This is a genomic window from Bacillus sp. FSL R5-0434 (genome assembly GCF_038004745.1).
In the GTDB taxonomy this organism is placed as follows: domain Bacteria; phylum Bacillota; class Bacilli; order Bacillales; family Bacillaceae; genus Bacillus; species Bacillus halotolerans.
Genome location: NZ_JBBORV010000001.1, coordinates 693320 through 924005 on the forward strand (window position 1 = coordinate 693320; position 230686 = coordinate 924005).

Below are 230686 nucleotides of genomic sequence, written 5' to 3' on the forward strand. Positions count from 1 at the left end.
CATAGTGCTGGAAAAGGAACAGAAGCTGAGAGATCTTTTGACTGAAAGAGGCTATGAGTATTGTGATCCGGTTTATACGCTGCTCTTTTTGCAAAGCACGCACCTCCCGTATATACGCATTACGCCAAGAGGAATCTTCGACGTGATGAAAAAAACTGTACTCTTTCCATCGATAATGCGTTAAAATATAAAAGAGCGGGGAGCCGACATATGAAAAAATGGATGACAGTTTGCGTACTGTGTTTCGCGTTTTTCCTGCTAGTATCCTGCCAGCAGAAGGACGCTGTCCCTGATCACACAAAGAAGCTGAAAGCTCCTTTGACGGGACTGGAGACTGAGCAGAAGGTGACTGAACGCAGGCCTGTTGCTGTCATGGTGAACAATCACCCGAAGGCGAGGCCGCAATCAGGACTGTCTAAAGCCGACATTGTCATAGAAGCGCTTGCCGAAGGCCAAATCACAAGGTTTCTGGCCATTTTTCAAAGCCAGATGCCTGAAACTGTCGGACCTGTGCGGAGTGCGCGGGAATATTTCGTCACTCTCAGCAACGGTTTTGACAGCATATTTGTCCATCACGGCTGGAGTCCCGGCGCCAAGGAGCAGCTGGAATCCGGAGCTGCCGATTATATTAATGGATTGGATTTTGACGGAAGCTTATTTTGGAGAGCTGATTTCAGCGAACCGCCCCACAATTCTTACACGTCTTATCAGTACATAAAAAAGGCGGCTGAACAAAAGGGATATGAGCTGAAGCAGGAAACAGATCCAATGCTGTTTCAAACATCAGATGCAAAACCTGTAAATGAATCTTATAATGTTCGGGTAGATTATGGAACAAAAAACGTTACAAATCTTGTCGAATACAACTATGATAAAAAAACTGAAGCTTATACGAGAAGCTCTGATGGTGTCATGACGACAGACCGGGAGACCGGAAAGCCGGTTGCAATGCAAAATATTTTCATTGTTGAAGCCAGCCATCATACTATTGACCAAGATGGAAGGCGTGACATCGACATAGAATCAGGGGGTAAAGGTCTGCTGTTTCAGCACGGAAACGTCATTGAAGCAGACTGGAAAAATGTAAACGGAAGAATTGTGCCGGTAAAAGACGGCAAATGGCTGCCGTTTGTGCCAGGAAAGACATGGATAAATATCGTGCCTGATCTCGATGCGGCTTCCATTAGTAAAGGAGAAGGTGTGTAACGATGCAAATCGATAAATTACGCGGCAAAGAACTGGACCAGTTATTTAACTCGATCTTATCGCTGAAAGACCTGGAGGAATGTTATCGGTTCTTCGATGATCTTTGCACAATTAACGAAATTCAATCGCTGGCTCAGCGCCTTGAAGTGGCGCGTATGCTTCGCGAAGGAAACACGTATCATAAAATTGAAACAGAAACAGGCGCTTCTACAGCGACCATTTCCCGAGTGAAACGGTGCTTAAATTATGGAAATGACGCATATGAAATGGCGCTTGACCGTGTGAAGGAGAATGAAACAGAGTCTTCTTCCAAATAAAAAACCGCCCTGCCGTCTGGCAAGGGGCGGTTTTTTTATGAAACAATTTTCTCAATCAGATTGTCGATGTCAACTGTGCTGCCATCCTCTTTTCGATAGACAACATGCTCCTTGGAAAAATGAACTGGCGAATCGATCCCGGCTGCTGCGGCCAGATTAAACAGCCCCTCACGCAGCGAAATGACGTAGTTGCAGACGCGGTGCTGTTTTTCCTCAACGCTCAGCGCTTTTTGCAGCTTCGGATCTGTGGTCGCAACGCCTGCCGGGCATGTGTTGGTGTGGCATACGAGGGCGCGGATGCATCCGACTGAAAACATCATGCCGCGTGCAATGTTGACAAAATCAGCGCCCAGAGCTAAAGCGACCGCGATTTTGTCAGGGGTCAGCAGCTTTCCGGAAGCAAAAAGTTTCATACGGTCACGCAAGCCGTATTGTCTGAGCAGCGTATCAACGATAGGGAGCGCCGTCATAATCGGGAGGCCAACTGTGTCGGCAAGCTCATAGAAGGAAGCGCCGGTACCGCCTTCACTACCGTCTACCGTAATAAAATCAGGATGTTTTCCGCTTTTCTGCATATAAGAAAAAAGCTCATGCAAGTCATCAGGCTGGCCTGCAACAATTTTAATGCCGACCGGCTTTTGACCGACGTCCCGCAGCTTTTCAATAAAATCCAACATTTCAGGCGCGCTTGAAAATTCATGAAAGCGGTTTGGGCTGTCGATTGACTTTCCGGGTTCGACATTCCGGATGTCTGCCACCTCTTCTGATACTTTAGCGCCATCCACATGTCCGCCGCGGGTTTTGGCTCCTTGTGCGAGCTTCAGCTCAAACGCTTTAATTTGATCCAGCCGGCTTTTCTTTTTAAATTCCTCCCACGAAAATTCCCCTTTTTTATTGCGTACGCCAAATAGACCGGGGCCGATTTGGCAGATGATATCAGCACCTCCCTTTAAGTGATACTCAGACAATCCGCCTTCACCGGTATTCATCCAAGTGCCGCCCGCCTGGTGCAGCCCTTTTGACAGCGCCGTAATGGCGCGCTCTCCAAGTGAACCGTAGCTCATGGCGGATTGACCGACTAATCCCTTCACATAAAAAGGCTTTTCGCATGTACTCCCGCCGATGACTTGAACATCATCTGGATGGAGATAATACGGATCAGCCTTGATACGTTCGGCATGTTCGCTGCGTCTGAACAGATTGTCCGAATCGATTTTATAGATGTGGGTTTCGATTTGCGGAGATTGGCCCACACGCAATTCTTCTTTTTGCTTTGGGAAAAGGGCGTTTCGGATATAATAGCCCGGTTGATCAAAATCTCTTACCGATCCGAATCCCATCATTCTGCTTTTGTATTTTCCTGATATGACAGTTTGCTCATATTCTTTTCGTGAAAAAGGCTGTTCCTCATTGTCATTGCTGAATAAATACTGCCGCAGCTCCGGTCCGATTTTTTCAAAAATATAGCGAAACCTTCCGATGACAGGATAATTGCGGAGGATTGCATGCTCCTGCTGTTTTTCGTCCTTTATGTAGATCCAGACAAACAATGCGATGGGGATAACGATGATCCCGATGATAAATGCAATAAGTGCAATAATGATGTATTCCATCTGTCAGCCTCCCTTTTTTATGTAACCATTTCCACTGTTGGGGCGTTTCCAAACAATAGAAAATATTACTGTGTTTTTTCTATAAAAAGAGAGCGGAACAGCCGCTTTTTTTCTGCGGAAATAGAATCAAAACACCTTTTTCAGTGAATAAAGAGAATGACGGCTTTTTCCGTTTTTCCGCGCTATGTGAATTTGTTATAATGTTTAAATGGTAAGAAACGAATGGAGGAACGGATGACGTGTACGATGTAACGGAGTGGAAGCATGTCTTTAAACTCGATCCAAATAAAGATTTGCCTGATGAACAGCTGGAGATTCTTTGTGAGTCAGGGACTGATGCGGTTATTATCGGAGGAAGCGACGGTGTAACGGAGGATAATGTCCTGCGGATGCTGTCTCAGGTGAGACGGTTTTTGGTGCCGTGTGTCCTTGAGGTGTCTGCGATTGAAGCGATTGTCCCCGGCTTTGACTTATATTTTATTCCGAGTGTATTAAACAGCAAAAATCCGGATTGGATTGTCGGAATGCACCAGAAAGCCATGAAGGAATATGGAGAACTGATGTCGATGGAAGAAATCGTGGCGGAAGGCTACTGTATCGTAAATCCTGATTGCAAAGCCGCGGTTTTAACGGAGGCGGACACCAATTTGAATCATGACGATATCATCGCCTATGCGCGCGTATCTGAACTGCTGCAGCTTCCGATTTTTTATCTGGAATACAGCGGCGCTCTTGGGGACATAGAAGCCGTGAAGAAAACGAAGGCTGTATTGGAAACGTCCACCCTGTTTTACGGAGGCGGCATTAAAGATGCGGAGACGGCAAAACAGTATGCCGAGCACGCGGATGTCATTGTGGTGGGCAACGCTGTGTATGAGAATTTTGATGAAGCGCTGAAGACAGTAGCAGCTGTCAAAGGCGAGTAGCGAAATGTACGGATTTGGTTTATGATAGAACATATGTTTGTATAGGCGGGTGACGAATTTTGAATTACATTAGCAATCAACTATTAAGCGGATTAAACCCCGTTCAGCAGGAAGCTGTCAAAACAACGGACGGGCCTCTCTTGCTGATGGCGGGAGCGGGAAGCGGAAAGACGCGTGTCCTGACGCACAGAATCGCTTACTTAATGGCGGAAAAGCATGTGGCGCCGTGGAACATCTTGGCGATCACATTTACAAATAAAGCGGCCAGAGAAATGAAAGAACGTGTGGAGAGCATTCTCGGGCCTGGCGCGGACGATATCTGGATTTCCACATTCCACAGCATGTGTGTGCGGATTTTGCGCCGAGATATCGACCGCATCGGGATCAACCGCAATTTCTCAATCCTTGATACGGCTGACCAGCTTTCAGTCATCAAAGGGATATTGAAGGAACGCAACCTTGATCCGAAAAAATTTGATCCGAGAAGCATCCTCGGTACGATCAGCAGTGCGAAAAACGAATTGACCGAACCGGAGGAATTTTCTAAGGTTGCCGGCGGCTACTATGATCAGGTCGTCAGCGATGTATACACTGATTATCAAAAGAAACTGCTGAAAAACCAGTCTCTTGATTTCGACGACTTAATTATGACGACCATTAAACTGTTTGACCGTATTCCGGAAGTGCTTGAGTTTTATCAGCGCAAATTCCAATACATCCACGTCGATGAGTATCAGGATACGAACAGAGCGCAATACATGCTCGTGAAGCAGCTGGCGGAGCGTTTCCAGAACCTTTGCGTTGTCGGCGACTCCGACCAGTCCATTTACAGATGGCGCGGGGCGGACATCGCCAACATTCTTTCCTTTGAAAAGGATTATCCGAATGCCAGCGTTATTTTGCTTGAACAAAACTACCGTTCAACAAAACGGATTTTGCGCGCGGCCAACGAAGTGATCCAAAACAACACAAACCGCAAGCCGAAAAATCTATGGACGGAAAACGATGAAGGAATTAAAATTTCCTACTACCGCGGAGACAATGAATTCGGTGAAGGACAATTTGTTGCCGGGAAAATTTATGAGCTTCATAACTCCGGCAAACGGAAGCTGTCGGATATCGCCATCTTGTACCGGACAAACGCCCAGTCCCGTGTGATTGAGGAAACGCTTCTCAAAGCGGGCCTGAACTATAACATTGTCGGCGGCACAAAGTTCTATGACAGAAAAGAAATCAAAGACATTCTCGCGTACCTGCGTCTCGTATCCAATCCGGATGATGACATCAGCTTTACGCGTATTGTCAATGTGCCGAAGCGCGGAGTCGGCGCCACATCACTTGAAAAAATCGCTTCATATGCCGCGATGAACGGCTTGTCACTATTCCAAGCGATTCAGCAGGTTGATTTCATTGGCGTCAGCGCCAAGGCAGCAAACGCGCTCGACAGCTTCAGACAGATGATTGAGAACCTGACAAACATGCAGGACTATTTATCAATTACCGAGCTGACCGAAGAAATTCTCGATAAAACCGAATACAGAGAAATGCTGAAGGCTGAAAAATCAATTGAAGCCCAAAGCCGTTTAGAAAACATCGACGAGTTCCTGTCTGTAACGAAAAACTTTGAACAGAAAAGCGAAGACAAGACACTCGTTGCGTTCCTGACAGATTTGGCACTGATCGCTGATATCGATCAGCTCGACCAGAAAGAAGAGGAATCCGGCGGCACGGATGCGATCACGCTGATGACGCTGCACGCCGCAAAAGGACTGGAATTCCCGGTTGTTTTCCTTATGGGGCTTGAGGAAGGCGTCTTCCCGCACAGCCGTTCACTGATGGAAGAAGCAGAGATGGAAGAAGAACGCCGTCTCGCTTACGTGGGCATTACAAGAGCGGAGCAGGAGCTTTATCTGACCAACGCAAAAATGCGCACGTTGTTTGGCAGAACAAACATGAACCCGGAATCACGCTTTATCGGTGAAATTCCTGATGATTTATTGGAAAACCTAAATGAGAAAAAAGAAACGAGAGCGCCGTCTGCAAGAAAAATGCAGCCGAGACGCGGCCCTGTTTCCCGTCCGGTATCCTACGCAAGCAAAACAGGCGGTGATACCCTCAACTGGGCTGTCGGAGATAAAGCCGGACATAAAAAATGGGGCACAGGAACCGTTGTCAGCGTAAAAGGCGAAGGAGAAGGGACCGAACTCGATATTGCCTTCCCGAGCCCGATCGGTGTGAAGCGCCTGTTAGCGGCATTCGCGCCAATTGAAAAGCAGTAATTGAACAGGAAAGGAAGAAGCAGATGGACAAAGAAACAGCGAAGCAGCGGGCAGAAGAACTGCGCCGCACCATCAACAAGTATAGCTATGAATATTACACCTTAGATGAACCGAGCGTCCCGGATGCTGAATACGACAGATTGATGCAGGAGCTGATTGCGATTGAGGAGGAGCATCCAGACCTCAGAACGCCTGATTCTCCTACACAGCGTGTCGGCGGCGCTGTGCTTGAAGCATTTCAAAAAGTCACTCACGGCACGCCCATGCTCAGTCTCGGCAACGCGTTTAATGCTGACGATCTCCGCGACTTTGACCGCCGTGTGCGCCAGGCCGTGGGTGATGATGTGGCGTATAATGTGGAGCTGAAAATAGACGGTCTTGCTGTTTCTCTCCGTTATGAAGACGGCTATTTTGTCAGAGGCGCCACAAGAGGCGATGGAACAACGGGAGAGGATATTACGGAAAATCTGAAGACGATCCGCACTATCCCGCTCAAAATGAAACGCAGCCTTTCGATCGAAGTGCGCGGCGAGGCGTATATGCCGAAGCGTTCGTTTGAAGCGCTCAATGAAGAACGGATCAAAAACGAGGAAGAACCGTTCGCAAATCCGCGCAATGCCGCTGCGGGATCACTCAGACAGCTCGACCCTAAAATTGCGGCGAAACGAAATCTCGATATCTTCGTCTACAGTATAGCGGAGCTTGACGAAATGGGTGTGGAGACACAAAGCCAAGGACTTGATTTTCTCGACGACATCGGCTTTAAAACGAACCAGGAACGGAAAAAATGCGGCAGCATAGAAGAAGTCATTGCGATGATCGATGAGCTTCAGGCGAAACGCGCCGATCTCCCGTATGAAATTGACGGCATCGTCATCAAAGTGGATTCCCTTGATCAGCAGGAGGAGCTTGGTTTTACGGCGAAAAGCCCGCGCTGGGCCATCGCGTATAAGTTTCCTGCAGAAGAAGTCGTGACAAAGCTTCTCGATATCGAATTAAATGTCGGAAGAACGGGTGTGATTACGCCGACCGCGATTCTTGAGCCGGTAAAAGTAGCCGGGACAACGGTCTCAAGAGCATCCCTTCATAACGAAGATTTAATTAGAGAGAAGGATATCCGGATTTTGGATAAGGTAGTCATCAAAAAAGCGGGCGATATCATTCCTGAAGTCGTGAACGTTCTCGTTGAACAGCGGACAGGGGAAGAAAAGGAATTCAGCATGCCGACAGAATGCCCTGAATGCGGCAGTGAACTCGTCCGCATTGAAGGAGAAGTGGCACTTCGCTGCATCAATCCTGAATGCCCTGCACAAATCAGAGAAGGTCTGATTCATTTTGTCTCCCGCAATGCCATGAACATTGACGGGCTTGGCGAACGAGTCATTACACAGCTGTTTCAGGAGAATCTCGTCCGAAATGTGGCAGATCTGTATAAGCTGACGAAGGAACAGGTGATTCAGCTCGAACGCATGGGCGAAAAATCAACTGAAAACCTGATCAGCTCTATACAGAAATCGAAGGAAAATTCATTAGAGCGCCTGTTATTCGGCCTTGGCATCCGCTTTATCGGCTCGAAGGCTGCAAAGACGCTCGCCATGCACTTTGAGAGCCTGGATAATCTGAAAAAAGCCACCATAGAGGAGCTTCTTGCAATAGATGAAATCGGTGAAAAAATGGCTGACGCAGTCATCACCTATTTCCATAAAGAAGAAATGCTCGAGCTTTTGGCAGAGCTTGAGGAGCTGGGCGTAAACACACTTTATAAAGGTCCGAAAAAAGTAAAAGCAGAGGACAGCGATTCCTATTTTGCAGGCAAAACCATCGTTCTGACAGGAAAGCTGGAAGAGCTGTCAAGAAACGAAGCGAAAGCGCAAATTGAAGCGCTCGGCGGAAAGATGACTGGAAGCGTCAGCAAAAACACAGACTTGGTCATCGCCGGAGAAGCGGCGGGAAGCAAGCTGTCAAAAGCGCAAGAGCTGAACATTGAAGTGTGGAATGAAGAACAGTTAATGGGAGAGCTAAAGAAATAAGAGGAGTGTTTTCTATTGAAAAAGACGTTGGTAATGGCGGCAACGGCGGCAGTGTTAATGCTGTCTGCCTGTTCGTCAGGTTTTGGGGGGAAGAAGGAGGAAGAGATTACGCAAAAAACGGCGAAATCGTCAGAAAAAGCGATTATCCCGAAATACAATATCTCTGACTCCTATTACAAAATGGTGCTTCCGTTTAAAGCGGGGAAAGCACGCGGCCTGACAACGGAACAGCTGAATACAAGACTTGATATTGATGAGTTTGAAACGGGGCTGATGCGCCTTGCCCAGGACTCTTTCTCGACAGACGATTATCTGTTCCAAGAAGGACAATACTTAGATGAAGATACAGTATTAAGCTGGCTGGCTCGGAAAAAAACAGGCTCTGATCTGAAAAAAGCCCAAAAAGAAGATAAAAACTTTAAAAACGAGGGTCTGAACCCAGCACTCCCTAGCTCTGGTTCAACTGAAGAGAAAAACGAAAGCAGTCCGGTTTATTTAGCTTCTATGCTGGAACATGATTACTTAGTCAGAAAAGACAAGAATTCCATCCAGCTTGGCGGCGTTATGATCGGCTTGGCGTTAAATTCAGTGTATTACTACCGTGAAAAAACAGGCGACCCTCAAAAAGAAGTGGAGATTGATAACAGCACACTCCGTAAACAGGGAGAAAAAATCGCGCAGGAGGTCATTAACCGCCTTCGCAAAAAAGACAACCTGAAAAATGTGCCGATTACGATTGCGCTTTACAAACAGGCGTCCAAAACATCAATCGTTCCCGGCAATTTTATCGCCAAAACAGAAGTCAAAGCAGGCTCCTCTGATATTTCAAACTGGGACGATGTAAATGAAAAATACGTCTTTTATCCGGCCGATACGAGCACTGCAGAGAAATATCCTGATGATACTGAAGTTTTTAAACGGTTCAAAAACTCAATTGACAACTACTTCCCGAACTACACAGGTGTTGTCGGAACGGCCCTGTATGAAAACGATGAAATGAAGAAAATGAAAATTGAAATTCCGATGCAATTCTACGGAAAGAGTGAAGTCGTCGCGTTTACCCAGTTCTTAACGGGTGAAGTCATGGACTACTACTCAAAGAGCTCACTAGATCTCGAAGTGGATATTACATCCTCAGACGGACAGGAAGCGGTCATTCTCCGCGATGCTGGCGATAAAGAGCCGACTGTTCACATTTATGACTGATAAACATGCAAAACCCTTGTGCCATTGTGGCCTGAGGGTTTTTTTGTGTTACAATTAACAGTATAAGGAAACCGCAACCGTTTCCGCTTCTGTCGAAACAAAAACCAAATGGGGGTATGTTGATGCTGGAAATCGTGTAAAAACAATAGAAGAAATCAAAGGCATAGAAAGGGAGATAAACGTGCATAAAGAAATCAAGAAAGTATTTCGTGAGGAGAAGGTTTTGGCAGAGGCTGCGGGGAGATACGGTTTTTCAAGAAATCAGGTGCGTTTTCTGGCTGATGCCGAAAACTATGTATATGAGTTTATAAAAGATAATGAACCTTATATTTTAAAGGTTACCCATACAATTCGCAGGTCGGCTGATTATATGATGGGTGAAATGGAATGGCTCCGTCATCTGGATGAAGGCGGGCTTTCAGTCGCAAAACCGATTTCGTCGCTAAATGGCACAGAGATTGAAGAAGTCCCTGACGGAAACGGCGGAGCATTTTTATTGCGAGCCTATGAGAAGGCGCCGGGGCACAAAGTGGATGAATCCGACTGGAATGAAACCCTATTTTTTGAGCTTGGCAGATACACAGGGAAAATGCACAGCTTGACAAAAAGCTACAAGCTCAAAAATCCTGCTTTTAAAAGACAGGAGTGGGATGAAGAAGAGCAGCTGATGCTTAGAAAATACGTGCCGGAAGACCAGACTCAGGTGTTTCAGCAGGCGGATGAGCTAATGAATGAACTGCGCCAATTACCAAAAAGTAGGGACAGTTACGGCTTGGTTCATGCAGACCTCCACCATGGCAATTTTAACTGGGACCAAGGGAAAATCACAACATTTGATTTTGATGACATCGGATACAATTGGTTTGTCAATGATATCAGCATTCTCCTTTATAATGTGCTGTGGTATCCGGTCGTTCCATATGAAAATAAAGCCGTGTTTACAGAGGAATTTATGACGCACTTTATGAACGGATACAGAGAGGAAAATAATCTTGATGCTTCGTGGCTGAAAAGAATACCTGATTTTCTCCGCCTGCGTCACATGCTGATATACGGACTGCTGCATCAAATGTTTGATCTTAACTCAATAGGCACAGAAGAAAAAGAAATGCTGGCCGGTTTCAGAAGGGATATAGAAAACCGCACGCCGATCACAGAATTTGATTTTTCAAAGCTCGTCTAGAACGAAAAAAGCCAATGGGATATAATGCCCCATTGGCTTTTATAATGTATCGCACTTCACGCCGACTACACCTTCAATGTCTTTTATATCATAGTAGACATCGGTCGTGTATCTGTTTTTATGGACACGGACCTTGACTTCCATGATCGGGAATTCTTTTTCATGAAGGTCATCGATTCGGACGGAGTGTGTTTTAATGTTTCTTCTTTTCATTTCTTTTAAGATCTCTGTCATTTTGTCCTTATCGGAAAGTGACATTCTGATGCGGATGTCTTTTTCCTGCAGACGGTCTGGACCGATTTTTCTGACCGCCCACGGCAGAAATTCAACGCTGATCAGGATGAACAGAAGGCTGGCAAAGGCTTCTTTGTAAAATCCCGCTCCGGTAGCAAGCCCGAGTCCTGCCGCACCCCAAATCATAGCCGATGTGGTTAAGCCGGAAATGACGTCGTTGCTTTTCCGCAAAATGACACCTGCGCCGATAAACCCGACGCCGGAGATGATTTGCGCCGGCAGACGCAGCGGGTCCATCATGATGCGGTAGTATTTAGGGAAATGATATGCCGCGTTAATACTGACGATCGTCAGCATGCATGAGCTGACGGCGATAACGATACAGGTTTTTAATCCGAGCGGCTTATTCTTCAGCTCGCGCTCCAGCCCGATGACCATGCCAATCAAAGTGGCAATGCCTAATTTTAATAAAATGTCAGGATCAATATACCAGCTCAACAGCAACTTCCCCCTTATCTATGGTGTTTTTAAATAAATATGATTTTCTCACAGTATTTATCGCAAAACAAGGGCACAAAAGCCACCAAGCAGCGCTTGATGGCTTTTTGATTATTTTTTGCGTTTTAACAGTTTTTCCATGACACCGAATAATCGGTAAGAGGCTTTTGCAGGCCGCTTCGTGATCATGCTGACGATAATGCCGGCAATCATACTGAGGATAAACCCAGGGATGATTTCGTACACGCCGGTTGATTTTGCCAGGCCGGTTGTAATCCAGGTCAACACGGTCGCAGCCCCGACAATCATCGCAGCAAGTGCGCCCCATTCGTTCATCCGCTTCCAATACAGGCTGAGCAGAATTGCAGGCCCGAAAGCTGAACCGAAGCCGGCCCACGCGTATCCGACCAAATCAAGAATGGAGCTGCTCGGATTCAAGGATAAGAGAACCGCAATAACGGCAATCACTAAGACGGACAGACGCCCGACCATTACTAATTCTTTATCGGAAGCTTTTCGTCTGAAAAACGTCCGGTATAAATCCTCTGTCACAGCACTTGCTGTTACTAAGAGCTGTGAGGAGATGGAACTCATGATCGCAGCCAAAATAGCTGACAATAAGAATCCTGTAATTAAAGGGTGGAACAATATTTTAGAGAAGATAATGAATATCATCTCCGGATCTTTTACAGCAACACCGAATTTATGGGCATAAGCAACACCGATTAAACCCGTCAGCACGGAACCGAGAACTGAAATGATCATCCAGCTCATGCCGATTCGGCGCGCAGGCTTTAAATCTTTAATGTTTTTAATGGCCATAAACCGGACGATAATATGAGGCTGGCCGTAGTAGCCCAAGCCCCAGGCTAAATAGGAAATAATGCTAATGACGCTCGCGCCTTTAAAGATATCCAATAAATTCGGGTTAACAGCGCTGATTTCATGGAAAGTCGGAGCAACGCCGCCCACATGGGTAAAAGCAACGATCGGCACAAGCACTAGTGCTGCAAACATGATCGCACCCTGCACGAAGTCAGTCAGACTGACAGCAAGGAAACCGCCAAACAGTGTGTACAATACGACAACACCGGTAGTCAGAAGCAAGCCTAATTTGTAATCCGCGCCAAAAGCAGATTCAAACAGCCGTCCGCCAGATACCATACCGGAAGAGGTATACAATGTGAAAAAGATCATGATAACCAAAGCAGATACGATTTTCAGCAGTGATGAAGAATGCTGGAATCGTTTATCAAAGAAATCAGGAATCGTAATCGCGTCATCCGCCGCTTCCGTATAAGCACGCAGCCTTGGAGCCAGCAGCAAGTAGTTTGAGTACGCCCCGATTGTAAGACCTAAAGCAAGCCATAAGGTTGACAGCCCTGTCGCGAACATCGCGCCGGGAACACCCATCAGCATCCATCCGCTCATATCCGCCGCTCCGGCAGACAAAGCAGTAACAAACGGTCCGAGACCTCTTCCTCCAAGCATGTAATCGTTGATATCAGTTGTTTTCTTAAATGCATACCAGCCGATTAACAGCATGGCAATAAAGTAAATTCCTAAAGAAATAATAATTTCAATACTCACGTTTTACCCTCTCTTCAATTCTAATAATTTTGCATCACCTCTCAAATTGATGGTGCCAGTTAAGCAGCCTGGCGCAAGTGCGACACAAAAGACATTCTTTTGCAGGTGCACTTGGTAACTTAACCTAACAAAGTATTCCCACCCATTCAAGCGATGAAACATAGACGGTCAGCGGGAAATACCGGGGCAAACCTAGAAGGGAATAAAGATTAAAACGCTTTCAAAAATAATTAAAGTAAAAATTTTCAGAAAAATATTTCGTTTCTCCTTCGCCTCTTTTTAGTATAAAATATATAGGGTATTGTCTCGAAAACACAGGCCCGCCCCAAGGCGTTTTGTTGCTTTAGAGGGCTTGTTTTTGATATGATCAGTATTATATGACTTAACGGAGAAATATGTGGAGGTGGATCATATGTCACGAATTTCAATAGAAGAAGTAAAGCACGTTGCGCATCTTGCGAGACTTGCGATTACTGAAGAAGAAGCAAAAATGTTCACTGAACAGCTTGACAGCATCATTTCATTTGCCGAGGAGCTGAATGAAGTCAACACAGACCATGTTGAGCCTACAACTCACGTGCTGAAAATGAAAAATGTCATGAGAGAAGATGAAGCGGGTAAAGGTCTTCCGGTTGAGGATGTCATGAAAAATGCGCCTGACCACAAAGACGGCTATATTCGTGTGCCATCAATTCTGGACTAAAGGAGGGACACAAGAATGTCATTATTTGATCACAAAATCACAGAATTAAAACAGCTCATACATAAAAAAGAGATTAAGATTTCTGACCTGGTCGATGAATCTTATAAACGCATTCAAGCGGTAGATGATAAGGTGCAAGCCTTTTTGGCATTAGATGAAGAAAAAGCGCGCGCGTATGCGAAAGAACTCGATGAGGCGGTTGACAGCCGTTCTGAGCATGGTCTTCTCTTCGGTATGCCGATCGGCGTAAAAGATAATATCGTAACAAAAGGGCTGCGCACAACTTGCTCCAGCAAAATTCTCGAAAACTTTGACCCGATTTACGACGCAACTGTCGTTCAGCGCCTTCAAGATGCTGAAGCGGTCACAATCGGAAAACTGAACATGGACGAATTTGCCATGGGGTCATCAACAGAAAACTCAGCTTACAAGCTGACGAAAAACCCTTGGAACTTAGATACGGTTCCCGGCGGTTCAAGCGGCGGATCTGCGGCTGCAGTTGCCGCGGGAGAAGTTCCGTTTTCTCTTGGCTCTGATACAGGCGGCTCCATCCGCCAGCCGGCCTCTTTCTGCGGCGTTGTCGGATTAAAGCCTACTTACGGACGCGTGTCCCGTTACGGATTGGTTGCATTTGCGTCTTCATTAGACCAAATCGGGCCGATTACACGTACGGTTGAGGACAACGCATTCTTGCTGCAAGCCATTTCAGGCGTTGATAAAATGGACTCTACAAGCGCAAATGTAGACGTTCCGGATTTTCTTTCTTCATTAACTGGCGATATCAAAGGATTGAAAATCGCGGTTCCGAAAGAATATCTTGGCGAAGGCGTCGGCAAAGAAGCGAGAGAATCTGTTCTTGCAGCGCTCAAAGTTCTAGAAGGCCTTGGCGCTACATGGGAAGAAGTATCTCTTCCGCACAGTAAATACGCGCTTGCGACGTATTACCTGCTGTCATCTTCTGAAGCGTCTGCCAACCTTGCACGTTTTGACGGCATCCGCTACGGATACCGCACGGACAATGCGGAAAACCTGATCGACCTTTACAAGCAAACGCGCGCTGAAGGCTTTGGAAATGAAGTGAAACGCCGTATCATGCTTGGAACATTCGCTTTAAGCTCAGGTTACTATGATGCGTACTACAAAAAGGCGCAAAAAGTGCGTACTTTGATTAAGAAAGACTTCGAAGACGTATTTGAGAAATATGATGTCATTGTTGGACCAACTACACCGACACCTGCGTTTAAAATCGGTGAAAACACGAAAGACCCGCTCACAATGTACGCAAACGATATCTTAACGATTCCGGTCAACCTTGCCGGCGTTCCGGGTATCAGCGTGCCATGCGGATTTGCTGACGGACTTCCGCTCGGCCTGCAAATCATCGGAAAACACTTTGACGAGAGTACTGTATACCGCGTCGCTCATGCATTCGAACAAGCGACAGACCATCATAAAGCAAAACCTGAACTGTAAGGGGTGAAATGAATTGAACTTTGAAACGGTAATCGGACTTGAAGTCCACGTTGAATTAAAAACAAATTCAAAAATTTTCTCAAGCTCTCCGACGCCATTCGGCGCGGAGGCGAATACACAGACAAGCGTCATCGACCTCGGGTATCCGGGTGTCCTGCCTGTACTAAACAAAGAAGCCGTGGAATTCGCAATGAAAGCGGCTATGGCGCTGAACTGTGAAATCGCGACGGATACAAAGTTTGACCGCAAAAACTATTTCTATCCGGACAACCCGAAAGCGTATCAGATTTCTCAATTTGATAAGCCGATCGGCGAAAACGGCTGGATCGAAATTGAAGTCGGCGGAAAAACGAAACGTATCGGCATCACACGTCTTCACCTTGAAGAAGATGCCGGAAAACTGACGCATACAGGCGACGGCTATTCTCTTGTTGACTTCAACCGCCAGGGAACGCCGCTTGTCGAGATCGTATCTGAGCCGGATATCCGCACGCCGGAAGAAGCATATGCGTATCTTGAAAAGCTGAAGTCCATCATCCAATATACAGGCGTGTCTGACTGTAAAATGGAAGAAGGTTCACTCCGCTGTGACGCCAATATCTCTCTTCGTCCGATCGGCCAAGAGGAATTCGGCACAAAAACGGAATTGAAAAACTTGAACTCCTTTGCGTTTGTTCAAAAAGGCCTTGAGCATGAAGAAAAACGCCAGGAGCAGGTTCTTCTGTCCGGCGGTGTGATCCAGCAGGAAACTCGCCGTTACGATGAAGCAACGAAGAAAACCATTCTTATGCGTGTCAAAGAGGGTTCTGACGATTATCGTTATTTCCCTGAGCCTGACCTTGTCGAGCTTTACATTGACGATGAATGGAAGCAGCGCGTAAAAGCAAGCATTCCTGAGCTTCCGGATGAACGCCGCAAGCGTTATATCGATGAGCTTGGCTTGCCTGCATATGATGCGATGGTTCTGACACTGACAAAAGAAATGGCAGACTTCTTCGAAGAAACAGTTCAAAAAGGCGCTGAAGCAAAACAAGCATCAAACTGGCTCATGGGTGAAGTGTCAGCTTATCTGAACGCTGAGCAAAAAGAGCTTTCTGATGTTGCGCTGACACCGGAAGGCCTTGCCGGCATGATTCAATTGATTGAAAAAGGAACAATTTCTTCTAAAATCGCGAAGAAAGTGTTCAAGGAATTAATTGAAAAAGGCGGCGACGCTGAGAAGATTGTGAAAGAAAAAGGCCTTGTGCAGATTTCTGATGAAGGCGTGCTTCTGAAGCTTGTCACAGAGGCGCTTGACAACAATCCTCAGTCGATTGAAGACTTTAAAAACGGGAAAGACCGCGCGATCGGCTTCCTTGTCGGACAAATTATGAAAGCGTCCAAAGGACAAGCCAACCCGCCGATGGTTAACAAAATCCTGCTTGAAGAAATCAAAAAACGCTAATGAAAAAGCAGCTCTCCTCATTGCAGAGGGAGCTGCTTTTTTATGATCAAATAGAAATAAAGATTGAGATCAAAGCGCGAAGCTTTTCAACTTCTTCGAAATCACTTCCGGTCAAATTTGACAGCAGGCCTTTAATAATCGGCTTGCGCGGCTTTTCCTGTGACAGCTCTTCCTCGATCACATCGAGCGAAACGATGATGTCCTCAGGCAATGCGCTGTTTTCTTTCACTTTTTGAATGTCCTGAAGGATCTGGCCTTTATCCGCCGGCACCAGGCTGTAAATGTCTTTTGGCATGAGCGGATTCAGGCTGGAACGGCTTAGCCCCTGCACAAGATCATCCAGTCTCTCCATGATAAATTCAGATATGTTGTCTGCATCAATTTTGATTTCTTCATTAAATACCATCACATTCATATAGGAGTGCACAATGCCTCTTGCCATGATGGAGAGGTCTGAGAGGTAGTTCTCAGTCTCCTTGCCATAAGTCGCAAGCAAAGCGTTCCGATACAGTTTATCTGTCTCGGCTGTGACTTTGTAAAAGTATTGCTTCACTTCTTGGTTTTCCGGAATGATATTTTCAGTAAGCAACAGAACAATAAAATCCTTATGATCGCGAAAATCCTCAAACTGGGCGCTGATTTGCTTTTTCAGCACATCTTTAGGCGGCTGTCCGGCGAGATCCTCTTCTATTTGTTTCATTTTTTTCATAGACATGCCAATGTAATATTCACAGGCAGACAATAGCAGCGCTTCTTTTGATTTGAAATGCAGATAAAAAGCGCCTTTTGAGATGCCGCATTCACTGGCGATTTCCTGGATGGTCGTCGAAGCGTATCCTTTTTTCGCAAATAAACGAATGCTTGTTTTTATGAGTCTCTCTTTTTTCTCATTCATGACGTGCTTCCCCTTAATCCTTGAAAAATTTAGAAAAATTTTCTGGTATATGAGTTGACGATGTTGCGTTATACCGTTTAGTATTATATAGAATGACCAGTCAGTCAATAAAAACACAATGGAGGATATGATGAATCACGTTATTAATTTCGTTCTGAAAAACAAATTCGCCGTATGGCTGATGACGATTATTGTAACGGCAGCCGGCTTGTACGCGGGTATGAATATGAAGCAAGAATCCATTCCTGATGTAAACATGCCTTACCTGACAATCAGCACGACATATCCGGGAGCGACGCCTAGCCAAGTCGCTGATGAAGTAACGAAACCGGTTGAACAAGCGGTGCAGAACCTGGACGGCGTGAGCGTAGTTACGTCCACGTCCTATGAAAACGCATCGTCGGTTATGATTGAATATGATTATGAGAAAGATATGGACAAAGCGAAAACAGAAGCGGCTGAAGCATTAGAAAATGTCAGCCTGCCTGATGACGCGAAAGATCCTGAAATTTCCCGCTACAGCATGAATTCCTTCCCGATTCTGACGCTCAGCGTATCCAGCGATAAAGATAATCTTCAAGAGCTGACGAAAAAAGTGGAAGATAGCCTCGTACCGAAGCTTGAAGGAACAGAAGGAGTAGCTTCCGTCCAAGTATCAGGCCAGCAGGTTGAAGAGGTTGAATTCTCTTTCAAAGAAGACAAAATGAAGGAATACGGCCTTGATGAAGATACAGTCAAACAAGTGATTCAAGGTTCAGATGTGACAACTCCGCTTGGATTGTACACATTCGGCAAAGAAGAGAAATCAGTCGTTGTCAGCGGCGATATTGAAACTATTAAAGATTTGAAGAATATGAGAATTCCAACGGCATCTGCTTCTAGTGCAGGCAGCAGCGCCGCAGCAGCACAAAGCGCACAAGCGACTCAAAGCGCGCAGGCGGCAGCACAGGCACAGCAAAGTGTTAGCACAGACGTGCCGACGGTCAAGCTATCTGACATTGCAACGATTAAAGATGTCAAAAAAGCTGAATCAATTTCCCGCACAAATGGAAAAGACAGCATCGGCATCAACATCATCAAAGCAAACGATGCCAACACGGTAGAGGTTGCCGACAGTGTCAAAGATGAGCTGAAGCAATACAAAGAAGACCATAAAGGCTTCGAATACAGCGCAACCCTTGACATGGCAGAACCAATTACAGAATCAGTTGACACGATGTTAAGCAAAGCCATTTTCGGCGCTATCTTTGCGATTGTGATTATTCTCTTATTCTTAAGAGATATCAAATCAACATTAATTTCGATCGTTTCCATTCCGTTATCATTGCTGATCGCACTGCTTGTGCTGCAGCAGCTTGATATTACATTAAATATCATGACGCTCGGTGCAATGACCGTTGCCATCGGACGGGTTGTCGATGACTCCATCGTTGTTATCGAAAACATTTACCGCCGCATGAGGCTGAAAGATGAACCGCTGCGCGGAAAAGCTCTGGTCCGTGAAGCAACGAAGGAAATGTTTAAACCGATCATGTCATCCACTATCGTGACGATCGCGGTATTCCTGCCGCTCGCACTGGTAGGCGGACAAATTGGTGAATTGTTTATTCCTTTCGCCTTAACAATTGTATTTGCGCTTGCCGCATCCCTGTTGATTTCGATCACGCTCGTGCCAATGCTCGCGCACAGCCTGTTCAAAAAATCATTAACGGGAGCGCCTGTAAAAGCGAAAGAACACAAACCTGGCAGACTCGCAAACATCTATAAAAAAGTATTGAACTGGGCGCTGAGCCACAAATGGATCACGTCTATCATCGCCGTTCTGATGCTGCTCGGAAGCTTGTTCCTTGTACCGTTAATCGGTGCCAGCTACCTTCCGTCAGAGGAAGAAAAAACGATGCAGATCACATACAGCCCTGAACCGGGTGAAACGAAAAAAGAAGCGGAAGATGAAGCTGAAAAAGCAGAAAAAATCCTGCTTGACCGCAAGCATGTCGATACGGTTCAGTATTCATTAGGCTCTGGCAGCCCGCTTGCCGGAGGAGATTCAAACGGCGCATTGTTCTATATCAAATATGACAGCGACACGCCGGATTTTGATAAAGAAAAAGACAACGTGCTGAAAGAAATCAAAAAGCAGTCTGACCGCGGAGAATGGAAGTCACAGGACTTCAGCTCTTCAGGCAATAACAATGAATTGACATACTATGTGTATGGCGACTCAGAAAATGACATTAAAGACACTGTCAAAGACATTGAGAAGGTCATGAAGGATGAAAAGGATCTGAAGAACGTAAACTCAGGCCTTTCCAGCACATATGATGAGTATACATTTGTCGCTGACCAAGAAAAGCTGAGCAAACTCGGTTTAACAGCTTCTCAAATTTCTAAGGCCTTAATGTCAGAGACAGCACAGGACCCGCTCACAACCGTGAAAAAAGACGGCAAAGAGCTTGATGTGAACATTAAAACCGAAAAAGACGAGTATAAGAGTGTCAAAGATTTAGAGAACAAAAAGATCACATCAGCCACTGGCAAAGAAGTCAAAATTGGTGATGTGGCAAAAGTAAAAGAAGGCACAACATCTGATACGGTGTCTAAACGTGACGGAAAAGTGTATGCTGATGTCACTGGTGAGGTTGCATCAGATAACGTGACAGCTGTATCAGTTGATGTACAGAAGAAAATTGATAAGCTTGACATGCCTGACAACGTAACAATCGATACAGGCGGTGTTTCCGCAGATATCGCGGATTCCTTTACAAAGCTTGGATTAGCGATGCTAGCAGCGATTGCGATCGTCTACCTTGTGCTTGTGATTACATTCGGCGGAGCATTAGCGCCATTTGCGATTCTGTTCTCACTGCCGTTTACAATCATTGGTGCCCTGGTCGGACTTTACGTATCAGGTGAGACAATCAGTCTGAACGCGATGATCGGTATGCTGATGCTGATCGGTATCGTTGTTACAAACGCCATTGTCTTAATTGACCGCGTGATTCATAAGGAAGCGGAAGGGCTGTCTACGAGAGAAGCGCTCTTAGAAGCCGGCTCCACACGACTCCGTCCGATCCTGATGACAGCCATCGCGACAATCGGCGCCTTGATTCCATTAGCTCTCGGCTTCGAAGGCGGAAGCCAGGTCATTTCAAAAGGACTCGGCGTAACGGTTATCGGCGGTTTAATCAGTTCGACGCTTCTGACGCTCTTGATCGTGCCAATCGTATACGAAGTATTGGCGAAGTTCCGCAAGAAAAAACCGGGAACAGAAGAAGAGTAAAAAAACAAAAAGCCTCAGCTATGCTGAGGCTTTTGTGCGTTTCCTTCTGTAAGATTATGTACATTTTGTTGCGATTTTTTTAACTCATAGTATAATTAAAGGTTGTTAGTGTAAAAATGGATCGGATACTCTTAAGTAGGATGATGAGATAATGAAACGTGCACGCATAATATACAATCCGACTTCGGGACGGGAGGTCTTTAAAAAGCATCTTGCCCAGGTCCTGCAAAAATTTGAACAAGCCGGCTATGAAACCTCCACCCATGCCACAACATGCGCGGGAGACGCAACGCACGCTGCCAAGGAAGCGGCATTGCGTGAGTTTGACCTAATCATTGCGGCAGGCGGAGACGGAACGATCAACGAGGTCGTCAACGGGCTTGCCCCATTAGACAATCGTCCGACACTCGGCGTGATTCCTGTCGGCACAACAAATGACTTTGCCAGAGCGCTCGGCATTCCGCGAGAGGATATTTTAAAAGCGGCGGATACGGTGATTAACGGCGTTGCCCGCCCGATTGACATCGGACAGGTCAACGGTCAGTATTTTATCAATATCGCCGGCGGAGGCCGCCTGACGGAGCTGACGTACGACGTCCCAAGCAAACTCAAAACGATGCTCGGCCAGCTTGCTTATTATTTAAAGGGTATGGAAATGCTGCCTTCACTTCGTCCGACAGAAGTCGAGATTGAATATGACGGCAAGCTGTTTCAAGGTGAAATCATGCTGTTTTTGGTCACGCTGACAAATTCCGTCGGCGGGTTCGAAAAACTCGCGCCGGATTCCAGCCTGAATGACGGCATGTTTGATTTGATGATATTAAAGAAAGCAAACCTTGCTGAATTTATCAGAGTCGCATCGATGGCGCTCCGCGGCGAACACATCAACGACCAGCACATTATTTATACAAAAGCGAACCGCGTGAAAGTCAATGTATCAGAAAAGATGCAGCTGAACCTGGACGGCGAGTACGGCGGCATGCTGCCGGGCGAATTCGTGAATCTGTATCGACACATTCACGTCGTCATGCCGAAAGAGAAAGCGGAACAGCTGGATGACTAAAAACTTGGCTTTAATGAGCCAAGTTTTTCTTTCGCTTAAAACAAGAGGTGAACATACATGAAAATGAACCCCCCAGTAGAAAAAAACGAATACTACGACGTGACATTTGAGGATTTGACTCATGAAGGAGCGGGCGTTGCGAAGGTGCAGGGTTTCCCGATCTTCGTGCCGAACGCTCTGCCGGAAGAAAAAGCCCAAATCAAAGTCACACGCGTCAAAAAAGGCTTCGCCTTCGGCCGCCTGATTGAGCTGAAGGAAGAAAGCCCGCACAGGACCGACGCTCCATGCCCGATTTACAAGCAATGCGGCGGCTGCCAGCTTCAGCACATGACCTACGAAGGCCAGCTCTTGTTTAAACAAAAACAAGTCAAAGACGTCTTAGAACGGATCGGCAAGCTGGACCTGTCCAACGTCACCGTGCACCCGACTCTCGGCATGCAAGACCCTTGGAACTACCGGAACAAAGCACAGGTGCCGGTAGGAGAACGGGAAGGCGGACTCGTCGCCGGATTCTATCAGCAAAGAAGCCATGACATCATCGACATGAGCGCCTGCCTGATCCAGCAATCCAAAAACGACGAAGCCGTTCAAGCCGTCAAAGACATTTGCGCAAACTACGGTGTCAAAGCCTACAACGAAGAACGCCACAAAGGCTGGCTCCGCCACATCATGGTCAGATACGGCGTCGTTACGGGTGAAATGATGATCGTCTTCATCACAAAAACAAACGACTTCCCGAACAAAGTGAAGATTATCGAAGACATCACAGCGCAATTCCCGCACGTCAAATCTATCGTGCAAAACATCAACCCAAATAAGACAAACGTCATCTTCGGCAATGAAACAAACGTCATCTGGGGTGAAGAATACATCTACGACCTCATCGGAGACGTCAAATTCGCCATCTCTGCCAGATCGTTCTACCAAGTCAACCCGGAGCAGACAAAAGTGCTATACGACAAAGCGCTTGAGTACGCGGAACTGCAAGGCGAAGAAACCGTCATCGACGCCTACTGCGGCATCGGAACGATTTCTCTCTTCCTGGCGAAGCAGGCGAAAAAAGTGTACGGTGTAGAGATTGTGCCGGAAGCGATTGAAGACGCCAAACGAAATGCAGAATTAAACGGCATCACAAACGCAGAGTTCGCGGTTGGAGAAGCGGAAACCGTGATTCCAAAATGGTATGAAGAAGGTATCACGGCCGATACGCTAGTCGTCGACCCGCCAAGAAAAGGCTGCGACGAAGCACTCCTACGGACGATTGTAGAGATGAAGCCGAAGCGGGTAGTGTATGTGTCCTGTAATCCGGGTACGCTTGCGAGAGATTTGCGGGTGCTTGAGGATGGCGGGTATGCGACGCGCGAAGTGCAGCCTGTGGATATGTTTCCGCATACGAATCATGTGGAGTGTGTGGCTGTGCTTGAACTGAGAGAAGGCAACTAACCCTTGGAGGTTGTTGCCTTTTTTGATTGTTATAAATGGAAAGGCTAATCTTAATTGTTTTTCTTGAATAATTTTATAGTTAGATCACTAATTTCAGATATATGCTACTCAAGTGAGGTCATCGTTTTGTGGATTTCAAGCAGAAGTTGATCAGCATCTTGAACATTGTTAAAATCAATACGTTTACTCTTTTTTAGAAGATTATCCATATCGTTTATTATTGTAGACAAGTCATTTAGATTGTCTTGTTGTTCTTCGAATTCAACAGAAAGTATATTTGTTTGACCGTAGCTATTTATTTTTTCTAAGAGGTTTACAATTTCTCTTAATTGGTTATACATTACTTCCACCTATCTTGTTTTTTTAGGCCTTTGTTTGGTCTGTATAGGAGAGTTTGAACATAAAACATTCTATCACCTTGTTAACGTATTCTTTAGAAAAAGAGACGCAGCCTAAACTGCGTCTTGTCCTTAACCAAGCGTTCCATTTTCAATCGTCATTTCCTTGTCAAAGATGGCTTTGTCTGCCAGGGAATTCGTTGAATTGTTTGCAGCTTTGCTTGTCATGTTTCTGGATGCCACATTTACTTCATTTCCTAAGGAAGAACTGATAAAGCTTACACCGATCAAAGCAATTACAGCGCACAAAGTCAGTTTAAATTTCATACAAACAATCCCCTCTCTGAATTTGTTTGCGGGCATGAACCATCTTTTTGAAACAGATAACAGAATCATCCATCTGCCCAATTTCAGTATAAAACTTTGCGGCTAATAATGCCAACTCTTCCATATAAGGATATCCTTGTGATGTCTCTAATTTGTTGAAAACATTTAATAAAATGGACGCTTCTCCTTTTTTGATAAACAGCGCCTGCAATCCTTCAAACATAATTTTAAATAGGTCATCATCGAATTTACATGCGAAGCGTACGCCTTTTCTGAAACAATCCATTGCCTGTTCTTGTTTATGTTGAAGAAAATAAATTAAGGCTAAATCGTGGTAAGCTTGTGTCAAGTTGTTGAAATTTGATTTTTTAAATTGGAGTATCGATTTCTCCATGTATTTTGCTGCTTTCGTCAATTCGCCCATTTTAAGATAACAATTTCCGATATTGAATAAAGCTTGGCCGTAAATCCGCTTGTTTTTGCTTTCAAGCAGCCGTGCGCCTTTTAGTGCCTGTTCGAGGTGAGGGAGCGCCTTTTCATGACTTTCTAAATCGTCGTAGTTACCTGCGATTACAAAATGGCATTGTATGCGGCGGACTGAGTAAAGGTCGTGCGTTTTATAGATGTTATACGCCTGAGAAGAATAGTGCATGGATACGTGGGTTTGTTTCATATGATAAAACACTTCAGCCCATTTTAAAATAAAATTCCGCCCGCTCAATTTCATCCGAAATATAGGGAATTGTGTTTTCCGCTTTTTGATAGAATGTAATGGCACTTAAGAAATTGCCCTCTTTGAATTCATACATCCCTTGAAAAAAGTAATAGTAGTATTCAACGAGTTTCTCCATCTTCCTGTTGCTGCCTTCAATTCTCTTTGAATATTCTGATAACTCCATTTGGTTTCCATCAGATGGAATCACATAGTCAATCATAAGCTGATGACGAAATGTAATGAGCTGATAGTAAATCAAGAGGTCTTGGTCTTCTTCCATGATGTCAATGTCCCGTTCGATCTCAGCTTTCAGCATTTCAGCGTCAGTCACATTAAACTTTTGAATATGCCGATTCCACTCATTAATTTTCATCCCAACGTGCGGAGACGAAATCGTGCCCAAACTTCTCACCCTTCCTCTTCTCACTAATTATGTAAATTTTATCAATACAGAAATTTAATAGGAAGGGGTTGAGAGACCGCAAATTAAATTTTCGGTGTGATCCGCAAAAGGGAGTTTTGGTGTTTTGCGTTATATTTGGTTTTGTGAAGGTTAGTGGAAACTCAATTCGTAAAGTTAGGATTGCGGTTATTACGACTGAGCAGTTTCGTCATACTCTTTTAGCAGTTTTTCTGTCTTATGCATTTCTTTGAGCATCGGATTCATGTAGTCGTTAGCTGATTCTAGATATGCTCTTGTCAGAGTATCTAGTTTATTTTTAACTTTAGAGAGACCTTCTTCGAATTGTTCCTCTGATGAATGTTGGATAAATTCTTTTGCCTCTTCGTATCTTTTTAATATGTTTTTCACCATTGGAGTTGGAGTCTTTTGATTGTTTGTTTTTATTGCTGCGACTGTTAAATTAAATTTGTTTTATTAATTCTTTTCTTACTGTCAAAATGTTGCTCCTTTTATAAAGAGATATGAGATAAATATAAAACCTTAATATCCTCTATATTAAAGAAAAGTATAGAATCATCTAAAATCTCGTCGTATAGAAAACTTCAACCCATTCAGAAGCAATCAATTTATTAGTTGATCGGTTAACAAATTTTATAATAGGTTTGTTTTTTTCGGTTTCCATAAAAGCCAACCTGAGAATATAAAATAGCCCAGCAGTAAAAAGCTGAGCTATTTTTGAATTATAGACCGAAGTAGTTTATTACAAACTGTTTATCATCCTCATCTTCAGGCAATATTCCTAAATTTTTATATTCCCATACTATTTGTCGTTGAGTACCATTTAAGTCTGAGGCAATGACATCGGTGTAATCATAATCAATTGAAAATTTCCCGCTTCGTTCTAGATGTAAAGTGAGGTTTGTCCATAAGTCCTCATTGTTTGTTTTAAATTCATTTCGTAACTCTTCGATATAGTCATGCAATTCATATAGAAGTTCGTCATATATATCTTCATCAACATTAAAATGTTCAGGAATATCGTGTGAATATATATATTCCTGATTTTGTGGAGTAGTAAAGAAGAAGTAAACTTCTGAAGAATTATCTGAAATTTCAGCATAAAGAGCAACCTTCTCCCACTCAGAGGGAATAATTTCATATATTTGCTCAGCTATCTTTTGATATAATTCACCCATTTTTTCAGTTTCCATTAGATTAACCTCTAACTCCGATCTGATGATTGCATTAGTCAATATTTAGATAATCCTTAACAAATTCCTTATCCTCTTCGTCTTCAGGGAAAATACCCAAGTTATTGTACTCCCAAATCATTTGTCTTTGGTATTCGTCCAATGTAGATTCAATAACATCTTCATAATCATAATCAATTGAGAACGTTCCATCGCTTTCAAGATTCAGTGTCAAATTTGTCCATGCTTCAGTATTATTTTCTTTAAACTCATTGTGTAACTGTTTAAATAACTCTTGAAGATCTATTAATAGTTCGGTATAAATTTTTTTACTAACTTGATATTGTTCTGGAATGTCGTGAGAGTATATATATTCATCGTTTTCTGGTGTTTGAAAGAAAAAATACACTTTTCTGGAAGTGTCTAGTATTTCTGCATAAAGAACAACTTTGCTCCAATCAGCAGGAATTATTTTTCCTATACATCAGTTATTTGTAGATAAGTGCTTTCTAACATCATTATCCCAACTTTATTAAATTGGATTTTCAGGATATTCTTCTAAATATTTTTTGATTAATTTCTGTAATGATGGATCCTTAGGTTCTTCCCCTAAATATTTAAATTTCCAGATGATGAGCTGATCACTGAAACTATAATCAGTCTTAAACCAATCTGTATAATCAAATTTGACAGTTAATTTTCCTGATCTCTCTAGGCTAAGAGTGAAGGAATAAAATAATTCTTGATCATGATTTTTGAAAACATCTCTCATTTTTTCGCTTAGTTTAAATAATTCCATCTCATACTGATCGAATTCATTTTCGTCAATATCAAATTCAAACGGAATTTCAAGACTGTACTTAAAATGCTTAGGCTCATTTTGAGATTTATAAAAAAAGTAAGTGCCTCCGCCTGTCTCTGAAACCTGAGCATAGAACAAAAATTTCTCCCATGGTTCTGGTATCATTTCGTTAACGGTTTCAGCGATGCTTCTATATAATGCATTTAATTCATTTTCCAACAAGAATCAACCTCCAGCTTGATTTTTTATAAATTTCTTAAATAATCCTTTGCCTTCAATTCTGTAAATAACCTCAAAAGAGTCTGGTCTTAGAGAGTCTCCTAAATATTTCGGTCGAATTCTTACTGAGACTTTCCTCGGTGGTTCCTCTTTTAGAGCCGCCGCCCATTCGGTCTCCATTTTGTACCATTCTCCGCCAGAACGGTTAATTTGGCTATTTTGAGCAACTAAGTTATCTAGTTCTCCTGAACCTCTGAATTGTGATCCTATCAAATGCCCGCCATCGTCATCAGGTAATCGATCTTGAGGCTTTCCAGCGTTTGATTGCGCATATTGATTTCGTTTTGCTTCTCCTAATTGTAAATCAGCCTCAACTTTTGTAATTCTACCATAGTTGTCTGTATTGTATGTGTAGCCCTCTTTTGTTTTATATTCAACATTCGGTTTCAGTACTTTCTTTCTACTCCATTTCGCATAATGTTCGCCATATTTGACGGTTACCGGTGGCACATGTGGTACCGGTGTTCGTCTTCCGCTTGATGACGTTCCGTACGGTTTCGGCAGGATGACCTTGGCGAATTTTTGCAGTCCTTCTTTAAGCGTGACCCCGTTGACTGCGTTGTAAGGAACACCTGCCGGCACTAAGTCATGACGCGGGTGATACGGGAGAATATCCGCAAGTGTGAGATCTCCGATTTGATTTAACTTGGTTTTGACGCGTTTTTTTGATACTTCAATGCCTGTGTTTACCTTTTGTTTGATCTGATCAACGGTTTGTTTTGAGACCGTTATGGCTTTTTGTGCTGTGGCTGATTTGCTTGCTGCTTTTTTCACTTTTGTTGTCACTTTGGCAGCTGTACCTGTTTTGGAGACGGCACCTACGCCTTTTGTACCGACAACTGATGTGACAACAGTGCCCACCGCATATGAGACCCATCTGGCTCTTGAGTAGGTGTCACCATTCACCATGTCTTTTTGGTATGATTCTTCGATTGCCGCTGAAATGGCTTCATACGTTTTGATCGGGTGAGCCACCGCTCCTGTAATGGCTTCAACGGTTCCGCCCGGATCTGTGACCATATCCCACAGACCTGTGACCGCGTCTTTTCCTGAATCGTAAAGGCCGACGGCAACCCCTTTGAAGCCTGCTTCAAGTTCACGGGTGTTTTCAATTTGAGTGAAATATCTTTGCTGTTCTGCTGTCAGATTTTCATAACCGATCGTTTTTGCCATTGAGTAGAATTCATCGGCATCTGCATAATCGTAGTTTTTCAGTCTTTCTTTCAGTTTTTCAATCTCGCGTTCCTTCGCTTCCTCTTTCTTAATCTTCAAGTAAGCCTCAGTCCGTATTTCAAAGTCGCCTTTTTTCTTATGTATGTCACTCTCACGGTACGCCTTGGCGTTGTAGTGGATGGGTGTGGCGTTTTTGCCTTTGCCTGTTGCTTCTTGGAGCTTTTGGAAATCGGACTTGATGAATTGTTCGTTTGGTTCTGACAGGGCGTATTCTGTCTGCAGGTCTTCGTCCAAAGTATCTAGCTTTTCTAGCGTTTTTTTGCGTTTGTCATTGGCATCTGCCAGCTCGTCTTTGAAGGTTTCTGTTGAAAACAGGTCGAGCGGGAGGATGTCGTTGATATCGTTCAGGATGTCTTTCATCGCTTTTTTCTGTTCGGACATAATGGATTTCGACTTTTGGTGGGCGTTTGCCAGCTCGTGTTCCAGAAAGGATTCTTCGATGTATGCGTCAGAGAGGGCTTTATCCTCGACGGCTCCGGCGATGCTGTTGAAAAATGCGATTTTCATGTCGATGTAGTCGATCCATTGGTCGGTGACGCCGACGTGGTCGTGATAGAAGGCTTTGATGTTGCTGGCGCCTTTTCCTGAGAATTCGCTGTCACTGAGATCAGCGACGCTTTTTAAGGCTTTTCTCAAGTTGACCATTTGGGTTCTTAGTTCTTTATACTCTTTTGCACGGTCTGTCGCTTCCGAAAGCAGTGTTTTCGCTTCAAGTACTTTCATGACCATTTCCCTTCTTTTGTTCGCTCAATATCAAAATTTTACCACGGAGCAGGATAAGAATGGCTGTGGAAACGTGTTTCGATGGAAAAATGAGTCGTTTGGCATGTGTCTTTATTCACGAAGGGATTGTGTAAACATAGTCGAAATGATTATTGATAGACAGTTAAAGGAGCATTTTGATGAAGAAAAAACGCATTATATTCGGTTTATTAGGGTTTATGATATGCATCATCCTGTTTGCTCTGTATCTTCAGTTACATAATAAAAGCAATATTCCTGTCAAAACTTCCGCCATTCATCCCGAAGAAGACCGCATCTTTTTTATCTATTCCAACCCTCTTATAAAAGAAAGCACGCTGCTCTCAACCTCAACAGGCGAAAGATTTAATAGGCGCACGTTCAAGGTGGCGGATGTGCCGTACATCCAAACGAAGTCTTACGCATCAACAGACATTGTTTTATTAGCGGAACATGAGTCCTTTTATTACACGCTGGAGAAGGATGCTATAAAAAAGCATCCGCTGTCAAATCCATTTTCGTTTTGGTATGAGGGGAAGGATGTTTCTGTTAAGGCCTATAACGTTGATACGACGGGGAATGACGTCCATATAAACGACAAAAAAACGAAAAAGGAATATAGCCTCACCTTGCCTTCGCTTGTCACGATGGGGTCGAGTGACGAGAATTATATTTATGTCATTCAAGGCATGGCGTGATCGACAGAAACACAGAGGAAATCATTGAGACCCTAAGTTTAGCCTCGTATGGGGATACATTCGCAGACTCAGCCGATTTTATTGTCGCGAGCTCGGAGCATGAACTGACTGTGATTGAAAAAGGAACATGGAAGACAAAGTATATTCCGTATCCTGATGATCTTGAGTATGCTGATACCGTGTACTATGACAAAGAAAGCGGCAGTTTTTATGTGACGTACGAAGACAAAGAGGGGGAAGCGAACCTGCTTGAGTATGGGAAGGACTTTTCTTTTCGCACATACGGCTTAAAATTCCCTTATATGGATGCAAAGTTTAAGGGGAATCAACTGTATGTTGTTGCCCAGGAAGAGCATAAAAAGGGCATTGGCGGGTACGTGGGTGTGTTTGATATCCATTCTAAGAAGATGGTTTATCAGTTTGATTTGCCTGAGGAACAGGTGAAAGTTCAGGATTTTATTGTGGTTGACAATAAGTGAGTGCGTAAATGAAATAGAATGATATTGGACTCTTGCATAAAGGGTCTTTTTTTGCCGAGAAAAACAAATTGACAGAATGAAAAAACAATTTCTTCCTTCCGTATTGTTTTCAAAATTTGGGATTGATAGAATATGACATATCTTACAGAGAGGGAGGGAAGCGAGTGAAGCAAGCCATACCATCTTCGCGTGTTGGTGTTAAGATTAATGAATGGTACAAGATGATTCGCCAGTTCAGTGTTCCGGATGCTGAGGTGCTGAAAGCGGAAGTGGAGCAGGACATTCAGCAGATGGAAGAGGATCAAGATTTGCTGATCTATTATTCTCTGATGTGTTTTCGGCACCAGCTGATGCTGGATTATTTGGAGCCGGGACAAACATACGGGAATCGCCCTACAGTGACAGAGCTTTTAGAAACGATTGAAGCCCCTCAGAAAAAACTCACAGGTCTTTTGAAATACTACTCTCTGTTTTTCCGCGGCATGTATGAATTTGATCAGAAAGAATATGTTGAAGCGATTGGATCTTACCGTGAGGCGGAGAAGGAGCTTCCGTTTGTAACAGATGAAATCGAGAAAGCGGAATTTCATTTTAAAGTGGCAGAAGCATATTACAATATGAAACAAACTCATGTCTCGATGCATCATATTCTTCAAGCCTTAGACATTTATCAAGATCATCCGTTATATAGCATGAGAAGAATACAAAGCTTGTTTATCGTAGCGGGAAATTATGATGACTTCAGATGCTATGATAAAGCGCTCCCGCATTTAAGAAAGGCGCTGGAGCTGGCAATGGACATTCAAAACGACCGGTTCATTGGCATCTCTTTATTGAACATTGCCAACAGTTATGACAGGTCAGGAAGATATGATTTGGCAATTGAGCACTTCCAAAAAGCGGCGAAAGTAAGCAGAGAAACGGTCCCTGACTTGCTGCCGAAAGTACTGTTTGGGTTAAGCTGGACATTATGTAAAGCTGGACAAAAACAGCAGGCGTTTCAGTTTATAGATGAAGGCTTAGAATATATCAAAAAATATCCTAGTATGCTTCACCATAAATACTATAAAGAATTGTATACGTTCTTACAGGCGTTGTACAAAGATGTTATGGATGAAGACAGGATTCATGATGTATTGAGCTGCTTTGAAGAAAAGAATCTGCACGCCTATGTGGAAGCATGTGCCCAAAGTGCGGCATCTGTATTTGAAAGCCGCTGTCATTTTGAAGATGCTGCTGTGCTTTACCGAAAAGTGCTGCAAGCGCAAGAGGATATTCAAAAAGGAGAGTGTTTATATGCTTATTAAGAAAAAAGTGATGATGTGTCTTGCTGTTCCCCTTATTTGCGGAAGCATTGCGGTTCCTTTCTTGACACAGTCCGGCGATTTTAAGGAATCAACGGATCGAAACACGACGTATATCGATCATTCCCCTCATCATGTCATGACTGATCCGGATAAGAAAGCCCTTAGCTAGGGCTTTTTTTCTTGCTTTATTGGAAGTTTGTGTCGTCTCGTACTTTTAAACTGCCGCATTCCTTCTATTTCTAACGCAAGACACTCGAAACAACCAAAGCATTTGAGGTATAATGGTTAAAGTGAATAACAGTATTTAGATTGATATAAATGAAAGAGAGTGGAACATCATGGGCCGTAAGTGGAACAATATTAAAGAGAAGAAGGCGTCTAAGGACGCAAATACGAGTCGGGTTTACGCAAAGTTTGGCCGTGAGATTTATGTGGCGGCAAAGCAGGGCGAGCCTGATCCGGAATCTAATCAGGCGCTGAAGGTTGTGCTTGAGCGCGCGAAGACTTACAGTGTGCCGAAAAATATCATTGAACGTGCGATCGAGAAGGCGAAGGGCGGAGCGGAAGAAAATTATGATGAGCTTCGTTATGAGGGCTTCGGGCCGAACGGATCAATGATTATCGTTGATGCGCTGACGAATAATGTGAACCGTACGGCGCCGGAAGTGCGTGCGGCGTTCGGAAAAAACGGCGGAAACATGGGTGTGAGCGGATCTGTTGCTTACATGTTTGACGCAACGGCTGTTATTGGTGTGGAAGGCAAAACGGCTGATGAAGCGCTTGAAATTCTCATGGAAGCGGATGTAGATGTCCGCGATATTTTAGAAGAGGATGACAGCGTGATCGTCTATGCGGAGCCGGATCAATTCCATGCAGTGCAGGAGGCATTTAAAAACGCGGGAGTTGAGGAATTTACGGTAGCGGAGCTGACCATGCTTGCGCAAAGTGAAGTGACACTTCCTGAGGACGCGAAGGAACAGTTCGAAAAGCTGATTGACGCGTTAGAGGACTTGGAAGACGTTCAGCAGGTGTATCATAACGTAGATCTTGGTGAATAAAAAAGGAGCAGACTGTCATGGTCTGCTCCTTTTTTATTGTCCGGGAAATTGTTTTATCTGTTTATAGGCAGGTGTCTATACGATCTGCAAGCTCTTCTCATACGCTGGACTGTAACCTATGTGAAGGAGAGATTGGATATGACTGATACAAGACACTTCTGCTGCGGACCCGGTTTTGGCGCTTACCCAGGCTATGGTGCAGGCGGTCCGGGATTCGGCATGTATGGAGGCGCGGGCTATCCAGGCCATGGCATGTATACGGGGATGGGCCAACCAGGTTATGGAGGCGCAGGCTACCCGGGTTATGGCGTGTCTGGAGGATTCGGCGGCTACCCAAGCGGAGGCTATCCGAGCTCAATGAGTTATCCGAGCTACGGAATGCATTATGATAATGATGGACATCACCAGCATTACCCTGATGGAAATTACGGACACCATCAGGATGGAAATTACGGCCATCATGAGGACGGAAATTATGGGCATCATGATGGTAACTACGGGCACCATCACCACCAAATGGGGCACTGGGGAAAAGACGGCCATAAATAAAAAGCGTGGAGAACGGACACTCTTGCTGATCAAGGGTGTTTTTTTCTTTTTCTTTTTCTTGACTGTTCAGTCTGGAAAAGGTAATATCATCTTGCAGGAGGTGATATTCGTTTGGGTAGGAATAAAGAATTCGATACCGCGCTTGTTTTACGCAGAGCGATAGAGGTTTTTGGAGAGTATGGCTACGAAGGCACGTCTCTTCAGGAGCTGCTCTCTCATTTAGGCATTGCGCGCCAGAGTTTGTACGATACGTATGGAACGAAGCGGGATCTGTTTTTGTCCGCTGTGAAAACGTATCTTGAGGGAAAAAACGCGGCTGTTGTGGAAAGGCTTGAGGCACCGGGCTCTGTCAAGGAAGCCATTCGTGATATTTTTCAGGAGGGTGTGAATGTCCTGAAAGATCCTGAACGTTCAAAGGCTTGTTTTATCATCAACAGCGCTATTGAACAAATCCCGCATGATTCGGACCTTGCCCAGTACTTTGAAGGGCAGACGAAAAAGCTTGAGGCGGCCTTTTATCAGGCACTGAGAAGGGCACAGGCTGAAGGAGAATTGAAGGAACATCTTGATATATCGGCGCTTGCCCGTTATTTAAACCAGAGCAGGCTGTCTCTGACGTTTATCGCTAAGGTTTCTGCTGATTTTGACCAGCTTCAGGATTATGTTGAAGTGAGTTTATCTGTCCTTGATTGACTTTTTTTGATAAAGGGTGCTTAGCCCTTTGACGCATTTTTCGGACTGAGTGGTCTAAAATAAAATACGAGGTGATGATCCATGATGATGACGGAATACGAAAAAGCATGTGACACACTGAATCAATTTATGCAATATATGCTTGAAAAGGATATGGAGAGCTGGACAGAGCTGTGGGATGAACATGCTGTGTTGGAGTTTCCCTATGCGCCAGAGGGATTTCCGGAAAGAATTGAGGGGAAGGCGGCCATTTACGATTATATTAAGGATTTTCCTGATAACATTCATATTTCTGCGTTTACTGCTCCGACAGTGTATCGTTCGGCTGATACAAACACGATCATTGCGGAGTTTCAATGTGAAGGATATGCGATTGCGACTGGGCTGCCTTACCGGCAAACCTATATCAGTGTGATTGAAACGAAGGACGGCAGCATTTTGCATTATAAGGATTATTGGAATCCGCTTGTCGTCAATAAGACGTTTGGAGAAACCATTGAAACATTTATACAAACAGAGGAGGATGAAAAATGATGAGTCACGATCAGATTCTGATTACGGGAGGAACCGGCACGACAGGGAGCCGGATTGCTAAACGGTTAATTGAGCAGGGTTACAGCGTTCGCATCGCGAGCAGGAAAAAGGGCGAGATTAGCAATGCGGAGTATGTATATTTTGATTGGAAGGATGAGTCCAGCTTTACGCCTGCATTGGAGCGGGTGAAGCGGATTTACCTCGTTGCGCCGGTTGGTGTGTTTGATCCGTCTCCTTATGTGCTTCCATTTTTAAAGGAAGCAAAGCGGCTCGGTGCTGAACGTGTGGTGATGCTCAGCGCGTCCGCTGTTTCTGAGGATGGTCCTGTGTTTGGGGCATTGCATCGTGCAGTACGCGGGTTTCCGGAATGGGCGGTGCTGCGGCCGTCATACTTCATGCAAAACTTCATCAATGTCCAGCATCGCATGTCCATTCAAACTGAGGGGCAAATCATCACGGCGGCGGGTGAAGGGAAACTTGGTTTTATTGATGCTGATGATATTGCGGAAACAGGAGTGCGTGCTTTGATTGACATTGCGCCTCATAATACTCATCATATTCTGACGGGACCTGAGGCGCTGAGCTACGCTGAAGCGGCGGAGATCATCGGAGCCGCGGCGGGACGTCCGGTGACGCATGTCAGCATTTCTTCTTCCGAACTGCAAAACAGGATGGAAACAGCAGGTTTGCCTGCGGATTACGCCCGCTTTATGGCGGAATTAGAAGAAGCGATTCGCCATGGTGCCGAACACCGGGTGACGGATACAGTGAAGCGTGTCACGGGAAAAGAGCCCCGCTCGCTGGATGAGTTTGCGGCTGATCACGTTTCGTACTGGACGCGCTGACCTTATTTTGGACTGAATAGTCTAGAAAGACCTTCGGCTCTGCCGAAGGTCTTCTTTTTAGCTATTGAGTTTAAAAAGGCTGGCCGCGTTTTCGGTGCCTATTTTCAATCGGTCCGTTTCACTGATTGGACAGTGGTCAAACCAGAAAGAGATTTCTTCCATCGATTCATACGGATAGTCCACCGAGAATAAGATGCGGTCTGAGCCGACCTCTAACAATGTATCAATTAATGCCTGTGTTCTGAATACGCCGCTTGTTGTGAGATAAAAGTTTTTGCGGAGGTATTCAGTCGGCGCTTTTTTATGGTTTCCATGGGTCTCAGGGCGCTGATGGCGCAGTCTGTGTTCGACGCGCGGCAGCGTAAATGGCAGACCCTCGCCTAAGTGTCCGAGAATTACGGTCAAATCAGGGTATTCGTCAAACAGGCCGTTCAGAATCAGGCGGATGGCGTGTGTTGCTGTTTCAACGCCAAAGCCCCATGCTGAGCCGAGGAGGCCTTCGTAGCCTTCATAGATACGCTGCTGATTTGGCAGCGGAATACGCGGATGCAGATAGACGGGAACCTGAAGCTGTGCAGCTTTCTCCCAGAAAGGGCGTACCTGTGGCTCGTCTAAATATTGAGCGGTATTTTCGTCTCCGATATTACTGTAGCCGTTGACCAAGGCGCCGACAAAACCGAGTTCGTTTACTGCCCGCTCCAGCTCCTTCGCTGCTTCTTCAGGATCTTGAAGCGGAACCGCCGCAAATGCTTTAAAACGGTCTGGATGTTTGGAAACGAAGAATTCCGCAGCGTGATCGTTCATTTGCTTGGCGAGTTTCACAGCTCTGTCAGGATCGGTGATTCCTTCAATCCCCGGCTGGGTTAATGAGAGAATCGACGTTTGGATGCCGTTTTTATCCATGTCTTCAATCCGTTTCTCGAATTCCTGCAATCGTTTTTGGACAGCGCTGAAATATTCATCGTCAGTAAAATTGTGACTTCCCGTTGCCGGAAAATCAGGAGATTCCCAGTGCTCTTCTAATGCGATTTTTCCATTCATGTCAAAAGGCTCCTCTCTTTTTCATGTCTGGTGTAGATCAGATGGAGTGCACTCATTTTACGTCACGAAGCTTCGTTTCAATAGGTAATGAACACCGTGTTTATTACTTTACATCATGTACAAGATGTAAGTTCATGGTACAGTAGATTTTGGGAAAAGGTCAATAAACAGAGAACGTGCAAACGTTTAGAAGAAGACATCAGCTGATGATTTGTCCAGAAGAAAATAAAAGTTAGACATGGAGGTAAAAAATGTCTAAAAAGCATAAAGTAGATCCGAGAGTCAAAAGAACGAACAAATATTTAAGAGACGCTTTGATCGCATTGCTGAAAGAAAAAGAAGCCAATTCGATTACGATTCAGGAAATTACTGAAAAAGCGGATCTGACCCGCGGCACTTTTTATTTGCACTATCGGGATAAACAGGATTTTCTGTTTCAAAGCATGACGGAGGTTCTCGATGATTTGATCCGGCAGGTTAAGCCTGAGACGCCGGTGGAACCGGTCAGTATGGATGAGGATCATCCGCCTGTTTCATTTGTGAGGCTCTTTGAGTACATCCATGAACACGCCGAGTACTTTCAAGTGATGCTGAGTGACAGAGGGCTTCCTCAATTCAGAAGTCTGATGGCGGAATTCGTTCAGAAACGAATTTACGAAGAATTGCTTTCATCCATTGAAGAATCTGAGAAACAGCTTCAGATTCCGAAAGAGATACTGGTCAGCTATATCACCTCCGCCCATATCGGGGTGATTTGTTCCTGGCTGGAAAGCGGCATGAAGTACAGTCCTTTATTTATGGCAAATCAATTAACACGTTTAACGCTTTTGGGACCTCTCCGGATTGCGGGTATAGAAAAACAAATCAAGCTTCCTTATTAAGATTTTTGTCATAATGACGCCTCCTGCCTCATACCTATTAAGGTCATTGTTTTTGAGAAAGGAGGAGCCAGAATGAAGGATATGCAGCCGTTTACACCTGTTAAATCATACACGCCCTTTCACAGCCGTTTTGATCCCTGTCCGCCCATAGGGAAGAAATATTACAGAACGCCGCCTAACCTCTATATGACCTTTCAGCCTGAGCATATGGAGCAGTTTTCACCGATGGAGGCTTTAAGGAAAGGCACCCTTTGGAAGGATCTCTATGATTTTTATGAAAATCCTTATCGAGGGGGAGACACACATGACAAAAAAGGTTGATGCGGAATATTACCGCCAGCTTGAGCAGATTCAAGCAGCGGATTTTGTGCTTGTTGAGCTGAGTCTGTATTTAGATACACATCCTGATGATGAAGACGCGCTAAAGCAATTTAATCAATATTCCGGTTATTCGAGGCACTTAAAAAGACAGTTCGAATCATCTTACGGACCGCTTTTGCAGTACGGCAACAGCCCCGCGGGTGAGGATTGGGATTGGAATCGAGGGCCATGGCCGTGGCAAGTATAAGGAGGAATGCTTGAATGTGGGTGTATGAAAAGAAGCTGCAATATCCCGTCAAGGTCAGCACGTGCAATCCGACGCTGGCAAAGTATTTGATTGAGCAATATGGCGGAGCGGACGGCGAGCTGGCCGCGGCTCTCCGGTATTTGAACCAGCGTTATACCATTCCTGATAAGGTCATCGGCCTTTTAACAGATATCGGCACGGAGGAGTTTGCTCATCTGGAAATGATTGCGACGATGGTGTATAAGCTGACGAAAGATGCGACGCCGGAGCAGCTGCGTGAAGCCGGGCTTGGCGATCATTACGCGAATCATGACGGCGCGCTTTTTTATCACAATGCGGCGGGGGTGCCTTTTACGGCAAGCTATATTCAGGCGAAAGGCGATCCGATTGCGGATTTGTATGAAGATATCGCAGCAGAAGAAAAAGCGCGTGCGACGTATCAGTGGCTGATTGATATTTCGGATGATCCTGATTTGAACGATTCTCTGCGGTTTTTGCGTGAACGTGAAATTGTGCATTCTATGCGCTTCAGGGAAGCGGTTGAGATTTTAAAAGAAGAAAGGGATAAGAAGAAACTCTTTTAACAGGCAGCGGGGGCTCCCTTCATGCGTCCTTTTACATACAGACAAAATATTCTGTTTTTTTGTCGTTTGCTTGCATTATAATGAAGGTATGCATGTAAGTTTAGTTTTGATCGGGGGGCCTTTATGACATCTTTTAAGATTACGAAAGAAACTGTCGCAAATGATTTTTACGCCTGCCTGGCAGATCGTGAGGATGCAGAGCAAATAACGGGACTGCTCGTCCGTACGGCTGAATGGCTGCGGGACCAGGGCTCTGACCAATGGAGCGGGCTGCTGGAGGGGCATGACTCACATGATATTGTTGGCTCAATTGAAAGCGGACATGTGTTTGTGTTCCAGAAAGATCAAGAGCTGGCCGGTGTAGTGATGCTTCTGCCTGAGCCGAGCGAGTGGGACAGAACGCTTTGGGGAGACGAGGGGCACGAAGAGTCCATTTATTTGCATCGTCTGGCGGTCAGCCGCCGGTTTGCGGGGAATGGGCTTGGGGCCGAGATTCTCACATGGACGGAGACAGGTGTTGAGTATCCGGGGAAACAGCGGATCCGTCTTGATTGTGTTGCTGATAACGACGCCTTGCATTCCTTCTACCGGAGAATGGGATATGAATTCAAGGGATCAGATGCCTCGGGGTTTCATTTGTTTGAGAAAGAACTGAACAAGTCAGAATAAGCGTCCTTTTTAGGGGGCTTTTTTGCCTTTTTGAAAAGGGAGGAAAGGGCGGATGATCTTTTTTATGTGATGGCCATTGCGACGGCTTGTATTTCCGCTTGTGTCTCCATTTTTCTGCGGTTGAGGATGCCGCAAAATAAATGGCCGGAATGGATACTGGGTGGGCTGCTTGTTCTCGGTGTGATCACAATTTAGTGCAGCATCTTTTTTGTCGGCGGCTGGGATGGCATGGCGCTGGGCATGCTTGGGATTCATGTGATAGTCGGAGCGTTTGCCGGGTACTTGATCGAGACAGTGTTCCGGCTGTTGAAAAGGCAAATCAGGAGAAGGTAAGACATGTGCCGTCTCAAAAGATGTCGAATTTTTTACGGGGCGGCAGGAATTTTCTTTCGAGTGGAGAAATACATATTACTTTGCAATGAAAGCGTTTTCTGTAGTGGGAAGGTGATGTCGATGATACATAGCCTGACAAATGGGCTGAATCGTTTTTGTACATGGGTGATGAGACTGGCTTATGTAAATGTGCTGTGGATCTTGTTTTCTCTTGCCGGGCTCGTCGTGTTTGGGTTGATGCCTGCTACGGCCGCGATGTTTTCAGTGGCGAGAGAGTGGGCGAAGGGGAACACGGATGTCCCGGTGTTTTCTTTGTTTATCCGGACGTTTAAGAAGGAGTGGGGTGCAGCTCAGCTGTTGGGGCTCATTCTTGTGACGGCCGGCTTGTTTTTGTTTGCGGATATACGGATTGCCGCTCAGATGAATCAGCCTGTGCTGGTGAATGTGTTTATGAGCATCGGATTGATTTTCGTGTTTGTGCTGTTATATGTGTTTCCGGTCTTTTCTCATTTTGATGTAAAGCTCAGACAGGTGCTGAGCATCAGCTTTTTGATTGCCTTCAGCCGGCCATTGGTGACGCTGATGATGGCAGCGGGTGCGGTCGGAATGTTGTTTCTAGTGCTGTTTCATGTGACGTTTTTGCTGTTTTTCAGCGGCAGCGCGCTGAGCTTGTTGTTAACGAAACTGTCCTTTACAGCATTTATGTCAATAGATCAGCGTCAGGAGAAAGAAAAGGCGGCATGAAAGGAAGAGTCGCGGGCTGGTACAGGCGAATGAAGATTAAGGATAAGCTGTTTGTGTTTCTGTCATTGATCATGGCCGTGTCCTTTCTGTTTGTATACAGCGGGGTGCAGTACGCTTTTCATGTCTATGATGAGCAGATTTACCGCAAATCCTCGGAAGTGCTGCGGATGTCTTCTGAACGGATTGAAGACGAGCTGAAGAAAATTGAAGATGTATCATATGAAATCATTACCGATGAACAAATTCAGCGCATTCTCAGCATGCAAAACCGTGATGATACGTATGACCAGTATCAAATGAAGCAGGAGCTGTGGGATCAGCTTGCGCAATATGCCGGCGATGAAAAGTACATTGATTCGATTCATTTGATTGATGCCCGCGGCTCAGAGTATTCCGCCGGAAGCAGTTCATCGGACCTTATGAAGCAGCAGCAGGAAGAGGTATTTGAACGGGCGAAAGCGCAAAAAGGCAGAAATCTTTGGATGACCCTAGGCAGTTCAGATCCTGTACTGATTTCAGCGCGGCAAATCAGATCGTTTCATCAGCTGAGTTTAAATGGCTTGGGAATGGTGCTGATTCAAGTGAATGTGAAACAGATGATTCGTGACTTGCCGAAGGATTGGGGCGATTCGGTCGGAGACATGATGATCGCAGACAAGGACGGCAATCTGGTGTATTCGGCACATGCATCGGTGCTTACGCCTGAGATGACAAAGCAGACGCTGCGGCATCCTGGTTATGACTTGGTAAAAAAGAATGGCAAACGTTATTTTATTTCTTTCCTTCAATCATCCTATCAAAACTGGAGCTACTACAATGTCATCCCCTTTGATCAGATGTTCGCGAAAATTTCCTTTATGAAAACGGTGATCGGTACGTGTTTTCTTTTGTTTTTCAGTGTAGTTTTGCTTTTCGGGCGGAAGATTGCCAACAGCATCACAGAGCCGATCGAGCAGCTTGTATCCGCAATGAAATCGGTGCAGCACGGCGGGATTGAGGCGGGCGTGTCGCTGTCATTGCCGGAACATACACAAGATGAGGCCGGAACGCTGAACCGCCATTTTACCGTGATGATGAAGCGGATCAATGAGCTGATGGAAGAAAATGTGGAAAAGCAGCTTATTATTAAAGAAACAGAGTTGAAGGCGCTGCAAGCCCAGATCAACCCGCATTTTTTGTATAACACGCTTGAGTCCATCAATTGGCTGGCGAAAGCGAATCAGCAGAAGCAAATTTCTCAAATGGTGGAATCGCTCGGTTTTCTCCTGCGAAACAGCATTCACATCAAAGAAGATACAGTGACCCTTCAGGAGGAGGCGGATATTGTGCTTCACTATATGACGATTCAGCGGTTCCGGTTTGAGGAGCGCTTGAACTTCACACTGGACATCGCCGATGAGGTGAAGCATTGCCGAATTCCGAAGCTGACACTCCAGCCGCTGGCGGAGAATGCGATTCAATACGCGCTTGAGCCTTTTACTCGGCCATGCGCCATCCGCCTTCAAGCGAAAAAAACGGAGGACTGCGTCTGTATTACTGTCGAAGATAACGGGCCCGGCATGGACGAAACTATTCTTGAAAAAACGGGCGGAAGAGGGATCGGGCTCTGGAATATTCATGAACGCATCCGACTGATGTTCGGGGAGCCGTATGGCTTACGCATTCAAAGTGAGAAAGGAAAGGGAACCGCGATTTTGCTGACAATACCGTGCCGAAATGAGGTGGTGTGATGTACAAAATACTGCTTGCTGATGATGAGAGGATCATTCTTGACGGTATGGCAGGGATCATTGAGTGGGAGACGCTTGGCGCTTCTTTAGTCGGCAAAGCGCAGAACGGAATTGAAGCGTATGAGAAGATCGTAAACAAGCAGCCGCATATCGTCATCACTGATGTAAAAATGCCCGGTATGGACGGGCTTGAGCTGATCAAAAAGGTGTCAGCCGTCTGCCCGTCCGTGCAATTTATCGTCCTGTCTGGTTTTGGGGAGTTTGAGTACGCGAAGGAAGCGATGAAATACGGGGTAAGGCATTATTTGCTGAAGCCCTGCAATGAGCAGCAGATTATCCGATCATTAGAGGAAATCATCGCCGAGCTGAAGCTGCATGATGTGCGGAAGAAGAAAGCCGCCCACCTGAAACATGAGCTGAATCATATCCGTTCCTTTGCGGCTGATCAATACCTGGAAGGCTTGATTGCCGGTGTCACTCATCTGTCTCCGCCGCCTTCGCTTGCAGGTAAGAAGATTCGCCTTATCATCGCGGAGAACACTCAGCCTGAAGATTCTGCCGCCAGAGAGGCGTTTGGTTCCGCTCTGACAGCTTTTTGCTGCAGCGGAGGACGTGCGGTGTTTGCCGTGGAGGAGGGCACGCCTGATCTGGAGAAAAAGGCGGCGGACGGCTTTGCAGGCTGCCGGGTAATCATCAGCCGGACGGGGGAGCTGCAGGACGCAGGACAGCTGTTCCGGGAAGCAACTGAAACGGCCGGTGACCAAAAGCGGAGTGAATTGATTTCTAAAATCACCAGGCTTGTCGCCGACGAGCTTGGCAATCCGAATCTCTCTCTGAAATGGGCAGCAAAAGATATGCTGTTTATGAATCCTGATTATTTGGGGAAAATCTTTAAGCAGGAGACAGGCGAAAAGTTTTCCCAATATGTTACGCGGGTGCGTCTTGAGCATGCGATGAAGCAGATGAAGCTGAGGCGGGATGTGAGTGTATCAGAAATCGCGGAAGAAATCGGATTCGGTGATAATCCGAAGTATTTCAGTCTCGTCTTTAAAAAATATACCGGTCTGACACCGTCAGAATTCAGAAGAAAACAGGGAGGCGCTTCCGCAGGATAGCCATCTCTGTTTTTTTAACTTTCGCCACTGTTTTTTGAGTGTTTCGCCCCGTCACAACCCTTTAAAATATAATGTAAGCACTTACATTAAAAGGGGGGATTGATGTGAAGAAGGTTTATTACATGCTGCTGTCACTTGTGTGCGTCTTGTTTTTCAGCGGATGTTCTGCGGGTGAAGAAGCATCAGGGAAAAAGGAAGACATTACGCTCAGAATCGCATGGTGGGGCGGACAGCCGCGGCATGACTATACAACAAAGGTCATTGAATTATATGAGAAAAAGAATCCGCACGTCCATATTGAAGCGGAATTTGCGAACTGGGATGACTATTGGAAGAAGCTTGCGCCAATGTCTGCCGCGGGCCAGCTGCCTGATGTCATTCAAATGGATACGGCATATTTGGCGCAATACGGAAAGAAAAATCAGCTTGAGGATTTATCGCCATATATGAAGGACGGAACAATTGATGTCAGTTCAATCGATGAGAATATGCTGTCCGGCGGAAAGATTGACGGAAAGCTTTACGGATTTACACTTGGGGTCAACGTGCTTTCTGTGATTGCCAATGATGATCTGCTGAAGAAAGCAGGTGTTTCAATTCATCAGGAAAACTGGACGTGGAAGGATTATGAGAAGCTGGCGTATGAGCTGCAGGAAAAAGCCGGCGTATACGGATCTAACGGAATGCACCCGCCTGATATTTTCTTCCCGTATTATTTGCGCACAAAGGGTGAGCGTTTTTATAAAGAGGACGGCACGGGCCTTGCGTATCAGGATGACAAGCTGTTTGTTGACTATTTTGAGCGGCAGCTGAGACTGGTCAAAGCAAAAACATCGCCAACACCGGACGAAAGCGCCCAAATTAAAGGGATGGAAGATGACTTTATTGTCAAAGGCAAATCAGCCATTACATGGAACTACTCGAATCAATATTTAGGTTTTGCCCGGCTGACAGACTCGCCGCTTTCTCTCTATCTGCCGCCACAGCAAATGAAGGAAAAAGCGCTGACGCTGAAGCCGAGTATGCTGTTTTCTATTCCGAAAAGCTCAGAGCATAAAAAAGAGGCCGCGAAGTTTATTGATTTCTTCGTGAATAATGAAGAAGCGAACCAGCTGATTAAAGGCGAGCGGGGCGTTCCGGTATCCGACAAGGTGGCAGATGCGATTAAACCGGAGCTGAATGAGGAAGAGGCCAACATTGTGGAATATGTGGAAGCCGCGTCGAAAAATATCAGCAAAGCCGATCCGCCGGAGCCGGTGGGAAGCGCGGAGGTTATTAAGCTGCTGAAGGATACATCTGATCAGATTCTGTATCAGAAGGTATCGCCGGAAAAAGCCGCCAAAACGTTCCGGAAGCAGGCCAATGACATTTTAGAGAGGAATAATTGACGGGAAATGGGGCTGACAGAATGAAAATAAGCCGAAGTATGAGAAAAGACAATCTGGCGGGATATGCTTTTATTTCTCCGTTTATTATCGGCTTCTTCTGTTTTACGGTGATTCCGATGGGCGCGTCCCTGTTTCTGTCCTTTACAAGCTACGACCTGTTTACGGCGCCGAAATGGATCGGGCTCGATAACTATAAGGAAATGTTTACGGGTGACGAAAAGTATTGGCAGTCGCTGAAGGTCACTTTCACGTATGTGCTTGCCGGGGTTCCGCTCCGCCTCGGCTTCGCGCTTTTTATTGCCGTCATTTTAAACAATGCGGCAAAGGGGACGGCTATCTACAGGACGCTGTTTTATCTGCCTTCTATCATCGGCGGAAGTGTGGCTGTTGCCATTATGTGGCGCAATATTTTCGGCAATGACGGGGTCATCAATGCGCTGCTGTTTTTTGTCGGGATCGATCAAAAAATTCTCTGGTACCAAGACCCGACAAGCGCGTTATGGACGCTGATTCTGCTGTCCGTCTGGCAGTTTGGGTCATCCATGCTGATTTTTCTGGCCGGGCTGAAAAACATTCCGGCATCGTACTTGGAGGCGGCCAGCGTGGACGGCGCAAACCGCGTGCAGCGCTTCTTTAGGATCACGCTTCCGATGCTGACGCCGATTATTTTCTTTAACCTGGTCATGCAGACGATTTCTGCTTTTATGACCTTTACCCCAGCCTATATCATCTCAAAAGGCGAGGGCGGTCCGCTTGACGGGACGCTATTGTATTCACTCTATTTGTTCCAGCGGGCGTTTAACTATTTTCAAATGGGCTACGCCTCGGCGATGGCGTGGATCATGCTGATCATTGTCGGGCTGATTACGCTGATTTTATTTAAAACATCATCATATTGGGTTCACTACGAATCAAAGGAGGAATAACGGATGGAGCCGGTCAACCAGCCTGTCAGGCAAGCCCCGGTGTTTGAAGGGAAAAAAGCCGGGCGCATCAAGCCAAAACGCATTCTGTTCCATGTTTTTACGGCGTCACTGGCGGTGTTATTGCTGTATCCCGTCATTTGGCTGTTTGTCAGTTCTTTTAAAGAAAGCTCCAGTATTTTCACAACCTCTCATTCTCTCATTCCAGATCCTTTTATTCTCAGCAACTATGCTGAAGGGTGGAAGGGCATTGCGGGTCAGCCGTTTTTGACCTTTATTAAAAACTCGGCGATCATTGTCGGGCTGTCTACAATCGGCGCTGTTCTGTCATCGGCTGTCATTGCCTACGGCTTCGCGCGCATCCCGTTTAAAGGAAAAGCATTTTGGTTCGCCTGTATGATGGGGACGTTAATGCTGCCGCATGAAGTGCTGATGATTCCGCAGTACATTATGTTTGCGAAATTAGACTGGCTGAATTCTTTTAAACCGATTGTCGTTCCGCAATTTTTCGGGCATGCGTTTTTTATCTTTCTGATGATCCAGTTTATCCGGACGATCCCTGAGGAGCTGGATGAAGCAGCGAGAATCGACGGGTGCGGGCGCTTTTCCTGTTTTTGGCGGATCATTCTGCCGCTCATTGCACCGGCGCTTGCGACGTCTGCGATTTTTTCTTTCTATTGGAAGTGGGAGGAGCTGATTCAGCCGCTCTTATATTTGAATAAGCCGGAGCTTTATCCTGTTTCACTTGCGCTGAAGCTTTTCCTCGATACGGAATCCGCTTCGAACTGGGGCGCGATGTTTGCCATGTCGGCCGTCTCTTTGCTGCCTGTGATTCTCGTATTCTTTCTGTTTCAAAAATATATCGTTCAGGGCATCAGTACGACCGGATTAAAATAAAAAGGAGTGTTGCAGATGGCACAGCTTATCTTTGATGAAGAAAAGGTCACATCCGTGATTGACCGAATCGTGAAACGGACATTTCAAATGGATTTTTCGTGGGATTGGCCAGGCGGCGTCGCATTTTACGGCGTGGCGGAGGCGTATGAAGCGACGGAAAACGAGGAGTATATCAAACTGTTAAAAACGTGGGTGGATGAACAGCTTGAGGATGGGCTGCCGCCGCTGTCGATCAACGGTGTATCAATCGGCCATACGCTTTTGTTTCTGCATCAGGTGACGGGAGATCACGTCTATTTGGAAACGGCTGGCGAGATGGCGGAATATGTGCTTCATCATGCGCCGCGCTTTGGAGAAGGTATTCTTCAGCATACGGTGAACTCGGCGGATTATGTGTTTCCTGAGCAGGCGTGGGCGGATACGCTGATGATGGCGGGGCTGTTTATGCTGAGAATCGGCCGTGTGATGGAGCGTGAGGATTACTTCGAGGACGGCCTGCGCCAGTTTCATGGACATGAGGACGTGCTGCAGGACCCCGTAACCAATCTGTATTACCATGCCTGGGACAACAAAGCGCAAAACCACCTGTCGGGGATTTATTGGGGGCGGGCGAATGGCTGGGCTTCGCTCACGATGGCAAAAGCGCTCCCGCTCATTGAGGTGACGCATCCTTCTTTTATGATCATTGACGGATCGCTCAGAGACCAGCTGAGCGCGCTTGTCCGGCTGCAGGACGATTCAGGGCTGTGGCATACCATTTTGGATGATCCGGATTCGTATTTGGAGGTTTCGGCATCGGCGGGCATTGCTTCTGCTTTGCTGTCGAGCGGGAAGCTCTATACAAAATACGTGCAGAAATCACTTGCCGCCATTTTGGATGCGGTGGAAGAGGACGGACGGGTCAGCAAAGTATCCGCGGGAACAGCCGTCATGAAAAATGCGGAAGGATACAAACAAGTGCCTTACAAACGAATACAAGGCTGGGGTCAGGGACTTGCACTCACATTTCTCGCTGATGTGCTGAGAACGAAAAAACGCGTATATCAGTAAAGACGGCGGCGGGGGGAAAGGGATGAAAAAACAGCCTCAACAGAAAGAACGGGTTTCACACTGGAAGGGAACGTATTTCAAAAGAAACTTTGTTTTCATTTTGCTGATTGCCTGTATTCCCGGACTGCTGACAGGCGGGGCCATATACTTTTTGTCTATCGATAAGGTGGAGAAAGAGCTGCAAAAGTCGCATGAAACACAAGTGGCGCGTGAAGTCAGCCGGATGGATGAGAAGCTGGAAGACCTTGAGCTGACGCTTGCCCAAATGGCATACGATTCCTCGCTGATGAACGGATTGGCCGAGAAGGATTTGGAGAAAGACTTTACATTCTCCTATCAAATAACGAAAAAGCTGTTTCTATTGCGGGACCAGCAGCCGCTGATTCAGCAGGCTTCTATCTTCCTGAACAGCCCCCGGCCTCTTGTGCTGAGCCCCGAATACAGCGCACTGACAGAACAGGATATGCTTCGCAAATACCGCTCGCTTCTCGACTCCGATCGGAGTATTTATTGGAGCCGATCGGGAAAAGACGCCGCGCTGATTCAGCTCATTCCGGGTGCGGCTGAGAAACCGTTTGGCGCGATCATGCTGACGGTAGATCCGAAAGAAATGGAGGCGCTCCTGCAAAGTTTGTCTCCTTACCCTGAAGGCAGCGCGCTTCTTCTGGATCAAAAGCGAGAGGTGCTTTTCCATAGAGGAGAAAAGGATTTTGAAAATGCTTTAATGAATGAGGTGAAAAAACAGCCTCACAAGAAAGGCCATTTTCAGATGGATTGGGACGGCACGGTGTATTCCGTCTCCTATGGAGAAATGAAGCGAATGCATCAGAAGTGGACCTTTGTTTCTGCAGCGCCTCTTTCAGCCATTACAGCGCCGATGGTGTTTTTATCAAAGGTGATTATTGTGATGCTTGTCATTTGTATCGGCTTGGCTGTGTGCATGACGTGGTACGCTTCAAAGAAAATCTATCGCCCGATTCAGCATCTGCTCGGACTGTTTACGGGAGGAGAGAGGAAAACATGGCAGGCGTCAGGCCAGGACGAATTTAAGTGGATAGAAAAGAGATGGCATGATCTTTCCCTAGAGAGCCGAAAGCTTCAAGAGCAGCTGCTCCGGCAGACGCCGCATATGAAAAAGAGTTTTTTGCAGCACCTTCTCCAAGGTGATTTTTACTATGACACAGAGGACAGTCTCAGATCGCGGATGGAGGATGCGGGCTGGGACATCGGGGAACACGTATTTCACGTCCTTGATCTTCAGGTGACAGGGCTTCGTGGTGATAAGAGCATGTTCTATGCCGATGATGAACAGCTTGCTGTGTTTACACTGACCAATTTACATGAGGAACTTGCGGCAAACCGCCGTTTTCAACCTTCAATTCTTGATATTGGCCGCCTTTCCGTCACCGTGCTTGTGATGAAAACGAGCGGCTCGGATCTGAGGGGATATGTTTCAGAGCTGGCCCGCATATTTGGTGCTGTCACGGGACTAAGCCTGACCGGAACAATGAGCAGGCAATCGGCCCGTATTATGGATATCCCATCTCTGTTTAAGGATGTGAAAAGCGGCAAGTCCCGCAGGTGTTTTGCCAATGGCCATCAGATCATAGATTTGCAGGATGATGTTTTTCAGGCTGAGCCATCCGCACCCTGCTATCCTTTTGAACTTGAAAAGCAAATCGTTCAGGCCATTCGGCTGGAAAGAAAAGAGGGAGCAGAAGAGCTGATTCGCTTATGTATGGATGAACTGGCCGAAAAGGCGGTCAGCGACAGACAAGTGCATTCTGCGCTGATTCAGCTGTTCTCCCGCATCCAGGAGGATATTCTGCATTCCGGCCTTCATCCGAGCGAGCTGTTTGGAAACAGGGATATGCTTCGGGAAATATCTGAGCTGCATGAGCCTGTCCAGGCGGCTGCCTGGCTGATGGATGCGGTTGTCACCCCGTACCTCGCCAAGCTTGAAGGCAGGAAAAACAGACAGCAAAAACAGGTGGCAGAACGTGTGATTGCGATGATTCATGAGCAGTATATGGCGGATCTTTCTCTTGAAAGCTGTGCGGATGCGCTGGGCATGAATTCTTACACCTTGAGCAAGGCCTTTAAACAAGTGACGGGCGTTAATTTTATTGATTATGTGACCCGTATCAGAATTGAAAAAGCAAAAGAACTGCTGGTAAATACGAATAAAAAAATTCATGATGTGTCAGAAGAAGTCGGCTATCGCCACAATTATTTCAACCGGATTTTTAAAAAGCAGGTCGGCATGCCGCCGGGAGTTTTCAGGCAAATGTATCAGGAAACGCCGTGAAAGGAGAGGACATGTGATGGAAAAACCGATTCAGGTGTTTTTAGCAGGGGATTCCACCGTAAGCGACTGCCCGCCGCATGAAGCGCCGATGGCAGGCTGGGGGCAGGTTTTCGGTCAATTGTTCACTGAACAGGTGAAAGTGCGCAATCACGCCAAAGGGGGAGCGAGCACCAACTCTTTTGTGGAGGAAGGAAGGCTTCAGGCGATTGCTGAGTGCATAGCACAAGGCGATTATTTGTTTATCCAATTCGGCCACAATGACCAGAAACCGCGGGGGACGAAGCCGTACTCGACGTATCAGCAATTTCTCACTTTGTTTGCGGAAACAGCACGAGAAAAAGGGGCGCAGCCTGTGTTCGTTACATCGGTGCAGCGCCGCCGCTTTGATGAAAACGGAAGGATTGAGCACACGCTCGGTGAGTATCCGGATGCGATGAAAGCGTTAGCGAAGGAGCTTGATGTGCCGGTCATTGATTTGTTAACGAAAACGAAGGCGCTTTATGAAGCATACGGACCGGAGGAGTCAAAGCGTTTGTTCGTGTGGCTCCAGCCGAATGAACATCCGAATTATCCAGATGGCATTGAGGATAATACGCATTTTTCAGAAGAAGGGGCCATGGAGGTTGCGAAGCTCGTTGCTGAAGGCATCGAAGAAATCGGCTTTCCGCTGAAGGACCACCTCGTGAGCCGGGAGGGGAAAGAACATGTATAAAGAAGGCGCATGCCTGTACCGCAATCCGCTCCGTTCAGCAAGCGATGTGAAGGACTGGCGGATGGAGGGAGGCGGGCAGGTTTCATTCGAAGATCACCGTATGCACCTGTCACATGTACAGGACGAAGCGCACTTTGTTTATTGGTGCCCGGAAACATTTCCCGACGGCATCATTGTGAAGTGGGATTTTTACCCGATTGAACAGCCGGGGCTGTGTATGCTGTTTTTCGCGGCTGCCGGCATCGGAGGCGAGGACTTATTTGACCCGCGACTCAAGAAAAGAACAGGAAAGTACCCCGAATACCATTCCGGAGACATCAATGCGCTCCATCTGTCGTATTTCCGCAGAAAATACCCGGAGGAAAGAGCGTTCCGCACCTGCAATGTAAGAAAAAGCCGCGGTTTCCACCTCGCTGCAATGGGAGCTGATCCGCTGCCTTCTCCGGACGACGCTGATTCCCCGTATCATATGAAGCTTATTAAGGATAAAGGGTATGTGCATTTTTCGATCAATGATCTGCCCATTCTGGAGTGGCAGGATGACGGAAGCACATTCGGACCTGTGTTAACAAAAGGGAAAATCGGGCTGAGGCAAATGGCGCCGATGAAAGCCGCTTATCGTGATTTGTCTGTGCACCAAGCGGTGAGAAGATGAAGACGACTGTGACGGATGCGCTTTATGCAGGCTGTGAAGCGGTTGTGAAAATCGCGTGGCTGAACGGGCTGTGGCTGTTGTTTACACTTTTGGGCGGCGTTCTTTTCGGATGGGCGCCGAGCACAGCCGCAATGTGTGCCGTCATACGTAAATGGCTGATGGGGCAAAAAGATGTCCCGGTATTTGCGTTATTTCTGGATACCTACAAAAAAGAGTTTCTGAAGGTCAATGCGATTGGACTTGCGTTTTTTGCCCTTTTGCTTATTTTGTCGGCTAATTATTATTATTTTTCGGCAAGTGCGGATTGGCTGTCCTTTACCGTGACGAGCTGCACCCTCTTGGCGGGGCTTTTGTATACCGTCGCGCTCATGTATGTGTTTCCTCTTTATGTGCATTACGAGCTTCCGCTTCGCCAATATATTCCGCAAGCGCTGCTGTTTGGCGCCATGCGGCCGCTGACCACCGGCTGCATGCTGATCGGCTGCGGATTTGTGCTTTACTTGCTATATACGCTTCCGGGTCTGATCCCATTTTACGGCCCAAGTTTATTTGGGCTCGTGTCGATGTTTTTTGCTTACAGAGGGTTTCAAAAAACAGAGGCCCAGCACCGTCATCAGGCCGGGTAAACAAAAAAATGACAAACCGGCAAAAAAGTGCAGCCAACCAAAAACGTTTATGCAAAAAAGTGACATTGAAGACAGCTTCTTAAGCGCATAAAATCCAATTTAAGTAAGCGCTTACAGATAAATGATAAGGAGCTGTCTGATGATTAGACGAAGAAAAAGCATGTTTACCACTCTCACACTGTTGGTGTTGTTGATGATGGGGGCTTCTGTGTTTCCTGGCAAAGCAGAAGGAACGGCGCGGCAGATGGAAGCGTTGAACCGGGGCCTTGTGGCAGTCAAGACGGAAGGCGGCATTTTTGTCAGCTGGCGGTTTCTTGGGACAGAAAACGCAGCCGTGGCGTTTAATGTGTACAGAGACGGACAAAAGCTGAATGCTTCGCCTGTCAAATCCACGAATTATATCGATAAAAACGGATCTGCGGGCTCAACGTATTCCATTCGGGCTGTTGTAAACGGTACCGAGCAGGCAGCTTCTGAAAAAGCCTCTGTATGGGCACAGCCGTATCACTCCGTTCCGCTTGATAAACCGGCTGGCGGCACGACGCCAAAGGGCGAAGCCTATACCTACAGTGCCAATGATGCCAGTACGGGTGATGTGGATGGCGATGGGCAGTATGAGCTGATCCTCAAATGGGACCCGTCCAATTTAAAGGATAATTCACAGGACGGCTATACGGGTGAAGTGTTTATTGATGCGTATAAGCTGGACGGAACAAGATTATGGCGAATCGGTCTCGGCAAAAACATCAGAGCAGGCGCACACTACACTCAGTTTATGGTGTATGACCTGGATGGTGACGGAAAAGCGGAAGTGGCGATGAAGACCGCTGACGGAACAAAAGACGGCACGGGAAAAGTGATCGGAAATGCGAATGCCGATTACAGAAATGAGCAGGGGCGTGTGCTTTCTGGTCCTGAGTACCTGACTGTCTTTCAAGGTGAAACGGGGAAAGAGCTTGTCACTTCAAACTTTGAACCGGCACGAGGGAACGTATCGGATTGGGGCGACAGCTACGGCAACCGGGTCGATCGTTTTCTTGCGGGCATTGCGTATCTCGACGGGCAGCGGCCGAGTCTGATTATGACTAGAGGCTATTATGCCAAAACCATGCTTGTTGCGTATAACTTCAGAGACGGAAAACTGTCAAAGCTCTGGACGCTGGATTCCTCTAAGTCGGGCAATCAAGCGTTCGCCGGACAGGGCAATCACAATCTAAGCATTGCGGATGTTGACGGAGACGGCAAGGATGAAATCATCTTCGGCTCAATGGCTGTTGATCATGACGGCAAAGGCATGTACTCGACAGGCTTAGGCCACGGGGATGCCCTCCATACCGGGGATCTTGATCCGAGCCGGCCGGGTCTTGAGGTGTTTCAAGTTCATGAGGACAAAAACGCGCAATACGGCTTATCCTTCCGGGATGCCGCAACAGGAAAAATCATTTGGGGTGTTCACGCCGGCAAGGATGTAGGCCGGGGCATGGCCGCTGATATTGATCCGCGCTATCCGGGACAGGAGGTTTGGGCGAACGGTTCCCTTTACACATCGAAAGGCGCCAAAATCGGCAGCAGTGTGCCATCGTCAACCAATTTCGGCATCTGGTGGGACGGTGACCTGCTGCGGGAACAGCTGGACAGCAACAGGATCGATAAATGGGATTATCAAAACGGCGTTTCTAAAAACCTGCTGACTGCATCAGGTGCTGCCTCCAATAACTCTACAAAAGCAACACCGGCTCTTCAGGCTGATCTGCTCGGTGACTGGCGGGAGGAAGCTGTGTGGAGAACCGAGGACAGCAGTGCGCTCCGCATCTACACCACCACAATTCCGACCGAGCACAGGCTGTATACGCTGATGCATGATCCTGTGTACCGGCTCGGCATTGCCTGGCAAAATGTCGCGTATAACCAGCCGCCGCATACAAGCTTCTTTTTAGGAGACGGCATGGCGGCACAGTCTAAACCGAATATGTATACGCCTTAACAGAAGGGGGGAAGGAACGGGCCGCACGCTTGGCCCGTTCCCATTTAAAATGAAACCGAAAAAGAGGCAAATGGAATACCTGACCAGAGGCCTAATCGCGGTCAAAACGGAGCAAGGCGTATTTGTGAGCTGGCGTTTTCTCGGAACCGATCATGAGACTGTTACTTTTCACATTTATCGGAACGGAGATCGGATCACTGGCAAACCGATTTCGGATAGCACCAATTTTCTGGATGAAAAGGGAACGGAGGACTCTCTCTATCAAGTGGCGGCTGTCTATAAAGGCCGGGAAGAAAGGCTTTCGAAAGAAGCTCCCGTTTGGCGGGAAAACGTTCTCGAGCTCCCGCTTAACAAACCCGAAGGCGGCGTGACGCCGGACGGAAAACCGTATACCTACAGCGCCAATGATGCGAGCGTCGGAGATGTGGATGGGGACGGAGAATATGAAATCATCCTGAAATGGGACCCGTCCAACTCAAAAGATAACGCCCACGACGGATATACCGGAGACGTCCTCATTGACGCCTATAAACTGAATGGCACTTTTCTGTGGCGGATCAACCTCGGCAGAAATATCAGAGCAGGCGCCCATTACACGCAGTTTATGGTCTATGACTTAGACGGTGACGGAAAAGCAGAAATCGCTATGAAAACAGCCGACGGCACAATAGACGGCAAAGGAAACATCATCGGTGAAGGGCATGCCGATTTCAGGAATGAGCAGGGCCGTATTCTGTCAGGTCCGGAATATTTGACAGTGTTTAAAGGGGAAACCGGTGAAGCGCTCACGACTGTCGATTATGAACCGCCTCGGGGAAAACTGGAGGATTGGGGAGATGGCTACGGAAACCGCATGGACCGTTTTCTCGCCGGAATCGCTTATTTGGATGGAGAGCGGCCGAGCCTGGTGATGGCACGGGGCTATTATACGAGAACAGTACTCGTCGCTTATGATTTCCGGAATGGCAGGCTGAAGAAACGCTGGACGTTTGATTCCAATCAGCCGGGGCATGAAGCATACGCGGGACAGGGCAACCACAGCTTGAGCGTTGCCGATGTTGATGGAGATGGAAAGGATGAAATTATTTACGGCGCCATGGCGGTTGATCATGACGGAACCGGTCTGTACACGACGGAACTCGGACACGGAGACGCCATGCACGTCGGCGATCTAGATCCGTCACGCAAAGGGCTTGAAGTGTTTCAGGTTCATGAGGACGCAAGCAAGCCGTATGGGTTGTCGCTGCGTGATGCCGGAACGGGCGAGGTGTTATGGGGCGTCCATGCCGGAACAGATGTCGGCAGAGGAATGGCGGCTCACATTGACCCTCGGTACAAGGGATCGCTCGTCTGGGGAATCGATCCGCCGGGCAATGAAGGAATGTCATATGGGCTCTATACGAGCAAAGGAGAAAAAATCAGCGACAAAGCGCCTGCTTCCGCCAATTTCTCCATTTGGTGGGACGGGGACTTGGTCAGGGAGCTGTTGGATCATGAATGGAATGGAACGATCTGCAAACCAAAGATTGAAAAGTGGGATGCTGAAAACCGCTGTTTAAATACGATTTTTCAGCCGGAAGGTGTGCTGTCCAACAACGGGACAAAAGGAAACCCGGTTCTTCAGGCCAACCTGTTCGGAGACTGGCGGGAAGAGGTCATTTGGAGAACCGAAGACAGCAGTGCGCTCCGTATCTATACAACGACACACCTTACCCGCCATCGTTTTTACACACTGATGCACGATCCGGTTTACAGGCTTGGAATCGCTTGGCAGAACACCGCGTACAACCAGCCGCCGCACACAAGCTTTTATCTCGGAACAGGAATGAAAAAACCGCCGAAGCCCGCTCTGTACATAGCGGGAAACAAAGCGGAGACGCCGCTTTAGGAGGAATGTATGGGATACGAAGCAAAGACTGAACGCTATGACAAAATGACCTATCACAAAGCCGGGCGAACCGGATTAAGGCTTCCCGCTATTTCTCTCGGCCTCTGGCATCAGTTCGGCGCTGCCTATTCTCCGGAGAACGCGCGGTCCATGCTGAGAGCCGCATTTGATGCAGGCATCGTCCATTTTGATCTGGCCAACAATTACGGCCCGCCGCCCGGCTCCGCTGAGGAGATGTTCGGGCGCATGCTGAAAACGGATTTTGCGCCTTACCGTGATGAACTCGTCATCAGCACTAAAGCCGGCTATGACATATGGAAGGGGCCGTATGGCAATGGCGGCTCGAAAAAACATTTGACTGCCAGCTTGAATCAAAGTTTAAAGCGGCTGGGGCTTGATTATGTGGATCTCTTCTATTCGCACCGTCCTGATCCTGAAACGCCGCTTGAGGAAACGATGGAGACGCTGGCGGGCTTTGTGCGTCAAGGAAAAGCTTTGTATGTCGGACTGTCAAACTACAGCCCTGAAGAGACAGAGCGCGCCGCCGATCTTTTACAACAGCTCGGAGTCCGGCTCGCCATCCATCAGACGCGATATTCGATGTTTCACCGAGATCCGGAAAAAGGGCTGCTTGATGTGCTGGACAAAAAGGGAGCCGGCTGCATCGCGTTTGCGCCGCTCGCTCAAGGGCTTCTCACGACAAAGTACGTTTCAGGCATCCCGGAAACCTCAAGAGCAAAGGATGCGAACAGTCCATTCCTGCAGACGGAGCACATAACCGAAAGGGCGGTCAGTAAGGCGCAAAGGCTGAATAATATTGCGAAAGAACGGGGACAATCGCTCCCGCAAATGGCGCTCTCATGGCTTTTGAAGGATGCCCGGATGACCTCCGTTTTAATTGGAGCAAGCCGGGCGCAACAAATAGAGGAAAACGTTCAAGCCTTGCAATCAGCGGACTTTTCAAACGAGGAGCTTTCTGCCATTGAGTTTATATTAAGTGAAAAAAACGAGGGGGAATGAGACATGGCACATCATATTTATCTTGCTGGTGATTCGACTGTCCAAACGTATGGAGAAAGTACAAATCAAGGGGGCTGGGGGCAGTTTCTCGGTTCGCATCTGCCGGAGCATATTCAGGTGATCAATAAAGCGATCGGCGGCAGAAGCTCAAAAACCTTTGTGGAGGAAGGCAGGCTTCAGGCGATCCTTGATGTGATTGAGCCGGATGATTGGCTGTTTGTGCAGATGGGCCATAATGACGCGTCGAAAAATAAGCCGGAGCGCTACACCGAGCCCTATACCACCTATAAACAATATTTAAAGCAGTATATCGCAGGCGCTAGAGAAAAAGGCGCGCATCCGCTTCTCATTACCCCAGTAGCCCGCTTTCATTATGAAAACGGCGTGTTTTTGAACGACTTTCCTGATTATTGCATTGCCATGAAGCAGACAGCCGCTGAGGAGAATGTCCAGCTCATTGATCTAATGGAAAAAAGCCTCGCTTTCTTTACTGAGAAGGGCGAAGAAAAAGTATACACCTATTTTATGGTTTCAGAAGGGATTGACGATTACACGCACTTTACAAAAAAAGGCGCAAATGAAATGGCAAAACTCGTAGCGAAAGGCATGAAAGAGCTGGGCCTGCCACTAACAGAATCTATCGTCAAAGAAGGGTGAAGGACTTGGGGAGAAAATTATATCACGGCGCTTGCTATTATCCGGAACTATGGGATGAAAAGACGATTCAGCAGGACATTGACAGGATGCGGGAGGTCGGCATCAATGTCGTGCGAATTGGTGAGTTCGCCTGGTCTGTGATCGAGCCGGAAGAAGGAAAAATTGACGTGAGCTTTTTTAAGGAAATAATCAGCCGGATGTATGAAAACGGCATCGAAACAATCATGTGCACACCGACACCGACACCGCCTATTTGGCTGTCGCACGGCCGGCCTGAGCGAATGCACACCAACGAAAAAAGGGAGGTGATGGGACACGGCTCCCGTCAGCATGCGTGTACAAATAACCCGTATTTCCGAAAAAGAGCCGCCATCATCACCACAAGCATCGCCAAAGAGCTGGGACACTTGCCGGGGCTGATCGGCTGGCAGCTCGATAATGAATTTAAATGCCATGTGGCTGAATGCATGTGTGAGACGTGCTTAAGCTTATGGCATGACTGGCTTAGAAACCGTTACGGTGTGATTGAACGGTTAAATGAAGCGTGGGGAACCGATGTGTGGAGTGAAACCTATCAAACCTTTGAGCAGGTGCCGCAGCCGGGTCCGGCCCCGTTTTTGCATCACGCTTCATTGCGCACGATGTATCAGCTGTTTTCGATGGAGATGATCGCTCAATTTGCGGATGAACAAGCGAAAATCATCCGCTGTTATTCAGATGCGCCAATCACTCATAACGGCTCGGTCATGTTCAGCACAGACAATGAACGGATGTTTCAGAATCTCGATTTTGCTTCCTATGATACGTACGCTTCCCAAGAAAATGCATCTGCATTTTTATTAAATTGTGATATTTGGAGGCATTTCAAAAAAGACCGCCCGTTTTGGATTCTGGAAACAAGCCCGTCATATGCAGCCTCGCTCGAAAGCTGTGCCATGCCGCACGCCGATGGATATTTACAAGCTGAAGCCGTGTCTTCTTACGCCTTGGGGAGCGAGGGATTTTGCTACTGGCTGTGGCGCCAGCAGCGTTCAGGCAGCGAGATTTCACACGGTTCCGTCCTTAGTGCCTGGGGAGAGCCGGCGATTGGTTATCAAAACGTTTTGGCGGTTGAGCGGGCAAGAAAGGAAATCGAACCGATCATTCTTTCTACTGTGCCCGTTCAGGCTGAGGTTGCAATGACCTATTCCGACAGGGCGAAAGCGTTTCTGAAAACAGAACCTCACCGGGGGCTCCAACACCGAACGCTTATCACACACTTTTACGAGCGCATCCTCAACACGGGTATTCATCGTGATCTCGTTCCGGAAGGCTTTCCGCTGGAGGGCTATCGTGTGCTGTTTACGCCATTTGTGCCTTATCTGTCTTCTGCTTTTATCAAAAAAGCTTCCGCATTTGCTGAAGCGGGCGGCATATGGATTGCCGGGCCGCTGACGGGAGGGCGTACGGGCGAGCATACGGTTCATACCGATTATGGCCTTGGAGAACTGGAGAAAACAGCCGGAATCAAAACACTGTTCACGTTCCCGATGAACGAGGATGCCAATACAGGAAAAGCGTTTGGCATGACGGCGCCGCTCGGGCTGTGGAGCGCGGTGTTTGATATAGAGAGCGGAAACACTCTCGGCACAGTTGAATCCGGGCCAGGTGCCGGCCATGCATTTCTGTCAGAACGAGAGCACGGCGAAGGGAAAATGGTCATGCTCGGCTCGCTTCCATCAGGCGAAAAAGGGGATGCAATGCTGGAAGCACTCGTCAGGCATTATGCGGGGGAAGCAGCCGTTTCTGTCAGATCCGATGTCACCCCCGGTACGATTGTTGCCCCGAGAAAAGGAGAAAACGGCCTTGTATGGGTTATCGTTAATATGGATGGAAAAGGCGGGAGCGTGACGCTTCCGGAAGAGGGGACCGACCTTTTGGCAAACCGTTCAGTCGGAGCGGGGAGACTGTCAGTCGGCCAACACGAATACCGTGTGATTCAGTTTGATAATCGCAGCTGATTCTTTGCATTGAATCAGCTTTTTTATATGGAAGGAGAGAACCGATGAAAAAGATCAAATGGCTATCAGAACAGCCTAAGCTGACAAGCGGCGTAACGTGGGGTGTGCCTTGGGAAAGAGGAGAATTGAAAAAGGGAGACTGTCTGGCGCTTGTAAATGCAAAGGGTGAAAGCCGCTATGTGCAAAGCGAGCCGTCGGCCTATTGGCCGGACGGGAGCATCAAATGGACGAAGCACGCGGCTGTGTTCAGTGAACAAACCGATACAAGCTTTACCCTTCAAAAAGATGAAAACCAGCTGCCAGCGAAAAAGCTCATGATCCACGAGTCAAAGGATGCAATCCAAGTGGATACCGGGGTGCTTGTCTGCACTGTGAATAAAACAGGCTCCGACATCATTCAATCTCTGGTGATCAACGGAAAGCCGATCGCCGCAGGCGGGCGGCTGACCGCAATAAAGGAAACGAGAAAGGAGATGGCGGCAGAAAAGGTTTTTTTTCATGAAACATCGGTCAGTCTTATCAAACGTGCGGTCATTGAACAGAGAGGTCCTGTAAAAGCTGTCATCAAGATTGAGGGGGTTCATGTACTCCAAAAGACAAATGAAGAATGGCTGCCCTTCATTATCAGATTGACGTTTTATGCCGGGCTTTCAGAGATGAATATCATGCACACTCAGCTGATCGACAGGAATTTCAAACGAGAGTTCATCAAAGGGCTTGGCATGCAGTTTGACCTCTTTTTACAGGTAGAGCCGTACAACCGCCATTTCCGTTTTGCGGGGGACAAAGGCGTTTATAAAGAACCCGCCCAGCTGTTTGGCACCCGCAAATGGAATGAACGGCATCCTCTTTATCAGCGGCACATCAACGGGGAACCGATTTCTCCAAGTGAAGAGCACAAGGATTGGTTCGCACACGGCGTACAGAACGCAGTTTGGAATGATATGAAACTCGTTCAGGATTCCAGCGATCATTACCGACTGGCAAAACGGACCGGCAAGGAATATTCGTGGGTTGACATGCTGCATGGTACGCGGGCGAAAGGGCTTTGCTATGCGGGCGGCGAAAATGGAGGCTTAGCGCTCGGCCTGCGGTATTTTTTTGAAAAATATCCGTCGTCACTTGAGATAACAGGTCTTGCCGGTGATCAACCGAACTTGACCGTATGGCTCTGGCCGCCAGACGCGGAAGCAATGGATTTCAGGCATTATACAGGGAACACCCATGTCGTCAGCGCGTACGAAGGGTTTGATGAGATGCGCTCTGATCCGACAGGCATTGCCAACACAAACGACATCAGCCTGTCATGCTTTTCTCAGATGCCGTCTGATGACGTGCTGAATGCGTTAGCGGACAAATGGCAGGCGCCGCCATTGCTTATTTGTGAGCCGGACGTTTATTACGAGTCAAAAGCGCTTGGCGTTTGGAGTGTAATCGATACGGCCGATCCGGTCAAAAAAGAGCTGGAAGAACAGCTGGACGCCGCCTTCTTGTTTTATCAAAAAGAAGTGGAGCAGCGCAGATGGTACGGGTTCTGGAACTATGGGGACGTCATGCATACGTATGACCCGGTCCGGCATATGTGGCGGTATGATCTCGGCGGGTACGCGTGGCAAAATAATGAGCTCGTTCCGACCTTGTGGCTGTGGCAGGCGTTTTTCCGCTCCGGCAGAGAAGACTTATTCCGAATGGCTGAAGCAATGACCCGACATACAAGTGAAACCGACTGTTTTCATCTCGGAGAATATGCGGGGCTTGGCTCCCGGCATAACGTGGTGCACTGGGGATGCGGCTGCAAGGAAGCGAGAATCAGCATGGCCGGTCTTTATAAATTCTACTATTATCTGACGGGCGATGAGCGCACAGGAGATCTTTTGACAGAAGTGAAGGACGCCGATGCCGCCCTAGTGAACACCGATCCGATGCGTGCTTTCTACGAGAAAGGAGAGCACCCGACTCACGTCAGAACGGGGCCGGACTGGGCGGCGTTTTGCTCGAACTGGCTGGCGGAATGGGAGCGGACTGAGAATCCTGAATATCTCAGGAAAATCCAAACTGGCATCAGCTGCCTGAAACGCCTGCCGCTTCGCTTATTATCAGGTCCGACGTTTGAATATAATCCGGCAACGTCTATGCTTCATCACATGGGAGACGGCATCGCGGGCGGCTATCATATGATCATTGCGTTTGGCGCGCCGCAAGTGTGGATGGAGCTGGCTGAGCTTCTCGATGACCGTGAATGGGAGGAAATGCTGAGTGAATTCGGCGAGTTTTACACATTCAGTGATGAAGAAAAACGCAAAAAAAGCGGAGGGGCGCTCCATGACGGGCATTTTCACTGGCCGATGTTTGCGGCTGGTATGACAGCCTATGCTGCGAGAAAAAAACAAGACCATAACCTCGCCGAAAAAGCGTGGAATCTTTTGCTCGACCATAAACTGAGCCATACGCCGCTTCCGATCAACCCCGCGCAAATCGAGACGTGGACTCAGCTTGAAGAGCTTCCGTGGGTAACGACAAACACTGTCTCCCAATGGTGTTTAAATGTCATTGCGGCACTTGAATTAATTGGTGAATACCTCCCCGCAAAAAAAGATACATCCGGCAAAAAAGGATAACAGCCGTCAATTCATAGGAGAAATGATGCAAAAAATGAAGATTGCAAGAATTTATGTAAGCGCTTTATATTAGGGGTGGCAAAGGAGAAATGAAAAAGGAGAAAAAGGGGGACTTACGCATCATGAAAAAAAGAATACGAAAAAAATGGCTCGCTTTACCGCTCGCTGCCATGATGATAGCCGGGTGCAGCAATTCAGAAACATCCAATTCAGCGAGCGATTCAAAAAACACGATCAACATCATGGCGCCGCTGCTGTCACCGGAAAGCCCGAGTGATAAAAGCCCATCATTAAAAGCGTTAGAGAAATACACAGGCAAAGATATTAAGGTCACATGGGTGCCTGATTCATCCTACAACGATAAATTTAACATCGTCATGGCCTCTGGAGAGATGCCGCATGCGATTGTGATTAAAGATAAGTCAGCCGGCTTTATTAAGTCTGTCAAAGCGGGCGCTTTTTGGGAGCTGTCTTCTTATTTAAAAGACTACAAGAATGTAAGCCAGGCTGATGAAAAGATACTCAAGAACAGCTCGGTAAATGGCGAGGTGTACGGGGTCTACAGATCGAGAGACTTGATCAGAGCCTGTATGATCATCAGAACCGACTGGCTCAAAAACGTCGGGCTCGAAATGCCGGAAACGCTTGATGATTTTTATGAAGTGCTGAAAGCCTTTAAGGAAAAAGATCCTGACGGAAACGGCAAGGACGATACGTACGGCATGGTCGTGCCGAAATGGATGGGGCTTGGCAACGGAAGCCCGTGGGATGTTCTGCAAATCTGGTTCGGCGCCCCGAATCGCTACGGCGTTGAAAACGGGAAGCTGGTGCCTGATTTTACAACGAAGGAATATATGGAGGCGCTCACCTTCTTTAAGAAGCTGTATGATGAAGGCTTGATCAACAAGGATTTCGCTGTTATGGATTCGGCGAAGTGGAATGATCCGGTTGTAAAAGGAAAAGCGGGTGTCATCGTTGATACAGGCTCCAGAGCGTCGCAAATTCAAAGTGCCATGGAAGAAGCGGATGAGTCGAACAAGGATATCATTGATATCGTCGGTACAGTAGAAGGACCAAAAGGCAAGCGCACTTTCCCGACATCAGGATATTCAGGCATGATCGCGATACCAAAATCAAGTGTGAAAACGGAAAAAGAGCTGAAAGAGGTGCTGTCCTTCCTTGATAAGCTGAACGATAAGGAAGCACAGATTCTGACCAACAACGGAGTGGAGGGCCGTAATTATGAGCTGAAGGACGGCGTATTCACTTCTCTTGAGAAAAACAACAAATCCCTCCTGTATGAGCATGAAGGCTTGGCTCAATTCAGCATGTCCATCCCGAAAAGCGAGTACTACATCGAAGATCAGAAAACAAAGCTCTTCCAGCATCGCAAGGACATCATCACTGAAGGAGAAAAAATAGCCGTCTTTAACCCGGCTGAGTCGCTTGTATCCGATGTATATACCCAAAAAGGAGCCCAGCTGGACAACATCATTCTCGATGCAAGAACACAATTTATTATCGGAGAAATCGATGAAAAAGGCTTCAAGGATGCGGTGAAGCTTTGGGAAAACAGCGGCGGAAATGAACTGATGAAGGACTTAAACAAATTGTATCAATCGTCAAAATAAACCGATGCGCCTGCCGTTCAGCGGGCGCACCGGTATCACGAAAGGAGAACAGATATGGAAACGGTGCCGAAGAAGGGAAACGCACCAGTTCTCACTGCTGGAAAAGGCATCAGCTGGATGGCTGCGCTCAAAAGAGACAAATGGCTTTATCTTCTTCTTATTCCCGGTCTGCTTTATTTTCTGATTTTCAAATACCTGCCGATGTGGGGCGTGCTTATCGCGTTTAAGGATTATTCGCCATATCTCGGCTTCTGGAAAAGCGAATGGGTCGGTCTTGATTATTTTAAAGACTTTTTTATGAATCCGGATTTTTTCCGGCTGCTGCGCAACACGCTCATGCTGGCAAGCCTTGATCTGCTCTTTGCCTTTCCCGCGCCGCTCATTTTGGCTTTGCTGTTGAATGAGCTGAGGAAGGCTGTGTATAAAAGGTGCATTCAGACCCTTATTTACGTGCCCCATTTTGTCTCATGGACAATCGTGGTCAGCATCACCTTTGTTTTCTTTACAGTCGATACAGGGGTCATCAACAAAATGGTCATGAGCCTGACAGGGAATCAGATTTCTTTCTTATCAGACGCTGACTGGTTCCGGCCGATGATTGTCATGCAAAGCATCTGGAAGGAGACAGGCTGGGGAACGATTTTATTTCTCGCCGCTTTGGCAACGGTGGATCAGGAGCAATATGAGGCGGCGATTATGGATGGGGCCGGCCGGTTTAGGCGGATGTGGCATATTACGCTTCCGGCAATCAGAAGCACCATCATTGTTCTTTTGATTTTAAGGATCGGAAGCTTTTTAAATATCGGTTTTGAACAGGTGTATTTGATGACAAACTCGCTTAACCGCAGCGTGGCTGACATCTTCGACACGTACGTTTACATGATGGGGATTACCCAAGGCGCGTACAGCTACAGCACAGCTGTCGGTTTGTTTAAATCGGTTGTCGGGATTATCTTAATTTTCGGTGCCAATTACATCGCGAAAAAGTTCGATCAGGAAGGATTGTTTTAGAGGAGGGAGAGGTATGGCTGACATTCACACGATGCACAACACAAAAGCCGGACGGGTATTTGACGTCTGCAACATTTTGTTTCTTGGCGGCGTCGGCGCGATTACCATTTTGCCGTTTTTGTATATTATCGCCGGTTCCTTTGCGACAGAAGCTGAGCTTGCTCAGCGCAGCTTCTTTATTTTCCCGAAAACCTTTACCCTTGACGCTTATCGGTATGTGTTTTCGACACCGACGTTTATCAGAAGTATGGGCGTATCCATCTTCATCACTGTAGTCGGGACAGCCGTGCAATTGTTTTTCACCTTTACGATGGCGTATCCGCTGGCGAAGCGGCATGTGAAGGGACGGAATCTGCTTTTAAACCTGGTGATTTTCTCGATGCTGTTTTCCGGGGGGATGATTCCGACGTATCTTGTTGTCAAATCACTTGGATTGCTGGATTCCTATTGGGCGTTGATCCTGCCAATGGCGATCAATCCGTTTAACCTCATTATTATCAAAAACTTCTTTCAGCAGCTGCCGCAGGAGCTTGAGGAATCAGCAAAAATTGACGGCTGTTCAGAAATCGGCGTTTTTTGGCGGATCGCTTTGCCGCTGTCAAAGCCGGTCATTGCCACCTTTGCGCTGTTTTATGCGGTCGGAATTTGGAATGATTTCTTCCATGCTCTCTTATATATCAATGACAGTGCAAAATGGCCGCTGCAAATGGTGCTCCGCCAGGTCACGATTTTATCGGACTTAACGGCGACCAATGGCGATACGATGCAAAATACCATTCCGCCGGAGCAGGGGATTAAGCTTGCTGTCATCGTCATCGCGACCATACCGATTTTGGCGGTTTATCCATTTTTACAAAAACATTTTGCCAAAGGAATGCTGATCGGTTCTGTGAAAGGCTGAGAAAGGGAGTGTTTCATATCAGTACGTTAGATCAGATCAAAATCGCCTATATCGGCGGGGGTTCCCAAGGCTGGGCCCGAAGCTTGATGAGCGATTTGTCCCTTGATGACCGAATGTCAGGCACGGTGGCGCTCTATGATCTGAATTTTGAAGCGGCGCAGAAAAATGAAATCATCGGCAATCACAGCGGAGACGGCAGATGGCGGTACGAGGCGGTTTCTACTTTGAAAAAGGTATTATCCGGTGCGGATATCGTGATTATTTCGATTTTGCCGGGCACTCTGGATGACATGGAAACGGACGTTCATCTGCCTGAGCGATACGGCATCTATCAATCAGTTGGTGATACTGTCGGACCGGGGGGAATTATGAGAGGTTTGCGGGCCGTTCCGATGTTTGCAGAAATTGCCCGGGCAATAAGAGACTACGCCCCCGAATCATGGGTCATCAATTATACAAACCCAATGTCTGTTTGCACGAGAACGCTGTATAAAGTGTTTCCGGGCATAAAAGCGTTCGGCTGCTGCCACGAAGTATTCGGCACGCAAAAACTGCTGGCGGAGATGGTTACAGATAGGCTTGGACTAGAGGTAAAGCGGCGTGAAGACGTCCATGTTCATGTGCTGGGCATTAACCATTTTACATGGGTCACAGCAGCTTCTTACCGGCATATTGATCTGCTGCCTGTTTTCCGTGATTTCTGTGCGCATTATGCCGAATCCGGCTATGAGCTGGAGGGGGAAAGCTGGAAGGACAGTGTATTTCGCTCTGCACACCGTATTGCATTCGATTTATTTGAAACGTACGGTGCCATCCCCGCTGCCGGTGACAGGCACCTGGCTGAGTTTCTCCCCGGTTGTTATCTCAAACAGCCTGAGACATGGAAGTTTCACCTGACACCCATATCCTTCAGAAAACAGGACAGAGATCGGAAACAAAAAGAAACGGACCACATGGCACAGCAAAAACAGGGTGTTGAGAGGAAAGCATCAGGAGAAGAGGGCGTGAATATCATTGCGGCGCTCCTCGGACTGGGCGAACTTGTAACAAATGTGAATCTGCCGAATCAAGGCCAGGTCGCTCATCTCCCATTAGATGCGATCGTGGAAACAAACGCATTCATTACCCGCAACCGTGTCCAGCCGATTGTTTCCGGAGCGCTGCCGAAGGGTGTGGAAATGCTGGCGGCACGACACGTATCCAATCAGGAGGCAGTGGCGGAAGCGGGGCTAACAAAGGACCGCGGTCTCGCTTTTCAAGCGTTTCACAATGACCCGCTTGTCACGCTCGACCGCCGTGATGCGGAGCAGCTTTTTGACGACATGCTTTCAAAGCACCAGCCGATATTATAATAGGAGCAGTGACCGTTTAGAAAACGTGCAGTTGACCATAATGATAGTAGCTCTTAAGAAGTAGGTGCTATCAACATGGGAGATTATCTCAATGTAGCGGTAGAATTAGTTTGCGGTTTGGGTATTTTATTTGTCATTTTGAAGTTTCTCGGAAAAACCCAATTCTCTCAAATCACGCCGTTTGACTTTATTTCTGCATTGATTTTAGGGGAACTGGTCGGAAATGCAGTGTACGATCATGAAATTAAGATCAAAGAGATTATTTTCGCTTCGCTGCTGTGGGGACTGCTGATTTATATGATTGAATTCATTACCCAAAAAGTAAAAGGGTCCAGAAAATTCCTGGAAGGTGAACCGAATATCGTCATCCATAATGGAAAGCTCAAATATGAAATGCTGAAGAAAAACAAGCTCGACATTAATCAGCTGCAGAGCCTTTTAAGGCAGGCCGGCTGCTTTTCCATACAGGAAGTGGAATATGCCATATTAGAAACAAACGGGATGGTCAGCGTTCTTCAGAAATCCGACTTTGGCAATCCGACGAGAAAAGATATGAATCTTCCGCAGCAAAATGTGTCTTTGCCCACCACGTTAATTCTTGATGGGGAGATTGTGTATGACAACCTGCGAGAAGCAGGGGTAGAAGAACAGTGGCTGAAGCAAACGCTGAAAAAGCAGGGAATTGAAAAGACTGAGGATGTATTATTTGCTGAATGGCATCCTAATAAACCGCTGTACGCCATCACATTTGAAGAAAGCAGATCCTCATGAAAAAAAGAGCTTGCGGCATAGCCCAAGCTCTATTTCGTTATTGATGAGTCCCTTGTTTAACAGCTCTCACGTGATACATGCTCACTTCAGTGCTGATCATATAGTCAGGCTTTGGCTTGCCTTTGTTCGCCTTATGCCCGGCGATATGCGCATCGCTTTTTTCCCACTGTTTCCAGTGATCCTCGGATTGCCAGCGGATCATGACAACGACTTCCTCATCGCCGCGGCGGACGTTTTTCTCAAGCACGGTCACATCAATTAAGCCTTCCTGTTTTTCAATGATTCCTTCAGCGCTGAAACGTTCGATCACTTTATCAGCATGGCCTTCTTTTACCGTCATTTTTCTTAACTGAACAAACATTTATCTCTCTCCAATCACGCTCATATATCCGTTATTGTAAATGAAATTCATTCTCAATGTCAAAAAAAAGAGCACGGCGGAGCATTTTCTCCGCCGTCACACTTATGCTTTCAATAAAAACTCATTGCCGTCCTCGTCCTGAAATTGAACAAAGGTGCCCCACTCCATCTGGTTCGGCTCACTGAGAAATTCTACGCCGTTTGCCTTCATTCTTTCATATGTACCAAAGATGTCTTCACACTCAAAGACAATAGAAGCCTTCATGTGTTCGGCGCCTTTCATCATCGCTTTCGGATAAATGACTAAACGAGTCTGTGCCCCCGTGGGCGCGACCTCCAGCCAGCTTGCGTTTGGCCCCATCGGATGGTCCGCCACAATGTCAAAACCCACCTTCTCCGACCAAAATTGCTTCGCTTTCTGCTGATCCTCAACATATACAGCCACAGTGCCGATTCGTTTGATCATAGGGAAACCTCCAATTCAATAGATATGTATATCATAACCTTTATAAAGCTGAAGTAACACAGAAAAATCAGCCGGGAGAACCGGCTGATTTACCATTAAAATGAGCAGCTTACGACATCTATATGTTTTGTGTCCAATGCGTAATAAAACCAGCGGTGGTGTGAGGCATCCCAATAAAAGCCGCCGACGGATTCTCTTCCAAGAATGACTGGATAGAACCAAAATGAGCTGCCGTTGGTTAACCAAACATAGGTAAAACGGAAGAGACAAGGCTGAATGAGAACGGGTTCAACTAAATAAGCTGCCCCATGCAAGCCCTGAGGCTTTGTCGGTTTTGCCGGCTTTTTATGCGGGGGAGGACCTTGCGGCGCCCCGCCTCCGCCAATACCAGGCCCAGCGCCTCCGCCGAAACCAGGCACGGCCCCCCCGCCAATACCAGGCCCAGCGCCTCCGCCAATACCAGGCACGGCCCCCCCGCCAATACCGGGTACGGCGCCTCCGCCGATACCAGGCCCTGGATATCCAACTGGGTAGCGGTAATCATATTCTACTGGAGTCCATGGATCATAGATCGGCACATCATACATATATGGATCATAATACATATCATAACGTCCTTTCTCATAGTAAACTGTACATTTGACAGGATATGAGAGTGGGCTTATATTAGTGAATCTGCCTATGGATAGAATTGGCATGCGCTCATTGTGCAGAATCAATCCATTTTTCCCTAGTCCCATTCACAATTCCGATTTATAATTTTATAATATAAGAGCTTCTATTATGAAAAAGGAGACAGACCGTGAATATCGATCAAAAACTATATCAATATATCATAGACCATACGGCTGACATTACTGAGAAATGGTTCAGTTTACGAAGTCAGCTGCAAGGCGAATTATATTCCGCCGAGCATTTAAGTGAAGAAACCAAAAAGCTTTTGACAGAGCAGCATACGTTTACGAATATAACAATCGCAAGTGCATTCTTGGAGGAACAAACCGAATTTCAAGACAATATGGCAAAATGGGCGCTGAATGTTGCGAAAAAAAGAGTAGAGCAAGATGTTCCGGTGCATGAGGTCGTCGAAGCCATATCAAATTCAAGAATCGCATTCTGGGATGCTGTCGTTACGTTTATAAAAGAGCATCGGGATATCGTCACAAATGAGGATGCTGACCGCTGGAACCGTATTGTGAATCAGTCTTTCGATAAGCTGATTATTGAGTTTTCCGAGCAGTATCAAAAATTTATGCTGATGAGGCTCACTTCTCAGCAGGAATTGATCAGTGAATTAGGCTGTCCGGTGATTTCCATTGCGGATGGAATCGGCATATTGCCGCTGATTGGCTCTGTAGACACAAAACGTGCGCAGGTGATTTTAGAGACAGTGCCGGTCCGATGCATTGAGAGAAAAATCACAAGTCTTGTTGTCGATCTTTCCGGCGTCCCGATTGTGGATACAATGGTTGCACAGCAATTGTACAACCTGTCAAAAACACTTTTCTTACTTGGCGTCAAAGCCGTATTTTCAGGCATTCGGCCGGATGTCGCCCAAACATCCATTCAATTAGGGCTTGATTTCAGTGAATATGAAACATACGGCACGCTGAAGCAGGCGCTTGAAAACATGGGCGTCCGCTGTATTGTAGAGGACTTGGAACAAAACTAAGATGAAATCTGATTAGGCATATGACCGCCCCTTGATGGGTGATCATATGCCTTTTTGATGTGAATAGAAATCACCATTGATTTATTGGAAAAAACATAATATTATAATTCTCATAAGAATACTATGAATTAAAACCGAACAGGGGGGAAGGTCATTGGTTTCAAAAACAACCGTTGATCCGAAAGTGATTGAAAAAATTATCAGCTCGTTGGAAACACTGGATTTCGGCACCGTTCAAATCACCGTACACGATTCCCAGGTCACACAGATTGAGAAGGTCGAAAAGCACCGTTTCTCACTGAAAAGCAAAGAATCGAAGTAACAGAGGTGTTTAAAAGGTTTTTGTTCGACATTAAATTCTCCTTAAAACATATACATATTTCATCCATTTTTTATATAATAGACCTTTAAGATCATTTCTTAGGAGGATTTTTGACATGCAAGCTACAGTTCATGAGAGTAAGCATTCGATCATGCAGCGCATTTTGACAGTGTTTATCTTTACACTGCTGATCGCAACCGTCGGGCTGTACATCGGCCAGTTTATTCCTGTCGCTTTGATGCTGCCGCTTTCGATCCTTGAAGTGGCGATGATTATTATCGCCTTCTGGATGCGCAGAAGAAAAGCGGTCGGGTATGCGTTTGTTTATACATTCGCCTTCGTTTCCGGCATTACCCTATTTCCGATTGTCAGCCACTACGCTTCAATAGCCGGCGCCTATGTGGTACTTGAAGCGTTCGGATCTACATTTTTAATTTTTGCTGTGCTCGGTACAATCGGCGCAAAAATGAAGAAGGATTTATCGTTCCTGTCGTCGTTTCTGCTCGTAGCGCTCATCGCACTAATTGCGGTTGGCATTTTCAGCATCTTCAGCCCGCTGAATTCCGCGGCGATGATGGCGTATTCCGTTATTGGAACCATCGTCTTTTCCCTTTACATCTTGTATGATTTGAACCAAATCAAACACCGCGATATTACGGAGGACTTAATTCCGGTTATGGCATTATCGCTGTACCTTGACTTTATCAACTTGTTCATCAACCTGCTTCGCTTCTTTGGCATTTTAAGCAGTGATGATTAATCAGAAAGCGCCTGTCATTGAGATAGGCGCTTTTTGTAACGGTTGGCGTTTTTTTATGTACAGTGGATTGACAAAGGTGTCCGGCATTTTTACATCTGTTCTGATCGGCATTGTGTTTGTGATCAACGGCATATTTGTCACCGTGCTTAAAAAAAGTGCTGTAGCCTGTCCAGACCGGATGGGTTTTTTAGTCTTTAAACACGCTCAGCTTTTCAAAAAGATCGCCCAGCATATTCACGAACATGTCTTTTTCCTCATCGCTGTAGTTTTCCATAACAGCGGAAATCTTGCTGAAATGGCCGGGCAGAAATTGCTTCAGCCGTTCTTTACCTTCCATTGTCAGCTCAATGCTGATTTTTCGTTTATCCTCGTTATGATGCCTGCGACGGACAAATCCGTCCCTCGCCAGTCCGTCAAGCAGCCCGGTAATCGTTGCTTTTGTGACGTTCGATTGCTTGGCGAGCTCCGTCGGGCTTAACATGTGGTCCTTTGCGTCGAACAAAAGCATCAGGATTTTAAATTTTCCTTCAGACAGTCCGCGTCTCGCGAAATAATGCTCCATCACATGATTCATTTTTTTCGAAATATCAAACAAAGATAAAAATAATTCAAGAGAACCGGCGTCCACATTGGAATAAGTCTCGGCATGTTCTGTTATATGCTTGTATTTCGGTAAATGTTTTAATTCCATCACAATAAGCTCCCGTACGTTTGTCGTGACACGATTATAATGGAGGGAAAATCAGAACGCAACCCGTGTTGGAGATGATTGACAGCTGTTTGCCGCACATAGTAAGGTAATATAGTTAGGTGCCTAACTACATACAGAGAACTGAAAAGGTGGTTATCAACATGAAACATATACTGATTGCGGGGGGCGGAATCGGCGGGCTGTCGGCAGCCATTTCTCTCAGTAAAGCAGGTTTTTCCGTCACCATATGTGAAGTGGCTGCAGAAAACCGCAAGACCGGCGCAGGGATTCTCCAGCCGCAAAACGCACTGGCGGTGTTAAAGGAGCTGGGCGTATTTGAAGAGTGCTGCGTGCATGGATTTCAAACAGCGTGGTTTAAAACATTTGATAAGCAGGGGAATCTATTATTCAAAGTCAGTGAGTCTTTCTTAGATGATAAGCTTCCGGGCCGCAATAATATTCTGCGAAAAATGTTAAATGATATTCTCATCAAGCATGCCGAAGCTTCGGGCGCAAGGATTTTGTGGGGGAAAAAGATTGTGGCTTATGAAGAAACGCCTGAAGCGGTTACCGCTGTATTTGATGATGGAGAAAAGGTGCAGGCCGACATTCTGGCGGGCTTTGACGGCATTCATTCCATTGTGCGGGATGCCATGCTGCAAAAAGAAATAGAAAAAGAGTTTCTCGGCATGGGGGCGTGGCGCTTTTATATCGAACTTCCCGATTATACCTTTGAGGACGCGACATTGATGTTTAGAAGCGGAGAGACACAAATCGGCGTCGTGCCGCTTGCGGAACACGCCGGCTATGTTTTCGTCCTTCAGCCTTGCGCGAGCGATTATTGGGATGAGGAAGAGACCCGGTTTGATAGAGTCAAAGAGATCCTCTCAGGCTTTCCGGGGCTCAATTTTGTCACAAAGCATATGTCAAAAGAGCATCCCGTCATTTTTAACAAGCTGGAGCAAGTCGCAGTACAGGAGCCATGGTACAAAGGCCGCGTCGTCATCGGGGGAGACGCCGCCCATGCCGGAGCGCCGACCCTCGCACAAGGAGCGGCAATGGCCATCGAGGATGCCATGGTCCTCGCCGAAGAACTCAAAAACCACGACGGCATCAAAACCGCATTTCAGGCATACTTCGAAAGAAGAGCGCCAAGAGCGCTCAAAGTGCAGGACTTATCTTCAGAAATCGTCCGCCGCGGGCTGAAAGGCCATCCGGGAGCGGAAGAGCTGATCGGGGAGTGCTATGCGGTGTTGAGAGAAGGATATTAAATAGGAAAAGTCCAGAATTGAATTCTGGACTTTTTATTCTTGCTCTGTTTTATTCCGTATCCGCTCAATCACCTCATGCAGCCCCTCAGGCTTATAAAACTCCACCGGCGAACTGCCCTTCTCAAACGAAATCGTCTCCGCTTCAATCAGCGCGACATAGCGCCCGTTCACCTTCGCAAGATGAATCGATTCGCCAAAATCAGCTAGCAATCCCTTAATCTCGGTTTCTCCGACTTTCATTTTCAGCTCGGCTTCCGGCGTGTGCTCGATAATCTGGGCGGAGGCTTCGATCACTTGATGCGTGTCGAGGCGTTCTTGGATTTCCCGTTTTTCGCTCGCTTCCCAGATTTCGATGTCTTGTTCAAACTGCTTGAGCTCTTCACTGTTGTCCTCAAATGTCTCATAGACGTGCTCCTGCACCATGTTCATGACCTGGGTTTTCATGATTTCCGGCATTGATTCGCCGTACTCAACGAATTTCAGGAAATCCTCAAAATAGCGGGCGTGCGAGGCTTGGTGGATTTTCAGCTCGCCTTCCTCGACCATTCCTTCCTCCGGCATGAACGGGTATTGGATGCTCTTCATGTTTTTTGTCGTGATGGCCATTTCGACTTTTTTAATGAGGGAAGACGCGTCTGAGATGCGGGCGATCTTCGGCTCAAAATCACATTTCATAATGAAGACAAATGACTCGTCGAAGTACTTTCTCGGCACAGCCGAAGCGACTAAGAACACACCGCCGCGGACCGCGCTTGTATCTAGGTACGTGCGGACGAACTGTTCGCTCAGCTCGTTAAAGTCCTCTTTTGTTTCCGCCAGGCGCGCACGGTTGAACATGTTGTAGTTCGGGTTGGAATCCAGCCCGTGGCCGGGTTCGACGATAAAATGGCCGATTTTCGTCGGCACCTGCTCGGACTGCGGATGGCGGTCTGCTTTCCGTTTGACGATTTTTTTCAGCTCTCCGTCAAGAAAGTCCTTCAGTTCGCTTTCTTCAAATTCCTCTGTATCAAGGGTCTGGAAGTGCTTGAATTGCTTGTTAGCCTGCTCATCCTTGCCCTCCACCTGTATGACATAAAAGGATAAAAATCGAATTTCAAAATCCATATATGAACTCACCTTATTTGCGTATTGTACAGCTTCTCAAGTATAGAAAAAACAATGATCAGGCGTCAATCAGAGAAATGGAATAATCGTCACCATGAAAGGGAAATGTAGTCAGATAGAAAGCATTACATACGGAAAGGAATGGTTCGATGAAGGAAACAAGCCCGATTCCTCAGCCGAAGACGTTTGGACCGCTCGGCAATCTTCCTTTAATTGATAAAGATAAACCGACCCTGTCACTGATCAAATTGGCGGAAGAGCAAGGCCCCATTTTTCAAATTCACACACCGGCGGGCACGACAATTGTGGTGTCCGGCCATGAACTCGTGAAAGAAGTTTGTGATGAAGAGCGTTTCGATAAAAGCATTGAAGGCGCTTTGGAAAAAGTTCGCGCGTTTTCCGGTGACGGATTGTTTACAAGCTGGACGCATGAGCCCAACTGGAGAAAAGCGCACAACATTCTGATGCCGACGTTCAGCCAGCGGGCCATGAAGGATTATCATGAAAAAATGGTCGATATCGCTGTTCAGCTGATTCAAAAGTGGGCCAGGCTCAATCCGAATGAAGCAGTCGACGTCCCTGCGGATATGACCCGGCTGACGCTGGACACGATCGGGTTATGCGGATTTAACTATCGTTTTAACAGCTACTACAGAGAAACGCCTCATCCGTTTATCAACAGCATGGTGCGCGCGCTGGATGAAGCGATGCACCAGATGCAGCGGCTTGATGTTCAAGATAAACTCATGGTCAGAACAAAGCGCCAATTCCACCACGATATTCAAACGATGTTTTCGTTAGTCGACAGCATTATTGCAGAGCGCAAGGCGGATGGGGACCAGGATGAAAAAGACTTGCTCGCCCGGATGCTGAAGGTGGAAGATCCGGAGACCGGGGAAAAGCTTGATGATGAAAACATCCGTTTTCAGATCATTACATTTTTAATTGCCGGCCATGAAACAACGAGCGGTCTGCTTTCGTTTGCGATCTACTTTTTATTGAAGCATCCCGACAAATTGAAAAAGGCGTATGAAGAGGTCGACCGGGTGCTGACGGATGCAGCGCCGACCTATAAACAAGTGCTTGACCTGAAATACATCCGGATGATTTTAAATGAATCATTGCGTCTATGGCCGACGGCTCCGGCTTTCAGCCTTTATCCGAAGGAAGATACGGTCATTGGCGGAAAATATCCGATCACAACCAAGGACAGAATTTCTGTCTTGATTCCGCAGCTTCACCGCGATCAAGACGCATGGGGAGAGGATGCTGAGGAATTCCGTCCAGAACGGTTCGAACATCAGGACCAAGTGCCTCATCATGCTTACAAGCCGTTCGGGAATGGACAGAGAGCCTGTATTGGCATGCAGTTCGCCCTGCATGAGGCTACACTTGTGCTGGGCATGATTTTAAAATATTTCACTTTGATTGATCATGAGAATTATGAGCTTGATATCAAGCAAACGCTGACACTTAAGCCCGGTGATTTTCACATCCGGGTTCAAACGCGAAATCAGGAAGCGATTCATGCCGGTGTCCCGTCGGAGGAAAAAGCGGCGCACAACGATGAACAAAAGGGCAAACAGGAAACGAAAAGTGCATCGGTTATCGGTCTCAACAACCGGCCGCTTCTCGTACTGTACGGCTCTGATACCGGCACTGCGGAAGGCGTCGCCCGGGAACTTGCAGATACAGCCAGTCTTCACGGCGTAAGGACTGAGGTTGCGCCCTTGAACGATCAGATTGGAAAACTGCCGAAAGAGGGAGCCGTTGTGATCGTCACCTCTTCCTACAATGGAAAACCGCCAAGCAATGCGGGGCAGTTTGTGCAGTGGCTTGAAGAAATACAGCCGGGTGAGCTTGAGGGTGTCCATTATGCGGTGTTTGGCTGCGGAGATCATAACTGGGCAAGCACGTATCAGTACGTACCCCGAACGATTGACGAGCAGCTAGCGGAAAAAGGGGCGACCCGTTTTTCTGCACGCGGAGAGGGCGATGTGAGCGGTGATTTTGAAGGACAGCTTGACCAGTGGAAAAAAAGCATGTGGTCGGACGCCATCAAAGCCTTCGGACTCGAGCTTAATGAAAACGCTGATAAGGAGAGAAGCACGCTGAGCCTTCAGTTTGTCAGAGGGCTGGGAGAATCCCCATTAGCCCGGTCGTATGAAGCGGTTCACGCATCCATTGCGGAAAATCGTGAACTCCAGTCCGCAGACAGTGGGCGCAGCACCCGCCATATTGAAATTGCGCTGCCTTCTGGCGTCGAATACCGGGAAGGTGATCACCTTGGCGTTCTGCCAAGGAACAGCCGGACAAATGTCAGCCGGATTCTTCACAGATTCGGCTTAAAAGGAACTGACCAAGTTACACTGACGGCAAGCGGGCGCAGCTCCGGGCATCTGCCTTTGGATCGGCCTGTCAGCCTGCATGATCTGCTCAGCTACAGCGTCGAGGTGCAGGAAGCGGCAACTAGGGCGCAAATACGCGAGCTGGCCGCATTTACCGTCTGTCCGCCTCATAAACGTGAATTGGAAGATATGACAGAAGAGGGCGTTTATCAGGAACAAATTTTGAAAAAACGGATTTCCATGCTGGATCTGTTCGAACAATATGAAGCATGTGAAATGCCGTTTGAACGGTTTTTAGAGCTTTTACGCCCGTTAAAACCGCGGTATTATTCGATTTCAAGCTCTCCGCGGGTGAATCCGGAACAAGCCTCGATAACTGTAGGCGTTGTGCGCGGGCCGGCTTGGAGCGGCCGCGGCGAATATCGCGGAGTGGCATCGAATGACTTGGCGGAGCGGAAGGCGGGAGATGATGTCGTGATGTTTGTCCGCACACCGGAATCCCGATTTCAGCTCCCGGAAGACCCTGAAACACCAATCATCATGGTGGGGCCGGGAACAGGGGTTGCGCCATTCCGCGGATTCCTGCAAGCTCGGTCAGCTTTAAAACGCGAGGGAAAAACGCTCGGCGAAGCCCATCTTTATTTTGGCTGCAGAAATGACCGCGATTTTATTTACCGGGATGAGCTTAAGCAGTTTGAACAAGACGGAATTGTTACTGTGCACACGGCTTATTCCCGTAAAGAAGGCATACCGAAAACGTACGTTCAGCACCTCATGGCGGAACATGCGGAAACCTTAATTTCGATCCTCGACCGCGGCGGCCGGCTTTATGTATGCGGTGACGGCAGCAGGATGGCGCCTGATGTGGAGGCCGCGCTGCAAAACGCATATCAGTCTGTTCATGGCACCAGTGAAGAAGAAGCGCAAAACTGGCTCAAACATCTGCAGGAAACAGGCATGTATGCAAAGGATGTCTGGTCAGGGATTTGATTGTTTTTACAAAGGACTGGAAAGATCCAGTCCTTTTGTTATGTCCTTTTTAAAAAAATGTGATCTCGCTAAACGTCTGTGCATACAATAACCACAGTCCGCCTGATGGGCGGGCTGTCCTTAAGACCTATTTCTCGTTTTTGCTAGTTTATGTTATTCTTATACTCGGTATCTATTTCTTTTTTTCCAAAAGCGGGCATGACAAAAGAAACCTTTTTTATTTACGAGAAAAAAAGTGAAACGAATTGAGGGCTTCTTTCGTCCAGTGTTTGGTTTGAAATAGGTGTAATAGAAATGGTATGGTGCAAAACGTAAATATCCCGGTATAGCGCGGTATATTTATTTGTTGTGTGATGCCTTGATTTTGTTTGGAAAGAAGGAATTGAAAGACAGGATAAAAGAGAAGGTAAAAGTAAATAAAGACTTAAAGTGTTTAAGAAAGTAGAGGTTGCCATGAAGAAACTTTTTTCTTACAAACTTAGCTTTTTTGTGTTGGCTGTTATACTGTTTTGGGCAAAAACGTATTTATCCTACAAAACAGAGTTTAACCTTGGGGTAAAAGGCACAACCCAAGAAATCCTTTTGGTGTTTAACCCGTTCTCAAGCGCCGTCTTCTTTTTAGGACTGGCTTTGCTTGCGAAAGGGCGAAAATCGGCTATTATCATGCTGATTATTGATTTTGTGATGACGTTCATTTTATATGCAAATATTTTATTCTATCGTTTCTTTGATGATTTCTTAACGTTCCCGAACATTAAACAGTCCGGCAACGTCGGAAACATGGGAGACGGTATTTTCAGCATCATGGCCGGTCATGATATTTTCTATTTCTTAGATATTATCATCTTGATTGCGGTACTGATCTGGAGACCTGAATTCAAAGGATTCAAAATGAAAAAACGTTTTGCGTCTTTGGTGATCCTTTCCGGGGTCGCACTGTTTTTCATCAACCTGCATTTTGCGGAAAAAGACCGCCCGCAGCTGCTGACAAGAACATTTGACCGCAATTATATCGTAAAATACTTAGGTCTTTACAATTACACCATTTATGACGGTGTGCAGACGGCTCAAACAGAAACGCAAAGAGCGTATGCAAGCAGCGATGATCTGACAAGTGTCGAGAATTACACGACGTCACATTACGCGAAGCCGAACGCTGAGTACTTTGGTTCTGCCAAAGGCAAAAACATCATTAAGATTCACCTGGAAAGCTTCCAGTCGTTCCTGATTGATTACAAGCTGAACGGTGAAGAAGTTACGCCATTCTTAAATAAACTGGCCCACGGCGGCGAAGACGTCACGTACTTCGATAACTTCTTCCATCAGACAGGTCAGGGTAAAACATCTGATGCCGAGCTGACAATGGATAACTCGATCTTCGGTCTTCCGGAAGGCTCCGCATTTGTAACAAAAGGCGAAAACACATACCAGTCGCTTCCTGCGATTTTGGATCAGAAGGAAGGCTATACAAGCGCCGTCCTGCACGGTGACTACAAATCGTTCTGGAACCGCGATCAGATTTACAAACATATCGGCTATGACAAATTTTTCGACGCAAGCACGTATGACATGTCAGAAGAAAACATTATTAATATGGGGCTCAAGGATAAGCCGTTCTTTACAGAATCGATTCCAAAACTTGAATCTCTGAAAAAGCCGTTTTACGCGCATTTGATTACCTTGACAAACCATTATCCGTTTAACTTGGATGAAAAAGACGCGACGATTAAGAAAGCGACGACTGGCGATAATACAGTCGACAGCTACTTCCAGACTGCCCGTTACCTTGACGAGTCCCTTGAGCAATTCTTCAAGGAACTGAAGGAAGCAGGTCTGTATGACAACTCAGTCATCATGATTTACGGTGACCACAATGGGATTTCTGAAAACCATAACCGCGCGATGAAAGAAATTCTCGGAAAAGAGATCACAGATTATCAAAACGCACAAAACCAGCGTGTGCCTCTGATGATCCGCATTCCTGGCAAAAAAGGCGGAGTGAACCATACGTATGGCGGCGAAATTGACGTCATGCCGACACTTCTTCACTTGCAAGGTATTGATTCTGAGAAATATATCAACTTCGGTACCGATTTATTCTCTAAAGACCACGACGACACAGTGGCGTTTAGAAACGGCGACTTTGTAACGCCGAAGTACACATCTGTCGACAATATTATCTATGATACGAAGACAGGTAAAGAAGTAAAAGCGAATGAAGATACGAAGAACCTGAAAACGAGAGTGACACAGCAGCTGAAGCTTTCAGACAGTGTCCTTTACAAAGACTTGCTGAGATTCCACAAACTCAGTGACTTTAAAGCCGTTGATCCTTCTGATTATCATTACGGCAAGGAAAAAGATATCGAATAAGACAAAGAAGAGCCTTGAGCGGGCGCATTGCCGCGCTCAGGGCTCTTTTTTTGTGTGGTTACATAACCAAGTTGAAAAAATAGATTCCATTTGGTCACCAAGGCCGCCTCTCTCTCATATCATTACAGTAGATTTTGAAACCGGTATTGGAATCGGACAAATTATCGGGGAAATGCCTTGATAGATTGTAAGGAGGTACCAAGGTTTCGAACTCAATATTCATAGAGATGAGGGGTAGAGATGAAAGCGGTCATTCTCTGCGGCGGAAAAGGAACGAGAATGAGTGAGGTCACGAATGAACTTCCTAAACCGCTCGCCATGATAGGCGGAAAACCGATTCTATGGCATATTATGAAAATCTATCAGTACTACGGAGTGAACGAGTTTATTCTGCTTTTAGGCTACAAAGGAGAAAAAATCAAAGAATATTTTCTTAACTACGAATGGAAGCACAACAGCCTCACGCTCGACAGTTCTACAGGAGAGGTGCAGATGCTGGGACAGCCTGAAACGTGGAAAATCACATTTTTGGAGACAGGGGAAGACACGCTGACAGCCGGAAGAATCTTGCAGGCGAAGGACTACATCGGCGATGAAACGTTTATGCTCACCTATGGGGACGGGCTGGCCAATATCAATCTTTTTCATCTCATCAGCTATCATCAGACAAAGGGGGCTGCCGCGACTGTCACCGGCATTGATAAAGTCTCGCAGTTCGGCACCTTAACGGTTGAGGATGGCATAGCGAAAACATTTTCTGAAAAGACATCGAGTGACGGCATCATCAATGGCGGATTTTTCGTTCTCAATCCAAAGGTTTTCGATTATTTGCCGGAGGACGGAAACGCCATGTTCGAAGATGAACCGCTGAAGAACCTTGCGAAAGACGGTGAACTTGCCGTGTATCGCCATTACGGATTTTGGACGGCAATCGATACGTATAAAAATCTTTTGGAAGTCAACAAGCTGTGGGATCAAGGACAACATGTATGGAAGGTATGGTGAACTGATTTGAGTTTCTGGAAAAATAAAAACGTATTTGTCACGGGTTGTACAGGTCTTTTAGGAAGCTATTTGGTGAAAGAGCTGATCGAACAGGGCGCAAACGTGACGGGGCTTGTCAGAGATCATGTGCCTCAGTCCAATCTTTATCAGGGAGAACATGTGAAGAAAATGAACATCGTGCAGGGCGCTCTTGAAGACTTGCCTGTGATTGAACGCGCGCTTGGCGAGTATGAAATCGACACGGTGTTTCACCTCGCTGCACAAGCGATTGTCGGCGTAGCGAACCGCAACCCGGTTTCAACCTTTGAAGCGAATATTCTCGGCACGTGGAATGTTCTTGAGGCCTGCCGGAAGCATCCGTTAATCAAGCGTGTCATTGTCGCGTCAAGCGATAAAGCATACGGCGATCAAGAAAACCTTCCGTACGATGAAGATATGCCGCTGCAAGGCAAGCATCCGTACGACGTATCGAAAAGCTGCGCGGATCTGATCAGCCATACGTATTTTCACACCTATGGCCTGCCGGTCTGTATCACACGCTGCGGAAATCTGTACGGCGGCGGGGATTTGAACTTCAACCGCATCATTCCGCAGACGATTCAGCTTGTGCTGAACGGGGAAGCTCCCGAAATCCGCAGCGACGGCACCTTTGTCCGCGACTATTTCTATATTGAAGATGCCGTTCAGGCTTATCTGCTTCTGGCGGAGAAAATGGAGGAACACAATCTCGCCGGGGAAGCCTTTAACTTCAGCAATGAGATTCAGCTGACTGTACTTGAGTTAGTCGAGAAAATATTAAAGAAAATGAACAGCAATCTAAAGCCGAAGGTGCTGAATCAGGGAAGCAATGAAATCAAGCACCAATATTTATCTGCGGAAAAAGCGAGAAAGCTGCTGAATTGGACACCTGCTTACACCATTGATGAAGGACTTGAAAAAACCATTGCGTGGTATACAGAATTCTTCAAAAAGTAACGCGAAATGAGGTGAACATACCGTGACGAGCGCCTATTGCACCGTTTTATCAAAAGGAAGATTATATCAGGCAGTTGCCTTATTTAAGTCTTTAGCGCAAGTCGATCAAGACAGCCCCATTTTTACGCTTTGTATGGATGATGACACGCACCGCGTATTGCAGAAATTGAATCTGAAGCAGCTGACACTTGTACCGGTGGCAGCGCTTGAAAATGAAACGCTCCTGAAGCTGAAGGATACACGGGATCAAAGCGAATACTGCTGGACGATGAAGCCGATCTTTCTGCAAGCTGTGCTGAACAGCAATCCCGAGCTGGAACGGGTGACGTATATTGACGGAGATTTATTTTTCTACACCGACCCGTCACCGATATTTTCGAACCAGCCGGACTGCTCGGTGCTGCTTTCCCGGGGCGATATTATCATCCCTTCCTTTGAAAGAGAGCAAATTGATATGCTGCAGCGTCTGTTAGGCAGATATAACTCGGGCTTTATCAGCTTTAAACATGATAAAGCAGGAACGGACTGTCTGGAGTGGTGGAAGGAGCGCTGTCTTGAGGAGTGTAAAAATGCGCCGGGTGAAGGGAAATTCGGGGATCAGGGCTATTTGGATTATATGTCTGAGCTGTTTCCGAATGTGTGTGACATTACGACACCAGGTGTGAACATCGGCCATTGGAATTACGGACAGCATACGTTTTCCTGGAAGGATGGCCGAATTGTGCTGGAAGATGGAAACCCGCTGATCTTCTATCATTTCAGCGGATATCGAATCGTCAGCATCAATGAAATCAAACAGATTCACGAAACAACACGCACAGACCTGCCGTTTGTGCATGAGCTGTACCAGCAGACCCTGCCGCATATCATTCAGCATATCAAAGCGCTTGACCCTGAATTTAACGGTTTTGCTTCAAAAGATGATAACAAATAAATGATTAAATACAGGAAGTGAAAATGAAGTGAAAGCAAGCGTTATTATTCCTGCATATAATTCAAAGGAGCGCCTCTATAACAGCCTTCTGTCTTTAAACCAGCAGGAGTGCGATGAAGAGTTTGAGGTCATCGTAGCAGATAATGGCTCTGAGGACGGGACGCTCTCGATGCTCAAATCGTTTCAAGCGGACTTTCCGCTGATTTTTGTACGGATTAAAGAAAACAGGGGCATTGCATACGGAAGAAATCAGGCGGTCCGCAATGCCAGAGGAGATATTCTGATATTCCATGACAGCGATATGCTTGCTGCCAAGGATCTTGTGGCAAAGCATATCAAAGCGCATGAAAACGAAGAGAATCTTGTCGTGTGCGGTTTATTTTGGAAAAGGATCTACAGCTATTATTATGAGCGCTTTGAAGATGAACATAAGAAGCAGCTCGCAAAATTATATGATGAAATGCCGAAAAAAGACAAACAAAAGCTTCTGGCGGAAGCTGATATCAAAAACGAAAGCTTTCTGGATCAAAGCTTTGACCTTGATACCGATTTTATTGACGTGCTGAAGCGGATACTGGATGAATACGGCGATGACTTAAAGGGCTACCATATGCCGTGGCGTTTTTTTATCACAAACAATTCATCAGTAAAACGAAAGCATGTGGCTGATCTCGGTTTGTTTGACGAAGGCATTGTGCGGTACGGGTTTGAGGATTATGATCTTGGGATCAGGCTCCATCAGGCCGGACTCACGTTCAGGCTGCACCGCGATATTGTCAGCGTTCATCAGGAGCACCCGAGCAATTGTCAGTCAGTAGACGATATCAGAGCAAACATTGCCTATATGTGCGACAAATATAACAACATTCAGTCATTAGACGTTCATCTTGCCTTTAACGGCCCATTCCCTCCGGACATGACCAACAGGATTATGGCTGATATTCATAAGCTGCTGGACTCGAAGAAATACGACATGCTGCTGCATCTGTTTCTTGAGCTGCTCCATGTCGTGAAGGATCGCAATCTGGACCCGGATTGGCAGAAAAAAACACCGCGGGTGACTGCGAAAAGCTTTGATTTGCAAGCCGTTCAAAAGCTTCTGCCAAAAGCGAAGAAGAAGCTTGGCGTGAACGATTTTGCCAATGCACTGTATGCGCTTGTCAATGATTTACTGCACGTGGATCTTAGATAAATGGATGTGGTATGGTGAGTCAATTTCATTTTTCAACAATAGTGTCAAGGACGCACATCTTTAAACTGATGCCTATGATTCATTCCCTCCATGAGCATTGCGATGATTTTCATTTATATGTGCTGTGTGTTGATCAGAAGGCATATGAATTGCTACAGCACGTGCCATGGGAGCATGTCACCTTTGTGCAGCTTCATGAAATGGAAGATCCGGAGCTATTGGAAGCGAAAAGCAATAGAACGTTCCATGAGTATTGCTGGACACTGAAGCCCGCATTTTTGTTCCATGTCATGAGTCAGTGGGATGACGCCGATTATTATGCCCATATGGATACCGATCTGTTTTTCTTTTCTGATCCAGCGCGTATTTTTGCCGAAAATCCGGCGGCTTCACTGTATTTGACTGATCACCGCAACTCGCCGCGGTTCATGTCTTATTATGAGCGGACCGGGCGTTTTAACACAGGCTTTGTCGGCGCCCGGAATACGGAAGAAGCCTATAAAGCGGTGTGGCAGTGGAGACAGGATTGCATTGAATATTGCACGGTGGAAATGAATACGAAAAGAAAGACGTACGGCGATCAAAGGTATGTGGAGAAGTGGCCGGCACAGTATCAGGGTGTGCATGTTGTCAAATCAACCGGAGCCAATACGGCGCTTTGGAATATAGAAAACTATAAGGTGACTCAAAAGGACGGCCGCGTTTATCTAGATGAAACGCCGCTGATTTTCTATCATTTCTCCGGATTCACATTGGTGACGGAGAACGAATTTAATCTTTGCTGGTATTACCGCATTGAAGACGAAGCGACAATTGAAATGATTTATATGCCGTATGTGTTAAACCTGAAAAGATGGATTGACGAAATACAGGCAGCATTTCCGGACTTTGCGGACGGCTTTATCCCGAAGCACGCGGTGCCGGACACTCATTTTATACAGCTTGATTAAAAAACCCCTGCCAGGCGGCAGGGGTTTTTTCAGCTATGCCATTCTCTCAGTTTCTGATCGCTCGGCAAAAGAAACGCAAGGATGCCAAGAATCGGGAGAAACGCAATGGCAATCATGGTCGGGGTCAGTCCCGCAGCATCAATGAGAGCGCCAAGCGCCACAGCGCCGATTGCTCCCATACCGAAGGCGAGGCCGACGGTTAAACCGGACATCGTGCCGATCTTTCCGGGGACAAGCTCCTGTGCATACACAACCGTTACGGAAAAGCTCGACATGAGAACCAAGCCGATCAAAGCGAGTACGCCATAGGCCAGAACCGGTCCGGCAAATGGAAGCAGAATCGCCAGCGGCGCTGAGCACAGCAGCGAGCCGAGAATGACAACTCGTTTTCCAAAACGGTCTGCGAGCGGGCCGCCGAGAAAGGTTCCGACAGCGCCAAACAGCAAAAAGACGAAAATATAGCTCTGAGCCTGCTGAATGCTTACGTGATATGTATCCATCGCGTAAAACGTGTAAAAGTTGCCGATCGCACTCGTATACCAAGAACGCGCGAAAATCAAAAAGATAATAATAATAAGAGCGGTTATAACGGACTTGGTGACAGACGAGTTTTGTTCAGCGGCTTTCTTTTGGGTGCCCTGCTTCTGTGCAAGACTGCCGAGCCGAGCGGCGTACCATTTTGCAATATAAAGCAGAAACATAACGGCGAGCGCGGCTACAAGTGTAAACCAGACAGCACCGAATTGTCCGAGCGGAACAAGGATCAGCGCGGTAATCAGGGGCGCCATCGCTTGGCCTGAGTTTCCTCCGACCTGATAAATGGACTGGGCAAGCCCGCGTTTTGTGCCGGCGGCCATATAAGCCACACGGGAGCCTTCCGGATGAAAAATAGCGGAACCTAATCCGATGAAAAACACACAGCACAAGATCGTCACAAATGACGGGGCAAATGCAAGGCCCAATATGCCGAGCATGCTGGCAGTCAGCCCGATCGGCAGGGCGTACGGCCGCGGCCGTTTATCCGTATACCAGCCGACGACAGGCTGCATGACAGATGACACCATGTTTAATGTAAAAGCGATGAAGCCGAGCTGTGTGAACGTCAAACTCATGGAGCGTTCCACAATCGGGAACATGGCGGGTATCACAGCCTGCAGCGAATCGTTGAGCATGTGGCAGATTCCAATGATAAACAAAATCGGATACACAGTAGTGCCGGGTTTTTGAACAGGTTTTTCCTTCAGCGGGGCGGCAATAGCCAAATGATTCTCCTCCTAACATATATCACCAGTGCATACCACCATATTATTCATAAGGTGAAGGATTTATCAAGGGAAAAAAGACGCCTTCTGGAAAGACGCAGCGCCCGCCGGCCAAAAAACATTAACAGTTGATGATTGTGTTTTCGATTTTCAGAATATGATATAGCTCTTCAAGCTTACGAATGTGGTACGTTGGCACAACCTCTGTTTCAGTGAGATTCATGTCAGGGCTAAGCCAGCACGTATCAATTCCCGCGAGCTGTCCGCCTTTGATGTCCGCTGTCAGCGAATCGCCGATGATTAAAGTGTGCTCCGCTGAAAAATGGGGAATCCGTTCAAACACATAGTCGAAGTACTCTTTCATCGGCTTTTGAAAACCTGTGTCTTCAGAAACGAAAATGTCCTTGAAGAACGGAAATAATCCTGAATCTCTGAGACGCTTATACTGAGTACTGGAAACGCCGTTTGTCACGATATACAAATCAAAATGCTGTTCCAGTTTTGCGATGAGATCAAAGGCTCCGTCCATAAGCTGGTGCCCTTCTTCAAGAAAACGGCGATATTTCTGGTCTAGCAGCACTCCGTCTGCTTCATAGCCATATTCCTTGAACAAAGCGGAAAAGCGGGTGGTCATCACTTCATCGCGAGTCATGTTTCCGCCTTCAAAGGCTCTCCAGAGGCCTTGATTAATTGTTTGATAACGGGATTCCATTTCATCGGTAAGCGGAATGTTCTGATCTTCAAACAGCAGGCGCAGCGCTAATTTTTCTGCCGCTGTAAAATCCAAAATGGTATTATCTACATCAAATAATAAAGTGCGGTATGGTTTCAAGGCTGGTCTTCCTTTCTGTATGTATACTCAAAGTATAGCACACGCAAAAACGAAAAAAGCCGGCGGATTGGACGTTTGAAATGTCCGCACCGACGGCTTACAATTATTTGTTTAATAAGCTGTGTTTTTTTGCATAAAGGAAATAAACGATCGTTCCGACGGCGATCCAGATAACAAATGAAAGCCATGTGATGCCTGGAAGGCTGTACATAAACCAAAGGCATATTCCAGCGCTGATGATTGGCACAACCGGAACGAACGGCACCCTGAAGGAAGCTTTGATTTCCGGGTGTTTCTTTCTTAACACAATAACAGCGATCGAAATGACTGTAAATGCCGCAAGCGTTCCCATGTTCACAAGGTGCGCAAGTGTGCCGAGATTAATAAATCCTGCGATTCCCGCCGCGACGATTCCTGTCAGCCATGTGTTGCGGAACGGCGTTTTGAATGACGGATGAATCTTTGCGAACAATCCCGGCAAAAGACCGTCTCTGCTCATGGCAAAGGTTAAACGGACCTGGGCGTACAGCAATGCGAGCATCACTGTTGTGATTCCGATGATAGCGCCGACAGAAATAATTCCCGCAACCGCATCCTGGCCGACGAATTTAAGCGCAAAGGACACCGGATCACCGACATTTAATTTGGCATAAGGCATCATGCCTGTCAAAACAAGCGATACCGTGATGTACAAAATGGTGCAGACGGCCAGAGCTGAAATGATGCCGATCGGCATATTTTTTTGCGGATGCTTCACTTCTTCTGAAGCGTTGGAAACTGCGTCAAATCCGAGATACGCGAAGAAAACCGTTGCCGCGCTGACAATGACGCCTTTCATTCCAAACGGCATAAAAGGAGTCCAGTTATCCGGTTTGACATAACCGAAGCCGACAATAATGAACAATAAAATAATTCCGATTTTCATCAGCACGATCACGTTGTTGAAGCGTGTACTTTCTTTGACACCTCTGCTGACAATTGCAGTGATGATGAGAATAATGACCGCAGCCGGAAGGTTAAACACGGCGCCCGGCGAGCTTCCCGGAGCTCCTGTCAGAGCAGCCGGAATATGAAAGTTAAAGCCGGCGAGCAGCGATTGAAAGTATGAAGACCAGCCCGTGGCAACCGCCGACAGCGCAATGACATATTCAAGCATGAGATCCCATCCGATTAAAAAGGCGAGCAGCTCTCCAAGTGTGATATAGGAGTATGAGTACACGCTTCCTGAAATCGGAATCGAAGACGAAAACTCAGCATAACAGAAGGCGGCAAGCGCACAGGCGAGACCCGCTAAAATGAACGATAAGATCAGGGCAGGACCGGCACCGGTCGCGGCCACAGTTCCTGTAATAACGAAAATCCCAGTGCCGATGACACACCCGATACCGAGAAGTGTTAAATCAAATGCGCTTAAAGTACGGGCGAGGCTTTTTGACTGGCTCTGCGCATTTAATGTTTCAAGCGATTTTTTTCTAAATAATGAACTCATAAAAAGTTCCTCCTGGAAAATTCAAAATATTCTAATCATTATATACATTTCTCGTTGTATTATATTGTCGAAATTTGACGGCGTCAATCATATATTTTTCTGCTTTAAACGATAGAAGCTAAAAAGCGTTGGCGTATCATAATATAGTAATTTTTACAAACAGGATATTGAATTTTGCTGATGGTGAACCGATAGAAATGATAGATTGGCCATATTTTGATTTGCTGTTAAAAAGGAGATGCTGACCATGTTTCAATATGAAGAATTAAACAAGCAATTTATTGGCGGAAAATGGCAGGAGGGCAGCAGCCCAAATGTATTGGAAAACAAAAATCCTTATACTCAAAAAACAATCACATCCTTTCAAAAAGCGACTGCTGATGATGTAGATGAAGCGTACCGGGCAGCGGCTTTGGCAAAGAAAAAATGGGATGCGGTCAACCCATTCGAGAAAAGAGCAATCTTAGAAAAAGCCGTAACGTATATCGAAGAGAATGAAGAAGCCATCATTTATTTGATTATGGAAGAGCTGGGCGGCACAAGGCTGAAAGCAGCTTTTGAAATCGGACTCGTGAAAAATATCATGAAAGAAGCGGCGACGTTCCCTGTCCGCATGGAAGGGAAAATTCTTCCTTCTACAATAGACGGCAAGGAAAACAGATTATATCGCGTGCCGGCAGGTGTTGTCGGTGTCATCAGTCCTTTTAACTTCCCATTCTTTTTATCTATGAAATCAGTAGCGCCGGCACTCGGAGCAGGCAATGGCGTCGTGTTGAAGCCGCACGAAGAAACACCGATTTGCGGCGGTACGCTGATTGCGAAGATTTTTGAAAGCGCGGGCGTTCCGGAAGGACTGCTGAATGTTGTTGTCACAGACATTACAGAAATCGGTGACAGCTTTGTCGAACATCCGGTGCCGCGGATCATCTCATTTACAGGATCTACGAAAGTGGGGAGCTACATCGGCCAGCTCGCGATGAAGCACTTTAAAAAGCCGCTTCTTGAGCTTGGCGGAAACAGCGCCTTTATCGTGCTTGAAGATGCGGATATCGAATATGCAGTCAATGCGGCAGTGTTCAGCAGATTTACCCATCAAGGACAGATTTGTATGTCAGCTAATCGCGTACTGGTTCACTCATCAATTTATGATCAATTCCTTGAGCTGTATCAGGCAAAAGTGGAATCGCTGAAAGTTGGTGACCCGATGGACCCTGATACGATTATCGGACCTTTAATCAACAGCAGGCAGACTGACGGGTTAATGAAATCTGTTGAGAAAGCGATTGAAGAAGGGGCTGTTCCAGTGAAGCTTGGCGGATTTAACGGGACGATCGTGGAGCCGACCATCTTAAAAGACGTGAAACCGTTTATGAGCATTGCAAAGGAAGAGCTGTTCGGGCCAGTCGTCTCCTTCATGAAGTTTGATTCAGAAGACGAAGCGGTCGATATCGCGAACGATACCCCATTTGGCTTAAGCGGAGCCGTACATACCTCAAATCTTGAACGCGGCGTGGCTTTTGCGAAACGCATTGAAACGGGCATGATTCATGTTAATGACACGACGATTAATGATGAACCGAATGTGGCCTTCGGCGGTGAAAAGCAATCTGGCCTCGGCCGATTAAATGGCGAATGGAGTCTTGAAGAATTTACGACGCTGAAATGGATTTCGGTTCAGCATGAAAAACGCAGCTTCCCTTACTAATAAAAGGAGTGATTGGAATTGAGCATAAGAACGGAAAATGAAACAGCAGATCTTCTAGACGCATTTGTGAAAGTAGCCCCTTATTTAAACAGCCTGGTTCAGGATGATATTACAATCGGCATTTATGATACGGAGAAATTGCTGGTCAATATTCCGGCAAAAACCTTTTCCCTTAACGTAAAAGCCGGAGATCCGCTGCAGGAAGGGGATATCATCACAGACGCGATCCGCAGCAATCAGAAAAAAACGAGCATGGTGCCGAAGGAATTGTTCGGCTTTCCATTAATCGCACGCGCCATCCCGCTTCATGACCAGAACGGAAGAGTGATTGGGGGAGTGGGCCTCGGCACGAGTCTTGAGGAGTCCTCTAAGCTTCATGATGTAGCGGAAAGCTTATCGGCAGTTGTTGAACAAACGGCTGCGGCCATTTCCGATATTTCTGAATCAATTAACGGATTCTCATCGCAAATGTCGGGCATTTCCTCACAAGCGAAAAAGGTAAGCGAAAGCGCGGGAGAAATCGCTGATATTTCAGTAACCGTGAAAGGCATTTCTGACCAGAGCAATCTGCTCGGTTTAAATGCTGCGATTGAAGCCGCACGGGCAGGGGAGTCCGGAAAAGGATTTTCTGTCGTAGCGGATGAAATCAGAAAGCTTGCGACGCATTCGAAAGAAAATGTCGGCCAGATCGATCAGATCACGAAAAAAATCCACAGCCTGTTAAAAGGGCTAGAAGAATCGATTGAATCGATTAATCAGCATACTGACGGACAAGCCGCGGCTGTTGAACAGATTTCCGCCACGATGCAGGAGATCTCAGGCAGTGCGCAGCATCTCGCTAAAATGGCAGAAAAAGCGCTTGAAGAAGAGTAAGAGACTGGGGACAGAGTCCCCGGTCTTTTTTTCTGTCCGGTATTTCCATGAAATTTGTCTGCTCTTTTACTAGTTTTATTCCAGCGGCTGATTTAAAATGTACACATGAACTTACGTGAGGATTGATAGGAACCATGAGCATACTAAAAGCGGAGAACCTTTACAAAACATACGGAGATAAGACGTTATTTGACCATATCTCCTTTCATATTGAAGAGAATGAGAGAATCGGATTAATCGGGCCGAACGGCACCGGAAAATCAACGCTGCTGAAAGTGATTGCCGGCTTGGAATCTGTTGAAGAAGGCGACATCGCCAAATCCGGCAGCGTGCATGTTGAATTTCTTCATCAGGACCCGCAGCTGCCTGCTGGACAAACTGTACTGGAGCATATTTATTCCGGTGAATCGGCTGTCATGAGAACGCTCCGTGAATATGAAAAGGCGCTCTATGAACTGGGAGAAGACCCGGAAGATGAAAAACGCCAGAAACACCTGCTGGCTGCGCAGGCAAAAATGGATGCAAACAATGCGTGGGATGCGAATACCTTGGCGAAAACGGTGTTATCGAAGCTGGGAGTAACTGACGTGACAAAGCCTGTCAACGAGCTCTCAGGCGGACAGAAAAAACGGGTGGCGATTGCGAAAAACTTAATCCAGCCCGCCGACCTCCTGATCTTAGACGAGCCGACGAACCATTTGGATAATGAAACCATTGAATGGCTTGAAGGGTACTTGGCGCAATATCCAGGCGCCGTCATGCTGGTTACGCACGACAGGTACTTCTTAAACCGCGTGACAAACCGCATTTATGAGCTTGAACGAGGCAGTCTCTATACCTACAAAGGCAACTATGAAGTCTTTTTGGAAAAGCGCGCGGAACGGGAAGCGCAGGCCGAGCAAAAAGAAACGAAGCGGCAAAATCTGCTGCGCCGTGAACTGGCTTGGCTCAGACGCGGAGCGAAAGCACGCTCCACAAAACAAAAGGCGAGAATCGGCAGGGTAGAGTCGCTTAAGGAGCAGAAAGGCCCTCAGTCAGCCGGCTCGCTCGACTTTGCGATCGGCTCCCACCGTCTTGGAAAGCAAGTAATCGAAGCGGAGAACGTGATGATCGCTTATGGAGGAAACGTGCTTGTCGATCGATTCAATGAACTGGTTATACCAGGTGAACGAATCGGGATCATCGGGCCGAACGGCATTGGAAAAACAACACTGTTAAACAGCCTTGCCGGACGAATCACTCCTGACGGCGGGCATATTACGATCGGCCAAACAGTAAGAATCGGCTACTATACCCAGGATCACAGTGAAATGAACGGTGAGCTGAAGGTGATTGAATACATGAAAGAAACAGCGGAAGTCGTGAAAACAGAGGACGGCGATATCGTCACCGCTGAACAAATGCTTGAGCGCTTTCTCTTCCCGCGCTCCATGCAGCAAACCTATATCCGCAAGCTGTCCGGCGGAGAAAAGCGGCGCTTATACTTGCTTCAGGTTCTGATGCAGGAGCCAAATGTGCTGTTTCTCGATGAGCCGACGAACGACTTGGATACAGAAACGTTAAGCGTGCTTGAGGATTATATTGAACAGTTCCCTGGCGTTGTCATCACCGTATCCCATGACCGCTACTTCCTTGACCGCGTCGTAGACCGTTTGATTGTATTTGAAGGAAATGGCGTGATTTCACGGTTCCAAGGCTCCTACAGCGACTATATGGAGCAGGCCAAAGCGAAAAAAACGGCTGAAAAACCCGCAACAGAAATCAAACCGGCTGAAGCGGAACCGAAGAAAAAACGGAAAAAGCTTTCTTACAAAGATCAGCTTGAATGGGACGGCATTGAAGATAAAATTGCGGAGCTTGAAGAAAAGCATGAACAGCTCGAAGCGGATATCGCCGCGGCGGGCAGTGATTTCGGGAAAATTCAAGAGCTGATGGCCGAGCAGGCAAAAACAGCGGAAGAGCTTGAGACAGCGATGGATCGCTGGACGGAATTGTCCCTCATGATAGAAGAGCTGGAAAGCTAGAAAAGTGCGGCCGCAGCAGACCGCACTTTTTTTCACATAATGTACAAAAACGAAACGGCCAGCTTATGATAGGATGGAATTGTGTGTCAGCAGCACACGGAAAACTAACGGAGATGATGAAGTATGACATGGGCTATCGTGATGTTAATCCTCATGAGTCTGGTGAAAATCGTATTAACCTGCCTGCCAACAGGCGTCATAGAATGGCTGCTCAGCAAATTCGAGGTTCACGCCAAGCTGAACGACGAAGATGCTGTTCTCTCTCTAGATGGAAAACGGCTCGAGGGTGAAGAGAAAAGGCACATGATCGATCAATTTAACGAAGCTGTCTTCCTGGAGAAATATTATATTTACCCAGGCGACGAAGAGCGTTATTTATACCCTGAAAACGGCGGAACACCGCTCGTGATAGATACGAAAAAAGGCAAAAAAGATGTAAAGCTGTTTGTGTACAGCTACGATGACCATATCGATGTCGTGAAACAGTACAAGAAGAAGGTTATCGCGTATCGACTGCTTTCTGAAAGCATGCAAAAGCAGTCTTTGTCAGTGACAGGGAGCCTAGCTTAAAATAGGATAATGAAAGACGGGTGCTTTATGTACTCGTCTTTTTTATTATATTTCAAAACTTAACGTTTACGTTAAGGTCCAAAAGGTGTATAATAATAACAGAACAGGCGAAGGGGGATTTACCATGGAATGGATGAAGATTGATCAAGTTGCCAAAAGAAGCGGGCTTACAAAGCGGACCATTCGGTTTTATGAAGAAATCGGCTTGATTCCAGCACCGAAACGGACGGAAGGCGGCGTTAGACTTTATTCAGAGGATGATATGGAAGAGCTTGAGAAAGTGATCAGCACAAAGGAAGTGCTTGGCTTTTCCCTTCAGGAGCTTCAGCATTTCATGGAAACCAGCCGCCAGCTTGAGTTAAACAAAGAGGGGTATTTGTTGTCACTGGATCCAAAGGAACGGAAAGAGAAGCTGGAGGAAATTCAGGAAACGCTGAATCACCAGCTGGATTTGATTGATGAAAAAATCCGCACATTCCAAAGCTTTAAGGAACGTCTGCACGGGATGAAAGACAAAGCGGAGCATGCCATTCAATCAATCGAATAAAACGTTTGGTAAACGCTATTTTTGTAGCGTTTCTTTTAATGGAATAAAGATGGAGGTCAGATCAAATGGACAATACAAAACAAGTGAATCAGAAGACAGGTTTGCTGAATCAGCCGAAAGCTGTATGGGCTGTCGCGTTTGCCTGTGTGATTTCCTTTATGGGAATCGGGCTGGTCGATCCTATTCTTCCGGCGATTGCCGCACAATTACATGCTTCACCTAGTGAAGTATCACTCTTATTTACAAGTTATTTGCTCGTTACCGGATTTATGATGTTTTTCTCAGGAGCCATTTCCAGCAGGATCGGTGCAAAATGGACGTTAATTCTCGGACTTATTTTTATTATTATCTTTGCAGCGCTTGGCGGAAGTTCAAGCTCAATTGCTCAGCTTGTCGGCTATCGCGGCGGCTGGGGACTAGGTAATGCGTTATTTATTTCAACAGCGCTTGCGGTCATTGTCGGCGTGTCTGTCGGCGGCAGCGCTCAAGCGATTATTTTGTATGAGGCGGCGCTCGGACTGGGGATTTCCGTCGGACCGCTTGCAGGCGGAGAGCTTGGAAGCATTTCATGGCGTGCGCCGTTCTTCGGGGTATCTGTCCTGATGTTTATTGCGTTAATCGCCATTTCCTTGATGCTGCCGACATTGCCTAAACCGGCGAAGCGCGTTGGGGTATTTGACGCCATGAAGGCACTCAAATATAAAGGCCTTTTGACAATGGCGGTATCGGCTTTCTTATACAACTTTGGATTTTTTATTTTGCTCGCTTATTCTCCGTTCGTTCTGGATTTAGATGAACACGGCCTTGGATATGTTTTCTTTGGCTGGGGACTTCTGCTGGCGATTACGTCAGTCTTTACGGCGCCGATCGTGCACAAAGCGCTGGGTACAGTGCGTTCCTTGGTTGTTCTCTTTATCGCCTTTGCGGTCATTCTGATGATCATGGGCATCTGGACAGAGCATCAGGCGTTGATTATTACATGCATCGTTGTGGCCGGTGCTGTCCTTGGTATGGTCAACACGATCATGACAACAGCTGTCATGGGCTCTGCACCGGTTGAACGTTCAATCGCTTCTTCAGCCTACAGCTCAGTCCGCTTCATCGGCGGCGCGATCGCTCCGTGGATTGCGGGAATGCTGTCAGAACACTTCACAGCAAGCGCGCCGTATACAGTTGGCGGAATTGTCGTTCTTGTCGGTATGCTTGTGCTTCTGCTAGGTCGTAAACATCTTGCCGGAATTAAGGCAGGGCATTAATAACGAAAGACACTGCTAAGGTGCAGTGTCTTTTTTTATTTGCTTAATCTTCCCCTCATAATGGTATGAGCGTATTTCCCGTCAGATAGCCATTTATCATTTTTTTAACCCCTTCTATTATGAAGTGAAATGGCATGCAAGGATATGTTTTTAGTCTCGATTGAATCGGCTCACCATTTGCAATCGGTTATAATCTAATCATAATGGAATCGACGCGAGAAAGGACATCCAGATGACACAATTTTACTATTTAGCTGCTAAAACGCCTTTAGAAACCGGTTTTTTCAGTCAGCCCTCCGGCTACTCCCGGAAAGGGCATCCGCTCCGGTCAGGTATTAACGCGGCGGGCATTTATCTTGAGGAAGCCGAGAATGTGTCTGTGCATTTACGGTTGCCTTATCAAATAATAGTTCATGCTGAAGAGGGATCATTTGCCATGCATAAGGCAAAGCCTGACGCATATGACTTGAAGTGTTTACAGACGCTCTATCAATACATACACAGCATCATGAAAAACAGCTTTTCTGTCGAGTGGTTCACCGCATGGGCTGATGAGGAAGACCTTGAACTGTCTGCCAAAAAAGAGCTGATACTTGATGAATTCATATCGCCATTGCAGCTCATTTTAAAAGACAGAGAGCTTTTGAGAATCGTTCAGAAAAAATGGAAGTAAAAAACCCGCCCTTTACCAGGCGGGTTTTTTCGTAACATTAAAGCACTTTCGTCGTCCAAGACTCGCAGTTCCATGTTTCTGTCGCGATGTCCATATAGAAATCAGGCTCGTGAGAAATAAGAAGAATGGAGCCTTTGTATTCTTTGAGGGCGCGCTTGAGCTCTTCCTTGGCGTCGACATCCAAGTGGTTTGTCGGCTCATCGAGCACCAGCAGGTTGGTTTCCGAATTGATCAGCTTGCATAATCTGACCTTCGCTTTTTCGCCACCGCTTAATACGGAGACGCGGCTTTCGATATGTTTAGTCGTCAGTCCGCATTTTGCCAGAGCGGCGCGGATTTCATACTGCGTATACGAAGGGAATTCGCTCCAAACTTCTTCAATACACGTATTGTTGTTTGTTTCCTTGACCTCTTGCTCGAAATAGCCGGTAAAGAGGTGCTCGCCTCGTTCAACAGAGCCTTCGAGCGGCTGGATTTCGCCAAGCAGGCTTTTCAGCAATGTCGTTTTCCCGATCCCGTTTGCGCCGTAAAGGGCGATTTTTTGACCGCGCTCCATGCGGAGGTTCAGCGGACGTGAGAGCGGGGAATCGTAACCGATCACGAGATCCTTCGTTTCGAAAATCAGCTTTCCTGATGTTCTGGCCGGCTTGAAGTGGAATTCAGGCTTCGGTTTTTCCGCCGCCAGCTCAATCATATCCATCTTGTCGAGTTTCTTTTGGCGGGACATCGCCATGTTTCGCGTGCTGACCCGGGCTTTGTTGCGGGCAACAAAATCCTTCAGCTCTGCGACTTCCTGCTGCTGCTTTTTGTAGGCCGCTTCAAGCTGCTGTTTCTTCACCTCGTAGACTTCCATAAACTGATGATAGTCACCAACGTAGCGTGTCAGCTCCTGATTTTCTACATGATAAATCAGGTTGATGACACTGTTTAAGAACGGAATGTCATGGGAAATCAAGATGAACGCATTCTCGTACTCCTGCAGGTAGCGTTTCAGCCATTCGATATGCTGCTCATCAAGGTAGTTGGTCGGCTCATCGAGAAGCAGGATTTCCGGTTTTTCCAGAAGCAGCTTGGCGAGAAGCACTTTTGTGCGCTGTCCCCCACTCAGATCAGTAACGTCACGGTCAAGTCCGATATCACTCAAGCCGAGTCCGCGTGCAATTTCTTCCACTTTGGAATCAATCACATAAAAATCATTGTTCGTCAGCGAGTCTTGAATCACACCGACGTCTTCAAGAAGCTTTTCAAGCTCGTCAGGATCTGCTTCGCCCATTTTGTTATAAATCTCATTCATTTCTTCTTCCATTGCAAATAAATAATGGAATGCGTCTTTCAGCACATCACGGATGGATTTTCCTTTTTCAAGCACAGTATGCTGATCCAGATAGCCGACACGGACGTTTTTTGACCATTCGACTTTTCCTTCATCAGGCTCAAGCTTTCCGGTAATAATATTCATGAAGGTTGATTTTCCTTCACCGTTCGCGCCGATCAGACCGACGTGCTCGCCTTTTAAAAGACGGAAAGATACATTATTAAAAATGGCCCGGTCACCGAAGCCGTGGCTTAAGTCCTTTACAGATAAAATACTCATGTTTACACCTCTATCGTTTATCGAACACGCTGTATGGCGTGTATTTCTCACCTTTTGATTATAAAGGAGGAAGACGATTGTTGAAAGGCATAGGAAACAAAAAGAAAAATTGCGTTCCGCGCGCTGTTTTGAGATACTATGGAATAGATTTCAGGAATCGAGGAGAACAAAATGACGCAAACTTGGCCATTTTTACATAATGCACAATCATTTATCAAAGAAAATTGGAAAGCTTCAGGCTTTGAAAAGCCGACTCCTGTACAGGAGCAGGCGGCCCAACTCATCATGGAAGGTAAGGATGTCATCGCAGAATCGCCGACAGGAACAGGTAAGACGCTTGCCTACGCACTGCCGGTATTGGAGCGCATCAAACCTGATCAGAAGCATCCGCAGGCGGTGATTTTAGCACCTTCACGTGAGCTGGTGATGCAGATTTTTCAGGTGATTCAGGACTGGAAAACGGGATCAGAATTACGCGCAGTTTCCTTAATCGGCGGAGCGAATGTGAAAAAGCAGGTCGAAAAGCTGAAAAAGAATCATCCGCATATTATTGTCGGGACGCCGGGCAGGGTGTTTGAGCTGATTCAAGCGAAAAAACTCAAGATGCATGAAGTAAAAACGATCGTACTTGATGAAACCGATCAGCTTGTCCTGCCGGAGCATCGTGAAACGATCAAGCAAATCATTAAAACGACATTAAGAGACCGCCAGCTTCTTTGTTTTTCAGCCACGCTGAAGAAAGAAACAGAAGACGTGCTCCGCGACATGACGAAAGAGCCCGAGGTTTTGAAGGTAGAACGCAGCAAAGCGGAAGCGGGAAAAGTGAAGCATCAATACATCATCTGTGACCAGCGCGACAAAGTGAAGCTGCTGCAAAAGCTTTCAAGACTTCATGGCATGCAGGCGCTTGTGTTTGTGAGAGATATCGGTAACCTTAGTGTGTACGCGGAAAAGCTGGCGTACCATCATGTCGACCTTGGCATCCTTCACAGTGAGGCGAAGAAGATGGAGCGGGCGAAGATCATTAAAGCGTTTGAGCAGGGCGAGTTCCCGCTGCTTTTGGCAACTGACATTGCCGCGCGCGGTTTGGATATTGAAAACCTGCCATATGTGATCCACGCCGATATTCCTGATGAAGACAGCTATGTTCACAGGTCAGGACGAACAGGACGGGCTGGAAAAGAAGGGAACGTGCTGAGTCTTGTCACGCGTTTGGAAGAATCAAAGCTGAAGAAAATGGCGAAGAAACTTGGCGTGGAGCTGAGTGAAGCTGTTTATTCAGGCGGTAACCTGAATACGAAATAAAAGGAAGGGCGGAATCGCCCTTCCTTTTTGCTGTAAAATAAAAGAAAATAGGAGCGGGGTGAGGAGATGGCTTCGATAGACAGTTTTCGTTTTTTGAAGGAGTCTGAGCTGAATATTATTGAAAAGTGGTTTGAGAATGAGAATGTCAGGCAGAGAATGGATGGAATGCTGCCATTACATCAGTGGTACGACCGAGTGATTAATGATGCAAACAATGCTGTCATGATGGCATATGACCAACAGCTGCCGGCAGGGGTGGTCATCATTGAGTTCGTGGAGGATAAGGCGTATATTGGATTGATCGTAAATCCTCAGCGTCATCTTCAAGGTTATGGGAAAACGATATTACGTAAATTTATTGATGATTCCAATTTTGCGAGGGTAAGTGAATGGGCTGCCTGCATTGAAGAAGACAATCAAATCAGTTTATCCTGTTTTAAAGCAGCCGGGTTTACGTCGGTAGAAACAGAACCGGATGAAGATGGATTTTTTACTTTGACTCTTCGTCATTGACGTATTCTCAAAAATAAAAGGAGGGTGGAAAGCCCTCCTTTTTTTGGTATAATCTCAGCTTTGATCACTGATTTTGATCAGCTGTTTTCCTTTATTTTCTCCTTTAAATAAGCCAAGAAATGCGTCCGGAATGTTTTCGAAGCCTTCAGTAATCGTTTCCTCATAATGAAGCTTTCCGTCTCTCAGCCATTCCGCCAGCTGTTTTGCACCTTCAGGAAAACGGTCGGCGTAGTCGCTTACGATAAACCCTTGCATCAGCGCCTTCGTTTTGATCAGCTTGGATTGGACGCGAGGGCCCATGTCATCCGCTTCGTTTTCAGCGTTGTAGGAAGAAATGGCGCCGCACACAGGGATACGGGCAAACTCATTGAGGAGGTTCATGACCGCATCTGAAATCGGCCCGCCGACATTGTCAAAATACACATCGACACCGTTCGGACAAGCGTCAGCAAGCGCTTGTTGAATATCATCTGCAGTTTTGTAATTAATCGCTTCGTCAAATTGCAGTTCATTCTTTAAGTAGTCAATTTTGTCATCAGAGCCTGCGATACCGACGACGTGTGCTCCCTTGATTTTGGCGATCTGTCCGACAGCGGAACCGACAGCCCCTGCAGCTCCGGAGACAACCACAGTTTCGCCTTCTTTCGGGCGGCCGATGTCCAGCAGGCCGAAATATGCCGTCAAACCGGTCATTCCCAGGATGCCGAGATACGCTGAAGCAGGAGCGAGACTTGTATCAATTTTTCGCACGGCGGACTCGGTGACAGCGGAATATTCCTGCCAGTTCAGGTTTCCGATTACGATTTCTCCTTGTTTCAGCTTATCTCCGTCTGACACGACTTCAGCAATGACACCGCCTGACAGCGCTTCGTCTAAGGCAAATGGCTCTACGTATGACTTCGTGTCTTGCATTCGTCCGCGCATGTAAGGATCGACTGACACATAGAGTGTTTTGACAAGCACCTCACCTTGCTTCGGCTCAGGAACGGGGATCGTTTCAAAGCGGAAATCTTCGTGAACGGGTACCCCTTGCGGACGTCTTGCTAATTGAATCTGCTGTTGAGCTGTTGTCATATTCATCCTCCTATCATTTGATTGACACCAATGTAACATGGACAAGTGATGAAATACAAAAAGTAAGCCGCATAAAAAAAGGAGAGGTGGATTCCTCTCTTTTACAGCGTGTCGAAAAATCAGAACTGTGCGCCGGTGCTCACGAATTTACCCTCCGATGCTCGTCCTTTCTAGATTTCAAGGGTTTTCTATCACACTGAAAGGATGACAAAAAGCTCAAAACGATAACTGTTTTGAGCTTTTGTCAACAATCTGAAAGAAGAGGTATCCTCTCCTTTTTCATCACGTCCGTAATTTTGGGCATAGTCCCATCGGCAGGCACATCGGCTTCTGGTCGATCGGGCTTCTCATGATGCAGCATTCCAAGCCGAAGACTTCCCGGAAAAACGGCTGGGTAAAGACGTCTTCCGGCGTTCCGGCATTGTAGATTTTTCCGTCCAGTACGCTGATCAGATAGTCAGCATATTGAGCGGCTTGGTTTAAGTCGTGAAGCACCATGACAACTGTGCGTCCATGATCCCGGTTCAGCTTTTTCAGCAGCTCCAGCACCTCAATTTGGTGAGAGATGTCCAAGTAAGTGGTCGGTTCATCGAGCAAGAGCAAATCAGTGCCTTGTGCAAGCGCCATGGAAATCCAGGCTCTTTGTCTTTGACCGCCTGAAAGGGCATCAAGTGTCCGGTCCTTCAGCTCATTCATCCCGGTTGCGTCAAGCGCCCACTCTACCATATCATGATCCTCTTGTGTATGCTTGGATAACAGTTTTTTATGAGGATGTCTGCCGAAATAGCATAGTTCCTGTACCGTCAATCCTTCAGGCGCCTGAGGAGACTGAGGAAGAATCGCCAGCTTTTTAGCCACTTCTTTGGACGGCTGGCGATGAATATCTTTTCCTTCTAATAGGACCGTGCCGCTTTTTGGGGCCATCAGCCTGGCAAGCGATTTGAGGATTGTTGATTTTCCGCAGCCGTTGGCGCCGATGAGCACAGTGATTTTTCCTTCTTCAATCTTTAAATCGACTCCGTCAATAATCACTGTGCTGTCATATGAAAGAGTGAGCTGGTCTGCAGCCAGTTTTCCCATGGTATCCTCTCCCTACTGTTTCCTCGCTTCGAATTTCAATAAATATAAAAAATAAGGCGCGCCGATCACAGCTGTCAATATTCCGGCGGGTATCTCAACCGGAGGTATGATGCCGCGTCCTAATGTATCTGCGATTAGTAATATAATAGCACCGATTAATGCCGATGCAGGCAGTAAATATTTAGCTTTTTCTCCGGCAAGCCTTCTGGCGATATGCGGAGCAAGCAGCCCGATAAAACCGATTGATCCGACGACGGCTACACAGCTCCCCGCCAGTGCAACTGCGGTGAAAATCAGGATGAATCTCAGCCGGTTTGCGTTTTCGCCGAGACCCTGCGCTAGCTCATCTCCGAGTGACATCAGATCCAGCTTCGGAACGAGGATGCAGACAATCGGCAAAAGGACAAGCAGCCATGGCGCAAGGAGCTTGACTTCTTCCCAGTTTCTCCCCCAGAGGCTGCCTGTCAGCCAAATGAGCGCTGCATTAACGTCCCCCGGAAATTTGACCATCATATATTGCATGCCGGCGTGGCAGACCGCGCCTAAGGCAATGCCTGATAAAGCCAATGATGAGGGCTGAATGCTTTTTTTGCGGGCTATCATTAATAATACTACAGCAATAATGGCTGCTCCGGCAAATGCGGAGAACGGCAGCACGTAGACCGGAGACTCAGGAAAAATGAGAATAACGGCCATGGCGGCCAGTCCGGACCCTTTTGAAATTCCGACAACGTCCGGAGACGCAAGGGGATTTCGGATGACACCCTGCAAAATGGCTCCGGCAGCGGCAAGCCCGGCGCCTGCCAGAATCGCCAGTATAATGCGGGGGAGCCGGTACTGCTGAATAATAAACTCGAAGGAATGATCCATCCCTAACAGATTCGTAACCACCGCATCAGGTGAAATATACAATGCCCCGAAGCCGATGCTGATCACGGACAGCACTAGCAAGATGACAGCCAATATAAGGATGGCCAGCAAGGGGCGTTTTTGTTTTCTGGTTGATTTCTTCATTTCAGATTTCGCCCTTTCCTTGCTAAATATAAGAAAAATGGTGTGCCGATAATGGCGGTGACAATGCCGACCGGGGATTCATAAGGGAATGCAATCCATCTGGCCAGGACATCTGCGTACACCAATAAGATGGCGCCGAACAGCGCTGAAAAAGGCAGCACATACTTGTAATTTTCTCCGATCAGCTTGCGGACGATATGCGGGACGAGCAGCCCGACAAAGCCGATTGGGCCGGCAACCGCTACAGAAGCGCCGGATAGAATTAAAATGATAAAGCTGATCAGAATCCGCATGCCGTTCATGTTTTGCCCGAGTCCTTTTGCTGTTTCATCACCGAGACCGAGAACAGAAACGGGACCTGAAAACACAAGGGCAAGTCCAATGCCGATGACAGAAAACGGGGCAATGGTCATGACGTCCTGCCAATTGCTGCCGTCAATCGCACCCGTCATCCAATACAGCACATCCTCTCCCGACTCATTTAAAATAATAATCGCCTGTGTCATGGAGGACAGGAACAAATGCACCGCCATTCCTGACAGCGCCAGTTTGACAGGTGTCATTCCGCCGGAAGAGGCAATCATATACACAATTGCGCCGCCTGCCGCCGCACCTGCAAAAGCGAACACAACCGAAGAGTAGGACGACGCCGGCAGAATGACGAGAGAAGCAACGACAAACAGCGATGCACCCGCATTCACACCGAAAATTTGAGGTGAAGCCAGAGGATTTCTTGTCATGGCCTGCATCAGTGCCCCTGCTACAGCCAGGCTGGCGCCGACGAAAACGCCGATTAATGTGCGGGGGAGGCGAAGAGTAGAGATAATAAGCTGTTCTTTTGATCCGTCCCATACAAAAAGATATGTCAAAGCATCAATGATGCCGATGTCTGAGGCGCCTACTGAGAGATTCAGCCCAAGCCCGAAAATAAGGATGATCAGTGCAATGGTAAAAACCATCAATCTTGATGATGAGCGCCGTTTGGCTGAGTAATACAACAGTCTCACTTCCTTACTGCGTCTGTTTGCAAAAACGAAGAAGCAAGGATTCTCCTCGCTTCTCTTTTGTCCTACTTATTATACACTTTTTTAAGCACATCTTTGGCGCTTGTTTCACTGGACTTGATTCCTCTGAATCTTGTCCAAATGTCGCGGTCTGCATCGTAGATTTGTCCGTTTTTCACCGCTTTTAGGTTTTTCCAAAGCGGATTCTTTTTCCACTCATCTACGATTGTTTTACCCTCGTTGGCTGAAATAAACAAAATATCAGGATCGATTTTGCTTAACTGCTCGAGGCTGACCTCTTGATACGCGTTATCTGACTTCACGGCGTGCGTAAAGCCGAGCATGCTGAAGATTTCTCCGTCATAAGAAGATGACGTATGAAGCTGGAAGGAATCGGCTCTTGCCACGCCGAGAACGATGCTGCGGTCTTCATCTTTCGGAAGCTCCGCTTTCAGATCGTCAATGACCTTTGTATGGTCGGCAAGCTTTTCTTTTCCTTCTTTTTCTTTATTTAATGCTTTAGAAATGGTATTGAAGCTGTCGATTGTTTCATCATAAGTCGATTCCCGGCTTTTCAATTCAATGGTCGGTGCAATTCGTTTCAGCTGTTTGTAAATGTTTTTATGGCGTTCAGCGTCAGCGATGATTAAATCAGGCTTCAAGGAGCTGATGACCTCAAGATTCGGTTCGCTTCGCGTGCCTACTGATGTATAATCAATCGAGCTGCCGACCAGCTTTTGAATCATGTCTTTTTTGTTGTCATCGGCGATGCCTACCGGCGTGATGCCGAGGTTGTAAACAGCATCCAGGAATGAAAGCTCAAGCACAACGACTTTTTTAGGTGTGCCGGTCACTGTTGTTTTCCCGTCTTCGTGCTGAATGACTCTTGAATCCTTAGATTTGCTTCCGGCTTTGCTGCCGCTGTTATCCTGACTTGATGAACAGCCGGATATAATGAAACAAGCGATTAATAAAACACTGATGATGGCAATAAACTTGTTAGGATAGGTGCGCATTGTTTTCTTCCTTTTTTCTGAATTTAATAATGAGAATCATTATCACAAATAAACACTATAATAGCATGGCTTCCTATGTCAATATTTTTTAAATAAAGAAACAGAAGCGGCTGCTTTATGTTTTTTTGATGTATGGGTCATATGGCACAAATAAATCGTACACAGCATCGCCGTGTCTGTGGGATAAAAACGAACTGGCGTTGGCTTTAGAGGCTTCAAGCATATCTCTGCTGACATGGGGAAGAAGAACGCTGAGATAGCCGGACAATTTTCTTTCGATTTCTTCAGAGAGCGCAAATTCAATGTCTCCGATATTCATGACAATAGAGAAAACAAAGTCAATATCGATGTGAAATGTTTCTTCGGCAAAGATGGCAAGCTGGTGAATGCCGGCTGAATAGCCGACACGCTGATGGAAGACCTGTTTTACTAAATCACTCACAACCCACGCATTGTATTGCTGTTCTGGTGAAAAGTATTGCATTGGACATACCTCCTGCTTGTACGGATAAAAATGGCGAATCATGTTCGGGCGCTCCGTGCAGCGGTTTTAGTTTTGACTATTCTGAAAATACTCTCGTTCTATCACTTTACCATGGTTAAAAATGAAATATCTACTACCATTCTTCCTGTTTTTGTGCCCAATGCTCTGGATGCTGTTTGATAGAAAACGGATCGGGTATGAATATAACATAGACATGATGAAGGAGGAATTGGATATGAAACCAGTTGTAAGAGAGTATACAAACGACGAACAGCTCATGAAGGATGTAGAAGAATTACAGCAAATGGGTGTCGCAAAAGAGGATGTATACGTCTTAGCTCACGACGATGACAGAACGGAACGACTGGCAGACAACACGAATGCCAACACGATCGGAGCCAAAGAAACAGGTTTCAAACATGCGGTAGGGAACATATTTAATAAAAAAGGAGACGAGCTTCGCAATAAAATCCACGAAATCGGTTTTTCAGAAGACGAAGCGGCTCAGTTTGAAAAACGGCTCGATGAAGGGAAAGTGCTTCTCTTTGTGACAGACAACGAAAAAGTAAAATCTTGGGCATAATGCAGGAATGTAGCCCCAAAAGGCGATTATCGTCCTTTTGGGGTTTTTTATATTTGCGGTTTTTGCGGTGTTTTTTTGCAGGATGCCGCAATAAAAAGCCGTACATTTTCGGTTATGGATCCCCATGAATTTGCTATTATGTTTTTTGTGAGAATATGGAACAAATTCTCACAAAATAGAAAATGGGGGTTCTTACTGAATGAAAAAAGTGATGTTAGCCACGGCTTTGTTATTAGGCTTGACTCCGGTTGGGGCGAACGCAGCGGATATGGGCCATCAGACGTTAGGGTCAAATGATGGCTGGGGAGCGTACTCGACCGGCACGACAGGCGGATCAAAAGCCTCGTCATCCCACGTGTATACAGTCAGCAACAGAAATCAGCTCGTTTCGGCTTTGGGCAAGGACACCAACACAACGCCAAAAATCATTTATATCAAGGGAACGATTGACATGAATGTCGATGACAATCTGAAGCCGCTTGGTCTGAATGATTATAAAGATCCAGAGTACGATTTGAACAAATATTTGAAAGCCTATGACCCAAGCACATGGGGCAAAAAAGAGCCATCCGGAACACAGGAAGAGGCCAGAGCACGTTCACAGAAAAACCAAAAGGCACGCGTGATGGTGGATATCCCTGCAAATACGACGATCGTCGGTTCAGGGTCAAATGCTAAAGTTCTGGGCGGAAACTTCCAGATCAAGAGCGATAACGTTATTATCCGCAATATCGAATTCCAAGACGCATATGACTATTTCCCGCAATGGGATCCGACTGACGGAAGTTCAGGAAACTGGAATTCTCAATATGACAACATCACAATAAACGGCGGTACACATGTATGGATCGATCACTGTACCTTTAATGACGGTTCGCGTCCAGACAGCACCTCTCCAAAGTATTTTGGAAGAGAATATCAGCACCATGACGGCCAAACTGATGCCTCTAACGGCGCTAACTACATTACAATGTCTTATAACTTTTATCACGATCATGATAAAAGCTCCATTTTCGGATCAAGCGATAGCAAAACTTCCGACGACGGCAAATTAAAAATCACACTGCATCATAACCGCTACAAAAATATCGTTCAGCGCGCACCGAGAGTCCGTTTTGGACAGGTACACGTTTACAACAACTATTATGAAGGCAATAAAAACTCATCAGATTATGCCTTTAGCTATGCGTGGGGAATTGGAAAATCATCTAAAATTTATGCGCAAAACAATGCCATTGACGTTCCGGGATTGACTGCTGCTAAAACGATCAGCGTATTCAGCGGGGGAACGGCTTTATATGATTCCGGCACATTGCTGAACGGTACGCAGATCAACGCATCGGCTGCAAACGGGCTGAGCTCTTCTGTCGGATGGACACCATCTCTGCACGGATCAATTGATGCTTCCGCGAATGTGAAGTCAAATGTTATATCTCAAGCGGGCGCGGGTAAACTAAATTAAGAAATGAAAAAAAACACAAAGGGCTGCTCACCTTTGTGTTTTTTAATTAATTAAAATGTTTATTAACTTAGTTAAGGAGTAGAATGAAAAAGGGGATCGGAAAACAAGTATATAGGAGGAGACCTATTTATGGCTTCAGAAAAAGACGCAGGAAAACAGTCAGCAGTAAAGCTTGTTCCATTGCTTATTACTGTCGCTGTGGGACTAATCATCTGGTTTATTCCCGCTCCGTCCGGACTTGAACCTAAAGCATGGCATTTGTTTGCGATTTTCGTCGCGACAATTATCGGCTTTATCTCCAAGCCCTTGCCAATGGGTGCAATTGCAATTTTTGCATTGGCGGTTACTGCATTAACTGGAACATTATCAATTGAGGATACATTAAGCGGATTCGGGAATAAGACCATCTGGCTTATCGTCATCGCATTCTTTATTTCCCGGGGATTTATCAAAACCGGGCTAGGTGCGAGAATTTCGTATGTATTCGTTCAGAAATTCGGGAAGAAAACCCTTGGACTTTCTTATTCACTGCTGTTCAGTGATTTAATATTATCACCTGCTATTCCAAGTAATACGGCGCGTGCAGGAGGCATTATATTTCCTATTATCAGATCATTATCCGAAACATTCGGATCAAGCCCGGCAGATGGAACAGAAAGAAAAATCGGTGCTTTCTTATTAAAAACCGGTTTTCAGGGAAACTTGATTACATCTGCTATGTTCCTGACGGCGATGGCGGCAAACCCGCTGATTGCCAAGCTGGCCCATGATGTCGCAGGGGTGGACTTAACATGGACAAGCTGGGCAATTGCCGCGATTGTGCCGGGACTTGTAAGCTTAATCATCACACCGCTTGTGATTTACAAGCTGTATCCGCCGGAAATTAAAGAAACACCGGACGCAGCGAAAATCGCAACCGAAAAACTGAAAGAAATGGGGCCATTTAAAAAATCAGAGCTTTCTATGGTTATTGTGTTTCTTTTAGTGCTTGCTCTTTGGATTTTTGGCGGCAGCTTCAACATCGACGCAACCACAACCGCACTGATCGGATTGTCAGTCCTTTTATTATCACAGGTTCTGACTTGGGATGATATCAAGAAAGAACAGGGCGCTTGGGATACGCTCACTTGGTTTGCGGCGCTCGTTATGCTGGCCAACTTCCTGAATGAATTAGGCATGGTTTCTTGGTTCAGCAACGCCATGAAATCATCTGTATCAGGATTCTCTTGGATTGTGGCATTTTTAATTTTAATTGTTGTGTATTATTACTCTCACTACTTCTTTGCAAGTGCGACGGCCCACATCAGTGCGATGTATTCAGCATTTTTGGCTGTTATCGTGGCAGCGGGCGCACCGCCGCTTTTAGCAGCGCTGAGCCTCGCATTCTTCAGCAATCTGTTCGGGTCAACAACCCACTACGGTTCTGGAGCGGCTCCGGTCTTCTTCGGAGCAGGCTACATTTCGCAAGGCAAATGGTGGTCTATCGGATTTATCCTGTCGATCGTTCATATTGTCACATGGCTTGTGATCGGCGGATTATGGTGGAAATTATTAGGGATATGGTAGAAAGAAAAAAAGGCAGACGCGGTCTGCCTTTTTTTATGTTTGATCACATTACTTTAGGGCGTGAGCAACAGATGATGAGGTGGTTTATAATGGATGGGTTTCAGCGCAAGAACAAAACGGGATTATGCCTCTCGTTATAGTAGTCGGCATATGAAAAGTTGGTATAAAAAGCAAAGAACTGAGAAGAAAGCGGGAAAATATAATTGGCAGGTGATCGCTTAACCTAGTGAGAAATGTCCGGCGTACTAGCAGCATATCTAGCATAGATGGGTTTTCTACAAATACAGGGAAAGAAAGGTGATGCAGGGACAATCACCTTTTTTTATTTTGTTTAGTGACCTTACAGACCGATGATAATTTTCCTGCATATAATAGCTGGAACTAATCAAAGAGGGCGGGGAATGATGTTGGGTGAATAATGTGATTGTAAATGGAGGTTTTGAAACCGGCAATCTGACGGGGTGGGCTTTTGCAAATACGTCCGTTATTAATACTTTTGCCCATTCTGGAAGCTATTCCGCACAGTTTATCAGCAGCCAGCCTTATGCTTTTTTAGGGCAGATCGTGCCTGTCGTTTCTGGACAATCTCTTATATTCACTGTTTCGGTTGGGAAAACGGGGAACAATCCAAGTCCTCAAGTCACTATACAAATTCTATTTGTTAACAGTGAAGGAGAACAGATTGAAGGCGGACAGGAAATGATCATTGCTGCCGGAAATTTGCCAAATGTCTCATTTAATACATGGAATGAAATATATAGACCAATTGCCCCTCCCTCAGAAGCAGTAAATGCAGTAGTGGTAATAAGTAAAACTACTTTTGGGTCTGTTCTAATTGATGATGTTTCTTTAATAGAGTCTGCTGGGGGGATTGGACCGACCGGGCCAACAGGTCCTCCAGGAGCAACAGGTCCAACGGGATCAACCGGACCAACCGGGGCAACCGGAGTAACCGGACCAACGGGAGAAACTGGTGCAATCGGATCAACGGGGGCGACGGGAGAAACTGGGGCAACGGGGTTAACGGGATCAACGGGAGTCACTGGATCAACTGGTCCAACCGGATCAACGGGATCAACGGGAGTCACTGGATCAACCGGACCAACCGGTGCAACAGGAGTAAGCGGACCAACGGGAGCAACCGGATCAACGGGAGTCACTGGAGCAACAGGAGCGACGGGATCAACCGGTGCAACAGGAGTAAGCGGACCAACGGGAGCAACCGGACCAACCGGATCAACGGGAGTCACGGGATCAACAGGATCAACAGGTGCAACCGGAGCAACCGGACCAACTGGATCAACGGGATCAACCGGACCGACCGGTGCAACAGGAGTAACCGGTCCAACGGGATCAATCGGACCAACAGGGGCAACGGGAGTCACTGGATCAACCGGAGCAACCGGACCAACCGGGGAAACAGGACCAACAGGAGCAACGGGATCAACCGGACCGACCGGTGCAACAGGAGTAACCGGTCCAACGGGAGAAACAGGAGCAACGGGAGTCACTGGATCAACCGGACCAACTGGTGCAACCGGATCAACTGGTGTAACAGGAGCAACCGGAGTAACTGGAGTAACCGGAGCGACAGGAGCAACTGGTGCAACCGGATCAACTGGTGTAACAGGAGCAACCGGAGTAACTGGAGTAACCGGAGCGACAGGATCAACAGGATCAACCGGAGAGACAGGAGCAACTGGATTAACCGGATCAACTGGAGAAACAGGAGCAACTGGAGAAACTGGACCAACCGGATCAACAGGACCAACAGGAGAAACCGGAGCGACGGGAGAAACTGGATCAACAGGATTAACCGGATCAACGGGAGCGACGGGAGCAACCGGAGAAACTGGATCAACGGGATCAACAGGAGCAACTGGAGAAACAGGATCAACCGGAGCAACTGGAGAAACAGGATCAACCGGAGCAACGGGAGAAACTGGACCAACAGGTCCAACGGGATCAACCGGAGTGACCGGAGCGACTGGACCAACAGGAGCAACTGGTGTAACAGGAGCAACTGGTGCAATAGGAGTGACCGGAGCGACTGGACCAACCGGAGCAACTGGTGTAACAGGAGCAACTGGTGCAATAGGAGTGACCGGAGCGACTGGACCAACAGGAGCAACTGGTGTAACAGGAGCAACTGGTGCAATAGGAGTGACGGGAGCAACCGGAGAAACTGGTGCAACCGGAGCGACCGGATCAACCGGAGCAACCGGATCAACCGGAGTCACTGGAGAAACAGGACCAACAGGACCAACAGGAGCAACAGGATCGTCAGGAGAAACTGGTGCAACAGGACCAACAGGTGTAACTGGAGTAACAGGTGTAACTGGTGTAACAGGTGTAACTGGTGTAACCGGATCAACCGGAGTAACTGGAGTAACCGGATCAACCGGAGCAACAGGATCAACCGGAGCGACAGGACCAACAGGTGTAACTGGTGTAACCGGACCAACAGGTGTAACTGGAGTAACAGGATCAACCGGACCAACCGGAGCGACAGGACCAACAGGTGTAACCGGAGCAACTGGATCAACAGGATCAACCGGAGTGACCGGAGTGACCGGAGCGACTGGACCAACCGGATCAACTGGTGTAACAGGAGCAACAGGAGCAACGGGAGAAACTGGTGCAATAGGAGTGACGGGATCAACCGGAGCGACCGGATCAACCGGAGCAACAGGATCAACCGGAGTCACTGGAGAAACAGGACCAACAGGACCAACAGGACCAACGGGATCAACAGGATCGTCAGGAGAAACTGGTGCAACAGGACCAACAGGTCCAACCGGAGAAACAGGACCAACAGGTGTAACTGGAGTAACCGGATCAACTGGTGTAACAGGTGTAACTGGTGTAACCGGAGTAACTGGAGTAACCGGATCAACCGGAGCGACAGGAGCAACAGGATCAACCGGACCAACCGGAGCGACAGGACCAACAGGTGTAACTGGTGTAACCGGATCAACCGGAGCAACGGGAGAAACAGGTCCAACCGGAGCAACGGGAGAAACAGGTCCAACCGGAGCAACGGGAGAAACAGGTCCAACCGGAGCAACGGGAGAAACAGGTCCAACCGGAGCAACGGGAGAAACAGGTCCAACCGGAGCAACGGGAGAAACAGGTCCAACCGGAGCAACGGGAGAAACAGGTCCAACCGGAGCAACGGGAGAAACAGGTCCAACCGGAGCAACGGGAGAAACAGGTCCAACCGGAGCAACTGGACCAACCGGAGCGACAGGACCAACAGGTGTAACAGGAGTAACCGGATCAACCGGAACGACAGGATCAACAGGGTCAACCGGGGAAACAGGTCCAACCGGAGCGACTGGAGCAACAGGAGTAACTGGATCAACCGGAGCGACAGGACCAACAGGTGTAACAGGAGTAACCGGATCAACCGGAGCGACAGGACCAACAGGTGTAACAGGAGTAACCGGATCAACCGGAGAGACAGGAGCAACAGGAGCAACTGGAGTAACCGGATCAACAGGACCAACGGGATCAACAGGAGTAACTGGATCAACGGGAGCAACCGGAGCAACCGGATCAACTGGAGTAACCGGATCAACCGGAGAAACAGGAGTAACTGGAGTAACCGGATCAACCGGGGAAACAGGACCAACCGGAGCAACTGGAGAAACCGGAGCAACAGGAGCGACAGGAGAAACAGGATCAACCGGAGAAACTGGACCAACAGGTCCAACTGGAGAAACCGGGTGACCGGAGCGACTGGACCAACCGGATCAACTGGTGTAACAGGAGCAACGGGAGAAACTGGTGCAATAGGAGTGACGGGATCAACCGGAGCGACCGGATCAACGGAGCAACAGGATCAACCGGGTCACTGGAGAAACAGGACCAACAGGACCAACAGGACCAACGGGATCAACAGGATCGTCAGGAGAAACTGGTGCAACAGGACCAACAGGTCCAACCGGAGAAACAGGACCAACAGGTGTAACTGGAGTAACCGGATCAACTGGTGTAACAGGTGTAACTGGTGTAACCGGAGTAACTGGAGTAACCGGATCAACCGGAGCGACAGGAGCAACAGGATCAACCGGACCAACCGGAGCGACAGGACCAACAGGTGTAACTGGTGTAACCGGAGCAACAGGAGCAACGGGAGAAACAGGTCCAACCGGAGCAACGGGAGAAACAGGTCCAACCGGAGCAACAGGAGCAACTGGACCAACCGGAGCGACAGGACCAACCGGAGCGACAGGACCAACAGGTGTAACAGGAGTAACCGGATCAACCGGAACGACAGGATCAACAGGATCAACAGGGTCAACCGGGGAAACAGGTCCAACCGGAGCGACTGGAGCAACAGGAGTAACTGGATCAACAGGAGCGACAGGACCAACAGGTGTAACCGGACCAACGGGACCAACAGGAGCAATAGGAGTAACTGGAGTAACCGGATCAACAGGAGCGACAGGACCAACAGGATCAACAGGCAACCGGGGAAACAGGTCCAACCGGAGCGACTGGAGCAACAGGAGTAACTGGATCAACAGGAGCGACAGGACCAACAGGTGTAACCGGACCAACAGGAGCAATAGGAGTAACTGGAGTAACCGGATCAACAGGAGCGACAGGACCAACAGGTGTAACCGGACCAACGGGACCAACAGGAGTAACTGGAGAAACTGGACCAACAGGAGCAACGGGATCAACAGGACCAACAGGAGTAACTGGAGTAACAGGATCAACCGGATCAACAGGACCAACCGGAGAAACTGGACCAACAGGAGTAACTGGAGTAACCGGATCAACCGGACCAACCGGAGCGACTGGAGCAACAGGATCAACAGGAGCAACAGGAGCAACGGGATCAACAGGTGTAACTGGTGTAACCGGATCAACCGGGGAAACAGGAGCAACGGGACTAACCGGAGCAACGGGTGTAACTGGAGTAACTGGAGTAACTGGAGTAACTGGAGTAACCGGATCAACAGGACCAACGGGGTCAACAGGAGTAACTGGATCAACGGGAGCAACCGGAGCAACCGGAGCAACCGGATCAACTGGAGTAACCGGATCAACCGGGGAAACAGGATCAACAGGAGAAACGGGACCAACCGGAGCGACTGGAGCAACAGGAGAAACGGGATCAACTGGACCAACAGGATCAACCGGAGTGACAGGATCAGCCGGATCAACAGGAGTAACAGGATCAACGGGACCAACCGGATCAACAGGAGTAACTGGATCAACAGGAGTGACAGGATCAACGGGACCAACAGGATCAACCGGAGCAACTGGAGCAACTGGATCAACTGGATCAACCGGAGCAACTGGATCAACTGGATCAACCGGATCAACAGGATCAACCGGAGTAACAGGATCAACAGGTCCAACCGGAGAAACTGGACCAACGGGGTCAACAGGAGTAACTGGATCAACGGGAGCAACCGGAGCAACCGGATCAACTGGAGTAACCGGATCAACCGGAGAAACAGGAGTAACTGGAGTAACCGGATCAACCGGGGAAACTGGAGCAACGGGATCAACCGGAGTAACTGGAGAAACTGGACCAACCGGACCAACCGGATCAACTGGTGTAACAGGAGCAACTGGATCAACTGGATCAACTGGAGCAACAGGAGCAACGGGATCAACAGGAGTAACAGGAGCAACGGGATCAACAGGTGTAACTGGTGTAACCGGATCAACCGGGGAAACAGGAGCAACGGGATCAACAGGTGTAACAGGAGCAACGGGATCAACAGGTGTAACTGGTGTAACCGGATCAACCGGGGAAACAGGAGCAACGGGATCAACAGGTGTAACTGGTGTAACCGGATCAACCGGAGTGACAGGATCAACAGGATCAACAGGAGCGACTGGATCAACAGGAGTAACCGGATCAACAGGATCAACCGGAGTAACTGGAGTAACCGGATCAACAGGAGTAACAGGACCAACCGGAGCGACCGGACCAACAGGTCCAACAGGATCAACAGGAGCAACAGGAGTAACCGGATCAACCGGAGCAACAGGATCAACAGGTCTAACAGGATCAACTGGACCAACGGGAGTAACTGGAGTAACCGGATCAACCGGGGAAACAGGAGCGACAGGAGCCACAGGCCCAACAGGACCAAATCCGCAGCTGTTTTATAATGAGGTAATAGGCCCGGTTTCAGTTGCTGTTAACGGTACTGAAACATCAATTGGGACTTTAAATATGCCAACAGTCGCTGGGCAATTAATAAAATTAGATCTTGCCCTTTCTGTGGATGTGACAACGACAGCTAACTCGAACTTTACGTTCCAAATCAGAGTTTATCGAAACGGAGTATTGATAGATACACGCTCTGCCCAAAGAAATATTAGCGTAGCTACGACGTCAAGATTTCCAATTGCTACAACGTATGTAGATACTGCAGCTGCCGCAGGCACGACTTCTTATGAAGTTAGAATAATCTTTACAGCAGCTAGTAATGTGAGCAACAGCAGCGTAGTGAATATGGATATAAATGCCATCAGATTCTCTTAAATAGGAACACCTATTTCAGTTGCTTTTAAATTCAAGTAAATGAAAATCAAGAAACCTACTTTTGAAAAGTAGGTTTTTTGATGTGCCAATTGAAGCCTTAAGCCTTTTCATGTTTTAAAATATTCCGATAAAAATTTGTTAAGGTAATCAGAATACTGGTCAGAATCAAACTCATTGCCGCAAGCATGTATGACCCATGGCTCTTTTTGATGAGGAATACCGACAAGATATCCCTTTTTCCTGAACTCAAAGCATTGAGAAGTATCGTAAAAATGCCAGCCGTCAAAGATCTCTTTTCGCCACGGGAGATCGTACTGGGTGGCCAGCAATAAACCGTCTAATGCTTCAACTGTTTTCACGGTTCCGTCTATCTCATCAAACGACAAATAGCTATACGTACTTCGGTATTCAATAACTTTTCCCGCTTTTTTAGAAGCCTCCCACCAAATTCCGCTTTGCGGCACGTCTTCAGCTCCTATGACGCCTATCATGCCAAGCGCATCGTTCTGCTGAAAGACATGAAGGATATCGTAAATAAATGAACGATTAATGATAAATGTATCCTGATGGACATACACTTTATATTTTGCGTCTGACTGATGCATTGCCGCTTGGTAGCCGGAGGCCATACTGTCAGCCTTTCGTATATCAATTAACTCAACCTCCATATGCGGCGGCACTGATAGAGACTGGATATGTCTCAGGCAGAGGTCATAAAGGGTGTCATCATTAACACATGTAATGAAGCAAATGGAATTTTCATTTAGATGCTGTTTCATCTTTTTTGCGCCTTTATGACATATTGATAGGCTCTGGCTTCCTCCTCGAAATTTGCATGGTGAATTCCCATGTTTGCTCTGACATGTGCCAGTTTGCTGATCATTTTTTCATAATAGTGAGTCGTAAAGGAAATAGGATTGATCTGGCTGACCTTGTAACCTGTTTCATGAAACATCTTCTTCATTTCCTGCAAGGTGAAAAAACGGTAGTGTGTTTTATCGAGCAGCCCAGCCTGTGTATACGTCCATTTGCCGGTCAGCAGACTTTCAAAAATTGAGATATGCCCGATATTCGGAATGCTTGCCAAAATGCTCCCTGTTTCTTTTACGTAAGGCTTCATGTTAGCTAACACTGTCCAAGGGTCTATTAAGTGCTCCAATACATCGCCGAAGATGACGTGATCAAATGTGTTTTTTTCAAAAGGAAGCTTCAATGTTTCGATGTCTCCTGTTATCACTTCGTCAATGTGATGAGCGGCTTTTTCGGCAGCTGGCGGATATGATTCGACCCCAAAATAGGAGCAATTCATTTTTTCCTTAACAGCTGCGCCAAACAGGCCTTCGGCGCATCCGACCTCAAGAATGGTTTTCGCATGGGGTTCTACCAGGTCAAACAGCTGCCGGTTGATGCTTTTGTAATACTCTTTATCTTTTCGCTCATATTCTTTCATAGAATCAGCAAGTGACCTTTTATTGATTTCCATGATGTTCACCTCCGGAGCCAGCCTGCTGCTGCAGGACCTCTTCAAAGTATGTTTTGTTGGCAAGCATTCTTGAATCATGAGGACGGTATTGTAAAGCCGATTCATTATGCTGGTAGGCAAGCTGATGCTGGCCAAGCTTATCGTAGCAGACGGCTAATTGTAAGTGAGGCAGCCAGGTGGCGCAGGCGCGGTTCTGAAAAGCCAAGCTTTCTGAGCCTCTATCTTCTATTGCTTTTTCATACCAATAGACAGCGGTTTGGACATCGTTTTTTTCTAAAAAAGAGAATCCCAATCTGCAGCACGTTTCCGCTCTGGGAGGTCCGTAGACGAGCGTGTGGAGCACCCAGTTTAATTCTTTTTCCTTCAGTCCCAATGAATGATAGCAATCTGCTAATTTATTGCAGGCTCTGATATTATCCTCAACCCATCCCTGCTTTGTTTTCAAAAAACGCAAATAGTATTCTATCGCTTTTTCTATTTTTCCGTGATCACACAGCTCGTTCGCATAGTAAAATAAATCTCTTGGCGAAAAATCCTTTCCTGACGAGGCCATGTTTTCATAAATTCGCAGATTTCGGTCAGCGTCATGGCTAAGAGGCATGTGAGAAACCGCTGTGTCACTGTGATGGAGGTTTCCGTACACCTCTAAATATTCATGAACCGCGCCGATCCACTTAAAGCCCTTTTCCCGTTTTACGAGCCGGTATCTTCTTAAGCTGGAAGTGACGTTGTTTTCTTCATCAAACGCCAGGTGATAGTTCATTGATACCGCGTCAATATGCGGATCAAGCGTTCTTTTTAAATCCAAGAACAGTTCTTGATCCTTCTCGGTAAACACATCATCGGCATCAAGCCATAAAATATAGTCAGCTGTTGCCTGCTGAAACGAAAAATTTCGGGCGGCCGCAAAATCGTCTATCCATTCAAAATCAAAGATACGGTCTGTATAACGGGCAGCGATGTCTTTCGTCTGATCAGCTGAGCCGGTATCCACAATGTTCATTTCATCAGCAATCCTGCGCACAGAATCTAAGCAGCGGCCGATAACGGCTTCCTCATTTTTCACGATCATACATAGACTGATCGAAATCATATCGCCACCTCCGCTTCAGGTTTTTTCTTCATTGCATGGACAAACATGTAATCAATCTGAGCATGTTTTGATAAGTGATCCAAAGGCAAATCAAATTGCCCGGCAAGATATTCAACTTCTTGTAAAAACAGCTGTATGTTCGATTCAGGAACGGCTAAATGGGAGGTTGATTTTATGTCATAAAGGTGTTCGGGAAATAGTGTGTTTACGTTTTGAGGCGTGATGAAATGTGTGTGTGCCGGTGTTCCACATAATAAAGAAAAAAACGTGTCTGCATAAGCTGCATTCGGGATACTGCAAATCAATGAGCCTGAAGGCTTTAGATAAACGGCAAGAGCCTCAATCGTTCGCTGGGGATGCATCGCGCAGTTCAAAAGGTCTCCTATCAAAATGGCATCGAAAAAAGCTTCAGGATAAGGAAGGCGGCATGTTTCGGTATCGGCAGACGTGACTTGTTCATAATAGGCGCTTGCCATTGTACGTAGCAATGTATCTTCTTCAATGCCGTACAATGTACAGGTTTGCCGGTTCAATAGCTCTGCACCCGCAGCTCCCGCGCCGCAGCCGATATGCAGGATGGAGCGGGCTTTTGAAGGCACAAGGGCTGTCAGCTCTGGCTGGGGATCAATAAAAGCCGTCACATCGTGCTTCCATTTATCTATAAAGGTTTGGCGGTTGACCTGGTATAATCGGCTGATGCTTAAATCCGGATTTCCGGAAAACGTGGCATGCCCGTGATGATGCACAAACGAATCAAGGGCGATTTTCAGCTGATATCCGGCCTGCAGAGCGCGAAGGCACAAATCATCGTCCTCAAATGAACCGCCTTCAAAACGCTCGTCAAAGCACCCGATTTTGTCCAGTACCTCTTTTTTGACAAGAAGGCAAAATCCGACCAGCCTTAAAACGCTTCTTGATTTGCCCCGCTGCTGCATGCAATGGCGCCGTGAAAAAGCTTCGATTCCTTCTAAGCTGTTGTAATCAACTGAGATTTGCTGAGGCCCGCTGACATAATTGCTTACAGGCCCGACCATGCCGGTTTTATCATCTTGATAAAGCAGCTTGATCATCGGCTCCAGCCAATGACTTGTCACAACAGTATCATTGTTTAAAAAAAGAACATTGTCCCCCGAAGCGGCCTCAAGGCCCTGATTGCAGGCTTTCGCAAACCCTTCGTTTGTTTCATTAAAAATCGTTTTGATTGAAGGGATCTGTTTGAGGTAGTCCTGTGTCCCGTCATGAGAGCCGTTATCTACAACAATCACTTCTATACAGTCATCATCGGTATGCGTCCATATGCTCTCCAAGCATTGTTTTGTTAACGCCAATTGATTATAAGTCAGCACAATAAGACTCGTTTTCACCATAACCTCCCGCCCTTCACCATATCACTCAGATACTATATGTATATTGAAATGTTCAGACGGAATGATTCCTTCATGAAAAAAGGATTGTTCAGCAAAACTGGACACTGGTAATGTGACAAGAAACATCTTGATCTGAATAATCGATTCTGATCACCAAAGAAATGGATTTTGAAAAATAAGAAAATGACCGGGCGAAAAATGGTATGATCTAGGTAGAAAGGACGGCTGGTGCTGTGGTGAAAAAGCGATTCCATTTTTCTCTGCAAACAAAAATAATGGGGTTGATTGCGGCGCTGCTGATCTTTGTGATTGGCGTGCTGACGGTCACGTTTGCCGTTCAGCAAACAAAAGAAGGGCGAAAACAGGCAGAGCAGCTGGCGGTGCAGACGGCGAGAACGATTTCCTATATGCCGCCGGCAAAGGGCCTCATCGTGACGAAAGACGGGCAAGCTGCCGAGGCGCAGGAGGTCATTGAACAAATGAAAGAACAGACCGGCGCTTATGCGATTTATGTGCTTGATGAAAAGGGAATGGTCCGAACCGCCTCGGAAAATAGCGGAAATAAGCATCTGACGAGAAGCAGAGAAATCCTGTTTGGAGGCTCTCACGTCTCAGAGACAAAAGCAGATGGACAAAGGGTGATTCGTGGGAGCGCACCGATTATCGAGGAACAAAAGGGGCGCAGCCAAGTGATCGGCAGCGTGTCCGTTGATTTTCTGCAAACGAAGACAGAGCAAGGCATTAAGAGACATCTGCGAGACTTAAGCTTCATGGCTGTACTCGTGCTGCTGCTTGGATTTGCCGGTGCCGCCGCGCTTGCCAAAAGCATCAGAAAGGATACGCTTGGCCTTGAGCCGCACGAAATTGCATCTCTTTATCGGGAGCGGAATGCGATGCTGCGGGCGATTAAGGAAGGGATCATCGCCACCAACCGTGAAGGCATTGTGACGATGATGAACGTATCAGCGGCTGAGATGCTTAAGCTTTCCGAGCCTGTGATGAACGTGCCTATTGATGACGTGATGCCGGGAGCAGAACTGATGTCTGTGCTTGAGCAGGAAGAAATGCAATCGAATCAGGAGGTATGTGTCAACGACCAAGTCTTTATTATCAATACAAAAGTCATGACACAAGGCGGACAGAGGTACGGAATCGTTATCAGCTTCAGAGAAAAAACAGAACTGAAAAAGCTGATTGACACGCTGACAGAGGTGCGTAAATACTCAGAGGACCTGCGCGCCCAGACTCATGAATTTTCTAATAAGCTATACGCGATTTTAGGGCTGCTTGAGCTTGGTGAATATGACGAAGCGATTGAACTGATTAAAGAGGAATACGCCATCCAAAATGAACAGCATGATATTTTATTCCAAAATATTCATTCGCAGCAGGTGCAGGCGATTTTGTTAGGAAAGATGAGCAAAGCATCGGAAAAAAAGGTGAAGCTGTCGATCGATGACAACAGCACACTTGGACCTCTTCCTCCTCATGTCGGCTTGTCCCATCTCATTACAATTATCGGCAATTTGATTGATAACGCTTTCGAAGCTGTAGCGGATCAAAGCGTACAGGAGGTTTCATGTTTTATTACAGATATCGGACGGGATATTGTTATCGAAGTATCCGATACGGGATTGGGAGTGCCGCCTGATAAAATGGAGGCGGTGTTTGAAAGAGGCTACTCTTCAAAGGGGATGAAGAGAGGCTACGGACTCGCCAACGTAAAAGAGTCAGTGCGTGAGCTGGGAGGCTGGATCGAGCTGACAAATCAAAAAAGCGGGGGAGCGGTATTTACTGTTTTTATACCGAAGGAGAAACAGACAAAGGGGGAATCCATTTGATTCACATCGTGATTGCGGAGGATGATTTTCGGGTTGCGCAAATTCATGAGAGATTGATTCAACAGCTTGATGGATTCAGCATTATCGGCAAAGCGGGCAATGCAAAAGAGACAATGTTGCTTTTGGAGACACACAAAACTGATTTGCTGCTATTGGATATTTATATGCCGGACGAGCTCGGAACAGCATTGATTCCAGAGATACGGAGACGGTTTCCGGAAGTGGATATTATGATCATCACAGCCGCAACGGAAACCCGCCACTTACAGGAAGCGCTGCGGGCGGGGATCGCAAACTATTTGATAAAGCCTGTATCGGCTGACAAGTTCAAACAGGTGCTGCTCCAGTATAAAGAAAAAAGGCAGGTGCTGCTGTCTCAGCCGGAGGTCAGCCAATCCATGATTGACCATATTTTTGGGGGCAGCTCTAAGGGAGCTGTCACTGCGGAGGATTTGCCGACAGGCATCAATCCGATCACGCTGAAAAAAATTAAAGAGGCGCTGCGTACTGCGGACGGAGGAATGACAGCTGAAGAACTTGGCGAAGCAATGGGCGCGTCACGAACAACAGCCCGCCGCTATGCCGAGTATCTTGTGTCTAAGGAAGAAGCGCGAGCCGAGCTGGAGTACGGGATTATCGGCAGACCGGAGAGAAAATATTATTTGGCGGCTGAATAGCGATGAAAAAACTTGTGATCATATTTATTTGTCTATTGGTCTTCATGCAAGGTGACATCCGGAAGGCGGCCGCTCCCCGTCTGCCGGACGGGCCGGTTGAGATCGTTGTGCCTGCCGAGCCTTCCGGGGGCTGGGATGTCACGGCGCAGGCGATTCAATCCGTGCTCAGGCAAAAACAGCTGATGAAAGGCGGGATTCATATTGTGTATAAACCTGGAAGCGGAGGCGATAAAGGCTGGAAATATGTCAACCAAAGCGGCAGGAAGACTATCAGTATGATGTCCAGTTTAATCCTGAGCAATTACCTGCTCGGACAAAGTAAATTAAAAACTGATGATTTTACGCCGCTGGCGATTCTCGCTAAGGAATGGCAGACTGTCGCTCTTCCGAAAGGGTCGGCGCTGAAAAGCGGAAAGGATGTGCTGAAAGAGATCAAGAAGCATCCTGGCAAAGTCAAAATCGGTTTTTCTCCGGGGCTTGGCAATGACGATCAGCTCTCGTTCGTCAGAGCCGCTGATATGTACGGGATTGACCCTTTTGACATTGAGTTTTTACAGTTTGACAGCAGTGAAGAATTGATCCAGGCGCTTATCAGGCATGAGATAGAAGCAGCTTCCATGACTGTTTCAGAAGCCAAGCCGTACGAGCGAAACGGCGAGATTACATTAGCCGCCGTCACGTCAGATAAAAGGCTGCCCGGTTTTCCAAAAGTGCCGACGTGGAAAGAGCAGGGCATTCCGTTTGTCTTCTCTCATTGGAGAGGGGTGCTGGGGCCGAAAAACATGTCTGAGGAAGAGATTTCTTACTGGGACCAAGCATTAAAAAAGGTGACATCCTCGCCCGAATGGAAGCAGAAAATAAACGAGCAGGACTGGGAGAGCTTTTATTTAAACAGCAAGGAAACGAAACGGTTTCTTGAAGAACAATCAGCGTTTTATCAAACCATCATGACAGGCAATTAAGCAAAAAGTATTCTGCCGTAGGCGGAATGCTTTTTTTGTGTTTAGAAATGACCAAAAAGAACAAAACGGTTTTAAAAAATTAAAAATACAAAAAAACCAAATTATTTACTTGAGACCGTTTTTCTCATACGATGACAAAAAGGCAAAAGGGGAATAGGGGATAAAATGTAAGCGGATTCATTTAAAGGGGGAATGAATGTGTTAGCAATCTTAGGATTTCTTATGATGCTGGTGTTTATGGTACTGATCATGACAAAACGGCTATCTGTCCTGACAGCATTGGTTTTGACGCCGATTGTGTTTGCGCTGATAGCCGGTTTCGGGTTCACTGAAGTTGGCGATATGATGATCTCGGGGATTCAGCAGGTGGCGCCGACGGCTGTTATGATTATGTTTGCGATTTTATATTTTGGAATCATGATTGACACTGGGCTTTTTGATCCGATGGTTGCCAAAATATTAAATATGGTCAAAGGCGATCCGTTAAAAATCGTTGTCGGGACAGCGGTTCTTACGATGCTTGTTGCATTGGATGGAGACGGTTCAACAACCTATATGATTACAACAAGCGCGATGCTTCCGCTCTATTTGCTGCTCGGCATCCGGCCGATTATATTGGCGGGAATCGCCGGAGTCGGCATGGGGATTATGAATACGATTCCGTGGGGAGGCGCGACGCCGCGGGCGGCGAGCGCGCTCGGGGTTGATCCGGCTGAGCTGACCGGGCCGATGATCCCTGTGATCGCGAGCGGAATGCTTTGTATGGTCGCAGTTGCGTATGTGCTGGGTAAAGCGGAGCGCAAACGGCTCGGCGTGATTGAGCTGAAACAGCCGGCCGATGTCAACGAACCAGCCGCTGCGGTTGAAGACGAGTGGAAGCGGCCGAAGCTTTGGTGGTTCAATTTGTTGTTAACGCTTTCATTAATAGGCTTTTTAGTATCAGGCAAAGTCAGTTTAACGGTGCTGTTTGTCATCGCATTCTGTATTGCACTCATTGTGAATTATCCGAACCTCGATCATCAGAGACAGCGTATTTCAGCACATTCAAGCAACGTGCTGGCCATTGGCTCCATGATCTTTGCAGCAGGCGTTTTTACGGGAATTTTAACAGGCACCAAAATGGTTGACGAAATGGCGATTTCGCTTGTGTCGATGATTCCTGAACAAATGGGCGGCTTGATCCCGGCAATTGTAGCATTAACTAGCGGCATTTTCACATTTCTCATGCCGAATGACGCGTATTTTTACGGAGTGCTGCCGATTTTATCAGAAACGGCTGTCGCATACGGTGTTGATAAAGTCGAAATTGCCAGAGCCTCAATTATCGGGCAGCCGATTCATATGCTGAGTCCGCTAGTGCCATCAACACATTTGCTTGTCGGGCTTGTCGGTGTCTCAATTGACGATCATCAAAAATTCGCTTTGAAATGGGCGGTTCTCGCCGTGATTGTCATGACGGTTACCGCTTTATTAATCGGTGCCATTTCGATTTCTGCATGATAATTCAGGCGGAATGACATACACTAACGGCATACAACGTACCGGAGGTGTCTTCATGAGTGATCCTTATATGCCGCTGACTTCAGTCAGAAGCGGGACTGGGTTCGAGGCCGCAAAGGGTGTACATGGTCTGACCGTGCAAATTGCGAATGTCTATTTTATTCAGTATCCTTCTGAACCTCATTCATTTATTTTAATAGATGCCGGCATGCCTCAATCAGCCGGCATGATTTTAAACGAAGCAAAACAAAGATTCGGTGATGACTACCACTTGAAGGCCATTATTCTGACACACGGGCACTTTGATCATATCGGGGCCATTGAAGAGATCCTTGAGCATTGGGATGTTCCTGTTTATGTCCATTCGCGGGAAATGCCTTTTGTGACCGGAAAAGAGGATTATCCGCCGGCGAGGCCAGACAGCAAAAGCGGTCTGGTTGCCAAGCTGTCGCCGCTGTTTCCGCGCCATTCGATCGATATTTCCGCTCATGTTCAAGCACTGCCTGAAGACGGCACTGTTCCGTTTTTGGACGAGTGGATCTGGATCGCAACACCGGGCCACACACCGGGCCATATTTCATTATTCCGCGAGGACGGCCGTGTGCTTGTCGCTGGCGATGCGGTGATTACAGTTGAACAGGAAAAAATGGCTGACGTCTTCATTCAAAAACAGGAGCTTCACGGCCCGCCGGCTTATTTCACACCTGACACTGAGATGGCCGCCGAGTCGATTCAAAGACTTGCCGAACGAGAACCGGAAGCGCTGCTGACCGGGCACGGCATCCCAATGACAGGCAGAAACTTTCGCAGTGATTTAATGGAATTGGCCCATCATTTATCATCCCTTTGACACTCGCAAACGCGGGTGTTTTTTTATTTGTTTTTCCAAGAAGATGCAGAAAAATCATTTGTCTTCCCGCTCAAAAACGATACAATGAGAAGCATGAATGCGATTTGGAGGAGAGAGTTTGTTGGAAGATAAAGAAATACTCTGGAACGAAGCGAAAGCGTTTATTGCCAATTGCTATCAGGAACTCGGAAAGGAGAATGAAGCGCAAGACCGTCTCGATGACATTAAAAGTGAGATTGACCGGACTGGAAGCTATGTACATACAAAGGAAGAGCTGGCGCACGGGGCGAAAATGGCTTGGAGAAACAGCAACCGCTGCATCGGCAGACTGTTCTGGAACTCGCTGAATGTCATTGACAGACGTGACGTCCGGACTAAAGAAGAAGTACGGGACGCTCTGTTTCATCACATTGAAACCGCCACAAATAACGGGAAAATCAGGCCGACCATTACGATTTTCCCTCCGGAAGAGAAGGGCGAAAAGCAAGTCGAGATCTGGAATCATCAGCTGATCCGGTACGCGGGATATGAATCCGACGGAGAAAGAATCGGCGATCCTGCTTCCCGTTCTCTCACCGCAGCCTGTGAGCAGCTCGGCTGGCGCGGAGAGCGGACCGATTTTGATCTTCTTCCCCTTATTTTCCGCATGAAGGGTGACAAGCAGCCGGTCTGGTATGAGCTGCCCCGGTCACTGGTGATAGAAGTTCCGCTGACCCACCCGGAATTCGAAGCGTTTTCTGACCTGAAGCTGCAATGGTACGGCGTGCCGATTATTGCGGATATGAGGCTTGAGATCGGCGGCGTTCATTATAATGCCGCACCGTTTAACGGCTGGTATATGGGAACGGAGATCGGTGCGAGAAATCTGGCTGATGAAAAGCGGTATGATAAGCTCAAAAAAGTGGCATCCGTTATCGGTATTGCCACTGATTACAATGCGGATTTATGGAAGGATCAGGCGCTTGTTGAATTGAATAAAGCTGTTTTGCATTCATATAAAAAGCACGGCGTCAGCATCGTCGATCATCACACGGCTGCAAGCCAGTTTAAACGGTTTGAAGAACAGGAGGAAGAAGCGGGCAGAAAGCTGACGGGTGACTGGACGTGGCTGATACCGCCGATTTCACCCGCCTCCACACATATTTTTCACCGATCTTATGACAATTCAATCGTCAAGCCGAATTACTTTTATCAGGATAAGCCTTACGAATAGACTATTGAAAACCGGTGATGGCCTTCAAGGCTGCTGGATTCAGTGACAGAGATGCCGGTAACCTTTGAAAAGGGGCTGCCTTTCTTCACGGTCTCAAGAAATGATTGCAAGGCGTTTTCAGGCCCTTCGGCCAAAATCTCGACACGCCCGTCATCACGGTTTTTGACCCAGCCGGTGAGTTTATGCTTATCGGCTTCCGCTTGAACAAAGTAGCGGAAACCGACACCTTGAACCCGGCCGTCTGCAACGATTCGATATTGAAGCATGTAAAAAACCACCTTTTCTTTTTATGATAATCAATCATTTTATATCCTGTAAAGGAGATGTGTTTGTATGACATCAGCGCATTATTCCATTCATTCTCTTAACCTGGGTAAGCCGCAGACGCTTGAATACGATGGAAAGAAAATAGAGACCGGCATCATGAAGCGGCCGGCTGATTCCGCGGTTATGCTGTATCGGGAGAATTTTGAAGGAGACGGACAGGCGGACCTCGTCAATCATGGCGGCCCTGATAAGGCTGTCTGTGTCTATTCCGCGGAGCACTATCCGTTTTGGACGGAGTTTCTCTCAAGACCGCTCCCGGCCGCCGCGTTTGGTGAAAATCTTACGGTGCAAGGCCTGACTGAGGAGGACGTTTGCATAGGGGATGTCTTTCAGCTTGATGATGCCGTTGTTCAGGTCAGCCAGCCGCGTCAGCCGTGTATAAAACTGGCCAAAAAGTTTGGTGTGAAGGATATGGTGCTGAAAGTTCAGCAAACCGGATATACGGGATTTTATTTTCGCGTGCTGGAAGAGGGCAGGGTTGCTCCGGGCGCCAAGCTCGACCTGCTGTCCAGAGGCGAAAAAGGCATATCCGTCCAATTCGCAAACCATATCAAATACCATGACACAAAAAATCTCGCCGCCATTGAACGGATATTAAGTGAAGAAGCATTGTCGGAAAGCTGGAGATCTTCCTTTATCAAAAAACGGGACAGGCTGCTTCCGATTCAATAAAAAAGCCGCGCATCTAAACGTGCGCGGCTTCACCATGTCAGGATTGTTTTGTCTTTGTTTCAAGCAGGTTGGCAAGAAAATAGGTTTTATAGCTTTGAAGCTTTCTTCCTTCATATTTCGTGATACCCTGCTTTTTTAATTCTGCCACATACCAGCCTTTACTGCCGTAATGCATGTCAGAAAACTCCTTTCCCTATCTGATTGACCAAACGATTGGCATTGTAACATCTATCAAAAGATGCTGAAAAGAGATGCGGGAAAAACTGAGTCTTTCGCACTAGTGATGCGAACTTTCTTCCTGTATGTATATGCGGAGTAAACGCTGAATATGATTTAATGCCCGGTGAGTTTCAGCACGACAATGCCAAGTGTCATGATACTGAACACAATACCGATATATGTAAGCATCCCGTTTTTTTTCCTCACGCCGAAAACGGTCATGATGATGCCTTCAATGAAAAAGACGATACCAAAAATAATAAACCACATGCGGACAATGGCTCCTTTCACAGACATTAATCCTAGTGTAGCATATCTGGATGGGCCGGGCTGTGACAATATAGAGAAGCCGGGCATATGCCCGGCTTAGGTGTTTTATTGTTTCTCAACCAATTTGACTAATAGCTGTGCCAAATGTTTTTTCTCATCATCATCCGCAACGCGCCAAAGCTCCTGCAGCAGCATTTCTTCACCGTTTTGCGGTTCTTCATGCTTTGCGAGGTAGTCTCCCAGGATCGCAGCGCTTTTGACAAGCTTGCCGTCATCTAATCCTAATTTTTTGCCCCGGTCAACTTGTTTTTTCAGGTAGTCTTTAAATTCTTCAAAGTCTTTTAACATTTCTTCTTTTGTTGTTCCGTGCATTGCATTCATTTCGTTTTCAATTTGGATTTTTTCTTGATCTCTGTTCATTACAGTGCCTCCTCCTGCAGAATAGTGATGCTTTACCTGTAATAGGAGGAGGCTAAACATACGAAATGTGTTTTTACAGCTTTGTCAGGATAATCGGCTCGTCTTTGGTGATGACGATGGTGTGCTCAACTTGGGCGACCATGCTTTTATCCGGCGTCTTAAAGGTCCAGCCGTCTCCAGCTTCGACGATGGTTTCCGCTTTTGTGGAAATGAATGGTTCAAGTGCGATCACTGTGCCGTTTTTGAAAAGCGCGTTATCAAATGGATCATAATAGTTCATGATGTGGTTCGGCGCTTCGTGAAGGCTTCTGCCGATTCCGTGGCCGGTCAGGGTTTTAATGACGGTAAATCCTTTAGAACGTGCTTCATGATAAACGGCTCTCCCGATCTGATTTTGGCGCTTGCCGGCTTTTGCCTGCTGCAGCCCTTTTTGGAAGGCATCCTCTGCGCATTGGCATAGCTTGTGAAGACGTTCTTCTCCTTCACCGAGGACAAACGAGATGCCTGTATCGGAGTAGAAACCGCCGAATTCAGCAGAGATATCAATGTTCACAAGATCTCCGGCTTTTAAAATAGTGGATGTGCTTGGAATACCATGCGCCACTTCATCATTTACGCTGATGCATGTAACACCAGGAAAGTCGTATTCTTTTTGCGGAGCCGAAACAGCGCCATGCTCGTCAAGCACCGCTTTTCCGATAAGGTCAAGGTCTTTTGTACTCATGCCGGGCTCTGCTTTCCGTTTCATTTCTTCACGCGCCAGCGCTACGATTCGGCCGATTTTTTTCAGGCCTTCTAATTCTTGATCGTTTGTTACAATCATCTGTCATTCCCGCTTTCTTTTTAAATAATCTAGTTTAAGCTTACCACAATTGGCTCTAGAATAGGAAACACGCGAACCTGGGAAAAAAGAAATATGCCGGGGAAATTGGTATAGATCACTAGATATCTTGTATGGTATATTTTTAAAAAAGGGTAAGAGGGGGATGGGTATGCTTTCATTTTTACAAAAGCTTGGAAAGTCATTTATGCTCCCGATTGCGGTTTTGCCTGCAGTCGGGATTATCCTTGCACTTGGCAGGGAGGATTTATTCGATATCCCGTTTGTTTATCAAGCGGGAACTGCTGTTTTTGATCACCTGCCGCTTATATTTGCGATTGGGATTGCCATCGGCATTTCAAAGGACAGCAATGGGGCCGCGGGTTTATCTGGGGCGATTTCGTATCTGATGCTCGACGCGGCAACAAAATCGATTAATGAAGCAAACAACATGGCGGTATTTGGGGGAATTATTGCCGGTTTAATTGCGGGTTACACCTATAACCGCTTTAAGGATACAAAACTGCCGGAATATCTCGGATTCTTCAGCGGCAGACGGCTTGTGCCGATTGTCACCGCTATTTTTACAATCATTTTAGCAGGAATATTCGGTTCGATATGGCCGCCGATTCAATCGGGAATTAACGCGTTTGGGGAGTGGATGCTTGGGCTTGGCGGAATCGGCGCGGGCATATTCGGCTTATTCAACAGGCTGTTAATTCCGCTCGGTCTTCACCACGTGCTCAATAATATTTTCTGGTTCCAATTCGGCGAATATAACGGAGTGACAGGTGATTTGGCGCGCTTTTTCGCTAAAGACCCGACAGCGGGCACATACATGACGGGATTCTTCCCGATTATGATGTTCGGCCTTCCGGCGGCATGTCTGGCAATGATTGTGACTGCCAAGCCGTCAAAACGAAAAGCAACGGCCGGAATGATGATCGGTTTTGCGTTGACTGCGTTTATCACAGGGATTACGGAGCCAATTGAGTTTGCGTTTATGTTTTTATCTCCGCTGTTATACGCTGTGCATGCAGTCTTAACCGGACTGTCGTTATTCATCGTTAATTTGCTCGGCATACGCTCTGGATTTTCTTTTTCAGCCGGTGCGATCGATTATCTTTTGAGCTACGGTATTGCAGAAAAGCCGCTGCTGCTGCTTCTGGTAGGTATATGCTATGCGGCTGTATACTTTGTCGTGTTTTACGTCTTAATTAAGACGTTGAATTTGAAAACGCCGGGACGTGAGGATGATGACTTGGATGAAGTGCTGGACGAGAACACAGCACAGTCTGTCAATGAAAACATCATGCTGAAGGGGCTTGGCGGAAAAGAAAACCTGCAGACGATTGATCACTGTGCGACAAGGCTGAGACTGACAGTGAAAGATACGTCTTTAGTAAATGAAGCGTTATTAAAGAAAGCAGGCGCAAAAGGAGTCGTCAAATCGGGCGGGCAATCAGTACAAGTCATTATTGGCCCGAATGTAGAGTTTGCGGCAGAGGAATTACGTGCTGCAGTGAAATAAAAAAAGCAGAGAGGCCAGCCTCTCTGCTTTTTTCTTATTTATCTTCGTCTTCTGTTGACGTCTCTGAATCCTCGCCGTGTTTTGTGTAATCATAATCGGAAGGGTTCACCTTTGTAAAACCTTTCGGGTTGTAGAAACGCAGCAGGTCTCCGTTTATGATTTTATCGGACATTTCGAGTTCCTTCTTGACGAGTGAGTCTTCTGACTTGTCGATCTCAGATTCATCAAGCTGTTTCCCGGTTTTTGTGTCATAGTACTTGCCGGATATTTTCGTGTACTTCGGTGATATAAAGTCTCCGTTGCGGAACGGAATTACTTCACGGTGTTCTTTAGATAAAATATCAGAACCGGACATCAAGTAGTCTTTCGTATCCACTCCGAGCAAATGCAGAAGGGTTGGAGCCACATCGACGTCTCCGGCATATTTATGAACTTTTTCGCCCTTCACGCCGGCAGCGTGGATAAAGAGCGGCACCCGCTGAAGCTGGGCGTTGTCATAATCGGTAATTTCATCTTTGCCAAGCACTTTCGCCATCGCGTTATTGTGGTTTTCAGAGATGCCGTAGTGGTCTCCGTACATCACGATAACCGATTTATCATATAACCCGTCTTTTTTCAGGTCATTGAAAAATTGTTCAATGGACTGATCAAGGTAATGGGCTGACTGGAAGTAGTTGTTGACGACAGAGTCGCCAAAGTCTCCAGCCGGGAAGTCAGTATCCCCCTCATCCATTCCGAATGGGAAGTGGTTAGACAGGGTAATGAACTTCGTATAGAACGGCTGCGGCAGGCTTTCTAACAGCGGCATTGATTCTTTAAAGAACGGTTTATCTTTCATGCCGTAGTTTTTCGTGTTTTCTTCGTTCATGTCATAGTAAGCAGAATCGAAGAACTTATCAATGCCTTCCGCTTTGTACATTTCGTTTCGGTTCCAGAACGTCTGCGTATTCCCGTGGAACGTAGCAGATGTGTAATCTTTAGATTTCAAAATCGCCGGAACGGATTGAAGCGTGTTTTGCGCTTTGTTCACGAAAACGGAACCTTGAGCCAGCGGGTACAGAGAGTTTTCCATCATAAATTCTGCATCCGATGTTTTACCTTGTCCTGTTTGGTGGAAAAAGTTATCAAAGTAGAACGTTTCGTTATCGTGCGCCAGTTTATTTAAGAACGGTGTCACTTCTTTGCCATCAATTTTATAGTCGATGATAAAGGACTGTAAAGATTCAAGTGAAACGTAAATGACGTTTTTTCCTTCCGCTTTGCCGAAATACACATTGTTCGGCACATCGTAATTGGCTTTCATGTAGTTCTCAACTTCCGTTACGTCGCTTGAATCGGCAAGTGCGCGCTGGCTGTTGGATTTGACATTCTGCACAGCGTCATAAATCGTGAAATTGTATGTTCCTAAATATTTGACAAGATAGTTTCGGTCAAATGATCTCGTCAGCAATTCAGGACGGTCTGACTCCGCAACTGCCAGGTTGATTAAGAAAACGAGAATCGAAGACGCAAGAACGATTCGGAATGATTTTTTGTTAGACGTATCGGCAGGCTTGTTCACTTTAATCGCTAAGATAATCAGAATGATCGTATCGATAAAGTAAAAGGCGTCAGTCGGTCTCATCAGCGAAAATGCGCTGTCACCGAGTTGGCCGCCGTTTGTTTTAGCCTGCATAATGACCGGAATCGTAATAAAATCATTGAAGAATCGGTAATACACAATGTTTGCGTACAGTAAAAAAGACATTAAAAAATGAATCACTATGATGGCTGTCTGCTGTAATTTTTTCTTGAACAAAAGTCCAAATCCAAGAAAGAATAAGCTTGAGCTGAGCGGATTCACAAAAAGCAATATTTTCTGGATCGTGTTGTCTATTCCTAAATTGAAGTTCAGGACATAACCGACATACGTCTTTACCCATAACAGGACGACCGCAATTAAGAAGAAGGCCAGTCCTCTTTCTTTTATAAATGTTTTCATTGTTACACTCCTTTTTTCCGATCACAGTTCGAGCGAAACGATAGAAAAAACGAACGTATCCAATATAACACGAATCAGCGGATTAGAAAAGTGAAAATCGTCCGATGGAAAAAGTGGCGAAAAACGCCGTCGAATCAACGTTTTCTTAGGAATTTGCCAGATGTAAAAGCAGGTTTATTACTGTAAATAAAGGAATAATATGGTTTGTGACAGCTGTATGATAAAATATGTTCATTAATGAAAAGAGGTGGGACGATGGATTATTCTCATATTGTGTCTGAAGATAAGATTAAACGCGCCATCAAAGACGGAGAATTTGACAACCTGCCGGGAATGGGAAAACCGCTGCCAAAGGATGATGCGGCCCACTTGCCGGAATCCCTGCGGATGGGCTACCGAATGTTAAAAAATGCAGGGATGGCTGAGGATGAGGGTGCACTTAAAAAAGAGCTTATGACTCTCAACCATTTAATCTCCAAGTGCTATGACGAAAAGGAACGTGAGCAATTAGTAAGAAAAAAATCAGAAAAGCAGCTGATGCTCGATAAGCTTGCCGACAAAAAAGGCATGTTTTCCAAACCAGCGTCATCGTTTTATAAGAATCAAGTATATGAGCGGCTGGGGCGAAACAGACCTTCTTCCACTTAGTTTTCCTTGTCAGGCGATGTTTTTTAGCCGTCCAGCTTCCTTTCTTCCTCAATTTGACTTAGTTCTGTCTGCCCTAAAAGGTTTATGTTTTTCCATCTGTGGGGAATTGACCCATAAACGGGAAAGGGTGATGGGATGCAACAACTATTAGAATGGGTAGAGCGTATATCTGATTGGCTGTGGGGGCCGCCGCTAATTATCTTACTGACGGGGACGGGATTGTACTTCACCATTTTGCTGAAGTTTTTTCAATTTCGCTATCCTTTATATATTTTGAAGCAGACGATCGGCAGCGTAGGAAAAAAGCCAAAGGGAGAGGGGACAGTTACGCCGCTTCAGGCATTGACATCAGCCCTCAGTTCGACGATTGGGGCGGCGAACATTGTCGGAGTGCCTGCGGCTATCATGTTTGGCGGTCCCGGGGCTGTTTTTTGGATGTGGCTGGTTGCCTTATTTGCTATGGCAATTAAGTTTTCAGAAAGTGTGCTTGCGGTTCATTACAGAGAAAAAAATGAGCAGGGTGAATTTGTCGGGGGACCGATGTATTACATAACAAAAGGGCTGCGCATGAAATGGCTCGGCGTGTTTTTTTCTGTTGCACTGATCGTAGAGCTGATTCCAAGCATAATGGTTCAGGGGAATTCAGTTTCAGTCTCTCTTGCCGAAACGTTTTCTTTCAATAAAATATACGCCGGAATCGGCATCGCGTTTTTGATTGGTTTAGTTGTAATTGGCGGGGTTAAGCGGATCGGAAAAGTAACAGAGTTTGTCGTGCCTCTCATGGCAGGTGCATACGCGGGAGCCGGTCTCCTGATTGTTCTTATGAATCTTTCATCTGTTCCGGCGTTTTTCTCTCTCATATTTTCGAATGCGTTTACTTCTTCTTCGGCAGCAGGAGGATTTGCAGGCGCTGCCTTGGCTGAAACCATCCGCTGGGGGTTTGCCCGCGGCCTGTATTCTAATGAAGCCGGGATGGGAACCGCCCCGATTGCACATGCGGCGGCAATGACTGACCACCCTGTAAGACAAGGCTTCTGGTCTGTGATCGGCATTGTCATTGATACCTTGATCATCTGCACCACCACGGCATTTGTCGTCCTTGCATCCGGTGTCTGGACAGGAAAGAACGCCTCAAGTGACCCAGCAGCACTGACTACGGCTGCCTTTCATCATTATTTCGGATCTGGCGGAGGGTACTTCGTTTCGATTTCTCTCGTCTTTTTTGTTGTCTCGACCATTATGGTTGTCATATTTTACGGCGTAAAACAAGCTGAATTTCTATTCGGACGGCTGTCGGGACATGTCATTAAATTCGTTTATTTAGCGGCTATTATCATAGGTGCCGCCGGCGGAGCAAAAGCCATCTGGGGCTTTCTGGACTTAGCGTTAGTTTTTATTCTCGTTCCGAATGTGATTGCGCTGTTATTATTGAGCAAGAAGGTAAAAGCGCTGTATACCGAATTTTTCACATCTGAACAGTATTACCTGAAAGATAGAAGAAAAACGAAACAGAGTGCTGTTTACCAGACAAAAGAAGCTGAAAACTCTTAGGGTTTTTGGAACTCAACATCGTCAGCAAGATCGCATCACCACATTAATGAGCGTTATTGACTCTGAGGCTTTCTGTAAAGCCTCTCTTGAACCTCTGATGGCGGACTCGGCGATCGGTTCTTCAATGCTTCTCCTTTAGCCGCCTTTCATTTTTACAATCAGGCATTTTGACGTCGACAAAATAATAGTTTCAAACTCGTCTCTGCCAATACACTGGAAATAGACAGCGTATTGGCAGAGATTCTTCGTCTTTCTCTATTTCATCCTTCAGATGCCGCAAAAAGGAAGGAGGGCGTGATCCTGAATAGATTCAGATTTTACGATTCCTTCGATATATATAACAAATCCGCACAGTCCATTTCCGAAGTCAAACCCTTTAAACACGATATCTCTGAGCAGCTTTCTGTTAATAGTGTTTTCCTTGAGATAGGAGAAATCGGCCCTTCCTTGTTGGCCTCGAGCTCACGGAGGAACTTGCAGGGCATTCTCGTGTTTATTCATAGGGTTCACCTCTCAAAACATTTGCTAGCTTTTTAGAGTAACCTTTCTGTTAAGCCATTCTATGACTTTACGAATAGTATGAAAGCGCTATAAAAAGTTGTTGACTACATGTATATACAGGAATACAATATAAACATAAGTTGTATATACAAGTTATCAAACGGAGGGGTTGGCATGGGGGAACTGAACAGATCAGCACGGCAAATTGTTGAAGCAGTCGGCGGTGCTGAAAATATTGCAGCGGCAACTCATTGTGTAACACGTTTACGCTTTGCGTTAATAGATGAAAGCAAGGTTGACCAAGAGGTGCTGGATCAAATCGATGTTGTAAAGGGATCGTTTTCGACAAACGGGCAGTTTCAGGTTGTGATCGGCCAGGGAACAGTCAACAAAGTATATGCGGAACTGGTCAAGGAAACGGGGATTGGCGAGTCAACAAAGGATGACGTGAAGAAGGCCTCAGAAAAAAATATGAATCCTTTGCAGCGTGCTGTGAAAACGCTTGCAGATATCTTTATTCCGATTTTGCCGGCGATTGTCACGGCGGGTCTCTTAATGGGGATCAACAATATCTTAACGGCGCAGGGGATTTTCTTCAGTACAAAATCGATTGTGCAGGTGTACCCGCAGTGGGCGGATCTTGCCAATATGATCAATTTAATCGCAGGCACGGCCTTTACGTTCCTGCCAGCGCTGATCGGCTGGTCGGCGGTGAAGCGGTTTGGCGGCAATCCGCTCCTCGGCATTGTGCTCGGCGTTATGCTCGTGCATCCTGATTTACTGAATGCGTGGGGGTATGGCGCCGCGGAACAAAGCGGAGAGATCCCCGTATGGAATCTTTTCGGCCTTGAAGTGCAGAAGGTCGGCTACCAAGGGCAGGTGCTCCCGATTTTACTCGCTTCGTATTTGCTTGCCAAGATTGAATTGTTTTTGACGAAACGGACGCCCGAGGGAATACAGCTTTTAGTCGTCGCGCCGATTACCCTGCTCGTGACGGGTTTTGCGTCCTTTATCATTATCGGTCCGGTCACATTTGCGATCGGGAATGTGTTAACTTCGGGGCTTATCTCGGTGTTCGGCTCATTTGCCGCGCTGGGCGGGCTGCTGTACGGCGGCTTATACTCAGCGCTGGTGATTACCGGAATGCATCATACGTTTTTGGCAGTTGATCTGCAGCTGATCGGCTCTAAGCTCGGAGGCACATTTTTATGGCCGATGCTGGCGCTTTCAAATATCGCCCAAGGATCAGCGGCGCTGGCGATGATGTTTATCGTAAAGGATGAGAAACAAAAAGGCCTTTCCTTAACATCAGGCATTTCCGCTTATCTGGGCATTACAGAGCCTGCCATATTCGGGGTGAACCTTCGCTACAGATTTCCTTTTATCATTGCGATGATCAGCTCAGGGCTGGCCGGGATGTATATCTCATCTCAAGGCGTTTTGGCAAGCTCCGTCGGTGTTGGCGGCGTGCCCGGCATTTTCTCGATTATGAGCCAGTACTGGGGCGCATTCGCAATTGGAATGGCGATTGTCTTAATTGTTCCGTTTGCCGGAACATACGCTTATGCGCGACTGAAACGTAAATAACAAAGGGGAGCGGGACGTGTTATTGACGGTCCCTTTTTCCCTTTTTCATTAAAAAAGACGGTGGTGGAGACAGATGACAACAGAACAAACACCATGGTGGAAAAAAGCCGTGGTTTATCAAATTTATCCGAAAAGCTTTAAAGATACGACGGGTAGCGGCATTGGCGATTTGAATGGAATTATTGAAAAGCTTGATTACTTACAAACGCTTCAGGTTGATGTTCTTTGGCTAACGCCGATTTACGACTCGCCGCAGCATGATAATGGGTATGATATTCGGGATTACTTCACGATTTATCAAGAGTACGGCACAATGGAAGATTTTGAACGCTTATTAGCTGAAGCGCACAAAAGAGGCTTAAAAGTCGTCATGGATCTAGTGGTCAATCATACGTCAACTGAGCACAAATGGTTTAGAGAGGCGATTTCTTCAAAAGACAGCCCATACCGTGATTTTTATATATGGAAAAACCCGAACAAAGACGGCACAGCCCCGACAAACTGGGAATCGAAATTCGGCGGATCGGCATGGAAGCTTGACGAAGCTTCAGGCCAATATTATCTGCACCTGTTTGATGTCACACAGGCTGATTTGAATTGGGAAAATGAAGAGGTCAGAAAGCATGTCTATGAGATGATGCATTTTTGGTTTGAAAAAGGAATTGATGGCTTCAGGCTTGATGTCATTAATCTGATTTCAAAAGACCAGCGCTTTCCGAATGCGGAAGACGGCGATGATGGCCGTACCTTTTACACTGACGGGCCGCGGGTGCATGAATTTCTGCATGAAATGAACGAAAAGGTGTTTTCACATTATGACAGCATGACGGTCGGTGAGATGTCTTCTACATCGATTGACCATTGCATCCGTTATACAAATCCGGGCAACGAAGAGCTTGATATGACGTTTAACTTCCATCATCTCAAGGTCGATTATCCAAACGGAGAAAAATGGGCCTTGGCTCCGTTCGATTTTCTGAAGCTGAAGGAGATCTTATCCGTGTGGCAGACGGAGATGCAGGCGGGAGGGGGCTGGAACGCTTTGTTCTGGTGCAATCACGATCAGCCGCGCATTGTATCGAGATATGGAAATGACGGTCCATATCGGGTGAAATCAGCAAAAATGCTTGCGACGGCCATTCATATGATGCAGGGCACGCCTTATATTTATCAGGGGGAAGAGCTCGGCATGACCAATCCGAAGTTTACCGGCATCAGCTCCTATCGGGATGTCGAGTCGCTGAACATGTATCACGCCTTCAAGAAAAAAGGCATGGCGGAGAAAGAGATTTTAGCCATTTTACAGGAAAAATCCCGTGACAATTCCAGAACACCCGTCCAGTGGGATGATACGCCGAATGCCGGATTTACAACAGGCACGCCATGGATACCGGCCGCCGGCAATTACCGGGAGATCAATGCCGAGGCGGCGCTGAAGGACAAACACTCGGTCTTTTATCACTACCGGAAGCTGATCCAGATCCGAAAAACCTATGACATTGTCACAGAGGGAACGTATGAACTGATCGCAAAGGATGATCCGAACGTTTTTGCGTATATGAGACATGGCGAAAATGAGAAGCTGCTCATCATCAATAATTTTTACGGGACGGAGGCAGCCTTTACACTGCCGGACACGCTGAAGCCCGGCGAGTGGAAGGCAGAGGTGCTTCTGACAAACGATGAAGAGAGAGAAGAACTGAAGAATATGACGCTCCGACCGTACGAGTCCATTGTTTATCATTTAACAAAACCGTGCTAAACTAAGCTGGGTGGTCATAAATGAAGGTGAATAAATTTATCACAATCTATAAAGACATCGCACAGCAAATTGAAGACGGCCGATGGAAGGCGGAGGAGATTCTTCCGTCTGAACATGAATTGACCGCACAGTACGGCACATCAAGAGAAACGGTTCGAAAGGCGCTTCACATGCTGGCTCAAAATGGATATATCCAGAAAATCAGGGGGAAAGGCTCCGTGATTCTCAACCGTGAAAAAATGCAGTTTCCGGTCTCTGGGCTTGTCAGCTTCAAGGAACTGGCGCAAACTTTGGGGAAAGAAACGAAAACAGCCGTTCACAAATTCGGGCTGGTGCCCCCGTCAGATCTGATCCAAAAACAGCTTCGGGCACAGCCGGATGATGACATATGGGAAGTGATCAGGTCAAGAAAGATTGACGGGGAGCATGTCATTTTGGACAAGGACTACTTTTTCAGAAAGCATGTGCCTCACCTGACGAAAGAAATTTGCGAAAACTCCATTTATGAATATATTGAAGGAGAGCTTGGTCTTTCGATAAGTTACGCGCAGAAAGAAATTGTGGCCGAGCCGTGTACGGATGAGGACAGGGAATTGCTTGATTTACGCGGCTATGACCATATGGTGGTTGTGAGAAACTATGTCTTTTTAGAGGATACAAGTCTCTTTCAATATACGGAAAGCAGACACCGTCTGGACAAATTCAGGTTTGTCGATTTTGCGCGACGGGGAAAATAAAGAGCGCCTGCCTGCGGCAGAGCGCTTTTTTCTCTTGGTATCAAAATTGATACTATCATACAAAAATGTGCGTACTTTTACTTTTTATGAGAATGGCTACAATAGAAGTGAGAGTAACCAAAAGGAGAGGTGCTTAACATGGCAGATGTAAAGAAACAAATTCTGGACGCATACAATTTCAGACATGCGACAAAGGAATTTGACCCGAATAAAAAAGTATCAGACAGCGATTTTGAATTTATTTTAGAAACAGGAAGACTGTCTCCAAGTTCACTCGGCCTTGAGCCTTGGAAATTCGTTGTTGTCCAAAATCCCGAATTCCGCGAAAAGCTTCGCGAATACACATGGGGCGCGCAAAAGCAGCTTCCGACAGCAAGCCATTTCGTCCTGATTCTGGCGCGTACAGCGAAGGATATGAAATATAATGCGGACTACATCAAACGTCATTTAAAAGAAGTAAAACAAATGCCGCAAGACGTGTATGAAGGCTATCTCAGCAAAACAGAGGAGTTCCAGAAGCACGATTTGCATTTGCTTGAAAGCGACAGAACCCTGTTTGACTGGGCATCCAAACAAACCTATATTGCGCTTGGCAACATGATGACAGCCGCTGCGCAAATCGGCGTTGATTCCTGCCCTGTGGAAGGCTTCCAATATGATGAAATTCATCGCATCCTTGAAGAGGAAGGCCTTCTGGAAAACGGAAGCTTTGATATTTCTGTTATGGTGGCGTTCGGCTACCGTGTGCGAGACCCTCGTCCGAAAACAAGATCTGCTGTTGAAGATGTTGTGAAGTGGGTATAAAAAAGAAAGCTGCTCGATAACGAGCAGCTTTTTTTATGCTTCATTCGCTCTGTTCTGTTTTCTTCGCTGATGCAAATATAATGCTGTTCCGAGTGCGCTGATCAGAAATCCGACCAGCAGGATGGAATACATGGAGGTGGCTGTGTCAGGAAGCAAGCCGCCAGCCGGTCCATCGGTTCCCGATCCGCCCGATCCATTTGTTGGTTCAGTGCCGGGAGGTGTTTGATCGCCGCCTTTGCCATCATTCGGCTGCTTTCCGCCTGGATTGTCGGACCCTCCGCCATTCTTGCCGTCGTCATCGCCGCCTGTCGGCTGATCGGACGGGAACGCCGGCGGTTTATCGTGAGCACCGGAATTTAAGATCGTGTATTCGCTGAAGTGGTTTGTGTATCCTGTTACAATATCATCGTCAACTGATCCCTTTTCTGTCTTTGTAAAAGTTTTCTTTTTCCGGTCGACATGGTAAATGGCAGGGTTGTGAGCTTCTTCAATATCAAACATCCGAAGCGATAGCTCAACCGGTTCCTTGAATGATTTCACTTCTTTTCCTTTTTGCTTCACTGTAAAGTCATATACATTTGATAGGGAGACGTTTAATTCTCCCTTAGATTTGATTCCGATTTCAGTGTTCGCGGTTTTGATGTTCGCCATTGGAAGCTTCATGCTGTACCAGTAGTTGAACACCGTCAGGGAAGGATCTAATTCTCTATCCTTCAATAGCTTGACCTGGTCTTTTTTCATTTTTAGATTGATTGGTTTCTCTTGTGATCCTTCAGACGTTTCATAATAGACAAACGGCTTGTTGGCGTTTTTGGCATAAATCGCAAATTTGTCTTCATCGAGTGTCCAGCTGCCATCCTTCTGCTTTGTCGGCAGGAATACTTCTTTGATCCGTCCTTCCATTTTAGGAGAGACCTTGTCACCAAGCTTTTTCAGCTGCTCGGTGAAAATCTCATAATCTACGTAGCCGAGGTCTTCACCATGAGAAGCTTCCGTAAAGACAGAGTATCCGTCTCCACCGCCGCCGACAAAATTATTTGTTGCGACGCGGTAGGTATCATCTGTATTCAGATCAACTTTGTCTCCGTTAGGCGATTCGAATTTCACGTCTAAAACACGGTGTCCAGGTTCGTTGTTTAATGTAAAGGTATATTCGATTCCAGCCACCTGAGGGAAGGCCCCGCCTCCGTTCTCCACATTGCTTAAGCCTTGTTCAAGAGCTTCTTTGATTTGTTTTCCGGTCAAATCAGCCACGTAAAGCGTGTTGCCGAACGGCATTACGTTCAGTACTTCGCCAAGTGTGATCTTGCCTTTGTCAATGCCGGCTCTGATGCCGCCGCCATTTGTAATCGCAATGTTGGCGCCGGATGCTTCTTTCGCTTTTGCAAGCATGCCGTCCGCGATGAAGTTTCCGAGATTGGTTTCCTTCGTGCGCACATGCTCACGCTGGCCGTCAAGGGCTACATCCGTGTAGCCGACTTTTTCATTTTTGACGTCCTCTAATTCTTTTTTGAACTGATCGAGCTCTTCTTTTACTTCCGCGTTTTCTTCAGTATTCTCATCAATCGGCAGTGCGCTTAGATTTGATTTGTCTGTTTGAACGACGCCGTCATCATCAAATGCGACATCGACACGCCCTAAGAATTGGCCGTATTCTTTTGCCTGCGCCACGATTGTCGGTTCGTCGTTTTCCACGACCTCCATTTTGTCCACGAGAGTGTGGGTGTGTCCGCCGATGATCAAGTCAATGCCCTTCACTTTTTTGGCTAGCTCAAGATCGCGGTTATGCCCAATGTGGGTGAGCGCGATAATTTTGTTTACTTTTTCTTCTTCCTGAATCGTTTTCACGGTGTTCTGCGCAGTTTTAAATGCGTCGTTAAATACAATGCTTTTGCCCGGGCTTGATGTTGTGGCTGTGTCTTCTGTTGTCAGTCCGAACACGGCCACTTTCTCGCCGTCAACGTCTAACAGAATGTACGGATGGATGCCCGGCTCTTTCTTTTCTCCCGCAGTAAAGGTCTGCGGCTTTTTGACATATGATTTTAGCTTAGGTTCATTTGATACATCCACATTCGCGCTGACGATTGGGAAATCAGGCGCTTCAAAGTGATAGCGATTCGCCGGATCGACAGTTGTGCTGTTCCCGCTGAGAAAATCAGAAAGAACGGACGGACCTTTATCAAATTCGTGGTTTCCGAAGGTCATGGCGTCATAACCCATCATGTTCATCAGTTTCAGGTCGGCTAAACCGTTCCATTTCGTGAAATACAGGTCGCCGGAAAACACATCTCCCGCGTCAAGCAGGATGTTGTGGTCTGTTTCGTTTCTTACTTCGCTGATTTTCGTCATTCGTCTGGCTGCGTCATCAAGGTGCGCATGCGTATCATTTGTATGCATGACGGTAAGATCCCATAATCCGCCTTCAGGAGGATCGGTATCTGAACCGTCGTCAAATTGAAGCTTGTACACGCCATAGCCTTCATTTGAAGAATGTCTCACATAAGCGACATCATCGGCTTTGTCCGCAAAAGGCTTGGCTAAAAGCGAAGATTCAAACGTCAAATTCGTGCCGGAAACCGGTGCAATCGACCAGTTGTTATCGGCTTTTGGATTTAATGTATTCTGTTCAATAATGTAATCCATCAGTACCTGTCTGTTTTCAACTGCGGAGCCGTGGACAATCTTATCACTCGTCAGATGAGGGAAACCGCCGCCGCCGGAGGCCCGGTAATTATTCGTGACTACGAGAAATTCCTGGCTCGGGCTGATCGGTTTGCCTTCATAGGAAAGGTTGATGATCCGGCTTGAATCCGCGTTAATCACTTTTCCGTTTTCGTTGTATTTAGCCGGTTTTGTGACATCGACCTGATAGGTGACGCCGTCAATCACGTCAAAGTTGTAGGAGCGGAAATTCTCATTCAGCAAGGCCTGATCGCCGCCTTTTGACGGATCGATATGATTAAATTGGCCAGCTGACATGTCGAGCCAGTCCTTCACCTCGCTACCGGTCAGCTTCACGATCTGGAGGGTATTATCGTACAGATACAAGTCTCCGACGTTTTTAATCGCAAGATCCCCGGCCGGAATGTTTGTATAGTAATTGGCTCCGTTTCTGCCGCCGGCTTTAAACGGCGCGCCTGCTGACAAAATCGGAAGATCTTTATACTCGGTATCCTTCATTTCATTTTCTGCGTACCATTTTTGCGCATCTGTCACAATTTGAATAGAAGGGTCGTCCTTGACTTGTGCAAAGAAGCTGTTAATGTCGGCTTCTGTTTTTCCGACAGGCTTTCTGACATATTCCAGCGTGTTTTGATGTGTTTGCTGAATGGCTTTTGTGACGGCTTCTTTTCTGGATGTGACGCTGCCGGAAATTGATTCGATGCTGCCCTTGGAATCTGCGACCTTCCACGAGCCGTCTGTTTTTTCAAGCTTGAGGTCAATGACGCCTAAGTATTTGCCCCAGCTGCTTGGCATGACGACCGGAATGCCGTTAATGGTTCCTTTTTCAACATCGAACTGAGCGGCACCCGCATATTCTGCGGAAGGGAAGAGTCCGTGCTGATGGCCCGAGACAATCGCATCAATGCCCTTTGTTTTCGTGGCCAGGTCAAAAACGGCGTTTTCTGCACCTGACGATTGCGCCTGCTTTTCAATACCAGTGTGGGCAAGGGCAATAATGACATCCGCGCCTTCTGCCTTCATTTTCGGAATCGTTTCATTGGCAGATTCGACGATATCCTGCACCTGAACCTGTCCTTCGAGATTCTTTTTGTCCCAGGTCATGATTTGCGGCGGAACAAAACCTATGTAGCCTACTTTGATCTTCTGTTCGTTTCCGTTTTCATCTGTGACTGTTTTCTCGTTAATTGCATACGGCGTATAACGGTGTTCACCGCCAGTTGTTTTAACATTGGCGTTTACAATCGGGAAATCGGCTCCTTTTATCGTACCGTCAAGAAAGTCGAGCCCGTAATTGAATTCATGATTGCCAAGTGTTCCTGCGTCATACTTCAGCGCGTTCATGACGCTGATAATCGGGTGGGTTTTTGCACCGGAGATAATGTTGTCTTTTTCGTATTTCACTGCGTATTCGCCCAGCGGATTTCCTTGAATCAAGTCACCGTTATCCACGAGCAGGCTGTTTGGGTTCTCCTGGCGGTGCTTTTGGATCAGCTGTGCCGTTCTGGCAAGCCCGAATTCTGTCGTTTCTTTGTCGCTATAGTAATCGTAATCCATCATGTTGGCATGAATATCAGTTGTAGCCAAAATACTGAGATTCACTTGAGGAGCCATGTTTTCTTCTGCATGAACGGGCGGTGTTGGGAGGATTAGGCTAAGTATCATAATTGGGGGCAGCAGAATACGGAGAATGTTACTGACGTCTTTTCGTCTTTTCTGTATTCTCACCAGTTCTCCACCTTTCAACGAAATTTGTGTTACTGGTTCTATTGTAAGAATATTTTGTAAGCATTTGTAGATGTTTCTTTATGATTATTGTAAAAGGGAGAAAAATAAGTATTATGTATCATCTTTGGGTGATGTGAATTGGGTCATTATGCTTATCGTTTGTCAGCTCTGCAAAATGTTTATTATATTGTGGCTGGGGTAGAGTGTTTTATGTAGACATATTAGGGGGAGGTTATCAATCATGGGTAAAAAAATCGCAGTTGTGCTGACAGATTATTTCGAAGACAGCGAGTATACTGAACCAGCAAAAGCATTTAAAGAAGCGGGGCATGAGCTGACCGTTATTGAAAATGAAAAAGGGAAAACCGTAAAAGGCAAGCAGGGAAATGCGCAAGTCACAGTCGATGCGTCCATTGATGACGTAAACCCTTCCGACTTTGACGCACTTTTAATTCCGGGAGGTTTTTCACCTGACCAGCTTCGTGCCGATGAGCGTTTCGTCCAGTTTACAAAAGCGTTTATGACGGACAAAAAGCCGGTATTTGCGATTTGTCACGGCCCGCAGCTGCTGATTACTGCTAAAGCGCTGGAAGGCAGAAAAGCGACAGGCTATACGTCCATTCGTGTAGATATGGAATACGCTGGGGCCGATGTCGTTGACCAGGAAGTCGTGGTTTGCCAAAATCAATTGGTCACCAGCCGCACGCCGGATGACATTCCTGCATTTAACCGCGAATCTTTGGCACTGCTTGAAAAATAACAAAAACGGACGCCCTGCGGGGACGTCCGTTTTTTCATGATAGCTTGGAACCTGCGGTCAGTTTATTGTATCTGTAATACAAAAAGGCAGCAGCTGCTGTTCCGATGACGGCAATGCCGAAGTCGAACATAAAGATATGGGCTATGCCTCCCGCTTTTGCGATGAGCCCGGTGGCAATCGGCAGCAGAATCGACGCAATACTTGAAGCTGTCGCAACAATTCCGGTGACAGTGCCTTTGCGGTTCCAGAAAAGCTCTGTCATTAATGTAACGGTAATTTGAAACACACCCGCGGTTGAAAATCCTAAGAAAAAGGCTGTGATGTCCAGTACAGCTGGGACGTGAACTGTCAGCATAACGGCAAGCGTACATAATGTAATAATCGGATACAGCAGCGTAACCATCACCGGTTTTACCCATCTGTTCAGCAGAAGGGCTAATAATAAAACAGATACCAAAGCGCCTATACTATAGTAGCTCAGCAATTGTACGGAAGCTGATTCAGCTAACCCTGCAGCCTTTTGGGCGAAGCTTGGAAGCCAGATTTGAGAGACTGTGAATAAAGCGGTTGATGTAAAACCAATGATAATCAGCGCGGCGCCTTCTTTCTTCATGTCGGGTTCAGATAAGAAAGCAGGAGATCCCTGTTGCCCGGTGCTGATGGGTTGTTTCTGTTTTTTTGGCAGCGAAACCGCTGATAAGCAAAGGATGTTCAGCACATAGACAGCTGCCGGCAAATAAAATGCATATCCGTAGAATAGGCTATGGTCTGCCAAAACTGTAATCAGGAGCGGCAAAAGAGCGGCCCCGAGAGACATAAAAGCTTTTACCAAGACATTCGCCGAGCTGGGAGCAGTTGGGAAGAGCTCCGTTAAAGCCGGATATGTTCCTGCGTCCATGGCCGAATTTGCGACTCCGGCTAATAAAGCAAACACAAACGCAAGTTCATAACTCGGTGATAATGGAATACCGATTAAAAAGACAGCCATCATTCCGGCGGAAGCCACAATGAGCGGTTTTCTGCCTATTTTATCTGATAAAACGCCAGATATTCCGTATGTCAGCAGCTTGCCGAATCCGATAGCCGCAATCACATAACTGATGCCTGTCGGGTCGGTATTCCACTGTTTCGTTAAGGAGGACATGTTGGATGCGAGAATGATATTGACCATTCCGAGCAAGAAGTAGTTGATGTACATTCCGGTTGCTGTTTTGACGTATTTCGTTTTCATTCTAGTACTCCTTCAAAATCTTATTCGGCCATTTGCTGTATTCGCCGGTCTCAGGAAGCGCGGCGCCTTGCTGCCGCGTCTTTCCGGCTCCCTAATAAACGAAAGCAAAAAGAATCATCTTCATCAATAAGAAAAAAGGCTTGCCGGATGCCGGCAAGCCCCATTATTTTCGAAGTGATGCAAGTTCTTGAGCGATCGCCTGCATTTCGCTCGGGCTGAATGCTTCTTTTTTCATCACCATTTTATGAAGGTAGGTGAGGTCCTCTATTTTTTCGTCGCTGAAGTCTTCTGCTTTGATAACCCCGACATTCAGCATGTTCAGTTTTTGTGAAATCTCTTCAATCATTTGAGTTAATGTTTCTGTATTTTGGCTGGACAAATGATTACATCCTTTCTTTCGCGTCATTTGGTATGTTTTATTCTAACAGAATTCCATCAGAAAAAAACCCTATTCTCATTTCGTCCATTTATTTCAAAAAAGTGGTGACATCAGTTGAAAAGTGATTGAACATCCTACTAAGATAGCGGTAAAGGTTTCTTTTTAGAGAAATATGGGCAAAGAATAGGGAGGTTGCACAACATGATCAGCGTATTATTTGTTTGCTTGGGAAACATTTGCCGGTCTCCAATGGCGGAAGCGATATTTCGGGACTTGGCAGCAACAAAAGGATTAGAGGGGAAAATCAGAACAGACTCAGCCGGCATCGGCGGCTGGCACATCGGCAATCCTCCGCATGAAGGAACGCAGGAGATATTGCGCAGAGAAGGAATCAGCTTTGAAGGCATGCTGGCGCGCCAGGTGCGCGAACAGGATTTAACCGATTTTGATTACATCATTGCGATGGATGCAGAAAATATCGGAAGCCTGAGAAGCATGGCGGGTTTTAAAAAAGCCGCACAGATCAAGAGGCTGCTTGACTACGTTGATGATTCAGATCTTGCGGACGTTCCCGACCCTTACTACACTGGGAACTTTGACGAGGTCTATCAATTGATCAGATCAGGCTGTGAGCATCTGCTTGCATCCATTCAAGAAGAAAAACAATTGTGAGGGAAAGGAGAGTTCATCATGAACAATGAACGCTGGTTGCTGAAAGGTGTCATTCTCGGAGCTGCGGCAGGTGCGGCGCTATCCTTGCTCCATAAGCCGACGAGACAGGCCTGCGGCATGAGATGGATGACGTGCAAGCATAAAATGTCTCTGTACAAAAACAATCCTGAACTATTGAAAAACAATGTCATGACAAAAATTGATGAAGCAAAACAGCTGGCCCAGACGCTGTCAGATGAAGTCGGCTTCGTTAATCAGCAAGTCAAAGAGCTGAAGAAAACAACGCCGAAAGTGATGGAGCTGGTACAGGAAACAAAGGAACATTTTACAAAAGATAAATGATCAAACATTCGAGGTGAGACGACATGAACTTTCTGAAAGAGCTGTTCGGCAGATACACCCTTCATGAGGGGCAAAGCAAATCTGCGGAGCTGGCGTATTTTTTTCTGTTATCGCTGTTTCCGTTTTTGATTTTTATGCTGACGCTCACCGCGTATCTTCCGATTTCTACAGATGACGTGCTGGGGGTTGTAAAACAATACGCTCCTGGAAGTGCGATGTCCCTCGTTGAATCCATTACCCACCAAACATTAAATGACCGAAACGGCGGATTGCTGTCATTCGGGATCATCGCGGCGTTATGGTCTGCGTCTAATGGAATGAATGCCATCGTCAGATCGTTAAACCACGCGTATGAAGTGGAGGAAAACCGCTCTTTTATCATTGTACGTCTAACCTCAATTTTTCTGACGATCGCCATGGTGTTTACCATTTTAGTTGCCTTGCTTCTGCCGGTATTCGGCCGGCAGATCGGAATGCTTGCTGCGGACTTTGTCGGCGCTTCGGACCTGTTTTTATCCATCTGGACTGCGATCCGCTGGGGAGTCAGCCCGCTTGTGCTGCTGATTGTTTTTTCCGCTTTGTACGTCATCGCGCCTAACAAAAAGCTGTCGCTTCGCTTTGTAATGCCGGGTGCGCTGTTTGCGGCCATCGGCTGGATTGTCGTCAGCACCCTGTTTTCGTTTTACGTCAGTACATTTGCGAACTATAGCGCCACATACGGAAGCATTGGGGGGATCATCGTCCTGATGATCTGGTTTTACTTAAGCGGGATTTTAATTATTTTAGGGGGAGAAATCAACGCGCTTTTACATAAACGTAAAAAGCTTCCTGATGAAAATCCCTACAATTAGCGCACCCTATAAAGGAACTTCAGTTCAAAAATGATCCGGGGGGCAAAACGTGATGACAAAGCATACGAAAAAAGGCGGAAGCCATAACAAACAGAACTCAAAGAGCAAATCGAGTCATAAAACAAGCGGAAGTGCCAACGGACAAAACGGCTATCATTAGAACAAAAGCCTCCTGACTTTGTGTCAGGAGGCTTTTTCTTATGAAGAGGAAGAATAGGTCTCAGCAGCTGGCCAGATTTTCGGTTTGCCTAAAGCGATAGCGAGCCAGACAGCGGCCAGAATGAGGGTAATCAAATAAAACAAGTTAGCGCTTTCGAAGGTCTGCATATACCAGCCGCCTGCAATCGGCCCGAAAATGCTGCCGAGACTGAATGAAATGCCGCAAAGCAAATTCCCCGCCGGAAGCAGGTGGGACGGAAGAAGGTCTGTCATAAAGCTGATGCCGAGTGTAAAGGTTGACCCGACTGCCATGCCCGCAATAAAGAAGCAGCAGCCGATCACGTAAGGAAAAGGGAACACGCCTGCGATGAGAAAGCAAAAGGCCCCCGTCAGCAAAATCACAAGCAGCACATTCCGTCTTCCGTATTTATCGCTGAGAATGCCGAGCGGGAATTGAAAAATAATGCTTCCGATCGCAAATGCAGGAAGAATCAAAGCGACGGCGTCCACAGATAAACCCAGACGCAGCGCATACACAGGAAAGCTGCCGTTTAATGCAGTCTCCAGAAATCCGTACCCGAACGTAGGCATAAACGCCACCCATGCAAACAGCATAGCCTGGTAAAAGCGTCTGAAACTATTGTCTGATTTGGTTTCGTGAGGGCTGGTTTCCGGGTATGCATTTTGTAGCAAGAAAACAAAAAGCCACGCAAGCAAACTGATGCAGCCTGACACGATAAAAGGCAGTGCCGGACTCAGCTTAACAAACGGGACCATAAACGGGCCCGCAGCAAAACCAAGACCAAAGGAGAGTCCGTAAATGGAAAGATTTCTCCCGCGGTTTTGCTTTGACGACATGGAGGTCACCCACGTTTGCGTAGAAAAGTGAAGCATATGGTCGCCGATCCCGATGAAAAGACGAAGCAGGAACCACATCCAAACCGACTGAAGCCAAATGAACCCGAACAAGCTTAAAATGACGATGCTTCCGCCAATGACGATCAGCGGTTTGAAACCCAGTTTTCTAAGCGGGGCCTCCATAAACGGAGAAGCCAATAGCACTCCGATGTAGAGTCCAGTCGCATGCAGGCCGTTAATCGCCGCTGATTCACCATTTGTTTCAAAGATAATCGAGATGACGGGCAGCAGCATGCCTTGTGAAAAACCGGATATGGAAACGAGCAAAACCAGAATAGAAAAATGCATTCGTGACATCGTGTCTGTTCTCCTTTGTGAGATCTATGTTGATCGTACACCGATTTCCAAAAGCCGGCAACCTGAAAAAAGCCTATATCGCGCGCAAACATTTGACCTCGTGTAATCATGATGATTTTTGTGAAGAATAAAAATAAAACAAGTCATACAAAAGGAGTCAATTCACTATGAATCGTATCTTTTTTATATTAGTGGCGGCTGGTGTTCCGCTTTCTGTTATCGGCAGTTTGATGCATTGGCCTTCTGCCATTCTCTTTGCAGTCTATTGTGTAACAATTATTGCTCTGGCAAGCTATATGGGAAGAGCGACAGAATCGCTGTCCATTATTGCCGGGCCGCGGATCGGCGGTTTGTTGAACGCCACCTTCGGAAATGCGGTTGAGCTGATTATTTCGCTATTTGCATTAAAGGAAGGCCTTACAGGAATCGTGCTTGCCTCTTTAACAGGTTCAGTGCTGGGAAATCTCCTGCTGGTTGCGGGCTTATCGTTTTTTGTCGGCGGTTTAAAATACAAGCGGCAGGAGTTTAATATCCATGATGCACGCCATAATTCAGGGCTTTTGATTTTCGCCATTATTGTGGCTTTCGTAATTCCTGAGGTGTTTTCGGTTGGAATGGGGGATACAAGCAAGCTTAATTTAAGCATCGGGATCAGCATCATTTTGATTCTGTTATATGTGGCGGCTCTGTACTTTAAGCTTGTCACGCACCGCGGTGTATATCAGCCGAACAATGCTGTCCAGCCTGAGGAAGAGGAGCAGCCGGAATGGTCAGGGAAGGTTGCCACGATTGTTTTGTTTGCAGCAACAATTGTCGTGGCGTACATATCCGAAAACCTGGTGCACACATTCCACTCGGTTGCTGAACAGTTCGGCTGGAGCGAGCTGTTTATCGGGGTCATCATCGTTGCGATTGTCGGTAATGCGGCGGAACACGCGTCAGCCATCATTATGGCCTATAAAAATAAAATGGATATTGCAGTTGAAATTGCAGTCGGTTCGACGCTGCAGATTGCTATGTTTGTCGCACCGGTTCTTGTGATCTGTTCCATCTTTTTCCCGGTAAGCATGCCGCTTGTGTTTACACTGCCGGAGCTTGTCGCGATGGTGTCTTCCGTTCTCTTGATGATTGCCATTTCGAATGATGGTGATTCCAACTGGTTTGAAGGTGCCACGCTGCTAGCGGCTTATGTCATTATGGCGATCGGCTTTTTCCTTCTTTAACCTGAAAAAATGATGGATAACAACAAAGCGGGATGAAAAGACTAAGGGAAAATGCGATAGAAAGAGTGATATGATGAAAAAGCTATTTCATTCCACACTTATTGTGTTGTTATTCTTTAGTTTTTTCGGCGTTCAGCCCATCCACGCGAAGAAGCAGTTTAAGGTGCCAAATTCTGTAGCAAGCATTTCGAAAGAAAACACGTATCCGAATGCTTCACAGGACCAGCCGATGCTTCAGCCGAGCAAGCTGGCTAAGGAACTGCTGAGTTCATCAGAGGTACAGATCGAAAATCCGCACCTTATCAAAATGCTGAACGAGTCTACGGTCTCTGGCACACCGCTTGCGGTCGGCTACCGGGCCACAATATTTCTCGGGAAATGGGCGCTTGGATATGAATCCAATGAAACAGTCGCCAACTGGGAATATAAAAAAATCAATACAAACCGCGCGGATAACCGCGGCGGAAAACAAACGGCTGAAATGCATTATGCCCAAGAGCAGCAATATAGAGTAACGGGCGGCCTGACAGCAAAAGTTCCAAACACGGAAGATGTCAAAAGCATGATGATGCTGAAGGCGATGAAAAAAACAAATCTTCCGCTTGCATTTGAAACGGTCATCGGAGCGGGAACAAAACGAGACCAAATTTATAAAGTCGCTCCGAAAAAACTCGGTTATTTAAACGCATATGCTCCGGCTGTGAATGAAAAAGGGAAAGTGACTTACGGAGAAGTCTATTTAGTGCTCAAAGGCAATAAACGAAAACTTGTTGTGAAAAATGTCACGTCACAGGGAATCGGCGCGTGGATTCCGGTTCAAGACCATGTCACGTTTAGCTTCCAGCTTTCCTCACAGCCGAGATAAATAAAAAACTGATTCCTATAATGGAATCAGTTTTTTTATTGGGTTCTTTCAATTCTTACAGCTTCCTCAAGCATTTGCACATTGTTTTGGTACAGCTGGCGAACGAGAACCCGTCTGGCGGCAAGGCTGGCGCTGAAATAATCTTCATCCCGGACCATGCCCTTTACGGTAAATTCCACTCCGCGGTTGATTTTATTCAAAGCGGTGATGCCGTGTATTTGAAAAGGTTCTGTCGGGTTTCCGAATTCATCCCGCTTCAGTGAATCGCGAAGCTCTTCATTCAGCATGTCGCACGCTTCCTCCAGCACACTGTATACACGATCTGGATCTTCTTTAAAGCTGATGAGAAAGGATTCGGTAATCCGCATAAAATCAATATTATAATTTTCTATTTGTCTGACCTCGCCGTTGCTGATGGTGAGAAGCTTTCCGCTCCATTCACGGATTTGCAGCGAGCGCAGGCCGATTTCTTCGACGGTGCCGTTAAATAAATTGTTTACCGTCACATAATCGCCTTTATGAAGCTGGCGTTCATAAATTAAAAACACACCCGCCAGCACATCCTTAATCAGTGACTGGGCGCCAAAACCAATGACGATACCGGCTACGCCCGCCCCGGCTAAAATCTTGCCGAAATCATGCACAAATAAAGAAATAACATAAAAGATAAAACCGATCGTCGCCGTATATTGGGTGATAGAACGGACAAGGCTTTCAATGGTTTTCTCTTTTCTTTCTTCAATAAAGTCCGTCCGTTTAAAAAATAACTGCACCAATCGGTTAATGATAAAAACACCGATCCACAAAATGACGGCGACGAGGAGAATATCAACGATTTTATTCTGAAAAATCTCCGTAAGTGTTTCTTCCATCCGCATCTAACTCCTGGCTTGACGTTTTGAAAAATCTGTATCCTGGTAGTAGCTGTTTTTGACGAGAACGTTTGGTCCGAGGCACCGGACATTCGGGCAGTGGCAGTTCAGTTCTTTGGCCAGCTTTGTTTCTCTCCACTTTTGATAGGCGGAAGGCAGGCTGTCCGTCTGTATATTGCCGAGCGGCGGTGTATCGCCAAAGTCGGTCACAATAATATTCCCGTCAAAAATATTGACATTCAGGCGCGACCGGCCGTCAGGGTCATTTCTCACTGTCACGTTTTTCGCCGTGCGAAGCCGGCGAAGCAGCTCTTGATCCTCTTCATCAGGACTGCATGCGTAAAACGGCAGTGTGCCGAACAGCATCCATGTCTTTTCATCACGAATATCTAGCAAACGGTGAATCGCCTGTCTCATGTCCTTCAGGCTGAGAGATTCAAGGGCGCTCGCAAAATCACTCGGATACATCGGATGGATTTCATGACGCTGACATTTCATATCTTCTGTGATTTGGCGGTGAATATGCTCAATGTGCGGAAGTGTGCGTTTGTTCAGCATCGTTTCCGCTGATACCATCACTCCGGCATCCACTAGCTTGCGGCTGTTTTCGATCATTTTATCAAAATAGCGCGCGCGCTGCTCGAAGGTCGGTTTTCTGTCCATCATAGCAAAACCGATTTCCGCAAACTCTTCAACCGTTCCCCAGTTATGAGAAATATGTAACACATCAAGATACGGAATAATCCATTCGTATCGCTCGATATCGAGAGTCAGGTTTGAATTGATTTGGGTCCGCACCCCGCGCTCGTGGGCGTATTTCAATAACGGCACGACATATTCCTTTACAGATTTTAATGAAAGCATCGGCTCTCCGCCTGTAATACTGATGGATCTGAGGCGGGGAATTTCCTCCAGCCGTTTTAACAGAAGATCTATTGGCAGAGCATTCGGGTCTTTGGGCTGCAATGTATAGCCTACAGCGCAATGCTCGCATCTCATATTGCACAGTGTCGTCGTTGTAAATTCAACGTTCGTCAGCTGCATATCTCCATACTGGTCGACATCCATATAGGCTTCCCAAGGGTCGAACTCAGGTGTAATCGGACGCAGCTTCGTGTTTTGTGTCATGACTATCTAACTCCTTTATAAATGAGGCATACTAACGCTGCCAACAGTTAATTTTAGACCTGATTTGCCAAGATCGCAAGTAGCGGGGCGATTGAAAAACGGCAAAAAATGAGCTACCATAATAAAAAATGAATGGAGGCGCAGAATGGGGAACGCAGTAAACAATAAAGATCAGCAGCTTGATTATTTAAAGAACAGACTAGACATGTTTATGAACGTCATCGATTCATTAGACCCTGAAGCAACAGACGTTGAAGATATAGACAGGCTCATCGGCATGCTGGATGACCTGGAAGCCAAATATGAACGATTTAAAAAAGACTGGGAATAAAACCGCGCATGCCGCGGTTTTTTATATTGGCATAAAGCGTAAGTATAAAACAGGGCGCCTTTCTGTAAAATAAGAAAAAATGCAGAAGGAGCGCTGGCCATGAAGTGGATGTGTGCAATATGCTGCGCCGCCGTCCTGCTTGCAGCAGGAGCAAAACAGGCAGATGCGGTACCGAATGAGCCGATTAATTGGGGCTTTAAGCGAAGCGTTAATCATCAGCCGCCAGATGCGGGAAAACAGCTGAACAGCCTGATCAAAAAATATGACGCGTTTTATTTAGGCAATACAAAAGAAAAAACAATTTATTTAACATTTGATAACGGCTACGAAAATGGCTATACGCCAAAGGTGCTTGATGTCTTAAAAAAACATCACGTGACAGGAACGTTTTTTGTCACCGGGCATTTCGTGAAGGATCAGCCCGAGCTGATCAAACGGATGTCGGATGAAGGGCATATCATCGGCAACCACTCCTTTCACCATCCGGATCTGACGACAAAAACAGCAGACCAAATTCAGGACGAGCTTGATTCAGTCAACGAGGAAGTTTATAAGATCACGGGAAAGCAGGACAACCTATACTTACGGCCGCCGCGCGGCGTGTTCAGTGAATATGTGCTGAAAGAAACAAAACGCATGGGCTATCAAACCGTTTTCTGGTCCGTCGCTTTTGTCGACTGGAAAATCAATCATCAAAAAGGGAAAAAATACGCCTACGGCCACATGATCAAACAGGCGCATCCGGGTGCGATTTACCTGCTTCACACTGTCTCCAAGGACAATGCCGAGGCGCTGGACGATGCGATTACCGACCTGAAAAAACAAGGCTATACCTTTAAAAGCATTGATGACTTGATGTTTGAGAAAGAAATGAAGCTGCCGTCTTTGTAAACATGAAAGCCTCTCCGCAATGGAGAGGCTTTTACTATTTTTCTATGCATTTTATTAAAGCGGCCCAATCTAGGTTTCCAAGCCCTTTTTCAATACCGCTTTCAAAATGGCCTTTCGCCAGCTCGGCAAGAGGGAGGTTTGCAGAAACCTGCTCCGCGGCGGCGAGCGCCAGATTGGTGTCCTTCAACCCTAATGACATTTTAAAGCCCGCCGGCTCAAATGTTTGCTCGGCCATGATCGTTCCGTAATTTTGATATACAGGGGAGCCGAAAAGCGCGTTGGCGATCTCTAAAAATTGTTTTTGCTCTAATCCGTATTTCTCCATCAACAGGAATGATTCAGATAACGCCTCCAGCATGGATACGAGCAGGAAATTGATGCTGATTTTCGCTGCATTTGCTGTTTTGCTTTCTTCGCCGACGTCAAACACTTGCTGACTCAAGCTTTCGAGCAGAGGTTTTGCTGTTTTTTTTGCTTCCGCGGGTCCTGCCGCTATAATGCGAAGGGCGGCTTTTGCGGCTGCATCCGGCCTTCCCAGCACAGGAGCCGCAAGGAAGGATTGTCCTTTTTCTGCATGGGCGGCCGCGAGTTTTTCTGAGAACTCCACACTGATCGTGCTCATCGAAATGTGAATGCCATTCTCTGATAACCCTTCAATCAATCCGTCTTTGCCGAACGTCACGTTGCTGACAGAATTGTCATCGGAAAGCATTGTCACGACAATATCAGCGGTCTCGGCCGCCTGGCGCGGCGTTTCTGCCACTTGGGCGCCCTGGGATGCGAATTCCTCCGTCTTTTCTTTCGTCCGATTGTATACTGTCAAACGATAGCCTGCTTGAAGCACGTTCTGGGCAATGGGCTGTCCCATATTGCCGAGTCCGATCACAGCGATTTTCAATATGATCACTCCCTGAACATTTTTTTCATTATATACAAAATGAACAGGATATGCTGGAAATCGGCTTACCAAAATAAAAAGAACAGCTTCACGCTGTCCTCATTTAAAGATGTTGAACCATCCTTTATGTACAAACCATATCAGCATGCCGGCCACAAGAGCGGCCATCAGGCCAAGCACGGCGAAATATCCGTATTTCCAGTGAAGCTCCGGCATGTTGTCGAAGTTCATGCCGTAAACGCCGGCGATAAACGTGAGCGGGATAAAAATCGTAGACACGATGGTCAATGTCATCATAATCGCATTCATCCTGTTCGAATTCAGTGTCACGTAGCTGTCACGCAAATCGGACGTCATGTCGCGGTTAGATTCCACAATTTCTGAAAGCTTTAATAAATGATCGTAAATATCGCTGAAGTATGCCTTTGTTTCCCGCTGCTCCTTCACATGGTCAAGGCTTAAAATCCGATACAGCAAATCACGCATCGGAATAATGGTCCGCCTGAGATGCAATAGGTCAGTTCTGAGCTCAAACACCTCGCTCATCAGTGTCCCGTATGTTTTGTGGCTGCGGCTGTCTTCAATCTCATTCAGCCGGTCTTCTATTTTGTACACCAGAGGAAAATATTCATCAACAAGCTGATCCATGATCATGTAAGAAATATGCCCCGGCCCTTTTTTAAACATGTCCGGTGAAGCATATAATCGCTCCCGGACTTTGGCGATACCGGGCGTTTCGTGTAAATGAAAGGTGACGACAAATTTTTCGCCTTGAAAGATATCGACTTCCTCGGTCTCAAGTGTTTCCTGATTCAGCGCATGAAGCACGTAAAAGCGATAGCCATCGTAATGGTCAAGCTTCGGGCGCTGCATATGCTGAAAGCAATCTTCAATCGCAAGCGGATGAAAATGAAAAAAATCTCTCAATAACGCGGTTTCCGTTTCCTCCGGGCCGTAAAAATCAACCCAGTACCACGCAATATCCGGCTGTTCAACCCGTTCGATCGGTATATTTTTCAAAAGCTGATGCTGTGTTGTGATAGCGGTAATGTTGATCATAAACAACCCTCCACCTGCCATTATATCATGCAGCCTTTTTCAGAAAAGTATACAGTGTTTTCTACCGGTTTCCAGCGGCATGGTATACTGAACAAAAAACGGAAAAAGGGCTGATCATATGTGGAAAGAAAAAGTATCGGTCACACCGCCGTACCATTTTGACCGTGTGCTCGACAGGCTGTCGTTAGATCCTCTTAATGCAGTTGATTTGAAAGCGCGGGACATAAGAGTGCCGATCAGAAATAAGGCCGGTGACGTATGTATTGTGAAGGTGCAGGCGTTAGGCCATGCGGACGAGCCCGAGTTTCTCGTCAGCGGGGAAACAGAGCAGGAAGACATGATGAAGGAAATCAAACGGATTTTTCAATGGGAAAATGATTTGCAGCATGTCCTTGATCATTTCTCAAAAACGAATCTTTCCGCGATTTTTGAAGAGCATGCAGGCACGCCGCTGGTATTAGACTACAGCGTGTACAACTGTATCATGAAATGCATTGTGCACCAGCAGCTGAATCTATCTTTTGCGTACACCTTGACAGAACGGTTTGTCCATACGTTCGGCGAGCAGAAGGACGGCGTGTGGTGCTATCCGAAGCCGGAAACGATTGCGGCGCTGGATTATCAAGATCTCCGCGAGCTCCAATTCAGCATGAGAAAAGCGGAATACGCCATTGATACGTCGCGAATGATCGCCGAAGGCACGCTCGACTTGTCAGAGCTGCCCTTAATGACAGATGAAGACATCATGAAGAAACTGATCAAAATCAGAGGCATCGGCCCATGGACGGTACAAAACGTGCTGATGTTTGGGCTCGGACGTCCCAATTTATTCCCGCTGGCCGATATTGGACTGCAAAACGCGATCAAACGCCACTTCAATTTGGACGACAAACCGGCAAAGGATGTTATGCTCGCGATGAGCAGGGAGTGGGAGCCTTATTTGAGCTATGCGTCTTTGTATTTGTGGAGAAGTATAGAATAATTCGTCTCACAATGAAGGAAATCGTGCAAACGTGTTATACTAGAAAGATGTGAAAAAACATTTCACTTTCTGTTACTTGCAGAAAGCTATATATAGAAACGGAGAGAACAACGTGAACCAACAAAACAAAAAGGCGCCCGTCGAACTGAAAGTCGGACAGACCTTTCCGCTGACGATTAAACGTCTCGGGATTAACGGGGAAGGCGTCGGCTATTTCAAGAAAAAAGTCGTATTCGTGCCCGGCGCGCTTCCAGGTGAAGAGGTTGTCGTCCAAGCGACGAAAGTGCAGCCGAAGTTTTCGGAGGGACGGATCAAGAAGATTCGCAAGGCTTCGGAGCATCGGGTAGCACCGCCTTGCCCTGTCTACGAGCAGTGCGGCGGCTGTCAGCTTCAGCATCTTGCATACAGCCAGCAGCTTCGGGAAAAGCGCGACATCGTCATCCAGTCTCTGGAGCGCCATACGAAGTTCAAAGTCGAAAACATGGATATCAGAGAAACGGTCGGCATGGACAACCCATGGAACTATCGTAACAAAAGCCAATTCCAGATCGGACGCTCACAAAGCGGCAGCATCATTGCCGGCTTATACGGCCTTGATTCTCATGATATCGTGCCGATCAAAGACTGCATCGTCCAGCATCCGGCAACCAACAAAACAACAGGCATCGTCCGCCGCATTTTAGAGGACTTCAATGTGTCTGTTTATAATGAAAGAAAACGAAAAGGCGACGTTCGCACGATAGTGACGAGAGTCGGCTTTGAAACAGGCGAAGTGCAGGTCGTGCTTGTAACAGCAAAAGAAACGCTTCCGCACAAGGAAGAAATCGTCAAAGCGATCCAAAATCGCCTGCCTGAGGTGAAATCCATTATTCAAAATGTAAACGGAGCGAAAACCTCTGTTATTTTCGGTGAGAAATCAAAACCTCTCGCCGGACATACCGTGATTCAAGAGGTGCTTGGCGACGTATCTTTTGAATTGAGCGCCCGCGCCTTCTTCCAGCTCAATCCGGAGCAAACCGTCAAGCTGTATGATGAAGTGAAAAAAGCGGCGCAGCTGACCGGGAAAGAAAAAGTCGTTGACGCGTATTGCGGCGTCGGCACCATCGGCATGTGGGTGGCCGACGGAGCGAAGGAAGTCCGCGGCATGGACGTCATCAAAGAATCGATTGACGATGCCAAGAAAAATGCCAAAAAACACGGCATGACAAACGCCACGTACGTAACAGGAACAGCCGAGCACTGGCTCCCGAAATGGACGAAAGAAGGCTTCCGCCCGGACGTCGTCATCGTTGATCCGCCAAGAACCGGCTGTGACAGCACGTTCCTGGATACGATCAAAAAAGTCAAACCGAAACGCTTTGTCTACGTTTCCTGCAATCCATCCACACTTGCGAAGGATTTACAGGCGCTGTCGAAAGACTATCGCGTGGAATATATTCAGCCTGTCGATATGTTTCCGCAGACGGCTCACGTTGAAGCAGTGGCGCAGCTTGTATTGAAATCGTCTAACTAAAATAATCAATTCCTAATCAGATCTGGATTTCGGTAGAATGAACATTGCCGATTTCTGGGTCTTTTTCATGCGCAACCCACCCAAGCTATTGAAAGAAAATTTGCAGGAACATACACTGAAACTTGGATCATGTACCTGACCCTATGACTCAAACTGCTTTTCTAGTCGGTTTACTTTGTCACTTTTTATGTGTGACTAGTAAAGATTTAAATGTTCAAAATTTACTATCGTTTGATAAGAAGTGCTTAAGCATGCTATAAGTGTAAAAGAAGCATGGTCAGCTTTTTAATTTTGGGATAAAGGTGTAGCCGTATCCCATAATGAAAGGATTTGAATGTAATGACGATAGATAATTTCTGGCGTGAATTACCACGGCCATTTTTTGTACTGGCACCAATGGAAGATGTGACAGATGTTGTTTTCCGTCATGTAGTAAGTGAAGCAGGCAGGCCGGATGTGTTTTTTACAGAGTTTACAAACTCGGAGAGCTATTGTCACCCGGATGGGAAGGATAGTGTGCGCGGCCGTTTGACTTTTACAGAGGATGAACAGCCAATGGTAGCTCATATATGGGGAGACAAGCCTGAGAACTTTCGCCAAATGAGTATTGGTATGGCGGAACTAGGGTTTAAGGGTCTAGATATCAATATGGGCTGTCCTGTACCTAATGTTGCGGGAAATGGAAAGGGAAGCGGCCTTATTTGTCGTCCAGAGGTTGCAGCAGAACTAATACAAGCAGCAAAAGCAGGCGGATTGCCAGTAAGCGTGAAAACGAGACTTGGTTACACGGATATAGATGAATGGCGCGACTGGCTGACACACGTATTGAAACAGGACATTGCTAATCTTTCCATTCATTTGCGCACAAGAGCGGAAATGAGCAAAGTGGATGCGCATTGGGAACTCATCCCGGAGATTAAGAAACTTCGTGATGAGGTAGCGCCAGATACACTGTTGACGATCAATGGAGATATTCCTGACCGTCAAACTGGATTAAAACTTGCTGAACAATACGGTGTCGATGGAATTATGATAGGGCGCGGTATTTTTACAAATCCATTTGCCTTTGAAAAGGAGCCGAAAGAGCATAGCAGTAAGGAGTTGCTTGATCTCTTACGGCTGCATCTGGATCTTCATGATAAATATTCAGCATTAGAAGCGCGTCCATACAAGCCTCTTCCTCGCTTTTTCAAAATTTACCTCCGCGGATTCCGCGGAGCAAGTGAATTAAGAAACCAGTGCATGAACACTAAGTCAACAGATGAAGTGCGTGCATTGCTCGATGACTTTGAGAGTAAGTATCTTGATGGGGCGGAGCAACAGTAAACGTTTTCTAATTCGGTAAAAGCGAAGCAGGACGCTCTTTTTGTTTTATAAGTTAGTTATTTAGGAAATGTTTATTTTCACTGTACAAAAATACAACAGACGAAGAGGAATCTGTCAGATTTCCTCTTCTTTTTTGATTCAATAAGTCAGATTGTCTGACATTCCAATTGAACCAGCCCCATATAATCAATAAAGTAAATGCAAGAGTTTCTAAAACAGAATGGAGGCTGGAAGCATGATGAATGAATACGCCAGTATATATAAGAACGTGTTTGAATGGAGGAGACATCTTCATCAATACCCGGAGCTGTCCTTTCAAGAAGAAAAAACAGCTCAATTTGTATATGATACGCTCTCTTCTTTTGAAAATCTTGAGATCAGCCGCCCGACAAGGACAAGTGTCGTTGCCCGGCTGAGCGGTGCTCGGCCGGGCAAACGAATTGGGCTGCGCGCTGATATGGATGCGCTGCCGATTCAAGAGGAGCATGACAGTCATTTTCGCTCCCGCCATCCAGGTGTAATGCATGCGTGCGGGCATGATGGGCATACCGCCATACTGCTTGGGGCGGCTGAGATTTTGTCTCAGAAAAAGGATGAGCTTACCGGCGAAGTCTACTTTATTTTTCAGCATGCCGAGGAGGTTCATCCTGGCGGAGCGCAGGAAATGGTGAAGGCTGGTGTTGCGGACCATCTTGATCTATGCATAGCCATCCATCTGTTTTCTGCCATGCCTTTAGGAAAAATCGGACTGGCATCAGGCCCGGTCAAAGCTAACTCTGATCACTTTGATATCACGATTAAAGGAAAAGGCGGGCATGCCTCTCAGCCTGAACAGTGTATTGACCCGCTTGTGATTGCCTCACAAGTCATTACTCATTTGCAAAGCATTGCCTCAAGACATACAGATCCTGCCGAAAGACTGGTGCTGTCTGTTACCATGTGTCATGCGGGCTCCGCCTACAATGTGATCCCCGATACTGTGACGCTTGGAGGGACGGTAAGAACGTTTCGAAAGGAAGTCCGGGCAAATACGGAAGCGCTCATGGAAACCATTATAAAAGGCGTAACTGAAGCCCATGGCGCGTCGTATGATTTTGATTACCGCCATGGATACAAGTCTGTGGTAAACGATCCGAACGTAACCGAACTGGTCAGACAAGCAGCAGAGAATCTGTGGGGGAAGGATCAGGTATTTCCGTTAGCGCCAATGATGGGCGGAGAGGATTTCTCCGCGTTTTCTGAACGAGTGCCTAGCTGTTATATCGCTTTGGGAGCGGGAACCGGGGAGATGATCTATCCGCATCACCATCCTAAATTCACGTTCGATGAAAAAGCGTTATCAGCAGGTGTTGAATTATTTGTAAATTCAGTCTATTTCATTCTGCATTCCCGTGAATCGATTTCAATGAAGATCAACTAAAACCGATTATAGGAGGGCGCTATGGCTAAACATCTGCCGGAAGTCATGACCGCTGATTCTTTACAAAAAATCGAGCATAAAGGAATATTAAAGTGGATCGAAAAGATCGGAAACAAATTGCCTGATCCTTTTATGTTATTTATCTACTTATCGATGATCATCATTGCCATGTCTGTTTTGCTGGCAGGAAACGCAGTGACACATCCGGGAGACGGGAAAGAGGTAGCCGTTATGAGTTTGCTCAGCACCGAGGGCATTCACTGGATGCTGACGGAAGCGGTGAACAACTTTGTTCAATTTCCGCCTCTCGGACTTGTGCTCACGATGGTGCTCGGCATCGGGCTGGCGGAACGCGTCGGTTTGATCGAGGCTGTGCTGCAAAAGATGATGGCGCATGTTCCGAAAGCGATCATCAGCTATTCCGTCGTATTTGTCGGGATTTTAGGGAATCTGGCGTCTGATGCGGCATGGGTCATTATCCCGCCGGTTGGCGCCCTGATCTTCATGGCAGCCGGGCGTCATCCGCTTGCCGGCTTTGCGGCCGCTGCGGCAGGTGTAGGGTCAGGATTTACGGCCAATCTAATGATCGCCGGGACAGACGCGCTTCTTTCCGGCATTACCACACAGGTCGCACAAACCGTCGATAAAAATGCGCAGGTATCGGCTGTCGATAACTGGTTTTTCATGGCGGCCTCCGTATTTGTTTTAGCCTTTATCGGTGCATGGGTTACTGATAAAATCGTTGAACCCCGGCTTGGCAGCTACCGCGGAGAATACAAGCCTGAAATGGCGGCGTTGACGGGAAAAGAGATCAAAGCACTGAAGGCGGCCGGGGCAGCGGCTCTTTTATATGCTGGAGTCATTGCGTTATTAGTCGTTCCAGAGGGAGCGCTCCTGCGTGATCCTGAAAACCGATCAATTCTTTCCTCGCCTTTTCTGAAAGGCATCATCCCCATCATTCTGCTGTTCTTTATTACTGTATCGGTTGTCTATGGCATCGTGGCCGGACGCATTAAGGATCAGACAGACGTCCCGAGGATGATGGGAGATTCCATTAAAGGCATGTCAGGCTTTATTGTGCTTGTCTTTGTTATTTCACAGTTTATCGCTTTTTTCACGTGGAGCAATATGGGAATTTTTATGGCTGTAAAAGGAGCGGACTTTCTGGAATCCATCCATTTAACCGGGTTTCCTGTATTAATCGGATTTTCGTTGCTGACTTGTGTCGTCAGTCTGTTTATTACGAGCGGCTCTGCTTTATGGGCGTTGCTGGCCCCTGTGTTTATCCCGATGCTGATGCTGCTGGATTTTCATCCCGCGTTTATTCAAATTGCCTATCGGATTGCGGATTCCGCGACCAACACCATTACGCCGATGAATCCGTACTTGCCGATGCTGATGGCTTACTATAAGCGCTACAAATCAGATGCGGGCTTCGGAACTGTGATCTCAACCATGATTCCGTATACGGTTCTGTTCTTCTTGGCGTGGCTTCTCATGATGTTCATTTGGTACGCTTTCGGCTGGCCGATCGGACCGGGCGTTTATGCAAAATAAAAACGGCAAAGGGTGGGAGACATATGGATATGATTCAAATAAGACGAGATTTTCACCGGCATCCCGAACTGGGCTTCACAGAATTTCGCACAGCCGGAAAGGTTGTGGAAACTCTTCAAGCCCTGGGATATCACGTGACATATGGCAAGGACGCAATGGATGGCGAGGCCCGCAGAGGCGTTCCTTCAGAAAAAGAACTGAAGCGCGCTTTTGACCGTGCAATTGAAAATGGAGCCGATCCTGATATCATTGCGCCGATGAAAGGCGGATATACCGCTGTCATCGGAAGACTTGAAGGGAATACGCCGGGACCCGTCGTTGCGCTTCGTTTTGATATGGATGCACTTCCGATTACAGAAAGCGCAGATGCTGACCATGGTCCTCACGCCAAGGGCTTCCGTTCTGCATTTGAAGGAAATATGCACGCATGCGCCCATGACGGACATACCGCGATCGGGCTAGGCGTTGCTGAAGCGCTGGCACATCGAAACTTTGCAGGTACTCTGAAGCTGATTTTCCAGCCCGCTGAGGAGGGTGTCCGCGGAGCGTATGCCGTTACTGAGAAAGGCATGCTGGACGATGTTGATTATCTCCTCTGCCATCATCTGGGGACTAATGTGCCGCTTGGGGAAGTATACGGCGGTGCAGAAGGATTTCTGGCCACTACGAAAATGGCTGCTCATTTCCGGGGCGTCTCCTCACATGCAGGAGCGGCTCCTGAGCATGGCAGAAATGCTTTGCTAGGGGCGGCGACGGCGCTTTTAAATATACATGCCATTCCGCGTTTCAGCTCGGGCGATACCCGGATCAATGTCGGCGTGCTTGAAGGCGGAACAGCGGCCAATATCATCCCGCAGCACGCGAAAATGATCATTGAAATGCGGTCAGATTCAGAAGAGGTCAACCGCGATCTGGAAGAGCGGGTGAGAAAGATCATCGCCCACAGCGCAGCCATGCATGAGCTTGAACATGAGGTCGAAATCATCGGCGGAGCGATTCCGATCAAATGTGACGAGGAAATGGTTTCGACCGTGCTAGAAGCTGCTGGAGAGGTTGGCGGATTTTCCTCACTGCAAGGCATCCAGACCGGCTCAAGAGGAAGTGAAGACGCAAGCTATATGATCAAAAGAGTTCAGGAGCGGGGAGGAAAAGGGACATATATGATCATTGGCACCGACATCGCTGCCCCGCATCATCATGAAAAGTTCGATATCCAGGAAGATATTCTTCCGCGAAGCGTTCAGCTGCTGAAGCAAGCGGCATTGAAGCTGTTGAAGTAGAGGGGGAATCCCCTCTTTTTTTATGTCATTCGAAACGCTTTCCAAATAAAGGAGACGATTTGTTGGATTTATGGTACATTGATAGGTATGAAAAAAGAGGAGAATCAAATGAAGAGAATGCATTTTTATACAGGTATAGGTCTGCTGCTGATCGTGATTTCAGCCTATCCTATCTTTGTACTATTGAGAGAAAATATAATAGATCACAACGTAACAAATCGTTATGACATTCATTATGCATATCAAGACAAGCAAGGTTATGAACCTGCGATAGATACTCAAAATATCAACATATTTAATCATCATATTAGGATTATTGAGGCCAAAACAGGAAAACATGCGCCCCTGACAAGCTGGGATAAAGACGAAAACGTTCCTGCCGGAGAGATTGTTAACATACAGTATCAATTAGACGGCCGAGATCTCTCATCACCTTCTGAAGTATGGCTTTCTAATCGAGAAAGAGGAGGGAGATACTTTTCATGGCTTGAAATATTAACGGTAAAGGATCGAAAGACTGAACAAAATCTGGTTTACATTGTTCAGAGAATAACTGACGATCAAATAAGTCTTGAAAAAAGCAAATGGAAAATAATCAGGATTCATCAGGATGGGACTGTAAAGGAGAAGCTTCTAAGCTATTCTGATAGAAGCAAGGATCCATTGAGTGTAAAACTGCTCAATTTTTCATACGTTGGAGGAAATTCAATGGGGTATCATTCTGATATGTATGAAGTGATTCCCAATGTCATATTTCCTCTTTTGTATCCGTTGATTACGTTCGCCGTTGGTTGTGCGATCATGATCGGGATTTTAATCATTGTGATAGTCCAGAAGACAAAAGGAGTTCGAAAATCAATATGAAACGACTATGCATCATCCCCTGCGGCGCGAAAAAAATCTGGGATATTCAGCCTGATGCGGGGCCGACGAGGGCGGAAGACACTTACCTGAGCCCGTTTCATCAGGCGTGCGAGCGGTATGCAAAAGCTTTTTTTGACAAGTGGGTCATTTTGTCGGCGAAGCACGGGTTCCTGCGTCCTGATGACATCGTGCCGGAAAACTACGATGTGGCATTCGGGAGCGGTCATCCAGAGATTATGACAGAGGAGAAGTTAAGCCGTCAATATCGTGAAAAGGGTTTTCTTGAAAAAGAAGAGCTCGTCATGCTCGGCGGGAAAAAATATCGTAAAGTCCTGAGCACGGTCGTCGGAGATCATCAGCATATCAGCTGGCCGCTGGCACCGTACAAAGGCATTGGTTACATGCTTCAGGCACTGAACAGGGCGGTTGAAGAAAAACAAGAACTGTAATACGTACATAACCGGAAAAGGGTGTGAAAATGAAAAGAATGGTGTTTGGCTTCCTTGCCATTGCGGTATGTGGAAGCGGCTTTTATATCTATCATTTTTTATTCGGTGATCCATTTTCCAAAAATGCCGCAGAGCAAAAGCTCACATCATATGTGAAACAGACCTATCCTCAAAAAGAAATCAAGATCACGAATGGAGTTTATAACGCGAAAACCTCGGAATATGTGTTTCAAGCAAACACCCAATCTCAAAGCTACCAAATGTGCGCGATGGGGTTTCTCCATCCTAAGGTAACCTGCTATGGAATTGAAGAAGCCTATACCGAGTCTGTTGCAAAACATCTAAATCAAGAAGCATCAAAGGAAATCGAAACAGATTTGAAAAAAGCCGTTCCGCAACTTATAAAAGCCGAAGCAGATATCAGCGTTGAAAACGCCCAGTTCACATTAGAGACAAGCTGGAGCAAGCAATTGGCTGAAAGAGCGCCGCTAAGTTTGACGATACAGTTAGATGCAAGCGGAAAAACAAAAACAGATGCCGCGGCGATGGCGGAAACCGTCAGAAAAACGCTTAATCAAAAAGGGTATACATATTTCAGAGGCACGATAGACTGCATGCAGAAGGATGGGGACGGCGGCTTTGGTTATGTAAAATATTCAATTGATTTTACTCCTGAAATCGCCATACAGAAAAACGATGCAGAGGCATTAGGAAGTTGATAAGATTTCCGAGGAAATAAATATGTCGATCGACGTCAAAAGACCGGGCAAGTGCCCGGTCTTTTTTATTTGGAATAAAACGAGACACATGGTTTCATATCGAGACAAAATGAGACACCTGTCTCAAACTGTCTCATGGTATCAACATAGAAGACTGATTTTACAGGCATCCAATAGCTGGCACACTTCTTGCATTCATTAATGCGAACCCTAAATAGAAGGAGGCACACACAATGGAACTGTTAAAACGAGAAGGCTTGTCATTAACTGAGGAAAAAGCGCTGTGGATGTACCAAAAGATGCTGGAAATCAGGGGCTTTGAGGACAAAGTGCATGAACTGTTCGCAGAGGGAGTGCTTCCCGGATTCGTCCATTTGTATGCCGGTGAAGAAGCTGTAGCTGTAGGCGTGTGCGCTCACTTAGATGATGGCGACAGCATTACAAGCACACATAGAGGGCATGGCCATTGTATTGCCAAGGGCTGTGACCTGAACGGCATGATGGCGGAAATTTTCGGGAAAGCGACAGGGCTTTGTAAAGGCAAAGGCGGGTCGATGCACATTGCCGATCTCAATAAAGGTATGTTAGGGGCAAATGGAATCGTCGGGGGCGGATTTACGCTCGCATGCGGGTCAGCGCTCACGGCTAAATATAAACAGACCAATAATGTAAGCGTTTGCTTTTTCGGAGACGGAGCAAATAATCAAGGAACCTTCCATGAAGGCCTCAACTTAGCGGCTGTATGGAATCTTCCAGTTGTGTTTATCGCTGAAAACAACGGCTACGGCGAAGCCACGCCATTTGAGTACGCGTCAGCCTGTGATTCAATCGCTGATCGGGCAGCTGCCTATAACATGCCGGGAGTAACCGTGGATGGAAAAGATATTTTAGCAGTTTATCAGGCAGCGGAGGAAGCGATTGAACGAGCAAGAAACGGCGGAGGCCCGTCTTTGATTGAATGCATGACCTACCGAAACTACGGCCATTTCGAAGGAGATGCCCAAACCTATAAAACAAAGGATGAAAGAGTTGAGCACCTTGAAGAAAAGGATGCCATACAAGGTTTTAAAAACTATCTGTTAAAAGAGGGGGATGAAAAAAAACTGGCAGATATTGAACAAAGCGTCAAAGAATCGATTGAAAAAGCAGTCTCCTTCAGCGAAGACAGCCCATATCCGAAAGAATCAGAGCTGCTGGCAGATGTATATGTCTCATACGAAAAAGGAGGAATGTAAGATGGCAAGAGTCATAAGCATGTCAGACGCGATCAACGAGGCGATGAAACTTGCGATGAGAAGGGACGAAAATGTGCTGTTGATCGGTGAGGATGTAGCCGGAGGAGCGGCAGTCGATCATTTGCAGGATGACGAAGCATGGGGCGGCGTATTAGGCGTCACAAAAGGGCTCGTTCAGGAATTTGGACGGAGCAGGGTGCTGGATACGCCCATTTCTGAAGCGGGCTATATGGGCGCCGCTATGGCTGCGGCATCAACAGGGCTGAGACCGATTGCGGAGCTGATGTTTAACGATTTCATCGGCACGTGCTTTGACCAGGTCATCAACCAAGGGGCAAAATTCCGCTATATGTTCGGCGGAAAAGCGCAAGTGCCGATTACCGTCCGCACCACATACGGAGCGGGTTTCCGGGCTGCGGCACAGCACTCCCAGGCGCTGTACGGCCTTTTCACAAGCATTCCGGGGCTGAAGACGGTTGTTCCGTCGAGTCCGTATGATGCCAAAGGTCTGCTGCTTGCGGCGATCGAAGACAACGATCCGGTGTTCTTTTTTGAAGACAAAACGTCCTACAACATGAAAGGCGAAGTGCCGGAAGAGTATTATACAATTCCGCTCGGAAAAGCGGACATCAAACGCGAGGGCAGCGACATTACGCTGTTTGCGATCGGCAAGCAGGTCAATACCGCACTCGAAGCGGCAGCACAATTATCAGAAAAAGGCATTGAAGCCGAGGTGCTTGATCCGCGCAGTCTGTCTCCTCTGGATGAGGAAGCGATTTTCACATCGTTAGAAAAAACAAACCGGCTGATCATCATTGACGAAGCCAATCCGCGATGCAGCATAGCCACAGATATAGCCGCGATTGTGGCCGACAAAGGCTTTGATCTGCTGGATGCGCCGATTAAGCGGATTACAGCGCCGCACACACCTGTGCCGTTTTCGCCAGTGCTTGAAGACCAATATTTGCCGACACCAGATAAAATCGTCAGCGTCACGCTTGAATTGCTTGGCGAGCCGGCAGTGAATTAAAGGGGGGACACATATGGCGGTCAAAGTAGTGATGCCAAAGTTGGGAATGGCCATGAAACAAGGAGAAGTATCGATTTGGAACAAAAAAGTGGGAGATCCGGTTGAAAAGGGAGAAAGCATCGCCAGCATTCAGTCGGAGAAAATTGAAATGGAAATCGAAGCGCCTGAAAAGGGCACGCTGATTGATATTAAGGTGAAAGAAGGGGAAGAGGTTCCGCCTGGCACGGCCATTTGCTACATCGGGGACGCTAATGAATCGGTGCAGGAAGAAACGGAAGAGCCAGCCGCTGAAGCTAGCAGGCAAGCCAATCCCCAGCCTCCTAAACAGGAGAACAAACCCGCAAACACTAAAAAAGACAGACTGAAAATCTCTCCAGTCGCCAGAAAAATAGCGGAAAAAGCAGGGTTAGACCTGAAAAATCTGAAGGGCACGGGACCGGGCGGACGAATCGTAAAGGATGATGTCACAAAGGTGCTTTCTGAACAAAAAAGGGAACAGGCTGAGCCAGTTTCCGAACAAAAGGCGCAGGAAACGCCAGTTACAGGCATGAGAAAAGTGATCGCATCCAGAATGCAGGAAAGCTTGTCAAACAGCGCCCAGCTGACGATTACAATGAAGGCTGATATCACTAAGCTGGCAGCTCTTCAAAAACAGCTTTCGCCGACAGCTGAGGAACGGCACGGCACGAAATTGACGATCACTCATTTTGTCTCAAGAGCTGCGGTGCTCGCTCTACAATCACACCCTATGCTGAACAGCTTCTACAAAAATGAGCGCATTATCACACATCCTCATGTTCATCTCGGAATGGCTGTTGCTCTTGAAAAAGGGTTGGTTGTGCCTGTCATTCGTCATGCTGAAAAACTGCCGCTGATTGAGCTGGCCAAAACCATTTCAGAAAACGCCAAAAAAGCACGCGAGGGACGTGCGGGGAGCGAAGAATTGCAAGGCTCGACCTTCTCAATCACAAACCTTGGCGCATCCGGCGTGGAGCATTTTACGCCGATATTAAATCCGCCCGAAACAGGCATTCTCGGCATCGGAGCAAGCTATGACACGCCGGTTTTTCAAGGGGAGGAGATTGTCAGAGGTACGATACTGCCGCTCAGCCTGACGTTTGATCACAGAACCTGTGACGGCGCTCCGGCCGCTGAGTTTCTGAAGGCGATCAAAACATATTTGGAGGAACCGGCAGCGTTAATTTTATAGAAAAGCAGGTGAGAACATGGCACTAGCCATTATCGGAGGGGGACCAGCGGGCTATGCCGCTGCAGTCTCCGCGGCACAGCAGGGCAGAAACGTGCTGCTCATTGACAAAGGCTCGCTTGGAGGAACCTGTCTGAATGAAGGCTGCATTCCGACGAAGTCTTTGTTAGAAAGCGCAAACGTACTTGATAAAATCAAACATGCCGGGCGCTTTGGAATTGAGCTTCCGCCTGGTGCAATCTCGGTTGATTGGAACAAGATGCAGAGCAGGAAACAGCAGGTTGTCAGCCAGCTTGTCCAAGGCGTACAGTACTTAATGAAGAAAAATCAAATACAGGTCGTAAAGGGAGAGGCTTCCTTTCTTTCTGACAAGAAGCTCTTGATCAAAGGGGAGAACGGAAAAGAAATCAGAGAGGCGGAACAAATATTGATCGCAACCGGATCAGAGCCGATCGAGCTGCCCTTTGCCCCGTTTGACGGCGAATGGGTGATTGACAGCAAAGACGCACTCGCCCTTTCAGACATTCCCGCTTCGCTTGTAATTGTTGGCGGCGGTGTGATCGGCTGCGAGTATGCCGGATTGTTCGCCAGACTTGGAACGAAGGTGACGATCATTGAAACAGCCGGCCAGCTGATTCCGGCAGAGGATGAGGATATCGCCCGTCACTTTCAGGAAAAGCTTGAGGAAGACGGAGTTGAAGTTCATACCTCCTCCCGGTTAGAGCGTGTTGATCAAGCAGCCAAAACGGCGATATGGAAAAGCGGACAGCGTGAGTTTAAGACGAAGGCCGATTATGTACTGGTGGCGATCGGCAGAAAACCTCATCTGGATGGATTACAGCTTGAGCAGGCGGGAATTGATTTTTCCCAAAAAGGTATTCCCGTAAATGAGCAGATGCAGACCAATGTGCCTCATATCTACGCATGCGGGGACGCGATCGGTGGCATTCAGCTGGCCCATGCTGCTTTCCATGAAGGAATCATCGCCGCTTCACACGCTTCAGGACGCGACATCAAAATGAACGAAAAAAACGTGCCTCGATGTATTTACACATCGCCGGAAATCGCATGTATCGGATTGACGGAAAAACAGGCAAGACACGTTTACGGAGAAGTACAGATTGGTGAATTTCCTTTTGCCGCAAACGGGAAGGCGCTCATCAAACATCAAGCGGAAGGAAAGGTCAAGATCGTGGTTGAGCCGGAGTTCAGTGAAATCGTCGGAGTCTCAATGATCGGACCGGATGTGACCGAGCTCATCGGCCAGGCGGCTGCCATCATGAACGGTGAAATGACGGCGGATATGGCAGAGCATTTTATCGCGGCCCATCCGACGCTCTCGGAAACGCTGCACGAAGCATTGTTAAGCACAATTGGGCTTGCGGTGCATGCATAACAAGAAAAGCTGGCGAATACGCCGGCTTTTTTATTGTTGAAAGCGCTTTACTTTTCCCCTACAATAGATGAAAACGGCGTGTAAGGGAGGAACGATCAAGGAATGAATTCGATCCCGAACGATTTGCAAACCTGGAAACGTTTTGTGAAGGACGGCGTGCTGGACGAAGCCCGAATAAGAAAAAGGATAGCCGAGTCCTGGCATCGCTGCAGAAAGGCTGAGGTTAACCCCTATTTGGAAAAAGGCCCGAAGGTTTTGCAGCAAACGGAGCTGGATCAGCAGTCAAACAAACATTCATTCTTTCTGTCGACCGCAATGCCTTACCTGGAAAAATTGCTGCCTGCAATAAAAGAAATGGAAATGATGGCGCTATTAATTGATGCGGACGGCGTGGTGCTGGCGCTTGACGGGCATCGCCGCGCGCTCCATGAAGCCAAACGCATTAACTTTATCGAAGGCGCGTGCTGGACGGAAACGGCGGTTGGCACAAATGCAATCGGAACGGCGCTTCATATTAGCGAGCCGGTTGTCATTCAAGGTTCAGAGCATTATTCTGTCGCCTCCCATCACTGGAATTGCTCAGCAGCACCGATTCATTATGAGGACGGCAGTCTTGCGGGAGTGATTGATATCTCTTGCCCGGCAGCGCACACACCCCTAAATATGCTCGGCATTGCCGCGACCATTGCCTTTGCCGCGGAAAGGGAATTGGCAGCCAAAAGCAGGGAGAAAGAGCTTGAACTGCTCAGCCGCTTTGCTGATAGGACAGCGTCCCGTGTACCGATCGTGCTTTGTAATGCCAAACAGCACATCATCGGCGCAAGCCTACCGATACGATCGTCAATACCGGATTGGCAAGGCCGGCATCTTTATGAGTTGAAGGAAAGGGGTTTTACAATCGATAAAGCGGTCACCATGGGGGACAGCGGCACTTGTTTTTATTTATCGGAACAAAAGAAAAAGCCGGCCTTTCGATTCAATGGAGTCCTCGGACAAAGCAGGCAATCGCAAGCGATGCTCAAAAGCCTCGAACGAGCGGCCGCGGCTGATGCGACAGTTTGCCTGTCGGGTGAAACCGGCACGGGCAAGGAAGTCGCGGCCCGCGCGCTTCATGAAAACAGCGACCGTAAGAACGGCCCGTTTGTAGCCGTGAATTGCGGAGCGATCCCGTCGGATTTAATCGAAAGCGAGCTGTTCGGCTATGCAGAAGGCGCTTTTACAGGAGCGAAACGAGATGGCTACAAAGGCGCCTTCCAAAAAGCGAATCACGGCACCTTATTTCTAGATGAAATCGGAGAAATTTCCCACTCGATGCAGGTGGCGCTTTTACGGGTGCTTCAGGAACGCAAGATTACGCCGGTCGGCGGGACAAAAGAAATTCCGGTTGATATCAGAGTGATTGCAGCCACACATTGTGATTTGCGTGAACTCGCAGAAAGCGGAAAAATCAGAGAGGACCTGTTTTACCGCCTTCATGTCTACCCGATTCATCTTCCTCCGCTGCGGAACCGCCTCGAAGATATTGAGGCCCTCTTTGCGTGCTACACACAGAAAAATGGATGGCCGGGAGAGCTTCCGCCTGCCTTTTTGGACGTACTGAAGCAATGGAAGTGGCCGGGGAATATCCGCGAGCTGTTTAATGTCTTTGAACGCCTTTCCATCAGGTTTCCGGACGGACGGCTGAGTGACGAGCCGCTTTCCTTATTGCTCGAAGCGTCGGGCTTGCCGATCGGCCCCGTAAAAGAAAAGGGGGCTGAAACAAAGGCGCTTACTCTCCGTGAGCAAATTCAAAAAGATATCCTCATCAATGCGCTTGAAACGGCAAAAGGAAACGTCTCCCAAGCCGCTAAAATCAGCGGCATTCCGCGCAGCACCTTCTACAAACGATTGAAAAAATTTAACATGACCGCTGGATCATAAAGCATACTTCTTTCAAGAAATGGAAACGTTATGGGTGAAGGAGGATGTTGAGATGAATATACAGAGAGCGAAAGAAATCGTGGAATCACCGGATATGAAGAAAGTAACTTATAACGGAGTTCCGATTTACATTCAGCATGTGAATGAAGAAACCGGAACAGCAAGAATTTATCCGCTGGACGAACCGCAGCAGGAGCATGAAGTGCTGCTGAACAACTTAAAAGAGGATTAAACAAACATGGCCCGCTTTCATAAGCAGGCCATTTTGTTATGCTCGCGGCGCGAATAAGATCACACAAACCCCGATCAGACAAATCAGTGCGCCGATCCAGTCATACAGATCAGGAGTTTTCCGATCGACAAGCCACCCCCAAAAGACAGCTAGTACGATGAACACCCCTCCATAAGCGGCATATACACGGCCGAAGGAAGGGAAGGATTGAAACGTCGGGAGAATGCCGTATACAATCAATATCAGCGCCCCGGCTGCCCCGTATCCGACGGGCTTCGCTTCTCTCAGCCACAGCCAAATCAAATAGCCACCGCCAATTTCTGCAAGTCCCGCCGCGAGAAATAAAAGAATGGTCATCAGCATCACGCGCCCCCCTCAAACTTCAATTACATTTCATTATAAAGGAGAGAGAGGCGTTAAAGCTTTGGATTCTCTTCAAATTCCTTTACATACACACTGCGCTGAATCTCCGTAAACTGGCTGATCCAATTGTTTTTCGCCTCTTCCGTCATATGGGGCAGCATATAACGTTCAACCGCTTCGAAAAATAATGGATTAGCTATGATGTTCCAAGTCGGAATACGAACGATCTTGCCGTCATTCTTCTCAATGATAATATCCTCAAAGAAAATCCCTTTCAAACTGTATTGATGGCGTCCCATATCAATGCGCTTGATTTCAGTAAAAGGCACGCTGCGTTTTTTTGTGAAGATTTCCCCATCAGGCCCTTGTTTAATACGAAAAATAACATGTCCTCGGCTTGTGAACGCCGGTAAAACCATAGAAAATGTGATCAAGCCATAGACAATCGCCATCAATCCGCCGCCCAAATAAAGCAGAGAGTACTTGGATTCGAACGTAATGGCTTCTGACACCAGCCACACGCCTGCAATCACGGCGGCGCCTGTTGCGAGAAACAGCCAGATTCTGAAAAACATTCTGCTTTTGACTTCGATATCATGTGATTCCAATGTGCTGCTCCTATAGCTTCGGATGATTCTCAAATTCCTTTAAATACACATTGCGCTGAATCTCTGTAAACTGACCGATCCAATTCGTTTTCGCTTCATCATTCATATGTGGGACAATATAACGTTCAACCGCTTCAAAAAACAAAGGGTTTGGAATGATGTTCCAAGTCGGAATGCGAATTGTCTTGTGGTCAGTTGTTTGAATTATGACATCTTCCTGAAAAATCCCTTTTAAGCGGTATTTATTGCGATTCATTTCAATTTTCTTGATATCGGCAAATTTCACAGCTGCTTTGTCAGTGAATATCTCACCATCTTTTCCGGTTTTAATACGGAAGATGATATTTCCCCTAGGGGTAAAGGCAGGAAAAAAGATGATAAATAAATATAAACAAAACAAGGTGAATAGAAAACCTGCTGGAATGGCTAGGAGATAATATTTCGTTTGAAAGGTAATCCCCATATAAAACAGCCATAAACAAGCAAGCCCCATACCGGCAGATCCGACAAAAGCCCATATTCTCAGGAACATTCTGCTTTTGACTTCGACTACTTGATTTTCCAATGCTCTTCTCCTTTTATCAATTCAGATTCTCGTTCGGTTTTGAAATGATTTGATTTACAACATCCTTATGAGCAGCCATGACAGTAAATTCATTCTGGGTGATACCCGTTACAAGCCAAGTATGGCGGGTGCCGGGCAAGATAAAAGCCATGTCATCCACTTCCGGTGCGTTATCTTTATCGTAAGACAGGCGCATCAGGGTATCCATCTTTCCTTTACGTAATGACAAATCATTTATAAACCGGGTAATGTCCTCTTGGTAGTCGTGTTTTCCAAGGAATTCCTTCAGGTATGAGGGAGTCTCGGAAGCACCTTCCAGAAGTGCTTCAAATTCTTTTGATGTCAAAGTCAGGATAGATTCGCTTTTATCCTCGGTATCTATTATATTTAAAAACTCAGCTGTTTTTGTAAGTAATCCGTCGCTTGATTCCATTTTTTTTATACTATGTACTTGCTCATCAAAAAGAAGCTCATGGGAGTAGGTGCCAAATTTTGAAACATGGCAGGAAACATTCCGTTCGCTGCCTTGCTCGTCAAACTTGGAAAGCTTCACTGTATAGTCCGCGTCATTTAATACGTGGATAAACGGGCAATACTCGTCCTTTAACCTGTATTGATGATTCCGATATTCAGCAGCATCCTTCGCCAAAAGCGAACGGCAGGCTGCTTCAAATAAAAATCCGAGCTGCTCATCTTCTATTTCAGGAAAATAGGCTTGCTTCAGTGACATGCCCTGTTCAAAAAAGCCTTCGCTGTAAAAACAAAATATGAGCTCTTCTAAGCTGATCGTAAACTGATTCATGATTTATTCTCCTATCCGAATGAAAGTTTGCCTTTAAGGAAATGAGTTGCGCCGTGTATGAGCGAGTCCGCCGTTTTCTTTGCTTTGGCCATTCCTTTATGAATTGTTTTATTGGCCGCATCTATGCCGTCATTCACCGTTTTCACGACTTTACCGGCAGCTTCCAGCCCTTTTTTGGCAGTATTTACAACAGCATGAATCGGTTCTTTCAGCTTTAAGGCTGCCTTTTCGGCAAAACCTGCCGTAAATTTGGCAATTTGTTCTCCTACCACTCCGCCAACATAAGAGCCAGCTGCGCCAAGGAGGACAGTACCAACAGGGCCTGCAAAACTTCCGATCGCCCCGCCTATTACAGCGCCTGCCGTTGCGCCGCCAGCGACAAAAATAGTGTTATTGACTGCATTGCCAACAGCTTTTGCATTTTCCCGTTTGAGCACTTCGGGTTTGTCTTCGTATTTCGCGTAATTTTCTGCGATCTTTAAGCCTGCTCCAAACGTTTCTGTCGCTCCGGTTATCAGTGTCGCTGTAATGGCATTTCCTTTTGCGAATTTCAAGCCTGTTTTTCCGACATCCTTCAGTGTTGAGCGTACGCCGGCTTCATTAACAAATCCTCTTGTATAGCTCCTTACGCTGTTTGAAAAATCCACCGTGTCCTGCGGAAAGTATTTTGTAAACTTTTTATGTACCAAATCAGAAAATGGCCGGTTTGTCTTTTTAAACAGATATTTTGGGTTCAAAAGCACTCTGGCTGCTTTTTGATAACGGGAGCTGTCTACTGCTCTGGAAATGTCCAATAGAAGCTTTGAATGCCGTGCAGTATGTAAGCCGCTTGGCTGTTTCACAAACTTTGTAAGCCCTAATCCGTAGTATTTTCCCTGGGTCAGCATCAGGGCGGTTAAGCTTGTCATCGTTCCGTATTTGTCGTAAGCGTTATAAAGCTTTCGTAAAATATTGTCTTGCTCAACAAATTTGTCGCTCGTTTTTCTGATGAATATCTCATTGTCACTCAGCTTGCTGACGAGTGCTTTTCCTGAGCTCCAAGCATCCCCAACACCCGAAAAACAGCTGCTGTAGCGGGGATCGCATTGTAAAATCAGCTGTCCCAGCTCCATATGCAAATCCTTATATTTGTTTTCCATATCAGTTAATTCTGTGACCACATCATTTGCCAGCTGTTCAAGCTTATCCGGATCAACTGCAATGTTTCCTGACACGCTATTCACCTCTCGAGTTTATGTCTTTCCTCTCTTGCTTTTCTTTCTAATTCTTCCATTCTGGCAATCTCAGCTTTTCGTTCTTCTATTTTTACGGCAGCTGCCTTAAGTTCCTGGCTTGTTTCAAGCAGCTCCTGTTCGAACTGCTCGTAGGCGGCTTTTGTTTCCTCGAAATCCTGGTCGAATGTGTCTCTTGCTTTTCCCTGCCACGTATCGCCCAATGCAGATAACCGGGAGTCAAGGAGCATTTTTGAGCTTCTGACCTCTTCTGCGGCTGCACTGTACTGATTTGCAAGCTCGATGACTTTATGTGAGTCCAACTTTTGTCCCCTGCCTTTCCTAAATTAACGCACAAATGGATGTTTTATATAAATGATTATAAATAATTCGGCATGTATCCGAATCGTACAAAAGAACCTTTTCATAAGAATTGGAAGGGCGTATATTCACTCAAATTTCACAGATGATGAGACTTTGAGATTACAAAAAAGGTAAAAAAATCAAATTGTTGAACTGATAGATAAGTGAGAAATTTCCCGCTCAATGGGAAAAAAAACTAAAACTGATCAAATGACCTAAGTGCGCCAAAAGCATTACGAGACAAGCTGTCACATGATATAAATAAAATGTAAACGTTATCAAGGAGGTCGTCATATGAAGAAAAAATCATTCTCAATCGTAATAGCGGGCGGAGGGAGCACATTTACTCCCGGGATTGTTCTGATGCTCTTAGACCATTTGGATGAGTTTCCGATCAGAAAGCTGAAGCTGTATGACAATGATAAGGAAAGACAGGAGCGGATCGCGGGGGCCTGTGACGTTTTTATCAGAGAAAAAGCACCCGAAATTGAATTTACAGCGACGACTGACCCGGAAGAAGCTTTTACAGACGTTGATTTTGTCATGGCACACATCAGGGTAGGGAAATACGCGATGCGTGCGCTTGATGAGCAAATTCCGCTGAAGTACGGAGTTGTGGGCCAGGAGACATGCGGACCGGGCGGTATCGCATACGGTATGCGTTCAATTGGCGGCGTGCTTGAAATATTAGATTACATGGAAACATACTCGCCAGATGCGTGGATGCTGAATTACTCCAACCCGGCGGCGATTGTGGCGGAAGCAACGAGACGCCTCAGACCGAACTCAAAAATCCTCAACATCTGTGATATGCCGGTCGGTATCGAAGACCGTATGGCGCAAATTCTCGGCCTGTCCTCAAGAAAAGAAATGAAGGTCCGGTATTATGGATTAAATCATTTCGGCTGGTGGACATCCATTCAGGATCAAGAGGGCAATGATTTAATGCCGAAGCTGAAGGAACATGTGTCTCAGTACGGGTATATTCCGAACGCAGAGTCCGAGGCGGTGGAGGCGAGCTGGAATGACACGTTCGCAAAAGCGCGTGACGTGCAGGCCGCCGATCCGGACACATTGCCGAATACGTATTTACAATATTATCTGTTCCCGGATGACATGGTGAAAAAATCAAATCCGAACCATACGCGGGCAAACGAAGTCATGGAAGGACGCGAAGCCTTTATTTTCAGCCAATGCGACATGATTGCACGCGAGCAGTCCTCTAAAAACAGCGAAATCAAAATAGACGATCACGCGTCATATATCGTCGATCTTGCCCGCGCCATTGCCTACAATACAGGTGAAAGAATGCTTTTAATCGTTGAAAATAACGGCGCAATCGCAAACTTTGACCCGACAGCGATGGTAGAGGTGCCGTGTATCGTCGGCTCAAACGGGCCTGAACCGATCACAGTCGGAAACATTCCGCAGTTCCAAAAAGGACTGATGGAACAGCAGGTATCAGTTGAGAAATTGACAGTTGAGGCGTGGACGGAAAAATCCTTCCAAAAGCTATGGCAGGCGCTCATTCTCTCAAAAACAGTGCCGAACGCCCGTGTGGCAAGGCTTATTCTCGAAGATTTATTGGAGGCCAACAAAGATTTCTGGCCTGAGCTTGATCAAAGCCCGAGCCGTATCTCATAACTGAAAAATCCCCCATTTTCGAAATCTATATTGTATATAATAGAAAGAAAATGGGGGGATCTGATATGCAGCTCGAAGAACTGATTAATCAGCATTACAGTAAATTAAATGACAATGATTTTCATATTTTGAAATATATATTGAATCACAAGAACACGTGCTATCGTCTTGGAATCGATGCCCTTGCGAAAGCATGCAGCGTATCGCGTTCCTCGATTTTGCGTCTTGCCCAAAAGCTCGGTTTCAGCGGCTACAGTGAATTTCGCGTTTTTTTGAAGTGGGAAGATCAGCCGGAAGAAGGCGAGAGTATGAGTTTTCAAAAGCTGCTGGATGATATTGAAGCAAATTTGAAATTTATAAGGACAAAGGACATGACGGACATGTGCCAGCTGATTGATGAAGCGGACCGCATTTTCGTGTACGGGTCCGGAACGGCGCAAAAGATATGCGCCCATGATTTGCAAAGAATGTTTATCCCTCTCAATAAGTATCTGATTTTAATTGAGGGCAGAAATGAATTTGACCAGATGCAGGATGATTTTAAGGTGAATGACCTGTTTATCATCATTTCGCTGTCCGGAGAAACGCCTGAGCTGATTCCGCAGGCAAGGATGCTTTCCGCAAAGGGAGTTCCCTTTATTTCCATTACGAATTTGAAAAACAATGTCCTCGCCCAGCTCACACCGCATAATCTTTATGCGACAAGCAAGCCCGTGACATTGAGTGATAAAAAAGAAATTGTCGCTTTTGCGCCGTTTTTTCTCGTTGGCGAAGCATTGTTCCGCGCATATGTTGATTACAAAGAAGCTGAAAAAAACGACATTGAGTAGCAGGGGGTTTTGGTATGATGCAAAAAGTCCAGCGCTTTGGAAGCGCGATGTTTGTGCCTGTATTATTATTTGCGTTCGCCGGCATTATCGTGGGTGTCAGCACGCTTTTCAAAAACGAAACCCTGATGGGGCCGCTCGCTGATCCTGACGGGTTTTGGTATCAGTGCTGGTATATCATTGAGCAAGGCGGCTGGACGGTATTTAATCAAATGCCGCTTTTATTCGCCATCGGCATTCCAGTCGCTTTGGCGAAAAAAGCTCAGGCGCGCGCTTGTTTGGAAGCGCTTACGGTTTATTTAACGTTTAATTATTTTGTCAGCTCGATCCTGACAGTCTGGGGAGGCGCCTTTGGCGTTGATATGAATCAAGAGGTTGGCGGAACGAGCGGATTAACGATGATTGCCGGCATTAAAACGCTTGATACCAACATTATCGGGGCAATCTTTATTTCTTCCATTGTCGTATTTTTGCATAACCGCTATTTTGATAAAAAACTGCCTGATTTTCTCGGCATCTTTCAAGGCTCCACGTATATCGTCATGATTTCCTTCTTCATTATGATTCCGGTCGCTCTGGCCGTGTCTTTTATCTGGCCGATGGTCCAAACGGGAATCGGGTCGCTTCAAAGCTTTCTTGTCGCTTCCGGGGCGGTGGGCGTTTGGATTTACACATTTTTGGAACGGATTTTGATTCCGACCGGTCTTCATCATTTTATTTACACGCCGTTCATCTACGGCCCGGCTGTGGCAGAAGGCGGGATCGTCACGTATTGGGCGCAGCACCTTGGTGAATATTCACAAAGCGCCAAACCGCTGAAGGAGCTGTTCCCGCAAGGCGGATTCGCGCTTCACGGCAATTCAAAAATCTTCGGCATTCCGGGGATTGCGCTCGCGTTTTATGTCACAGCCAAAAAGGAAAAGAAAAAACTCGTTGCCGGCCTGCTGATTCCTGTCACACTCACGGCCATCGTCGCCGGCATCACAGAGCCGATTGAGTTTACTTTTTTATTCATCTCTCCTTTCCTATTTGCGGTTCACGCCGTACTCGCCGCGACAATGTCGACGGTCATGTATATGGCCGGTGTTGTCGGAAACATGGGGGGCGGGTTAATTGAGGCGGTTACCCTGAACTGGATTCCGCTCTTTGGCAGCCACGGTATGACGTATGTGTATCAAATTCTGATTGGACTCTCATTTACTGCAATTTATTTTTTCGTCTTCCGATTTCTGATCCTCAAATTCAATATTGCCACACCGGGACGGGAAATTGACGATCAGCAGGAAACAAAGCTGTATTCGAAACAAGAATACAGAGAAAGAAAAAATAAAAAGGATGAAACAGCCTCCGCTGCAGAAACGGCAGATGAAACCGCTGCATTGTACATCGAAGCGTTAGGCGGAAAAGACAACATCACCGAGGTCACAAACTGCGCCACCCGCCTCAGAGTCAGCGTCAAGGATGAAAAAAAGGTCGAACCCGACAGCGTCTTCCGCGCGCTTGGCGCACACGGCGTCGTCAGAAACGGGAAAGCGTTTCAGGTGATTATCGGATTGAGTGTGCCGCAGATGCGGGAGCGTGTGGAAAAACTATTAAATCAATAAAGCAGACCCTCCTTTTTGGGAGGGTTTTCGTTTGCCGTCAAAAAGACCATCATAGTAAAGTAAAGAAAGAGACAATCGAGTATAAGGGATTTGGAGGCTTTTACATGTCAAAGGCTTTATCATATTTAAAACCATACTCACTTCTGGTGGGAATTGCGCTGATTCTCATGCTGACGGAACTCGCGGTTGAACTGGTACAGCCTCTATTGATCGCAAAAATCATCGACGATGGGATTTTGAAGCAAGACATGCGGCACGTTTGGATATGGGGTGCGGTCATGATCGGTCTGACCATTTTATCATTTGCGGCGGGGATGCTGAATTCCTTTTACGCTGCCCATGTCAGCCAAAGCTTTTCCTACGATACGAGAAAAGGGCTTTTTCAAAAAATCCAGTCCTTCTCTTATTCAACATTTGGACAGTTTTCGTCCTCATCCTATATGACAAGGCTGACAAATGATGTAACACAGGTGCAAAACCTGATTTTTATGAGCCTGAGGTTTATGCTGCGTGCGCCGTTAATGATTTTGGGCGGCATTGCGCTGTCACTCGCCGTTAATGTGAAGCTCGGCTTTTTTCTTCTTGTGACGATTCCGATCCTGATTTTGTTTTTGCTTTGGGTACTGAAAAAGGGCGGGGCGCTGTTCCGGTCTGTGCAGAAGCGGCTGGATCAGGTGAATACGATCATGCAGGAGAATTTAACTGCGATCAAGCTGATTAAAGCGCTGCTGCGCGGAAGCCATGAGGTCAAGAGATTTATCAAAGCAAACACGATGCTGATGCAAAAAACGGTCTCGGCATTTCAGCTTGTAGAATTTACGATGCCTGTGCTGATGCTGCTGATGAACCTCTGCATTCTTTTTATTTTATGGGCGGGAGCTCACAGCATCACAAGCGGAGGTTCTCAAGTCGGCGATGTCGTTGCGGTTATTAACTATGCGACACGAATTACGGGTGCGCTTTCTATGTTCCCGTTTTTGATTATGATTTTCACCCGGGCAAAAGCCTCAGGCGACAGAATCGGCGAGGTGCTTGAAACAGAAGGTGACGAGCAGGAGGAAGGATTACTCTCATCTCGCTTGTCAGGCCGAATTGACTTTCAGGATGTGTCCTTCCGATATCCGGATATGGACAGAGAAGCGCTGCGCAATGTCTCATTTTCCGCAAAGCCGAAAGAAACGATCGCGATTCTCGGGGCGACAGGATCAGGGAAATCGACGCTTTTTCAGCTCATTCCGCGGCTTTATCAGCCGGATTCGGGCAGCATTTACATAGATGAAAAGCCTATTGATGACTTTCCGGCGGAGGGCCTTCGCAAGCAAATCGGATTTGTGCCCCAGGAAGTGCTCTTGTTCTCAGGCACGATCAAAGAAAATATTGCTTGGGGCAAAGAAAATGCTTCACTTGATGAAATAATGGAAGCGGCCAAACATGCGCAAATCCATGAAACGATCATGAAGCTTCCGAAGGGATATGATACCGTCCTGGGACAAAGAGGCGTCAATTTGTCCGGCGGTCAAAAGCAGCGGATTTCTATTGCAAGGGCACTGATCAGAAAACCCTCCATCCTTCTTTTGGATGACAGCACAAGCGCGCTTGACCTGCAAACGGAAGCGAATCTGCTTGAGGCCATCAGCACATATGAGTGCACAACCTTAATCATTACACAAAAAATAACAACGGCCATGAAAGCTGATGAAATCTTGCTGCTCGAGGATGGAGAGCTGATAGAAAAAGGCACACACAGCCAGCTGCTTTCTGACTCACATTTATATAAGCGCATTTACGAGTCACAATTCGGAAGGGAGGGGAGCGAGTCGTGCTGAAAGACATCCGCAAGCCTTTCCAATATCCCAAAATCCCAATCGATAAAAAAGAACGCGCCAAAAAAAGGGCGAAAGCAAAGGATACAAAAGGCACCCTGAGACGAATCTGGTCTTACCTGGCAGAACGAAAAGGGCTGCTCATACTCGTTATGCTGATGGTCGTAATCAGCGCGATATTCGGCCTCCTCGGCCCCTTTGTGATCGGAAAGGCCATCGACCATTTCATCGTCGGCCAGACGGTCAGCGGGCTTATTCCCGTTCTGCTCATTCTGCTTGGCATATATCTCATTCAATCTTTATCACTCTGGTTTCAAAACTATTGGATGATCACGATTTCGCAAGGCACAGTTTTTAGAATGCGAAGCGAGCTGTTCACCCATCTGCATGAGCTGCCGATCCCGTTTTTTGATAAACAGCGGCATGGTGAGCTGATGAGCCGGGTGACCAATGACATCGAAAATGTCAGCTCCACTTTAAATACGTCGGTGATTCAAATTCTGTCGAGCGTCATCACTTTCGTCGGAACGATTGCCGTCATGCTGTACATGAGTCCGCTTCTGACGGTGATCACGCTGACGATCATTCCGGTAATGGCGGTGAGTCTGAAATGGATCACAAACCGTACGGGAAAACTGTTTAAAGAACAGCAAAAAAATCTTGGCGAGCTGAACGGATATATTGAAGAAAGCATTTCAGGCGCAAAGGTCATCAAAGCGTATTCACGGGAAGACCAGATTACAGCTGAATTTCTGGAAAAAAACGCCGCACTCAAGACTTCAGGCTTCTGGGCACAGACGATTTCCGGCTTTATCCCGAAAGTGATGAACTCTTTAAACAATTTAAGCTTTACGATCATTGCTGCAATCGGCGGACTGTTTGCGCTGAAAGGCTGGATATCCATCGGCACCATCGTTGTCTTTGCCGAGTACTCAAGACAGTTTACGCGTCCATTAAATGATCTGGCCAATCAGTTTAATACGATGCTGTCCGCTATTGCCGGCGCTGAACGGGTGTTTGACGTGCTGGATGAAAAAGAGGAGCGTGAGGATGAAAAGAGTGCCCTGCATCAGCCGATACAAACAGGCGGCATTGAATTCCGAAATGTTTCCTTCGGCTACGAGGAAAACAATCAGACACTGAAACACCTCCAATTCACAGTGCCGGCCGGGCAGTCAATCGCCTTTGTCGGCCCGACGGGAGCGGGTAAAACCACTGTTACCAATCTGCTTGCCCGTTTTTATGAGCCCAATGAGGGGAGCATTTTAATTGACGGGATTGATATTAAAAAGCTGACAAGGGCGAGCCTGAGAAAAAATATGGGGTTTGTGCTTCAGGATTCGTTCTTGTTCCAAGGCACGATCAGAGAAAATATCCGCTACGGCAGGCTCGATGCCTCCGATCAGGAAGTCGAGGCCGCAGCAAAAACAGCGAATGCCCACAGCTTTATTGAGCGGATGCCAAAAGGATATGATACAGTGCTGACGCAAAACGGCTCGGGCATCAGTCAAGGACAGAAACAATTGATCTCCATAGCAAGAGCCGTGCTGGCCGATCCGGTTCTGCTCATCTTGGATGAAGCGACAAGCAACATTGATACCGTAACAGAAGTGAAAATCCAAGAAGCGCTTGCCCGTTTAATGGAGGGGAGAACGAGCGTTATCATTGCTCATAGGCTGAATACCATTCAAAGAGCGGATCAGATTGTCGTATTAAAAGACGGCGAAATGATTGAAAAAGGCAGCCATGATGAGCTGGTACGCCAAAAAGGATTTTACAGTGACTTATACGAAAGCCAATTTCAGAAATAAAGAAAAAGACCTTTGTCCTGCATAAAGGTCTTTTTTGTTACAGATTTATAGTACTTTTATTTCAATTTCGTAAAATGTAACAAAATTACTTGACGTAAACAAGTTATGTATATATACTAGCTTACATTAAGTAAGTGATAACATTTATCAAGGAGGATAAAAATGAATAAATCATTTGAAATTGGCACATTACTTTTAAGAGTCATCACAGGTATTATCTTTTTTGTTCACGGTTTATCAAAGTTTCAGGCAATGGAGGGCACCATCCAATTTTTCGGCAGCATAGGCCTTCCAAGCTTTATGGCGTATGTCATCGCAGCGATTGAACTCGTTGGCGGAGTGCTCGTCTTTTTCGGATTGGCTACACGTATTGTAGGTGTTCTGTTTGCTCTCACATTGATCGGAGCCATTATTACAGTGAAGCTGAAAGCGCCATTCATGGGCAATGCAGAATTTGATTACCTTCTGCTTTTGACATCCATTCACCTGGCGCTTACTGGAAGCAGATTCCTGGCACTGGACCCATTTGTGTTTAAAGCAAAAAAGAACGAAAACGTATCAGCATAAGAAAAGAGGCATACAGCATGACCAGCATTCATGAGGATACAACCATTGGCTATGTCAAACTCACAATCCGCAGTCTGGAGCGTTCCCTTCAGTTCTACTGCAACGTGATCGGCTTTCAAGTCTTGAATAAGACGGACCGCCAAGCTGAATTAACGGCTGACGGAAAACGCCCCCTGCTTATTTTGGAAGAAAATCCAAGCGCTGTCGTCTTGCCTGAACGCACGGTAACGGGCCTGTATCACTTTGCGATTCTGCTTCCCAACAGAAAGGAACTTGGTATCGCACTCGCCCGCTTGATTGCAAACGGGATTGCCCTCGGACAGGGAGACCACGCTGTCAGCGAGGCGCTCTATCTCTCTGATCCTGACGGAAACGGAATTGAAATGTACGCTGACCGTCCTCGCAGCACTTGGCAGCGGGATCGTGAAGGAAACTACGTCATGACAACAACTGCTGTCGACATCGAGGGCCTTTTGGAAGAGGCCGGAGAAGAGCGGAAAACAACGCTTCCAAACGGTACGGTCATCGGGCACATTCATCTGCATGTCAGCGATCTGAAAGAAGCAAAAGCGTTTTACACAGATGTGCTGGGCTTTGACATTGTCGGAGACTATGCGGGCATGTCTGCTCTCTTCATTTCAGCCGGTGGCTACCACCACCATATCGGCTTAAACATCTGGGCTGGGAAACATGCGCCGCCTAAGCCGGCAAATGCGAGCGGGCTCGACTATTACACCGTTGTCCTGCCTTATCAGGAGGAACTCAAACGTGTGGCGGACCGAGTCAAAAACGCTGGATATTCGCTTGAAGAAACGGAAAACCATTTTCTTGTGAAAGACCCTGTCTCCGGAGCACATATCAAATTTGTGATTTAACTGTCATCCCTTTGCCCGTAAAAAACGGCAGGGGGATTTTTTATTTCTGTCCGCCTTGTTATGATGGGAGAACCAACTTGTTAGGAGGCGTTTACATGGAACTCAATCACCTTGTGACGGGCAAAATCGCTTTAAATCAATATGTGCATCGCTTAGAGCAAAAGGATGTTTTATTTTACGTCCACTATTGGGGAGCGATGACGAACCACTATAACACACTGCTTCATAAGCATTCCTTTTATGAAATTTGTTACGTCGTAAGAGGTGAAGGATATTACCTTGAAGGCGATCGTACATATCCGCTTCGTGAACAGACGATTTTTTTGTCAAAGCCGGATCATTTGCACCAAATCAAAAGTGAAACAGGTCTGTTCCTTTTTTATGTTGCTTTCGAGCTGAGCGAGGATCAGTCAAGCGCCGAATGGATCAAAGTGATGGAAAAAGTGAAACAAAGTCCCCTTATCACAATGCAAATGAAAGCTGGCGAACCGCCGGGCCTGCTTTGGAAAACATTAATGCTGCAAGCAGCGCAGCCTGTCAATACTTTTGACAAAGAGATCCTATCTCATTTGTCGCATGCATTGATCCTGTCATTAATCCAAACCTTTCTCCCGGCCGCCCATCGCTCGAAACAAAAGCAGCCCATTCACACATCTTCTGCTTTGCTGACAGAGGTGAAACTGCACATAAAAGACAATCTGTCACAGCCGTTAAAGCTGACGGATGTCGCCAGCCACTTTCATATCTCAGGGAGACATTTATCACGTTTATTTGCAGCAGAACTGGGCGTCAGCTACTCAGAATTTGTCCAAAATGAAAAAATAAATAAAGCTGCCGAGCTGCTGAAATCAACGACTCTGTCGATTAAAGAAATAGCAGAAGAAATCGGTTTCTCAGTACATTATTTCACTCGCATATTTTCCGCCAAAATCGGCAGCTCTCCAGGGCTTTTCCGTTCCCTTTATAAAGATTCAAAAATGACCGCATTTCAAATCAATAAACCTTTTCAAAAAACCGAACAGGCCAAGCCGCACGAATAAGATGTCCTGAAATGACAAAACAATGTCTTCATATGATAAAGACGCGAGAAATCTCGTTGTCTTATAATCTTTTTAGAAAGCGGTTACAACAATGAATGTTGCTGAAGGAGGGATGCATTGGCTTATGCTTGGTGTCGGGTGCTCTGCCATTCTTGAAAGAAGGGGAAGAAAGCCGTGAGTACTAAAAAGAAAGAGGCTGTAAAAGAAAAAGAAAGCTTAGCTCATAAAGGGCTTTTACGAACGATTACATTGGTATCTACATTCGGCGGCCTATTGTTCGGTTACGATACGGGTGTCATTAATGGGGCACTTCCTTTTATGGCAACTGCAGGTCAACTGAATCTTACACCTGTTACAGAAGGACTGGTTGCGAGTTCCCTGCTTCTCGGGGCAGCCTTTGGGGCGATGTTTGGAGGACGTCTGTCCGATCGTCACGGCCGCCGAAAAACGATCCTTTATTTAGCCTTACTCTTCATCGCAGCCACACTTGGCTGCACCTTTTCACCAAACGCGTCCGTGATGATTGCCTTTCGTTTTCTGCTCGGACTGGCGGTTGGCTGCGCTTCTGTAACGGTTCCAACCTTTTTAGCGGAAATTTCGCCGGCAGAACGCAGGGGACGAATCGTGACACAAAATGAACTGATGATCGTAATTGGCCAGCTGCTGGCATACACCTTTAACGCCATTATCGGCAGCAGAATGGGGGAGAGCGCAAATGTATGGCGGTATATGCTGGTCATCGCGACACTTCCAGCTGTTGTGTTATGGTTTGGAATGCTCATCGTGCCTGAAAGCCCGCGTTGGCTGGCAGTTAAAGGAAGAATGGGTGACGCCCTGCGGGTGCTTCGGCAAATCCGTGAAGACAGCCGGGCACAGCAGGAAATAAAAGAAATCAAACATGCGATTGAGGGCACAGCAAAAAAGGCAGGCTTTCATGATTTTCAAGAGCCGTGGATCAGGCGCATTTTATTGATTGGGATCGGAATCGCCATCGTACAGCAAATTACCGGTGTCAATTCAATCATGTACTATGGGACAGAAATTCTGAGAGAAGCCGGTTTTCAAACAGAAGCTGCATTAATCGGCAATATTGCAAACGGTGTTATTTCAGTTATTGCGGTCATTTTTGGGATATGGCTTCTCGGCAAAGTCCGCCGTCGGCCCATGCTGATCATCGGACAGATTGGCACGATGACAGCTCTTCTGCTGATCGGGATTTTATCTATTGTCCTTGAAGGAACACTCGCCCTGCCGTATGTTGTTCTGAGTTTGACCGTTTTGTTTCTTGCATTTCAGCAGACAGCCATTTCTACAGTGACGTGGCTCATGCTCTCAGAAATTTTCCCTATGCATGTGCGGGGACTTGGTATGGGGATCAGTACTTTCTGCTTGTGGACAGCTAACTTTCTCATTGGATTCACCTTTCCCATTTTGCTCAATCATATTGGGATGTCGGCGACATTTTTTATCTTTGTCGCTATGAATATCCTAGCGATTCTATTTGTGAAAAAATATGTGCCTGAGACAAAAGGGCGGTCACTTGAACAGCTTGAACACTCCTTTCGCCAGTATGGCCGCCGCGATGATCAGGAAATCCAAAATCAAACAACTCACTTATCGTAACCTGCAGATACTAGGAGGAATCTATCAATGAAACTATCTTATGTAACAGACAGTTTAGGACATTTGCCTTTTGAAGAAATGCTCAATTTTGCCGCGGAGCTTGGCATTGATACGCTTGAAATGACAACCGGAGGCTGGTCGCCTGCGCCTCACTTGAATCTTGATGAACTGCTGCAAAGCAGTCACAAAAGAGAAGAATTTTCAGCAGCGCTGGAAAAGCGGAATATGACACTTTGCGCTTTAAACTGCTCGGGGAATCCTTTGGATCCAGGCGAACTGGGCAAATTGCACAGAGAAGTAACTGACAAAACGATGGAGCTGGCTGGATTATTAGGCGTCAAAAAAGTGATCATGATGAGCGGCCTGCCAGCCGGCGGCCCGGACGACAAAGTGCCGAACTGGATCACATACACAGTGAGCTGGCCTCCTGTTTTAAAAGATATACTCAATTATCAATGGGAAGATGTTGCGATTCCGTATTGGAAGGAGCTTGTCAAAAAAGCGGAAGCCTGCGGTGTTGAAAAAATCGCGCTTGAAAATTTCAGCTCTCAATTAGTCTATAATCCTGAGACTCTCTTTCGGCTCAGAAATGCAGTCGGCCCGATGGTCGGTTTGAATCTTGACCCGAGCCATTTGTTATGGATGGGCGCAGACCCAATCATCGCAGCAAGGGAGCTCGGAGAAGCCATTCACCATGTTCACGGAAAAGATGTCAGAATTGAAAGACATTTAGCTGCGGTTAACGGGCTGTTAGAAACAAAAGAAGTGACAGATCCTGCAAACCGGGCATGGAATTATGTAGCTGTCGGCTGCGGACAGGATTTACAGTGGTGGAAGGAATTTTTTTCAGTCGTAAAAATGATGGGGTATGACGGTGAGGTTTCCTTAGAAATGGAGGACCTGACGATGTCACCGGAAGCGGGCATCCGCACATCGATAGAAGCTTTAAAACAAACCATCAGCCAATAGGAGGTTTTCATCATGCTAAATGGAGAAAGAACCATTTCAAAACCGCTGCGCTGGGCAATGGTAGGCGGCGGGCGGCTCAGCCAGGTTGGATATAAACATCGTATTGGAGCGCTGAGAGACAATACTGCCTTTCAATTAACCGCAGGCGCCTTTGATATCGATGCCGAAAGAGGAAAAGACTTCGGGGTGAACCTCGGAGTGGAAGCGGAACGCTGTTATCCCGACTATCAAACAATGTTTGCGGAGGAAACGAAAAGAGAGGATGGCATAGAGGTTGTATCGATTGCCACTCCGAACGGCACTCATTATGAGATCTGTAAGGCAGCGCTTGAAGCAGATCTGCATGTCATTTGTGAAAAACCGCTGTTCTTCACTTCAGAAGAGGGCTATGAAATCAAAGCGCTCGCGGAGAAAAAAGGGAAAATTGTCGGCGTGACATACGGTTTTTCCGGCAATCAAATGCTCCTTCAAATGCGTGCGATAATTGAGCAGGGCAAGATCGGCGATATTCGTGTGGTTGACTTGCAGTACACACACGGTTTTTGTGCAGCAGATGAAGGCGAAAACATAAGCGCTGCACAGAAATGGCGTGTCGACCCTGCGATCGCCGGGCCAAGCTTTGTGCTGGGCGATTTATCTACCCACACGTATTATATGTCGCAGCTTATTATGCCGCATATGAAAATAAAAGAGCTGCTGTGTGACCGCCAGAGCTTCGTCGGCAGCCGCACGCCGCTTGAGGATAATGCCCATGTGCTAATGCATTATGAAAACGGGGCGGTCGGGACGATGTGGACATCATCAATCAATGCAGGGTGTATGGATGGCCACAGAATCAGAATTGTTGGCTCTAAAGCAAGCATCGAATGGTGGGACAGCAAACCGAACGAACTGACGTATGAAGTGCAGGGAGAGCCGATTCAGACACTCGTTCGCGGCATGCCATATTTAGATGGTGCATGCAGCGCCGATGAACGTCTCGGCGCCTTACACAGCGAAGGGCTGTCAGAGGCGTGGGCCAATATTTATCTTAAGTTTGCCATAGCAATTGACGCTAAAAATCGCGAAGATGAAGAAACCTTGAACAACTTAGTCTATCCTGACATTGATGCAGGGATCGAGGGCATCCGCTGGATTGAGAATTGCGTGCGTTCAGCAGACCAAGGATCAGTCTGGGTTGAATTCAAATAAATAAGTGGAAGCGCCGCATATGACATAAAGTTCATATGCGGTTTTTATTTTCCAGAAACATCTGTAAAAAATAACAAGAGGCAGGTATGATAAGAAAGGAATTGCTTATAGGAGTGATGAGCGTGAAGGCTCTTTTATTTACAAGAATTTTCACCTTGATGGTGAGCTGTTCGATGTATCTGTCCCTCGTAAAGGATGATAACTGGTTTGAATATCTATTTATAGCGTTAGGAGCTGCCGTGTATGCAGCCAATCATTTTCTGCTGAAAACAGAGAAGTATGACGTCTGGTTTTGTCTGATTGATCTTACGGTCGGCTTTTCGTTTGGATTCATGTTTCCCGGCAATGGTTTGTTCATTATTATGCTATGCCCGGTAGCTGTCGCATTTTTTCTGCGCGGGTTCAATAGAAAAATGGCATGGTTTTTGTTATGTCTTTGCTCAATTTTGTTTTCAATTGTCCTCATACGTACATATCTGCTAGCCGGCAATGAATACGTCATGGATCACATCACCAGCATGACATTTGTGGTGTTCTGCGGGGTGGTCGGCAAATTAATCCGCAAACTTCTTGAAGCACAAGAAACGGCAAAACAGCAGTTTCAGGAACTGACGGATTCGCATCGGGCGCTGTCAGCAGCACACCAGGAGCTGCATTTATATGCGAAGCAGGTCGAAGAACTCACTGCCATTCACGAGCGGAACAGAATGGCACGGGACATCCATGATACAGTAGGGCACAAAATGACGGCGCTTCTTGTCCAGCTGCAGCTTCTGCGTGAATGGCAAAAAAGAGACAGCCGAAAAGCAGATGAGACAGTCGGCGTCTGTGAAACGCTCGCCCGTGAAGCACTCGGCGATATCCGCTTATCAGTCCGAACCCTGCAAACGGAGAACGATCCCTCATTCATTGAATCGCTGAAACAACTGACAGAAGACTTTTACAAAAATGCGGGCGTCACATCCGAACTGACGGTCAGCGGCGATCCTGCGCTGGTCCCGCTGTCTCTGCATCCGACTGTGATCAGAACGGTGCAGGAGGCGCTGACCAATGCAAAACGTCACGGCGGCGCCACTGCCTGCTCGATTCAGCTCACGTGTTCACCGGAAACAGTCAGTCTTTTAATTAAAGATGACGGAAAAGGAAATCCTGAGGCCGCGCTGGGATTTGGTCTCTTGAATATGAAAAAGCGGGCGGCCGAGCATGGCGGGATGATCCGTTTTGAAAGCGAGCGGGATCAAGGATTTACCGTGATTGCGGAATTTTCTTTGGCTAATAAAAAATGGAGCTTTGGGCCCGCACAGCAAAAGGAGAGTTTATCATGATTAAAATCATCATTACCGACGATCAGGATATCGTCAGAGAAGGGCTGGCGTCTCTGCTTCAGCTCCGGGAAGAGCTCGATGTCATCGCCACGGCGCGAAACGGACAGGAAGCCTTTGAAAAGGCGAAAGAGCTGGAACCGGATATCGTATTGATGGACATCCGCATGCCGGTGTCCAACGGGGTGGAGGGAACAAAATTGATCACCAGCTCGCTGCCGGGCGTAAAGGTGCTGATGCTGACGACCTTTAAAGATTCAGAGCTGATTGCCGAAGCGCTTGAAGAAGGGGCAAGCGGGTACCTGTTAAAGGACATGTCAGCCGATACGATTGTGAAAGCGGTGATGACTGTTCAATCAGGAGGAATGGTGCTCCCGCCGGAACTCACAGCCCAAATGCTGAATGAATGGAAACGAGAAAAACAGCTGAAAGGAACGGAAGAGAAAGAAAAACCGAAGGAACTGCTCGACCTGACCGAGCGTGAAATGGAAGTGCTGGCTGAGCTCGGGTACGGACTGAACAATAAAGAAATTGCCGAAAAGCTGTACATTACAGAAGGAACAGTGAAAAATCACGTGTCAAACATTATCAGCAAACTGTCGGTCAGAGACAGAACCCAAGCCGCCATTTATTCCGTCAGACATGGCGTATCTGTCTTTTGATAGATGACGTTTGGCATATGCGTTGCCCTGAAAAGGCCTGTCACAGGCCTTTTTTTTATGCCCGATGTTCTATCCGGCGCCACATGTTTCACGCCTCAATCTCTTCTACAATGGCAATGGGATAAAAAAAGGAGTGAAACGGCGTGCTTCAAGCAGAAAATATCAAAAAGGCATACGGAAAAAAAACAATTGTCAAAGGAATCTCTTTTTCCTTGAGAAAGGGTGAGTCGTTCGGACTTCTCGGACCGAACGGAGCGGGGAAGTCCACAACCATTTCTATGATTTCCGGACTTGTGCCGCTTGACGGAGGGGAGATTACAGTCGGCGGGTATGTCATCGGCAAAGACACGAACAAAGCCAAACAAAAAATCGGCATCGTCCCGCAGGAAATCGCCCTGTACCCGACACTGACGGCTCAAGAAAATCTCGTATTCTGGGGGAAAATGTATGGACTCACGCATGGAGAGGCCAAAAAAAGATCAACAGAAGTCCTTGAATATGTAGGGCTTACTGAGCGGGCTAAAGATAAAATCGAAACATTCTCCGGCGGAATGAAACGGAGAATTAACATAGGCGCCGCCCTTATGCATAAGCCTGAGCTGCTTATCATGGATGAACCGACCGTCGGCATCGACCCTCAATCGAGAAATCATATTTTAGAAACGGTCAAACAGCTCAACGAAACAGGCATGACCGTGATCTATACGAGTCACTACATGGAAGAGGTCGAGTATTTATGCGACCGGATCGGCATTATTGATCAGGGAGAAATGATTGCGATCGGCACAAAAAACGACTTGTGCAGCCGTCTTGGAGGAGACACGATCATCCAGATGACTGTCAGCGGGGCAGATGAAGGATTTCTTTCAGCTGTCCGCTCGCTTGCCCATGTGAATGATGTGACAGTGAGTGAATCTGAGCTCAAAATTGAGGTTGCTGCGGCGCACCATGAGAAAGTAGTCACCAGCCTGCTCGCGGAAGCCGCTGCCCATCAAACGAATCTCCTGTCTCTTCAGGTTCAGGAACCAAATCTGGAACGGCTGTTTCTGAATCTGACAGGCCGCACATTGCGGGATTAGGAGGGGCGGCGATGAAAAAAGCAATATGGATCGCATGGAAAGATGTCAAAATCAGAATCACGGACAAAAAAGGGTTTATGATGCTTATCCTAATGCCGCTGATTTTAACAGCCATATTAGGGGCCGCTCTTGGATCAATCCTTGGCGGAGGCAGCGAGATTGATGAAATCAAAGTCGGCTATGTCCAGTCTGATCAGTCAGGCGCGTCGAAGATGTTTAAAACAGACGTACTTGAAAAAATGAAGATGATCAAGGTCACAGAAGCCGGCAGTAAAAAGGAAATGAAAAAGCTGCTGGCGGAAAAGAAAATTGATGTCGGAATTGCCGTCCCGGCACATTGGGGATCCGGCAAGAAACCGGCCGCTGTCTATGCTGGCACTGATCAGGAATTAAAAAGCTCTATCATAGAAACGGCTGCAGTATCTTTTATAGACCAATACAAGGCGGTACGAGAAGCGGTATCCGCCTCGATGGAATATGTTACCAAGACGGAAGCTGTAAAACAAGGAAAGCTCAATCCTGCCCTCATTGCAGAAAATCTTGCTAAGACGCTTGAAAAAGAAGCGGGTGCCAGGCTTGCTGTTACTGAGAAATCAGTCGGCGCAAAAGAAGTTACCAGTTTTCAATACTATTCGGCGGCAATGCTTTGCATGTTTATGCTGTTTCATATGACGGTCGGCGCGAAATCATTTTTGCTGGAAAAGGAAACAGAAACCCTTGCCAGACTGCTGATGACGCCTGCACAAAAATACGCCATTCTCTTCGGGAAGTGGCTCGGAACCTATTTGTTTGCCATTATACAATTTTTCATTTTTCTTATTGTGACCATCAATATATTTGATGTGGACTGGGGAGACAATCTCTTGTTTGTGTGCGTGCTGGGGCTTTCCTACGCAGCAGCTGTATCCGGCATTTCAATGCTTCTTGCTTCGTGCATCAGCGATATGAAGTCAGCAGATGTTTTAGGAGGTTTTGGAATTCAGGTGCTTGCCGTTCTCGGCGGTTCTATGCTTCCGATTTATCAATTTCCGGATTTTCTGCAATCTGTTTCAAAGGCGGTGCCAAATCGATGGGCGCTCGAGGGCTTTCTTTCCTTAATGGAGGGGGGAGGCTGGGCTGAACTTCAAACGCCGGTCCTTCTTTTTGCGGCAATCGGTCTTTGTTCACTGGCTGTTGGCATCAGAAGGCTTCACACAAGATAAGGAGGTAAAACACGGTGAAAAAAATCATAGCCATTTGCGGCGTTGAGCTTTCTCTCATTTTTAAGAAGCCGCAGAACTATTTAATGATGTTCGCTGCCCCGCTGCTGCTGACCTTTGTATTCGGCGGTCTGCTCGGCGGAAATGATGATAAGGTGCGGCTTGCGATCGTCGATCAGGATGACACGCTTCTTTCACAGCATTATATCCGGGAGCTCAAGCAACATGATGATATGTATACATTTCAAACAATAACTAAAAGCAAAGCTTCAGAAAAACTGAAACAAAAGAAAATTGCCGGAGTCATCACCATTTCCCGCTCTTTCCAAGAGAAGCTGGAAAAAGGAGAGAAGCCGGAGCTGGTCTTCAGCCACGGTCCAGATCTGACAGAAGCGCCAGTCGCTAAACAGTATGCCGAAAGCAAGCTGGCAAAGCTCAACATTCAGGTAACCGCGGCAAAAACAGCGGCCGAGGCGGCGGGGGAGAGCTGGAAATCGGCTTATAAAACGGTAATCGCCAAAGATCATGGAGATAGCGCCCCAGCTGTAAAACGGGAATCTCTCAATGATAAAAAAGAAGGCAAGGGTGTAAGTGGCACAGCTTCACGAGCTGCAGGCTTTTCCATTCTGTTTGTGATGCTGACAATAATGGGGGCAGCCGGCACGATATTAGAAGCGCGAAAAAGCGGCGTCTGGCCGAGACTGCTCACCGCGTCTGTCAGCCGCGCGGAAATCGGAGCGGGGTATGTGCTGTCATTCTTTGTGATTGGCTGGATTCAATTTGGAATGCTGCTTCTCGCATCCCATTGGCTGTTTGGAATCAGATGGGGCAATCCGGCTGCGCTGATCGTGTTAGTATCCTTTTTTCTGTTAGCAGTCGTTGGCATCGGGCTGATGATTGCTGCTCATGTCAGAACGCCAGAACAGCAGCTTGCTTTCGGCAACTTGTTCGTTATTGCGACGTGTATGGTGAGCGGAATGTATTGGCCGATAGAAATTGAGCCGAAGCTGATGCAGTCCGTTGCTGACTTTCTCCCGCAAAAGTGGGCGATGAACGGACTGACAGAAATTATCGCTAACGGGGCAACCATCACGGATATACTCGGCATTTGCGGCATCTTGCTTGCTTTTGCCGCCGTCACCTTCACAGCGGGGCTGAAAGCGCTCCGAACGTAAAAGCATCCGCCTCCGGGCAGATGCTTTTATCATTATATCGTGTGTTCTGTCAGGTTCAGTCTTTGTTCCAAGTGTTGTTTGCCGGACGGCCAGTCACCTTCGATTAAGGCCGCTCCTGGGTATTCTCTTGTATCATGGCTAAAATATGCTCCAGCCAGGATACGTAATTCTTTTCCCGTTCCAGCGCTTTTGTCAGTACCAGATAGTGGCCGAAATCCGGTGAAGGAAACGACATTGGCTCCGCTGAGGCCATTAGCTTTTCATAACTGCCTTGCAGATCAGCGAGCTTCTCCTTGCGCTTCAGTAGCTGGTCTGTAAACAAGTCGGCTGCCTCCTGGCGTGACAGAGAAGAAATGAAATAAGCCTTCAGCATAAATTCATCCTTCACTGTTTCCGGAATAGGGTGGTGGCGGGTCAGCCACACGTGAAGCTCCTGTTTTCCGCTGTCTGTCAGGGTATACATTTTTTTCTCAAGTTTTGTGCCCTGAATCGTTGTCCGGAATGTGATAAAGCCTTCATCTGTCAGCTTTTTGAGCTCCGGATAAATCTGGCTGTGCTTGGCGCTCCAAAACTGGCCGAGCTCTGCTTTGAAATAACTTGTAATATCATATCCGCTCAATTCGCCTTTTCGTAAAAGCCCTAATATGGCGTATTTTAATACTCTCATGCTGTCCTCCGTGTCTATGGCTGTTTTTGCAAACCAGAAGTTTTTTAAATGCCCTGCCGCAAAATCGTATCGTTCTTTTCTCTTATACGGAAAACAAAATTGAATTCCTTCTTGATACTCGTCCTATATAAAATAGTGAATGCCATCTCATGTTTAGCTTTCATCTGTTCCCTATATTATAGGAAAGGGAGACTGGGAACACAACCGCATGTCTCCTACGCTTATTGTCCTTTCAAGTTTCTTTCGAGTATATGGATCAAGTGTACTGCAGACAACTGCCAATCGATAGAATTAGGACTTAATCAAAATAATAGGTAAATTGAAGATTCTGATAAGTTTATATTTACCAAGTTTAAATTTAATTGTATAATCATTCTGGTAAATACATAATTGAGGAGAAACGTCAAATGAAAAGATTACTTATTGCATCAACTATTTGTCTATCAATAATTTTGTCTATTCTAGCAGCTCCGCCTTCAAGTGCAAAGGCAGAAACAGCACATAACCCTGTTGTTCTTGTTCATGGGATTAGCGGTGCATCATACAATTTTTTTGCTATTAAAAATTACTTAATCTCTCAGGGCTGGCAAAGCAATAAACTGTATGCGATTGATTTTTATGATAAGACAGGGAATAACCTAAATAACGGACCGCAGCTTGCAGCATATATTGATCGTGTTTTAAAAGAAACAGGAGCAAAAAAAGTAGATATTGTGGCTCATAGCATGGGAGGAGCCAATACGCTGTATGCTATAAAATATTTAGGCGGGGGCAATAAGATTCAAAATGTTGTCACGCTCGGAGGGGCTAATGGTTTAGTGTCATCTGTTGCGCTGCCGGGTACAGATCCTAATCAAAAGATCCTCTATACATCGATCTACAGTCTGAATGATGAAATTGTCATCAATAGCTTGTCTCGATTACAAGGAGCCAGAAACATCCAACTGTATGGCATTGGACATATTGGATTGCTTTCTAATAGCCAAGTCAACGCCTATATCAAAGAAGGATTGAATGGCGGAGGATTAAATACGAACTGATGCTTCAAAGATATGCGGCTATGTTAAAACCTGCTGTTTGGTTACAGCAGGTTTTTTGTTTTCTGACAGGTTGAAAAGAGCAGAAAGTCAGAACGAACACGGACCTTTTTGTAAGTTCTAATACAGTTATTCAGCACTTCCCGAATGAACACTTCATTGCTGAAGGTTTTCGCAAATGCGGGAGCCACCGTCTTCGAGACAAATTGTCTCATCCGCAACGCCGGATTTTTTGGTAATTTCACTCGTGGATGCCGAGGCAAATCGCGGATTAGATTACTATCAAAAAGGCATTTTGTAATTTTGCGGAATCAAAAAAGTGAACAGGACACTGTTCCCGTGCGTCAAGCATAGCAGACCGGCTGTACGGGACAAATGGCTGAGGGCGGTATGCCAAAAAGTTATGGGTCTTTATGGGTCTTAGTCGTTCATGCATACTGAAAGATAAGAAATCAGGCACTTTTTTCAATTGAAGCAGGTGTGTTATGGTACAACCATCGATTTCTAAAAATTTGAAATAAAGGAGCGCTGTTATGCAAATCAAAGAAATTTTTGTGATCCGCTGCATTTCGTGCTTAAGTGTCGTTCTGCTCCATATCATTTCAATGGTCCTGATGCTTCAGGCGGAAGCACTTGCTGATATTTCTCACACGGTTGATTCTTTGCGTACACTCCTGATGTTCAGCACGCCTGCTTTCATTTTCATCTCTGAGTTTTTGCTGGCGCGTTCTTATCCTGACGGGGTGCCGGAGGGGTTTTTGAAGAAGAGAGGAAAAGTGATTTTTATTCCCTTTTTGTTTATCGCAGCCATTGATGCCTTGCTGATGGCCAGTGCAATGGGGGGAAAGCTGACTTTTCTGGCGTTTGTGCAGAAATATCTGGAAAACGTATTTTTAGGAAACTTTATCGGTTATTTCATTCTTGTCATCTTCCAATTTTATATCCTGCACATGCTCTTTCATGAGTATTTGAAAAAAGCATCGCCAAAATGGGTGCTGTCTGTTTCGTTTGTGGTGACAGCCGCTTATTTGGGCTATTTCTCAGCAGCCAGTCCGGCACCCGCTTCTGAACAAGGCGGTTCATTTCCGTTCTTCTGGGTTCCGTTTGCAGGCTGGATTTTCTACTTTTGTCTCGCTTATTACTGCGGAAAAGAGTACAAGCGGTTTTTAGCGCTGCTGAATCAATACCGCTGGGTGGTATACGGCGCTGCGGTCGGGTCCGCCGCGTTGGTTGTGGCTGTTTCTTATTTCGGAGAGGTCGGCATGATCAGCTCAAAGCGGCCTGACATCATGCTTTATTCAACAAGTATGATTTTCCTGTGCTTTCACCTGTTTTCTAACATAAAGCAGGTGCCGAAAATCATTATGTTTATCAGTAACTATTCCTTTTCGATTTATCTGCTGCACGCTTATTTTATGATCATTGGCTATGTTTTGCTGTTAAATATGCCAGACATTCCCGCCGTGCCGGCCGTTTTCTTGCTGTTTGCCGTCTGCACAGCGGGCCCGATCCTGACATCCTGGGCACTGAACAAGTTTAAATATGGATATTTGTTTGTAGGGAAAATCTATCAGCCGAAGAAGCGAAAAGTAAAAATGGAAGTGCGAGACCACGCAGGCTGAAAAATCACGGCAGGAGAAACGTTCCTGCCGTGATTTTTATGTTTGATTCACTTGCAATACTGTTTTTAAATACAGTTTAGCTGCTTCAGCCATTCCTGATACATCAGCTTTATCTTCATTGAAATAAAGCGCGTTCTGGATCATGCCATCGTTCACATTAAGAAAAAACTTAGTAATCGTCGCCAGAGGCTGCAGCGGCTGAAATTCACCTTGATCGATTCCTTTTTGCAAAAGCTTCGAAAACCTTGTCACAAAAAGATCATAACGCTTCTCCAAATACTCGCGCCGTTCTTCATTGCGCCAAGCAGTCACCAAATATTCAAATTGCACCGGCGCCAATGTATCCGCCGCTCCACGCAGGCCTTCAGTCAGTCCATCGAGGTAGCTGGTAATAGTATCCCAGACACTTCGGTTTTCAGCTGATTCATCCAGCTTTCGGAGCCCTTCATCGAGGCCGGCCTCAATGATGCGGCGAAACATCTCTTCTGTACTGGAAAAATAAAGATAGACGCCGCCCCTGCTGAAGCCCGATTCCTCCACAACGTCCTTCATTGTCGTTAATTCAAATCCTTTTCGTTTAAAAACGGTTTTGGCGGCTTCTAAAATCTCCGCTTGCCGTTTATCTTTGTGCTCCTTTGTTACTTTCGGTGACAAAATATCGCCTGCTTTCTGCCATTTTCTTACCTATAAGTGTAGTCAATCCGGCCGCAATCAGCAAGCAGCCGCAGATCAGAAAAGCAAGAGATACGCCGATCAATTCGGCCAGCACGCCCCCGCCCGCCATGCCGAGAATGGAGGCGAGAGTCGTCATGCTCTGAATAGCGCCAAACACTCTGCCGCTATAATCAACAGGCACGGACGTCTGAACAAGAATTTGAAACGGGATATGGACGAGGCCGAAAGCTGCTCCCATGATGAAAAAAGCGAAGGTAAAAAGTGCTGTGCCGACAATTCCGAGGCCTCCCAGAAATGGCACACATCCAGTTGCTATTCCAAGCAGACATGCCCCTAGTGTGAAATAAAGCAGATAAGAGGAAATTCGCCTTTTCCCTACAATGGCCGCCGTCAGCAGCATGCCGGCCCCGCTTACGGCCATGCACCATCCTGCAAGTTCGGGCGGCGCACCGGGAAAAGAGCGGATGAGAATAATAGCCTGTGAATCGCCTATCTGCAATATGAAGAGAACAAAGCAAGCCGTGAACAAGCCCGTCAATAGAAGAGGTGTCTGTTTCATAAATAGAAAACCTTCTTTTATAGAAGCAAGTGCTGATGTTTTGTCTTGAGGTGTATTGGGTGTTTGCTGAAACGCATCTCTCGGAAGCAAAAACAAAATGACAGCAGACAGAAGAAAAGCGCCCGCGTTGATGAAGAAAACGGAATGAATGGAGACTGCGGCGACCATTATGCCGCCAAGCGCGGGACCGAAAATTTTTGCAGTGTTATCGATGATGCTGCTGATAGAAACAGCCTGCTGAAGGAAAGCTTCTGATGTCAATTCCTTAAGCTTGCCGTTTTTAGAAGGTGAAAACAATGAAGAAAAACAGCTCTGAAGGCTGAGCAATACGTAAAGCTGCCAAAGCTCACTGACATAAACACAGCTGATAACGGTGAGGGTGCGGCCGATTTCAGACAGAAACATGATCATTTTTCTGTCAAATCGATCTGCAAGCACACCCGATACGGGACCGAGAACAATGACAGGCAGTGCAAATGACATCATTAAAAAAGACATATCCAGTGAAGAAGCATCCAGCTGAAAGGCGGCTAATGTTAAGACGGCCAAAATGTGCAGCCAGTCGCCAAGGGAAGAAATCGTTTGCGAGGCTAACAGCGTCATCAGCCCTTTATTTCTCCAAAACAATGATTGACCCATAGTTTTCTCCTCCTGCTCATAAAAGTGACACTAGTGTCGTTTTTATTGTATGGGAAAATAACACAATAAACAATGGTTTTCTTGTAAAATAATAAAGATTGAATAAAGCATTCAGGAGGGAGATGCACATGTCAACAGCCAATCTAAGCTATCCGATAGGAGAGTACAAACCTAGGAAATTCATATCAAACGAGCAGAAAGAAGAATGGATTCAAGTGCTGGAGGAAGTGCCGGCTAAGCTGAAGCAAGCCGTTGAGGGAATGACGGACAGCCAGCTTGATACACCGTACCGAGACGGCGGATGGACCGTCCGTCAAGTTGTTCATCATCTGGCTGACAGTCATATGAACAGCTATATCCGTTTTAAATTAAGCTTGACAGAAGAGACGCCGGCCATCCGTCCGTATGATGAAAAAGCATGGTCGGAGCTTGAAGACTCCAAAACAGCGGAGCCGAGCGGTTCACTCGCGCTTTTGCAGGAGCTTCACGGAAGATGGACGGCTCTTCTCCGCACTCTGACGGATCAGCAATTTCAGCGCGGATTTTACCATCCCGATACAAAAGAGATCATTACCCTAGAGAACGCGCTCGGGCTGTATGTCTGGCACTCACATCACCATATCGCTCATATTACGGAGCTTTCCAAACGGATGGGGTGGTCTTAACGCTTTTGCCGGCGGAAAGCCGGGAGACTGATTGCTGCAATCACCAGCAGAGAAATCACAGCCGCCGCCGCATATAAATGATCATAGCCGCTGGCAACACTGGCATGAATGGCATCGCTTATCGCAGTTTTGACTTCAGGCACAGGAATGCGTTCGATCTGTTCTTGTAAAGAAGAAACATCTGAACTGTCGATCTCGGGAATCATCTGCATAGCCTTCCCTGACTGTCCGCTGTCCGATAAGCGGCTGCTGATTTCATCGCCGATTTGGTCAAACCCTGCTGTGATAAAACCTGCATAAAGAGTAGGCGCCAATGTCAGTCCGATTTGCCTTACTAATGAAAGCGTGCCGAGCGCCGTGCCCTTATTCGCTTTAGCTGCTTCTGATACAAGAACATTCAGCGGAGCGCCTAGCAGAAAGCCAAAACCGATGCCGGCCGCCACGCTTGCAATGACAAACTCCCATTTTTCCGTCACCCAAAGCGGAAATAAAGCAAATCCCGCACATGAAATAATTCCTGAAAGCACAACAGTTTTCACCGGTCCTTTTTTGTCGGTGAGCGCTCCGCCAAGCCAAGCGCCGATTCCGGAAGCTAAGGCAAGAGGTGTCATCCAATAGCCCGCTTTTGCGGCAGGAACGCCTAAATATTGCTCAACATATGACGGAATAAAAATAACCGCCGCCAACAGGCCCCCGGATAATAAACCGATGATAAGCGTTCGCTGAAACAGGTGATTCCGAAGTAAAGAATACGCCAGAATGGGATCGCCCCCGCGCATTTCCATCCGTTTCTCAAACCATACGAGCGCCGCAAAACAGAAAATACCGATTAGAATAAATCCATATACCTCAGGATCTCCCAGGCTTTTTAAGAGATTTGTTCCGTCAAGGTTTGTCATGCCGTACATTACAGCCAAAATTGACAAGGACAGAAGAAAAATTCCGGCCGTGTCGAGACGTTTGGCCTCCGGCGCTTTGGTTTCCACAATAAAAAATACACCGAAAACAACCAGCAGCACTGCAATCGGCAGGTTAATCAAAAACAGCCAATGCCATGACCCGGTCCAATCAAGCAGAAAGCTTCCGATATTGGGTCCGAGCACAGCAGCCATCCCGTTCATCGCCCCTAGCAAACCAAGGGCCTTCCCTTGCTTTTCCTTTGGAAGTGTAGCAAGGACGTGAGAACTTCCGATGATGAAAATCCCGCCGCCTCCAAGCGCCTGAATCAGCCGTGAGATAAGAAAAAGCGGAAAGCTTTGGCTTAAAGCGACAAGCAAAGAACCAAGCCCGAAAAGGCCGACTTCAATAAGAAACAGCTTTTTTCTGCCGTATCGGTCGGAAAGCTTTCCGACGATCGGCACACTGACGCTGAGACCGAGCGTATAAAGCGTAATGCCCCACGAACCCCAAGACGGAGAAACGGCAAACGATTCGTTTATCGTGGTCAGCGCAGCGGAGATGATCCCGTTATCCAGCGCAGCCATAAACACACCGATGGTAAACAGGCTGATCGCCCACTTTTGGCTTTTTTGATCTGCCAATGCCTTATGCATATTCATCACTCCTTTTACTTCACTCAGAATATATTATTCATTTAAAATGAACTAAATGTCAAATAAAAAAAGTCTGCCTCCGCAGTTTGCGTGAGGACAGACTTCGCTGACATTATTCTTTTTTAGCCTGCTCCAGCGCTCTGGAAAGAACAGAAAGCCCTTTGGAAACAGCTTGCTTTTCATCAGGAGACAGTATCTCCAAGGAACGCTTCAATTTCATATGGCCCTTTTGATAAAGTCCGCGAAAAATATTTTTCGCATTCTCCGTTAAATGAACAACCACTGAACGGCGGTCCTCTTCAGAGTGTGATCGTTTAACAAAGCCGGACTTCTCAAGGCGGTCAAGCAGCCCGGTTGTATTTGACAGGGAAGCCCCCATTTTCTCTGCAATTTCACTGACCTTCAGCGTTCCGTGATTGTTTAAAAGCATGAGCACTTTCATTTGCGGCATGCTCATATCCAGCTTCATCCACTCAGACACATCACCGAGCCCGGCAGATGTTAAGACTTTCATATAAAGCACCCAAATTTCACGTTCCTCAGATGAAAGAATATTTTCGTTTAATACTGTTGTATCATGTAAGTTATATTCCATTTGATCACTTCCTCGTCATTCGCTCCTCTTACCATATTACTCGATTTTAACTGCTGAAAGAAAGTCAGCATAAACCGCAGATGAGACTTTGTCCGAAAAATAGCGGTAGTGTATAATGAGTTGGAGATTATTGGGGAAAGAAATATCGAACTGTATATGATTGGAGAGACCATTGCTGATTAAAAAGAATGCTTTATCAATTTTAAAAATCGTTTTTCCTGTTGCTGTTTTACTATTTGTGTTTTATCAGTCGAAAAAAGAATTGACAAACCTGTCATTCAAACGAACGCTTATGGTTATCAACGGGCTGGAGCGCACGGACTTATTCATCCTTGTATTGATCGGCTTGCTGGCTGTTGCGGCTATGTCGCTGTATGATTACGTCCTGAAATACTCGCTGCGCCTTTCGATCACAAACGGAAAGGTATTCAGGGTTTCCTGGATCGCCAATTCATTTAATAATGTGCTCGGGTTCGGCGGTTTAGCCGGTGTCGGGTTAAGAATGATGTTCTATAAGGAGCATACGAAAGACCATAAGGCGCTCGTGAAAGGAATCGCCTGGCTTACGTCATCTATGCTGCTCGGGCTATCTGTTTTCAGCATTTTCGTCGCAGCGCGGGTGCTGCCAGTGGATGAAGTGATCCATGAAAAGCCTTGGCTGTGGGCAGTCGTTATCGGTTTCGCGCTGATTTTGCCGTTATCCTTGGCGGTGGCCAAAATAAAAGGCCGCAAAGCCGGAGACGAAGAAAATGAGGATAAAGTGAAAAATCCGATTTTTGCTTATATCGGCGCTTCCGTTGCCGAATGGCTCATGGCTGGAGTCGTCATCTATTTTGCTTTGTTCGCCATGGGCATTCATGCTGATATCCGGTATGTGTTCGGGGTGTTCGTCATTGCGGCGATCGGCGGGATGATCAGCCTCGTGCCGGGCGGTTTCGGCTCGTTCGACCTTTTGTTTTTGCTCGGTATGGAGCAGCTTGGCTATCATCAGGAAGCCATTGTTACGTCAATCGTTTTGTACAGGCTCGCCTATTCATTTATTCCATTTGTTTTGGGGCTGTTCTTTGCTGCCGGCGACCTGACCGAAAATACAATGAAACGGCTCGAAACGAACCCGCGCATCGCACCGGCAATTGAGACAACAAACGTTCTGCTTGTCGTTCAGCGGGCGATATTAGTGAGAATTTTACAAGGCTCGCTTTCGCTGATTGTATTTGTTGCCGGTCTGATTGTCCTGGCTTCAGTCTCCTTGCCGATTGACAGGCTGACCGTCATACCGCACATTCCGCGCCCGGCTCTTTTGCTGTTCAACGGACTGTCCTTAAGTTCAGCGCTCATTCTGCTGATTTTGCCGATCGAGCTTTATAAACGGACAAAACGCTCCTATACGATGGCGATTACAGCGCTTGTCGGCGGTTTTGTATTCAGCTTCTTAAAAGGACTGAACATCAGTGCAATATTCGTACTGCCGATGATTATCGTATTGCTCGTGCTCTTGAAAAAACAATTTGTTCGGGAACAGGCATCCTATACGCTTGGACAAATGATATTTGCTGTGGCGTTGTTTACCGTGGCGCTCTTTAACTACAATCTGATCGCGGGCTTTATTTGGGATCGGATGAAGAAGGTGATGCACCACGAATATTTCGTCCACAGCACTTCGCATATCACCCATGCAACCATCATGGCGAACGTCATTGTGCCGCTGTTCTTCTTCATATTTACAGTGGTGTATCATAATAGAACGAAACCAATCGGAGAGAAAGCTGACCCTGATCGTCTTGCTGCGTTTCTCAATGAAAAAGGCGGCAACGCGCTCAGCCATCTCGGCTTTCTGGGGGATAAGCGGTTTTATTTCTCAAGCGACGGCAATGCATTGCTTCTGTTTGGGAAAATTGCAAGACGGCTGGTCGTGCTCGGCGATCCGTCAGGCCAAAGAGAATCGTTCCCGCTCGTGCTCGAAGAATTTCTGAACGAAGCGCATCAAAAGGGTTTCAGCGTTTTGTTTTATCAAATTGAACGAGAGGACATGGCGCTGTACCACGATTTTGGCTATAACTTTTTTAAACTTGGCGAGGAAGCCTATGTGGACTTAAACACGTTTACCATATCAGGGAAGAAAAAAGCAGGCCTGCGGGCAATCAATAACCGGTTTGAACGGGAGGAATATACTTTCCATGTTGATCATCCTCCATTTTCAGAAGCGTTTTTAGAAGAGCTCAAACAAATCTCCGATGAATGGCTCGGCTCGAAAAAGGAGAAGGGCTTTTCGCTCGGGTTCTTTGACCCGTCATATTTACAGAGAGCACCGATCGCCTATATGAAAAATGCCGAAGGGGACATTGTAGCTTTCGCCAATATCATGCCGATGTATCAGGAAGGCGAAATCTCGGTCGATCTGATGCGCTATCGCAGCGACGCCCCGAACGGTATTATGGATGCATTGTTCATCCGCATGTTTTTATGGGCGAAGGAGGAGGGGTGCACGTCATTTAACATGGGCATGGCGCCCTTGGCCAATGTCGGCACGGCCTTTACATCCTTCTGGTCAGAGCGCTTCGCGGCTGTCATTTTTAATAATGTTCGGTACATGTACAGTTTCAGCGGGCTACGAGCATTTAAAGAAAAATACAAACCCGAATGGCGCGGAAAATACTTGGCGTATCGGAAAAACAGATCTCTTTCTGTCACCATGTTCCTCGTCACGCGTCTGATCGGCAAAAGCAAAAAAGACTCCGTCTAAACAGACGGAGTTCTTTTTTTTATTTAGACTTTAAGAAATACGTTTCAATATCGTCAAGCAGATAGTTTGCGGCTTTGATTCCGCCTGCGGTTGTCCACACGACGTCATCGACCTCATGGGCGTTCCCTGATTTCACAGCCTTGAGGTTTTTCCATAGTGAACTGCTCGTCCACTGATTGGCCCATTTCTCATTATCTTTTGCATTATCGGCTTTATAAGTGAAATAAAAAAGCACATCGCCATCCATATCAGGAATGGATTCTTTGCTGTCTGTTGAGAACGTGAATTGGTCCTTTTGTTTCTTGAATAGTTCCACTTGCTTTTCAGGACGTTTAAAACCAAGCTGGTCTAAAATAATGCCAGAGAATGAATCCTTATAATAGATTCTCGACTCGCCGGACAGAAAGCGTACAACAGACACGGTTTTGTTTGTCTGATCGCCAAGCTTATCTTTCATATCGGCAACGCGCTTATCAAAATTGGCAATGACTTCTTTGCCTTTGTCCGCCTTATTCACCGCGTCGGCATAAAGAGTCAGGTTATCCTTCCAGTTCCCGGCTAAAGATTCAGCGAAAACCGTCGGCGCAATCGCATTTAACTGATCATAAATCTTTTCTTGGCGCACTTTATTTCCAATAATCAAATCAGGCTTTAATTCCGCGATGGCTTCCACATTCGGTTCAGTTTCTAGCCCGACGTTTTTAACACCCTCCATATCGTCTTTCAGGTAGTCATACCACGGGTCGCCCTTCCATGACTTCACGGCCCCGACAGGTTTAATGCCAAGCGCTAAAAGCGCCTCTGTTCCTTCATTTGTTAAGACAACAATCCGTTTTGGATGGGCTGGAATGTTGTCTGATGTCCCCATTGCATGTTTAACCGTTCTTGTTTTGCTGCTTGACCCCTCGCTGTTACTTGAACTTTCTGAACTATTACAGGCAGAAAGCACCATAACGGCCATAAGTAATGCAAATAGCATGCTGATATGCTTTTTCATCTTTTTCCTCCCAATATTGAAATTCATTATCATTTAGATCATAATAAGCAGTGGTGAGAGTGTCAATCATTAATTGAGGATGATTCTCAAAAACAATCAATTTACTGCAGTCATGATCAAGAATGTTACATAGTAAATCACTAGGAGAATTGGATGATGATCTTCAAAAAGGCTTATTCGAAATGGATTTTGTTATTATGTCTGCTTTTCGTTTTGCTGGCGGCTGTCTGCGCAAGTGTCATATACGGCTATACCGGTACGTCATGGGGACAGGTCTATCAAGCGTTTACATCTTTTAATGGATCAAATGAGCAAGTCATCATTAAAGACGTCCGGCTCCCGCGCGCCTTGGTTGCCACGGTCGTCGGCGCTTCCCTTGCGGCTGCAGGCGCTCTGATGCAGGCGCTGACAAAAAACCCGCTAGCATCACCAGGGATTTTCGGAATCAACGCAGGGGCCGGCTTTTTTATTGTTGCCGGATCATTTTTTCTGCATATTCAATCACCCCAAGCGCTTGTATGGAGCTCGTTTCTCGGTGCTTCCTTTACCGCCGCGATTGTCTATGCCGCAGGTTCGCTTGGAAGGGAAGGGCTCACGCCGATCAAATTGACGCTGGCTGGAGCAGCCATGGCGGCAATGTTTTCTTCGCTGACACAAGGCATGCTTTCCGTCAATGAACTCGAGCTGGCTCAGGTGCTATTTTGGCTGACGGGCTCTGTGCAGGGCAGGAGTCTCGATTTGCTGATGACGATGCTTCCATATGCCGCGGCGGCGCTTTTGATCAGCTGTTTCCTCGGCCGAAAAATTAATCTTCTTGTCATGGGAGAAGATGTTGCCAAAGGACTTGGTCAAAAAACGGGACTGCTGAAATTCGCTATGGCACTATGCATTGTCCTGCTTGCCGGTTCGGCTGTCGCCATTGCCGGGCCGATTTCCTTTATCGGCATCATCATCCCGCACTTTGCCCGCTTTATCATCGGCAATGATTATCGCTGGGTTCTGCCGTTTTCCGCTGTGTTGGGTGCGATTTTACTTGTTGCCGCGGACATCGGGGCACGATATATCATTATGCCTCAGGAAGTTCCTGTCGGAGTTATGACGGCGATTATCGGCATGCCAGTGTTTGTTTACATCGCAAGAAGGGGGGCGAATCTATGAAACTTCGTTTTGGCATTACAGCCGCTGAAAAGAAAGCATGGATTGTCTTTTTTGTTTTACTCGGTTTAACAGCGGCTGTGTTCATCATAAGCGCCGGTCTCGGACAGCGGTTCATTCCTCCTTGGGATGTGGCCAAAACATTTTTCGGTGCAGGTTCAAAGCTCGATGAAATGATGGTGATGTCGTTCCGCATGCCAAGAATTTTGACAGCTGTATGCGCCGGCGTTTGCTTGGCTGCGGCAGGCGCAATTTTGCAGGGGCTGGTCAGAAACCCTCTCGCATCCCCGGATATTATCGGAATCACGGGCGGAGCGGCTGTAGCTGTGGTGCTTGTCATGATGTTCTTCTCAGACCGAAGCGATTCACTGACGATCAGTCTGTCATGGCTTCCGGCTGCCGCATTTATCGGGGCATCAGTTGTTGGACTTATCGTTTATTTACTCGCATACAAAAATGGCGCCTCCACGTTTCGGCTGGTGCTGATCGGAATCGGATTTTCAATGTCTGCACAAGCGATGACCACATTGCTCATGATCAAAGGACCGATCTACAGGGCGTCCCAAGCCAATGTATACATAACAGGTTCGGTCTACGGATCTAACTGGCAGCATGTAAAAATAGCCGTGTTGCTGTCTGTCATTCTCTTATTCATTTGTTTTATCTGTCTTAAAAATATGAATATACAGATGCTCGGTGAAGATATTGCGGCAGGCGCGGGAAGCTCCGTGCAAAGAAACCGGTTCTTCCTCCTGCTGCTGAGTACGGCTCTTACGGGCTGTGCGGTTTCGGTTGCCGGAACGATTGGTTTTGTCGGTCTGATGGCGCCGCACATCGCAAGGCGTCTCGTCGGCTCGTCTTACGGTGCGCTGCTCCCGGCATCTGCACTGATCGGGGCTCTGCTCGTATTAGGAGCAGACATCATCGGCAGAACCTTATTTGCCCCGGTCGAAGTCCCGGCAGGCGTTTTTACAGCGGCGATCGGCGCCCCCTATTTTATTTATTTGCTCTATAAAACAAGAAATTCCTGATTGTAAGAACCCATTTTCTCTGCAAAGAAAATGGGTTTTTGATATTGACTGAAAATTCCCTCTAATATTTTGTTATACTGACAGAGACATTGATGTAGAAAGGATGGCAGGCGAATGAAAGCAGAGGTATTAAAATATGAAGCATTTACGGAAAATCCCGGCAAAGGAAACCCAGCGGGTGTGGTATTGCACGGGGACCATTACACAGAAGAAGAAATGCAGAGAATAGCTGAAATCGCAGGATATTCAGAAACCTCCTTTATTCGGAACAGCGAGGCGGCTGATCTTGAACTCCGTTACTTCACTCCTGGACACGAAATGAATTTATGCGGACATGCGACGGTCGCTTCCCTATACGCATTATGTGAAAAAGGAAGGCTGGAGATTGGTAAAACGTACAGCATCCAGACAAAAACCGGTATCCTGCCAGCAAACATTTCTGAAAAAGAGGGTCGCATCCATATCACGCTGGAACAGGCTGCTCCGAAATTCAAACCATTTACGGGCGACCGGGAAAGGCTCGCGGACGCATTGGGAATTACGGCGGAGGACTTTCATGAGGACCTTCCAATTGTTTTTGGCAGTACAGGCATATGGACTGCAATCGTTCCGCTCAAATCATTAGAAGCCTCTAAAAAAATGGTGCCGAATAACAAACAATTTCCGGAAGTTCTAGTTGATCTGCCAAAAGCCTCAGTGCATCCGTTTACCTTTGAAACGATTCACTCTGACAGCGACCTGCACGGGCGCCACTTTTCGTCGCCGTATTCAGGAACAATAGAAGATCCCGTGACTGGCACAGCATCCGGTGTGATGGGAGCTTACATGCAGCAATACGGCCGGTCCGGGCAGCGTACATTCATCATTGAACAAGGACAGGAGATGGGGAAAGACGGAAGAGTGGAAATTGAAATAAATGGAGATAACGATCACATCAAAGTGAACATGACAGGGACTGCCGTTTACTCAGAAACTCGGATTCTTGAAATCTAATATGACTGACGGTTTACAAAAAGCTGCACTTTCCGTTATGATTATGATTGATAATCATTTTCAATTGGATAGAAAGGGTGAAGCGGTATGCCTCAAGCCGAACAGATAAATCAAGATTCAGCACTGCGGGATATCATACGCAGCAGAAGATCAATCCGTAAATTTAAACAAGATCCCGTACCTCCGGCTGTCATCCTTGACATGCTAGAAACGGCAAAATATGCGCCAAATCACAGAGTGACGGAGCCTTGGAGATTTATTTACGTTTCCAGTGAAACAGGAAAAGCAAGCTTGATTAAAACCTTTGCTTCATTTTCTAAAAAATCAAAGCCGGACATGACGGAAGAAAAACTCCAAAATTTCAAAAAGACACTCAGCCGTGTGCCTGGATTTCTGCTCGTTGTATTTCAGGAAGATGAGAACGAAAGAGCAAGAGATGATGATTTTGCGGCAACCAGCTCATTGATTCAAAATCTCCAGCTTCTTGCCTGGGAAAAAGGAATCGGCATGGTTTGGAAAAGCGGAAAGATCCTCTATGATAAAGACGTGCATCAAGCCTTCGGTTTACAGGATAACGAGCGCTTCGCCGCGATCATACAAACAGGCTATCCTGATGAAATGCCGGAAGTGAAAAAACGCACACCGATAAAGGAACGGTTCACCGAGCTGTAAAAAACCCCCTGTCTCAAGCAGAGACAAGGGGTTTTTCATTAACGTTTTTTGCTTTTCGCTCTGCTGTCGGCCGCTTTTGCGCGCTCCTGCGCTTCGCGGTCATCCGCATCAGCGAGTTCGCTTGAATATTCCTCGTAAACGCCGTCAGTTTCTCGTTTTAACGCATCGGGAACCTGAGGAAGTTTTTGTTTGTTTTTATCACGGTTTTTGTGGATATGATTTCTGCCCATATCAAATTCCCCCTAAAAAGTGATATCAAACAAACATAGTATCTGCTTTCCGGCGCTATGTATCCCTACTTCCGCTTAGCAGCTTTTTCCGCCTTTTTAAATTCACTCGAATAAAGAACTTCCTGCATTTTCTTCAGGTTGGCTCCTTGCTGGTGCTTCTCCCTCTTCTTTTCCATAAAAGGACCTCCTTCAACCATGTTATTCTTAAGGTTGACGCTTCCTTCCGTTTTTATACAGCCTTTCGGTCCGTCAGCAGCTGCGAGAGGGCGAATTCAAGATCTGAATATGTAAAACGGAATCCGGACGTAATTGCTTTTTTCGGCAGAGCGCGCTGTCCTTTCACGATAAGCAGGCTCATTTCTCCCAATGCTTTTGATAAAAAGAATGCTGGAACGGGGAGCCAGTGGGGACGGTGTTTCACCCGTGCAATCGTTTTTCCGAACTGCTTCATTTCAACCGGATTAGGCGCTGTCACATTAACAGGACCTGAGACGCTGTCGTTTTCGATTGCATATACAATCAGCTGGGCGGCGTCCTCCACGTGAATCCAGGACAGCCACTGATTGCCCGTCCCGATCGTTCCGCCGGCCAGCAGCTTATATGGCAGAACCATCAGCGGGAGAGCGCCTTTTTCTCCGAGCATCACGCCAAATCTCGCGTAAACCGTTCGAATGCCCATCATTTCTATATTTTGCCCTTCCCGTTCCCACATATGTGCAGTGTGGCTGAGAAAATCCTCGTCCGACGTGGGGGAGTCTTCTGTAAAGGTTTTTTCAAGGCTAGTGCCGTAAATGCCCACTGCACTGGCTTGAATAAGCGCCTTCGGTTTTTCCGCCTGTTTATGAATAAGCCGCCGTACTTCCCGGGTTGCATCGATCCGGCTGGAGAGAATTTGCTGCTTCGTTTTTTCGTTCCAGCGGCCAAAAATTGATTTTCCCGCAAGATTTACCCAAACATCAATATGAGGAAGTTCTTGTTCAGGCGCAGCTTCTTCAGTCAGCCATTGGACATAACTGATATTTTTTTGTTCAGTTTTTGGCGCGTTTCTTGATAAAATATAAACATGATGTCCCTGGCGGGTGAGGACGCCAGTCAGATGCGTACCGAGAAAACCCGTTCCGCCAGTCATTGCAATATTCATAAACATCTCTCCTCATCGTTCTGATACCTATACTTTACCTCATTTTGATCATAGAAAACGCATTTGAGACCGGAGAAGGGAGATTAAGATGCCATTTATTACAAAGATTTCAGCGCAAAAGAAGAATACGGAACGCTTTAATATTTTTCTGGATGAAAAATATGCTTTCAGTGTTGACGCAGATGTGCTCGTGAAATTTGAGCTTACAAAGGGAAAAGAGCTTGATGACCTCGAGATCATTGAGATTCAATACGGAGATGAAGTGAAAAAAGGCTTCAACCGTGCGATTGATTTTTTATCCTATCGAATGCGGTCAACGAAAGAGGTAGAAGACTATTTAAAGAAAAAAGATACCTCGGCGCCCGTCATTGCGGAAGTGATTCATAAGCTGAACGATTACAACTATTTAAATGACCAAGAGTTTGCGGCGGCCTACGTGAGCACCCACAAAAAAACAAACGGAAAAGGGCCTGACGTTTTGTTCAGAGAGCTGAAAGCGAAGGGGATTGATGACGACACCATCAAAGATACACTGAGTTCTTTCTCCTTTGAAGAACAGACGGAAAAAGCAGTTAAGCATATCGAAAAGCTTCTGAAGAAAGACAAGAAACTCTCTTCAAAAGAAATCAAACAGCGAGCACAGATGCAGCTGCAGCGCAAAGGCTTCTCATTTGATGTCATCTCTGCGGCGCTGGAGCAGATTGAATACGAAAATGACGAAGATACTGAAAAAGAAGCGCTGCGTCTTCATGCGGAAAAAGCGTTTAGAAAATACCGTTATGACGGCTCCTATGAATGTGCCATGAAGGTCAAACAATTTTTATTCAGAAAAGGATTCTCACTCGATTTAATCGAGCAATTTCTGCAGGAAGAGGAGTAGCTGAAAATGGAGAAACGATACAGTCAAATGACAACGCACGAACTCAATACAGAAATCGCAGGACTTTCTGAAAAAGCAAGAAAAGCGGAACAGCTTGGAATCATAAATGAACTGGCAGTGCTCGAACGGAAAATTGCCATGGCAAAGGCATACTTGCTGAACCCGGAGGACTTCTCGCCGGGAGAAACGTATGTTGTGGACGGCTCTGAGGATGAGTTTCGCATTAACTATTTAAATGGCGTTTTCGCTTGGGGATACAGAACATCGGCTCCCGATCAAGAAGAAGCGCTTCCAATCTCAGTATTACAGCAAAAGAAGCAGGGATAACCGAGAGGCTGAATATCAGCCTCTTTTTTATTTGAGCACACTCAAGGCGATTTTTAGAGGAAAAATGATTGAATTCACCCTGGATTTCTTTTAAGATGGAACTCGTTGTTTTTTCACATTAAAGGAGGCGATGACGTTGAGTATGAAAAACCCATCAGTAAAATTAATTATTTTTGTTCTAATGATCTGCACGTTTTCAATTGGATACACAGAATATGCGGTGATGGGTATTTTGACGTCGATTGCCGATGACTTTCATATACATGTTTCCTCTGCGGGACTCCTTGTCACCGCTTATGCGGCAAGCGTCTGTGTGACAGGCCCGCTCGTCACGATTGTTTCTGTTAAGCTCCCGAGAAAGCCGGTGCTTCTTGGATTGATGGGGATTTTCATCCTTTCCAACCTGATGAGCGCACTGGCACCGAATTTTGCGGTATTGGCGGTCTCAAGAATTTTATCGGCTTCCATTCACGGCGCTTTCTTTGCGATTGCGATGGTATTCGCTAGTGAAATGGTGCCGCCGGAAAAACGCGCCGCAGCCGCTGCGTCTATGAACGGCGGTTTAACAGTGGCTTTGATGCTGGGTGTTCCATTCGGTTCCTACTTGGGTGATGTCCTAAACTGGAGAGTCGTGTTTTCCATCATTACGGTGCTTGGAGTGATCGGATTTGTAGGCCTGATGGCTACCGTGCCGAACACAAAACCAAAAGTCATCCCGATGCTCATGAATGAGTGGGGAGTATTTAAACATAAACAGGTGCTGTACTCCTTTGCGATTACAATTTTAGGCTATTCAGGCGTATTTATCGCGTATACATTTATCGAACCGATTTTAAGAAATTCAGCAGGTTTCAGCACAGTCGGCATTACAGGTGCCCTCTTCGCCTATGGGTTGGGAGGGGTTGCGGGAAATTTCTTTGCGGGAAAAGTGCCGCTTCCTCTGCTGACCCGGACCATGATTGGCGTCATGATCGGTTTGATCGGCGTACTTGCGGTATTCCCGTACATCGCCGTTTATCCGGCCGCAGCCATTGTCGCGACTTTCTTATTTGGAGCTTGCGCATTCGGCACACCGCCTCTTTTGCAAACAAAGGTGCTTTCTTCAGCTGAGAACGGAACAACGATCGCCGCAGCTGTGAGCGTGTCTGCATTTAACCTGGCCAATGCGCTCGGCGCGTGGATCGGCGGCATCATTTTAAGCGGAACCGGCTCTTATTCCTGGCTGTTTGCGGGAGGAGCGCTGATGACCGCGTGCGGACTGGTGCTCTCAACATTTGCGCATCTGTCTGAAAAGAAAAGCGTCTATGAGTATCAAGTCAATAAAGGCTAAAAAACAGCTGCACATGTGCAGCTGTTCTTCTTTTATCGTTTGCCGGAGGCTCTCATTTTTTCCTGAGGATGCTGGTTGATTGACCCGTCAGGACGCTTTGAAGCATAGTCGTCCTTTGCTCTCGGTTCACCTTGAAACTTGTTTTCGTTTTCGTAAGGAAATCCTTTTTCTTTATTGCGGACCATGTCATATCCCCCTAGGTTCGAGATCAAAAAGTTGCGTCTTGCCAGATGAAGACGTAAGGTTAGTATATGGAGAACATGAAGTTTTAAAGCGTAATTTTTTTCCTGAAGGAAAGGAGACCACCAAATGAATACGTATATTGAGAAACTGACAAATCTGCTTCTGGAAAAAAACGATATGATCAGCTACATTCAGGCGAAAACATGGGTGGAATTGTTATGGAGCGACTTTGAAGCAACCTATGCAAAAGCCGGACACGCCTACCAAGGCGAAAAAATGACCGAAAAAATCGTCACACAGTGGATTGAGAACTATGGCGGCCAGCTCCACCTTTTCCAAAGCGGCCGTGAAGACGTGAATGATTACTTAAACCAAAGCAGAGGGCTTTTACATTAACACAGCCTGCCGGCAAAGTACGGCAGGCTGTTTTTTACACATTTGTATTAAGTACATCACTAATCACCATTCTAAGCATAAAACCAAGAAAAGCAGTATATGCAATCAGCTGCAGATAGGACAGAGGAAGCATGGATTGATGAATAAGAACAACACCTATAAGCAATATAACAATCATCACCCAATGTGATATATAGCCCGCGAAATGAGCATTTGAGCGGGTGCGTTGGTCATTCTGAAAGTGTACGTTTCCCCAGAGTTTATTTCTATGAATATGTGCGGCAGAATAAAGAACTCGTGCAGTTCCGATGACTGCTAACAGAAGTGTTAAAGTTGAAGGTGAATGCCAATAAAGGACATACAATAAAATGGGAAGCAAAGTTTGCAAAAACAATCCGGTACGATACGTCATGTTCATATTATTTGTCTCCTTCTATCCAGAATAATTGATCTAATGAGCACTCTAATACTGAAGATAATTTAATTGCAGTGCCTATCGAGGGTTCATATCTTTGTTTTTCAATTGCAATGACCGTCTGTCTTGTCACTTGAATGTTTTCTGCCAGCTGATCCTGTGTCCATCCTTTAGCTTTTCTGTATTCTTTTACACAATTACGAACCCCGTGCTTCATCTTATTTGATCCTCTCTCGTTATGTAACGTATACTTTACATAATGTATCATACAAAGATTAGAATGTAATGTACACCTTACAAACCTTAAAATTTCCTTAACTGTTAGAAAAAATAAACAAAAAGTGTTTCATCCTCCAGGCAATCAGGGAATACCTCTTATATCTTGTCAAAATCCGAGGAGGAGCTATGTATGAAAAAGAAACAAGTATTGCTCGCTTTAACTGCCGCCGCAGGACTGAGTTTCACAGCATGTAGCACTGCTCCCGCAGCAAAAGCTGCAACCCTTCAGACCATAAATGTCACCATGCCATCATCAGATTCTTATATGATTAAAGCAGGAAAACTGAATGTCCGGGCTGAGCCAAAACAAAAAAGCGCGATTCTCGGCACAGTATCATCTGAACAGAAAGTCACTGTAAAGAGATTTGCTAATGCTGATTGGGCTCAAATCGAATTCAAAGGAAAAAAAGGATATATTTCAACACACTTCTTAATGAAAACCGCAAGTCAAGCAAAAACAGCAAAACAGACTGCCTTCTATTCTCCAACACCGGAAAATGGAAAAGCCAAGCAGCTTTCCTCGGGGACAGAAGTCACTTTGCTCGGCTGGGGATTCAGTGAAAACGGAGGATTTGATTTCAGCTGGGCATTCGTTGATCACGGCGGGATAAAAGGCTATATTCCGACAAAGGATTTACAAATACGCTAAATAGACAGGCTCATGCTTGTCTTTTTGTCAGGATATTGAAACATTTCTTCTTTCTGAACGTAACAATGAGAGAGGAGATGATCAGATGGCATGTTTAGTCGGCGGAGGGCTCATGATCATTGCAGGTCTTTTTATCAAATTGTTCCCTCCAAAATCCATTAACAGTGTATATGGATTCAGAACGAGACGCTCAATGTCAGATCAAAAGTTATGGAATGAAGCCAACCGTTACAGTGCGGCGCTCATGATCCTGTCAGGTTTGATTGTCTTGGGGGCCGGGGTGCTCCTGAGATCAAGCTTTATCATCCTTCAGCTGATCTTGCTTGTTGCTGCTTGTATCATCACTTTTATACTGACAGAGAAAAGGCTGAAACATATGACGCAAAGTCAAGGAGGAGATTTAAGTGGAAGGAGTTAACAGCCAGTTTGTCAAAACAAATGGAATCACACTCCACGTTGCTTCTGCAGGACCGGAGGACGGCCCGCTTATCGTCCTGCTCCATGGATTTCCTGAGTTTTGGTATGGCTGGAAAAACCAAATCAAACCGCTTGCGGACGCGGGGTACCGGGTGATTGCTCCTGATCAGCGAGGTTACAATCTCAGTGACAAACCGGAAGGAATTGAGGCATATCGGATTGATACATTAAGAGATGATATCATTGGGCTTATTTCGCAATTCACTGATCAAAAAGCAATCGTGATCGGTCATGACTGGGGAGGAGCAGTAGCCTGGCACTTGGCATCAACACGTCCGGAATATCTTGAAAAGCTTATCGCCATTAACATACCGCATCCGCACGTCATGAAAACCGTAACACCAGTCTACCCTCCGCAATGGCTGAAAAGCTCATACATTGCCTTCTTCCAGTTGCCGGACAAACCGGAGGCCGCGTTAACAGAAAACGACTATGAGAAATTAGATAAAGCCATCGGGCTATCTGATCGGCCGAAGCTTTTTTCTTCTGAGGATATCAATAAGTACAAAGAAGCGTGGAAGCAGCCTGGCGCCCTGACGTCAATGCTGAACTGGTACAGGGCCCTCAGAAAAGGCAGCCTTGCAGAAAATTCCCGCGAATGCCATACAGCCCCTTACCGGATGATCTGGGGAATGGAAGACCGCTTTTTAAGCAGAAAGCTTGCAAAAGAAACAGCAAGACGCTGTCCAAACGGGCATTTAATATTTGTGGATGAAGCATCCCATTGGATCAGCCACGAAAAGCCGGCCATCGTGAATCAGCTTATTTTAGAATATCTTGAAAAACAATAAGTCAGATTTTCTTTGCACCGTCTGTCGAAATGGCAGACTTTTTCTATGCTTTTTTTTCATACTCTATTTTAAACCTGACAAAATAACATTACATATACTCAAATGTCATACCAAAAATGTAACAAAAAACAGGTTTAAACGACTTTAAAAAAAGGAATAGCCTTACTGAAGATTTGTGTACAATTCCCCTAAGGCAATACTTAAAAAGAATAAAAAAAAGAAGGTGCCTTAATGAAGCAAGGATTAATCTCGATTATTATCCCGTCTTACAATGAAGGTTATAATGTCAAACTCATTCATGAATCTTTAAAAAAGGAATTCAAAAACATTCATTATGATTATGAAATATTCTTCATTAACGACGGAAGTATTGATGACACGCTTCAGCAGATCAAAGACCTGGCATCCAAATGCAGCCGAGTGAAATACATATCATTTTCGCGAAACTTTGGAAAAGAAGCCGCGATCTTGGCCGGATTTGAACATGTTCAAGGCGAGGCAGTTGTCGTGATGGACGCCGATTTGCAGCATCCGACCTATTTGCTGAAGGACTTTATCAAAGGCTACGAGGAAGGCTATGATCAAGTCATTGCCCAGAGGAACAGAAAAGGGGATAACCCCGTGCGTTCGCTTCTTTCGTCCCTTTACTACAAGTTCATTAATAAAGCGGTGGAAGTTGATTTGCGTGACGGTGTCGGAGACTTTCGTCTGTTAAGCCGCCAAGCTGTGGATGCACTTTTGAAATTGAGCGAAGGCAACCGCTTTTCAAAAGGCCTGTTTTGCTGGATCGGCTTCGAACAGAAAATTGTTTTTTACGAAAATGTCGAAAGAAAAAACGGCACATCCAAATGGTCATTCAGCAGCCTTTTTAATTACGGAATGGACGGCGTTGTCTCCTTTAACCATAAACCGCTGAGAATTTGCTTTTACACCGGCATTTTTGTATTGCTGCTCTCTCTTATTTATATCATAGCCACGTTCGTCAAAATTCTTACAAACGGTATTTCTGTACCCGGATATTTCACAATTATATCTGCGGTCTTATTCCTTGGCGGGGTTCAGCTGTTAAGCCTTGGCATCATAGGAGAATACATCGGCAGAATCTATTACGAAACAAAAAAACGTCCGCATTATTTGATCAAAGAAGCAAATATCCCGAGCAAAGATCTGCCTGAAACGAACGAATTGAAAAACATGCGGCGCCTGACCAAACTGCACTGAAATGAATCAATTGCCATTGGCAGTGCTTTTTTGCATGCTTACAGTTAACGGCAAGACTGGAGACCTCTTATGAAAAAAAGAAAACATGTCATGATTTATGCGGCCAGTCTGTTCATAGCCGTTCTTGCGCACGCTTTTTTTGTGAAAGAATGGGCGGAAGGCAGATATATGACCGGTCCCGGTGACGGACTGGCGCAAATGATCGTATTTAAGAAATTATTATATGAACAATACACGCAAGGAAACTTTTTCTATCATTATTCATTCGGACTCGGCGGCGGCACATTCAGTCAGCTTGGCTATTATTTTTCTGCTTCTTTCCTTTTTCTTGCGACATCCGCCGCAGTTTGGCTGCTGCAATCGGTTCATCTCATCGGTGAGGCGGATACGCTTTTTTGGGCACAGTCAGCTGTTTTTATCAGCATTTTTAAGCTGAGTCTGATTATTTTTACAGCAGCTTCTGTTTTCAGCTATTTGCTCAAACGCAGAGCAGCGGCGTTTACGGGTGCTGTACTATACGGAGTATCGATTATTTACTTTCGCCATGAAGCGTATTGGGAATTTTTCACCGATACAATGATTTGGCTTCCGCTTCTTGTGCTCGGAGCGGAAAAAATCATCAGGGAGCGGCGTCCGGCATGGTTTATCATTGCTTGCTCACTGAGCTTAATCAACAATTTTTACTTTGCATACATAAATCTGATTTTCATTGGAATTTATATTTTGTTCAGATGGCTGATCAAGCTGGAAGATCATGAAGTGAAAAAATGGGTTCAATGCAGAATGTTTTTAGTCTCGGGACTCATTTCTTTCGGTATCAGTGCGGCGGTATTTGTGCCGGTGGTTTACGGGTATTTAAATAACCTGCGCCCTCCGTATAATGAAAAAATAGAGTGGCTGAATTTCGATGATAATATTTTATTTTCAAGCAGGATTATCGTGGTGCCAGCCATCTTTTTGCTGTTTTTGTTTGTCATTTCTTTTTATAAACACCGGGTGTTTCGCCTTTTTGCCGGATTGAGCCTTCTGTTTATCCTCTTTCATTTCAGTCCGTACGCGGCAAGCGCCTTTAATGGCTTTTCCGCACCGCAAAACCGGTTTGAATATATTTTGGCCTTTACAATCGCCGGAGCAGCCGCCGCAGGTTTATCACAGCTGCAGGAGCTGAGGCGGAAAGAACTGCTTCCTGCAGCAGCGATTGTTCTGCTTCTATATTGGTATCATGTCCAAAGGTATGAGCTTGATATATGGAAGCCAGCGAATGAAAGCATCCTACTGCTTTTGTTCCTGACAATCGCTGCTTTGTTTGCCGCAGTTTTTGTGAAAAAACGGGCAAAGCTGGCTGTATACGGTGTGGTGATTCTGTCTTCGCTGCTTGTCGCTAACACCTATCAGAAATATGCGCTCTCAGAAGGAGGCGGGCTGGACAGTGTCTCAAAATTCTATATTACAAGCGAGGAATACAAAGGAGACGAACAATCTCAGCTCATCAGACGTGTGCAAAAGGAAGACAATGATCCGCTCGTGAGAATCGACTGGATGAATGGCGTCCGCAATAACACTCCGATTATTTACGGGTTTAATGGATTCAGCGCCTACTCGAGCATTTTAAACAGCCATTTGCTCTCCTTCTATTGGAATGATCTTCGCATCGATATGGGAAGAGAAAGCGTCAGCCGCTACGCTTCATTGGGGGACAGAGCGAATTTGTACAGCCTGCTTTACGGCAGATATTATATGACGGAAAAAGTAAACGAAGCGAATGTTCCATACGGCTTTACAAAACATATGGAATCAGAGCACTACACCGTTTATGAAAATCAATACATGCTTCCTTTTGCCAAATCAGCAGATAAAGTTTACTCAGAAAGGGATTTGGAAAAATTGCCGACTCTTGCGAAAGAGCAAGCGATGCTGAAAGGAATTGTATTAGCAGATCCAACTGAAAAAACAGAGCAGCCGCCTGATCTGGCGAATCTGATCTCCAAATCGGACATCACTGCAAAACAAGCTCAATATCAAAACGGACTCCTCACTGTAACTGGAGAAAACGGCGGAGAATTGATCATCACTCCGAAAAAGGCGTCAGCCGGTCCGGGCGATTACTATGTCAGTTTTTATTTAAAAAGCAAAGCAAAAGACAAAGGATTTACGCTAAAGGTAAATGATTATGTCACAACAAGAAAATCCAATCAATCGATCTATAAAACGGGTGTAAATGATTTAACCATCAGAGTGCCTAAATCAGATCATATCTCGATCAGGCTTCCGAAAGGAACGTACGAGCTTTCACACATAGCGCTTTATGCAGAAAATTATCAAACATTAAAAAACGCTGTGTCGCAAAACAAAACAGAGAGAACAGACAGCCTGGAATGGAATAAAAACAAGCTGACATTCACATATCACAATTCTAAACCCCAGTACATCATGCTCCCGATTCCGTATGAGAAAGGCTGGGAGCTGAAAATTAACGGAAAACAGCAGAAAATTGAAAAAGCCGATTACACTTTTATCGGTTTTAAGGCGCAAAAGGGAGACAATCAAATTGAACTCACCTACTATCCGCCATATTTTAAAATATCCGCAGCGATGTCTTTCATCAGTCTGCTCTTAGCTGTTTTTTATACAAGGCGCAAAAAAGCCCGGCTCTAAATAGAGCCGAGCTTTAATTTTTTCTGAAGCTTTTCTTCGCTGAATATCCAGCCGGTATAAGATGAGCGTATCTCAAGATCATGACTGATATGAACAATTGCGACAAATGGATAGTGCCCTTTACTCCGATAACGCAGGTCAATAAACCGTACCTCGTAATGATCCTTATACGTATCCACTTCCCACCTGTAAACCGGGGAGAACGAAAGAAACGCCGCAATGTTATCATCCTGCTTCGCCGCTTGCATAACGTCGGTTTCAGGCACAGGCACCCGATTAAACGTATCAAGTATCACCACGTGCCCGTCCATGCTCCTTCCTACATAAAAAGCATGCGCAGTTGTAACCGCAATCCGCCATTGCCTGAATTTCATCGTCGGCGAAATGATAATGCTTTCGATCTCTTCATGAATCATCTCACGGAGCTGCCGTTTGATTCGCAGCTGCATCATCAGGCGCAAGATATAATAGCCTGCCAGTATTACGTATAAGGTGAGAAATGTGATACCGGGGCTGCCGCCGACATACCAAACCGCGATGGCCGCCAGATGGCTGATAAATATAAACGGATCAAATGTGTTAATCAGCCCGAGTGCCACCCATTTTTTCGAAAACGGCCGGATGGCTTGTGTTCCGTACGCGTTGAAAATGTCAACAAATACATGCAGCACAACTGCCAGCAATGTCCACAGCCACAGATGCAGAAAATCAGCCTGCGGATAAAATAAATACAAAATCGCCGGAATGATGACAGACCAAAACAAAACGGCGGGAATAGAATGGGTAAAGCCTCTGTGGTTTCTTATATAAACAGCATTGTTTTTAAGTTTTAACACAGTATCAATATCAGGAGCCTGTGAGCCCGCAAGCGTAGCGATCATGACTGCGTGTGCCATTGCCGGATCTGTTCCGACAACCGGATCCAGTGTCGCGATTCCGCCGAGGGCGATGCCCATGACAACATGTGTGCCCGTATCCATAGGTGACCTCCTTGCAGGTGTATCCTGCACATTCACTTTTGTAAGACATTACCTATTTTTATATACCCAATCTTTTAACCTGTTTAATCGTTCTCATATGTTTCCGCTTTTTCTTTACTTCTATTTAATGTAACATATTATCGTACTGTGCCCTTAGTGTACAACAAAAAACAGTCTAAAGAAAAGCGGGGCGCGAGAGACTGGGGAGAAACACATATGAACGTACTTGAAGATAAGGTAAAACAAAAAGATATACAGCAATTTCAAAATGATTTAATTAACTGGTTCGAAAGAGAACAGCGCATTCTGCCGTGGAGAGAGGACCAGGATCCGTATAAAGTATGGGTATCTGAAGTGATGCTCCAGCAAACGAGGGTAGAGACGGTCATTCCTTACTTTTTACGGTTTGTGGAGCAATTCCCGACAGTAGAAGCGCTCGCTGATGCCGATGAAGAAAAAGTGCTCAAAGCATGGGAAGGCCTCGGTTATTATTCGCGGGTCAGAAACCTGCAAAGCGCGGTTAAAGAAGTGAAGCAGCAATACGGGGGAGTTGTTCCGTCAGAAGAAAAAGAGTTCGGCGGCTTAAAAGGCGTAGGCCCTTACACAAAAGGAGCGGTGCTAAGCATCGCATACAATAAACCGATTCCTGCGGTTGACGGAAATGTGATGCGTGTCATGTCGAGAATTTTGTCCATCTGGGATGATATTGCCAAGCCAAAAACAAGAACGATTTTTGAAGAAGCAGTCCGTGCGTTTATTTCAAAAGAAAAACCCTCTGAATTCAATCAGGGTTTAATGGAGCTGGGAGCCATCATCTGTACGCCGAAATCACCTTCTTGCCTGCTTTGTCCTGTTCAGCAGCATTGCTCAGCGTTTGCAGAAGGCACTGAACGAGAACTCCCGGTGAAAAGCAAAAAGAAAAAACCGGGAATCAAAACAATGGCTGCAATTGTACTGACAGATGATGACGGACAAGTCTATATTCATAAACGCCCGTCTAAGGGACTGCTTGCCAATCTGTGGGAATTCCCGAATCTTGAAACGCAAAAAGGAATCAAAACAGAGCGCGAGCAGCTCACTGCATTTTTAGAAAGTGATTTTGGCATAAAAGCTGAAATCAGTGACCTCCAAGGTGTAGTCGAGCATGTTTTCACCCACCTGGTATGGAATATTTCTGTGTTTTTCGGTAAAGTAAAACAAGTGTCGGATACTGCAGACCTGAAAAAAGTAACGAAGAAAGAGCTCGAAGAATTCGCGTTTCCAGTGTCACACCAGAAAATTTGGAAGATGGCAGTGGAAGCAGCCGGAGTCATTTAATTCGGCTGCTCGGTAAGAGTCCTTAATCATAACTGACGCGCGTGCCGTGGCTGTAGTCTGCTTCATTACGCTTCATTCCGCCGCGCGCTTCAATCTCTTGCGTTAATTCACGGTATTTTGATTGGCCTTCTTCGTTCAAATAAGGCATAATTTGCTGAAAGGCATGATGAAAAAAGGCGAGTTCACTGTTTTTCCAGTCCTTTTTGGAAATCATGGTCAATTCGCTCATATCTCGTCCGACATACATAACAGAAGACCCCCTTTAAAGTTCTTGCCATTATTGTTTGTGGAATGAAGAGAACTATACGCTACAAGGAGCTGAGGAAAAAATGGAACAAAATAAATGCGCCCTCGTAACAGGAAGCAGCCGCGGCGTCGGAAAAGCAGCGGCGATCAGACTTGCGGAAAACGGCTATAATATTGTCATTAACTATGCACGCAGCAAAAAAGCCGCTCTGGAAACAGCGGAAGAAATCGAAAAACTTGGCGTGAAAGTGCTTATCGTAAAAGCAAACGTAGGCCAGCCCGCAAAAATTAAAGAGATGTTTCAGCAAATTGATGAAACCTTTGGAAGACTGGATGTTTTTGTTAATAACGCTGCATCAGGCGTACTGAGACCGGTTATGGAATTAGAGGAGACACATTGGGACTGGACGATGAACATCAATGCAAAAGCCTTGCTTTTCTGCGCTCAGGAAGCGGCAAAGCTGATGGAGAAAAACGGCGGCGGTCATATCGTCAGCATCAGCTCATTAGGTTCAATCCGCTACCTTGAAAACTATACGACAGTTGGTGTGTCAAAAGCTGCGTTAGAGGCTTTAACCCGTTATCTCGCAGTAGAGCTTTCACCAAAACAGATTATCGTAAATGCGGTATCAGGCGGAGCGATTGACACAGATGCGCTCAAACACTTCCCGAACAGAGAAGACCTTTTGGAGGATGCGCGTCAAAATACCCCGGCGGGACGTATGGTAGAGATTAAAGATATGGTCGATACGGTTGAATTTTTAGTGTCATCAAAAGCTGACATGATCCGAGGGCAGACCATTATCGTTGACGGCGGGCGCTCACTGCTCGTTTAAAAAATTTTTTTGAAAAAAGGAATAGCCACTCGATTACCTGCACATTCTAATGACCGTGGAGGTGATAACAATGGCTAACTCAAATAACTTCAGCAAAACAAACGCTCAACAAGTCAGAAAACAAAACCAACAATCAGCTGCTGGTCAAGGTCAATTCGGCACTGAATTTGCTAGCGAAACAAACGCTCAGCAAGTCAGAAAACAAAACCAACAATCAGCTGCTGGCCAACAAGGTCAATTCGGCACTGAATTCGCAAGCGAAACTAACACACAGCAGGTAAGACAGCAAAACCAATCTGCTGAACAAAACAAACAACAAAACAGCTAATCACTGAAACAGAAAAAAGCACTTCATCTTCGGGTGGAAGTGCTTTTTTCTGTTTGAAAAACGACAAAACTTGTGAAAGCTCAACAGAATGAGTCAAAGGGTTTGCTTAGATCAGAATCGAAATGATTAATGGTGGAAACGTTTAGACTTTGACCAGGCTGAAGGAGGAACCGATGACGGAATTTGAAAAGCTGGTAATAGAACAGATGAAAACGATGGACAAGCTTCTCGATCTCCAATCAGAGCTCGACCGCTGCAAAGAAATCGAAGCAGAACTCCGGCACTTGGAAAGGGATGCAAGGCTGCGCGGTATTCAGGATGAAATTGCGGTAAAACGAAAGCATCTTGCTGATATACAGGATACGTTTCAGAAACAGACAGAGCAGGTGATTCGTTCATATCGCAGCTCAGAAAAGCCGTCTTCCTATGTGTAGAGCAGGAATGTGCCATTCCCAAGCCGGAATGGCTCTTTTATTTTCATTTTTCAATTTGTAACGTTATAATAGGTAAAAGACGTTGTCGGTAAGCAAATTTGGACATACTAACTGTAGGGCTTTATAGAAAGTAGGGGAGAAATATGGGTTATCCCAAGGAAGGAGAAACCATTCAAATTCACAGCTATAAGCATAATGGGCTGATTCATAGAATTTGGAATGAGACAACAATCTTAAAAAGTACAGAAATGTGTGTCATCGGAGCCAATGACCGGACGATGGTAACCGAATCAGACGGCCGGACATGGATAACCAGAGAGCCCGCAATCTGTTATTTTCACGCAAGACAATGGTTTAATGTCATCGGGATGCTGAGGGAAGACGGGGTTCATTATTATTGCAACATCAGTTCTCCGTTTGCCTATGATGGCGAAGCAATTAAATATATTGATTATGACTTAGATGTTAAGGTTTTTCCTGACATGACTTACAATATTCTCGATGAAGACGAATATGATGATCATCGGAAAACCATGAATTATCCAAAAGAAATTGACAGTATTTTAAGAGACTACTTAAACACACTGCTCCATTGGATTCATCAGCGGCAGGGCCCGTTTGCACCCGAGTTTGTCGATATGTGGTATGAACGGTATTTGCGCTATACAAAATAATGGTTACGTAAAAACCTGTTGCGGGGTACAACAGGTTTTTCACATGGGCTCACACACATCATGATAAAGAGAGGGGGAATCAACGTGGGGGTTATGAAACGCTATATGCAATTCGTCAAACCTTATAAGAAGCAAATTTTCATTACAGTATTAATCGGGATCGTAAAATTCTCCATTCCGCTTGCTCTCCCATTGCTTCTGAAGTACGTAGTTGACGACATTATTCAAGGAGGCGGCACGGCCAGTGACAAAACAACGTCATTGTTCACCATTATGGCGATCATGTTCGCCTTATTTTTAATTTTGCGCCCGCCTGTTGAATATTATCGGCAATATTTTGCCCAGTGGACAGCCAGCAAGGTACTCTATGATATAAGAGCCAAGCTGTTTGATCATATACAGAAGCTGAGCCTTCGTTTCTATGCGAATACTAGAACCGGAGAAGTCATTTCCCGAGTCATCAATGACGTGGAACAAACAAAGGATTTTGTGATCACAGGTCTGATGAATATATGGCTCGATATGCTGACGATTTTGATCGTGATCTCTATCATGCTGACACTGGACGTTAAATTAACGCTTATTTCCATCATTTTGTTTCCGTTATACGGTATATCAGTGAAGTATTTTTACGGCCGTTTAAGAAAGCTGACAAGAGAGCGGTCACAGGCGCTTGCTCAGGTTCAGGGGCATTTGCATGAACGGATTCAAGGCATGCCGGTGATCAGAAGCTTTGCGATAGAAGACCATGAGCAGGCCAACTTTAATGAAAAAAACAGCCATTTCTTAGATAAAGCAATCCGTCATACGAATTGGAATGCCAAAACCTTTGCGGTTGTCAACACCATTACAGATCTGGCACCGCTCATCGTGATTGCATTTGCCGGCTATTTTGTCATCAACGGACCGCTGACAGTCGGAACGATGGTTGCGTTTGTCGGGTATATCGACAGAATGTATAACCCTGTCAGAAGGCTGATTAATTCTTCTACAACCTTGACGCAGTCAATCGCTTCAATGGACAGGGTATTTGAATTTATTGACGAGCCGTATGAACTGACTGACAAACCAAATGCCATCAAAGCTGACCATATCCGCGGAGAAGTCGAATTTCGAAATGTGTCGTTTCAATATGAAAAGGGAAAAGAAAACATCCTTCACGATGTGTCTTTAAAAGTAACCAGAGGAGAAACCGTAGCCCTCGTTGGAATGAGCGGCGGAGGGAAATCCACGCTCGTCAGCCTGATTCCAA

General features: G+C 46.5%; 212 protein-coding genes and 6 pseudogenes (2 of these 218 cut by a window edge). 150 read left to right on the forward strand and 68 right to left on the reverse strand.

The window, feature by feature from the left end; genetic code table 11:
* The 3 genes in view from NYE43_RS03585 to NYE43_RS03595 are tightly spaced (at most 26 nt apart) and all read left to right on the forward strand, a layout consistent with a single transcriptional unit that may run on beyond the window.
* Positions 1-184, forward strand: partial view of an adenine deaminase gene (locus tag NYE43_RS03585; RefSeq protein WP_024120453.1) — the final stretch only. Its footprint begins 1559 nt before the window's first position; 184 of the gene's 1743 nt are visible here — the last part of the coding sequence; its start codon lies beyond the left edge, outside the window; its stop codon occupies positions 182-184.
* Positions 185-210: 26 nt separating this feature from the next.
* Entirely contained in the window at positions 211-1206 is a 996-nt protein-coding gene (locus tag NYE43_RS03590) for a DUF3048 domain-containing protein (RefSeq protein WP_024120454.1), read from the forward strand.
* Positions 1207-1208: 2 nt separating this feature from the next.
* Positions 1209-1523, forward strand: a complete 315-nt coding sequence (locus NYE43_RS03595; RefSeq protein WP_014479070.1) for a YerC/YecD family TrpR-related protein — start codon at positions 1209-1211, stop codon at positions 1521-1523.
* A 35-nt stretch (positions 1524-1558) separates the two neighbouring features.
* Here NYE43_RS03595 and NYE43_RS03600 read toward each other — a convergent pair whose 3' ends face one another.
* Positions 1559-3136 carry an FMN-binding glutamate synthase family protein gene (locus NYE43_RS03600; RefSeq protein WP_341060927.1) on the reverse strand — a complete coding sequence of 526 codons (1578 nt, stop codon included), beginning with the start codon at positions 3134-3136 and terminating at the stop codon, positions 1559-1561.
* Between the two features lie 239 nt (positions 3137-3375).
* On the opposite strand from NYE43_RS03600, the gene NYE43_RS03605 reads away from it, so the two are divergent.
* The 5 genes from NYE43_RS03605 to NYE43_RS03625 all read left to right on the forward strand — a co-directional run bounded on the left by NYE43_RS03605 (position 3376) and on the right by NYE43_RS03625 (position 10760).
* Complete coding sequence (locus NYE43_RS03605) at positions 3376-4062, forward strand: heptaprenylglyceryl phosphate synthase (RefSeq protein WP_024120456.1); 687 nt, start codon at positions 3376-3378, stop codon at positions 4060-4062.
* Positions 4063-4121: 59 nt separating this feature from the next.
* The gene (gene pcrA / locus NYE43_RS03610) at positions 4122-6341 is read left to right on the forward strand and encodes a DNA helicase PcrA (RefSeq protein WP_024120457.1); all 2220 of its coding nucleotides are present in this window, start codon (positions 4122-4124) and stop codon (positions 6339-6341) included.
* 23 nt (positions 6342-6364) lie between these two features.
* Positions 6365-8371, forward strand: a complete 2007-nt coding sequence (gene ligA, locus NYE43_RS03615; protein WP_326323426.1) for an NAD-dependent DNA ligase LigA — start codon at positions 6365-6367, stop codon at positions 8369-8371.
* Between the two features lie 15 nt (positions 8372-8386).
* Entirely contained in the window at positions 8387-9577 is a 1191-nt protein-coding gene (locus NYE43_RS03620; protein ID WP_024120459.1) for a CamS family sex pheromone protein, read from the forward strand.
* 175 nt (positions 9578-9752) lie between these two features.
* Positions 9753-10760 (forward strand): phosphotransferase enzyme family protein, encoded by a 1008-nt coding sequence (locus NYE43_RS03625; protein WP_326323480.1) that lies wholly within the window; start codon positions 9753-9755, stop codon positions 10758-10760.
* A 39-nt stretch (positions 10761-10799) separates the two neighbouring features.
* Here NYE43_RS03625 and NYE43_RS03630 read toward each other — a convergent pair whose 3' ends face one another.
* Together NYE43_RS03630 and opuE are read right to left on the reverse strand one after the other, a co-directional pair.
* Complete coding sequence (locus tag NYE43_RS03630; RefSeq protein ID WP_081638247.1) at positions 10800-11498, reverse strand: MgtC/SapB family protein; 699 nt, start codon at positions 11496-11498, stop codon at positions 10800-10802.
* Positions 11499-11603: 105 nt separating this feature from the next.
* Positions 11604-13082, reverse strand: coding sequence for a proline transporter OpuE (gene opuE, locus NYE43_RS03635; protein WP_101861342.1), 1479 nt, complete (start codon positions 13080-13082; stop codon positions 11604-11606).
* A gap of 412 nt (positions 13083-13494) precedes the next feature.
* Between opuE and gatC the strand changes: the two genes are divergently transcribed.
* Genes gatC through gatB form a run of 3 tightly spaced genes read left to right on the forward strand, consistent with a single transcriptional unit; the run spans position 13495 to position 16702 of the window.
* Positions 13495-13785 (forward strand): Asp-tRNA(Asn)/Glu-tRNA(Gln) amidotransferase subunit GatC, encoded by a 291-nt coding sequence (gatC, locus tag NYE43_RS03640; protein ID WP_024120463.1) that lies wholly within the window; start codon positions 13495-13497, stop codon positions 13783-13785.
* Between the two features lie 15 nt (positions 13786-13800).
* The gene (gatA, locus tag NYE43_RS03645) at positions 13801-15258 is read left to right on the forward strand and encodes an Asp-tRNA(Asn)/Glu-tRNA(Gln) amidotransferase subunit GatA (protein WP_024120464.1); all 1458 of its coding nucleotides are present in this window, start codon (positions 13801-13803) and stop codon (positions 15256-15258) included.
* 13 nt (positions 15259-15271) lie between these two features.
* Positions 15272-16702, forward strand: a complete 1431-nt coding sequence (gatB, locus tag NYE43_RS03650) for an Asp-tRNA(Asn)/Glu-tRNA(Gln) amidotransferase subunit GatB (protein WP_010333268.1) — start codon at positions 15272-15274, stop codon at positions 16700-16702.
* Between the two features lie 30 nt (positions 16703-16732).
* Here the strand turns inward: gatB and NYE43_RS03655 are convergent.
* Positions 16733-17597, reverse strand: a pseudogene (locus NYE43_RS03655) (TetR/AcrR family transcriptional regulator); the annotation flags it as partial.
* 130 nt (positions 17598-17727) lie between these two features.
* On the opposite strand from NYE43_RS03655, the gene srfP reads away from it, so the two are divergent.
* From srfP to rlmD (NYE43_RS03670), 3 genes are all read left to right on the forward strand, one after another.
* Positions 17728-20877, forward strand: a complete 3150-nt coding sequence (gene srfP, locus NYE43_RS03660; RefSeq protein WP_341060934.1) for a surfactin resistance protein SrfP — start codon at positions 17728-17730, stop codon at positions 20875-20877.
* A gap of 151 nt (positions 20878-21028) precedes the next feature.
* A complete protein-coding gene (locus NYE43_RS03665; RefSeq protein ID WP_010333270.1) occupies positions 21029-21940 on the forward strand; it encodes a diacylglycerol kinase in 912 nt (303 codons plus the stop codon).
* A 57-nt stretch (positions 21941-21997) separates the two neighbouring features.
* Entirely contained in the window at positions 21998-23383 is a 1386-nt protein-coding gene (rlmD, locus tag NYE43_RS03670; RefSeq protein WP_341060936.1) for a 23S rRNA (uracil(1939)-C(5))-methyltransferase RlmD, read from the forward strand.
* 104 nt (positions 23384-23487) lie between these two features.
* Here the strand turns inward: rlmD (NYE43_RS03670) and NYE43_RS03675 are convergent, their stop codons facing one another.
* From NYE43_RS03675 to NYE43_RS03710, 8 genes and pseudogenes are all read right to left on the reverse strand, one after another.
* Positions 23488-23724 (reverse strand): hypothetical protein, encoded by a 237-nt coding sequence (locus NYE43_RS03675; RefSeq protein WP_341060938.1) that lies wholly within the window; start codon positions 23722-23724, stop codon positions 23488-23490.
* 129 nt (positions 23725-23853) lie between these two features.
* On the reverse strand, positions 23854-24048 hold the full coding sequence (locus NYE43_RS03680; RefSeq protein WP_341060941.1) for a hypothetical protein: 195 nt from the start codon (positions 24046-24048) through the stop codon (positions 23854-23856).
* Positions 24038-25166, reverse strand: a pseudogene (locus NYE43_RS03685) (response regulator aspartate phosphatase). Before NYE43_RS03685 ends, NYE43_RS03680 begins: the two are co-directional and overlap by 11 nt.
* Positions 25167-25355: 189 nt before the next feature.
* Positions 25356-25662: pseudogene (locus NYE43_RS03690) on the reverse strand (hypothetical protein).
* Between the two features lie 244 nt (positions 25663-25906).
* Positions 25907-26377: an antitoxin YezG family protein gene (locus tag NYE43_RS03695; protein ID WP_341060942.1), complete on the reverse strand. Its 471-nt coding sequence runs from the start codon at positions 26375-26377 to the stop codon at positions 25907-25909.
* A gap of 34 nt (positions 26378-26411) precedes the next feature.
* Entirely contained in the window at positions 26412-26837 is a 426-nt protein-coding gene (locus NYE43_RS03700) for an immunity protein YezG family protein (protein WP_445662056.1), read from the reverse strand.
* Positions 26838-26888: 51 nt separating this feature from the next.
* Entirely contained in the window at positions 26889-27377 is a 489-nt protein-coding gene (locus NYE43_RS03705; RefSeq protein WP_341060944.1) for an immunity protein YezG family protein, read from the reverse strand.
* A gap of 6 nt (positions 27378-27383) precedes the next feature.
* A complete protein-coding gene (locus tag NYE43_RS03710; RefSeq protein WP_341060946.1) occupies positions 27384-29393 on the reverse strand; it encodes a T7SS effector LXG polymorphic toxin in 2010 nt (669 codons plus the stop codon).
* 179 nt (positions 29394-29572) lie between these two features.
* Between NYE43_RS03710 and NYE43_RS03715 the strand changes: the two are divergent.
* The 8 genes and pseudogenes from NYE43_RS03715 to NYE43_RS03750 all read left to right on the forward strand — a co-directional run bounded on the left by NYE43_RS03715 (position 29573) and on the right by NYE43_RS03750 (position 35574).
* A pseudogene (locus tag NYE43_RS03715) lies at positions 29573-30588 on the forward strand (hypothetical protein).
* Between the two features lie 164 nt (positions 30589-30752).
* Positions 30753-31895 (forward strand): response regulator aspartate phosphatase, encoded by a 1143-nt coding sequence (locus NYE43_RS03720; protein ID WP_216394789.1) that lies wholly within the window; start codon positions 30753-30755, stop codon positions 31893-31895.
* A complete protein-coding gene (locus NYE43_RS03725; protein WP_095714363.1) occupies positions 31885-32064 on the forward strand; it encodes a phosphatase RapH inhibitor in 180 nt (59 codons plus the stop codon). Before NYE43_RS03720 ends, NYE43_RS03725 begins: the two co-directional genes overlap by 11 nt.
* Before the next feature lie 169 nt (positions 32065-32233).
* The gene (locus NYE43_RS03730) at positions 32234-32953 is read left to right on the forward strand and encodes a YebC/PmpR family DNA-binding transcriptional regulator (protein ID WP_010333282.1); all 720 of its coding nucleotides are present in this window, start codon (positions 32234-32236) and stop codon (positions 32951-32953) included.
* A gap of 138 nt (positions 32954-33091) precedes the next feature.
* The gene (locus NYE43_RS03735) at positions 33092-33502 is read left to right on the forward strand and encodes a spore coat protein (RefSeq protein ID WP_103672144.1); all 411 of its coding nucleotides are present in this window, start codon (positions 33092-33094) and stop codon (positions 33500-33502) included.
* 111 nt (positions 33503-33613) lie between these two features.
* The gene (locus tag NYE43_RS03740) at positions 33614-34195 is read left to right on the forward strand and encodes a TetR/AcrR family transcriptional regulator (protein WP_103672145.1); all 582 of its coding nucleotides are present in this window, start codon (positions 33614-33616) and stop codon (positions 34193-34195) included.
* An 81-nt stretch (positions 34196-34276) separates the two neighbouring features.
* A complete protein-coding gene (locus tag NYE43_RS03745; RefSeq protein ID WP_024120485.1) occupies positions 34277-34729 on the forward strand; it encodes a nuclear transport factor 2 family protein in 453 nt (150 codons plus the stop codon).
* Entirely contained in the window at positions 34726-35574 is an 849-nt protein-coding gene (locus tag NYE43_RS03750) for an NmrA family NAD(P)-binding protein (RefSeq protein ID WP_101860620.1), read from the forward strand. The genes NYE43_RS03745 and NYE43_RS03750 overlap by 4 nt, the downstream gene beginning before the upstream one ends.
* Positions 35575-35631: 57 nt before the next feature.
* Here NYE43_RS03750 and NYE43_RS03755 read toward each other — a convergent pair whose 3' ends face one another.
* On the reverse strand, positions 35632-36615 hold the full coding sequence (locus NYE43_RS03755; protein ID WP_216394793.1) for an amidohydrolase family protein: 984 nt from the start codon (positions 36613-36615) through the stop codon (positions 35632-35634).
* Between the two features lie 251 nt (positions 36616-36866).
* Here NYE43_RS03755 and NYE43_RS03760 point away from each other — a divergent pair, with 251 nt between their 5' ends.
* The 28 genes from NYE43_RS03760 to NYE43_RS03895 all read left to right on the forward strand — a co-directional run bounded on the left by NYE43_RS03760 (position 36867) and on the right by NYE43_RS03895 (position 67631).
* Positions 36867-37496 (forward strand): TetR/AcrR family transcriptional regulator, encoded by a 630-nt coding sequence (locus NYE43_RS03760; RefSeq protein ID WP_024120487.1) that lies wholly within the window; start codon positions 36867-36869, stop codon positions 37494-37496.
* Between the two features lie 72 nt (positions 37497-37568).
* A complete protein-coding gene (cotJA, locus tag NYE43_RS03765) occupies positions 37569-37817 on the forward strand; it encodes a spore coat-associated protein CotJA (RefSeq protein WP_024120488.1) in 249 nt (82 codons plus the stop codon).
* Positions 37801-38064, forward strand: coding sequence for a spore coat protein CotJB (gene cotJB / locus NYE43_RS03770; RefSeq protein WP_024120489.1), 264 nt, complete (start codon positions 37801-37803; stop codon positions 38062-38064). The genes cotJA and cotJB overlap by 17 nt, the downstream gene beginning before the upstream one ends.
* Positions 38065-38078: 14 nt before the next feature.
* Complete coding sequence (cotJC, locus tag NYE43_RS03775) at positions 38079-38648, forward strand: spore coat protein CotJC (RefSeq protein ID WP_024120490.1); 570 nt, start codon at positions 38079-38081, stop codon at positions 38646-38648.
* Between the two features lie 123 nt (positions 38649-38771).
* Positions 38772-39317 (forward strand): GNAT family N-acetyltransferase, encoded by a 546-nt coding sequence (locus NYE43_RS03780; RefSeq protein WP_341060955.1) that lies wholly within the window; start codon positions 38772-38774, stop codon positions 39315-39317.
* 201 nt (positions 39318-39518) lie between these two features.
* Positions 39519-39650 (forward strand): YesK family protein, encoded by a 132-nt coding sequence (locus NYE43_RS21685; protein WP_445662057.1) that lies wholly within the window; start codon positions 39519-39521, stop codon positions 39648-39650.
* A gap of 114 nt (positions 39651-39764) precedes the next feature.
* The gene (locus NYE43_RS03790; protein WP_106021481.1) at positions 39765-40394 is read left to right on the forward strand and encodes a YesL family protein; all 630 of its coding nucleotides are present in this window, start codon (positions 39765-39767) and stop codon (positions 40392-40394) included.
* Positions 40391-42124, forward strand: coding sequence for a cache domain-containing sensor histidine kinase (locus NYE43_RS03795; RefSeq protein ID WP_326230324.1), 1734 nt, complete (start codon positions 40391-40393; stop codon positions 42122-42124). Before NYE43_RS03790 ends, NYE43_RS03795 begins: the two co-directional genes overlap by 4 nt.
* On the forward strand, positions 42124-43239 hold the full coding sequence (locus NYE43_RS03800) for a response regulator transcription factor (protein WP_341060961.1): 1116 nt from the start codon (positions 42124-42126) through the stop codon (positions 43237-43239). Before NYE43_RS03795 ends, NYE43_RS03800 begins: the two co-directional genes overlap by 1 nt.
* Positions 43240-43343: 104 nt before the next feature.
* On the forward strand, positions 43344-44627 hold the full coding sequence (locus tag NYE43_RS03805; RefSeq protein ID WP_216394797.1) for an ABC transporter substrate-binding protein: 1284 nt from the start codon (positions 43344-43346) through the stop codon (positions 44625-44627).
* The gene (locus NYE43_RS03810; protein ID WP_038954162.1) at positions 44624-45553 is read left to right on the forward strand and encodes a carbohydrate ABC transporter permease; all 930 of its coding nucleotides are present in this window, start codon (positions 44624-44626) and stop codon (positions 45551-45553) included. The genes NYE43_RS03805 and NYE43_RS03810 overlap by 4 nt, the downstream gene beginning before the upstream one ends.
* A 3-nt stretch (positions 45554-45556) precedes the next feature.
* On the forward strand, positions 45557-46447 hold the full coding sequence (locus NYE43_RS03815) for a carbohydrate ABC transporter permease (RefSeq protein WP_341060964.1): 891 nt from the start codon (positions 45557-45559) through the stop codon (positions 46445-46447).
* A gap of 15 nt (positions 46448-46462) precedes the next feature.
* The gene (gene yesR, locus NYE43_RS03820; protein ID WP_103672151.1) at positions 46463-47497 is read left to right on the forward strand and encodes a rhamnogalacturonyl hydrolase YesR; all 1035 of its coding nucleotides are present in this window, start codon (positions 46463-46465) and stop codon (positions 47495-47497) included.
* A gap of 22 nt (positions 47498-47519) precedes the next feature.
* Positions 47520-49805, forward strand: a complete 2286-nt coding sequence (locus tag NYE43_RS03825) for an AraC family transcriptional regulator (RefSeq protein WP_341060966.1) — start codon at positions 47520-47522, stop codon at positions 49803-49805.
* 13 nt (positions 49806-49818) lie between these two features.
* The gene (locus NYE43_RS03830; protein ID WP_095714378.1) at positions 49819-50517 is read left to right on the forward strand and encodes a rhamnogalacturonan acetylesterase; all 699 of its coding nucleotides are present in this window, start codon (positions 49819-49821) and stop codon (positions 50515-50517) included.
* On the forward strand, positions 50510-51172 hold the full coding sequence (locus NYE43_RS03835) for a YesU family protein (RefSeq protein WP_024120502.1): 663 nt from the start codon (positions 50510-50512) through the stop codon (positions 51170-51172). Before NYE43_RS03830 ends, NYE43_RS03835 begins: the two co-directional genes overlap by 8 nt.
* On the forward strand, positions 51169-51798 hold the full coding sequence (locus tag NYE43_RS03840) for a YesL family protein (RefSeq protein ID WP_101860609.1): 630 nt from the start codon (positions 51169-51171) through the stop codon (positions 51796-51798). Before NYE43_RS03835 ends, NYE43_RS03840 begins: the two co-directional genes overlap by 4 nt.
* A 139-nt stretch (positions 51799-51937) precedes the next feature.
* Positions 51938-53782 carry a rhamnogalacturonan lyase gene (locus NYE43_RS03845; protein ID WP_445662051.1) on the forward strand — a complete coding sequence of 615 codons (1845 nt, stop codon included), beginning with the start codon at positions 51938-51940 and terminating at the stop codon, positions 53780-53782.
* 49 nt (positions 53783-53831) lie between these two features.
* The gene (locus NYE43_RS03850; RefSeq protein ID WP_341060972.1) at positions 53832-55670 is read left to right on the forward strand and encodes a rhamnogalacturonan lyase; all 1839 of its coding nucleotides are present in this window, start codon (positions 53832-53834) and stop codon (positions 55668-55670) included.
* 9 nt (positions 55671-55679) lie between these two features.
* Complete coding sequence (gene mgrA / locus NYE43_RS03855; RefSeq protein ID WP_341060975.1) at positions 55680-56690, forward strand: L-glyceraldehyde 3-phosphate reductase; 1011 nt, start codon at positions 55680-55682, stop codon at positions 56688-56690.
* Positions 56691-56693: 3 nt separating this feature from the next.
* A complete protein-coding gene (locus NYE43_RS03860; RefSeq protein WP_024120506.1) occupies positions 56694-57347 on the forward strand; it encodes a rhamnogalacturonan acetylesterase in 654 nt (217 codons plus the stop codon).
* Positions 57348-57352: 5 nt separating this feature from the next.
* Entirely contained in the window at positions 57353-59347 is a 1995-nt protein-coding gene (locus NYE43_RS03865) for a beta-galactosidase (RefSeq protein WP_268498621.1), read from the forward strand.
* A gap of 44 nt (positions 59348-59391) precedes the next feature.
* Positions 59392-61965: an exo-rhamnogalacturonan lyase family protein gene (locus NYE43_RS03870; RefSeq protein WP_341060978.1), complete on the forward strand. Its 2574-nt coding sequence runs from the start codon at positions 59392-59394 to the stop codon at positions 61963-61965.
* Positions 61966-62087: 122 nt separating this feature from the next.
* Positions 62088-63596: an extracellular solute-binding protein gene (locus NYE43_RS03875; RefSeq protein ID WP_341060980.1), complete on the forward strand. Its 1509-nt coding sequence runs from the start codon at positions 62088-62090 to the stop codon at positions 63594-63596.
* Positions 63597-63650: 54 nt separating this feature from the next.
* Positions 63651-64607 carry an ABC transporter permease gene (locus NYE43_RS03880; protein WP_095714387.1) on the forward strand — a complete coding sequence of 319 codons (957 nt, stop codon included), beginning with the start codon at positions 63651-63653 and terminating at the stop codon, positions 64605-64607.
* A 13-nt stretch (positions 64608-64620) separates the two neighbouring features.
* A complete protein-coding gene (locus NYE43_RS03885) occupies positions 64621-65508 on the forward strand; it encodes a carbohydrate ABC transporter permease (RefSeq protein ID WP_095714388.1) in 888 nt (295 codons plus the stop codon).
* A gap of 8 nt (positions 65509-65516) precedes the next feature.
* Positions 65517-66860, forward strand: coding sequence for an alpha-galacturonidase LplD (gene lplD / locus NYE43_RS03890; protein ID WP_341060984.1), 1344 nt, complete (start codon positions 65517-65519; stop codon positions 66858-66860).
* A 75-nt stretch (positions 66861-66935) separates the two neighbouring features.
* Positions 66936-67631 (forward strand): DUF421 domain-containing protein, encoded by a 696-nt coding sequence (locus NYE43_RS03895; protein WP_185848193.1) that lies wholly within the window; start codon positions 66936-66938, stop codon positions 67629-67631.
* A 37-nt stretch (positions 67632-67668) separates the two neighbouring features.
* Here the strand turns inward: NYE43_RS03895 and hmoA are convergent, their stop codons facing one another.
* The 3 genes from hmoA to NYE43_RS03910 form a co-directional block, all read right to left on the reverse strand.
* Positions 67669-67992: a heme-degrading oxygenase HmoA gene (gene hmoA / locus NYE43_RS03900; protein ID WP_024120514.1), complete on the reverse strand. Its 324-nt coding sequence runs from the start codon at positions 67990-67992 to the stop codon at positions 67669-67671.
* Between the two features lie 102 nt (positions 67993-68094).
* Entirely contained in the window at positions 68095-68457 is a 363-nt protein-coding gene (locus NYE43_RS03905; RefSeq protein WP_341060985.1) for a VOC family protein, read from the reverse strand.
* Between the two features lie 95 nt (positions 68458-68552).
* The gene (locus tag NYE43_RS03910; protein WP_213418408.1) at positions 68553-69062 is read right to left on the reverse strand and encodes a hypothetical protein; all 510 of its coding nucleotides are present in this window, start codon (positions 69060-69062) and stop codon (positions 68553-68555) included.
* 197 nt (positions 69063-69259) lie between these two features.
* On the opposite strand from NYE43_RS03910, the gene NYE43_RS03915 reads away from it, so the two are divergent.
* The 3 genes from NYE43_RS03915 (at position 69260) to NYE43_RS03925 (ending at position 71211) form a co-directional block, all read left to right on the forward strand.
* On the forward strand, positions 69260-70129 hold the full coding sequence (locus tag NYE43_RS03915; RefSeq protein WP_213418409.1) for an STAS domain-containing protein: 870 nt from the start codon (positions 69260-69262) through the stop codon (positions 70127-70129).
* Positions 70130-70283: 154 nt separating this feature from the next.
* The gene (locus tag NYE43_RS03920) at positions 70284-70451 is read left to right on the forward strand and encodes a YezD family protein (RefSeq protein WP_024120518.1); all 168 of its coding nucleotides are present in this window, start codon (positions 70284-70286) and stop codon (positions 70449-70451) included.
* A gap of 115 nt (positions 70452-70566) precedes the next feature.
* On the forward strand, positions 70567-71211 hold the full coding sequence (locus NYE43_RS03925; protein ID WP_010333322.1) for a Bax inhibitor-1/YccA family protein: 645 nt from the start codon (positions 70567-70569) through the stop codon (positions 71209-71211).
* 187 nt (positions 71212-71398) lie between these two features.
* On the opposite strand, the gene NYE43_RS03930 is transcribed toward NYE43_RS03925, so the two are convergent.
* Positions 71399-71902: a MarR family winged helix-turn-helix transcriptional regulator gene (locus tag NYE43_RS03930; protein ID WP_213418410.1), complete on the reverse strand. Its 504-nt coding sequence runs from the start codon at positions 71900-71902 to the stop codon at positions 71399-71401.
* A gap of 161 nt (positions 71903-72063) precedes the next feature.
* Between NYE43_RS03930 and NYE43_RS03935 the strand changes: the two genes are divergently transcribed.
* Positions 72064-73173 carry an FAD-dependent oxidoreductase gene (locus NYE43_RS03935; protein ID WP_213418411.1) on the forward strand — a complete coding sequence of 370 codons (1110 nt, stop codon included), beginning with the start codon at positions 72064-72066 and terminating at the stop codon, positions 73171-73173.
* A gap of 33 nt (positions 73174-73206) precedes the next feature.
* On the opposite strand, the gene NYE43_RS03940 is transcribed toward NYE43_RS03935, so the two are convergent.
* A complete protein-coding gene (locus NYE43_RS03940) occupies positions 73207-74277 on the reverse strand; it encodes a DUF3900 domain-containing protein (protein WP_341060992.1) in 1071 nt (356 codons plus the stop codon).
* A gap of 149 nt (positions 74278-74426) precedes the next feature.
* On the opposite strand from NYE43_RS03940, the gene NYE43_RS03945 reads away from it, so the two are divergent.
* The 7 genes from NYE43_RS03945 to NYE43_RS03975 all read left to right on the forward strand — a co-directional run bounded on the left by NYE43_RS03945 (position 74427) and on the right by NYE43_RS03975 (position 85044).
* Entirely contained in the window at positions 74427-77615 is a 3189-nt protein-coding gene (locus NYE43_RS03945; protein WP_341060994.1) for a bifunctional cytochrome P450/NADPH--P450 reductase, read from the forward strand.
* Between the two features lie 453 nt (positions 77616-78068).
* On the forward strand, positions 78069-79988 hold the full coding sequence (gene ltaS1, locus NYE43_RS03950; protein ID WP_024120525.1) for a lipoteichoic acid synthase LtaS1: 1920 nt from the start codon (positions 78069-78071) through the stop codon (positions 79986-79988).
* A 240-nt stretch (positions 79989-80228) separates the two neighbouring features.
* A complete protein-coding gene (locus NYE43_RS03955; RefSeq protein ID WP_024120526.1) occupies positions 80229-80993 on the forward strand; it encodes a glucose-1-phosphate cytidylyltransferase in 765 nt (254 codons plus the stop codon).
* A 6-nt stretch (positions 80994-80999) separates the two neighbouring features.
* Positions 81000-81968, forward strand: coding sequence for a GDP-mannose 4,6-dehydratase (locus tag NYE43_RS03960; RefSeq protein WP_024120527.1), 969 nt, complete (start codon positions 81000-81002; stop codon positions 81966-81968).
* A 22-nt stretch (positions 81969-81990) separates the two neighbouring features.
* On the forward strand, positions 81991-82902 hold the full coding sequence (locus tag NYE43_RS03965) for a putative nucleotide-diphospho-sugar transferase (RefSeq protein WP_024120528.1): 912 nt from the start codon (positions 81991-81993) through the stop codon (positions 82900-82902).
* A 28-nt stretch (positions 82903-82930) separates the two neighbouring features.
* Complete coding sequence (locus NYE43_RS03970) at positions 82931-84094, forward strand: glycosyltransferase family 2 protein (protein WP_024120529.1); 1164 nt, start codon at positions 82931-82933, stop codon at positions 84092-84094.
* A 14-nt stretch (positions 84095-84108) separates the two neighbouring features.
* On the forward strand, positions 84109-85044 hold the full coding sequence (locus tag NYE43_RS03975; protein WP_339236122.1) for a hypothetical protein: 936 nt from the start codon (positions 84109-84111) through the stop codon (positions 85042-85044).
* Between the two features lie 29 nt (positions 85045-85073).
* Here the strand turns inward: NYE43_RS03975 and NYE43_RS03980 are convergent, their stop codons facing one another.
* The 3 genes from NYE43_RS03980 to NYE43_RS03990 form a co-directional block, all read right to left on the reverse strand.
* Positions 85074-86306: an MFS transporter gene (locus NYE43_RS03980; protein WP_339236125.1), complete on the reverse strand. Its 1233-nt coding sequence runs from the start codon at positions 86304-86306 to the stop codon at positions 85074-85076.
* Positions 86307-86427: 121 nt separating this feature from the next.
* Complete coding sequence (locus NYE43_RS03985) at positions 86428-87138, reverse strand: YjjG family noncanonical pyrimidine nucleotidase (RefSeq protein ID WP_101860598.1); 711 nt, start codon at positions 87136-87138, stop codon at positions 86428-86430.
* 103 nt (positions 87139-87241) lie between these two features.
* On the reverse strand, positions 87242-88627 hold the full coding sequence (locus NYE43_RS03990; protein WP_286109177.1) for an amino acid permease: 1386 nt from the start codon (positions 88625-88627) through the stop codon (positions 87242-87244).
* Between the two features lie 247 nt (positions 88628-88874).
* On the opposite strand from NYE43_RS03990, the gene yfmT reads away from it, so the two are divergent.
* The 7 genes and pseudogenes from yfmT (at position 88875) to NYE43_RS04025 (ending at position 96192) form a co-directional block, all read left to right on the forward strand.
* Positions 88875-90332 (forward strand): benzaldehyde dehydrogenase, encoded by a 1458-nt coding sequence (yfmT, locus tag NYE43_RS03995; protein ID WP_188323613.1) that lies wholly within the window; start codon positions 88875-88877, stop codon positions 90330-90332.
* A gap of 468 nt (positions 90333-90800) precedes the next feature.
* Positions 90801-91205, forward strand: a complete 405-nt coding sequence (locus NYE43_RS21690) for a methyl-accepting chemotaxis protein (RefSeq protein WP_369888597.1) — start codon at positions 90801-90803, stop codon at positions 91203-91205.
* 134 nt (positions 91206-91339) lie between these two features.
* Positions 91340-93229, forward strand: a complete 1890-nt coding sequence (locus tag NYE43_RS04005; RefSeq protein ID WP_185848186.1) for an ABC-F family ATP-binding cassette domain-containing protein — start codon at positions 91340-91342, stop codon at positions 93227-93229.
* A 123-nt stretch (positions 93230-93352) separates the two neighbouring features.
* A complete protein-coding gene (locus NYE43_RS04010; protein ID WP_044163571.1) occupies positions 93353-93799 on the forward strand; it encodes a YfmQ family protein in 447 nt (148 codons plus the stop codon).
* A 124-nt stretch (positions 93800-93923) separates the two neighbouring features.
* Complete coding sequence (locus NYE43_RS04015; RefSeq protein WP_024120538.1) at positions 93924-94346, forward strand: MerR family transcriptional regulator; 423 nt, start codon at positions 93924-93926, stop codon at positions 94344-94346.
* Positions 94347-94411: 65 nt separating this feature from the next.
* Positions 94412-95602, forward strand: a complete 1191-nt coding sequence (locus tag NYE43_RS04020) for an MFS transporter (RefSeq protein ID WP_341060999.1) — start codon at positions 94412-94414, stop codon at positions 95600-95602.
* Between the two features lie 436 nt (positions 95603-96038).
* Positions 96039-96192: pseudogene (locus NYE43_RS04025) on the forward strand (hypothetical protein).
* Positions 96193-96312: 120 nt separating this feature from the next.
* Here NYE43_RS04025 and NYE43_RS04030 read toward each other — a convergent pair.
* Positions 96313-97869 (reverse strand): ABC-F family ATP-binding cassette domain-containing protein, encoded by a 1557-nt coding sequence (locus NYE43_RS04030; protein WP_326323452.1) that lies wholly within the window; start codon positions 97867-97869, stop codon positions 96313-96315.
* A 171-nt stretch (positions 97870-98040) separates the two neighbouring features.
* On the opposite strand from NYE43_RS04030, the gene NYE43_RS04035 reads away from it, so the two are divergent.
* Both NYE43_RS04035 and NYE43_RS04040 read left to right on the forward strand, forming a co-directional pair.
* Positions 98041-99174, forward strand: a complete 1134-nt coding sequence (locus tag NYE43_RS04035) for a DEAD/DEAH box helicase (RefSeq protein ID WP_326323453.1) — start codon at positions 98041-98043, stop codon at positions 99172-99174.
* A gap of 66 nt (positions 99175-99240) precedes the next feature.
* Complete coding sequence (locus NYE43_RS04040; protein ID WP_326323454.1) at positions 99241-99687, forward strand: GNAT family N-acetyltransferase; 447 nt, start codon at positions 99241-99243, stop codon at positions 99685-99687.
* Positions 99688-99741: 54 nt separating this feature from the next.
* Here the strand turns inward: NYE43_RS04040 and NYE43_RS04045 are convergent, their stop codons facing one another.
* From NYE43_RS04045 to NYE43_RS04070, 6 genes are all read right to left on the reverse strand, one after another.
* Positions 99742-100761: an NADP-dependent oxidoreductase gene (locus tag NYE43_RS04045; RefSeq protein ID WP_341061006.1), complete on the reverse strand. Its 1020-nt coding sequence runs from the start codon at positions 100759-100761 to the stop codon at positions 99742-99744.
* Between the two features lie 282 nt (positions 100762-101043).
* Entirely contained in the window at positions 101044-101841 is a 798-nt protein-coding gene (gene yfmF, locus NYE43_RS04050; RefSeq protein ID WP_010333352.1) for a Fe(3+)-citrate ABC transporter ATP-binding protein YfmF, read from the reverse strand.
* Positions 101842-101853: 12 nt separating this feature from the next.
* Positions 101854-102855, reverse strand: a complete 1002-nt coding sequence (gene yfmE / locus NYE43_RS04055) for a Fe(3+)-citrate ABC transporter permease YfmE (protein WP_341061008.1) — start codon at positions 102853-102855, stop codon at positions 101854-101856.
* Entirely contained in the window at positions 102852-103853 is a 1002-nt protein-coding gene (gene fecD, locus NYE43_RS04060; RefSeq protein WP_101860587.1) for a Fe(3+) dicitrate ABC transporter permease FecD, read from the reverse strand. Before fecD ends, yfmE begins: the two co-directional genes overlap by 4 nt.
* A gap of 71 nt (positions 103854-103924) precedes the next feature.
* Positions 103925-104875 carry an ABC transporter substrate-binding protein gene (locus tag NYE43_RS04065; RefSeq protein WP_341061010.1) on the reverse strand — a complete coding sequence of 317 codons (951 nt, stop codon included), beginning with the start codon at positions 104873-104875 and terminating at the stop codon, positions 103925-103927.
* A gap of 115 nt (positions 104876-104990) precedes the next feature.
* Positions 104991-105359, reverse strand: coding sequence for a DUF3212 family protein (locus tag NYE43_RS04070; RefSeq protein ID WP_024120548.1), 369 nt, complete (start codon positions 105357-105359; stop codon positions 104991-104993).
* A gap of 235 nt (positions 105360-105594) precedes the next feature.
* Between NYE43_RS04070 and NYE43_RS04075 the strand changes: the two genes are divergently transcribed.
* From NYE43_RS04075 to NYE43_RS21695, 4 genes are all read left to right on the forward strand, one after another.
* A complete protein-coding gene (locus NYE43_RS04075; RefSeq protein ID WP_024120550.1) occupies positions 105595-105942 on the forward strand; it encodes a general stress protein in 348 nt (115 codons plus the stop codon).
* 199 nt (positions 105943-106141) lie between these two features.
* A complete protein-coding gene (locus NYE43_RS04080; protein WP_024120551.1) occupies positions 106142-107404 on the forward strand; it encodes a pectate lyase in 1263 nt (420 codons plus the stop codon).
* Positions 107405-107533: 129 nt separating this feature from the next.
* Positions 107534-108970 (forward strand): anion permease, encoded by a 1437-nt coding sequence (locus NYE43_RS04085; protein WP_024120552.1) that lies wholly within the window; start codon positions 107534-107536, stop codon positions 108968-108970.
* Positions 108971-109381: 411 nt separating this feature from the next.
* A complete protein-coding gene (locus tag NYE43_RS21695) occupies positions 109382-112702 on the forward strand; it encodes an NTTRR-F1 domain (RefSeq protein WP_445662052.1) in 3321 nt (1106 codons plus the stop codon).
* 95 nt (positions 112703-112797) lie between these two features.
* On the opposite strand, the gene NYE43_RS21700 is transcribed toward NYE43_RS21695, so the two are convergent.
* The 6 genes from NYE43_RS21700 to NYE43_RS04125 form a co-directional block, all read right to left on the reverse strand.
* A complete protein-coding gene (locus NYE43_RS21700) occupies positions 112798-113445 on the reverse strand; it encodes a hypothetical protein (protein WP_445662053.1) in 648 nt (215 codons plus the stop codon).
* Complete coding sequence (locus tag NYE43_RS21705) at positions 113435-115075, reverse strand: hypothetical protein (RefSeq protein WP_445662054.1); 1641 nt, start codon at positions 115073-115075, stop codon at positions 113435-113437. Before NYE43_RS21705 ends, NYE43_RS21700 begins: the two co-directional genes overlap by 11 nt.
* 519 nt (positions 115076-115594) lie before the next feature.
* A complete protein-coding gene (locus NYE43_RS04110) occupies positions 115595-116266 on the reverse strand; it encodes a glycosyltransferase family protein (RefSeq protein ID WP_185848182.1) in 672 nt (223 codons plus the stop codon).
* Positions 116263-116970: a class I SAM-dependent methyltransferase gene (locus NYE43_RS04115; RefSeq protein ID WP_095714413.1), complete on the reverse strand. Its 708-nt coding sequence runs from the start codon at positions 116968-116970 to the stop codon at positions 116263-116265. Before NYE43_RS04115 ends, NYE43_RS04110 begins: the two co-directional genes overlap by 4 nt.
* A complete protein-coding gene (locus tag NYE43_RS04120) occupies positions 116957-118063 on the reverse strand; it encodes a tetratricopeptide repeat-containing glycosyltransferase family 2 protein (protein ID WP_103672402.1) in 1107 nt (368 codons plus the stop codon). The genes NYE43_RS04115 and NYE43_RS04120 overlap by 14 nt, the downstream gene beginning before the upstream one ends.
* Positions 118060-119430, reverse strand: a complete 1371-nt coding sequence (locus tag NYE43_RS04125; protein WP_341061016.1) for a glycosyltransferase — start codon at positions 119428-119430, stop codon at positions 118060-118062. The genes NYE43_RS04120 and NYE43_RS04125 overlap by 4 nt, the downstream gene beginning before the upstream one ends.
* A gap of 233 nt (positions 119431-119663) precedes the next feature.
* On the opposite strand from NYE43_RS04125, the pseudogene NYE43_RS04130 reads away from it, so the two are divergent.
* The 6 genes and pseudogenes from NYE43_RS04130 (at position 119664) to nosA (ending at position 126473) form a co-directional block, all read left to right on the forward strand.
* Positions 119664-121296: pseudogene (locus NYE43_RS04130) on the forward strand (ATP-binding protein).
* Positions 121268-121948, forward strand: coding sequence for a response regulator (locus tag NYE43_RS04135; RefSeq protein ID WP_101860956.1), 681 nt, complete (start codon positions 121268-121270; stop codon positions 121946-121948). Before NYE43_RS04130 ends, NYE43_RS04135 begins: the two are co-directional and overlap by 29 nt.
* A gap of 2 nt (positions 121949-121950) precedes the next feature.
* Positions 121951-122910 carry a tripartite tricarboxylate transporter substrate binding protein gene (locus tag NYE43_RS04140; protein ID WP_340927672.1) on the forward strand — a complete coding sequence of 320 codons (960 nt, stop codon included), beginning with the start codon at positions 121951-121953 and terminating at the stop codon, positions 122908-122910.
* Between the two features lie 198 nt (positions 122911-123108).
* Positions 123109-124410, forward strand: a complete 1302-nt coding sequence (citM, locus tag NYE43_RS04145) for a citrate transporter CitM (RefSeq protein WP_059293848.1) — start codon at positions 123109-123111, stop codon at positions 124408-124410.
* 55 nt (positions 124411-124465) lie between these two features.
* Positions 124466-125260, forward strand: a complete 795-nt coding sequence (locus NYE43_RS04150; RefSeq protein WP_095714420.1) for an MBL fold metallo-hydrolase — start codon at positions 124466-124468, stop codon at positions 125258-125260.
* Positions 125261-125381: 121 nt separating this feature from the next.
* Positions 125382-126473: a nitric oxide synthase gene (nosA, locus tag NYE43_RS04155; protein WP_213418418.1), complete on the forward strand. Its 1092-nt coding sequence runs from the start codon at positions 125382-125384 to the stop codon at positions 126471-126473.
* Here nosA and NYE43_RS04160 read toward each other — a convergent pair.
* On the reverse strand, positions 126464-126739 hold the full coding sequence (locus NYE43_RS04160; RefSeq protein ID WP_341061022.1) for an acylphosphatase: 276 nt from the start codon (positions 126737-126739) through the stop codon (positions 126464-126466). The two genes, nosA and NYE43_RS04160, sit on opposite strands and share 10 nt — an antisense overlap.
* Before the next feature lie 67 nt (positions 126740-126806).
* On the opposite strand from NYE43_RS04160, the gene NYE43_RS04165 reads away from it, so the two are divergent.
* Positions 126807-127472 (forward strand): MOSC domain-containing protein, encoded by a 666-nt coding sequence (locus tag NYE43_RS04165; protein WP_101860960.1) that lies wholly within the window; start codon positions 126807-126809, stop codon positions 127470-127472.
* Positions 127473-127509: 37 nt separating this feature from the next.
* On the opposite strand, the gene NYE43_RS04170 is transcribed toward NYE43_RS04165, so the two are convergent.
* The 4 genes from NYE43_RS04170 to map all read right to left on the reverse strand — a co-directional run bounded on the left by NYE43_RS04170 (position 127510) and on the right by map (position 129204).
* Positions 127510-127647, reverse strand: coding sequence for a YflJ family protein (locus tag NYE43_RS04170; protein WP_024120569.1), 138 nt, complete (start codon positions 127645-127647; stop codon positions 127510-127512).
* A 158-nt stretch (positions 127648-127805) separates the two neighbouring features.
* Positions 127806-127961, reverse strand: coding sequence for a hypothetical protein (locus NYE43_RS04175; protein WP_326374323.1), 156 nt, complete (start codon positions 127959-127961; stop codon positions 127806-127808).
* Positions 127962-128066: 105 nt separating this feature from the next.
* On the reverse strand, positions 128067-128381 hold the full coding sequence (locus NYE43_RS04180) for a DUF3243 domain-containing protein (RefSeq protein ID WP_024120571.1): 315 nt from the start codon (positions 128379-128381) through the stop codon (positions 128067-128069).
* A gap of 73 nt (positions 128382-128454) precedes the next feature.
* Positions 128455-129204, reverse strand: a complete 750-nt coding sequence (map, locus tag NYE43_RS04185; RefSeq protein WP_024120572.1) for a type I methionyl aminopeptidase — start codon at positions 129202-129204, stop codon at positions 128455-128457.
* A 169-nt stretch (positions 129205-129373) separates the two neighbouring features.
* Here map and nagE point away from each other — a divergent pair, with 169 nt between their 5' ends.
* Entirely contained in the window at positions 129374-130732 is a 1359-nt protein-coding gene (gene nagE, locus NYE43_RS04190) for an N-acetylglucosamine-specific PTS transporter subunit IIBC (protein WP_024120573.1), read from the forward strand.
* Between the two features lie 34 nt (positions 130733-130766).
* Here nagE and ltaS read toward each other — a convergent pair whose 3' ends face one another.
* Positions 130767-132713, reverse strand: coding sequence for a lipoteichoic acid synthase (ltaS, locus tag NYE43_RS04195; protein WP_024120574.1), 1947 nt, complete (start codon positions 132711-132713; stop codon positions 130767-130769).
* A gap of 255 nt (positions 132714-132968) precedes the next feature.
* Between ltaS and NYE43_RS04200 the strand changes: the two genes are divergently transcribed.
* The 6 genes from NYE43_RS04200 (at position 132969) to NYE43_RS04225 (ending at position 140303) form a co-directional block, all read left to right on the forward strand.
* Positions 132969-133361 (forward strand): DnaJ family domain-containing protein, encoded by a 393-nt coding sequence (locus tag NYE43_RS04200; RefSeq protein ID WP_059291655.1) that lies wholly within the window; start codon positions 132969-132971, stop codon positions 133359-133361.
* A gap of 135 nt (positions 133362-133496) precedes the next feature.
* Positions 133497-134912, forward strand: coding sequence for an alanine/glycine:cation symporter family protein (locus NYE43_RS04205; protein WP_024120576.1), 1416 nt, complete (start codon positions 133497-133499; stop codon positions 134910-134912).
* A 675-nt stretch (positions 134913-135587) separates the two neighbouring features.
* Positions 135588-137000, forward strand: a complete 1413-nt coding sequence (gene treP / locus NYE43_RS04210) for a PTS system trehalose-specific EIIBC component (protein WP_059353393.1) — start codon at positions 135588-135590, stop codon at positions 136998-137000.
* Positions 137001-137073: 73 nt separating this feature from the next.
* On the forward strand, positions 137074-138762 hold the full coding sequence (gene treC / locus NYE43_RS04215) for an alpha,alpha-phosphotrehalase (protein WP_341061029.1): 1689 nt from the start codon (positions 137074-137076) through the stop codon (positions 138760-138762).
* A 20-nt stretch (positions 138763-138782) separates the two neighbouring features.
* A complete protein-coding gene (treR, locus tag NYE43_RS04220) occupies positions 138783-139499 on the forward strand; it encodes a trehalose operon repressor (RefSeq protein WP_024120578.1) in 717 nt (238 codons plus the stop codon).
* A 138-nt stretch (positions 139500-139637) separates the two neighbouring features.
* The gene (locus NYE43_RS04225; protein WP_038954167.1) at positions 139638-140303 is read left to right on the forward strand and encodes an NAD(P)H-dependent oxidoreductase; all 666 of its coding nucleotides are present in this window, start codon (positions 139638-139640) and stop codon (positions 140301-140303) included.
* Positions 140304-140336: 33 nt separating this feature from the next.
* On the opposite strand, the gene NYE43_RS04230 is transcribed toward NYE43_RS04225, so the two are convergent.
* Positions 140337-144713 (reverse strand): multifunctional 2',3'-cyclic-nucleotide 2'-phosphodiesterase/3'-nucleotidase/5'-nucleotidase, encoded by a 4377-nt coding sequence (locus NYE43_RS04230; RefSeq protein WP_341061032.1) that lies wholly within the window; start codon positions 144711-144713, stop codon positions 140337-140339.
* A gap of 241 nt (positions 144714-144954) precedes the next feature.
* On the opposite strand from NYE43_RS04230, the gene NYE43_RS04235 reads away from it, so the two are divergent.
* Positions 144955-145473 carry a type 1 glutamine amidotransferase domain-containing protein gene (locus tag NYE43_RS04235; RefSeq protein ID WP_059336024.1) on the forward strand — a complete coding sequence of 173 codons (519 nt, stop codon included), beginning with the start codon at positions 144955-144957 and terminating at the stop codon, positions 145471-145473.
* Between the two features lie 34 nt (positions 145474-145507).
* On the opposite strand, the gene NYE43_RS04240 is transcribed toward NYE43_RS04235, so the two are convergent.
* Both NYE43_RS04240 and NYE43_RS04245 read right to left on the reverse strand, forming a co-directional pair.
* The gene (locus tag NYE43_RS04240) at positions 145508-146704 is read right to left on the reverse strand and encodes an MFS transporter (RefSeq protein ID WP_216394933.1); all 1197 of its coding nucleotides are present in this window, start codon (positions 146702-146704) and stop codon (positions 145508-145510) included.
* A 163-nt stretch (positions 146705-146867) separates the two neighbouring features.
* Complete coding sequence (locus NYE43_RS04245; protein WP_010333391.1) at positions 146868-147083, reverse strand: DUF1128 domain-containing protein; 216 nt, start codon at positions 147081-147083, stop codon at positions 146868-146870.
* Between the two features lie 201 nt (positions 147084-147284).
* On the opposite strand from NYE43_RS04245, the gene NYE43_RS04250 reads away from it, so the two are divergent.
* Genes NYE43_RS04250 through NYE43_RS04260 form a run of 3 tightly spaced genes read left to right on the forward strand, consistent with a single transcriptional unit; the run spans position 147285 to position 148948 of the window.
* Positions 147285-147755, forward strand: coding sequence for a low molecular weight protein-tyrosine-phosphatase (locus NYE43_RS04250; protein ID WP_024120584.1), 471 nt, complete (start codon positions 147285-147287; stop codon positions 147753-147755).
* Between the two features lie 18 nt (positions 147756-147773).
* A complete protein-coding gene (locus NYE43_RS04255) occupies positions 147774-148097 on the forward strand; it encodes a hypothetical protein (RefSeq protein WP_095714626.1) in 324 nt (107 codons plus the stop codon).
* Positions 148098-148120: 23 nt separating this feature from the next.
* Positions 148121-148948, forward strand: coding sequence for a YihY family inner membrane protein (locus tag NYE43_RS04260; protein WP_024120586.1), 828 nt, complete (start codon positions 148121-148123; stop codon positions 148946-148948).
* Between the two features lie 198 nt (positions 148949-149146).
* Here the strand turns inward: NYE43_RS04260 and NYE43_RS04265 are convergent, their stop codons facing one another.
* Entirely contained in the window at positions 149147-150322 is a 1176-nt protein-coding gene (locus tag NYE43_RS04265) for an MFS transporter (RefSeq protein WP_101860293.1), read from the reverse strand.
* Between the two features lie 167 nt (positions 150323-150489).
* Here NYE43_RS04265 and cax point away from each other — a divergent pair, with 167 nt between their 5' ends.
* Together cax and NYE43_RS04275 are read left to right on the forward strand one after the other, a co-directional pair.
* On the forward strand, positions 150490-151545 hold the full coding sequence (cax, locus tag NYE43_RS04270; RefSeq protein ID WP_024120588.1) for a calcium/proton exchanger: 1056 nt from the start codon (positions 150490-150492) through the stop codon (positions 151543-151545).
* Between the two features lie 70 nt (positions 151546-151615).
* Positions 151616-152410 carry a YfkD famly protein gene (locus tag NYE43_RS04275; RefSeq protein WP_081638251.1) on the forward strand — a complete coding sequence of 265 codons (795 nt, stop codon included), beginning with the start codon at positions 151616-151618 and terminating at the stop codon, positions 152408-152410.
* A gap of 35 nt (positions 152411-152445) precedes the next feature.
* Here NYE43_RS04275 and mscC read toward each other — a convergent pair whose 3' ends face one another.
* The gene (gene mscC / locus NYE43_RS04280; RefSeq protein ID WP_083504394.1) at positions 152446-153288 is read right to left on the reverse strand and encodes a mechanosensitive ion channel protein MscC; all 843 of its coding nucleotides are present in this window, start codon (positions 153286-153288) and stop codon (positions 152446-152448) included.
* Entirely contained in the window at positions 153289-154410 is a 1122-nt protein-coding gene (gene yfkAB / locus NYE43_RS04285; protein WP_059291645.1) for a radical SAM/CxCxxxxC motif protein YfkAB, read from the reverse strand. It abuts the gene before it with no gap.
* A 145-nt stretch (positions 154411-154555) separates the two neighbouring features.
* Between yfkAB and NYE43_RS04290 the strand changes: the two genes are divergently transcribed.
* Together NYE43_RS04290 and pdaA are read left to right on the forward strand one after the other, a co-directional pair.
* Positions 154556-154741 carry an SE1561 family protein gene (locus NYE43_RS04290; RefSeq protein WP_010333401.1) on the forward strand — a complete coding sequence of 62 codons (186 nt, stop codon included), beginning with the start codon at positions 154556-154558 and terminating at the stop codon, positions 154739-154741.
* 99 nt (positions 154742-154840) lie between these two features.
* A complete protein-coding gene (gene pdaA / locus NYE43_RS04295; RefSeq protein ID WP_024120592.1) occupies positions 154841-155632 on the forward strand; it encodes a delta-lactam-biosynthetic de-N-acetylase in 792 nt (263 codons plus the stop codon).
* Between the two features lie 34 nt (positions 155633-155666).
* Here pdaA and NYE43_RS04300 read toward each other — a convergent pair whose 3' ends face one another.
* Both NYE43_RS04300 and corA read right to left on the reverse strand, forming a co-directional pair.
* Positions 155667-156530 (reverse strand): NAD(P)-dependent oxidoreductase, encoded by an 864-nt coding sequence (locus NYE43_RS04300; protein WP_101860298.1) that lies wholly within the window; start codon positions 156528-156530, stop codon positions 155667-155669.
* A gap of 99 nt (positions 156531-156629) precedes the next feature.
* Entirely contained in the window at positions 156630-157589 is a 960-nt protein-coding gene (gene corA, locus NYE43_RS04305) for a magnesium/cobalt transporter CorA (RefSeq protein ID WP_095714621.1), read from the reverse strand.
* A gap of 118 nt (positions 157590-157707) precedes the next feature.
* On the opposite strand from corA, the gene NYE43_RS04310 reads away from it, so the two are divergent.
* The 15 genes from NYE43_RS04310 to NYE43_RS04380 all read left to right on the forward strand — a co-directional run bounded on the left by NYE43_RS04310 (position 157708) and on the right by NYE43_RS04380 (position 174719).
* Positions 157708-158571, forward strand: coding sequence for a DNA-3-methyladenine glycosylase family protein (locus tag NYE43_RS04310; protein ID WP_268545108.1), 864 nt, complete (start codon positions 157708-157710; stop codon positions 158569-158571).
* Between the two features lie 112 nt (positions 158572-158683).
* The gene (rlmD, locus tag NYE43_RS04315; RefSeq protein WP_198097879.1) at positions 158684-160084 is read left to right on the forward strand and encodes a 23S rRNA (uracil(1939)-C(5))-methyltransferase RlmD; all 1401 of its coding nucleotides are present in this window, start codon (positions 158684-158686) and stop codon (positions 160082-160084) included.
* A 339-nt stretch (positions 160085-160423) separates the two neighbouring features.
* Positions 160424-161410 (forward strand): tRNA dihydrouridine synthase, encoded by a 987-nt coding sequence (locus NYE43_RS04320; protein WP_127695670.1) that lies wholly within the window; start codon positions 160424-160426, stop codon positions 161408-161410.
* A gap of 235 nt (positions 161411-161645) precedes the next feature.
* Positions 161646-162830, forward strand: a complete 1185-nt coding sequence (locus tag NYE43_RS04325) for a M20 metallopeptidase family protein (RefSeq protein ID WP_341061050.1) — start codon at positions 161646-161648, stop codon at positions 162828-162830.
* A gap of 21 nt (positions 162831-162851) precedes the next feature.
* Positions 162852-164387, forward strand: a complete 1536-nt coding sequence (locus tag NYE43_RS04330) for an AbgT family transporter (protein WP_341061052.1) — start codon at positions 162852-162854, stop codon at positions 164385-164387.
* Between the two features lie 23 nt (positions 164388-164410).
* A complete protein-coding gene (locus NYE43_RS04335; protein WP_341061054.1) occupies positions 164411-165667 on the forward strand; it encodes an amidohydrolase in 1257 nt (418 codons plus the stop codon).
* Positions 165668-165775: 108 nt separating this feature from the next.
* Positions 165776-166531 carry a hypothetical protein gene (locus NYE43_RS04340; protein ID WP_341061056.1) on the forward strand — a complete coding sequence of 252 codons (756 nt, stop codon included), beginning with the start codon at positions 165776-165778 and terminating at the stop codon, positions 166529-166531.
* Positions 166528-166980: a DUF6884 domain-containing protein gene (locus tag NYE43_RS04345; protein WP_024120602.1), complete on the forward strand. Its 453-nt coding sequence runs from the start codon at positions 166528-166530 to the stop codon at positions 166978-166980. The genes NYE43_RS04340 and NYE43_RS04345 overlap by 4 nt, the downstream gene beginning before the upstream one ends.
* A 29-nt stretch (positions 166981-167009) precedes the next feature.
* Entirely contained in the window at positions 167010-167699 is a 690-nt protein-coding gene (locus tag NYE43_RS04350) for a YfjL-like protein (protein WP_341061057.1), read from the forward strand.
* A gap of 233 nt (positions 167700-167932) precedes the next feature.
* Positions 167933-168934: an acetoin:2,6-dichlorophenolindophenol oxidoreductase subunit alpha gene (gene acoA / locus NYE43_RS04355; RefSeq protein WP_341061058.1), complete on the forward strand. Its 1002-nt coding sequence runs from the start codon at positions 167933-167935 to the stop codon at positions 168932-168934.
* A 1-nt stretch (position 168935) separates the two neighbouring features.
* Positions 168936-169964, forward strand: coding sequence for an acetoin:2,6-dichlorophenolindophenol oxidoreductase subunit beta (gene acoB / locus NYE43_RS04360; RefSeq protein ID WP_024120605.1), 1029 nt, complete (start codon positions 168936-168938; stop codon positions 169962-169964).
* 13 nt (positions 169965-169977) lie between these two features.
* Positions 169978-171174 carry a dihydrolipoamide acetyltransferase family protein gene (locus NYE43_RS04365; RefSeq protein ID WP_341061061.1) on the forward strand — a complete coding sequence of 399 codons (1197 nt, stop codon included), beginning with the start codon at positions 169978-169980 and terminating at the stop codon, positions 171172-171174.
* Between the two features lie 16 nt (positions 171175-171190).
* Entirely contained in the window at positions 171191-172567 is a 1377-nt protein-coding gene (gene lpdA / locus NYE43_RS04370) for a dihydrolipoyl dehydrogenase (RefSeq protein WP_101860283.1), read from the forward strand.
* A gap of 102 nt (positions 172568-172669) precedes the next feature.
* Positions 172670-174487, forward strand: coding sequence for a sigma-54-dependent Fis family transcriptional regulator (locus NYE43_RS04375; protein WP_101860282.1), 1818 nt, complete (start codon positions 172670-172672; stop codon positions 174485-174487).
* Positions 174488-174539: 52 nt separating this feature from the next.
* Complete coding sequence (locus NYE43_RS04380) at positions 174540-174719, forward strand: small acid-soluble spore protein H (protein ID WP_010333419.1); 180 nt, start codon at positions 174540-174542, stop codon at positions 174717-174719.
* Between the two features lie 36 nt (positions 174720-174755).
* Here the strand turns inward: NYE43_RS04380 and NYE43_RS04385 are convergent, their stop codons facing one another.
* From NYE43_RS04385 to NYE43_RS04410, 6 genes are read right to left on the reverse strand one after another with little or no spacing between them, the layout of a single operon-like run.
* Complete coding sequence (locus NYE43_RS04385) at positions 174756-175085, reverse strand: YnfA family protein (RefSeq protein ID WP_081638253.1); 330 nt, start codon at positions 175083-175085, stop codon at positions 174756-174758.
* Positions 175086-175135: 50 nt separating this feature from the next.
* On the reverse strand, positions 175136-175690 hold the full coding sequence (locus NYE43_RS04390; RefSeq protein WP_326323672.1) for a YfjD family protein: 555 nt from the start codon (positions 175688-175690) through the stop codon (positions 175136-175138).
* 10 nt (positions 175691-175700) lie between these two features.
* Complete coding sequence (locus NYE43_RS04395; protein WP_082687921.1) at positions 175701-176255, reverse strand: YfjD family protein; 555 nt, start codon at positions 176253-176255, stop codon at positions 175701-175703.
* 16 nt (positions 176256-176271) lie between these two features.
* Positions 176272-177057: a hypothetical protein gene (locus NYE43_RS04400; RefSeq protein ID WP_059353378.1), complete on the reverse strand. Its 786-nt coding sequence runs from the start codon at positions 177055-177057 to the stop codon at positions 176272-176274.
* Between the two features lie 11 nt (positions 177058-177068).
* A complete protein-coding gene (locus tag NYE43_RS04405; RefSeq protein ID WP_101863596.1) occupies positions 177069-178271 on the reverse strand; it encodes a hypothetical protein in 1203 nt (400 codons plus the stop codon).
* Positions 178272-178276: 5 nt separating this feature from the next.
* Positions 178277-178591, reverse strand: coding sequence for a WXG100 family type VII secretion target (locus NYE43_RS04410; protein WP_268545119.1), 315 nt, complete (start codon positions 178589-178591; stop codon positions 178277-178279).
* Between the two features lie 334 nt (positions 178592-178925).
* Here NYE43_RS04410 and glvA point away from each other — a divergent pair, with 334 nt between their 5' ends.
* The 16 genes from glvA to NYE43_RS04490 all read left to right on the forward strand — a co-directional run bounded on the left by glvA (position 178926) and on the right by NYE43_RS04490 (position 198042).
* Entirely contained in the window at positions 178926-180275 is a 1350-nt protein-coding gene (glvA, locus tag NYE43_RS04415; RefSeq protein ID WP_044163674.1) for a maltose-6'-phosphate glucosidase, read from the forward strand.
* A gap of 65 nt (positions 180276-180340) precedes the next feature.
* A complete protein-coding gene (locus tag NYE43_RS04420; RefSeq protein WP_024120616.1) occupies positions 180341-181105 on the forward strand; it encodes a MurR/RpiR family transcriptional regulator in 765 nt (254 codons plus the stop codon).
* A gap of 14 nt (positions 181106-181119) precedes the next feature.
* On the forward strand, positions 181120-182706 hold the full coding sequence (gene malP / locus NYE43_RS04425; protein ID WP_024120617.1) for a PTS maltose transporter subunit IIBC: 1587 nt from the start codon (positions 181120-181122) through the stop codon (positions 182704-182706).
* Between the two features lie 104 nt (positions 182707-182810).
* Positions 182811-184532, forward strand: a complete 1722-nt coding sequence (locus NYE43_RS04430; RefSeq protein WP_024120618.1) for an ABC transporter ATP-binding protein — start codon at positions 182811-182813, stop codon at positions 184530-184532.
* Complete coding sequence (locus NYE43_RS04435) at positions 184526-186340, forward strand: ABC transporter ATP-binding protein (RefSeq protein WP_024120619.1); 1815 nt, start codon at positions 184526-184528, stop codon at positions 186338-186340. Before NYE43_RS04430 ends, NYE43_RS04435 begins: the two co-directional genes overlap by 7 nt.
* Before the next feature lie 162 nt (positions 186341-186502).
* Positions 186503-186907, forward strand: a complete 405-nt coding sequence (catD, locus tag NYE43_RS04440; protein WP_024120620.1) for a DoxX family oxidoreductase CatD — start codon at positions 186503-186505, stop codon at positions 186905-186907.
* 17 nt (positions 186908-186924) lie between these two features.
* Positions 186925-187782 carry a VOC family protein gene (locus NYE43_RS04445; protein WP_216394911.1) on the forward strand — a complete coding sequence of 286 codons (858 nt, stop codon included), beginning with the start codon at positions 186925-186927 and terminating at the stop codon, positions 187780-187782.
* Positions 187783-187877: 95 nt separating this feature from the next.
* Positions 187878-188822: an AraC family transcriptional regulator gene (locus tag NYE43_RS04450; RefSeq protein ID WP_101860277.1), complete on the forward strand. Its 945-nt coding sequence runs from the start codon at positions 187878-187880 to the stop codon at positions 188820-188822.
* A 174-nt stretch (positions 188823-188996) separates the two neighbouring features.
* Positions 188997-190445, forward strand: a complete 1449-nt coding sequence (locus tag NYE43_RS04455; protein WP_024120623.1) for a sugar porter family MFS transporter — start codon at positions 188997-188999, stop codon at positions 190443-190445.
* Positions 190446-190472: 27 nt separating this feature from the next.
* The gene (locus NYE43_RS04460) at positions 190473-191414 is read left to right on the forward strand and encodes a sugar phosphate isomerase/epimerase family protein (RefSeq protein ID WP_024120624.1); all 942 of its coding nucleotides are present in this window, start codon (positions 190473-190475) and stop codon (positions 191412-191414) included.
* Positions 191415-191423: 9 nt separating this feature from the next.
* A complete protein-coding gene (locus tag NYE43_RS04465) occupies positions 191424-192605 on the forward strand; it encodes a Gfo/Idh/MocA family protein (RefSeq protein WP_101860276.1) in 1182 nt (393 codons plus the stop codon).
* Positions 192606-192727: 122 nt separating this feature from the next.
* A complete protein-coding gene (locus NYE43_RS04470; protein WP_038954171.1) occupies positions 192728-193930 on the forward strand; it encodes a sensor histidine kinase in 1203 nt (400 codons plus the stop codon).
* The gene (gene lnrK, locus NYE43_RS04475; RefSeq protein WP_095714604.1) at positions 193927-194589 is read left to right on the forward strand and encodes a two-component system response regulator LnrK; all 663 of its coding nucleotides are present in this window, start codon (positions 193927-193929) and stop codon (positions 194587-194589) included. Before NYE43_RS04470 ends, lnrK begins: the two co-directional genes overlap by 4 nt.
* 143 nt (positions 194590-194732) lie before the next feature.
* The gene (locus NYE43_RS04480; RefSeq protein ID WP_326323670.1) at positions 194733-195668 is read left to right on the forward strand and encodes an ABC transporter ATP-binding protein; all 936 of its coding nucleotides are present in this window, start codon (positions 194733-194735) and stop codon (positions 195666-195668) included.
* 11 nt (positions 195669-195679) lie between these two features.
* The gene (locus tag NYE43_RS04485; protein WP_326323669.1) at positions 195680-196870 is read left to right on the forward strand and encodes an ABC transporter permease; all 1191 of its coding nucleotides are present in this window, start codon (positions 195680-195682) and stop codon (positions 196868-196870) included.
* Between the two features lie 14 nt (positions 196871-196884).
* Positions 196885-198042, forward strand: a complete 1158-nt coding sequence (locus NYE43_RS04490; RefSeq protein WP_326323668.1) for an ABC transporter permease — start codon at positions 196885-196887, stop codon at positions 198040-198042.
* Between the two features lie 103 nt (positions 198043-198145).
* On the opposite strand, the gene NYE43_RS04495 is transcribed toward NYE43_RS04490, so the two are convergent.
* A complete protein-coding gene (locus NYE43_RS04495) occupies positions 198146-198709 on the reverse strand; it encodes a PadR family transcriptional regulator (protein WP_326323667.1) in 564 nt (187 codons plus the stop codon).
* Positions 198710-199116: 407 nt separating this feature from the next.
* On the opposite strand from NYE43_RS04495, the gene NYE43_RS04500 reads away from it, so the two are divergent.
* Entirely contained in the window at positions 199117-199749 is a 633-nt protein-coding gene (locus NYE43_RS04500) for an esterase/lipase family protein (protein ID WP_341061071.1), read from the forward strand.
* Positions 199750-200279: 530 nt separating this feature from the next.
* Entirely contained in the window at positions 200280-201368 is a 1089-nt protein-coding gene (locus NYE43_RS04505; protein WP_341061072.1) for an acyltransferase family protein, read from the forward strand.
* Positions 201369-201404: 36 nt separating this feature from the next.
* Here the strand turns inward: NYE43_RS04505 and NYE43_RS04510 are convergent, their stop codons facing one another.
* Together NYE43_RS04510 and NYE43_RS04515 are read right to left on the reverse strand one after the other, a co-directional pair.
* Positions 201405-202022, reverse strand: a complete 618-nt coding sequence (locus NYE43_RS04510; protein ID WP_024120634.1) for a TetR/AcrR family transcriptional regulator — start codon at positions 202020-202022, stop codon at positions 201405-201407.
* Positions 201988-203241, reverse strand: a complete 1254-nt coding sequence (locus NYE43_RS04515; protein ID WP_024120635.1) for an MFS transporter — start codon at positions 203239-203241, stop codon at positions 201988-201990. Before NYE43_RS04515 ends, NYE43_RS04510 begins: the two co-directional genes overlap by 35 nt.
* Positions 203242-203369: 128 nt before the next feature.
* On the opposite strand from NYE43_RS04515, the gene bstA reads away from it, so the two are divergent.
* Positions 203370-203906, forward strand: coding sequence for a bacillithiol transferase BstA (gene bstA / locus NYE43_RS04520; protein WP_024120636.1), 537 nt, complete (start codon positions 203370-203372; stop codon positions 203904-203906).
* On the opposite strand, the gene NYE43_RS04525 is transcribed toward bstA, so the two are convergent.
* Positions 203903-205459: an MFS transporter gene (locus tag NYE43_RS04525; protein ID WP_024120637.1), complete on the reverse strand. Its 1557-nt coding sequence runs from the start codon at positions 205457-205459 to the stop codon at positions 203903-203905. The genes bstA and NYE43_RS04525 overlap by 4 nt on opposite strands.
* Before the next feature lie 112 nt (positions 205460-205571).
* Complete coding sequence (locus tag NYE43_RS04530) at positions 205572-206054, reverse strand: MarR family transcriptional regulator (protein ID WP_024120638.1); 483 nt, start codon at positions 206052-206054, stop codon at positions 205572-205574.
* Between the two features lie 172 nt (positions 206055-206226).
* On the opposite strand from NYE43_RS04530, the gene mprF reads away from it, so the two are divergent.
* On the forward strand, positions 206227-208797 hold the full coding sequence (mprF, locus tag NYE43_RS04535) for a bifunctional lysylphosphatidylglycerol flippase/synthetase MprF (protein ID WP_326323666.1): 2571 nt from the start codon (positions 206227-206229) through the stop codon (positions 208795-208797).
* 19 nt (positions 208798-208816) lie between these two features.
* On the opposite strand, the gene NYE43_RS04540 is transcribed toward mprF, so the two are convergent.
* The gene (locus tag NYE43_RS04540; protein ID WP_101860268.1) at positions 208817-209794 is read right to left on the reverse strand and encodes an ABC transporter substrate-binding protein; all 978 of its coding nucleotides are present in this window, start codon (positions 209792-209794) and stop codon (positions 208817-208819) included.
* Between the two features lie 156 nt (positions 209795-209950).
* Here NYE43_RS04540 and NYE43_RS04545 point away from each other — a divergent pair, with 156 nt between their 5' ends.
* The 4 genes from NYE43_RS04545 (at position 209951) to NYE43_RS04560 (ending at position 213645) form a co-directional block, all read left to right on the forward strand.
* On the forward strand, positions 209951-210952 hold the full coding sequence (locus NYE43_RS04545; RefSeq protein ID WP_095714809.1) for a FecCD family ABC transporter permease: 1002 nt from the start codon (positions 209951-209953) through the stop codon (positions 210950-210952).
* Positions 210949-211980 carry a FecCD family ABC transporter permease gene (locus NYE43_RS04550; RefSeq protein ID WP_024120642.1) on the forward strand — a complete coding sequence of 344 codons (1032 nt, stop codon included), beginning with the start codon at positions 210949-210951 and terminating at the stop codon, positions 211978-211980. The genes NYE43_RS04545 and NYE43_RS04550 overlap by 4 nt, the downstream gene beginning before the upstream one ends.
* 114 nt (positions 211981-212094) lie before the next feature.
* Complete coding sequence (locus NYE43_RS04555; RefSeq protein ID WP_326323665.1) at positions 212095-212973, forward strand: PhzF family phenazine biosynthesis isomerase; 879 nt, start codon at positions 212095-212097, stop codon at positions 212971-212973.
* An 87-nt stretch (positions 212974-213060) separates the two neighbouring features.
* Positions 213061-213645 carry a nitroreductase family protein gene (locus NYE43_RS04560; protein ID WP_024120644.1) on the forward strand — a complete coding sequence of 195 codons (585 nt, stop codon included), beginning with the start codon at positions 213061-213063 and terminating at the stop codon, positions 213643-213645.
* 38 nt (positions 213646-213683) lie between these two features.
* Here the strand turns inward: NYE43_RS04560 and NYE43_RS04565 are convergent, their stop codons facing one another.
* From NYE43_RS04565 to NYE43_RS04575, 3 genes are all read right to left on the reverse strand, one after another.
* Positions 213684-213875, reverse strand: a complete 192-nt coding sequence (locus NYE43_RS04565) for a YfhD family protein (RefSeq protein WP_044163723.1) — start codon at positions 213873-213875, stop codon at positions 213684-213686.
* Positions 213876-213940: 65 nt separating this feature from the next.
* Complete coding sequence (locus NYE43_RS04570; RefSeq protein WP_010333447.1) at positions 213941-214051, reverse strand: YfhE family protein; 111 nt, start codon at positions 214049-214051, stop codon at positions 213941-213943.
* Between the two features lie 53 nt (positions 214052-214104).
* Positions 214105-215016 carry a TIGR01777 family oxidoreductase gene (locus tag NYE43_RS04575; RefSeq protein ID WP_095714806.1) on the reverse strand — a complete coding sequence of 304 codons (912 nt, stop codon included), beginning with the start codon at positions 215014-215016 and terminating at the stop codon, positions 214105-214107.
* An 88-nt stretch (positions 215017-215104) separates the two neighbouring features.
* Between NYE43_RS04575 and recX the strand changes: the two genes are divergently transcribed.
* From recX to NYE43_RS04590, 3 genes are all read left to right on the forward strand, one after another.
* A complete protein-coding gene (gene recX / locus NYE43_RS04580; RefSeq protein ID WP_326323664.1) occupies positions 215105-215896 on the forward strand; it encodes a recombination regulator RecX in 792 nt (263 codons plus the stop codon).
* A 6-nt stretch (positions 215897-215902) separates the two neighbouring features.
* A complete protein-coding gene (locus NYE43_RS04585; RefSeq protein WP_024120648.1) occupies positions 215903-216223 on the forward strand; it encodes a YfhH family protein in 321 nt (106 codons plus the stop codon).
* Between the two features lie 136 nt (positions 216224-216359).
* On the forward strand, positions 216360-217553 hold the full coding sequence (locus NYE43_RS04590) for an MFS transporter (RefSeq protein WP_326323663.1): 1194 nt from the start codon (positions 216360-216362) through the stop codon (positions 217551-217553).
* Between the two features lie 32 nt (positions 217554-217585).
* Here NYE43_RS04590 and NYE43_RS04595 read toward each other — a convergent pair whose 3' ends face one another.
* On the reverse strand, positions 217586-217738 hold the full coding sequence (locus tag NYE43_RS04595; RefSeq protein ID WP_010333452.1) for a small, acid-soluble spore protein K: 153 nt from the start codon (positions 217736-217738) through the stop codon (positions 217586-217588).
* Between the two features lie 124 nt (positions 217739-217862).
* Here NYE43_RS04595 and NYE43_RS04600 point away from each other — a divergent pair, with 124 nt between their 5' ends.
* Positions 217863-218132, forward strand: a complete 270-nt coding sequence (locus NYE43_RS04600) for a YfhJ family protein (protein WP_024120650.1) — start codon at positions 217863-217865, stop codon at positions 218130-218132.
* Between the two features lie 34 nt (positions 218133-218166).
* On the opposite strand, the gene NYE43_RS04605 is transcribed toward NYE43_RS04600, so the two are convergent.
* Positions 218167-218550, reverse strand: coding sequence for a hypothetical protein (locus NYE43_RS04605; RefSeq protein WP_095714802.1), 384 nt, complete (start codon positions 218548-218550; stop codon positions 218167-218169).
* 1 nt (position 218551) lies between these two features.
* A complete protein-coding gene (locus tag NYE43_RS04610) occupies positions 218552-218764 on the reverse strand; it encodes a helix-turn-helix transcriptional regulator (RefSeq protein ID WP_010333455.1) in 213 nt (70 codons plus the stop codon).
* A gap of 192 nt (positions 218765-218956) precedes the next feature.
* Between NYE43_RS04610 and NYE43_RS04615 the strand changes: the two genes are divergently transcribed.
* From NYE43_RS04615 to NYE43_RS04635, 5 genes are all read left to right on the forward strand, one after another.
* Positions 218957-219475 (forward strand): SH3 domain-containing protein, encoded by a 519-nt coding sequence (locus NYE43_RS04615; protein ID WP_095714801.1) that lies wholly within the window; start codon positions 218957-218959, stop codon positions 219473-219475.
* Positions 219476-219560: 85 nt separating this feature from the next.
* Positions 219561-219893 (forward strand): SdpI family protein, encoded by a 333-nt coding sequence (locus NYE43_RS04620; RefSeq protein ID WP_024120653.1) that lies wholly within the window; start codon positions 219561-219563, stop codon positions 219891-219893.
* The gene (locus tag NYE43_RS04625; protein ID WP_341061083.1) at positions 219880-220743 is read left to right on the forward strand and encodes an alpha/beta fold hydrolase; all 864 of its coding nucleotides are present in this window, start codon (positions 219880-219882) and stop codon (positions 220741-220743) included. Before NYE43_RS04620 ends, NYE43_RS04625 begins: the two co-directional genes overlap by 14 nt.
* Positions 220744-220974: 231 nt before the next feature.
* The gene (locus NYE43_RS04630; protein WP_010333459.1) at positions 220975-221964 is read left to right on the forward strand and encodes a glycosyltransferase family 2 protein; all 990 of its coding nucleotides are present in this window, start codon (positions 220975-220977) and stop codon (positions 221962-221964) included.
* Between the two features lie 69 nt (positions 221965-222033).
* Positions 222034-224619 carry a YfhO family protein gene (locus NYE43_RS04635; protein WP_341061084.1) on the forward strand — a complete coding sequence of 862 codons (2586 nt, stop codon included), beginning with the start codon at positions 222034-222036 and terminating at the stop codon, positions 224617-224619.
* Here the strand turns inward: NYE43_RS04635 and NYE43_RS04640 are convergent.
* Positions 224616-225599, reverse strand: coding sequence for a metal-dependent hydrolase (locus tag NYE43_RS04640; RefSeq protein ID WP_024120657.1), 984 nt, complete (start codon positions 225597-225599; stop codon positions 224616-224618). The two genes, NYE43_RS04635 and NYE43_RS04640, sit on opposite strands and share 4 nt — an antisense overlap.
* A 216-nt stretch (positions 225600-225815) precedes the next feature.
* Between NYE43_RS04640 and mutY the strand changes: the two genes are divergently transcribed.
* Positions 225816-226916 (forward strand): A/G-specific adenine glycosylase, encoded by a 1101-nt coding sequence (gene mutY, locus NYE43_RS04645; RefSeq protein WP_198097851.1) that lies wholly within the window; start codon positions 225816-225818, stop codon positions 226914-226916.
* Positions 226917-226938: 22 nt separating this feature from the next.
* On the opposite strand, the gene NYE43_RS04650 is transcribed toward mutY, so the two are convergent.
* Positions 226939-227163 (reverse strand): hypothetical protein, encoded by a 225-nt coding sequence (locus NYE43_RS04650; RefSeq protein ID WP_024120659.1) that lies wholly within the window; start codon positions 227161-227163, stop codon positions 226939-226941.
* Positions 227164-227245: 82 nt separating this feature from the next.
* Here NYE43_RS04650 and fabL point away from each other — a divergent pair, with 82 nt between their 5' ends.
* The 5 genes from fabL to NYE43_RS04675 form a co-directional block, all read left to right on the forward strand.
* On the forward strand, positions 227246-227998 hold the full coding sequence (fabL, locus tag NYE43_RS04655; protein ID WP_010333464.1) for an enoyl-[acyl-carrier-protein] reductase FabL: 753 nt from the start codon (positions 227246-227248) through the stop codon (positions 227996-227998).
* Positions 227999-228068: 70 nt separating this feature from the next.
* Complete coding sequence (sspE, locus tag NYE43_RS04660; RefSeq protein WP_024120660.1) at positions 228069-228326, forward strand: gamma type acid-soluble spore protein SspE; 258 nt, start codon at positions 228069-228071, stop codon at positions 228324-228326.
* Positions 228327-228499: 173 nt separating this feature from the next.
* A complete protein-coding gene (locus NYE43_RS04665) occupies positions 228500-228760 on the forward strand; it encodes a YgaB family protein (protein WP_024120661.1) in 261 nt (86 codons plus the stop codon).
* Positions 228761-228903: 143 nt separating this feature from the next.
* Positions 228904-229434 (forward strand): nucleoside tri-diphosphate phosphatase, encoded by a 531-nt coding sequence (gene ntdP / locus NYE43_RS04670; RefSeq protein ID WP_341061087.1) that lies wholly within the window; start codon positions 228904-228906, stop codon positions 229432-229434.
* Between the two features lie 84 nt (positions 229435-229518).
* Positions 229519-230686, forward strand: partial view of an ABC transporter ATP-binding protein gene (locus NYE43_RS04675; protein ID WP_024120662.1) — the 5' portion only. Its footprint extends 575 nt past the window's final position; the window shows 1168 of its 1743 coding nt (coding positions 1-1168); its start codon is at positions 229519-229521; the stop codon falls past the right edge of the window.

Bases quoted from the DNA above. Each gene is read 5' to 3' on its own strand.
- NYE43_RS04450 (WP_101860277.1), top strand. From the start codon at position 187,878: ATGGAACTCAATCACCTTGTGACGGGCAAAATCGCTTTAAATCAATAT.
- yfmE (WP_341061008.1), bottom strand. From the start codon at position 102,855: ATGAAGAAATCAACCAGAAAACAAAAACGCCCCTTGCTGGCCATCCTT.
- NYE43_RS04420 (WP_024120616.1), top strand. From the start codon at position 180,341: ATGCAGCTCGAAGAACTGATTAATCAGCATTACAGTAAATTAAATGAC.
- NYE43_RS04310 (WP_268545108.1), top strand. From the start codon at position 157,708: ATGTGGAAAGAAAAAGTATCGGTCACACCGCCGTACCATTTTGACCGT.
- NYE43_RS04540 (WP_101860268.1), bottom strand. From the start codon at position 209,794: ATGAAAAAGCATATCAGCATGCTATTTGCATTACTTATGGCCGTTATG.
- NYE43_RS03795 (WP_326230324.1), top strand. From the start codon at position 40,391: ATGAAAGGAAGAGTCGCGGGCTGGTACAGGCGAATGAAGATTAAGGAT.
- NYE43_RS04075 (WP_024120550.1), top strand. From the start codon at position 105,595: ATGAAACCAGTTGTAAGAGAGTATACAAACGACGAACAGCTCATGAAG.
- NYE43_RS04085 (WP_024120552.1), top strand. From the start codon at position 107,534: ATGGCTTCAGAAAAAGACGCAGGAAAACAGTCAGCAGTAAAGCTTGTT.
- NYE43_RS04340 (WP_341061056.1), top strand. From the start codon at position 165,776: ATGAAGAGAATGCATTTTTATACAGGTATAGGTCTGCTGCTGATCGTG.
- NYE43_RS03990 (WP_286109177.1), bottom strand. From the start codon at position 88,627: ATGAGTTCATTATTTAGAAAAAAATCGCTTGAAACATTAAATGCGCAG.
- map (WP_024120572.1), bottom strand. From the start codon at position 129,204: ATGATTGTAACAAACGATCAAGAATTAGAAGGCCTGAAAAAAATCGGC.
- NYE43_RS04630 (WP_010333459.1), top strand. From the start codon at position 220,975: ATGAAGCAAGGATTAATCTCGATTATTATCCCGTCTTACAATGAAGGT.
- NYE43_RS03680 (WP_341060941.1), bottom strand. From the start codon at position 24,048: ATGAAATTTAAACTGACTTTGTGCGCTGTAATTGCTTTGATCGGTGTA.
- NYE43_RS04015 (WP_024120538.1), top strand. From the start codon at position 93,924: ATGGAATGGATGAAGATTGATCAAGTTGCCAAAAGAAGCGGGCTTACA.
- NYE43_RS04650 (WP_024120659.1), bottom strand. From the start codon at position 227,163: ATGTATGTCGGACGAGATATGAGCGAATTGACCATGATTTCCAAAAAG.
- NYE43_RS03880 (WP_095714387.1), top strand. From the start codon at position 63,651: ATGGAAACGGTGCCGAAGAAGGGAAACGCACCAGTTCTCACTGCTGGA.
- treC (WP_341061029.1), top strand. From the start codon at position 137,074: ATGACAACAGAACAAACACCATGGTGGAAAAAAGCCGTGGTTTATCAA.
- NYE43_RS04205 (WP_024120576.1), top strand. From the start codon at position 133,497: ATGCAACAACTATTAGAATGGGTAGAGCGTATATCTGATTGGCTGTGG.
- malP (WP_024120617.1), top strand. From the start codon at position 181,120: ATGATGCAAAAAGTCCAGCGCTTTGGAAGCGCGATGTTTGTGCCTGTA.
- nagE (WP_024120573.1), top strand. From the start codon at position 129,374: ATGCTTTCATTTTTACAAAAGCTTGGAAAGTCATTTATGCTCCCGATT.
- NYE43_RS03860 (WP_024120506.1), top strand. From the start codon at position 56,694: ATGGCACATCATATTTATCTTGCTGGTGATTCGACTGTCCAAACGTAT.
- pdaA (WP_024120592.1), top strand. From the start codon at position 154,841: ATGAAGTGGATGTGTGCAATATGCTGCGCCGCCGTCCTGCTTGCAGCA.
- glvA (WP_044163674.1), top strand. From the start codon at position 178,926: ATGAAGAAAAAATCATTCTCAATCGTAATAGCGGGCGGAGGGAGCACA.
- ltaS (WP_024120574.1), bottom strand. From the start codon at position 132,713: ATGAAAACATTTATAAAAGAAAGAGGACTGGCCTTCTTCTTAATTGCG.
- NYE43_RS04345 (WP_024120602.1), top strand. From the start codon at position 166,528: ATGAAACGACTATGCATCATCCCCTGCGGCGCGAAAAAAATCTGGGAT.
- NYE43_RS03800 (WP_341060961.1), top strand. From the start codon at position 42,124: ATGTACAAAATACTGCTTGCTGATGATGAGAGGATCATTCTTGACGGT.
- NYE43_RS04275 (WP_081638251.1), top strand. From the start codon at position 151,616: ATGATGAAAAAGCTATTTCATTCCACACTTATTGTGTTGTTATTCTTT.
- NYE43_RS04495 (WP_326323667.1), bottom strand. From the start codon at position 198,709: ATGAGAGTATTAAAATACGCCATATTAGGGCTTTTACGAAAAGGCGAA.
- gatA (WP_024120464.1), top strand. From the start codon at position 13,801: ATGTCATTATTTGATCACAAAATCACAGAATTAAAACAGCTCATACAT.
- treR (WP_024120578.1), top strand. From the start codon at position 138,783: ATGAAGGTGAATAAATTTATCACAATCTATAAAGACATCGCACAGCAA.
- NYE43_RS04330 (WP_341061052.1), top strand. From the start codon at position 162,852: ATGGCTAAACATCTGCCGGAAGTCATGACCGCTGATTCTTTACAAAAA.
- NYE43_RS03755 (WP_216394793.1), bottom strand. From the start codon at position 36,615: ATGAATGGAAAAATCGCATTAGAAGAGCACTGGGAATCTCCTGATTTT.
- acoA (WP_341061058.1), top strand. From the start codon at position 167,933: ATGGAACTGTTAAAACGAGAAGGCTTGTCATTAACTGAGGAAAAAGCG.
- yfmF (WP_010333352.1), bottom strand. From the start codon at position 101,841: ATGGGAAAACTGGCTGCAGACCAGCTCACTCTTTCATATGACAGCACA.
- ntdP (WP_341061087.1), top strand. From the start codon at position 228,904: ATGGGTTATCCCAAGGAAGGAGAAACCATTCAAATTCACAGCTATAAG.
- NYE43_RS04150 (WP_095714420.1), top strand. From the start codon at position 124,466: ATGAGTGATCCTTATATGCCGCTGACTTCAGTCAGAAGCGGGACTGGG.
- NYE43_RS03930 (WP_213418410.1), bottom strand. From the start codon at position 71,902: ATGGAATTAAAACATTTACCGAAATACAAGCATATAACAGAACATGCC.
- NYE43_RS03815 (WP_341060964.1), top strand. From the start codon at position 45,557: ATGGAGCCGGTCAACCAGCCTGTCAGGCAAGCCCCGGTGTTTGAAGGG.
- NYE43_RS04515 (WP_024120635.1), bottom strand. From the start codon at position 203,241: ATGGGTCAATCATTGTTTTGGAGAAATAAAGGGCTGATGACGCTGTTA.
- NYE43_RS03790 (WP_106021481.1), top strand. From the start codon at position 39,765: ATGTCGATGATACATAGCCTGACAAATGGGCTGAATCGTTTTTGTACA.
- cax (WP_024120588.1), top strand. From the start codon at position 150,490: ATGAATCGTATCTTTTTTATATTAGTGGCGGCTGGTGTTCCGCTTTCT.
- NYE43_RS03745 (WP_024120485.1), top strand. From the start codon at position 34,277: ATGATGATGACGGAATACGAAAAAGCATGTGACACACTGAATCAATTT.
- NYE43_RS04635 (WP_341061084.1), top strand. From the start codon at position 222,034: ATGAAAAAAAGAAAACATGTCATGATTTATGCGGCCAGTCTGTTCATA.
- treP (WP_059353393.1), top strand. From the start codon at position 135,588: ATGGGGGAACTGAACAGATCAGCACGGCAAATTGTTGAAGCAGTCGGC.
- NYE43_RS03845 (WP_445662051.1), top strand. From the start codon at position 51,938: ATGATTAGACGAAGAAAAAGCATGTTTACCACTCTCACACTGTTGGTG.
- NYE43_RS04430 (WP_024120618.1), top strand. From the start codon at position 182,811: ATGTCAAAGGCTTTATCATATTTAAAACCATACTCACTTCTGGTGGGA.
- cotJA (WP_024120488.1), top strand. From the start codon at position 37,569: ATGAAGGATATGCAGCCGTTTACACCTGTTAAATCATACACGCCCTTT.
- NYE43_RS03710 (WP_341060946.1), bottom strand. From the start codon at position 29,393: ATGAAAGTACTTGAAGCGAAAACACTGCTTTCGGAAGCGACAGACCGT.
- NYE43_RS03675 (WP_341060938.1), bottom strand. From the start codon at position 23,724: ATGTATAACCAATTAAGAGAAATTGTAAACCTCTTAGAAAAAATAAAT.
- NYE43_RS04325 (WP_341061050.1), top strand. From the start codon at position 161,646: ATGATGAATGAATACGCCAGTATATATAAGAACGTGTTTGAATGGAGG.
- NYE43_RS04530 (WP_024120638.1), bottom strand. From the start codon at position 206,054: ATGGAATATAACTTACATGATACAACAGTATTAAACGAAAATATTCTT.
- yfmT (WP_188323613.1), top strand. From the start codon at position 88,875: ATGTTTCAATATGAAGAATTAAACAAGCAATTTATTGGCGGAAAATGG.
- NYE43_RS04570 (WP_010333447.1), bottom strand. From the start codon at position 214,051: ATGGAAAAGAAGAGGGAGAAGCACCAGCAAGGAGCCAACCTGAAGAAA.
- NYE43_RS04165 (WP_101860960.1), top strand. From the start codon at position 126,807: ATGACATCAGCGCATTATTCCATTCATTCTCTTAACCTGGGTAAGCCG.
- NYE43_RS04500 (WP_341061071.1), top strand. From the start codon at position 199,117: ATGAAAAGATTACTTATTGCATCAACTATTTGTCTATCAATAATTTTG.
- NYE43_RS04070 (WP_024120548.1), bottom strand. From the start codon at position 105,359: ATGCAATACTTTTCACCAGAACAGCAATACAATGCGTGGGTTGTGAGT.
- NYE43_RS04115 (WP_095714413.1), bottom strand. From the start codon at position 116,970: ATGGAAATCAATAAAAGGTCACTTGCTGATTCTATGAAAGAATATGAG.
- NYE43_RS04525 (WP_024120637.1), bottom strand. From the start codon at position 205,459: ATGCATAAGGCATTGGCAGATCAAAAAAGCCAAAAGTGGGCGATCAGC.
- yfkAB (WP_059291645.1), bottom strand. From the start codon at position 154,410: ATGACACAAAACACGAAGCTGCGTCCGATTACACCTGAGTTCGACCCT.
- NYE43_RS04485 (WP_326323669.1), top strand. From the start codon at position 195,680: ATGAAAAAAGCAATATGGATCGCATGGAAAGATGTCAAAATCAGAATC.
- NYE43_RS03940 (WP_341060992.1), bottom strand. From the start codon at position 74,277: ATGGATTTTGAAATTCGATTTTTATCCTTTTATGTCATACAGGTGGAG.
- NYE43_RS04380 (WP_010333419.1), top strand. From the start codon at position 174,540: ATGAATATACAGAGAGCGAAAGAAATCGTGGAATCACCGGATATGAAG.
- NYE43_RS04290 (WP_010333401.1), top strand. From the start codon at position 154,556: ATGGGGAACGCAGTAAACAATAAAGATCAGCAGCTTGATTATTTAAAG.
- NYE43_RS04610 (WP_010333455.1), bottom strand. From the start codon at position 218,764: ATGAAGCACGGGGTTCGTAATTGTGTAAAAGAATACAGAAAAGCTAAA.
- NYE43_RS04200 (WP_059291655.1), top strand. From the start codon at position 132,969: ATGGATTATTCTCATATTGTGTCTGAAGATAAGATTAAACGCGCCATC.
- acoB (WP_024120605.1), top strand. From the start codon at position 168,936: ATGGCAAGAGTCATAAGCATGTCAGACGCGATCAACGAGGCGATGAAA.
- NYE43_RS04665 (WP_024120661.1), top strand. From the start codon at position 228,500: ATGACGGAATTTGAAAAGCTGGTAATAGAACAGATGAAAACGATGGAC.
- NYE43_RS03945 (WP_341060994.1), top strand. From the start codon at position 74,427: ATGAAGGAAACAAGCCCGATTCCTCAGCCGAAGACGTTTGGACCGCTC.
- ligA (WP_326323426.1), top strand. From the start codon at position 6,365: ATGGACAAAGAAACAGCGAAGCAGCGGGCAGAAGAACTGCGCCGCACC.
- NYE43_RS04585 (WP_024120648.1), top strand. From the start codon at position 215,903: ATGGAGAAACGATACAGTCAAATGACAACGCACGAACTCAATACAGAA.
- NYE43_RS03905 (WP_341060985.1), bottom strand. From the start codon at position 68,457: ATGATCAAACGAATCGGCACTGTGGCTGTATATGTTGAGGATCAGCAG.
- NYE43_RS04175 (WP_326374323.1), bottom strand. From the start codon at position 127,961: ATGTGGTTTATTATTTTTGGTATCGTCTTTTTCATTGAAGGCATCATC.
- NYE43_RS03590 (WP_024120454.1), top strand. From the start codon at position 211: ATGAAAAAATGGATGACAGTTTGCGTACTGTGTTTCGCGTTTTTCCTG.
- corA (WP_095714621.1), bottom strand. From the start codon at position 157,589: ATGATCAACATTACCGCTATCACAACACAGCATCAGCTTTTGAAAAAT.
- NYE43_RS04255 (WP_095714626.1), top strand. From the start codon at position 147,774: ATGAACAATGAACGCTGGTTGCTGAAAGGTGTCATTCTCGGAGCTGCG.
- NYE43_RS03695 (WP_341060942.1), bottom strand. From the start codon at position 26,377: ATGGAAACTGAAAAAATGGGTGAATTATATCAAAAGATAGCTGAGCAA.
- NYE43_RS04020 (WP_341060999.1), top strand. From the start codon at position 94,412: ATGGACAATACAAAACAAGTGAATCAGAAGACAGGTTTGCTGAATCAG.
- NYE43_RS04550 (WP_024120642.1), top strand. From the start codon at position 210,949: ATGAAACTTCGTTTTGGCATTACAGCCGCTGAAAAGAAAGCATGGATT.
- mutY (WP_198097851.1), top strand. From the start codon at position 225,816: ATGAACGTACTTGAAGATAAGGTAAAACAAAAAGATATACAGCAATTT.
- NYE43_RS04045 (WP_341061006.1), bottom strand. From the start codon at position 100,761: ATGACAACAGCTCAACAGCAGATTCAATTAGCAAGACGTCCGCAAGGG.
- NYE43_RS03780 (WP_341060955.1), top strand. From the start codon at position 38,772: ATGACATCTTTTAAGATTACGAAAGAAACTGTCGCAAATGATTTTTAC.
- yesR (WP_103672151.1), top strand. From the start codon at position 46,463: ATGGCACAGCTTATCTTTGATGAAGAAAAGGTCACATCCGTGATTGAC.
- NYE43_RS04140 (WP_340927672.1), top strand. From the start codon at position 121,951: ATGAAAAAACTTGTGATCATATTTATTTGTCTATTGGTCTTCATGCAA.
- NYE43_RS03665 (WP_010333270.1), top strand. From the start codon at position 21,029: ATGAAACGTGCACGCATAATATACAATCCGACTTCGGGACGGGAGGTC.
- NYE43_RS03595 (WP_014479070.1), top strand. From the start codon at position 1,209: ATGCAAATCGATAAATTACGCGGCAAAGAACTGGACCAGTTATTTAAC.
- bstA (WP_024120636.1), top strand. From the start codon at position 203,370: ATGTCAACAGCCAATCTAAGCTATCCGATAGGAGAGTACAAACCTAGG.
- NYE43_RS04035 (WP_326323453.1), top strand. From the start codon at position 98,041: ATGACGCAAACTTGGCCATTTTTACATAATGCACAATCATTTATCAAA.
- NYE43_RS04110 (WP_185848182.1), bottom strand. From the start codon at position 116,266: ATGAAACAGCATCTAAATGAAAATTCCATTTGCTTCATTACATGTGTT.
- NYE43_RS04460 (WP_024120624.1), top strand. From the start codon at position 190,473: ATGAAACTATCTTATGTAACAGACAGTTTAGGACATTTGCCTTTTGAA.
- NYE43_RS04445 (WP_216394911.1), top strand. From the start codon at position 186,925: ATGACCAGCATTCATGAGGATACAACCATTGGCTATGTCAAACTCACA.
- NYE43_RS04565 (WP_044163723.1), bottom strand. From the start codon at position 213,875: ATGGGCAGAAATCATATCCACAAAAACCGTGATAAAAACAAACAAAAA.
- NYE43_RS04365 (WP_341061061.1), top strand. From the start codon at position 169,978: ATGGCGGTCAAAGTAGTGATGCCAAAGTTGGGAATGGCCATGAAACAA.
- NYE43_RS04375 (WP_101860282.1), top strand. From the start codon at position 172,670: ATGAATTCGATCCCGAACGATTTGCAAACCTGGAAACGTTTTGTGAAG.
- NYE43_RS04010 (WP_044163571.1), top strand. From the start codon at position 93,353: ATGACATGGGCTATCGTGATGTTAATCCTCATGAGTCTGGTGAAAATC.
- srfP (WP_341060934.1), top strand. From the start codon at position 17,728: ATGAATCACGTTATTAATTTCGTTCTGAAAAACAAATTCGCCGTATGG.
- NYE43_RS04160 (WP_341061022.1), bottom strand. From the start codon at position 126,739: ATGCTTCAATATCGAATCGTTGCAGACGGCCGGGTTCAAGGTGTCGGT.
- NYE43_RS04595 (WP_010333452.1), bottom strand. From the start codon at position 217,738: ATGGTCCGCAATAAAGAAAAAGGATTTCCTTACGAAAACGAAAACAAG.
- NYE43_RS03895 (WP_185848193.1), top strand. From the start codon at position 66,936: ATGGGAGATTATCTCAATGTAGCGGTAGAATTAGTTTGCGGTTTGGGT.
- NYE43_RS04620 (WP_024120653.1), top strand. From the start codon at position 219,561: ATGGCATGTTTAGTCGGCGGAGGGCTCATGATCATTGCAGGTCTTTTT.
- ltaS1 (WP_024120525.1), top strand. From the start codon at position 78,069: ATGAAGAAACTTTTTTCTTACAAACTTAGCTTTTTTGTGTTGGCTGTT.
- NYE43_RS04250 (WP_024120584.1), top strand. From the start codon at position 147,285: ATGATCAGCGTATTATTTGTTTGCTTGGGAAACATTTGCCGGTCTCCA.
- NYE43_RS04265 (WP_101860293.1), bottom strand. From the start codon at position 150,322: ATGTCACGAATGCATTTTTCTATTCTGGTTTTGCTCGTTTCCATATCC.
- NYE43_RS03935 (WP_213418411.1), top strand. From the start codon at position 72,064: ATGAAACATATACTGATTGCGGGGGGCGGAATCGGCGGGCTGTCGGCA.
- NYE43_RS04640 (WP_024120657.1), bottom strand. From the start codon at position 225,599: ATGGATACGGGCACACATGTTGTCATGGGCATCGCCCTCGGCGGAATC.
- NYE43_RS03835 (WP_024120502.1), top strand. From the start codon at position 50,510: ATGTATAAAGAAGGCGCATGCCTGTACCGCAATCCGCTCCGTTCAGCA.
- recX (WP_326323664.1), top strand. From the start codon at position 215,105: ATGCCATTTATTACAAAGATTTCAGCGCAAAAGAAGAATACGGAACGC.
- NYE43_RS04560 (WP_024120644.1), top strand. From the start codon at position 213,061: ATGCCTCAAGCCGAACAGATAAATCAAGATTCAGCACTGCGGGATATC.
- cotJB (WP_024120489.1), top strand. From the start codon at position 37,801: ATGACAAAAAAGGTTGATGCGGAATATTACCGCCAGCTTGAGCAGATT.
- NYE43_RS04180 (WP_024120571.1), bottom strand. From the start codon at position 128,381: ATGAACAGAGATCAAGAAAAAATCCAAATTGAAAACGAAATGAATGCA.
- NYE43_RS04080 (WP_024120551.1), top strand. From the start codon at position 106,142: ATGAAAAAAGTGATGTTAGCCACGGCTTTGTTATTAGGCTTGACTCCG.
- fabL (WP_010333464.1), top strand. From the start codon at position 227,246: ATGGAACAAAATAAATGCGCCCTCGTAACAGGAAGCAGCCGCGGCGTC.
- NYE43_RS04240 (WP_216394933.1), bottom strand. From the start codon at position 146,704: ATGAAAACGAAATACGTCAAAACAGCAACCGGAATGTACATCAACTAC.
- lpdA (WP_101860283.1), top strand. From the start codon at position 171,191: ATGGCACTAGCCATTATCGGAGGGGGACCAGCGGGCTATGCCGCTGCA.
- NYE43_RS03840 (WP_101860609.1), top strand. From the start codon at position 51,169: ATGAAGACGACTGTGACGGATGCGCTTTATGCAGGCTGTGAAGCGGTT.
- NYE43_RS04335 (WP_341061054.1), top strand. From the start codon at position 164,411: ATGGATATGATTCAAATAAGACGAGATTTTCACCGGCATCCCGAACTG.
- NYE43_RS03925 (WP_010333322.1), top strand. From the start codon at position 70,567: ATGCAAGCTACAGTTCATGAGAGTAAGCATTCGATCATGCAGCGCATT.
- NYE43_RS04505 (WP_341061072.1), top strand. From the start codon at position 200,280: ATGCAAATCAAAGAAATTTTTGTGATCCGCTGCATTTCGTGCTTAAGT.
- gatC (WP_024120463.1), top strand. From the start codon at position 13,495: ATGTCACGAATTTCAATAGAAGAAGTAAAGCACGTTGCGCATCTTGCG.
- cotJC (WP_024120490.1), top strand. From the start codon at position 38,079: ATGTGGGTGTATGAAAAGAAGCTGCAATATCCCGTCAAGGTCAGCACG.
- rlmD (WP_341060936.1), top strand. From the start codon at position 21,998: ATGAAAATGAACCCCCCAGTAGAAAAAAACGAATACTACGACGTGACA.
- NYE43_RS03955 (WP_024120526.1), top strand. From the start codon at position 80,229: ATGAAAGCGGTCATTCTCTGCGGCGGAAAAGGAACGAGAATGAGTGAG.
- NYE43_RS03885 (WP_095714388.1), top strand. From the start codon at position 64,621: ATGGCTGACATTCACACGATGCACAACACAAAAGCCGGACGGGTATTT.
- NYE43_RS04065 (WP_341061010.1), bottom strand. From the start codon at position 104,875: ATGCGCACCTATCCTAACAAGTTTATTGCCATCATCAGTGTTTTATTA.
- NYE43_RS04005 (WP_185848186.1), top strand. From the start codon at position 91,340: ATGAGCATACTAAAAGCGGAGAACCTTTACAAAACATACGGAGATAAG.
- NYE43_RS04600 (WP_024120650.1), top strand. From the start codon at position 217,863: ATGAATACGTATATTGAGAAACTGACAAATCTGCTTCTGGAAAAAAAC.
- NYE43_RS04350 (WP_341061057.1), top strand. From the start codon at position 167,010: ATGAAAAGAATGGTGTTTGGCTTCCTTGCCATTGCGGTATGTGGAAGC.
- sspE (WP_024120660.1), top strand. From the start codon at position 228,069: ATGGCTAACTCAAATAACTTCAGCAAAACAAACGCTCAACAAGTCAGA.
- catD (WP_024120620.1), top strand. From the start codon at position 186,503: ATGAATAAATCATTTGAAATTGGCACATTACTTTTAAGAGTCATCACA.
- NYE43_RS21690 (WP_369888597.1), top strand. From the start codon at position 90,801: ATGTCGGGCATTTCCTCACAAGCGAAAAAGGTAAGCGAAAGCGCGGGA.
- NYE43_RS04615 (WP_095714801.1), top strand. From the start codon at position 218,957: ATGAAAAAGAAACAAGTATTGCTCGCTTTAACTGCCGCCGCAGGACTG.
- NYE43_RS04575 (WP_095714806.1), bottom strand. From the start codon at position 215,016: ATGAATATTGCAATGACTGGCGGAACGGGTTTTCTCGGTACGCATCTG.
- NYE43_RS03825 (WP_341060966.1), top strand. From the start codon at position 47,520: ATGAAAAAACAGCCTCAACAGAAAGAACGGGTTTCACACTGGAAGGGA.
- NYE43_RS03760 (WP_024120487.1), top strand. From the start codon at position 36,867: ATGTCTAAAAAGCATAAAGTAGATCCGAGAGTCAAAAGAACGAACAAA.
- NYE43_RS04225 (WP_038954167.1), top strand. From the start codon at position 139,638: ATGGCAGATGTAAAGAAACAAATTCTGGACGCATACAATTTCAGACAT.
- NYE43_RS04400 (WP_059353378.1), bottom strand. From the start codon at position 177,057: ATGAATCAGTTTACGATCAGCTTAGAAGAGCTCATATTTTGTTTTTAC.
- NYE43_RS04320 (WP_127695670.1), top strand. From the start codon at position 160,424: ATGACGATAGATAATTTCTGGCGTGAATTACCACGGCCATTTTTTGTA.
- NYE43_RS04030 (WP_326323452.1), bottom strand. From the start codon at position 97,869: ATGAGTATTTTATCTGTAAAGGACTTAAGCCACGGCTTCGGTGACCGG.
- NYE43_RS04170 (WP_024120569.1), bottom strand. From the start codon at position 127,647: ATGCATTACGGCAGTAAAGGCTGGTATGTGGCAGAATTAAAAAAGCAG.
- mscC (WP_083504394.1), bottom strand. From the start codon at position 153,288: ATGCGGATGGAAGAAACACTTACGGAGATTTTTCAGAATAAAATCGTT.
- hmoA (WP_024120514.1), bottom strand. From the start codon at position 67,992: ATGTTTGTTCAGTTAAGAAAAATGACGGTAAAAGAAGGCCATGCTGAT.
- NYE43_RS03910 (WP_213418408.1), bottom strand. From the start codon at position 69,062: ATGTATTATGATCCATATATGTATGATGTGCCGATCTATGATCCATGG.
- NYE43_RS04125 (WP_341061016.1), bottom strand. From the start codon at position 119,430: ATGGTGAAAACGAGTCTTATTGTGCTGACTTATAATCAATTGGCGTTA.
- mgrA (WP_341060975.1), top strand. From the start codon at position 55,680: ATGGGATACGAAGCAAAGACTGAACGCTATGACAAAATGACCTATCAC.
- NYE43_RS04235 (WP_059336024.1), top strand. From the start codon at position 144,955: ATGGGTAAAAAAATCGCAGTTGTGCTGACAGATTATTTCGAAGACAGC.
- NYE43_RS04260 (WP_024120586.1), top strand. From the start codon at position 148,121: ATGAACTTTCTGAAAGAGCTGTTCGGCAGATACACCCTTCATGAGGGG.
- lnrK (WP_095714604.1), top strand. From the start codon at position 193,927: ATGATTAAAATCATCATTACCGACGATCAGGATATCGTCAGAGAAGGG.
- NYE43_RS03735 (WP_103672144.1), top strand. From the start codon at position 33,092: ATGACTGATACAAGACACTTCTGCTGCGGACCCGGTTTTGGCGCTTAC.
- NYE43_RS04040 (WP_326323454.1), top strand. From the start codon at position 99,241: ATGGCTTCGATAGACAGTTTTCGTTTTTTGAAGGAGTCTGAGCTGAAT.
- NYE43_RS04545 (WP_095714809.1), top strand. From the start codon at position 209,951: ATGATCTTCAAAAAGGCTTATTCGAAATGGATTTTGTTATTATGTCTG.
- NYE43_RS03730 (WP_010333282.1), top strand. From the start codon at position 32,234: ATGGGCCGTAAGTGGAACAATATTAAAGAGAAGAAGGCGTCTAAGGAC.
- NYE43_RS03600 (WP_341060927.1), bottom strand. From the start codon at position 3,136: ATGGAATACATCATTATTGCACTTATTGCATTTATCATCGGGATCATC.
- NYE43_RS03850 (WP_341060972.1), top strand. From the start codon at position 53,832: ATGAAACCGAAAAAGAGGCAAATGGAATACCTGACCAGAGGCCTAATC.
- NYE43_RS03750 (WP_101860620.1), top strand. From the start codon at position 34,726: ATGATGAGTCACGATCAGATTCTGATTACGGGAGGAACCGGCACGACA.
- NYE43_RS04605 (WP_095714802.1), bottom strand. From the start codon at position 218,550: ATGAACATGACGTATCGTACCGGATTGTTTTTGCAAACTTTGCTTCCC.
- NYE43_RS04120 (WP_103672402.1), bottom strand. From the start codon at position 118,063: ATGATTTCGATCAGTCTATGTATGATCGTGAAAAATGAGGAAGCCGTT.
- NYE43_RS03725 (WP_095714363.1), top strand. From the start codon at position 31,885: ATGCTTATTAAGAAAAAAGTGATGATGTGTCTTGCTGTTCCCCTTATT.
- NYE43_RS03870 (WP_341060978.1), top strand. From the start codon at position 59,392: ATGAAAAAGATCAAATGGCTATCAGAACAGCCTAAGCTGACAAGCGGC.
- NYE43_RS04555 (WP_326323665.1), top strand. From the start codon at position 212,095: ATGAAAGCAGAGGTATTAAAATATGAAGCATTTACGGAAAATCCCGGC.
- NYE43_RS03875 (WP_341060980.1), top strand. From the start codon at position 62,088: ATGAAAAAAAGAATACGAAAAAAATGGCTCGCTTTACCGCTCGCTGCC.